Below are 215,197 nucleotides of genomic sequence, written 5' to 3' on the forward strand. Positions count from 1 at the left end.
CTGGCTTCGCAGAATGCGGCGGCGCAGCAGTCGGTGCCGCGACAACCGGACGTTCAGGCGCGAGTGTCACAGTGTTCTCCCAGACTTCCGAATGCGGCAACTCTGCCAGCCTCGTGGCGGGATCCCGTGCACCGCCGTGTGCCAGCGCACGGGACCGCCGGTCGAGCGCACACGCGAGGACGAACAGGAACACCCCACGTGCGACTCCAGCGCCGCGGTTGATGCACCGAACTGACCATCAACCCAACTGGACGCTATCGTCCACTATAGTTGAGGATTGCGCGTCGCTCAAGGGGCAGGGCTCAGAGCTTCGCCGCGACACAGTTAGACCACTATCGACCGTCGGTGTTCACCGAGAGCGCTTTCACACGGCGACACACGACCGGCCCAGTCAATGGAGTGACGCTAGAGATGCCCGCGGCGACGTAGGGTCATGCACCGCGCCGTCCGCATTTCTCCCCGCTGAGTGTTTGAACGGCGCGTAGCCGAACTGATCAGTACGATGTCATCGTGACTGAGAGTCCGCAAACGACGACTGAGAAGCGTTTAACCGCGCGGGGCGCCAAGACGCGATCGCGCATTGTCGCGACAGCCGCCGATCTGATTAGAGTGCGGGGCATCGGCGGAACGACCCTCGACGACGTCGTGGCCGCCGGCAACGTCAGCAAGTCGCAACTCTACCGTCACTTCGAGGACAAATCGGCGCTGGTGCGTGCAGTGGTCGACGTGGCCGGAGAGCGAACAATCGACGAGCAGCGCGAGCACTTGAGCAGAGTTAAGACGTTCGCCGGGTTGCGTCGTTGGCGAGATGCGCTCATTAAGAACGCCGCACTGGAGCAAGGCCGCTACGGATGCACCCTCGGCTCCCTGGCCAACGAGGTCTCTGAAAACGATAGCCGCGCACGAGAGCAGTTGCGCGATCTGTTCGACACCTGGACTGAATTATTCGAGGGCGCACTACAACGGTTGCAGGACGGTGGGCAGATCCCACCAGACGCCGATATCCGCCCACTCGCCACCGGATTCGTCGCTGCCGTGCAGGGTGGTTATCTACTGGCGCAGACCGCTCGCGACGTCGAACCGATGGCAGCGGCGATCGACATGTCGATCGCACATCTGCGCCTATTGAACGAACGCCACGCCGCGACCAGCTAACCCAGTCTTTGGCGAGCGGCGTCACGTCATGCACCTGAAGCGTTACTCTGCGGCGTAGGCCGTCCTAGCTTTGCGTAGGAACTCATGCACCTGAAGCGTTACTCTGCGGCGTAGGCCGTCCTAGCTTTGCGTAGGAACCCGAGCACTTTCTCAGCGGGCATTTCGCATGGCTTGAGCACATAGCCCGCGCTCGTACTCCACACATTGGCGCTAACGAGTTCCGAATCGTCCAAGCGTTCGGCCTTCACCGAGGTAGTTCTCCCACCGGCCTGAATCGTACGTGTGACAGCCCAACGCCGGCCGTCGATAACCACGCTTGTCCACCCCCGCGGAATCGCTTCGACCAGCTCGCGAAGTTCACCTTCGAGCGCTTCACCCATGACTCCCCCTCGTACTCCACGTCGAGTATTAGTGACATACACGCCTCTTAGGCCTTGAGATGCGTGTAAGAAATCAGACGTGTTCGGGTAAGTAATTGCGTTCCGCCGTCACTCACTCTCAGAACGGGTATGCCCGCGTCCACGCGGACGTGTTGTACGGAGGCAACTGATGAAAGCAATAGTCGTCACGGACGAAAATGCAGGCACTACGGGAATGGAACTCATCGAAAGGCCGATGCCCAGGATCGATACCAACGATGTACTCGTCGAGGTGTACGCATCGGGATTCACACCCGGCGAGCTGACGTGGCCGGGCACCTGGACTGACCGGAGCGGTCGGGACCGCACGCCATCGATTCCAGGGCACGAATTCGCCGGTATCGTCAAGGAACTCGGGTACGGCTCGCGCGGCGTGAGCGTTGGGCAACGTGTGGTTGGATTGGCCGATTGGTCCCGCGACGGAACACTCGCCGAGTATGTCGCTGTCGAAGCGCGCAACCTCGTTCCGTTACCCGCTGATATCACCTTCGCCACCGGCGCCAGCTTGACGATTTCTGGACTGACCGCATGGCAGGGATTATTCGTACACGCTCGGCTTGAGCCCGGGCAAATAGCGCTCGTACATGGAGCGGCCGGCGGCGTGGGCTCGATCGTCACCCAGTTGGCGCGCGACGCTGGCGCATACGTTATCGGCAGCGGCCGGACAGCCGATCGGCACGACGCCTTAGATTTCGGCGCGCACGAGTTCCTCGACCTCAGCACCGATCGACTCGAAGACCTTGGCGATGTCGATTTGGTGTTCGATGTGATCGGTGCTGAGATCGGTGCGCGATCGGCAGGTATCGTCCGGACGGGCGGCACGCTGGTCACCATTGCTGGTCCACCGCAGGAACGCCCAACTGATGGCCTGGCAATCGATTTCGTCGTCGAGGCCAATCGCACGCAGCTGGTTGAGATTATGCAACGCGCTCGCGACGGTCGGCTTCGAAGCAATATTGGCACTGTCGCCGACCTCGACAACGCGGTCGCTGCATTCAACCCGACCGAGCGCGTATCGGGAAAGACCATCATCCAGATTCGGTCCTAGTTGGGAGCCGATGCCACGGCCCGCGAAGCGGGCTCACCGGGATTCTGGCATCCAGAGCAGCCTGACGTCGTCCGCTATCGCTCGAGCGTGCTCGAAGCCGGCACGAGCCGCCGATGGACGCAGCGATGCGTTCATCGCGTTCGCGCCGAACAAATACTCGTCGGATTTCGGCGGCACGACGGTGATCACGGCACTCCCCTCGGTCTCCAACTGCTTCACCTGCGAGGCGAGGTGCGTACCCCATTCGGCGGGGTGCAACGATCGTCCGCCGAGCGGCGAGAGCACCAGCACTCGGGCATGGCCGCGCCAAGTCCGCGTTCTCGGCGTTGGCGCGGTATCCACCGTCGATATATGGGTGATCGTCGATGAGGTGCGCGAAGCCGCCAGCGCAACTCGCAGCTACGGCGTCGACCAACGACACTCCGCTGGAGCGGTCGAACACGACGGGTTCGGCAGACAGCGCGTCGACGGCGGTCAGTCGAACAGCCCGTTCCGGCCAACGATGATCAGGCAGCCGTGCGGCGACCGTCTCGCGGCGCAGACGCTGAGCCGACTCACTGTGGGATGCCCGGTGCGCCATCGACCGTGTCACCATCTTGCGACGGAACTCCGCTATATCGGCAGACTCGGCGATGAGTGCCTTCATGCGCTCGAGGTGATCACCAGTGGCGGCGGCTGCGATACCACCGCTGTGCGCGTTCGGGGGCGCGTCGAGGGTCGGTTCGGCCAGGACGGCATCTAGCAGCCGCGCGGGTTCAGCTCCGGCGAGCTGCGCGGCGGCGGTCGCGCCCGCCGACGTGCCGACGATCATGTCAGCCGCGGCGACGTCGATTCCGGCATCGCTCAAAGCGGCGAGAACGCCGATGAGCCACGCATTGCCGGTGGATCCGCCACCGCCGAGAACGAGTGCTCGAGTGCCTGACAATGGTGTGGATACGTTCATGGGTTTGCCTTCCAGGTGTTCGGAAGGGCGCCCGTCGCGACTTTCTAGTCGCGCGATCGTGGACGACTCGGAGCGCCCGATGTCATTGGTACATGCACGGGTCTCACCCCCAAGGTCGGAACACGATCTGCTCGGAAAGTTAGCACGCCTCAAAACCCATCGCCACTGAATTAATCTTCGGCGGGTTCAGCGAGAACGCCCGCCAGGATGACGTCTAGCCCGGCGCGGAACCGCACATCGCGATCATCACTGAGAATCGCGACGCCATGAGATGCGCCGGCCGGTTCCTCAACTCCCGATTCCCGCAACGTCTGCACCAGCGAGTCCCATTCGCCATCCACGACCAGCCGCACGTGCGCCTGCTCCTCGATCACAAACCCGACGGTGTAGTTGCGCAGCACATAAGCCACGTCGCCGGTGTCGTACCGTGCGGCGACGAGTCCGGAAAGCAAGGTCCGCAAAGTCGCGCCAACCCTCGCTGCGGCGGGCAGCGGCGAGTAGGCTCCGGCGACGATTCGGCCGCCGTCGGCGAACCGCAGGATGGCGGCACGAAGACGCTCACAACAGTCGCGGACATCCGCTGCCGTTGGTTCCGCGACATCCAGCCCACCCAGGTCGACGGCGGCGTACACCGAGTCCGCCATCGCCCGCTCGATGTCGCGCTTATCACGGAAGTGCTTGTACAAGGCGCCCGGAGAGACCTCCGCTGCCGCCGCGAGTCGCCGAACTGTCAGCGCGTCCAGCCCCTGCAACGACACGTACTCGTGCGCGATCGCGACGAGGCGGTCGCGATTCAACCCTCTGGCGGCCATCTGCGAAGGATATCGGGCCTTGACCCACTGGTGACACGCCTATAGTGTCGCCGAAGTGAACATTGTTTACCTCGAAAACGGCTCGCTGAAGCTGGGACCGATGATCACACTGGCCTGCGGACTCCAGTTGCTCGTCGTACTGGACGGACTGATTCTCACTGTCGCGCTGCCGGACATTCAGTCGGCGCTCAACTTGTCAGCACTGACCCAATCGTGGCTCCTCGGCGGATATCTGGTCACGTTCGGTGGCTTATTGCTGCTGGCCGCGCGCCTCGCCGACCACGTCGGCCATCGGCGAATCATCCTTAGTGGGCTCGCGATCTTCGTTGCCGCCAGTTTGATCGCTGGTCTCGCGACAAACGGGGTGACGATGGTCATTGCGCGGATAGCGCAAGGAGCGGGTGCGGCCGCATTGGCACCGGCCAGCCTCAGTGTGCTTACCCGCCATTTCAATGCGGACCGGCGTACCCGGGCCTTGTCGATATGGAGTGCCACCTCCGCCGCGGGCGGCGTCCTGGGTCTAGTCCTCGGCGGGCTGATCACAAGTACTCTGGGCTGGCGGTGGGTGCTACTGATCAACGTCCCGATCGGCGTCGCGCTGGCGATCATCGCCACCCTGGTCCCAGGTAGGCACTGTGAGGTCCGGCGGTTGGATATTCCTGGCGCAATCGCCGTCACGCTATGTGCCGCCAGTGCGACATTCGCAGCATCGCAACTCGGCGTATTCGGCTGGACCTCGCCATACGTACTGATCGCCGCCGGAACATTCGCGGTAATGCTGTTTGTCGCCATCGCAGTCGAGCGACGTTCACCATCGCCGTTGGTAAACCCCCGCGTCGTACGACGTCCCGGCGTCATCGTTGGAAACACCGTGCTCGCGGCCATGGGCGTCATCATGACCGCGACGACGTACTTCCTTTCCTTATATCTACAAGGAGTCCGGGGCTATCCGGCATGGATGACCGGCCTGGCACTCGGCCCGATGAGCGTCGCACTCGGTATTGGTGCGATCGCATCGCGAAAGTTGATGGCCCGATTCGGCGCCTGGCGATTGCTCCTCCCAGGCTCCGGACTGATGTCTGCGGGACTGCTGTGGCTCGCGACCATCACGCCTCACTCCGGATACATCTCGGACATCCTTGGTCCGACGCTCATCTGGGGCGCCGGGGCCAGCATCGTCACGATGCCGATCGTCTGGATCGCCACGGCTGGGGTCGCCGTCGAGGACGCCGGACTCGCTTCTGGTCTGGTGAACACCTCCCGGCAGCTGGGCGGAGCGCTCGGGTTAGCAGCACTCACCGCACTGGCCGCGTCGGTCGCACACGACTCAGCGGCGGTTGACGTGGTCGTTGACGGCTACCGCGTCGCATTTCGTGCGGCAGCCGCCCTCGCCGCCCTGATCGGGATCACCGCGGCGTTTGCACGACGGTCAGTCGCCGCCGATGAGGCCACCTCCGCACCACCAATACGGTCTACGCTCGAGGAATGAGCCTGCCGACCTTTCCTGACGACTGGGCCCGCGCGACGGTGATTGTGGCCCACCCCGACGATCCCGAGTACGGCGTGGCCGCGGCAATCTGCCGCTGGACCGACCGCGGCAAAGCGGTCACTTACGTGATGGCTAGCAGCGGTGAAGCCGGCATTGAAGGTATGCCACCGGAACAGGCCGGACCGTTGCGTGAGCAGGAACAGATCCGTTCAGCGGCCGTGGTCGGCGTCAACGACGTCCAGTTTCTCGGCTTTCCCGATAGCGCGCTGCGCAATACCGGCGAGTTGCGGGCAGCGATCGCCCAGGTGATCGCCTCGACGAACCCGGACGTGGTGATCACGAACTTCCGAGGGGCCGAGTGGGCGCCCGGCATGAGTAATCAGTCCGATCACATCGAACTCGGCGAGGCCGTGGTCCAGACCATCCGGGAGATGCCCTCGACCCATCACATCCGGCTATTCGAAAACGGCGCCGAACCGACCCATATTGAGCAACTGAGCGAGCACGAGGTAGCGAAAGCGATCGAGTCATTGGCGCAGCACGCCGAATACTTGCGAGTGCTCGATCCCGAAACATCCGTGCGCGAGCAAGCAACAGCACAGATCCATAGCGTCTGCTACCGCGACGGCGAGGACACCGCAGCCGTCCACTTCAGCGAAATCGACGTCCGCGCCTGATCGACCCGCCTACCCCTCGGCGTGCAGCACCGAGTCAGTGTCTTCACCGAGACCCGGCGCGGGAAGTCGCAGCGACCACGGAGTTCTGCTGAACTTGTACGGAGCACCAGGAGCCACCGCCGCGTGACCTAACGCTGGCACCGCGACGACGGCATTCCGGTCCTCACGCACATGCGGATCGCGCACGAGGTCCCCTGGGCCATGCACCGGAGCCCACGGCAACTTTCGCGCCTGGGCCTCATGGAACAACTCTTCGGAATCGGTCTGCGCACAGAACCGCTCGATCACCTCGACGATGTGCTCGGTGAGTTCAGTGCGCGCTTCTGGCGTCGCGTACTCCGCAGACCCAAGGTCTTCGGCGAGCCCGTGCGAGTCCATCCAGTCGACCAGGCCCCGATACCGCCGGTCATCGTCCATATACATCGTCAGGCACATCGCGTACTTACCGTCACGGCAGCGGAAGAGCTGGCGGGAGGTGATTTCCTTCGGATTTCCGTGGCGCGCAGTGTGTCGGCGGACGTGCTCCTGTCGAAACACCCAGTACGGAATGCCCATCTCATTCGATGCGGCCACAGCATCGTGTGCGGCCACATCGACGTACTGCCCCCTCCCCGACGTCTCACGGAACTGCAGCGCGCCCATAATCGCTATCGCGGCCAACGTGCCAGTCATATGCGCGGCCTGTCCCCCTGCCGGGGCGATAGGAAACGACGCGTATCCGGCCTCATCGTCGTAACCGGTCATCGTCATCGTGCCACCGAGTGCGAGTTGCACCAGGTCAGAGGACGCGAACTGTGACCACGGGCCAGCGGGGCCGAATGGAGTGATCTGCGCGTAGACCAGGCGCTCGTTGAGCGAACGCAACTCCGCGTCACCGAGTCCGAGATCCGCCATCGCCTGCGGACCGAGATCCTCAAGGACGACGTCCGCCGAAAGCGCGAGCTTCCGGACAGCAGCACGAGCTGACTCGGATGCAAGGTCAAGGACGACCGAGCGCTTGCTCATGTTGTAATGCCAGAAGAAGAGACTGCGCTCAGGACCTTCGACGTCACCGATGAACGGGGGTACGCGCCGCGCCGGCGCCCCTTCGGGCGGCTCGATCTTGATGACCTCGGCACCCATGTCGGCCAGCAGTTTCCCGCAGTACTGGGCGAGCCCACGATCAATCTCGACGACGCGGAGCCCCGCCAGCGGTCCTGCGGCTGTGCTCGTATCGCCTCCGTTTTCGACACTCACCAGCGTCCCCGATCCATCGGGATGACCCGCGGCGTGCCCTCGGGCCACTCCACGTGCGCTTCCTGTAACGCGTTGATGGATTCGTCGTCCATCTGCAGGATCTCCTTCAAGATGTACTCGTTGTCCTGGCCCAGCAGCGGCCATGTGGGGTGCACTGACGCTGGCGATTCCGACAACTTCATCGCCGGGGTTTCCCATAACCGTTTGCCCAGCAAGGGATGCTCGAGCTCCACCATGAAATCCCGGCATTGAAGCTGCGGATCCTGCTCCACGATTTGCTCGAACGTCTGCATCGCACCGGCAGGGATACCGCGTGCCTGAAGCAGGTACATCAATTCCATCTTGTCGTACTGCATCGTCCATTCCGCAACGTGACGATCCAGGTCGTCCTGGTGCGCGATCCGGCTGTCCATCGTTGCGAACCGGTCCTCCTCTGCCCACGCCGGCGAGGACATGACGGACTTCAACGACGACCAATGCTCGTCATTGAGCACCGTTATTGCGCAATAGTCCCAGTCGGCGGCGCCAGCTGTTGGATAGCAGTTGTACGGAGCACCGACCTCACCTCGAAGACCGACGGCTGCGTCGGCACCCGGCCAGACACTACGGTTTCCCGGCGGAACACCGACCCTGCCGCCGCCCCGGCGATTCACCGTCGAGTCCAGCATTCCCGCACCGCTCAACGCGAGTCCACTTTCCACCTGCGAGATATCGACGTACTGCCCCTGCCCGGTTTTCTTCCTGTGGTACAGCGCCATCATCGCCGCAAGCGCGCCGTGATAGCCACCCATGACATCCATATATGAGAAGCCGATTCCCGCCGGGGATCGACCGGGCAGGCCAGATAGCCCGGTCAGACCGTTGAACGACTGTGCTGTCGGGCCCCACGTGTCATAACTCTGGTAGCGCCCAGAGTGTCCGAACCCAGAAAGGCTCACATAGATGATTTCCGGATTGAGCTCGCGCATCCGCTCGTAGGTCAGCCCCCAACGATCCAGGACGCCCGCCGAGAAGGATTCGGTGACCATGTCCACCCGCGCGATAAGGTCCGCCGCGATTTTCCGCCCCTCTTCGGAGCGCATATCGATCGAAAGGCCGCGTTTTCCAGGATTTACCGTGGCAAAGAAACAGGCACTGTCCAGTGTCGCCGGCACATCGTTAGCGATCATCGTCTTACGCATCATGTCGGGGCGATCCGGCCATTCAACCTTAATGACCTCCGCGCCAAATGCGGCCAAAAACGCGGTAATTGTTGGCCCTGCGACACTCCACGTGAAATCGAGGACGCGGATTCCATCAAGCGCTTTACCCGCGCATTGCGTTCCTTCTACGCTCATACCTCGACTCCTCGGGCGCGCCACTAGTTGGGCGGAGACTTAAGTCCGCTGAGAGATTCTCGATCGCTTCATCGCGAAGCCGTTTTTTGACTGTGACAGCCCACACCATCGATGTCCAGCGCGGAATAGGCAACACCGATGTTGACGAAAACGCAACAGGTCGCCGTCGATAAGTCCGATAGTGTCCTGGCGAGCGGGAGCGGGTTCTCGCGAAGGTTAGTTCCGGGGATTGGAGTTCGCGGCTATGGCAGCGACGGGATTACGGGGCGAGGCCGCAATAATCGGCCTTGTTGAACTACCACCACAGCGCAAGTCGACCAGAGCACCGCGTTTCCCCATGGAACAGTGGGCTGAGCTGGCGAAAGCCGCGCTCGATGACGCCGGCATCGATGCGAGCGCGGTCAACGGCCTGATCTGCGGGCCCATTACCGAGTCCGACCGCTTCGTCCCCTCCACGCTCGCCGAGTACGTCGGGATTCCCAATAACTTTGGCGAACTCGTCGATCTCGGCGGGGCGACTGCCGCTGGGATGGTGTGGCGCGCGGCGGCAGCCATCGAGCTCGGACTATGTGACGTCGTCCTGGCAATCACGCCCGGTTCAGCGATTCAGCCGCGCCCGCCAGAGTCACAAAAGCCCAAGCGACTCCCGTGGCTCGGCGCGTCGAGCAACAACTTCGGCTCGCCCCAGGCGGAGTTCGAAATTCCATACGGAAACCTAGGCCAGAACGGGCCGTACGCACAGATCGCTCGCCGGTACGCCGCCGAGTTCGGCTACGACCCGAGCGCCATCGCGCGCATCTCTGTGGACCAGCGCACGAACGCCTGCGCAACACCTGACGCGGTCTTCTACGGTTCGCCGATCACCGTTGAGGATGTCCTCGCGAGCCCGATGGTGTCCGACCCGCTACACCTGCTCGAAGTGGTCATGCCCTGCCACGGTGGCGCGGGAGTGGTGATCGCCAGCGCCGACATCGCGGAGAAGTCCAAACATCGCCCGGTGCGAATTACCGGGTTCGGCGAGCACGTTTCGTATAAGACCCCGACGTACGCCGACGACCTGCTGCGATCGCCGGTATCAAAATCCGCACCCATGGCGATCGACATGGCCGGTATCGACCGTGCGGACATCGACATCGCTTCTATCTACGATTGCTACACAATTACTGTGCTGATGAGCCTCGAGGACGCCGGATTCTGCGAAAAGGGTCGCGGTATGGATTTCGTTCGAGATCACGACCTCACGTACCGAGGCGATTTTCCGCTAAACACCTCCGGCGGGCAATTATCTTTCGGCCAGGCCGGTATGGCGGGTGGAATGCATCATGTGTGCGACGCGACCCGACAAGTGATGGGTCGCGCCAGCGCACAAGTCCAAGACTGCAATACGGCATTTGTCACCGGCAACGGCGGAATAATGAGCGAACAGGTCGCTCTCATACTCGAAGGGGCTTAGCGTGGATCTCCTCAATTCTCGACCAATGCCGAGTCCGACACCTACTTCGCAGCCATTCTGGGATTCGCTGCGCGAGCATCGGATTCGAATCCAATACTCGCCCTCATCGGGGAGTTACGTATTTTACCCCCGCGTCGTAGCGCCCGGAACACTCGCGGACGACCTTGAGTGGCGCGAGATCGACGGCATGGGAACTCTTTACACATTCACCGTCGCCGACCGCCCGACTGCGCCGCCATGGCAAGGAGCATCACCCCAACTGCTCGCGGTCGTTGAGTGGGACGAAGGTCCGCGGTTCTCCACAGAATTGGTCGACATCGAACCCGACAGAATCGAAATCGGGATGCGGGTGGCTCCGGTGTTTTGCGATGTTCCGGACCAGCAGATAACTCTGCTGCGATACAAGCCCGCCTGATCACCGTCCGGCTCACACCTGCGATCCCTGCGTCGAAAGGAAAACAATCATGGGGCGGTCAGCATCTTTGACTGCAGCGCTACTGGGCGTTGGCTTGATCCTGGCCGGATGCGGTGACGCACCGAGCAACGAGACTGCAGACGTAGGTGAGTATCCGTTCGAACTGCCGCTCGAGGATGACTTCGATCCGAACGCCGAGTTCCGGTACGGATACAACACCGTCTTGTCAGGATGGGACCCGACCAAGAGCGTGAGCGGCGCTGAACTGGTCTGGTATGCACCGGTATACGACCGGCTGTTGTGGGTGGATGAGAACGGCGAATTGCAGCCGATGTTGGCCACGCAGTGGGAGCCGTCCGAAGACCTGTCCTCATTGACGCTGACGCTCCGGGAGGGCCTCACCTTCTCGGACGGGGCGCCGTTCAATGCCGAAGCGGTCAAGTTCAACATCGAGCGAACGGCAGCCGAAGAGAGCACCCTTGCCGGGGAGCTACAGCAAGTCAGCAGCGTTGAGGTCGTCGACGAGTACGTCGTGAAAATCAACGTGACCGGCGGCCTCGGCTCGTTATCGGTCGCCTTGGCGGCACGTCCTGGGATCATGGTGTCGCCGGAGGCGGTGGAGTCCGGTTCGCTCGATGATGCACCAGCCGGAATCGGCCCGTACGTGATGACCGAAACGGTCGCGGGCGACTACGCGACGTTCGAAAAGTCGGCGGACTACTGGGCTCCAGAGGCGCAGAACGTCGCCAAGCGGACCTACCAGTACATGCCGGATGACCAGACACGCTACAACGCGTTGGCCAGCGGCGAGGTGGACGGCGTGTCGATGTCACCGACGATGCTCGACGACGCCCAGCGCGCCGGCCTGCAATCGACGGCTCGCCCGACCGGGCTTTTCCTCTTCCTCGCGCTGAACTCCGCCGAGGGCGAGTTGGACAACCCGGAGGTGATGAAGGCGATCAACATGGCGATCGATCGAGAGGCCATCTCCGATGGGCTCTATGACGGACTGTGCGTACCGCAAATACAGCCCTTTGCCCAAGACAGCCCCGGTTACAGCGACGACCTCGGCCCAGGATTGGACGTTTTCCCGTATGACCCGGATGCGGCCAAGGAAATCCTCGCCGAGCAGGGTGTGGAGAGTCTGTCGCTCAGCGCAGTGACTCCCAACGTCACGATCTACACGAAATTTGCCGAAGCCGTTCAAGCGCAACTCGGCGACATCGGCATCGACGTTTCAGTCTCGCCCAAACCCTCGGCCCAGATCGTCGAAGACTTCACCATCACCAAGTCAGAGAACGCCATGGCGTCGGTCTACACCGGGATCGCCGACCCCGACGGGGTCGTTCAGCAGTTCCTGACACCCGAGGCGCGGTACAACCCCGGCGGAACGACCTACGACACGCTGATCGAACTCGCCGAGCAGGGTGCTGCTCCGGTGGATCCTGCCGAGCGGAACGCTGCCTATGTCAAATTCATGGACGCGTGGGCAGATGCGCCACCGCACGTCGTCCCAGCCTGCATGATCTACATCGCGGCCTCGTTCAGCGAGGAGGTCTCGGGTGTGCTGCAAACAGCCGGCGGGATCACCGATCTCTTGCGCAACGTGGCAATAACTCCCGCCTGAGCGGACTCGAATCATCACCCGCAGCGGACTACCGTACGAAAATGGACATTTTTCGTACGGTAGTCCGCCGCACTTGGTCCTCCAGCCGCGGGCGCGGAGTGGACCCGGTGAAGCGTTGAACATCGAAGAGATCCGTAGCTTCGTCGCGATCGTCACCGCGGGCAGTCTGGGTCGCGCCGCCCCGCAACTATTCGTGTCCCGCTCTGCGCTCAGCAGGCGAATTCGTGACCTCGAGAATCGCCTGTCGGTCGACCTATTCGACCGCACCGCGAAGGGTATGTCGTTAACCGCAGCCGGCGACAGGTTCCTCGTGCACGCCGAAAGGTTGGTGGAGGCCTACGACGACCTGCAGAGGCATGCGACCAACCTGGTCGGCGCGCCATCGCGGGTACGAGTGGGGATCGGTCCGGCTATGAACGCGTGGCTCCGAGACCGAGTGATGACCACTATTCGCGCACGCTGCGGAACAATGTCGATCGAACTAGTACCCGGATCGAACCTGGGATTGATTCGGAGTTTGCACGATAAGGAGATCGACCTCGCGCTGCTGCATCAGCGCCCGATTTCTCCCCAGATATGTTCCGAACGCATTCTCGAACAACCCACGTTGATCGCCCTCGCGAAGAGTCTGCCGCTGGCGCACGCCAGGAGCATTTCGTTACGCGATCTGCGAGAGTTGCCGTTCGTCACCTCGTCTGCGCTGCATTCGGGGACGCCGATGTACTACGCCGCCCTCCGATCGCTGCTCGAGGAGGCCGGCGTCGCGCGGACTATCGACGTGGGGCCGCCGGACTGGTTCGCCATTCGCGACCATGTGGTCGGCGGATCCGGGTTCACCATCGCTGCTATCTCCCCCGAGTCGAACGAGCCGGGCGCGCTCTGGGACTCCGCGACCGTCGTTCGCGAGGTGTCCGATCTGCACCTCAGCCTGAACACGTTCATCGCCTGGAACAGTTCCCTGCCAAGCACCGACGGCGTCCTCGGCCGCTTGGTACAGCCGGTAGTCGACGAGTTCAGCGGCTCCTCCCGGTTGAGCGCCTGATCACGGCGACCGGTACCCGCCAGCGTGGTTCCAGCACTCGGTGAGATAGCCGAGCAGGTAGCGACCACCCTGCAATTGGCGAGTCTGGATTTGGAACGTTTTCGTTCGCGTCTTCGAGCCGTCTTTCTTGGTGCGCCCATTCGGAGTCTTGATGTCAATCGCACCGCGAATGCCAGGGCGAATCTCGGAGATGTCCGCCCACGGAATCAGTACGTAACCCATCTGCAGTCGGGTGATGCCCGTGTCGTCAACGCGCAGCATCGGCTTCGGCACATACGCGAATGCCAGCCAAAACATGGCCAGACCGATTACGGCGAACACCGCGCCGATCGCGAGGACGCCGCCCTCTTCAACGCCCTCGCCGCCCCACGTGGCGACCGGCATCACGATGCCCAGGGCTAACATGAGCGCTCCGCTGCCGATGCACAGGTACTTCAGCGCGTTCGAACGCAGAATTCCTGCCGTTCCCGGTTCGATTTCCTTCGCCCACTGCGGCACCTGCATCGCACACCCCGATTCGGCTCGCCGAACAGCCGTCAAGTGCGCATAGCCTAGCGGCTATTCGAGCGCCGCGAGTGATTCACGGCACCATTCGACCCACATTCGTTCCGTGGCGATTCCGGCGCGCAACACCATCAACTGCATCCGCGAGCGCGGATCTAGGCCATCAGCGAACTGCTTGCGCTCGATATCGACGTACTGTGCGAGCCTCGCCTCGTGCCGCTGAAGATGCTCCCGCAGTAGCGGCCTGATGTCGACGTCCCCGAGCGCGGAGGCGGCCCGAATCTGCACCATCAACGGGTCACGTCGCTTCGGCGCGTCCATCACTTGCAGCGACCAGTCACGCAATTCGTCGGTCCCGGCCGGCAGGACGGCGAACGTACGCGGATTCCCCCTCCCCGGGGGCTCCGGGCAATCGAGCACCGCGATCAACCCGGCGTCCAGCAATTTGTCGAGTTCCCGGTAGATCTGCTGGTGCGTCGCAGGCCAGAAGTAGCCAATCGATCTATCGAAGCGACGCGCCAGCTCGATCCCGGTCGAGGACTTCTCGGTTAGTGCCGTCAGGATCGCGAAGCGCAGCGACATCAGGCGCCGACGAGCGCCTGACGTGCCACGTCGTACTCGTTACGCATCCGCTCCACGAATTCGGCCACCGGCTTCACACCATCGAGTACGCCGACACCCTGACCGCTGCCCCAGATGTCTTTCCAGGCCTTCGCCTTCATGTTGCCGCCGGAGCCGAAGTTCATCTTCGACGGGTCCGAGGTCGGCAGATCGTCGGGGTCAAGACCTGCATTCACGATCGACTTACGCAGGTAGTTGCCGTGCACCCCCGTGAACAGGTTGCTGTAGACGATGTCAGCGGCGCCAGATTCCACCAGCATGGCCTTGTACCGCGGGTCCGCGTTCGCCTCCTCGGTAGCGATGAACGCCGATCCGATGTACGCCATGTCGGCACCAGCAGCCTGCGCGGCGAGAACGTTGCGCCCGTGCGCGATCGAGCCCGACAGCAGCAGCGGACCGTCGAACCATTCACGGATCTCTTGCAGAAGGGCAAATGGAGACTGAGTGCCAGCGTGGCCACCCGCTCCGGCCGCGACGGCGATCAGACCGTCGGCGCCCTTCTCGATCGCCTTGTGCGCGAACTCGTTGTTGATGACGTCGTGCAGCACGATTCCGCCGTACGAGTGGATCGCGTCGTACACCTCCGTACGCGCGCCGAGGGAGGTGATCACGATCGGCACCTTGAAGTCGACGCAGGACTGAACGTCGGCATCGAGGCGATCATTCGAGCGGTGCACGATCTGGTTCACGGCGTACGGCGCTACCGGCTTCTCGGGATGCTGGGCGGCGTACTGCCCGAGTTCGTCCTCGATCCGCTGCAACCACTCGTTCAGCAGCGGCTGTGGGCGCGCGTTGAGCGCGGGGAACGAGCCGATAACGCCGGCCTTGCACTGCGCGATCACGAGCTCGGGGCCCGAGACGATGAACAGCGGAGAGCCCATCACAGGGAGGGCCAGCGGACGGGTCAAGATTTCAGGAAGTGCCACGGTGTTCCCCCAAGGAGTGCGGTTCGTTGCACTCAATGTAGGCAGCACTCCCACCTTTATGCAACAAGTTGCACAGACAGTGAGACCGTCATCACTGCGGATTCATAGTCGACAAAAGCATCTGCGGGGCAGCGAATAACGCTAACCGGCGATTAGCGTTACCCACTGCCCCGCAGAAGGGCGGAAAACTACGACTGGCTCGTCTGAACCTGCTTGCCTTCCTTGGCGTTCGACATGTCGGTGATCTTGTCCCACTTGTCGGCCACATCGCCCATGGTGGGGACGTCGTTGAAGACGTGGCCCTCACTGGCGTAGTACGCCACGCGCTGCACCAGGCCGCCACCGGCGATGAACACCGAACCGGTATCGGTCGACTCGTCGCTCATCAGGTAGCCGACGACCGGTGCGACGTGGTCCGGGCCGAGGGCCTTGAGGCGCTCTTCCGGCATCAGGTCTTCGGTCATCCGGGTAGCCGCGATCGGCGCCATCGCATTTGCGTTGATGTTGTACTTCGCGCCCTCGATCGACAGCGTGTTGATCAGGCCGACGAGGCCGAGCTTGGCAGCACCGTAGTTGGCCTGTCCGAAGTTGCCGTAGATGCCGCTAGTCGAGGTAGCGACCAAAATGCGGCCGTACTTCTGCTCGCGGAAGTGCGGCCATGCGGCGTGGGTGATGTAGTACCCGCCGTACAGGTGCACCTGCTCCACGGCGTTCCACGCGTCGGCGTCCATCTTCATGTAGGACACGTCGCGCAGAATGCCGGCATTGCTCACCACGCCGTCGATGCCGCCGAACGCGTCGATGCAGGTCTGCACGATCGCCTTGCCGCCTTCTGCGCTGGCAACGCTGTCGTAGTTTGCAACGGCCTCGCCGCCCTCTGCGCGGATTTCCTCCACGACGGTGTCGGCCATTGCCGAGCCGCCACCGGAGCCATCGCGGGCGCCACCGAGGTCATTGATGACGACCTTAGCCCCTTCGCGCGCCAGCAACTTGGCGTATTCGCGGCCAAGGCCGCCGCCCGCGCCAGTTACAACGATCCGTCGTCCTGCAACACCGGTCATGCTGTGTCCTTTCCTCTCGACGCGCCTCATTGCGCGCCAACACGTCCGTCTTTGAGCATTCTTCTCTCGCGGGCACTATGGCAACCATGGCCGATCTGTGAGTCCCGTCATACGCTCGAAGCATGCCACGCTCACAACCACCCGCGATCACGACTCTAGGTGCACTGCGTGCGAGCGGTCACGAGTACCGCACCGTCAAGCAGGAGCTCCGCGAAAACCTCCTGTCCCGACTACGCGCGAGCGAACCTTCGCTGCCCGGTCTGGTCGGGCTGGAAGACACTGTCATCCCCGAGGTCGAACGCACCTTGCTCGCCGGTCACGACCTGGTGCTGCTGGGCGAACGCGGCCAGGGCAAGACCCGATTGATGCGGACGATCGCCGGACTACTCGATGAGTGGACGCCGGTCATCGAAGGCTCCGAGATCAACGAGCACCCGTATGAGCCAGTGACGCGCGGCAGCATCGCCCGCGCCACCGAACTCGGCGACGATCTGCCGATCAGTTGGTGGCACCGCGATGATCGGTACGGCGAGAAACTCGCTACGCCGGATACCAGCGTGGGTGATCTGATCGGCGATATCGACCCCACCAAGATTGCCGAAGGCCGCCTGCTCGGCGACCCGGAGACCGTTCATTACGGTCTGCTCCCCCGGTTCAATCGCGGCATCTTCGGCATCAATGAGCTGCCGGACCTTGCCGAACGCATCCAGGTCGGCCTGTTCAACGTGCTGGAGGAGCGCGATATCCAGATCCGCGGTTACGCGCTGCGTCTGCCCCTCGACCTGATGCTGATCGCCTCGGCCAACCCCGAGGACTACACGAACCGCGGCCGCATCATCACCCCGCTGAAGGACAGATTCGGTGCCGAAATCCGCACTCACTATCCCGAGACGATCGACGCCGATATCGCGCTGATCCGGCAGGAGGCCGAACTGACCGCCGCGGTACCCGACCACCTGCTGCGGGTCATCGCCGAACTCACCACCGGGTTACGCAGCTCCCCGGCGATCGACCAACGGTCCGGGGTCTCCGCGCGATTCTCCATCGCGGCCACCGAGGCCGTGTCCGCTTCGGCGCTGAGACGCGGCGCGATCGTCGGCGAAGCCGCGCCGGTCGCGCGGATCGGCGATATACCAGCGATACTCGGCACCTTGCGCGGGAAGCTAGAGTTCGAAATGGGCGAGGAAGGCCGCGAGGACGACGTCCTGGAACACGTAGCGCGAATGGCCACGGCGTCGGTATTCCGTGAGCTGCTCACCGGCGTGGATCTGTCCTCATTTACCGCCGTCTTCGCCGAGGACGACGGCACGACGATTGAGACCGGAGCGCTGGTCCCTGCCTCAGATCTATTGCGCCAACTCGACCGCGTCGAGGGTCTGTCTACCGTGCTCACCAAGCTCCAGGTCAGCGAGGACGACGTGACACCTGGACAGGTGGCAGCGGCGATCGAGTTCGTGCTCGAAGGCCTCTATCTCACCCGTCGGATATCCAAGAGCGCCTTGGACACCGGCAACACGATCTACGGCAGCTGATCATGGCGCACCGCAGTAGGCGATTCTCGTACGGAGCGTGGCGCGAGGGACCGGACCCCTTGGCTCCGCCGTACGATGTGCGCGCCGCCGTGGAGGATCTCGGCAAGAACATGCTCGCTGGCAGCAATGCCCGCGATGCGCTGCGAGAACTGCTGCAACGTGGCGTCGGTGATCGACCCGGCCTGGCCCAGTTGCGCGAACAGTTGCGGCGGCGGCGCGAGGAATTACGGCGCCGCGGAAACCTCGGTGGCGCAGTCGATCGTGCCCGCGGGCAACTCGATCAAGCTCTCGCTCTCGAACGCGATCAGCTCGCCCGCGAGGACACCGAAGACGCGCGATTCGCCGAACTCGAACTCGACACACTTCCCGACTCGGTCGCCCAGGCAATGCAGTCGTTGACGAACTACGCGTGGCATTCGCCGGAGGCGAAGGAACTTTACGACCAGATCAACGCCGGCTTGCGCGACGAGATCCTCAATCATCAGTTCGACGGGCTCAAAGATGCCTTGCAGAACCGCGATCCACAGCAGATGCAGGCGTTGCAAGAGATGATGCAAGACCTCAACGAACTACTGTCGGCCCACGCCCGCGGCGAGGACACCGACGAGCAGTTCGCTGACTTCATGGACAAGCACGGCGACTACTTCCCCGATGATCCAAAGAACGTCGACGAACTCATCGACCAACTCGCCCAGCGGCAAGCCGAGACCGAACGGCTGCTGCGCTCGCTGAGCCCTGAGCAGCGCGCCGAATTGATGTCACTGATGCAACAGGCGTTGCAGGATGCGGGACTCGCCGAGCAGATGGAGCAACTCGGCAAGAACCTGCAGTCGCTACGCCCGGGAATGATGCGCGGGAGGCCGATCGAAGGAACTGGCGACGAGCCGCTCGGCTACGGCGAGGCGACCGGCATGATGGGCGAACTGTCGGACATTGACGCCCTCGAACAACAACTTTCCCAGCAGCATATGGGATCCACGCTCGACGACGTGGATGTCGATGCGCTTGAGCGACAACTCGGCAGTCAGGCGACTGCACATCTGCGAGCGCTGCGCGAACTGGAACAGGAGTTGGAGCGGCAGGGCTGGCTGCGGCGCGATGGATCGGCGCTGAAACTCACCCCGAAAGCGCTGCGGCAACTCGGCGAGGCAACGTTGCGCCGGATCTTCGCCGATCTCGAAGCAGGTCGCGCCGGTGACCACGACGACCAGCGAGTCGGCGCGGCCGACGAACGTACCGGCGCCTACCTGCCGTGGACGTTCGGGACCGAACAGCCGATTGACGCCGTTCGCACCGTCACTAACTCGGTATTGCGGCGTGCGGGCTCCGGCGACGACGGCGGACCGCGACTGCACGTGGACGACTTCGTGATCGCCGAGACCGAACGTCGTACGCAAGCGGCAGTAGCGCTGTGCGTCGATCTCTCGTTCTCGATGGTGCAGCAGGAACGCTGGGAGCCGATGAAGCAGACGGCGCTGGCATTGGCGCATTTGATCGAAACGCGCTATCGACAGGACGCGTTGGAGATCATTGGGTTCAACCTCATGGCGCGACGCCTATCTGCGCTGGAACTTGCCGAGATCGAACCGGAGTGGGTCCAGGGTACGAACCTCGAACACGCCCTGGTGCTGGCCGGACGGCACGTACGGCGGCACCCGGAGGCCGAACCGATCATCCTCGTCGTCACCGACGGCGAACCGACGGCGCATCTGGTCAACGGCGAGCCGTGGTTTGAATACCCGCCGAGCCCAGATTGCGTGCGCAGTACGGTCGCCCAGGTGGACGCGTTAGCGCGGTACGGCGTGACCCTGAATATCTTCCGTCTCGGCAGCGATCCGGGGCTGGAGCGGTTCATCGACGCGCTCGCCCGTCGCGCTGGCGGGCGCGTGCTCGCGCCCAGCCTGGAGCATCTCGGCCAGTATGTCGTCAGCGACTACCTCCGCGCTCGCACTGGCCGCCGCTGATCGAGGAAGCGATGACGTACGCCCGGTGACGACCAGGGCCCGCGGTAAACGACCGCGGGGCGCTGCGGCCGGTGGTTAAGCAGCCGGTCCTCGACCGAATGGGCCGAGTGGGTGGGGTTGATCAGCCGTTGCGGAGCTTCGCTTCGTGCAGCCATTCAGACGTGTCGGCCCGGTCCGAACGCCAGTTATTGATCGGGTGCGCGGTGTCTTCGTATCCGATGGCCAGACCGCAGAACAGCATCACGTCCTCGGGCCAGTCCAGCGTCTCGTACGCCACCTGGTGCCAACTCGTCCACGCCTCCTGTGGGCAGGTCGCCAGACCGCGCTCGGTGGCCAGCAGCATCACGTTCTGCAGGTACATGCCCACATCTGACCACTGCGGCGGACCCATCCGCCGCTCGATGCCGACCAGCACGGCCGCGGGGGCGCCGAAGAAGTCGAAGTTATTGCCGAACTGGTTGATCCGACCTGCCTTATCCTCGCGCGGGATGTCGATCGAGGCGTACAGGTCCTGACCGTTCTTGAATCGACGAGAGCGGTACGGCTCCCACAGGTCCTGCGGATAGACGTCGTACTCACCGCCCTGCCCCATGGGATGGTCGGCCCGCAGCTCGCGAACCTTGTCACGGAACGTCTGCAGGACGTCGCCGGTGAGCACCCAGATCCGCCACGGCTGCACGTTGCCGCCGGACGGCGCGAGCGCGGCGTCCTTCAGTAGCTGCTGGACGTCGGCCGGATCGACCTGCTGTGCGGTAAAGGCGCGCACCGACTTGCGAGTCGAGACGGCTTCGGAAACGGACATACCCATGAAGAGGGCTCCTTGATCCTGGTTGTACGACGGTTGGATGTTGACTCGACGGCGATTATTCGTCGCCCACGCGCACGATAACTTTGCCCATCGCGCGGCGACCGCTCATCCGGGTGAACGCCTCCACCACCTCGGACATCGGCACCGGCTCGTCGAGTGCGGGTTTCAGCTCACCAGTGGCGAGCCAGCCCGCCAATTGCTCGTTCAACGCTCGCCACACCTCCGGCTGACGGCGCGGGACCTGAGCGAGGTCCACGCCCACCAGCGAGGCGCCCTTGAGCAGCGCGATGTTGTAGCGCGCGGACGGGATCTCGCCGGACGCGAACCCGATGACTAGCAATCGCCCGCGCCAGCCCAGAGCGCGAAACGCCTCAGCACCGAGGTCGCCACCGACCGGATCAAACACGATGTCGATCTGCGGGTGCTTCTCCTTCAGCGCCGCGCGCCATCCCGGATCGCTTGAGTCGATCGCGTCGTCCGCTCCGGCGCCGAGTGCGAACTGGCGTTTCGTATCGGTCGATGCTGCCGCGAGCACCCGTAGCCCGAGCAGTTTGCCGATCGCGATTGCCGCCGTGCCCGTGCCGCCGGATGCCCCGAGCACCAGCATCGTCTCGCCCGCTGTCGCTTGGGCTCGGTCGGCCAGCGCGTACAACGCGGTCAGGTAATTGACGCGGAAGGCCGCACCCACGTCGAACGAGACACCGTCCGGGAGCAGGCTGGTCGCCTCGGCCGAGGCCACGGCGTACTGCGCCAACCCACCGCGGGGAAGCTGAGCGGTGACCCGGTCACCGAGGGCGAACCCCGAGACGCCTTCGCCGACTTCGGCGATCCGCCCGCTGACCTCCGATCCTGGGATGTACGGCAGCGGGTCCTTCGTTTGGTAGAGCCCCTGCACCTTCAACCCGTCTACGAAGCCGAGGCCCAAACTGACTACCTCGACGAGTACCTCGCCCGGCCCAGGGGCCGGGCGAGGGGTCTCGGTGACGACGAGCGCCTCAAGCGGGCCGTACTCGTTAACGACAACAGCGCGCATTGCGGCGGTCACGTGTTAGTCGACGAACATTCCGGCCAGGCGCTCGCGAGTGATCTCACGGGCCTGGGCCACAATGCGGTCGACGAGTTCCTGCACGGTCGGGATGTCGTAGATCAGACCGGCGACCATGCCACAGGACCAGCCGCCGGCTTCCATCTCACCGTTGACCATGATACGCGGGTATACGCCAGCAACCTCAGGAGCGATGTCCTCGAAGGTGATCTTGTCGCCCAGCGTGCGCTCCTTCTCCAGCAAGCGCTCGACAGCCGCGTTGGTCAGCACGCGCTCGGTGTTGCGCAGCGGGCGCATGATCAGCCGCGTGTCCATCTCGGAGGCGTTAACGAGGGCCTGCTTCACGTTGTCGTGAATCGGGGCTTCCTTCGTCGCCATGAATCGGGTGCCCATGTTGATACCTTCGGCGCCCATCGCGAGAGAGGCAGCGAGCGAGCGGCCATCGGCCTGCCCGCCCGAGGCGATGAACGGGATCTCCAGCTCGTCCTGCGCGCGCAGCAGCAGGATCATGTTGGGGATGTCGTCCTCACCCGGGTGACCCCCACATTCGAAGCCGTCGACGCTGACCGCGTCACAACCGATGTCCTGCGCCTTGAGCGAGTGGCGCACCGTGGTGCACTTGTGGATCACCTTGATGCCATTGTCCTTAAGGATCGGCAGCCACTTTGCCGGGTTGTTACCGGCGGTCTCCACGATCTTCACACCGCTGTCGATGACGGCCTGCACGTACGCCGGGTAGTCCGGCGGGTTCAAGGTCGGCAGGAAGGTCAAGTTGACCGCGATCGGGTTCGAGGTCATGTCCTGCGCCTTGGCAATCTCATTCGCCAGGTCGCCGGGAGACTTCTGCGTCAGTGCCGTGATGGTGCCAAGTCCGCCCGCGTTCGACACGGCGGCGGCCAGCTCCGCGAGGCCGACATAGTGCATGCCGCCCTGAACGATCGGGTACTTGATGCCGAGCATCTCGGTAATCTTCGTCTTCATGCCGCTCCCTGGTAAGAAGATTTGCGTGTCCAAAGGTGTTTACCACGCGGGCGTGCCGGTTCTGCGAGCACCCGGATACCAGTGCGCAATTGTCCGGGCTGTTCCTCAGCGTTTCTCACGTCGGCCGCACCCGCTAGGGTGCTTAGCGAGCGCCCACTACAACTCAGTACACCACATTCGGGCCGGCGGGTGCCTGCTCGACGAACAGAAGGAGCTCCATGAGCGACTACAGCGAGATCATCTATGAGGTGGCCGACGGCATCGCGACCATCACCCTGAACCGCCCCGAGCGCCTGAATGCGTTCACCGGCACCATGTGCCAGGAGTTGGCGAATGCCTACAAGACTGCCGATGAGGACGACAACGTGCGCGTCGTGATCGTGACCGGTTCGGGTCGCGGCTTCTGCGCTGGCGCCGACCTGGAGAAGGGCGGCGACACCTTCAACGCGAAGGACCCGAGCCGCGCCGACCGCGCCCAGACCATCGGCACGATCAACGGCTTCCCGCGGGACGGCGGCGGTTTCACCTCGCTGGCGACCGCGGCGTGCCGCAAGGTCGTCATCGGCGCGATCAACGGACCCGCCGTCGGTATCGGCGCCACGATGACGTTGCCGATGGATATCCGCATCGCTGCGGAGTCGGCTCGCTTCGGCTTCGTATTCGCCCGTCGCGGCCTCGTCCCGGAAGCAGCATCGAGCTGGTTCCTGCCGCGCGTCGTCGGCATCTCGCAGGCGATGGAATGGGTCGCGACCGGACGCGTCTTCGGGGCCTCCGAGGCGTTGTCCGGCGGTCTGGTCTCTCGCGTCGTCCCGGACGATCAGCTGCTGGCCACGGCCCGTGAACTGGCCAAGGAAATTGTAGACAACACGTCGGCGGTCTCGGTTGCGCTGTCCAGCCAGTTGCTGTGGCAGATGCTTGGCGAGTCTTCGCCGTGGGATGCACACCGTGCCGATTCCCGCGCGATCTACGAACTTGGCCAGGGCAAGGATGTCGCCGAAGGCGTCATGTCGTTCCTGGAGAAGCGCGCACCGCAGTTCCCGGGCAAGCCGAGCGTTGACTTCACCGACACCGTGCCGCGCTGGCCGGCACAGCCCGACGACGTGACCTCGGGTTCCTAACTGCTCAGCCGAGGAGAATGCGGTGGGCCGCACCTCGCTATCAATCAGATAGCGGCGTGCGACCCACCGCATCGTCGTTATATCGGCGAACTAGACCTCAAGGTTACGCCTGCGAAACCATATCGAGGAAACTCGGGTACAGCATCGTGCACATGAGCACGCCGGCTACGACGAGGACGACGCAGGCGATCAGCGCCACAACCTTCGCCGCAGCTCCGCGGCCATTCACCAGCGCCTGCAACGCCAGCACGATCGCGAAGATCGCCAGCCCGACGCCCAAAGCGAGCGACAGCGCCCCCATCTGAATTTCTTGGTCAGTGCCCGCTACCGACGCGTCAGTCAGCTCCGACTTTCCTAGCCCATAGGCGATTCCGCCGCTAAAGGGAACCAACAGCAGTAACCACAGCAACTTCTTCGAGCTCGCGCGGCGTTCAGTCATGAGGCTTGATACTAAGCGAGCAGCACGGAGGCGGACCGACTACTCCGCACTATTCGCCGCGTATGGCTCGGTGACCCGTCGCTTCGTCCTACCCTTCGCGCGCGGCGCGCAACTCGTCGTAGTTCTCGTAGGACGCTTTGACGATCGCATGGTTCAGCAGCATCTCTGCCACCTGCCGCTCACCGGTTGAGTCGAAGAACCGCGTGCGGATCCAATAGCCTTCGGTGCGCTTACTCTCCGACAGAGCCACGATTTCGCGGCGCAACACGTATTCTTCGCCCACGAACAGCGGACCGTCGATCATCCGGATCTCCTGGTCGGCGAACAGCCCGACCGCGGGGCCTTTTACCGGCCAGCCGGCTTGACGGTTCGAGTACTCGCCAAGTACCGAGACCATCTCCAGCGGCACGATCGCACGCCCCCACGGAGAGGACGACGGATCGCTGTACCACGGTGAGGACTCGGTGATCACCTTCAGCTTCTGGTTCAGCGAGAACGGGTAGAGATTGCCCATGTGCTGATCAGGATCCATCCGCACTACCTCGTCCTGCGCACCGGTCATGCCCACCTCGAGGTCCTCCAGGACGAGGAGATTGCCGGCCGGTCGCAGCGACTTCAGCCGACTCTCCAGCAGAGTCTCCCCATCGCCGAGGCTGGCCGATGCGTCCTGGACCGCGGTGCCGTCTTCCTTTTCCACCCAGGCACGGGTCGGGCCGTTGGGCTTCTGCGGCCACTCGACAAACGCCTTGGTCTTCTCCCCCTCGACGACCATGTTCTGGTAATGCGCGGAGATGCAGCCGCGCTCGAACCACGCCTGACCGTAGATCTTCTGCATCAACGGCGGATACAGGCTGAAGTGCGTCGGGCCCTCGATCGGCCCGGCGCGGAATCCGAGCTCCTGTGCCTTTGCATCGTCGTGGATCGAGTTGTGTCCGCCGTACTCCTGGTCTTCGAGCATCTGCACGGGGGCACGCAGTGGGCCGGACAAGGTGATGGGTGTCGTGAACGTCATGCCCGCAGTCTAGGAACTCGCACAAGTACCGACCCACCTCGCGACCCAGACGCATCCGCGCCTGCCTCAATCGGTGACCTTGATGACGAGCCCTGAGCCTTATCGCGCACGGATGGGCAGACTTGGGGCTGGACGGCGGGCAGAACGAGCCCTGAGCGTTACAGCGCGCGAGCCAGGCTGCGGCGTAGCAACCAACTGCCCAACACCAGCAGCACGACGGCCATCGCGGCGAGTACACCGAGCATGGGCAGTATGTCGACCAGTCCCCCGCCGTGCCGCTGGACCTCCGCGAAGGCGTCGTAGCCCCAGGCGTGCGGGGTGATGTGCGCGATCTTGCGCATCGAGTCGGAGAAGATTTCCAACGGCACCATCCCACCTCCGATCGCGGCCAGCACGAGCCCAATCCCAACGCCGGCGCCCACCGCGGCACCGTCGCTGTCCAGCGCCGAACCGAGCACCATAGATGCCCCTGCGGCGACGAGCGCTACCGCAGCGAGTATCAGGAGCGAGAGCGCGAGATTGCCCCAATCGACGCCAAATAGCAACCAGGACGCGAGCATGATGTAAGCGCCCTGGAAGACCGCGATTGCCCACCGCCCCAAGACCTGCCCGAGCACGACATGCAACGCGTTCACGGGTGCGGCGAGCGTCCGCGCCAGCACGCCCTCGCGCCGCGCGCTGATCAGCGTCGAGGCCCCCGCGAGCGATGTGAGGAAGACGAACAGCAGCAGTTGCGAGGACGCTCCCAGGTCGAATTGACCCAGCCCTTGAAATTCCTGCGCAATTTCGTCGACGTCGGTGACGACGAGCTGCGGTCCGCCGTCCGCCGGCAACGCATCGAGCGCTGCGGACGCATCATCGGCCCCGGCACCCGCGGCCTGCAGGGCATCGAGTTGGTGCGCGCGCAGGTCCAGCGATGTGACCGCCACGCGGATCTGTTCGGCCACCGCGGCGCTGCTGGAATCCGATCCGGAGATCAGGGTGATGTCGGTCGGATCCCCCGCGGCGTACGCCGCAGTGGCTTGCTCGGACAGATCGATTCCGGCGCTGGAGCGTCCGCGCGCCACCTGCGCGAGCATCTCGTCGTGCTCGGCGAACTCGACCTCCAGCCCAGAATCTTCAAGTTCGGCAACGAGTTCGGAACGTAGTTCTCCATCGGCGCCGCTGACGGTGACCGTCGACGACGGACCGCCACCGAACTGCGAACCGATCACGAATACCAGCAGCAGCGGCAGGATGAATACGAAGAAGATGTTGCCCTTGTCCGCTACGAAGCGCTTCAGTTCGGCGATCGCGATCGCGAGTATGGCGCTCATCCGCGCGCTCCCCGGTCAGGAACCAGCCGGGCAATCAGGGCGGCCACCACCGCGAAGCCCAGCATGATCGCAACTGGCGCACCGACGTCACTCAATCCCCCGCCACCACTGGAGATGCCCAGTCCACGCACCAGCGCGGCCACCGGGTTCAGGTCAAGAATCGCACCGATCACGCCGGACGCGCTGAACTGCACGAAAGCGCCGCCCGCGATACCGAGCACCATCGCCAGCATGGTCTGGATGATGTTGGCCTGCTCGGCAGTTTTCGCCAATCGCGCCACGATGAACGTGAGCGCGGTCGTCGCGAGCACCGCGCACACGATCAGCACGGCGACCACCAGCGCCGAGCCGAAATCAACATCGAACAGCAGGCCACCGGTGATCAGCAGCACCGAGGTGGCCACAACGCCCAGCACGAAGGAGCTGATGGCCTTCGCTAGCACCGGGAACATCCGCGGCATGGGCATCGAGTACAGCCGCGCCAACGTGCCGTTCTGGCGTTCCTCCATCAGCGCGAGCACACCAAAACTGACGGTGAACATCAAGAACAACCCGGCCTGCCCAGCGACCAGCGCACCGCTTGGGTCGAGTTGCTCGGAAGACGCCTGTCCCTCGGTCAGGCTGACCGCGCTTTGACTACTCAGAACCTCCTGCACGATCGCGTCAGGCTGGATACCGAGCTCTCCGGCGGCCTGCGCGGCATTCGCGGCGGCACCAACCCGATCCAGATAGCCCTGCACCGCCGAAAGCACCACGTCCGATTCGAGCCCGGCACCGTCACCCTCGATGACGTCCAACTGGCTCGGTTCGGCAGCGATCGCGGCGTCGGTAAAGCCATCCGGGACGATGATGCCCAGCTTCGCGTCGCCGGATTCGGCGAGTTCGTGCACTTCTTCGGCGTCCGCCGCCGTCACCTCGATGTCGATGCCGAGCTGCGGCAGCATCTCCTCCAGCGCCTGCCCGAGCTGATCGTTTTCGGGCACTGAGATCGCCACGGTGGCCTTCTGCAGTTCCTGGTTCATCGCGCCACCGATAACGAAGTTCAGCGCGATCATCAGCCCTAGTGGTACGCCGATCGCGAAGATCAACACGGACTTATCACGGATCCGCTGGCGCAGGTCCGCGATGACCAAGGTGAGCAGTTGCGCCATCCTCAGTCCCGCAAGGCTTTGCCGGTCAGGTGCAGGAAGACCGCTTCTAGGTTGGGCCGGCTGACCTGAACGTCAGCCAGTCGCATCCCGGCGGACGTCGCCTCGGTGACGATCTGCGCGATTGCGGCGGGCGCGTCTCGGACCGTGAGTCGCAATCCGCCGGAATCCTGCTCGACCCGCGATACCCGCTCTAAGTCGCGCAATGCGCCGGCGGCTGCCGCTAGCTCTCCGGTGCCGCGCAGGTCGATGTGATCGACCCCGCCGGTGAGCGTGATCAGTTCATCCCGGGTGCCCTCGGCTTGGAATCTTCCGGAATCGATGATCGCGATCCGGTCGCACAGCCGTTCGGCTTCCTCCATGTAGTGAGTCGTATAGAGGACGGCCATACCTTCGCCCGCCAGCGCCTCGACGCTCTCCAGGATCGCGTTACGTGACTGCGGGTCGACGCCGACAGTCGGCTCATCGAGAATCAGCAAACGTGGTCGATGCAGCAGCCCGATACCGATATTCAGCCGCCGTTGCATACCGCCGGAGAACTCCTTGACGGCACCCTTCGCGCGGTCGGCTAACCCCACCAGGTCGAGGATCTCATCGACGCGCTTACGCAGGTGCGCCCCGGTGATCCGTTGCAGGCGGCCAAAGTAGCGCAGATTGTCACGCGCGCTGATGTCCGGGTAGATGGCCATTTCTTGAGGCACGAGCCCGATGTGTCGCTTGGGAGCAATCGCGTGCGGGCCCATGCGCTCACCGACCACACTCACCGAACCTTCGTCGGCACCCAATAGTCCGGCAATCATCGAAATAGCGGTGGTTTTCCCCGCGCCGTTAGGCCCGAGCAATCCGTAGGTCTCGCCCGCGGCGATCTGAAAGGAAACCCCGTCCACGGCGACCCGTTCGCCGAAAGACTTTCGTAACTCCGACACGAGCAGTGTCGGCTGGTCGGTACTGAGTCGCGCGGTGCTGGTTTCGGTCTGCGGCACACTTACTCCCGCGGTCGGTCTGGTCGCTGCGGATTGTCACCTGACATCGGTAACCCTCTCATACGTCCGCCGTCCGCCGATGTAGTTGAAGTGGCACGCGCCGCGTGGGCCTGTCAGGATCTAGGTATGGCCACCGCAGCGGTCGATTTCTCCAGGATCTTGCACGTCGACCTCGACCAATTCCAAGTCTCGGTCGAGCGCCGGCGCAACCCGTCGCTCGTCGGGCAGGTCGTCGTGATCGGCGGCAACGGGGATCCGACGGAAGCGCGCAAGGTGGTGACCTGTGCGTCGTACGAGGCGCGCTCGCTTGGTGTGCACGCGGGCATGCCGTTGCGTGCGGCGTACCGCAAGATCCCTGATGCGGTATGGCTGCCGGTCGACCAACAAGCCTATGAGGACGCCTCGGCGCAGGTGATGGATACGCTGCGCGAAGTGGCGCCCGCCGTCGAAGTATGGGGATGGGACGAGGCGTTCGCCGGGACCGATTCGACCGATCCGGTCGCGCTGGCGACCGCGGTACGTCAGAGGGTGCACGAGCAGACCTCGCTGGCGTGCGCGGTAGGGGTCAGCGACAACAAGCAGCGCGCCAAAATGGCCACCGGATTCGCCAAACAGACCGATGCAAGAATCTTCGTACTCGACGAGCAGAACTGGCTGCCGCTGATGGGCGATCGGCCGTGCATCGACCTGTGGAGCGTCGGGCCGCGGATCTCCGCACGATTAGACGCAATCGGGGTGCACACTGTGTCCGAGTTGATCGACACTCCACGCGAGGTGCTGCTGGATGCATTCGGCCAACACCAGGGCACGTGGCTGTACGTGCTCTCACGCGGATGGGGCGACCGCAGCATCACGACAGTCCCCGAGGCGGCCAAGTCTCACAGCAAGGTGGAGACTTTCGCGGAGGATCTGCGCGGATACGATGAAATGGCGGGCCAACTCAGGCGGCTCACGGCCGAACTGCACCAGCAAATCCTGCGGGAGAACCGGATCGTGTTTCGCGTCGCCGTGACGATACGAACAGTGACCTTCTGGACCAGAACCAAGTCACACAAATTGGCTGAGCCAACCACAGAACTGGACGTTCTGGAACGCGAAGTCCTTGCATTACTGACCAAATTCGAGGTTGAGAAACCAGTTCGACTACTCGGGCCCCGCTTCGATCTTCTACCCGTGGACGAGACGGTGACCGGGCCGCCGTAATGACGGAATAGCTCGCGCTACTCTACGAACGCGCCATCTGTACCACTCGATACAGTTTTGAAGGCATCGCCGTACACCTCGTCAAAGGTCGCGAATATCAAGTCGAACGGCAAGTCCTCAAACTCACCGCGCTGATCAACATATTCCATATGCCGATTTCCCGCCTCATCGAACGGATGCATCAACGCGTCGGTGGTGCCGTCAAAATCAAGCACCTTGGTTCCGAACCGTTCACAGAGTTCCCTATTGAACGCTGAACTCGCCTTACGCCAAGCGCCGTCGATCCAGATCAATGAGTAGCCGTGGAACACGAATAGATCGGTGCCCATCGTCTCCTGCAACTTCTCACTCTGGAGGTGATTGCGGACATCGGCAAACCCCAGCGCAGCGGGAATCCCAGCCGCGCGACATAGCGCCGTCAACAACACTGACTTGGGCACGCACCAGCTCGAGGAGGATCTAAGAATCGCGCTCGCGGTGTAATCGGACTGATCGTAGGAGACGCCGTACGGGTCGTATCGCCACCCATCCCGGACGGCTAAGAACAGCGCGACCGCCTTCTCTCGATCTGTACGCGCACCGGCATCGGCAACGATCTTCGCCGCGTGCTCGACGACCTCCGGGTGGTCCGAGTCGATGAATCGGGACGGAGCGCTGCAGGCGTCGTTCGGCGGCGTCGCAACCGTATTCGCGGTAGTCATGATCGCATTGTTGCACCGCGTACCGCGCACGTCGCACCTACTCATCACGCGCTATGGTGCGGAACACACCGCCAAACGTCGAGACATCTAGTTGAAAGAGGCCCGCGATGCCCATGTACGAGTTTGAGGGAAAGGCGCCGCAGATCCACGCCACGGCGTTCATTGCACCGACTGCCAGCCTGATCGGCGACGTACAGGTCGAGGAGGGCGCATCGGTCTGGTACGGCACGGTGCTGCGTGGGGATTTCGGGCCGATCTTCATTCGTCGCGGGGCAAATGTGCAGGACAACTCGACGCTGCACGGCGGCCCAGATGGCACCGAAATAGGCGAAGGTGCCACCGTCGGACACAATTGTGTGGTGCACGGCGCGCATGTCGGAAAGGAAGCGTTAATCGGTAACGGCAGCATCGTGCTGGACGGCGCGCACATCGGCGATGGCACGCTCATCGCCGCAGGGTCAACTGTCACTCCCGGGACTCAGATCGGGGATTTTCGAATGGCGCTAGGCACGCCAGCGCAAGATCGCGGCGAGATCAGTGGTGGGCCCCAGAAATGGGCGACCACGAACCAACAGATCTACCGCGATCTCGCACAACGTCATCGCGCCAGCATTGTCGACGTGACTTAAGCCTGTTCGTAGGCATCCAATACGTGACGCGGCACCCGACCGCGATCACTCACCTTGTAGCCGTTCTCGCGCGCCCACACCCGCACCGCACCAAGGTCGACACCACTCGTGCGCACCGACCGAGCTCGCATACCGCGCATTCCGCTGATCTTTACGCCCGACTCGATGAATTCGCTCAGCGCATCCCGCAGACGTTCACGGTTCTCTTCGGAAAGGTCGATGCGCCATGTCTCACCATCGAGCGAGAACGTCACCTCACGGGCATCCTCGGTGCCGTCGATATCGTCAACGACAACAGTCCTTCGCGCCATACACGCACTCCTTATGAATTGGCTGCCGCAGCGCTTTTCACTCGCGGCCATGCGCCTATTATTGACGATTTATCGCCCAAATAGGGCGATTATTGATTTTCTCGCACACGCACATTACCTATTCGTTTTAGGTACGTGCCATGCGACGCCCCGCCCCCGCGTACCTGATTCGCGTGTCATATTGTGGGCCACAACATAGGAGGCTGAATGGCCGAGTCACTACGCTCGCTGCTCGAGACGTTACGTATCCCCGCGATCGCGGCGCCAATGTTGCGGGTTTCGGAACTGGATCTAGCGCTCTCCGCCTGCCGCGCTGGGATCGTCGGCTCGTTCCCCACCGTGAACGCTCGCACCACCGATCGCCTCGATGAGTGGCTTGGCACCCTCGACGACGCGCAGGCCGATGGCGCCGCGCCGTACTGCCCTAACTTGATCATCAAGGCGCCCACGCTGACCGAACACCTCGCGGCGATATGCGCACACGAGACGAAACTGGTGATTACCAGCGTCGGTTCGCCTGCACCCGTTGTCGGCCCGCTGCACGACGCCGGCGCCTACGTGCTGGCCGACGTCGGCAGCGTCGCACACGCGAAACGCGCGGCCGCGGTCGGCGTGGACGGGCTGGTCTTGCTCACTGCCGGAGCCGGCGGGCAGACCGGTTGGCTCAATCCGTTCGCCTTCGCTTCAGCGGTCCGCGAGTTCTTCGACGGCGTACTGATCGTCGCCGGCGGCATGTCGGACGGCGCATCGCTGCTGGCGGCGCGCGCCGCAGGGTACGACGCCGGTTACCTCGGCACGAAACTCATCGCGACCAATGAGAGCGCGGCAGCGCCGGCGTACAAGCAGATGCTGGTGTCCAGTTCGATGGACGACGTGATGCTGACTCGCGCATTCACCGGTCTGCAGACAAATATGTTGCGTCCCTCGATCGCCGCGGCCGGGATCGACCCCGACGAGCTCGATGAGCACATCACCCCAGACCTCGCCGGTCGCCTCTTTGGGCAGACCTCCGACGGCCCACGTCGCTGGCAGGACATCTGGAGCGCCGGCCACACGGTCTCCGGAGTTGGCGAACTGAGCTCGGTCGACGAGATCGTCGACGAGTTGGAACGGCAGTACGTCGCCGCCCGGCGCCACGTCCATACTCTCACCGCAGACCCGCGCTAAATGCCATGACTTGCCAGCAGGAGGAGCAATGCAGCTGAACGACCATCAGGGTGGACCCACGATGGCCAGGTTGACCCGCCGCACACTCACGGCGCACCCCGATCGCGTCGCGTTCTCTTGGGACGGCGGCAGCGCTACCTACGCGCAGACCGAGGCGATGATCGGGCAGTTCCAGAAGGTTCTGGCCGACGCGGGATTGCAACACGGCCAGGGCGTCGCGGCACTCGGCGGCAACCGGATCGAAGTGTGGGCGTTGGGTCAAGCAGTGCAGTCGTCGGGTATGTACACCACGTGGCTGCACCCGATGGGCGGGCTGTCCGATCAGTTGTTCCAGATCGAGGACTCCGGCGTCAGCGCGCTCGTACTCGATGAGACTCATTTCGCCGAGCGCACCACCGCTTTGGCTGCCGAAGCCAAAGCACGCGGCCTCGTCGTGTTCACGATGGGGCCCTCCGAAGTGGCTGACGACTTGGCGAGCGCAGCCGAGCGCGTGGGCGCCCAACCGATGCAGATGATCGGGCAGGCCGACGACCTCGCGATCGTGAACTACACCGGCGGCACGACAGGTCGGCCGAAGGGCGCACAGCGACGCCAGGCGAATCAAATTCGCGGCGCGATCGACATCATCTCCGACTTCAACATCCCACGCGGCGCCAACTATCTGTTGGTCGCGCCGATGAGTCACGTCGCGGGCACCAACATCCTGCCGACGCTGATCAAGGGCGGCACCGTGCACATGCTCACCGGGTTTGACCCGGCGAAGGTGCTGGAGACGATCGAGCGCGAGCGGATCAACTTTGCGCTGTTCGTACCGACCATGATCTATGCGATGCTCGATCACCCGGATATCGCCACGCGCGACCTGTCGTCGCTGGAGTTGGTGCTGTACGGCGCGTCGCCGATGTCAGTGAGCCGGTTACGTGAGGGCATCGAGAAGATCGGGCCAGTGTTCGCGCAACTGTACGGACAGACCGAGCTCTACCCCGTCTCGATGCTGACCAAGGATGACCACGACCTTTCACGGCCGGAACTGCTGCTGTCCTGCGGGCGGCCAGTGGTCGGGGTCGATGTGTCGATCCGCGACGATCGCAACAACGAGGTCGCCATCGGCGAGATCGGCGAACTGTGCGTGCGCGGCGCCAGCGCAATGGACTCCTACTGGAAGCGCCCGGACATCACCGCCGAAACAATCGTGGACGGTTGGCTACACACCGGCGACGTCGGCCGGCAGGACGCCGAGGGTTACCTCTATATCGTCGATCGCAAGAAAGACATGATCATCTCCGGCGGATTCAACGTGTTTCCGCGTGAGGTTGAGGATGCGCTCACCGCGCACCCCGCGGTCGCGACCGCAGCGGTGTACGGCGTCCCCGACGATCGGTGGGGCGAGCAGGTAACGGCGGCCGTCGTGCTGAAGCCGGGTGCGTCGGCCACCTCCGAGGACCTAATCGCTCAGGTACGCGAATTGAAGGGCCCGGTGCAGTCGCCGAAGGCGGTTCACATCGTGGACGAGTTACCGCAAACCGCTGTCGGCAAGATCGATAAGAAGGTCCTACGTGAGCGCGAGAATGGCTGATGCCAGGCTGACTCTGCGTGGGTCAGTATTCCGAGGAGGTTTCGCGTGGCACGCCGGCAGGAGTCGCTGAGCCAGGACAGTATCGAGGGTCCGGCCGAGGGCGCCACATTCCCGGGCATGCGAGTGGTGGCGGGCTGCTTCCTATCGCTGATGACGACGGCCGGACTCGCGTTCTACGGCATCGCCGTCTACCTCAACGCCTTCAGCAACGAAAAAAGCTGGTCGCTGTCGTCCATTTCGTTCGCGACGACGGTGTTCTTCGTCGTCGGCGGTGTGGTCGGCCTGTTCGTCGCACGCCTGATCACCAGATTCGACGCTCGCGTGGTGATGACTGGCGGGGCAATCCTCGGCGCCGTCGCGCTCGCGCTGCTCGGCCAGGCGTCCTCTCCCGCTCAGATGTACTTGGTGTACGTGCTGTTCGCTTGCGGATTCGGCGGCGCCGGGCTCGTGCCGGTAACGACCATCGTGACCAGATGGTTCGTCCAGCGACGCTCGGTGGCGATTTCGATCGCCTCCACCGGGCTGTCGGTCGGCGGCATGGTCATCACCCCCATCGCGAAGTGGATGACCGACCATTGGGGCTTGTCGACCGCGACGCCGATCCTGGCAGTCGTGTGGCTCCTCGGCACTATCCCGTTCATCCTCCTGTTGATCAAACCGGACCCAACAAAACTCGGCTGGCTGCCCGACGGAAAGCGGATCGTTCAGGGCAGCAAACCTCCGGCACCGACTGGCGCGAAGTACGCCGACGCGATTCGTTCTCGATTCTTCTGGCTGATGACGATCGCGTACGTGATGCTGATGGCAGCGCAGGTCGGCGGTATTCAGCAGTTGGTCAAGCTGGCGGAGGAACGGACCGGCGCAACGGCTGCCGCCTTCGCCACGTTCGTCGTCGCTGGCATGTCCGTTGTCGCACGGCTGGTGGGCGGGCGGATTGTTCACCTGATGCCGATGGGCAGGTTCACCGTGATCCTCGGCGCTTTCCAAGGACTATCCCTGGTGGCGGTGTCGTTCACGCACAATGCCGTGCTGTTTTTCCTTTTGTTATTGGTATTCGGCGCCACCGTTGGAAACATTTTGATGTTGCAGTCGCTGATCATCAGCCACCGCTTCGGCGTACTGGATTACGCACGCCTGTTCTCCCGCAGCCAGCTCATCGTGGTGTTGGGTACCGCCGGCGGCCCACTACTGCTGGGGTGGCTGTACGACCTCTCCGGCACGTACCAGATCTCGTACCTGGTCGCAGGCTGCATCTCGATCGCGGGCGCCGGCGTGATGCTCATGGCCGGACCAGTCAACGACCATGATGACGACCCGATCATGGCGCGTAAGCAGAAGTCGCCGGCCAGTTAGTCGCCCTCGGCGGGCGCGAACATCTGCTCACCGTGGCGATCAGCGAACACGAACTCCTCGACGGGGCGCCGTCGTAGCGTGGTCGGGAACGCCTTGACGGGATATCCGACCATCACATGCGCGACGGTGGCGAGGTGCTCAGGAATCCGCAGCACGTCCTTGACCTGATCTTCGACGCCCACGAGCAGGGTCGTCACAGCGGTCGCGACCCCCTGAGCCCGAAGCGCCAGCGCGAGATTCTGCATCGTCGGGTAGATGCTCGCGCCACCCACCACGCTGGTGCGGTCGAGGTCGCGATCGACTACCTCGACCCGACTCAGATCAGCGCACAGCACAGCGATCGCGGGGATATCGGCCATCGCGTACGCCATTCGGGTCGCATTGCGGACGAATGCGGGGGCATCTGGATCATCAATATCGGCGCCGACCCGGTCGCGGATATACGCGCGCCAGGGCCCAAGGTATAGCTCGCGCAGCGACTCCTTGAGTTCCCGATCCCGTACGACGACCCAACTCAACGGCTGACGGTTACCACCCTGCGGCCCGAACCTGGCTGCCTCAAATGCGCGATAAAGGACGTCCTCGGGAACCGGATCCGGGCGGAAGTCCCGGCAGGTTCCATTAGTACGCATCGCTTCGAACAGGTCCATCTGTGTACCTCCGCCTCGTCGATCACTGGCCGTCAGGCTCAGTGTGCACTGGCCGTCGATCTCCATAGTGTTCCGGGATCGGCGTTGCCGCGATCCGCCACACCAAGACTTGACACCAACGTATAACCGAAACCGATTCGTAACCTATAGATCATTCAGTCCAGCGGGCAGCGCGGCTTAGGGTTCATGAGCCAAGTCATCATTTCTCTACAGAATCGAGCTTCCATGAAGCGCACCCCGATGAAGGTCATGACCGCGGGAACTGTTGCGGCCGCCCTGCTGCTGTCCGGTTGCAGCACGAAGGCTAGCGATGACTCCGGCGGCGGTTCCGACGGCGACCTGAAGACCGATTTCGGCGTTACCGACGACGAGATCACGTTGCTCGAACTCTCGGATTTGTCGGGTGTCTTCAAGGTCATTTCGCTGGCGTTCACGAATGGCACCAAGGTGTGGGCGGACGAGGTCAATGACGCCGGCGGTATCTGCGGGCGCGATATCAAGCTCGAGATTCAGGACACCAACTACAAGGTGGAGAATGCGGTCCCGCTGTACGAGCAGCACAAGGACGACGCCCTCGGCCAGATCAACCTCGGTGGTTCACACATTCTCGCCGCGCTCAAGCAGAAGGTCGAGAACGAGAACATGCTGACCGTCCCGGCGTCCTGGGCCTCGGTCAACCTGGAAACCGACGCGGTGATGATGGTCGGGCAGACCTACGACGTCGAGACGATCAACGGTTTGGCTTACCTACAAGAAGAAGGTTTGATCGCCGACGGCGACAAGGTCGGACACATCTACGTCGACTCCGAGTACGGCCAGAACGGTCTAATGGGTTCGAAGGCGTACGCCAAGGACCACGACATCACCGTCGTCGAAGCCCCGATCTCGGCCTCCGATACCGACCTCACCGCGACTGTCACCAAGCTCAAGAGCGCCGGTGTCACCGCGATCGCGATCACCACCCCGCCGGCCGCGCTCGGCTCCGCTGCCGTCCAGAACGTGCAGCAGGGCCTCGAGGTCCCGATCATCGGCAATAACCCTTCGTACGCCCCGAACCTGCTGGAAGACGAAGGGGTCGCGAAGGCGCTGGAGCACTTCTATATGTCCTCCTCGGTTGTGCCGTTCGGCACAGGCAACGACAAGGCGGACGAAGTCCTGGCCGCTGCCCAGGAACTAGCGCCGGACGACGAGCCCAACATCGGCATCATCAACGGTTACACCTGGGGTCTCGCGTGGCAGGCTGTGCTGGAGAAGGCCTGCGACAACGGCGATATGACGCGCGAGGGTGTTGTGTCTGCCAAGAATGAAGTCGACAGCGTCGAGTCCGAGGGACTCACCGGCGCCCTGGACTTCACCGTCCCCGGAGCCCCGAGCAGCCGCGAGGCTTACATCGTCGTCGCGGACGGCGAAAAGCCCGGCGGTCTGGCTACCGCCAAGGACCTGTTCTCCTCACCCGAAGCCGAGGCGTACAAGGCTCCCGCGCAGAAGTAGTTCGTTCGGAAGGTACTGCGAGGACCACATCCCTCGCTGCCTCACGGTGGTGTCACCCAGCGTCCTCGGATGGCCGTGGGTGGCACCACCGTCCCATTGGTGACGATGCGCCCGGCAACCGCGCATGGTTTACCCGATAGTCTGCGAAGGTTCACCCCTTAGCAGAAAGAACGGCGGTACAGCATGCTCGAGAAGGCCCTTGATGGACTGAAGGTCCTCGACATGTCCCGGATCCTCGCGGGTCCGTGGTGCACCCAGAACCTCGCGGACCTCGGCGCCGACGTGATCAAAGTCGAGAATCCGAAGGGCGGGGACGATGTCCGTTCGTGGGGGCCGCCGTACCCGGATGGCACCGGACCAGAGCACGGGTTCTCGTCGTACTTCATGGCCGCAAACCGCGGTAAGCGATCGCTCGCGGTCAGTTTCGCTGATGCCGACGGACTCGAGATCCTGAAGAAGCTCGCTGCCGAGAGCGACATTCTTGTGGAGAACTACAAGGCGGGGACGCTAGCTCGGTACGGCCTCGGATACGAGCAGCTCAAAGAGATCAACCCCCGGCTGATCTACTGCTCGATCACCGGGTACGGCCAGAGTGGGCCGATGGCGCACAAGCCGGGATACGACTTTGTTTTCCAGGGAACCGGCGGCCTTATGAGCTACACCGGCCAACCCGACGGTCGGCCCGGCGCCGAGCCACTGCGCGCCGGTATCTCGCTGATGGACCTGTCGTCTGGCCTCTATTCGACGTCCGCAATCCTGGCGGCAGTGATCCAGCGTGCCAACACCGGCGAAGGTCAATACATCGATTTCGCGCTGCTGGACGCGTCCGTCGCGATGAACGCGAACATGGCGCAGACCTACCTGATCAGCGGCGTGCCGCCGAAGCGGTTCGGTAACGCGCACCCGACGATTTCACCGTACGAGGTGTACGCGACATCGGACAGCTACATGATTCTCGCCGTGGGAAACGACTCTCAGTTCGCAAAATTCTGCCAGGTCGCTGGTCGTCCGGAGGTTGCCGAGGACGAGCGATTCCGCGCGAATGCCGGTCGAGTGGCAAACCGCGACGAACTGCGGGTGGTCGTTACCGAAATCCTGTCGACGCGCACTCGGGCCGAATGGGCCGAGGGGCTGGAGGCCGCCGGTGTGCCGTGGGGGCCGATCAACAACCTCGCCGAGGTATTCGAGGATCCGCAAGTGCAGCACCGGGAGATGCTCAAGGAGGTCGTGCACCCAGTGACCGGTCCACATCCCCAGGTGCGCAACCCGATGCTCGCCGGTGCGCCTTTCGATCCGTCAGCGGCGCCGCCACTGAATGGCGAACACACCGAGCAGGTACTCGAGTCCTTGGGCTACACGCATGCTGACATCGCTGCGCTCGCCGAAGCAGGGACCGTAGGGATCTGGCGCTCGCCGGATGAGGCAGGTCCTGCCGGCGAGATCAGCGTCGTCTGATCGCGTGTGTCCACCATCGCAGAGCCGGCGCGGCGCCCGACCGTGAACCGTAGTCGGATCAAGACCAGGCGTTGGGACGGGTCCCGCCGACAGACCACTTAGACCTCGGGAGCATCATGACCATGCCAGAGACGACCACGGATGGCTCGCGCCGCGCGGTAGCGGAGATCTACCATGCCTTTTTCACCGGAATCATCCTCAGCACGGTCACTCGCGCTGGACGTGATCGCGCCACACGCCTGACCTACGAGGTTTTCAACCGGCAGCGCGCCGAGAAATTCGTGCCCGGCCTGGCGAAACTCGGCATCGACCATCTGCCTCCGGCCGTGGCCGCCGCCTCGTACCACTACCTGTCGAACCACATCGGCGGCGTGAAGGTCAAGTTCATGCCGGAATCCGACCGCAAGGCGTGGATCCGGTACGACGTACCTCGTTGGGCCTGGGCAGGCACCGCGTTGTGCGCGATCCCCAGCGAAGTCTCCGAGGCAATGCTGCGCGGCTGGCACGCGCGTAACGGACTCGCCCTCGGCAACCCACGCCTCGGTTTCGTGTGCACCAAACAAGCCGCCGACGGCGACGACGCACTCGAGGGCTACTACTTCGAGTACGACGAAGCGCTTGAGCCTACCGAGCGGTTGCGCTTCTCACGCACCGAGGATGCCCCCGATTTCGATCCCGAACTCGCGCCGAAACTGCCCACGACCGACTGGCCGGAGCAGCGGCTCGCGAAGGCGCACCGCTCGTACGCGATGACCTATCCCCAGACCGCGCTGAGCGTGGCCGCCAACCTTTGGGGGATCGAAGACTCCAGCGCGCTGCTGGGACTGTCCGCTAAACAGGTCGGAATGCAGATTTACGACGACATCTGCGCGATCCTCCAGGTCACTCCGGACGGCACTGCCGAGAACTACATCGCCATTCTCAAACAGATCCTGGACGGCCACGACGACGAGTACACGAGTGACGGGAACTCGTTAACGCAACAAACATGGCGATTCGGCGCAGGCGTCACCAACCAGGAAATCGCAAGGCGGGTATGGCCGCGGCTTTTCGAAGGTATGCTCGCCGCTCACAACCATCGGCTCGCGCTCGAAGTGACCCCGAGCGCGTCTGGTTTCAATTGGCGCGTCATCACCAAGCCCCGCTGACCCACTTCGCACGCGGCACGGTTGCAATCGCCTACCTGCGCAGGCGCGCACCGCCGGCGCCTGCAGTACGCCGCCCGGTTGTGAACCGTAGTCGGTACAAGATCGGGCACCTAATCGCACTCCGCGTGTCCATGTGCGACGCCACGACGTGCGACGCCACGAGCTGCGACGGCATCCACAGAGCGGCGTGTCTCCACATCACGTGACGGCGAGATGCGGCATGGCGGACCACGCGGCAGGGTCGGGCTATGCATTCACGCACCCCGGTGCCATTGGAAATCCACCGGATTATCGCAGCCCACCACGGAGTCGTGCGCCGCTCAGAGCTGCTTGCCGCCGGACTGAGCCAACGCGTCCTCACCCGCATCACCGCTGACTGGAAACGGGTCGCCCCTGCGACCTACGTGGCGCCGGGACCACATGACCTCTGGCTGCAGAAACTGTACGTCGCGCTCGCGATATGCGGAGAGGACGCATCCGCGTGGGGCGCAACAGCGCTCGCGCTGTGGGGATTAGGTGAGCGGCCCGGGCATATCGAGGTACTCACCCACAGGCATCACCGAATTCACCTGCCCTGGCTGCGGCCGCGCCGTGACGACGGCGGGCTGCGCCGCGTACTTCCGCTGGACCCACCACGCGTCTGTGTGGAGGACGCCGTCATTGATGCAGCTGCGAGCGGCCGACCCGACGAGGCGCTCGCGGTCGTATCTCGCGTCCTTCAAGAGCGTCGAACGACGCCGGAACGACTACTGGCCGCCGTTGCGACCAGGCGGCGTCTGCGGCACCGATCGCTACTGGCGAGCGCGATCGGAGACAGCGCTGCTGGAGCGCACAGCGTTCTCGAACACCTCTACCTTCAGGACGTCGAGCGCGCGCACGGTTTGCCTCCGATGAAGCCGCAATTCACCGTCCCCGAGACCGGCCACGACGCCGACGGCGCCTACGAATCCCAACGACTACTCATCGAACTCGATGGCATCCGGTTCCATGATCAGCAGGCGGACGAGGCGCTCGACATCGCACACGGTGCGTACAACTACGACACCCGACGACTGACCTGGGTCGCCCTCGTCAGGGATCCGTGCCTCATTGCGCAGATGATCGCACAACGCATCGACTTCCACGAATTACGCCGCTGCCCTCGCTGTCCGCCACCCGGGTCCCGCTGAGGAAGTCTCATGCACAGACTGCACGCCCGGTTATGAACCGTAGTCGGTACAAGAACGGGCATATTGCCATTCGCGGTGGACTTCTTGTACGGCGGTACTGCAGTCACGCTTTGTAGTAGACGAGTTGGTGAGTGGTCGCCAGCAGCGTGCCGTTACGGCTCCACAGCTGACCGACGTGGTCGTAGAAACCGCGGCGGAAGGCATCACCGTGTACGACGCCGAGGATGTAGTCGTCACCGTGGTGGTTGAGTTCATCCTTCGTCGCGTGGAAGTAAGCCGTCATCGACACCGTGCTGATCGGAACCGCCTTACCGTGCCGCACAAAGACACGCGGGAAGTACACGTCGCAGAAGGCAGTAAGCGACGCATAGTCGACCGGCCTCGGCGGCACCTCACGAGTCCACAGCGCCATGTGGCTGCTCTCCCCTGACTCGCCGTCCAGGTAGAACGGATCAGCGACCGTTGCCCCGGGACGGCCGATGTGTCGCATCTCGTAACGATTGAGCCACTCTGCCGTCGAACGTGTCCCCGTCGCCACGTCATGCGGCTCCGGCACGATCGGCATCTGGCTTTCAGTTTCGGTCCAGCCATCGCGGTGCGCCGCGGTGACCGCGGTCGCCGTCGCGGCCACCTGGCCGTCCTGCGAGAGTTCCATGACCCAATGCTGCGAGGACCGGTTGGTGCGCACCGGCCGCGCGGTGATCTCGAACGAACCATACTTCACGGCGGCCGCGAAGTTCACTGTCAACGCGATCGGCTCGCCGAGCACGTCGGGGTGCTGGATCACCGAGTTCTGCAACACTGCTGCGGTGATTCCGCCGTACGGTCCGATCATGTTGGCGTACGGCTCGGTTGTCCGGCCACAGAACCGGTCGGGGCCAATCTGCTCAAGCGCAATGGCCTCGTCAAGCACGTGGGTCATTCCGGTAAATCCTCCTACAGACATGCGCCGTGGCGTACCTGCCCTCAGCTGGGCAAGTACGCCACGGGAACAGAACTAACTACGGACGTCGCGGAACGGGATGTCCTTCGATGCGTCCTTGTCCTTCGGCAATCCCAGCATCCGTTCGCTGATGATGTTGCGTTGCACCTGGTCGGTGCCGCCACCGATGGACGTGAAGTACGCGTCGAGAGTGAAGAAGTTTGCCACTTCCCCATCGCTCGGTGGATCCGCGCGCTCGTCGTACAACGCTTCGGCTCCAACGATATCGCGACGCAAACCGGCCGTACCGTGCAGGATCCGCGACATCATCAACTTCCCCAGCGACATTGCTGCGGCGTCCTGCCCCTTGCCCTCGGCCGCATACCGTGCCGCATTCAGCCGAGCGGCCGTACGTTCGGCATATATATCAGCGATCTGGTCAGCGATGACCGGGTCTTCAAGGCGGCCATGGCGCTCGGCAAGAGCCAGTAGATCATCCCCGGTACCGACGTACGTGGGGTCGCTGGCGCGGGATCCGACGCCGCGGGCGCCCATCACGAGACGCTCGTAGCCGAGCGCAGTCATCAGTACCCGCCAGCCGTCGTCGACCTCACCGAGCCGATTTGCGTCATCGACCCACGCATCGGTGAAGAACACCTCGTTGAAGTGCGCGTCGCCGGTGATCTGCACCAGCGGCCGCACCTCAATTCCCTCTTGCTTCATCGGGATCACGAAGAACGTCATACCGCGATGTTTGGGGACATCGCGGTTGCTGCGCGCGGCAAGCAGACCGTACGCCGCGGTGCGTGCGCCGGAGGTCCATACCTTTTGGCCATTGACCCGCCATTGGTCGCCCTCGCGGACGACGCTGGTGCGCACACTCGCCAGGTCGGAGCCGGCTCCCGGCTCGGAGTACAGCAGACAACCGCTAACGGTGTGCGTCAGCAAATCGCGCAGATAGGTCGATTTCAACTGGTCGGAGCCGAGCTCGTAGATCACTCGCGCGTGCAGGTGATCTCGGTCGGCGCGGCCCGGTGCGCCAACGCGACGGAACTCTTCACCGACGATCTCAGCGTCCTCGGCGGATAATCCTCGTCCGTACCAGTCGGCGCTCCAGGTCGGAGCCAGCCAGCCCGTGTCGACCGCGGCCTGCAGGAACGTCGCTGAGTCCATACCTGGCGTCCACGCCGACGCCAGGAATTCACGTACCTCGTCGCGGATATTCACGCCGCATTCTCCTTCGACTTCAGCAGGGTCAGGTAGTCGGACTTCAGTTGTTCTGGAGTACCGAGGAGATGCCGGTTCGCTTCGGCGCGACGGCGATAAAGGTGTGCTGCCCGTTCCACCGTGAACCCAATTCCGCCGTGCACCTGGATGCCTGTAGCGGCGACATCGACGTACCGGTCAGCGCAGTAGAACGCCGCGGCCGCGACGAGCTCGTCGGCCTCATCTTCTGCGGCGACGAGCGCCTCTATCGCCTGCCGGGCAACCGAAAGTGCGGACTGCTCATTGACGAAGCAGTCCGCGAGCATGTGCTTGATCGCCTGGAAACTACCGATCTCACGGCCGAACTGGACACGTTCACGCGCGTACTGCACAGCGACCTGAAGCGCCGCGCCCGCCCCGGCGGCACTCTCCGAGGCGAGCGCGAGCCGGGCTGCCACGAGTGCGTCGCGGAATGCCTCGATTGCCTCGTCACCGCTGGCGAGCAGACTGGCCGGTGCCTTATCGGCAGCGATGTCGGCGAGGCCACGGGTCAAATCGAACGTCGGCCGCGCGGTGATCCGCAGGTCGGAGGCGTTGACTGCGGCGATTTCGGCGCCGCCGGCGCCTACGAGAATCACGACCTCGGCAATGTCTGCGTCGATCGCGTAGCGGAAGGTTCCGCTGGCACCGCCGTCGTCGGTGATCAGTTTCGCCGCTGTAGCAACGCCGGGATCCTCACCCGCCCACGCGACGGTGACGATCGTTCCGCTAGCGATCCGGGCGAGCAGATCGGCAGCGACCGGGTTGGTCGCGATCGGCGCGAGCAGTGCGGGCGCGAGCACTCCCGACGAGAGAAACGGTACGGTCGCGAGTTCCGCACCGAGCGCCTCGGCGACCCGACCAACCTCAATCAAGCTGGCTCCCGACCCGCCGTGCTCCTCGGGAATCAGCAGCGAAGCGACGCCAAGGTCGACGGCGAGGGCACGCCAGTTCGATCTCGCAGCGTCCGCGTCGCGCACCACGCCTGGACGTGCGACGGTGTGCTCGGGGAGTTTGTCCTGGCAGAAGCCGCGGACGGCGTCCGCGAACTCCGCGAGTTCAGCCCGCGTGGATTCTTCGCTCATGCGGTGGTCCTTCCATTGTGTCTACGTCGTTCTTACCGGATCAGCTCAACTCGAGGCCGGGCAAGTCACCGCGAGCGCGCCAGTCCTCCAGCATCTTGAAGAACGGCACCGGTCCGGCGCCGTACCGACCGTCGCCCAGACCACTGAACCGTGACGGCTGACCTTCGTTGTTGTAGTACCCAGGAGTGCACTCGCGATAAAAGTCCTCGGCCATCGTGGCCTTGTCGATGATCTCCTGACACCACCACTGCTCGGCCTGCTCGCTGACATCGACGACTTGCTCGCCCCGCGCACGCGCCTCGGTGACGATGTACCGCAGGTGATTTACCTGCTCGCTGAGCGCGTGCGGAACGTTGACGGTCGAGGCGGTGTGCACCAACCCAAGGAAGAACATGTTCGGAAAGCCCCGCGACTGTAGGCCGTGATAAGTCTTCGCGCCGTCCGCCCATTTCGCGGAGAGCGTGATCCCGCCTCGACCCGTCACGTCGTAACCGGAGCGGCGGGTGTAACCGGTACCGACCTCGAACCCCGTCGCGAAGATGAGGCAGTCCACGGGGTACTCGACACCGTCCACGACGACGCCCTGCCCGGTGAGTCGCTCAACCCCCTTGCCGTCAGTGTCGATCAAGTGCACATTCGAGCGGTTGTAGGTGTCGAGGTACTCATCGTGGAAACACGGTCGCTTACAGAACTGGCGGTACCACGGCTTAAGCGCCTGCGCCGTGGCAGGATCTCGCACGACGTCATCCACTCGGGAGCGGATTCCCTCCATCTTGCGGAAATCGGAAACTTCCATCAGGTGTTGCTTCTCGACGGGAGTGAGGCGGCGCCCCAAACGCTCCGAGGCGCGCTTCGCCGCAATGCCAGTCAGCCCGCGGAAGATCTCGGTCCACCCATCGCCGACCAGGTCGACCTCTTCACGACCGCCGGTCACCAAAGAATTGAAGTTCCGCATCCGCTCGCGCTGCCAGCCAGGTGGCAGAGAGTTCCACCATTCGGTGTCTGTTTCCCTGTTGCCGCGGACATCGACCGAGGACGGCGTCCGCTGGAACACGAACAGTTCCTTCGCCCAGGCGCCAAGGTGCGGCACGCACTGGATCGCCGTTGCGCCGGTACCGATAATCCCGACGCGTTTGTCGCGTAGACCGGTGAGGTTTCCGCTGGAGTCGCCGCCGGTGTAGCTGTAGTCCCACCGACTGGTATGGAAGGTATATCCCTGGAAATCGTTGATACCGGGGATCCCGGGTAACTTTGGACGATTCAGCGGGCCGGTCGCCATTACGACGTACTGGGCGCGCATCTCGTCGTCGCGGTCAGTACGAATTCTCCAGCGAGATATTTCCTCGTCCCAGACGATATCGGTGACGCCGGTCTGGAACGTGGCGTCGTCGTACAGCGCGAAGTGCCTGGCGATATTACGAGAGTGTTCGAGGATCTCGGGCGCGAAGGAGTACTTGTGCTTCGGGGTGTAACCGAGTTCCTCCAGCAGCGGCAGATAGATGTAGGACTCCACATCACACATCGCACCCGGGTAGCGGTTCCAGTACCAGGTACCGCCGACGTCCCCGCCCTTCTCGATGAGCCGAATCTTGCCGAATCCGGCCTCACGTAGTCGGGCGCCAGCCAACAGCCCACCGAATCCGGCACCGATGATCGCGACCTCGACCTCGTCGGTGAGCGGGGCACGGCTGAACCCGGGATCGACGTACGGATCATCGACATAATTCGAGAACTCGGCTTTGACCTCAACATACTGTTCGTTGCCGTCTTCGCGCAGACGCTTGTCCCGTTCATGGCGGTACCGTTCACGAAGCGCATCCGGATCGAAGGGGATATCGCCAAGCATGGTCTTGATGGCGTCGATGCTGTCGTTAATCGTCGTGTCGTTAACGGCCCTGTCGTTCATGGTCATCGTGCGTTCCCTTCGGTAATCACGCATGCATCCGCGACGCGGCTCGTTGCCCCGCAGGCCGCTGCGCTCGCTCGTCGTACCCGAGATGGCGCAGGACGGTCCGCTGGTAATGGTCGACAATCTGCTCAAATGACAGCGCGCCAGCTGGGTCGTGCCACTCGCGTACGCCGTTGAGCATGTCGAGAATCGCGATCGTCGCTAGTCGCGGGTTGGCCACGTCGAATACGCCGCAGCGCACGCCGTCACCGATTGCGCCATGAAAGGCACTGCGGTACTCACCAGTCAGCGCGGATAGCGCCTGGCGCTGTTCGTCACCGAGTTCGTAATGCACCGGCGCGCCGACGACGAGTTTGAGGCGATCGCGCTCACTGATCCACAAATGCAGTCGCACAGCGTCGGTGATCCGCTCCTGCGGTGCTATCGAAGCGTCGGTCAGGATCGGGATGATTTCGCCCGCGAAACTGCGCATGAAGTCGGTGAGGATGGCGTAGAGGATCTGCTGCTTGTTCGCGAAATGGTGATACATCGTGGACGACGAGATACCTGCCGCATCCGCGAGATCACGGATCGAAGTGGCACGGAAGCCGCGTTCGCTGTACAGCCGAGCGCCGGCATCAAGGATCGCCTGACGGACCGTCGGTCCTTCATCGAGTGATCGTTTGCGGGCCATGCGTGGCCGTCCTGTCGTGGGGCGAGCGGTCGTCGGGTGAGCGGTGATGGACAAGGATTGGCGTGCGATCCATCTGTGTCGATCGTTCGATCGGCACCCCTGACGGTAAACGGCCGTTCGCGGGCGGTCAACAGCGTGCGCCACGTAGCAGCGGTCGTGTTGACGGTCTTCGCGGGACCGACTTATGGTGTCATCTGATCTTGTGTCGATTGTTCGATCGACACTGTCATCGATCGGCACGACAGCCGCGCTCGTGCTCGCGGCCCGAATCGTCGTCCGTCCATCCGTCGGCCATACGGTCGGCACTCGAGGAAGTAGGTCAACCGCATGCCGGTACTCCGCGACCATGCCGAGATCCGTGAGGCGCTCACTGCGCCAGGTTCCGCATTCGAGATGGAAGAGGTCGAGGTCCGCGGGACACGTGTACGCGCCTGGCGCAACGCTCCGCCATCGCTGCGAGCGATGCTGGAATCGACCTTGGATTCGGCCGATCGCGATTTTCAGGTGTTCAACGACGAACGAATGTCGTACGGCGAGCATTTTCGCAAGGCCGCGGGATTGGCGCGAGTTCTGCGGGACGACTACGACATCCAGAAGGGCGACCGCGTCGCGATCACGATGCGGAACTTGCCGGAATGGTCGGTGGCGTTCTTCGCAGCGGCGAGCCTCGGAGCGATCGTCGTGCCGCTGAATGCATGGTGGACGGCGCCGGAGTTGAAGTTCGCTATCGATGACAGTTCCCCGAAGGCGCACATTGTCGACACCGAGCGTCTGGTGCGTCTTGAGGAGGTATTCGCCGAGCTCGGCACTGTACCGCTGGTAGCCCGCCCGAGCGAGCAGGTGTCGATTCCGATCCGCGATCTCGCCTCGATCGGTGAGGCGACCGAGTTGCCACCTGCGGAGATCGCACCCGACGATATGGCGACGATTTTCTACACATCCGGCACGACCGGCCGCCCGAAGGGCGCGTTCGGTAGCAACCGAAACATCTGCGGGAATGTGATCAGCGTGGGCTACTCCGCGGCGCGTGCGGCGCTGCGGGACGGCAAGACGCTGGAAGATCTCGCGGCACCGAAGCCGCCAATGGTTTCGTTGGTATGCGTCCCGCTCTTCCACGGCACGGGCTGCCACTCGGTTTTGCTCGGAGCGATGCAAGGCCGCGCAACGCTGGTCCTGATGCATAAGTGGGATCCCGCGGTCGCATTGGACCTCATCGAACGCGAACGGGTCACCGCGATGACCGGCGTACCGACGATGGTGCTGCAGCTGTTGTCGCAGCCGGACGTCGAAAGCCGCGACTTGTCGAGCCTGACCACGGTCGGCACCGGCGGTGCTTCGGCGCCGCATGGTCTGGCCGGACGCGCTCATGCTCTGCTGCCCGGCAGCGACATCGGCAACGGATATGGGCTGACGGAGACCTCTTCGATGACCACGGGCACCCGCGGCAGCGACTACGCGGCGAAGCCGTACAGCGTCGGTCAAGCGGTCGCGATCTGCGAAGTGAAGTGCGTCGATCCAGCCACCGAGGAGGAGGTCCCGGCCGACGAGATCGGCGAACTGTGGATCCGAGGCGCGAACGTCGTGCACGGGTACTGGAACCGCCCGGAAGCGACAGCTGCCGCGATCACCGACGGGTGGCTGCACACCGGCGACCTCGCGCGTATTGACGAGGAGGGATTCATTTCCATCGTCGACCGCGCGAAAGACATGCTGATTCGTGGCGGCGAGAACGTCTACTGCGCGGAGGTCGAGACAGTTATTCATGACCATCCCGAGGTCGACGATTGCGCTGTCATCGGCGTACCGCACGAGACTCTGGGCGAGGAGGTGGGCGCGGTCATCCAGCGTTCACCAGGCTCGTCGCTGACTAGCTCGGAACTCCAGACGTTCCTGTCCGAGCGGATGGCAAAGTTCAAAGTACCCACGCATATCTGGATGCGCGAGGACGAGTTGCCGCGCAACGCTGGCGGCAAGATCCTTAAGGCCGATCTGCGCCGAGAGTTCGTTCCCCAGCCCTCGGCGTAGCCCGAGACAACGGCGTCGAGCGGGCGCGGCGCCCCGCGAGGCAACATCACGCCACCGCTTCTGCCGCTGTCGCTGTCGCTGTCGCAGGACGCGCTACTTCGACGTTATAGCTCGCGAGTAGTTCGGCAAGTTCCTGATGAAAAGCATCCCGATCAGGGGGATCGTCGATGTGAGCGGCAAGGAACGCTATCAGGTCATCGGCGGGGTCGAGTTGTTCGTCGCTCCTCGCCACCGCCTCCCGCGCTGCGCACGCGCGCCTCGCGATGTCATCAAGCTGTTCCTGGTCTGGTAACTGGATCCGCGCGTTGAGAATCGGCCTTCGGTCAGGATCGATCCGTGGCGGCGGCGTCCACCACGGAAGCCCGTCAAGCATGTCGATTCGCCATCCCGACGAATCGAGTTCTCGGTGGTGCCGCCCGCACACCAGCGTCATGTTGCCGATGTCCGTGTCTCCGCCCCGCCACCATTCGACGACGTGGTGTCTCTGGCACCAATCAGGCGGCGCATCACATCCGGGGTGCGAACATCCTCCGTCGCGGGCAATCATCGCGAGCGTCTGACCTTCGCTAGCAACCCGCCGCGATCGCCCGTACCCGATGATCCCCCGCGACTCGCTCATCCAGGTCGGGATCAGCATCGCTTCTCCTGCGAGTCGCTTGAGGTCGTCGAGCGTGATGCGGTCACCGCCGGCAACCCGTCCGACGTAGCAGGAGCCGGACACCCTCGCGTTGGGCGAACCGATTACGGAGTCGCTGCCCGTTTCGTCGCCCGGTACAAGCGCGGTCAGCCCGAGTTCCCGCATGATGCGGTCGGCATCAATAACGAGATGGACAGTCGCTGATGTACCCCCACTCGCGGGCACGCCCGATAGATCAAGGAGTCGCTGCATCGCGTCCTCGAACGCGTCATGTTGGCGCTGCGGGGCGCTTCGCTCGTCCGGCGTACCGTCGTCCGCGGGACGAGGCGCGCCGAGGGGACCGAGCACCGCGTCAAGTTTCGCCTTTGCGCTCGCGGTCAGGTAGCCACTGATCGGGTAGAGCCCGTCGTAACGCCTCGTGCCCACGCGCAACCCGCGGCGCGCTTTGGCGATCTCCGGGTCGGGACCTTGCCCGTCGGGAACGAGGATCTGATTGATCCCCTCACCCACCTTCCGTACATCCGCTGGCCCGACAGAGGCGCTCTGAGCAATCAGGATCTGCTCCGCCTGCTCGCGCAGCGAGGGGTCGATATCGGGGATCGTCTCTAATCGACGCATGGCTGCGCCGGTCTCGTCAATGTTGTCGAGGGTGACACTTCCTTCTCGAGCGGCCTCAGCCAAGGCTGGCAGCGCGGGAGGCATTTCGCCTTCGCTGAACCCGTTTCGCGGGAGCAGTTGCTTCGCTCGGCGAGCACGCGCCGACGCCTCCCGCGAACTTATCTTGAGTTCTGTGGCAAGCACCCGAGCAATGCTCGCGCGCTTCTGCCCTGCATACTCCGCCAGTCCTTCTGTCTCAGCGGCCTCAATGACACGGCTGTCGAACAGCACGCTACGGGCTCGGTGCGCTTCGAACTCGCGAGCGATCGCGAGCAGGCACTCAGGACCAAGGGCGGCGAAATCGCCACGCTCACCAATATCGATCAACGCGTTCAGCCCATTCGATAACTGGCCGAACGCATCCGATAGTTCACGCGAGAATTCCTCAGCCACCGCAATAAGCCGCGGCCCTTCCATCGGATTTTGTCGCGCCACGTCTCGCGTATCAGCGGGCACGAAGCGCAAGGGATCCGTATCACTCACCTGTGCCCACCTCCCATCACCTGACACATCTATAGTACATCTGTTCGACTTGTTGGTCAAGGATCTGCCCCTCTAACCGTTCAAGAGGTCCTTCTGGGCGCCTGCGCTAGTGGACTTCCATGGCACCCGACGTCCTGCCGAACCCGCGACCCCCTGCGAAACGACGACGCCAAACCAGCACCGGAACTCGTCGCCGTCTCGATCGACTCCGACGCGCAACGATGACGACAATTCAGCACCGCGGTCGTAGGGTGAATCATGCTCACACTGACGACGTCACTAGAACCATTTGGACCCGCGTGCGCGATTTTCTTGACCGATGAGCAGGTCGCCGAACTCGCCCCGGTGAAGAATCCACCCGTCATCGTGACGATTGACGACAAGGCGCAACGCTTGCGAATCGCCCGGATGGACGGTCGTAACTGCATTGGATTCTCAAAGGCCGCTCGCGCGGCACTCGGGGTCGAGATCGGCGATACTGTCACGGCCACGATCCAACTCGACTCCACCGAACGCACCGTCGAAGTCCCGCCGGAACTCGCGGCAGCGTTAGACGGCGAGCCGGGCGCCCGCTCTGCGTTTGACGCGCTTTCCTACACCAAGCGTAAGGAGCATGCGCGTTCCGTGGCCGAAGCGAAGAAGGCCGAGACGCGCGAGGGGCGCATCGCCAAGATCATCGCTACTTTGTCGACGCAATAGCCCAACTGGCGCTATCCGCCGAGCGCTGCGGTACTCGCGGCCGCTGAAAGATAGGCGTTCGGGCTCTGGTGCCGTCGACTAACTCTGCTCCGCGACGCGAACCATGCGCTTGCCGACATTCTCACCCGCGAGCAGTCCCACCAATGCCTGGGGCAACTGCTCGATCCCCTCGAGCACATCTTGCACGACTTTCACCTTGCCGTCCTCGACCCAGGATCGAAGCTGCGCGCGGGCCTGATCGAACTCGTCCTGGAAGTCAAATACCAACAGCCCTTCCATCCGGATCCGCTTGGTCGTGATCAATCCGGGGACTCCACGCGGGCCGGCCTCAGGCGCCTCGCCGTCGTACGCCGACACGCTGCCGCAGCACACAATTCGACCGTGCTGATTCAGCAATCGCAACGCATACTCCAGCGTCTGGCCACCGACGTTATCGAAATACACGTCAACGCGATCGGGGCACGCGGCCTTCAGATCCTGGTAGTAGGTCTCGCTGCGGTAGTTCACCGCAGCATCGAAGCCAAGTTCGTCAGTGAGAAACGCGGCTTTTTCCGCGTTGCCGACGATTCCCACGACGCGGCAGCCATGCAACTTAGCCAACTGGCCGACGACGTTTCCTGTTGCGCCGGCGGCTCCGGAGACCAACACGGTCTCCCCCGCCGCAGGGCGGCCAACCGACAGCAATCCGAAGTAGGCCGTCAGTCCGGTAATGCCCAGGATGCTCATGTAGTGGCTGAGCTCGCCCTCGACCGCTAGGGGCTCTACCTGTCCTGCGGGCAGTACGGCGTACTCCTGCCAGCCGAAGTCTCCGCCCACGATGCTTCCCGCCGCAATCCCGTCGGCACCCTCAATTACTTCAGCTAGCCCGTAGCCCGCCATCACATCGCCCTCATTGAGCTGCGAGCGGTACGTCGCGCCCTGCATCCACGCCCGGTTCGCCGGATCGATGGACACCAGCAAATTTCGGCACAGCACCTCACCCGCGGCCGGCTGCGGCATCGGCGCTTCACCCAACTCGAAGGTGTCGACTCCGAGTGCGCCCGTGGGGCGCTTGACGTATCGAATCTGCCGGTTCTGCACGGGGTACCTCCAACGCGGTGAGCACGGTCACGCCAACGGTACCGAGTCACGCTGGCCGCGCAACCTGCGGCCACACAACTCTCAGGCGCCACGACAACTCCGGGCCCACGGGTTTCGTGCTCCCGCGGGCCCGGAGTTCCGCACCCGTGTCGTGAACGCGCGCTCACCTCCTTTCGTTGCAGCATCGGTCTGCTGCTACGCCGCCGCGAGCGACCCCAGCGGCGCGATCAGGCCGACGTTCTCGGTGGCCGCCTCATAGGCGGCACCCACACCAAGCAGCGACGCCTCGGAAAACGGCTTGCCCATGATCTGCAGGCCGAGCGGTAGACCGCTCGCGTTCAGGCCGCAGGGAATCTGCAACGACGGCAAGCCAGTCAGATTCATCGGCAACGACAGCCGGACGTAGCCTGGCGTCGCGGCCTCGACGCGCCCATCAGGGAACTCGTACACCGGGTTCTCGGCAGGTACGGCCGGCGCGAACGTACTCGGTGCAACGAGAACATCGCAGTCCGACATCATGTCCATCCACGCGGCTTTGAACAACTGGCGCATCCGCAGAGCATCGACGTAATCCGTGGCGAGGATCGTCTCGCCGACCTCCAGCAACTGCCGTGTCTCTTCGGTGAATAGCTCAGGACAGCTCCGCATCGCCTTGCGGTGATAGGCGCTCGCTTCCGGCATCATGATCGCCCACTCCATCGCGGTGAGATGCTTCGTCATCGGGATCTCGACCTCGACGATCTCGGCCCCTAGCGATAGCAGCACCTCGATCCCGGCGCTCGTTGCGGACGCAACCTCAGCATCGACATAGTCGGTGAACCAGTTGGTCGGCACGCCGATCCGCATGCCCTCGATGCCAGAACTCAGCAGCCGCGCGTAATCCTCCGACGGACGACGCACCGAGGCAGGGTCACCGCCGTCGTAGGTCGCGATCGCGTTCATTATGAAGGCGGCGTCCGCGACGTTGCGCGTCAACGGGCCGACGTGATCCAACGACCAGGACAGCGAGGTCACGCCTGTACGCGGAACAAGGCCGTACGTCGGCTTCAACCCGACCGTGCCGCACAACGCAGCAGGGATCCGGATCGACCCTCCGGTGTCGCTACCGAGACCGGCATGCACTGCCCCGTAGGCGATCGCGGCCGCCGTACCACCGCTGGAGCCACCTGGAATCCGGGAGAGATCCCACGGGTTGCGTGTCGTCGGCGTGGTAGCGCCGAACGCGAACTCGTGCGTGTGCGCTTTACCGACCATCACCGCACCCGCGCTGTTCAGCGACCGAATCACCGCCGCATCGTCCTCGGGCACGTAGCCGGCGCGTACCTGCGAGGAGGACGTCGTGGGGATCCCCGCGGTATTGATCAAGTCCTTGATCGCGATCGGGATCCCATGCAGCGGGCCCCGGTAGCGCCCCGCGACAATGTCTTTCTCTGCTGCCACTGCCTGTGCCCTGGCGTGGTCTGCGGTGACCGTTGCAAAAGCGCCAACCTGGGGCTCGAGCGCCTCGATACATTCGAGCGAAGACTCGACTACCTCGCGAGGGCTGATTTCGCGTTGTGCGATCGCCGTCGCCAGATCGACCATGGTCATCTCACGTGGTTGCATTTGCTTACTCCCATCCCGCGTTAAAAGCGCTGCTCGGCGGTGTCTCGCCGAGGTCGACGTCGTTAGCCATCTGCCGGATCATCTGTTGTGTAGGTAATGCCGCGCTCGTGATCACTGCCAGCCGATGATCAGGGGTATCGAGTTCGGCCAGGCTCACGATCGCGCCCACGGTCGCAACATCGTCTTGGGTCATCATTTCCGTATCCGTTCTGTCCTCGATGATTCGAACGCGCCAGCCGGCACAAGACCGTCGGCGCCTGGTGGTCCGCTAGGGCGTCGGTCGGAAGAACACTCCCGGTTCTTCGTACTTCACCTCGCTCATCGCGTACAGGGCCTCGACCTCGGCACGTCGCGCGAGGTAACGATTAGTCAGCCGCTCCTTCTCTTCCGCTGTGGCGGGGAATCGCATCTCCGCACAGCGCAGCTCGATGATCTGTGCTGCGTCGGTCGTCATTGCTTTCATCGATCTCTCCTGGTCACGTTGGTCGGATGTGTACTCACGCTGCTCAGACGGGAACGGCGGCTGCCAGTAGCGGCGCACGCTGCAGGTGATAGTCGGTGCGCAGCTGGTATGCGTGCCCTACCCGTAGCGCGGTCGCCTCTTCGAAAGCCGCCGCTGACAGCGATACGCCCAGCGGCAGTCCGCCCGAGGTGAACCCGAAAGGCATCGCAAGCGTGGGATTCCCGACGCCGTTCCAGTAGCCAGTGAGGTTCGTCGATCCCGGCCCGTCCCACATCCGTTCGACGTCGTCGAACGTCAAGGCGCCACAAGTGGTCGTCGGGGTCGCGACGACATCGACGTGTGTCATCAGTTCCTGGACGGCCTTCACTCCCACCCGTCGTACTCGCTGAGCCTGTACGACGTCCGCCGAGCTGTACAGCGTCGCCATGGACAGGCACTCGCGCAAACCTCGGGAGTAGTCAGCCCACCGATCGATGAAGTCGACTGAGTGGTACGCCGCAGCCTCCACGATCATCAGCATCATCGAAGCCGTGGCAACCTGCTCGTAGAGCGGGAGTTCGACAGGCACTACGATGGCACCGGCCTCGGTAAGGCGCGCCTCCAGTTCATCGAATGCAGCGCCGAGCTCGGCCCGGGCCGCCGCCTCGGTGTACACGCGCTCAAGCCTGTCGACGCCGACCCGCAGTCCGCTCAAATCCCCGGACAGACCAGCCGTGTAATCCGGGACCGGAACGTCGGCAGAATTAGGATCTAGCGGTCCGGCGCCAGCCATCACGTTGAGCATCAGCGCTGCGTCGTACGCCGAGCGCGTCATCGGCCCGATGTGATCGAGGGAGAACCCTAACGGTGCGCAGCCATCCTTTGGCACCCGACCAAAAGTCGCCTTAAGGCCGGTGATTCCGCAGTACGCCGCTGGGATCCGGATACTGCCACCGGTGTCCGTGCCGAGGCCACCGAGCATCATTTCCGACGCGACCCCGCCGCCAGTGCCCGAACTCGACCCGCCGGGCCAGGTGTCGGTATCCCAGGGATTGCGTGGAATCGGGAACGGCTTCTCGGTGTCCGGGGTGCCGATCGCGAACTCCATCGTCGTCGTCTTTCCGACGATGACCGCACCGGCTGCGCGCAACCGCTGCACGACGGTCGCATCCCCGGACATTGAGGAAGAGTCGAATACCAGGCTCTGACAGGTGGTTGGCCCTTCCTCGGTAGTGATGATGTCTTTGATCCCGAGCGGGATCCCCGCCAGGGGCCCCATCGGCTCCCCTGCGGCCCGTGCATCGTCGCTGGCCTGCGCCGCGGCCAGGGCAGTCGCGTCGTCACGCCGAATGAAGACGCCCAGCTCACCGTCGTTCGCGTCAGCGTTCGCTAGCGCGTTCTTGGTGAGCTCGACGGCGCTCGTCTCCCCTGCTGCAAGTTGCTCTAGTGCGGTCTGGATTGTGAGGGTCATAGTTGGATTCCCTTTCTCCGGCCTAAGCCGGCGTCCTTGGTTACGCGGCTGTCGTGGCGACTCGCGGCTCGAGTACGGCGTCCACAAGGGTTCGCGTGATCGCATGCCGCGGATTCTGGAACATGTCATCAACCGGTCCGGTCTCGACGATCTCACCGTGGTTGAGCACCGCGGCCCGCTCGCACATGAACTCCACGAGCGGCAGGTTGTGCGTGATCAGCAGCAGCGTCAGCCGCCGCTCGGCCTGTAGATCCTTGAGCAGGTTGAGAATCTGCGCCTGCACCGAGACATCCAAAGCCGCGGTCGGCTCGTCCAGGACCAGAAACTCGGGCTCGCTGGCCAAGGCGCGTGCGATTCCCAGACGCTGCTTCTGTCCGCCGGAGAACTCGTGCGGGTAGCGGCCGTAGTGCGCCGGTTGCATGCCCACGCGTTCGAGCAGTTCGAGCGTCCGTTCGCGGGCCATTCTCGGCTCACATAGACCGAATTGGGTCATGCCGAACGCGATCTGTTCGCCGACGCTGCGCCGTCGGTTGAAGGCTGAGCCGGAGTCCTGAAAGACGATCTGGGTGCGTTGCCGCAGCGATCGCCGGAAGCCTTTGTCTCGCCCTCTTCCGATGTTCGTGATGTCATTTCCCTCGAACTCGATCACGCCCGATGTGGAATCGACGAGCCCGAGCATCATCCGACCGATCGTCGTCTTGCCGGAACCTGACTCGCCGATGAGGCCGAAGGACTCGCCACGCGCGATGTCGATGTCAACCGACTTGACTGCGGTGAACGACTTACCGCGCCCGATCGGATACTCCTTACGCAGCTCGCGTACGCGAACTACCGGCAGATCGGACGTGCGTCGTTCGGCGGGGGTCATCCCGTCGAGCCCGACATTCACGTCACGAGCGAAACGGTTCACGCGAGGCAATCGATCAGGGTTTCCGAGCTCGGTCAGTCGTCGGTCGGCGCGCGGCACGCGGCGCTCCTCGAGGCTGAGGTCGAACTTCGGCACCGCGCTGATCAGCGCCTTGGTGTACTCCGCACGCGGGTTTTGTAGTACGTCGTGAACGGGGCCCTGTTCGACGACCTGCCCTGATCGCATGACCACTACGTGCTGGCACATCCGAGCAACCACGCCGAAATCGTGCGTGACGATCACGATGGCGGTGCCGAGGCGACGGTTCACGTCGACCAGCAGATCGACGATCTGCTTCTGCACAGTCGCGTCGAGCGCGGTCGTTGGTTCATCGGCGATCAGCAGATCCGGTTTGCACGACAACGCCTGCGCGATGAGGACGCGCTGCCGCTGCCCCCCGCTGAGTTCGTGTGGATACGCTCGCATTCGCCGCTGCGGCTCAGGCATCGCAACGAGTTCCAGCGACTCCAGCGCCATTGCCGCTGCCTTGGCCTTAGAGACATCCTGATGCCGCCGGATCACCTCCACGAGCTGCGATCCAACTCGAAAGGAAGGGTCGAGTCCGGTGAGCGCGCTCTGAAACACCATGCCGATTCGTGACCCGCGGATTTTCTGCCGCTCGGACGGCGGCATCGCCAGCAAATCCGCGCCATCGAAAGTCACTTCGCCGGCGGCGATCTCTGCGGTGTCCGGTAGAAGGCCCATCACCGTCATTCCGGTCACCGACTTTCCCGAGCCGGACTCACCGACGATGCCGACGATGCCACCGCGCGGTACGGCGATATCGACTCCGTCGACCGCTTTAACCTGTCCGGACTCGGTGTTGAAGTAGGTCTTCAGGCCCGAGATCTGCAGAATCATGTCAGTCATGTGTGCGCTCCTACTTCGTTTGTTTGCGTGGATCGAGTGCATCGCGCAGGCCATCGCCGACGAGGTTGAAGCAGAGTGCGACAACCATGATCGCGAGGCCCGGGATCGTTGACACGTGTGGATGTCCGACCAGCAGAACCTCGGTACCGTCGGCGGTCATCACACCCCAGTCGGCCGTCGGCGGAACGATGCCGACCCCGAGAAAACTCAGTCCGGCGGCGGCAACGATCATCAACCCCATCGTCGAGGTCGCATAGACCATCAGCGGGGAGACGACGTTGGGCATGAGTTCACGGAACAGGATCTGCGACCGGGAAGATCCGGCAGCACGCGCCGCCTCGATGTACTCGCGGTTTGCCTCCTGCATCGTCGCGGTGTACGCGACTCGGGCCATGTACGGCAGCAGCGTGATACCGATCGCCAACATCATGTTCCCCAGGCCGCGCCCCAACACCGCAGACAGCGCGAGCGCCAACAACACGATCGGGAACGCGAACACTGCATCGAGGGACCGCATTAGGAACGCCCCGATTCTGCTGCGACTGCTGCCCGCAAACAACCCGATCGCCAACGCGATGGGGAACACCACCAGCACCGGGACCATCGCGACGGTTAATGAGTAGCGGCCGCCGTACACGAGACGGGTCCAGATGTCGCGCCCCTGACCGTCGAGTCCCAGCCAGTGTCCCTCGGTAAGCGGCGGCGCAAGCCGTTGGGAGATGTCACCGACCAGCGGATCGTACGAGGTCAACAGCGGCGCGAATACGGCGGACAGAATCGCGAGAAGCAGGATCACCAACGCGATGGTGGCGGCCTTGTCGTGTAAGAACGCCTTCATCGCCAGCCGCATGCGACCGGTCGTCATCGGTGCTGTTTCGGACACAGCGCCCGATCGAGCGCCCAACGCCAGAGAATCAGAGGTCATTGTCAGGCCGCCTTAGCGCGAGGATCAAGGACCGCGGTCAGCAAATCCGAGATGAGGTTGATAACGACGAACACAATCGCCACGAACAGGACGCCGGCTTGGACGATCGGTAGGTCGTTAGCGGTGATCGCCGTGTACAGCTGCTGGCCGAGGCCCGGCCACTGGAAGACCACTTCGACGAAGATGACGCCGCCGAGCAGGTATCCGACCTGGAGTCCGATAATCCCGATCAACGATGGCAGCGCATTGCGTAGCACGTGCTTCCACAGCATCGTGCGCTCGGAAATCCCGGACGCTCTAAGCACAGTCACGTAATCACCACTGAGCGCCTCGATGACCTCGGCCCGAGTGAGGCGCGCGATCACCGCCAGCGGCACCAACGCCGCCACGACCGCCGGCAACGCGAGATGCGAGATGAGATCGAGGAATCCGCCGGGCTCTCGCGCGTTATACATGCCGCCGGTCGGGAACCATCCGAGTCCCAATGACAACGCCGCTACGGCCAGCAGGCCAGCCCAGTAAACGGGAGCGCTGGCACCGCCTAGCGAGAGCGCCATCGCGACCCTGTCGAAGATGCCACCCTGCTTGCGAGCCGCGATGACTCCGAGCGTGACGCCGAATACCACGGCGATGATGAGCGCGGCCGCGGCCAGGATCAGCGTGTTACCGAGCTTCGGTAGCAACAGCTCGAGCACTGGAAGACCCTGACTGATCGATGTTCCGAAGTCACCGGTCAACAATCCGCCGAGGTAGGTGGCGTACTGCTGCGGCAACGAGTCGTTGAGCCCCAACTCATTGCGTAACTGCTGTACTGCCTCATCGGTGGCGCCTTGTCCAAGGATGGCGCGCGCGGGGTCGCCCGGCACGAGCTGCAGCAACAAGAACACGATCAAGGTGACGCCCAGCAACACCAGTAGTGCCGAGCCAATTCGTTTCAGCGAGAAGAGCGTCATGACAGGCTCACATTCGTCAGGTCGTACCATTCCTCGCTGGCCAGGACGAAGCCCTCAACCCTCGGGGATAGCACGTACGGAGATTTGTCGTTGACGATCGGGATGAACGGGAGGTCTTCGATGGCGATGGCATTCACGTCTGCCCACAACTTGGTCGCCGTCTCGTCATCGGTGGCGAGAATTGCCGCATCGATCGCGTCCTGCATCTCGGGATTGTCGTAATATCCGACATTCGGGCCGTTCGGTGCGATCAGGTTCACGTTCGTGACGATGCCCAACCAGTACGGTGTGCTCATCCCCCACGACATCTGGGCCATTCCTACGCCGTCCTGCAGGCCCTCGTTGTAGTGCGAGATGTAGGAGATCCATTCGTAGGTCTGGATCTCGACGTCGATGCCAACCGCTGCCAGATTTTGCTGGATGTACTCCGCCATCTGCACGGGAACCATCTGCCCGGAGCCGTCGACGGACGTCTCCAGTACGGTGCTGAAGCCATCCGGGTACCCGGCTTCCGCCAGCAGTTCCTTCGCCTTCTGCGGGTCGTACTTGTACGGCGTATCAGCGGATGCGAGATACGCACTGTTCGCCGGGGCCTGGTTGCGATAGGCAGGCAGCGCGGTGCTCTCCAGCAGGCCATCGGCCATACCTTCTCGATCAATCGCCATACTGATCGCCTGGCGGACCCGCACGTCTTGCATCGGCTCCTCGTTCATATTCGCCGTGAGGTACCAGATGTGCGGCGGAGCTGCCTCGGTGATCACGAATCCGTCGTCCTCAAGTTTCGCGATACTGTCGGGTGTTGGGACCGCGATCATGTCCGTCTCTTCGTTACGCAACGAATTCACTCGAGCGGCGGCGTCCGGGATCGGCCGGAACACGACCTTTTCCAGTTCTGCTTCCTCACCCCAATAGTCGTCGTTACGCACCAGCGTGACCCGCTCGCCGCGCACCCTGTCCTCGAACTTGAACGGTCCGGTGCCAACCGGATGGTTCTGGATCTGATCGCCGTACTTCTCAACCGCATCGGGCGACATCATCACAGCTGCCCCGGTCCCGCCTTGCGCCATCAGGCGTAAGAATGGCGAGAACGGTTGGGACATCGTCAACGCGACGGTGTAGTCGTCGACCACGGTGATGTCCTCGAGGAATTGCCACAAGAACGTCGTGTTGCCCGCCGCTCGTACGTCGTACTGCGGAGCGTCCTTGTCCCACATCCGCCGGATGTTGAAATCGACGGCCTGCGCGTTGAACGGCGTACCGTCGTGAAACTTCACTCCTTCGCGCAATTGGAAGGTATAGGTCAGCCCATCAGCAGATATATCCCAACTCTCAGCGAGAAGCGGTTTGAGTTCGGTGCTCGCGGCCTCTGCCGAAGGCTGCGATAGATCCTGGCCGACGAGACCCTCAAACATCTGGTGATTGATTCGGTAGGTCACCCACCCGCCCGCGCCCTGGGGGTCGAGAATGTCCGGCTCGGACTCGATACCGATCACCAGCGTGTCACTCCACGCCTCACCGGACGCCGGAACCATACAACTCGACGTGCCCAGTACCGCGGCCATGATGACCACGCAGGCGCCGCTTAACCGAATCCTGTGACGATGAGTCTTTCTGTTCAAGCGTGCACTCTCCTTCGCCGTCGCCCACTCGCCCATCTACGGGGAGCGAACCGAGTCCGATTTGCGGATCGCCGCTCACGCGGCGTGCCATTAATTAAGCTCCGCGGATGTTGCGAGTCGTTTTCCCAAGAATGCCGATGTTGTAAGGGATCTGATCGGATTCTGCGGAATCGACGAAGGATCGGTGAGGTGCGACATACAAAACTGCCGAACAGTTTCGGACATGTTTCATACCGCCCACGAACGTATCCAGAGCGCGACGCCAGGCCGCTCATCAATTGACGGCCCGCCGCCACCAGCCGTAGCGTGACACCGACGAAGAGCGACACCGTAATACCGGAGGTCATGTGTTTCCCGATACGCAAGAGTGGTCCGGACTCAAGATCGTCATTACCGGATCCTGTGGTGGACTCGGCACGGCATTGCGCGAATTACTCGGTGGTTTAGGCGCCCAGGTCGTCGGAATCGACGTCGAAGGCAGCGGCGCACACGTCGAAGCCGATCTAAGCGACGAGATTCAGGCGAAGCGTGCCGTCGAGGACGCGGCCGCAACCCTTGGTGGCATCGATCGACTGATCGGAGCCGCCGGAGTCGTCGACACGATCCATCGCGCCGAGCGGTTCAGCGCGGATGCGTTTCGCGGTGATATCGAGGGCAATCTGATGTCGCAGTTCTTCGTTGCGCAGGCCGCGTACCCGCATCTGAAGGGAACGGCCGGAGCAGCGATCGCGATGGTCAGTTCGGTGGCGGGGCTGGACGGCGGACTCGGACAAGCGGCGTACGCCACGGCGAAGGCCGGCATTGTCGGACTCATCCGTACCCTCGCCGCAGAATGGGCCGCTGACGGCATCCGAGTCAACGGTGTCGCCCCGCACCTGTTCGCCACACCGAAGGTCGCAGCCCTGCCCGCAGAGACGACCGAGCGTTTGCTGAGCGCCATGCCGATGAAGCGGGTCGGCGAACTGCGTGAGGTCGCCGAACCGATCGCCTTCCTGCTATCGGGCAGCGCGTCCTATATCACCGGTCAGGTACTGCGCTTGGACGGCGGTAGTGGCCTGGCAACCGAAGGCCTCTACCGGGGCCGACCCCGCACTGAACAGTAAGGAGTGGTCTCATGTCCATCGAACAGCACGTCCGCACCCGCACCATCGCCGCCGCACCAGAAGCGATCTTCGCCGTACTCAGCGATCCCGCACAGCACTCGCGCACCGAACCCACCGACTGGGTCCGCGGCGCACTCGAATCGAACCCCGACAAACTCACCCGCGTTGGCCAAATGTTCGGGATGGAGATGTTCCACGTAAACGCGGGTCGGTACGAAATCGACAACAAGGTGATCGCGCTCGAGCCCAACCGCACGATCGCTTGGCAGCCCGGCCAGACCGAGAACGGCACCTGGGGCAGCGGCGGTTGGTGGTGGCGTTACGATCTCGAACCAGTTGATGGCGGCACCGCTGTGACCTTGACGTACGACTGGACGGACGTGCCAGAGGCCGTTCGCGCCGAGTTCGGCGGATTTCCTGCCGTGCCGGTCGAGTTCATTGATGAGTCGTTGAAGACCCTCGACGCCTACGTCACTGGTTAGCGTCACTGATCAGGTGACTGCATAAATCAACCGTCCGAGGTTGCCTCCGCGTCACCGGCTAGTTGGCCGCAGCATCCCACGTGCCGACGGTAATCCCGTCAGTACGGAGCACGACTTTGCGAATCTTCTGTGTTGGCGTCTTTGGCAACTCGTCCAGAAATTCGATATATCGCGGAACCATGAACTTCGGCATCCGCTCGACGAGGTAGGCGTGCAGGTCTGCGGCGGGCAAACTGCCAGGTTCATGCAAGACCACCGCGATCTTCACCTCGTCCTCGCTGTGTTCAGATGCCACCGCTACTGCTGCACACTCCAGCACGGCCGGATGCTCATTGACTTGCGCCTCGACTTCGAACGAGGAGATGTTTTCACCGCGGCGCCGTATAGCGTCTTTCTTCCGGTCGACGAAGAAGTAGTTGTCATTCTCGTCCCGGATGAATCCATCGCCGGTGTGCAGCCATTGATTACCCCAGGCAGCGACCGTGGCCTCGGGCCTCTTCCAGTAACCGGCCATCTGCGTCCACGGCTCGTCCGATCGCAGCACCAACTCGCCCAGCACTCCGGGCGGGACCTCCCGATCAAGTTCATCAACCAGTCGCACTTGGTATCCCGCACGCGGCCGTCCACAGCTTCCGGCCGGTCCAAGATCGAAACCGTCAGAGGTCAATGGGCAACTCGTCTCAGTCATGTTGAAGACAGTGGTGACCTGCACGTCAAAGCGCTCTTTGAACGCGGCCACATCGGCGATAACCGGAACCATCGTGACGATCTGTAACGGATTGTCGGCATCGTCGGGCAACTCCGGCTGGTTGTACACGAAGTTCGCCATCGCACCGAGCAGCAAGGTAATGGTGCATCCGTAATCACGGATATCTCGCCAGAACTCGTCCGTCTTGAACTGCGCCTTGAGCACCGAGTGCCCGCCGGCGAGTGAACTCAGGTAGATCATGTTCTTGCCGCTGACATGGAACAACGGGAACGGTACGTACAGCACGTCATCCGGTCCGACATCGACCCCCGGTGCCCCGCCGAGGGCTGTGGCGAACATTTGTGCCCACGGGACCATCACGCCTTTCGATGGACCGGTGGTTCCCGAGGTGTAGAGGATGCAGCTCAATTCATGCATCGCTAGCGCGCTCAGATCTGCGTCGGCTAGCGGCTCGGGCAGCTGCGATCCGTCGACAATGTCGATGTTCTCCAGGGAGCGCGTTCGCTCGTCAAGCCCGCCGGCGACTACCAGCGTGGTGATCGACTCGCGCTGCGCGAGCGGTTCGCGTAGTACCTCCGCGAAGTCTGACGTGGCGAGGACGGTCGCTGTCGCTGAGTCGTCCAGAACGTGCTCGAGCATCCGGCCGCGGTAGGCGGTATTGATCGGGACCTCGATGGCGCCGATCCAGGCTATTCCCAGCCATATTTCGATTGCAGCGATCGAGGTAGGCAACATCGTCGCGACCGTGTCGCCACGGGCAACGCCCCGATCGCGTAGTAACCGCGACCACCGTAAGGCGTTCTTGTGCACTTCGGTGTACGTCGCGCTCCGGCCACCTGCTTCGATCAGACAGGTACGCATCGGATCCGATCGCGCGACGTCTCGAACGATCTCGGGCAGAGGTTGGGGTTTCGCGTCCATCGGCGCCTCACTGGTCCGGCTGTTATGCGGCGAACGCTGTCATGCGCGCCGATGCCTTGTCAACGCATCCACCTTCGGTGTCAGTGGTGCGTGCCACGGCCGGTTGGTTAGCCTGAACCGGAGTTCGAGACTGTCCCGCGATCACCAAGGAGCCGCAATGCGTAAACCCGCCATTACCCTTATCGCTGTGCCAGGCCGCCGCCAGCAGACCATTGACGTCGCTGTCGAGGCGGACCGTCAGGGTTTTCCCGGGGTGTGGATCCCGAGCCCGGGTGAGGCGCTCGGTCTGTCCGGCTCGCTGGCGATGGCGACCGAGAACATTCAGATCGCGACCTCGATCCAGCCGATCTACCTGCAGAACGCCTCGGGCCTGGCCAGTTACTCGTCGTACCTCAACGAGGTGTCCGGCGGACGATTCGTGCTGGGTCTCGGCGTGAGCCACGAGCCGGCTATGGACCGGGTCGGCGTCATCAACCGCGGCAAGCCGCTCAGCGATATTCGGCAGTACGTCACCGACCTTCGGGCTGCAGACCCGAAGCCCGACGACCCCGCCCTCGGCCTACCGCCGCTGATGTTCGCGGCGTTGCGCAACAAGATGATCGCGCTGAGCGTGGAACTCGGAGTCGGCACTATCTTCGCGAATATCAGCGTCAACGACGCCGCCCGCGCGGTCGCGCAGATCCCCGCCGAGCGCCGGGAGGCGGGATACCAGATCGCGAACATGATCCCGACGATCATTGATGACGACAAGGAAGCGGCGGCCAACCGTCACCGCGCATCGCTGCAGGGCTATGCGATGCTGCCGAACTACCGCAACTACTGGCGCCAGGCGGGCTTCGAGGAGGAAATGGACGCGTTCGAGGCCGCTATCGCCGATCAGAACCCGCAGCGCATACCGGAGTTGATGAGCGATCGGTGGCTGTCCTCTGTGACGCTGTACGGCCCCGCGGCCGAGGTCCGCGACAAGACTCAGGAATGGTTCGACGCCGGCGTGAACACGCCGATTCTCGTTCCGGGAGCCGTCAAAGGCGGCCACCTAGGCGGGGCACGAAAGATCCTCGAGACCTTCGCAGACTAACTGTCGAGTCACTGACCTGAGCCGGAAGACGGCAACGCTGCAGCATCGTGCGCGTTGTCGCCCCGGTTGCTAATTTCACGAGGAACCGCATTGAACTACCGCAGCCCGTGGCCGATCATCCTGCAGGTCGCCGCCGCCCTCGCGATGGCCATGGGTATCGGTCGGTTCGTCTACACGCCGATCCTGCCGTTGATGACCGAGTCGGCCGGGCTCAGCGCCAGCGGTTCAGCACTCCTGGCGACGATGAACTACATCGGTTACTTCCTCGGCGCCGCAGCCGGAATCGTCTGGCCCCGAATCTTGCACTCCGCGCTGATCATGAAGGTTTGCCTCGCGGTGAGCGTCGTCGCTATTGCGATGATGGCCATTCCGGGGTCGATAGTGCTATGGAGCGCGCTTCGGCTCGTTTCCGGAATCGCCAGCGCCATTATCTTCATGGCCGCGGTCGCCGGACTGAATCGATTCCTGGGTGCAGCTCGCGGGCACCTCAGCGGTTGGGCGATGGCAGGAGTCGGTGTCGGAATCGCGGTGAGCGGCGCACTGGTCCTGGTGGTGCGCTCGATTGGAACGTGGCAAACCGCCTGGCTGACGACGGGCGCACTCGCTGCGCTGCTGGCGGCCGTGGCATGGCGGTTCGTCCCTGAACAGCCGCCACAACCGGCGACAGCCGGCGCGACCGAGCCTCGAAAACGCGCTACGGCGTCGTTCTCGATCCTGACGGTCAGCTACACCCTCGAAGGCGTTGGCTACATCATCGCGGGAACGTTCCTCGTCGCGGCGATCGACGCCACAGCCGCCGCTTGGGTCGGTAGCAGTGCCTGGATCCTGGTGGGTCTCGCATCGTCGGTGAGCGTGGTGATCTGGCTATCACTCACCCGCCGATTCTCGCGAACCACGCTGATGGCCGCGGCGCTCACCCTCCAGCTCGTCGGCGTCTCGCTGCCCGCTATGACCGAGAATGCCGGTGCCGCACTAGTGGCCGCAGTGTTGTTCGGTGGCACCTTTGTGCCGATCGCAATCCTCGCCCTCAGCATCGGCCCCGACCTGCCGTTCCCCCGCGCCGTGCCCATCCTCACCACGGCGTACAGCGTCGGGCAGATCCTCGGACCGCTGGTGGTTGCGCCGCTACTGCGCGATGGCTACCACGTCGCGCTTTGGGTCGGCGCGGGGTGCGTACTGGCCTCACTGGTCTTTGCGCTGGTGCTGCGCGTTCGCGTTCCCAATCCGAGGACGGCGTAGGCCGCTCTGGCCCAACACGAGAACCACGTTCGACGACCAGTGCAGGCCCCCGCAAAACGGTGCAACACAAAAGGCAGCGATCGAATCCCGATCACTGCCACTTCTAACATATAGCGCACCTGGGGGCTTGCCGCAAGACCCCCGGTATGCCGCACCATGGACAATCCTCCGTCTCCTCCGGCGGAGGTACACCGTCGTCCTATGGAGCGATCACCTTTGACGCAGGCACCCCGACCACATCAGTCACGCGCCTTCAACATTCCGGAGAATCTCCAACACAAAGACGTCCCAGACCTAATCGGCGTCGATGAACAGCACTTTGCCGCGATCGCCGCAAGCATCGACGACCAGGTCGCCACGCTTACTCGCCGCCTCGACGAATTGCGTTCCACCGCAGCGCGCGACGGTGAGGCAGCCATGGCTCGCGATCAGCAGATTCGCCGTATATTGGCGAATCTGCGCACTATTCGCCGATATGGATTCGACCTCTGCCTCGGGCGCATCGTTTTCGATGACGGTGGCGTCGTCCTCTATGTCGGGCGTTCCGGATTGTCCGATCGATTCGGAAACCAGCTGCTGGTTGATTGGCGCGCCCCAGCGGCGGAGCCATTCTTCGCTGCCACCCACGCCGACCCCATGGGTGTGGCCAGTCGTCGCCGGTATCGCTGGAATCGCGGACGCGTCGTCGATTACTGGGATGAAGCCTTCACCGACTCGGCCTTCGCGCACACGGCCGCGCTCGATGATCAATCGGCGTTCATCGCGACGCTAGGCGCTAGCCGTTCACCGCGGATGCGCGACGTCCTCGGCACGATCCAGTCCGATCAGAATGCGATTATTCGGGCCGGATCCCGCGGCGCGCTGGTGGTGGACGGCGGCCCAGGAACCGGGAAGACCGTCGTTGCACTGCACCGCGCGGCCTACCTGCTGTATAGCGATCCGCGCCTGGGCCATCATCGCGGCGGCGTACTCGTGGTGGGCCCGCACGAGCCGTACTTGGCATACGTATCGGATGTACTTCCCAGTCTGGGCGAGGAAGGGGTTCAGACCTGCACCTTGCGTCAGCTCGTGCCGGAGGGCGAGGCCGCCGGCATTGAGACCGACCCGCAGGCTGCCGCACTGAAGGCGCAACGGACGACGGCGGACGTCGTCGAATCAGCGCTCAGGTTCTACGAGGAGCCGCCCACCGCGCCGCTGGAGGTCGACACCGCCTGGGCGACCGTACGAATATCGCCGGCCGATTGGGCGGAGGCATTCGACGCGGCCGAGCCGGGAATACCGCACAACGAGGCACGCGACGTGATCTGGCACGCGCTGCTGCAGATCCTGCTCGACAAGCACGACGGGGATGTCTCGCTCGAGGCACTACGCCGCGACGCTGCCGCCAACGAGGAGTTGACGACGATCTTCAACTCCTCCTGGCCGCTGCTGCACGCCAGCGATGTCATCGCCGACCTGTGGTCAGTTCCGGCGTACCTGCGTAGATGCGCGCCATGGCTAACGAGCGCTGAGGTTCGCGCGCTGCAGCGCAGTGATCCCTACGCGTGGACCGAGCATGATCTGCCGTTCCTGGACGCTGCCCGGCAACGGCTCGGCGATCCCGACGCGTCCAAGCGCAAGCAACATAAGGACCGTGAGGAGGCCGCGCGGCGCGCGGAAATGTCGTACGTGATCGACGATCTGATCGCCGCCGATGATTCCGAGATGCAGGTTATGTCGATGCTGCGGCGGGATGATCTCGGCGATGCGCTGAGTGACGAAGCGGGGATGCCGCGCCAGCCGATCGACCAACTCGCCGGGCCCTTCGCGCACATCATCGTCGATGAAGCGCAAGAACTGACCGACGCGCAGTGGCAGATGCTGCTGCGCCGATGCCCCTCGCGCAGCATGACGATCGTCGGCGATCGCGCGCAGGCTCGGCACGGATTCACTGAGTCCTGGTCCGAGCGGCTCGGGCGTGTCGGCATCTCACGTCCCGCCCTCGCGCCGCTGAGCGTTAGTTACCGAACGCCCACTGAGGTGATGGACGAAGCCGCCCCGGTGATCCAGGCCGCGATACCCGACGCGAACGTACCGATGTCGGTGCGCACCAGCGGCATCGGCGTACGGCATGCTCCCATCTCGGCGCTGCCTCAGATCCTGGACGAGTGGCTCGCCGAGCACAGCGAAGGGACGGCCTGCGTGATTGGAGATCCGTCGTTTCAGCCGACCGATCGGGTGAGCAGCCTCAGTCCCGTCGAGGCGAAAGGGCTGGAGTTTGACCTGGTCCTCCTCGCCGAACCCGAGCGGTTCACAGGGGGCATCACCGCAGCGGTGGATCGCTACGTAGCCATGACTCGCGCGACTCGAGAACTCGTCATTCTGAGCGGGCATCCCGGTTCGTTGACAGGGTGATGTGGGACACGTTACCGTTCAGTTCAAGTTGATACGTCTGTCATCTTTTGATCTTGGGAGTTATGAGTTCGCGTGAAAATCAGCTGTAACTACGACCGGTGCACCAGTAACGGACTATGCGAGGCGGCCGCTCCGGAGTACTTCGAGATCCAAGACAACGGCGATCTCGACATCCTGCGCGAGGACGTCGATCCCGCCGATATGGCTGAGGTTCAGCAGGCCATTGACAGCTGCCCCACCCAGGCCCTTTCCCTCGTCGAGTAACGAGGATCCAGACCCGACGATCAGGAGCAATCGCCGTTATGACTGTTGTGCACATCGACGCACTGGATGCTGAAGTCAGCATTCCGAGCCCCACCGCCCGACCGAGCACCACCGACAAGGACATCTCCAGTGCCGCGTTCTGGTCGATACCGTTCGAGGAACGCGACACGACGTTCAAATGGCTGCGGGAGAACGCCCCGGTGTCGTGGCACCAGCCGTTCGAGGGCGCGTATGGCCCCGACGTCCACTTCGAGCAGGGGTTCTGGGCGGTCGTTAAAGCCGAAGACATCACCTACGTCAGCCGCAATCAGGAGTTGTTCAGCTCCGACCAGCAGATCAACAACATCATGCTGCGTCCGCGCTTCCCGCAGGCAATCGGGCGGCCCTCGTTCCTCGAGATGGACCCGCCGATGCACACGCAGTACCGCAAGGTGATGAGTCAGGCCTTCACCCCTAAGGGCGTACGGCGGATCGACGAGTTGATCAACCAGCGCGCTGCGGAGATCATCGACCGCGTCATCGGCGCCGGTGACATCGACTTCGTCGAGGAGGTATCCGCGAAGCTCCCCATGTTGACGGTCGCGGATATGGTCGGCGTACCAGAGAGTCAGGTCGAGGCGTTCGCCAAGGCCGCCGACGGCTTTGTCGGCGCAAATGATCCTGAGGTGAACGGCGGACGCGACCCGCAGGAGTTCGTTTTCGAGCAGATCGGGATCGTGACGCAGATCGGCCTGGAGACGATGGCCTACAAGCGGGAACACCCGGCCGACGACATCGCCACCGCGCTGGTCAACGCCGAACACGTCTTCGGTCGCCCGCTGAACGAGCGCGAGGTCTCCGCCGTCATGCTGCTGCTGGCCGTCGCGGGCAACGACACCACGAAGCAGACGACGACGCGTACCACGATGTCGCTGTGGGAGAACCCCGATCAGCGCGACTGGCTGATGGGGGATTTCGAGGGCCGGATCATGAAGTCGATCGACGAATTCGTGCGGCACGGCTCGCCGGTTATCGAGTTCGCACGCACCGCCACCCAGGACGTCGAACTACGCGGTCAGGTGATCCCCAAGGGCGACAAAGTCGTGATCTTCTACTGCTCGGGCAATCGGGATGAAGAGGTCTTCGAAAACCCGACGCGCTTTGATCTGCAGCGTCCAGCATCCGGACACGTCGGCTTCGGCGGCGGTGGGGTGCACTTCTGCCTCGGAAACGGCGTCGCGAAGGCGCAGTTGCGGGCTATGTTCAACCAGATCCTGACCAAACTGCCAAAGATGACTATCACCGGCGAACCGGTCCTACTGCAGAGCGAATTCATCAACGGGGTGAAGCACCTTCCGGTACATATCCCGTAGCCGTTACATATCCAGTAAGTAAGCGGCACAACGTCGCTGGCGCCGATCAATTCGATCGGCGCCAGCGGCGTTTAGGCTTCGTCAGCGGCGATTATGCTTCCTCAGCCGCAGGTTCGGCGACCGCAGCGCCCTTCTTCGGCGAACCCTCCGGAACCAGTTTGAGGCCAATCACGGCGGCGACGATGCCGACGATAAACACGATCTTGCCGATAGAGGCCACCTCCTGGCCGGTCGTCATCGCATACGTGACGGTCAGCGCGGCGCCAGTCCCGGTCCACACCGCGTACGCCGTCCCAATCGGGATATGGCTTGCCGCATACCCGAGGCCTATCATGCTCACGATGACGGCACCGGCGAACACGAGACTCGGGCCGAGCTTGGTGAATCCCTCGGAGAGCCCCAGAGCGGTGGCCCACACGGCTTCGAATACGGCGCTGATCAGCAACACGACCCACGGCATCGCTAGCTCACCGCCTTAAGCCCGATGACCGAGCCGACTAGCAGGATCAGCAGCATTCCACGGGCGAGCGTGAGGCGCTCCTGTTTGGTGAAGACACCCCAGAGCACCGTGAGGGTGGCGCCAATTCCGACCCACACGGCGTACGCCGTACCGGTCGGCAAGGTGCGCATCGCCCAGGCCAGACCGAGCATGCTCACAGTCATCGATATCAGAAACAGTACGGTCGGACGCCAGCGAGTAAATCGCTGCGAGGCAGCCAGGGCCGAGGCCCAGACGGCCTCCAGCATCCCCGACGCGATCAGGACGAACCAGGCCATGACGTCATCACTCCCAGTGAGTCAGTCTTGTCCAGTGCGGGTACTGCTCCCTCGTCCGCGAGCCTCGTAGCGGGCTCCGCTTACCATTCTACCGAGACGGTCCGAGAATCACGGGTCAGATCGATCACCGTCAGTTTTCGAAGATCACGCCGATCGGCTCGAGTTTCTCTGCTTGGAATCGGTCCTCGGTGCGTCCGTACGCCCAGTAGCCCGACAGCGATAGGTCAGCACGCGGCACGTCATGCGCCTTGAGCACATCCCGAATCGCCTTCATGCACTCGCGCTCCCCGTGGGCAAACACCGATACTCGTCCCGCGTCGAACGGATGGGCGGCAACGGCGTCCGACAGCACGCTCACCGAACCGGGCGCCGCGCTACCTCGATGCAGCCAGGTGATCGACATACCGGAGGGTGCCGTCAACGCTAGCTGGTCCCGCGCGTCGTCGACTTCGAGGTAGACCGCTCCCGTCGCGTCGGGCACGCGGGAGGCCAGTCGCCTGAGTGCGGCGGCGATCGCGGGAATGGCAGTTTCATCGCCGGCGAACAGGTGCCAGTCGGCAGAGGCGTCCGGAGCGTAGGCGCCGCCGGGTCCACTCAGCACGACAGCGTCTCCGGGCTTCGCGTTCGCAGCCCAGGGTCCAGCGATTCCCACATCACCGTGCACCACGAAATCGATAGCGATTCGGTCCGGTTCGATCACTGCGAGGGTGTAGGTGCGAGTGACCGGCAAATCGTCAGGCGCGAGCGATTCACGCAGGGCTGCCACGTCGTACGGCGGCTGCAGCCCGAGTTCCGGTTTGGCGAACCAGATCTTCACGTAGTGATCCGTCTTGTCGCCTACCTCGACGTCCGCAATGTTCGGACCGCCGATCCACACGCGGACCATGCGCGGGGCGATCCATTCACTTGTCAGCACCTCAAGCACCTGCTGCGGGCGGACATTGCGACCTGCACGAGCCATCTGCGTACTCCTCTACTACCGCGGCCAGAACAAGCAAGGCTACCCTAACTTTCGTTGGGGGATCCTGAGCCGGGCCTTGGAGTTGACACCACGGTCATCTACTGACACCGTGGACGGGCCGACTTCTGGAGGGCCCATCCATGACCCGAATTCGCCGCGCGAGCATCCTGCTGGCTGGCGTGATCGCGGCGGCATTGACGCCGTTGACAACCGCGGGCGCTGAAGAGTCGGTGAACGACGCGGCGACCTCGTGCGAGGCACTCGAAGGCACGGTCATCAACGCGAAACAGATCGGTGCGGAGACCGACGGCGCCGTGGTCGACACCGCCACGCTCATCGAAGCTGACGACCACACACCGGAGTTCTGCGCGGTCGAAGCGCACGTCGATCCGGTGAGCAACGCACCAGAAATCAACATCGCCCTCAACCTGCCCACCGACTGGAACGGCCGCTCGATGCATTTCGGCGGCGGCGGGTTCAATGGCGTTGTCGTTGACGGATTGGGCAACGTGCCTGGTACAGGCAATGCGCCGACCGATGCCACGCCGGCCACTCCCCTCGAACGCGGCTATGTGACCTTCGGTAGCGATTCGGGCACGGCAGTCGGCAAACAGCCGGCCGGATCCTTCGCCGTGACCGACGAGGCGCTCACGAACTACGCCGGTGATGCGGTGAAGAAGACCCGCGACACAGCGATGGTCATCATCAATGACTACTACGCGCAATTACCCGCTCAGCAGTTCTTCGCCGGCGGCTCCAAAGGAGGGCACGAAGCACTCGTTGCGGCGCAGCGGTACGGCGAGGACTACGACGGGATAATCGCCTACTACCCCGCGGCACAGAACCCAGCGCTTCCGATCAGCTGGCATGCCACTCTCCAAGCGTGGGACAGCCCCGGCGGTTCGCTCGAACCTGCCAAACAAAAGTTGCTCCACGACTCGGTGCTCGGCGTCTGCGACGGTCTCGACGGAGTCTCCGACGGGGTTATCTCGGACACTGCGGCGTGCGACACGGCCTACAGCGTGCAGATTCTGCGCTGTGCGGATGGAACAGACTCCGGAGATTCGTGCCTCTCGTCGGCGCAGATCAAAACGATCCAGACCGCCGCGACGCCGTTCTACTTCGACTTCAAGCTCGCCAATGGAGTCTCCTCCGCCGGACCGTACCCCGTACTGCAGGGTGCTGGGCTGGACGAGGACACCATCGACAGCTACACCTATTTCCGCAATGGCACCTGGCCATACTTCATCGCACGCGACGATTCGATCGACCCGGCCACGTTCGATTACACAGACTGGAAATCCGAGATCAAGGCCCTCTCGAAGTTGTACGACGCAGTCGATGAGAACGTCGATACGTTCCGCAAGGGCGGCGGAAAGCTCATCATCGTGCAGGGCACCACCGATAACCTCGTCCCGCCGTCGATGACCACCTCGTACGTCGAGAAGCTCGGCGAGCGGTACGGCGCGGGACTGTCAACGTTCACGCGTTACTACATTCAGCCCGGCTACGGGCATGGCGAGGGTGCGTTCGACCTGACCTGGGACTCGCTCGGAGCGCTCGAAACCTGGGTCCTGGATGACGAAGCGCCGACCGACCCGGTCGCCACCGACGCGAACCCGGATACGCTCGGTCGTCAGATGCCGCTGTGCGAGTACCCGGCCTGGCCGAAGTACACCGGCGGGGATCAGGACCAGTCCAGCAGTTTTGCCTGCACCACGACGTAGCGCCCAGCACGCCGCAGAGGTCGCGACGAGTCCAAGGCTGTTTCTGGTCGCTCGCGTGCCATAGAGTCGGCCCATGACCAGCACGCTCACGATCGACGCCGAGGCCTATCGCGCAGAGTTGATCGGATTCTGCTACCGCTACTTCGGTTCGTACGCCGAGGCTGAGGATGCCGTACAAGAAACGATGGTCCGCGCGTGGCAGAACGCCGGTGGTTTCGAGAACCGATCGTCGTTACGGACGTGGCTGTACAAGATCGCGACGAATGTGTGCCTCGACATGCGACGAGCCCCGCAGCGTCGCTCATTGCCGATGGATCTCAGCGCTGCCGGGGATATACCGGTCGACGGGAGCGCGTTGACCACTCGAGGCGAGGACGTCTGGGTCGGCCCCATCAGCGATGCCGCTTGGTCGTTCCCGGGCGATCCTGCCTCCGCTATCGAGATGCGCGAGAGCGTCCGGCTGGCATTTGTCACTGCATTGCAAGTCCTTCCGGCACGCCAGCGGGTCATCCTGATTCTGCGCGATGTGTTGGCCTGGTCGGCGCAGGAGTGCGCGGATTTGCTCGACGTATCGGTGACCGCGGTCAATTCAGCGCTCCAGCGCGGCCGCAAAGCGATGGCGCTGAGAGAGGCGCCGCAATCGTCCGACACAGACGTTCAGGCACTCCTGACGAACTATGTGCGCGCATTCGAAGCGTATGACGTGGAGCGGCTGGTATCACTGCTGCGCGAGGACGCCCAGTTCAGCATGCCGCCGTACGATCTTTGGTTCTGCGGTGCAGCGAACATCGAACGCTGGTGGCGCGGCCCCGGGCAGATCTGCCGCAACTCACGCACGATCATCGTCGGCGCGAATGGGCAACCCGCCGTGGCGGTCTATCACGATGTCGGCGACGGGCGTTGGGAACCATTCGCGATCCACGTACTCGACCTGGAGGATGGACGGATCAGCGCGATCACACATTTCATGGGGCCGACGGTCTTCACCGAGTTTGGTTTGCCCGAGGAAATCACCGAATAGTTTCGGTTGCCGATGAGTTTCGCATCCGGACGTCGTCTACCCCCTGACAGCAACTTCCGAGAAAGGAACCATCATGAGCCGCAACGTCACCGCCCACCTGTTCCACTCCGTTAACGGCGTCGTGGAGAACCCACACCTGTGGCAATTCGACGCGTTCGGCCCCGAGGAGGGGCAGATGATGGGCGAGACGATCATGCCCGTCACCGACACCATCATCGGCCGCAAGTTGTGGGAAGAGTGGAAGGACTACTGGACCTCCGACGAGTACGCCGCAGGCGACGACCCCTTCGCCGGCTGGATCAACCCGGTGCGCAAACACGTCGTGACCTCGACGCTCAGCGGGGAGCTGCCGTGGAACAGTGTCGCGATTGATGGCGACCCTGTTTCCTACGTGCGCGCCCTGCGGGAGCAGGACGGCGGACCGATCGCCGTTTCCGGGGGAATCGAGACCGTTCGCACGTTATTTCTCGGCGGAGTCATCGACGAACTGGTGCTGACCACGCACCCCGTCATCACCGACGAAGGACGCCACCTCTTCGATGCGATCCCGACGACGCGATTGACGTTGCTCAGCGCCACCGCGACCAGCGTCGGTAACGCGGTCCTGCGCTACGGCTTGCGAACTGCCGACTAGTCACGCGGCTCACCTCCCGGACGCGCCGATCTGGCTACGAATCCGGGCAACCCGCGGCCGCTGGCATCCGATCTTGGGACTCTTTCGCCAGGGTAGGTCCCGAGTCTTACAAAAGACGCAGTGAAATCGGCCAGGCATCTACGAGAGTGCGATGCCTACCCGATTTCGCTGCGTTTTTGGCGACCAGGACGGCCGCGAGTGCCCCCCGTGGCGACCGCGGGCTCGGAGTCAGCGCCATGATTGAATGCCGCGATGGGTGAATTCGAACAGATGACGCTGCGCCGTGCCGTGCTGGTCAAATCGGCAAACGCGCAGGCAACGCTGTTTGCGCCCGATCTCGAACCCACCTCCGTGACGATCGGCGACCACCTGCGGTTCGGGATGCCTGCGGCGCGGCGATATCCCGTCGTCTACCGCACCGACGACCCATCGACGTATTGGCTACTCGATGCCTCGCAGCTTCCAGCGCCCGACACGCGAGTCCCCGGCGTTGACGTCCCTGAGCCGCAGAGCCCACTCGTGTTGCCCGGAGATGCGGAGTTGGCCTGCCCAGCACCCGGAGTGGCTGCTTATCTGCGGTTGTTGGCCGACGGCGCCGATGCGCGCTTGGGCTCGTCGCCGCATTCGCGGCAGCTACAGGCATTCGTCCTTCGCGCAGAGCAGTTGAGTCGACACGAGTTCGACCGGATCGCACGCCTATCGCGCCAGGTAATCGATGATGCACTGATCGAGCACGTGTTTGCCCTCGGCGGGACACGATCTGTCGAGGCGATCCGCCCCGCAGTAGACCGCTTCAACTACTCGGACGATTCCCCGTCCGAACGACTGCTACGCGCGGCGTACCTGGCATGGGCCCACGTGAGCCACCGAGCCTCCGAAGACCCCGAGCCGAGCACGGTGCAGCTCACTCCCGGCGACGACCTGGCCCTCTCGGCGCTGCGAGGGTGGGTTACGGTGTGTGGCCCACTTCCCGGACTCAACATTCCGATGCTCGATGACCCGGATGCGCCGTACGCCGTACGTGCTGAACCGTCGGTTGGCACGACACCCCCATCGCCCCGTTCGCGGCGTCCCACGCCACCCAACCAGCGCCGCTCCACCCCACGAAATCTGTCGGCCCGGACGTCGCCCAGACCACAGCGTCCCGCGCCTCCGGCGTCCCACCGGCGACCCTCAGTGCGCGGCGCTGCTGGCCGCCCCGAGCCCGAGCGTTCGGGATTCCGGTTCTGGCGGCGTAAACCTGCCGCGTCATTGGTTCCGCCGGGGGCCACCGCCGACCAGCTGCTGTGGGATTCTGCGGTCGAGAAGCATGACGGGGTACTGCGCGATTACCTCGCATACGAGATCGATCCGAGCCTCATCCTGGCGTTTCCCGCGATCCTTGACGTTCAGGTACCGCAGACCCGCGCGTTTCACGACGCGTTGGAGCGCGCTACGGCGTTACGCACTGACGCCGGACCGCAGGACTCATCTCACGCACGGGCATACGTCGACGCGGTGACGGCCCTAGGGCACGCCTGGCAGGACGCGCAGCAGTACTCCCGACAATCCGGGCGCGACTATCTGCCGCCCGACGAGGCGCGCACGTTCGATAGGGCGGCAAGGCTGCTCTCGCACGCCGAAGCAACCACCGGGCCTGAGAGCGCCAGCTACCGCCGCGCAGCTGGCGAACTGCTGTCGCGTGGCCCATTCGCGAGGGTGACCCAACGCGCCGCGGGCGCCTTAGAGCGCGCGGTGCGCGGCGAACTCGAGGCGTAGCACGGATCGACAGCGCACCGCGCACCAGCGATATCCGAGCGCCGGCAGCGATCCGAGAGTCAGTACTGACTCCAGGTGACTCTAAGAATAGCGGCGTGCCAGCGTGAGGTCAGTGCGCAGCAGCGAGCCGTTCGCGGCGCAGCTTCTCAACGTCGGGGAGTTCGAGCGGCTCGAGGCTTTCCACCCCGAGGGCGCGCCGCAGCAGCAGGTCGGCGAGTTCCGGGTTACGCGCCAGCGCGGGGCCATGCATGTAGGTGCCGAGCACCGATCCTTGGACGACTCCTTCACGCCCGTCGCCGACACCGTTCCCTACTCCGGCGGTGACCGTACCTAGCGCCTCGGCGTCGGGTCCGAGCGTTGTACCGCCGCGGTGGTTCTCGAATCCGCACAACGGCGCGCTCAGGCCGGCTATCGCAGGGGTTGTGACCAGTTCGCCGATCGAGCGCTTCTGTTGTGGGACAGTGCTGACGTCGATCAGTCCAACCCCGTCGACCCGCTCCCCTTCCGAGGTTTCGTACCAGGTGCCCAGGAGCTGGATCGCGGCGCAGATCGCCAGAACGGGTGCGCCGCGTTCGGATGCGCGTTGTAGGCCAGGGTGCTTGAGAAGGTGCCGTGCCGCGAGGCGTTGCGCGTAGTCCTCTGCACCGCCGAGGGTATAGATGTCCAGCGACTCCGGAACGGGGTCGGCGATCGTGATCTCAACAATATCGGCGTTGTATCCACGCATCCGAAGTCGCTGACGCAGCACGAGCGCGTTACCGCCGTCGCCGTACGTGCCGAGTACGTCGGGCAGGATCAGCCCGATCTGGATGTTGTCGCTCATCGTGCCTCCAACGCGCGGTTCAGGTCGCGGAACGCCGTGTAGTTGGCAAGTACTTCGACCCGCCCCGGCGGGCAGGCCTCGATTGCGCGCAGAGTATCGGCGATCAACGTGTGCTCGACGTCTGCGTAGGTCAGCCGCACGGCAAGGTCGGTGCCGCGTTCTCCGGCCGCGATCACGGGCCGACCGTCAAAGTCCGAGAACTTCACGTCCCAAAGCCAGGACAGGTCTTCGCCGTCGGGAACCTGTCCATTGACCGAGATCACGATCCCATCGGCCGATGTATCGACCATGGACAAAGCCTCTTGCCATCCCGCGGGATTCTTCGCGAGCAGCATCCGTACCGAATGTGCCCCGACCTGAACCGTACGATAGCGTCCGGCAACCTCACCAACGGACGCTGCAGCCGCTAACGCATCCTCAGCCTTGGCGCCCATCGCGACAGCCGCAGCCACCGCCTGCGCAGCATTGCCTCGATTCGCCTGGCCGGGCAGAGTCAGGGTCATCTCCAGCCGCTGACCGCCGGGACCGCATAGATATTCGCCATCCAGCCACCATTGCGGTGTGGGTCGACTGAATTCGGCGCCACTGCTATGCCAGTGCGTACCCCCCACTGCGGCGACCGATTGATCCCACAGGATCGGCTCACCCGAGCGAGGACAACTCGTCGCGTCCAGCCCCCAGCCACTGCCAGCGGATACCCACACCACATTTGGCGCGTCGTACGCCGCCGAACTGATCAGCACGTCGTCACAGTTCGCCACGATCACGGCGTTCGGGTGTCGGGCGAGGCCTTGGCGAATCTTGCGTTCTATTGCATTGATTTCACCGACTCGGTCCAGTTGGTCGCGGCTGAGGTTCAACAGCACGATTACTTCGGGCTTGAGCGCGTCCGCGACGTGCGGCAGGTGTAGTTCGTCGACTTCGATCGCTGCCAAGGGCGCGCTGCGATCGGTCGCAAGTGCGGCGACGATCCCCGCGTCCATGTTCGCACCGTCGGACTGCGTGACGACGTTGTCTACGGTCGCCAACGCGGCGGCAGTCATCCGTGTCGTCGTCGACTTCCCATTCGTGCCAGTAATGAGCGCGGTACGCCGCCCCGCACCGAGTTGTCCCATCAACGTCGGGTCGATCTTGAGCGCGATGAGTCCGCCGATCATGGCTCCCTTGCCGCGTCCGGCTTTCTGAGAGGCCCAGGACGCTGCGCGCGCCGCCCGCAGGCCCAGTTGGCCGCGCAGCGAGATGCGTTGTGCCGGTCGTCGAGTCATCCTCCGATTCTATCCGGGGCTTCGCGCGTAATGACCGCCCAAACGCGGATGCGGCACACACCACTGCGGACCGACACCGAGCCCGCAGAGCCTCGGTCCGTTCGTCGAACCGCGCATAGGGTGGGCTGATGGAAGATCCGCCGACCAACTCTCGCGCAGCACTCACGGCAGTGCGCGAGGAGGCGGTTGCTCGTTTGGCAGCAACTCAGGCCGAGTTGGTGACACTGCGCGACGATCGCTCCGATGCCAACGACGACGACGAACATGATCCGGACGGCGCGACGCTGTCGGCAGAATGGTCCCGACTCACCGGATTGGCCGATGCCGCACGCGCCAGGTTGGCACAGGTCGACGACGCGCTCGCGCGCCTGGACGCCGGCGATTACGGAATTTGTCAACGGTGCGGTCAGCCGATACCAGCAGGACGGCTTGAGGTACGCCCATTCGCCGAGTATTGCCTCCCCTGCGCCGAGCGCACGAGTCAGTAAGTACGAGCGCACCTAACGCCAAGTTCGGACGGACAGCCTCCGTCTACATCAGCTCGACGACTTCGCCAGACCGAGTCAGCCAAGCCCGGCCGCGGGTGATTATTCCGCCTCGAACACTCCGTATCCCACCGTGCTCAAAGCCATACGTTGATATCGCCCAACGACCTGCTCAACAGAATCGCGCCCACCCGGATCAAACCAAGAGCCCACGCCCACGCAAGCAGAAACAACGAACAACGAGGTGTATCGAGGCAATTCGAGTTTGAATACGCCTCGGTTGACCCCGTCCTCGATCACTCGATCGAAGATTCGTTGTTCGGCCTGACGCTTAGAGATGATGAGTTTGCGGTCCTCCGGATTCACCTGCATAAGCTCAATCTCGCCAATTCGCCCAATTACAGGCTCGGTCGCGAAGGTCGTAACCACAGCGCCAACGATCGCTTTCAGCCGTGAGGCCGGGTCGGGATCGGCATGAAAGAAAGCCATCTCGGTCGCAGCCAGCATCACGTCTATCGCACGCTGCAGGATGGTGGAAAGCACGTCTTGCTTGGAGTCGAAGTAGTTATAAAGCGAACCGGGGCTCACTCCGGCAGCGGCAGCAATGTCGCTCACCTTCGTACCGTGGTAACCGCGGGAGCCAAATACTTGCACCGCTGCGGCCAATATCGAGGCCGCTAGGGGCTCATCAGTGGGCAGTACTACCATCGACCCCTGCGGGTCTGTCGGTCCGCCGAGTCCCTTTCGCGCCATGGCAACCTTGAATTCCGTTTGAGCGGCCAGCCCTACCAGCCAGTGGGCGTTGTATATGCAGTGACCGACCAAGCGGCCACTGCATACACGGTTGCCGCCCTAGTCGGACTTCACGATTATAAGCGTGTCTCCTTCACGCACGGCGCTCCCCTCCGGAGCCGCGATTGATTCAACAGTGCCGGCGACAGGCGAGGCAACAGGGATTTCCATCTTCATCGATTCGAGAATCAATAGCTCCTGTTCCTCCTCAACAACATCGCCTACGCCCACCAAGATTTTCCATACGTTCGCAGTCATCTCCGCGACGATGTTCTCTGCCATTTTTCCTCCATTGCTTCCGCGATACTTTTTCGAGGTATTTCGCGACGTGAAATTTACGGCCTGAAAGGCGTCGTCGGCGGACCCACTTGCCTCGCGAGAACGCGCTGCGCCTCATGCACAAACCGGACTAGTAAGTCACGCGTCTCGGCCGGGTCAATGATGTCTTGCAATGTGACTTCTGCCGTCCTAAACGGGGAGGCGATCGCCTCCATCGTCGCTTCGATCTCCAACCGCTTTGCCTCGGGGTCCTCAGCGTTTGCAATGTCGGACTTGAATGCGGCGGCGGTGCCTCCCGAAATATGCATTGATCCCCACTGGGCACTTGGCCACGCGTATCGCCGAAACATTCCGGTTGGTCGATGGTGAACTTGCCCGCCAACGCCGAAGATTCGCCGGACGACGAAGGTGATCCACGGCATCCGGCTCCGGCAGGTGGTCCATACAAGCTCGGCCCCGGCACGCTCGATGCCCGCTTGTTCTACCTCGGTGCCCACCATGAACCCCGGTTCGTCAGGGAACGACACCAGCGGAAGATGGAACTGATCGCACAGTTGAATGAGATGCATCGCCTTCTTGCCTGCAGCAGGGTCAGTTGCGCCACCACCCTGCTTAGGGTTGTTGGCCATTATCCCGATTGGGTATCCGTCCACTCGGGCGAGCCCAGTGACTCGCGAGCGCCCATAATCGGGTGAAATCTCGAAGAACGAATCGCCATCGACCACGGCATCGATGAGTTTTCGTACGTCAAAGGGCTGTCTTTTGTTCTGCGGAATAAGCTCGCGAAGCGCCTCGGCGTCCAGATGCGGCATCCGCGCCTCGGACCGCTGAGGAACCTCATCAACACTCGACGGCAGATAGGACAAGAACCGCTTTACCTGCCGCAACGCATCTTCCTCGCTGTCGGCAATGTTATTCACTGAGCCGCTCTTACGAGTGTGCATTCCGGCGCCGCCGAGCTCCTCCTTCGTGACATCAATGCCGAGTGCAGCCTTGACTACCGGCGGCCCACCTGGAAATAGATGGGCAGTGTCACGCACCATGACATTGAAATGGCACATCACGCCGTCGATCGCTGGCAGGCCCGCGACGGGCCCCAGAATCGCGGACACCACTGGGACGTGCTGTAGGAGTTCGACATCGTGTTTGGTGAATGCGTTGCCATCCGGTAGGTACGTGCGTCCAAGTTCTAAGAATCCGCGCACGCTCCCGCCTGCGCCGTCGAGCAATCTGACAAAGGGAGCCCGCCACTCCCTAGCGCGTTCGACGACACTCGTCTCGGCGCCGAGGGCGCCGTGATCCGCTGCGGTCGCCGAGCCACCCTTGATGGTGAAGTCGCCAGCATGCAGAAATACCAGGCGACCATCGACCTCACACGATCCGATGACCTCGCCTTTGGGCGTGAACGCGACGAGCTGGCCATCAACGTAGGTTCCTTGACCGCCGAGGTATCCAGTCTCGGCGAACGTCCCCGGATCAGCGAGGATCGCGATCCGTTCACGAGCGGTCAGACGACCGTTATCGTGTTGCCGTTGGACCTGCTGTTCTCCCCCCATCTGTTCTGCGAAACTACGCCGTAGCCGAATCTCGTCGATTGGGTCATGGGTTCGTGCTTCCATCAGTTTCCTTCCTTGGTTGGATTCGAGCGGCCAGCGGCCTCGTGCGTCCGGTCGCGTGGAGCAACCGATGGCGATACGTCACGACGCGGCTTCGCCGCACGCTTGCGACCACGCCTTGAGGCACGTTCAGCCGGAATAGTTGGATCTAAGACATCGTTGGCGAAATCGCCCAATAGGTTGAACGCCAGCACCGTTAAAGCGATCGCCGCGCCCGGTGCGTATATCTGGTAAGGCGCCGATGCTACGAAGTCGAATGCGCTCTTGAGCATCGAGCCCCAACTAGATGTCGGAGGTCGAACGCCGAGACCGAGGAAGCTCAACGCGGCCTCTGCCAGTAATCCGACGGCCATCAAGAACGTCGCTTGAACCACGATCGGTCGCGCGATATTGGGCAGTATGTGACGACGTACTATCCGCGCCTTCGACGTGCCGTACGTCGACGCCACTTCGATGAACAGGCGCTCTTTCAGCGCCAACACTTGCCCACGGGCCAGCCGCGCGAAAATCGGAGCAAAAACGACTCCGACCGCAACCATCGCTTTCACCAAACCCGGCCCGAGTGCGGCTCCCACACCAATCGCGAGAACCAAGGCGGGGAATGCGAGCAACGTGTCCACGAATCGCATAATGATGGCGTCGACCCAGCCGCCGGCAAATCCGGCAATCACACCAATCGCGACTCCGAAAATAACGCCGACGCCGACCGATATGAGCGCCGCTATCAACGATACCTGGCTGCCGTATATGAGCCGACTGAACAAGTCTCTGCCGACATCGTCAGTTCCAAGTAAATGGTCTGCCGACGGCGGAAGAAGAATCGCCGTGAGCTCCTGCTTATTAGGATCGGCCGGGGCGATGATTGGTGCCAGGATCGCACACAAAACAACGATCGCGAGAAAGATTGCCGCGACGAACGCAATGCGATCATTGCGCAGCATCAACCAGCATCGCGCACCTAATCCCCGTCTGCTATCCGAGTTGTCTGACACCTCGGCCACGGTGTCGCCATTCATATTCGACATGACTTTCACTTAATCCTTGGGTCTACGACTCGATACGCGATGTCCACCAGGAGATTCGCGAGGATAACGAGAACCGCCATGGTCAGTACGACGGCTTGAATGACCGGGTAATCTTTTTGCAGGGTGCTTCGCAGAATGAGGCCGCCGAGTCCTGACACACCAAATACCGCCTCAATCACGACCGTCGCACCCAAGAAGGAATTGAGAACGAGTCCGCCGATCGTAATCAGTGGCACAGCGGCATTCTTCAGCGCGCGAATCATGATCGACCGTTCGCGTAACCCTTTGGCCCGGTGGGTTCGAATAGCGTCCGACGCCAACGAGACGATCATCGCGGACCGTGTCTGCCGCGCGACCTCGGCCGCGCCGACGACTCCCATCGCGAAACCCGGCAGAATCGCATGCAGCAGGCCCTGCCCCGGGTCACTGAAGATGCTCACCCCGCCCGTTGCAGGCAGGACTCCCATCCCGAGCGCGAACACCGAGACAAGGATGAGCGCGATCCAAAAGTTCGGCATCGCCACTCCAAGCGACGCCAATCCGGTCACCACCCGGTCCACGGTGCCGTTCGCTTTGTATGCGGCGATGATCCCCGCAGTGAGCCCGATGCCGAACGCGAAGATTAGCGCCACGAGCACGATGCTGAGCGTGACCGGAAGCGTGCGCGCGATCGACGGCCCGACCGACTCACCCGTCAACAATGATGACCCCAAGTCACCGCGGACAGCCTCGCCGAACCATGTCACGTATTGAGCCACCAGTGATTGGTCGAGACCAAGTTCGTGCCGGATAGCCGTGAGTTGTTCGTCGGTCGCATCCTGACCCGCGACCGTTACCGCAATATCGCCCGGAACCAGGTGAATCAGCGTGAACACCACGACACTTGCTATGAGCAACGTCGGCATCATCGCAAGTAGCCGACGCGCAATCATCAATGCCATTCGCATGCCCGATCTTTCGGGGAGCCGGCGTCCCTCGCGCGCGGTGCTTCGACCTCACACGAGAGAACGCCGACGTCCGGTTCGAACTAGTTCTTGGTGACCCATAGGAAACTGACGTTGGGCTTCCCGAGCAGCGTCGGCTGATAGCCCTCGACATAGTCTTGGAAAGCGACGATCCGTGGCGTGTGTAATAACGGCAGATACAGCATCTCGTCGCGTGTCAGCTCAACTAGGGGTCGATTCGCCTTGACACGCTCGTCCTGATCCGTCACCAGTTTTCCTGCATCGACCAGTTCCTTCAGGTCAGCGCCGGCGTTGTCTCCTTCACCGACCCATCCCTTGGGAGCGCTGAATCCTTCCGGCGACAACAATGAGGTGTACTCGGCTGATGGATCTGGTCGTCCCGACCAGCCCGAGCAGTAGAGCGCTGTCTCATGGTTGGTGAAGAAGGCCTCGTTCGCGGCGCCCACATCCATCATTTGGATCTGCGCATCGATGCCAGCCTCTTCCAGCTGGCTCTGAATGATCTCCAGCTTCCGAGATTGACCCGGCGAGTTGTAGCCGATGATCGTGATCGTTTCGCCGTCTGCGCCCGCCTCAGTCCACAGCTCAGCGGCCTTCTTCGGATCGTGCGCGTACTTGTATTCCTCAGGAAGGTCTTTCTGGTAAGCCCAGTGCGCCTTGGGCAAGATTTGATCTGCGGGTTCACCGCCGTGCCCAAATAGCAGCGCCTCCGTTAACGCGTCGCGATCGATGGCGTAGGCGATCGCCTGACGTGCGGCCTTGCTATCCATCGGCGGTTTGGTCACGTTGAAGTAGCACGCTTCTTGCGCACTCGAGGTGTCGACTCCTACGACGATCCCCTGCTGAGCCTTGAGTGAATCGATCGATTGCGCGCCCACGACGATGGACATATCGATCTGCTGATCGAGCAGCGCGTTGTCTGCCGTCTGGCCGTTTGGTATGTACTTCATCGTGAGGTCATCGAGATAAGGCATGTCCGGCTGCCAGTAGTGTTCATTCTTGGTAAGCACTAGTTCATCGCCGGACGCGTAGCTGACGAATGAGAACGGCCCGGCACCGACTGGATTGACTTCAAACGAATCGCCGGATTCTTCGACGGCGGTCGGCGAGACCATCATTCCCGCGCGGTCGGCGAACACTCCGATCAGCGAAGCGTCCATCTGGGTCAACGTGATCGTCACCTCGGTATCCGAGGTAGCTTCAACGTCCTTGATTGTGCCCAGTTCTGCCTTAACCGTAGAGGTGGGTAGTTCGCGTGCCCGGTCGATATTGAACTTCACGGCCTCGGCGTCAAGTGGCGTACCGTCTTGGAACTTTAGGTCCGCCCGCAGCGTGAAGACGAGTGTCGAATCGTCCACGAATTCCCATGATTCAGCCAATCCAGGCTCCGGCGTGAGATCTTCTCCGACGTTCACCAACCTGTCGTACAACGGGTATAGCGAAACATGGTCGGTGCCCGCGCCGCCCAGGATGGGATCAAGCGAGGTCGGCGACGCATCGGTCGACACGACCAATTCCCCGCCGGCAACTGGGTCGCCATACGAGCGGGACGCAGCATCACTTTCGTCGCCACCCGAACTGCCGCATGCCGCTAACACGAGCGCGAGTATCGGCACTATCACGATAGATCTGAAAAGTCGTAGTCTTCTGCTATTCATGGTCATGCTTGTTCCTTTGTCCCGGTAATGGGGTCCACGCGGCTATCGGCGGGACTGCAGCGTCAACTCGCCGGCGAAATGGCAAGTCGTGGCTCGACCCGACTCCGGGTCGACAACGGTGGGCGGCACCGTCTTGCACAGTTCGGTGGCGAACCGGCAACGAGTACGGAAATGACATCCGGATGGCGGATTCAATGGACTGGGCAGTTCTCCCTTCAGCACGATCCGGTCGCGAGGCCGGAAACGAGACGGCACGGCCAACGGCTCTGCGGATAGCAGCGCTTCCGTGTAGGGGTGCAAAGGATTGCGGACAACGTCCTCGGTGCGCCCAGTTTCGACAATCCGTCCGAGATACATGACTGCGATGCGGTCGCACACCCGGGCAACGACGCTGATGTCATGCGAAACGAACAGGTATGACGTGCCGCGGAGCCTTTGGATTCGCATAAGGAGGTTGAGAATGTCTGCTTGAATCGAGACATCCAGAGCCGACACCGCCTCGTCGCAGATCAGCACTGATGGGTCCAGTACCAACGCGCGAGCGATGTTGACTCGTTGCCGCTGTCCGCCGGACAGTTCGTGAGGTCGACTTTGCGCATGCGAAGGGCTAAGCCCGACCAGTTCGATCGTGTCTGCGACACGGGTCGCGATCTGTGCGCGCGAGTAACCTCCGGCAACAATCAGTGGCTCGGCGATGGACTCTCGAGCAGATAGTCGCGGATCCAGCGCATCGAGAGTGTCCTGGAAGATCATCTGAACCTGTGCTGCGCGGTCCCGGCGTGTTCCGGCTGAACGCGGAACCGATCGGTCGCCCGCGACCTCGATCGTTCCCCCTGCGATAGGCGCCAACCCCATGACGGCCCTGGCGAGAGTGGACTTTCCGGAGCCCGATTCCCCGATGACGCCGAGCGTCTCGTTCGCACTGAGTGAGAGAGACACATCCGTTACGGCGTGTACCCGTTCACGTCGTGAGACTCGGAACTCGACCGATACGTTCTCCAGGGAGAGCAGCTCCGTCGCGTCCCTGCTGGGTACCTCCGTGACAGTCGCTTCATTCATCGCGAGGCTCCCCGCGTGTCCGAATCGTCGAGCCCGAGAAGCGTTCCGGGTAGCTCCAGCAGCTCGGACCGGATGCATCGCGTGGCTCGCGTCGACTGGACATGCCGCAAGGGCGGATGCTCACCTACACACTCAGAGGTCCGGTGGGCGCATCGCGGATTGAAGAAGCAGCCCTCAGGTAGGTCGGTCAGCGGCGGGACTCGCCCTGGGATGCTGACCAGCGGATCGCCTACGCTCCCAGCGTTATTCGCGGGAAGCGCTTGAATCAGTCCGGACGTGTACGGGTGAAATGGCTTCTCGAGCATGTCGTCGATGGACGACTGCTCGACAATCTCTCCTGCGTACATGGTGAGCACACGCGAGCACAGTTCGGCGATCACTCCCAGGTCGTGGGAGATAAATAGGATCGCTGTGTCATGCGCAGCCGCGAGTTCGCGCAGCAGGTCGAGCACCTGGGCCTGAATCGTGACGTCGAGCGCCGTCGTTGGTTCGTCTGCGATGAGGACCTTCGGCTCACAGGCCAATGCGATCGCGATCATCACGCGCTGCCGCATACCGCCGGACAGCTGATGCGGGTAGTTGTCGAATCGCTTTCGCGGCTCCGGTATCCCTACGCTGGCGAGCAGATCGACCGCGATCTCACGCGCCGCTGCGCGCTTCAGGTCGTTGTGTGCTCGCAGCGTATCGACGAGTTGCTTGCCCACTGTGTATACCGGATCCAGTGCGCTCAATGCGTCTTGAAAGATCATCGAGATCTCGTTGCCACGCACCTGCTGCATTTCAGCGCGACCGAGATCCTGAATATCTTTACCATCGACACTTACACGACCGGTGACTTTAGCCCGACTGCTCGGGTGAAGCTGCAAGATCGACAGGCCCGTCGCTGATTTCCCGCTACCGCTCTCCCCGACTAGACCGACAACCTCGCCGCGCTCGAGGGCGAACGAAACATCACGAACTGCGTGCACTTCGCGACTTCCGTGGCCGAAGAAGACATTCAAGTCCTCCACCTCGAACCAGTTACTTCCCGCTCGAGGGGCATTCACGGACCGTTCTTCCGATTCCGCGGCCGCAATCACGATCGGGCCCCACTCAGGCCGAACTCGGCGAGCACCTCTTCCGTGTGCTCACCGACCCGCGGCACGACCCGCGACCTATCTGATTGATTCAGCCCGACCGGCGCGATCGGCCCTGGAACCGTGAATGTCCGCCCACTCGGAGCGCGAACGTCGACCACCGCGTCCAGTCCCTCGGCGATCGCCGCTTCGGCGTACTCCAGCGGGCTCTGCACGGGCCCGCACGGAATGCCGGCCCGCACGAGAAGGTCCACAACTTGCTGCCGCGTCTTCGTCGAACACCACTCGGCGACGATGGCTTCGGTTTCGTCACGACGTTCGAAGATCGCCTGCTCGTAGGAGGTCGACTCCGACCAATCCTGTCTGCCGATAGCCTCGCAGAACTTGGTCCACATGGCCGCACCGATGGGCGACAGGATCACTTCGCCGTCGGTCGTTGCGAAAGTATTGATGTACGAAGTTGCCACGCGATTGCCGATTCGCTGCGGAATCTGTCCAGCCAGTGAGGTAGCGACCTCGTGGGCAAGGCTTGCAGAGTACGCGTGCAACATGCTCAAGTCGACAAACCCGCCCTCACCGCTGGAATTTCGTCTGAGCAACGCGAACAACACGGCAATAGCGGCGTGATACGCGGCGATGTGGTCAGCGACGAACGCCGCGGTAAGCGTGGATCCGGATTCAGTCGTCCCAGTGAAGTACGGAACGCCGCTCATGGCTTGGATGATGCCGTCGAGCGCGCGCATCTGACGGTTTGCGCCAGTCGCGCCGAACCCGGTCACGTGCACCATGATGATCGCGGGATTGATCGACTTGAGCGTGTCGTAATCCCACCCGAGTTTGGCCGGGACATCGACGGTGTAGTTCGTGAGAACGACGTCCGATGACTTCACCATGTGCTTAAGGGTCGCCAGCCCCTCATCCGTCTTCAGGTCCAACACCACGGAGCGTTTTCCGCGGTTGTGACAACTGAAGTAGATGCTCTCCCCGTTGTCATCATGTGGGTATGACGAACGAGCTAGTTCTCCGTCTGGGGGCTCGACCTTGATCACGTCTGCGCCGTGATCGGCCAGGATCTGACCGCACTGCGGCCCCGCGATTGCGTGCGTCAGTTCCAGCACGCGGACACCCGCGAGACAGGTTGATTCCATGGTGGCCATGGGAGACATCGACTCCAATCCATATCGGTAGTAGAGGTTGACGACCCACGCCGACGAGCACACGTCGGGCTTACGCATCAGCGCTCGATAGCGCTGGCGTTCTCCAGGAGGAAACTCGTCATCAGCACAACAGGTAGCACCAAATTGAGTTCCTGAATGAAGCGTCATTCAGGGACGCTACAACGCGCCCACGTGATTTGCAACATAGGCCGCCGAAGATTCTCGGACGCGCACCGCCAGGACAGTCAGCTAAGCAGTTTCAACAACCTGGCTCCGTAACGAGACCATATTTCCTTATATATACGGGTTCTCCACGCCATAGATGTTCGCGTCTCCGCGACAGTCCCGGGATTGCATCTCCGCTCAGCGGGCGCAGGACTCAATCTTAGGTCGAGACAACTGGTCGTCGCCGACAGGTTGACGCCTTGAGATTGAATGACTATTCATTATTTGCAGGAGTCGATGAGAGGATTCGTATGAAGAGCGTGCTGATCGCGAATCGAGGAGAGATTGCCTGTCGTATCTTTCGTACCTGCGAAGCGCTCGGCCTTGAGAAACTGGCCGTGTATTCGGACGCGGATGCGGAGGGCCAACATGTCCGGATGGCCGATCGCGCGGTTCGCATTGGCGAAGGGCCGCCCACGGCGTCGTACCTCAACACAGCGGCTGTCCTCGATGCAGCCGAGGCGCTCGGCGCAGACGCTATTCACCCGGGGTACGGATTCTTGTCCGAAAACGTCGAGTTCGCCGCCGCTGTGCTCAAGGCCGGGCATATCTGGATCGGTCCCGGTATTCACGCTATGGAGGCGATGTCCCAGAAGGTTCGCGCGCGTGAGTTGATGCGAGCAGCCGGCGTCCCCGTCGTGCCCGGATCCGAAGCGTTGGGCGAGATCGATGACGCGCTCCGTCGGGCTGCGTCCATGGGCTACCCCGTTATGGTGAAAGCGGCCTCGGGCGGGGGCGGAATCGGTATGTCCATCGCTCACACCCCCGACGACTTGACGGCGGCCCTCGAGACCACTCGCAGTCGCGCGCAACGCTTTTTCGCCGGTGACGCCGTCTATTTAGAGAAGTACATCTCCCGCGCCCGTCACGTCGAGGTACAGGTCCTGGGGCTCAACTCCGGCGCTATCGCAGTCGTTGGTGATCGAGATTGCTCGGTGCAGCGCAGGCACCAGAAGGTTCTCGAGGAGGCACCGTGTTCGATCCTGACTTCCGACGAACGAACTCGGCTATACGAGATTGCAAGGGCGGCGGCGGCGCAGGTTCAATACCGCGGCGCGGGGACGATCGAGATGATCCTTGACCTAGATAGTCGGGATTTCTACTTCTTGGAGATGAACACGCGCCTTCAGGTGGAACACCCCGTGACCGAGTTGGTGAGCGGGCTGGACCTCGTGGAAGCGCAGATTCGGATCGCAGCCGGCGAGGATCTCGACCAGGATCTCCTCGAGCAGGCGGGTCGCGGTCACGCTATCGAGTTCCGCGTGTACGCAGAGGATCCGGTGCGCTTCCTGCCTGGGCCAGGACGAATTTCACGATGGGATCCACCAACGGGCCCCCATCTGCGGATTGACAGCGGCTACGCGAGAGGCGACACCGTATCGACCTTCTACGACCCGCTCATGGCGAAACTTTGTGTCCATGCGCCCGATCGAGTTACTGCCCTTGAACAACTAACGGCTGCAGCGAGCGCCTTCAAGATCGAAGGACCGAAGAACAATCTCGACCTGGTACGCAGGCTGGTTGACCAACCACAGTTCGCCGCCAACGACCACGACACGAACCTTCTCGGGCAGATTAGCTAATGCCGCAGGCACACGGATCTAAACTCTGCCTGGCAACCGCTGGTCACATCCACACGTATGAGCGCGCTGGCAGAACCACCCAGTCGCTCCTCGTCGGTGGATCTTCCCCACTAGGAGCAAGATCCACCGAACAGAAACTTCGATAAAGAACGAGGCCTCACGCCTCGGCCGAGACGGCAACTCCGCGCAGGTCCGGGTAACCATTCGCCCGCTGGCTGACGCCAGAGACGTTCGGGGCGACAGCCGTTGCCTGGTGGATCATGCATATCGGAATCAGGTGCGGCGGATTCGCGACCCACGCATCCATGTACTTCTCGTACGACGCTTTACGCTCCGCAGGGTCCAACGATCCGGCCCCTTCGGCCCCATACGTCAGAAGATCTGGATATTCGACGTCGCCTACGTTGAACAGTGCAGTGGGGCTGATGTACCGCGAATTGATGACATCCGGGTCGTTGATCCCGGTGAGAATCGTCGCGAGCGAATCAACCGACTGCGTTTCAGTTAACTCATGCACGATTTGGTTGGACGGCATCGGCACCAATGTCACGTCGATATTCACATCGGCGAGCTCATCCTGTATGACCTCGCCCAATTTGGTGTAGATCGTGACGTTCGGTGTGACCGTAGAAAGTTCCAGACTGGAAACGCCTTCGTCTTCGAGGATCTGCTTTGCCTGCTCCGGGTCGTATCCGAGCACGTCCAAGCCATCCCCGACCTTGTCGCTGTACCCAGGGCTGGATGACGGGAACGGCTGAATCTGCGGCGTGCAATAACCGTCGTACAGCCCCTGCGAGATAGCTTCCCGGTCAATCGCCATGTTGAGCGCCTTGCGCACCTCGGGATTGTCGTATGGCGCCTTCCCAGCGTTCACCAGCAGGTAGATGAACTGCGAGCTCGGCGCGACAATTGGCACGAACCCCGACGTCGACATCGTGTCGATTTGCTCGGCATTGATGTAAGCCCCGTCGAGTTCGCCGCTCTTGAGCGCATTGATCCGGGTTTGATCATCGGCCATGAAGTGATACGTCATTGTCGCGACCCGTTGCGCTTCAGGGTCCCAATATCCGTCAGTCAACTCGAAGTCAACACTGGTGCCCGTGATGATCTCCGATGCCACATATGGCCCGATTCCAGCTGGCTCATCTGTCAACGTGCCACTGGACACGGCGGCGGGCGAAACCATAATCCCGCCGCGGTTCGCCAGGGCCGTCACCAGCGGGCCGACAGCTCCCGACACGGTGATCGTCACGGTCAGTTCGTCAGCGACGTCGACCGACTCGATCTGATAAAGCTCTCCGCTCAAGGCGCTGCCCTCGCCGCGCGAGCGATCCAGATTGAACTTGACCGCGTCCGCATCGAAAGGCGTGCCGTCGGAGAACGTCAACCCCTCCCGTAACGTCAATGTCAGCGTTTTCCCATCAGCGGACGGCTGATAGTCGACCGCCAGCATCGGCTCGATCTGGCCGTCGAGGTCTTCGCGCAGCAACCGGTCGTACACGGGCTCGTAGAAGTTGATATCCGCGCCGTTGGTGCTAGAGATCGGATCCCAGTTGGTCGGGAACGAACTGAACCCCCAGTCGAAGTGGCCCGACTCGTCGTACTCGTCGGCCACGGGCACGGTGTTGCTGTATGGCGAGTCATCGGGCGATGAGGATCCGCCGCTTGGTGCACCCCCGCAACTCGCCAGCAATAGGCTCGCTCCCAGCAAACCTGCAACGATCCCTGTGCGCTGTCGCATTTCTGTTCCTTTCATACCGCCCTGCCCTACAAGTCAGGTTCGGGCTGAGGGGAACGGTATTACGTACGGATTGAGTATGCAATACCTGGTGCATGAATCACGCGTCCGAGCGAGAAATTCGACCGAGGGCCCGCACCTGCGCACTCGCGTCGGGGCGTACCTCTACCGCATCTGCGGTTCAGGTCGAGGAGACAGACTCTGGCGTCTTACGGCGCGCACGGCCCCGCACCAAGTCGACGACACCGACCAGGCCAGAGATCACCATCAGCGCGGCGATCCCGATGTAAGCGACGACGAACGCTGTGTCGTAGCCACCGCTCTGCAGGCCAATAAAGTAGATCGCAGTGATGATCGCGATGCCGATCGCAGTCCCGATCCGCTGACCAGTCTGCATGATTCCGCCAGAGCTGCCGGCGTACTCGACCGGCACCTCGGCGAGCGTCAAGGTCTGATTAGGGCTGATCACCATGCCTTGGGAAATGCCGACGAAGGACATCGTCAGTAACAGCCACCACGCGCTCAGACCGGTGGAGTGATGCAGCAGCACGACAACAATCGACGCGGCCACGCCGACCAGGGCAACCCCGATACCCGCGACCACCATCTTGCGGCCGTAGTTGAACACTATCCGGCCGGTGATCAGCGGGACTATCGCTGCGAAGATCGCCGATGGGACCCCCATCAGGCCGCTCGCGAGTGCACTGAACCCGAGCCCGTTTTGCAGGTATAGCGCGTTAATCACCCACAGGCACGGCAAGCCGAGGAAGAAGGTGCCGGACAACGCTGCGCCGTACGAGAAGCTGGGCGTACGGAACAGATCGAGGTCGACCATCGGCGCGCCACCACGACGTGCGTACCGCCTCTCCCAGCGCACCCAGATCCATACGGCGGCAAACCCGACGACGAGTAGCGCGTAGATCCATGCTCCCCAACTCCGCTCGAGGAACGGCAGCATGATCAGCAGGATCGCGGCCGCGAGAATAACGGTGCCGACAGGGTCGTAGTCAACTTTCGGCCGAGCGCCGGGCGCGGCACCGACAGATTTCGGACCTACCCAGGCACCCTTCGGCAGCCAGTGTCGGCCCACAAACATCGCGATGACGGCGATCGGGACGTTAATCAGGAATGACGCCCGCCAGCCCCATTCCTGCCCGAATCCCAGCACTAGCAGCCCGCCGAGCACCGGTCCCACAGCTACTGACACACCGACGACGCTGCCGTAAGCGCCAAACGCGACGCCGCGCGCCTTACCCGCGAAGAACTGCTGAATCATGCCCACCGTCTGCGGACTGAGTAAGCCAGAGCCCAACCCCATCACGATTCGCGCGATGTTGAGCACGAGCGGCGTTGGGGCCAAACCCGAGACCAGCGACCCGAGGCCAAACAACACGAGGCCGGCGATGAACAACTGACCGCGGCCGAGCAGATCTCCGGCGCGGCCGGCCGCGACCATCACGATCCCGAACGCAAGCGTGTATCCCGACAGCACCCATTGGATCGCGGAGTCAGAGGCACCGAGTGAATGCTGCATGCTCGGGAGCGTGACGTTCACGATCGAAATGCTCAGCAGCGACATGAACAGCGGAACCAGGATCGCGACCAGTAGTTTCCGCTGTTCGGACGTCATCCTGAGCGCTCCAACCGTCGATGTAATCCCCGATACAGGAGATCACACCACCAACCAGCGAACCGCTGCTACGTCGTGCTGACGGCTACGCCGTTCATGATGGCTTGGACAAGGTCATCGGCAAAACGTCGATGCTCGGTCCGGTATCGCGTTGTACGACGTCGCGGCGGCAGGTAGTTGAAATGCATCGAGACCGCACCCACCGCCATCTCCGACACCATGCTTGGGGAGACGCCCACCCGCACCTCCCCGCGCTCGATGCCCCGGATCGTGACCTCGCGAAGCGCACGCGAGCGATCTCGATACGCCTCGTCCAGCAGACGGGCGAAATCATCGTGCGCCAGTCGTTCGGCAAGGATGCGTTGCATCAGCGGCCCTTTGTCTGTCTGCCACCAGGCAACCTGCGAATGCACAACAGCGGAGATATCACCGCGGAAGCTACCCGTGTCGACCGCTACCGGGGGCTGCGCGTCCAGTAAGGCTTCGGCAATCAGGGATGGCTTATCGCGCCAGCGACGGTACACCGCAGGCTTGCCCACCCCAGCGGCGCGCGCGACCGCTTCGAATCCGAAGCCGATCCATCCCCCAGACATAAACACCGCGCGAGCGCCCTCGAGTACAGCAACATCAATCTCGGGGTCTCGGGGTCTACCGGCGGCTCGCGGTGGACTCACATCTCCTCCTCATCGCCGACGTGGCCTTGCACCCGGCCAACTCCGCACATGACGCCACTACTGCCACCAGACCGGGCGCTGCCGGCGCCATTGCACGCCGATCACCGCTGTGCGGATTCAGCGGGGTCTACCCCGAACGGCGAGTACGGAGTGGATTTCAGCATGGGGCCGTCGTCGCAGAACTCCTCGGCACCCTTGCCCGGGACCGGCATGATTCCTTCGCCATCGGTTTCGACCATCCAATGTGCGTGCCCCATCTGATGCACCGAGAAGCACGCCTGCAGGGCGCTGGAGAACCCCTGTATGTCCTGACTCTGGTTCACCTGCTCCTTGACCATCAGCGCAGTTGCCGGGTTACGGCGCGCGATCCGACGCGCGAAGGCCAGGGTGTCCTCATCGAGGCGATCGCGAGCGAATACCTTGTTCACCATGCCGAGTTGGAGCGCTTCTTCCGCTCCGATGCCATCGCCAGTCAGCAACAGCTCCTTGGCTTTGCGCGCACCGAACTCCCAGGGGTGCGCAAAGTACTCAAGCCCACACATCCCCAGCCGCGAACCGACGGGATCGCAGAAGAACGCGTCGTCGGCAGCGACAATGAGGTCGCAGCACCAGGCGAGCATGAGGCCGCCAGCGATGACCGGGCCCTGGACCGACGCGATCGTAATCTTGCGGAGGTCTCGCCAACGTCGCGTGTTGTTGAAGTAGTAGTGCCATTCCTGCAGCCAATTCTTTTCAACGCCATTCTTGGTCCCGCCGCGCATCGCCAGCGACGGCTCGAAGCCATCACCCGGCTCACGTTCGGCAACCGCTGCGCTGGAACCGAGGTCATGCCCCGAGGAGAACGAGCTCCCCTCTGCCCGCAGCACAACCACTCGCACTGCGTCGTCCGCCTCGGCAGATAGCAGCGCTTTATCGAGTTCGACGAGCAATCCCCTGTGCTGGGCGTTGCGCTGACGCGGTCGATTCAGCGAGATGATCGCGATCTTGCCTTCGTCTGTCGTCTGGTAAGTAATCCACTTGAGATCGTCCACGAGATTCCTCCATTGCTCGGCGTTTGGAATTCGCACTCGCGTGTACCACTCCACACCATGGACGCCGCGAACTCCAGAGCAGCACTTGGCTAGCGCCGCACTTGACACTGGTTTCAGCAAGCAGTTACGTTACGCGAACCGTCCGAATTAACAATCCGACACCGTCCGCAGCATTAAGCGAGGCCAACGATGCATGTCCCCACGCCCACCGACGAGGCGATCGCGCATTGGACGAGTACCGGCGACTGGGTCGACGAGCTGCTAGACGGGTACCTGGCCCGCGCTGCCCGCGAGATTCCGGATTCGCCAGCGGTCATCCGCAACGACGTCACGGTGACTTTTGGCGAGCTCGACGCCCAGGTCACCAAAGCGGCCGCGATGCTGCAAAGCTGCGGAGTGCTCCCTGGCGAGGTTGTGACCTGGCAACTGCCGAACTGGATCGAGGCGATTGAGCTTCACAACGCGGTATTGAGGTGCGGGGCGATCAGCAATCCCGTGGTTCCGATCTATCGCGAGCGCGAACTCGCTTTCATCCTCCGTCAGGCAGAATCCCGCGTGCTCGTGGTCCCCAGTTACTTCCGGAAGTTCGACTACGGTCAAATGGGCGCGAGGCTCCAGGCAGACATCTCCACATTGCAGACCGTCATCACCGTCGGCGATGGCCCGACCGCGAACAAGGCTGCGATCGACTACAAGTCGGCGTGTATTAACGCGTCCGGTCAACCCGATACGGTCGCACGCGACGCTAATCAACCCGCGTTGTTGCTCTTCACCTCAGGGACGACAGCGAATCCCAAAGGCGTCGTCCACACTCACAACACCCTCGGATACAAACTGCGCAACGAAATCGCTGTGTGGGACCTGACCAGCGATGATGTCATCTACATGCCTTCTCCAGTCGGACACATCACCGGAATCAGCATGGCGGCATCCCTTCCGCAGATGATTGGTGCGCCTGCGGTGCTCCAAGACGTCTGGTCGGCCGAGGAAGGCGTCGACCTCATCGAACGTTATCGCTGCAAATTCACAATGGGGGCTACGCCGTTCCTTCACGGCATCCTCACCGAATCTGAGAAACGCGGACTATCGACCAGCAGCCTGCGACTGTTCGTGTGCGGCGGCGCAGAAGTTCCGGCGGGGCTTGTTCGCGACGCTAGTGATCGGCTCGATTGCTTTATTACCCGCGTTTGGGGCTCCACTGAGTTCCCCCTGCCGACAGGCTGCGCCCCCGGAGACCCCGTGGCGAAAGCAGCTGAAACGGACGGGCGACTCTTGGGTGCCGAAAGTATTCGCATCATCGCGCCCGACGGAAGTGAACTCGGGGCGGGCGAGGCTGGGGAGGTTCAGGTAACCGGCCCCGAACTCATGGTCGGGTACTTGGACCCCGAGCTCAACGAGTCCGCGTTCACCTCCGACGGATGGTTCCGTTCCGGGGACCTCGGTTATCTCGACGATGACGGATACCTGACGATCACGGGCCGCATCAAAGACATCATTATCCGTGGCGGCGAGAACATTAGCGCCAAGGAAGTAGAGGACCTGCTCTTCGAACACCCGACCGTCGACGAGGTTGCTGTCGTGGGCAAGCCCGACGACGTCATGGGCGAACGCGTCTGCGCCGTCGTCGTGCCGGCACACGGCCAACAACCCGACCTAGGCGACTTGGTGACTTTCTTGCGCGCCGAGGGCATCGCGAACCAGAAACTTCCTGAACACCTCGTCATCGTCGATGATCTCCCACGCACAGCGAGCGGCAAGATTCAGAAATTCCAGCTTCGTCAGCAGCTGAAGGGCAAGTAAATGCAGATTCAATACACCTCTGAAGAGGAACGCTTTCGGCAGCAGATACGCGACTTCCTGCATGCCAACCTGCCCGCCGATTGGCAGGGAGTCGGCGCTTTGAGCGGTCGCGCGCACGAACAGTTCAACGAACAGTGGCGGCGCACGATTCTGGACGCTGGGTACTTGGGATACGCCTACCCCAAAGAGGTCGGCGGCAGCGGATTCAACGCGATCGAGAAAGCGATCGTGCAGGAGGAGTTCCTGTTGGCCGGCGCACCGCTGGCCCCAACCCGGAACGATTTCTCCTTCCTCTCTTTGCTCGGACCGACATTGCTCGAATGGGGTACTCCAGAGCAGAAGGAGTTCTTCTTCGCGAATGCGTTCAGCGGCGCACACCAGTGGGCGCAGGGGTACTCCGAGCCCGAGGCGGGAAGTGATCTGTTCAGTCTTCGCACGCGTGCAGCCCTCGACGGCGATACCTGGGTGATCAACGGGCAGAAGATCTGGACGACCGCGGCCAGTACAGCGAACTGGCTGTTTGTGCTATGCCGTACTGGCGAACCGAATAGCGGCGGTAAGGGAATTTCGTTCCTACTCGTTCCCGTCGATCAACCCGGTGTCGATGTACGTCCGATCAAGACGATGACCGGAGATGCCGAGTACTGCGAAGTGTTCTTCGATAGCGCTCGTACGGACGCGAAGAACATCCTTGGCCCGGTCAACAGCGGAGCCAAAGTCGCACTCACCCTGCTCGGCTTCGAGCGCAGCGCGTCCGCTGTAGCAGCAGCGGTGGGACACCGCATCGAGCTGATCAGGCTGCTCAAACTTGCGCGCAGTCGCGGCTGCCTCGAGGACATGACGATCCGGGATCGGTTCGCTTCCATGCTCCAATCCGCGGAGATACTACGTTTCGTCGCCCTTCGGGTAGTGACGATCGAGTCAACGGGCAATGCCCCCGGCCCCGAGTCGTCATTCATGAAACTGTTCGTATCGGAGTTCCATCAGAAGTTGCTTGAACTCTCGGTCGACGTTCTCGGAAGCGACGCTGTCATCCACGACGGACCTGGGCACTCAGTCCTCTTCGGCGCCGAACCGCTCGGCACCCCGAATGACAACGCCGTATGGCTGGATAACTTCTATATGTCGCGAGTGGAGACGGTGTACGGCGGGTCTAGCCAAATCCAACGCAACACGATCGCAGAGCGCGTTCTCGGGCTCCCTCGCTAGCGACGTCGGACAACTCCCTCAACTTTCGACCAGATTGGCATCCCAGATGCACTTTGACCTCACCCCCGAACAGTCCGATTTACAGTCGATGGCGAGGGACTATTTCGCCCGAGAGGTCACTCTCGGTGCGGCACGCGCGACCCACGACAACCCCGAGTTTTGGGATCGTGGAGCCTGGATGCGCCTCGCCGATATAGGTTTCACGGGCATCGCGGTCCCGTCGGACGTCGGTGGCGGGGGCGGCGGCATCGTCGAACTCGCAATCATTCTGATGGAAAGCGGCCAGGTTGTGGCGTCCCAGCCATTACTGCCAGCCGCTGTCGCCTCCGTTATGGTGCAGCGCTGCCAGGGTGCCGCGCGCGACCAGATCCTTCGTGACCTCTGCGATGGCACGCGTGTCGCAGTAGCGACTCTTGAGCATTGCGATCCGCAGTATTCTGGCGATCCAGCGATCACACTCGCCGATGGCGTCGTCACAGGCGTTGCGCCACAGGTTATCGACGGCGCGCGTGCCGACCTGCTGGTGCTCCCCGTGTTGACCGATGACGGCACTGCGATTGCAGCCGTCTCGCTAGATCAGGGCGCGACCGGGGTGCAACCGCGGGAGTCAACTGACCCGACCCGCCCGGTCGCTGACATCACGTTCACAAACGCAGCGGCCACCGTCCTTGCGACAGGTCCCGACGCGACGAACATTCTGCAGTTCTCGCGGTCAACGGCGTGGACGCTGCTGGCCGCCGAATCGCTTGGTGTTGGTCAGGCGAGCCTCGACAGGACCGTTGATTACGCACGTTCACGAGCCCAGTTCGGCAAACCGATCGGGAGCTTTCAGTCCTTAAAGCATTTGATTGCTGATGTGTTCGTCGGTCTCGAGTCCGGCTGGCCAGCGACCTTCTACGCTGCTGCAGCGCTCGACGCAGACCTTGCCGAGGGACCGTCTTCGGCCAGCGTAGCGAAGGACTACTGCGCCGAGGCGGCGTTCCGAGCTGCCGCGACCGCGATTCAGGTGCACGGTGGCATCGGATTCACGTGGGAGTCGGACTGCCACCTGTTCTTCAAGCGCGCAACGGTAAACCGCGCAATCCTCGGTGTGGGGCCAACGCACCGCAGAAACCTCTTGGACACGTTGTTAGCGGACTTGAAGATCTAGGCTCGAGAGGTTGCTGAGGCGCGACGTGCCAGGATGGGTTCAGGCCATGCTCTGAGGGAGACGGCACCTGGATAATCCGCGTGCTCACCTACGGAGCCTGCTTGAACCGACGCCCGCGACGCCAGGAGCCCGACACGTGGATTCCCATCAGCCGACCTCCCCCGAGATGCTGCTCAGCTCGGATTCCGACCATGAGGGCGTACCACCGTTCCGGGAACTAGTTTCGATCGAGTCCTACGGCGCCGAGCGTTTCCGCGGCGTTAGCCCGCTGCACTGGCCCGGGCATCGCGTGTTTGGTGGCATCGTCGCCGGACAAGCGCTGCAGGCCGCCGGCCACACGGTCACCGGCCTGCGGCCGCATTCGATGCACGCGTACTTTCTGCAGATCGGGCGTCCAGAGATCCCGCTGGACTACGCAGTCACCCGCGTTCGCGATGGTCGTAGTTTCGCCACGCGATCGGTCGAAGTCACGCAGGCCGGTTCGGTCATCTTCACGATGCTCGCCTCCTTTCACCGCACCGAACCCGGCGAGCAATATCAACTACATCGCGCGGCGGACGTAGCCGTGCCCACGCACGATGCACAGAGTCCTCAATCGGTACTCCCGCACCTCGAGGTTCTCGACGACCTGGACGTACAGGACGTCGGGGCAACCGAACCCCGCGACGATGGCACGTTCGCCTCCACTCGACGGATGTGGTTGCGTGTGCGTGAGGACCTACCGGACGATCCGCTGCTACACGCATCGATCCTCACGCTGATGTCGGATATGGGAATGGTGACGGCCGCGCGTCCACCGGCGATGTGGCGCGACAGCCGCCCGACGATGGCCGCGAGTCTCGATCACGCGATGTGGTTCCACCGTGACATTCGGGTCGACGACTGGTTGTTGTACGACCTGCATTCGGTTTCGGTGGCGGGCTCGCGGGCACTCGCGCGCGGGGTTATGCATGCCGCGGGCGGCGACCTCGTGGCCTCGATCACCCAGGAAGCTTTGATTCGCACCTCACGGGAGTGACACTCATGGCCGAGAAGATTGACTTCAAGAAGAGTCTCGCGAGCTATCACGGACGTCGGGGACAATTCGCGATTGTCGACGTACCCGATCTGCGTTACCTCATGATCGACGGTCACGGCGATCCGAACACCTCGCAATCGTTCACCGGCGCGCTCGAGACGCTCTACCCGATTGCCTACAAACTGAAGTTCGCCAGCAAAACCGAGTTAGGACGCGATTACGTCGTCCCACCGCTGGAAGGATTATGGACGGCGCCGGACCTGGCGGCGTACACCACGGACCGCGACAAATCCCGCTGGGACTGGACCGCGATGATCATGGTGCCTGAGTGGATCACCGCGGATATGTACGATTCCGTCCTCGCGCAGGTCGCCGGTAAGACTCCCCCGCCGCGAATCAACGATCTGCGGCTGGAAACGCTGTCCGAAGGGCGATGCGCGCAGACCTTGCACGTCGGCGCCTTCGACGACGAAGGCCCCGTTCTTGACGAGATGCACAACCGGTTCATTCCGGATGCTGGATATCGCTTAGCGGGCACCCATCATGAGGTGTACTTCAGCGATTTCCGCAGAGTCGCACCCGAACGAATGCGCACCCTGCTGCGCCAACCTGTCACACCGCGTGATTTATCTCGGGTCAGTGCACCGACTGAGAGTTAGTTGATAGTTGCGGTGCCACGGTCGATCACGATGTCACCGTCAGCATTAGCCGTCCGGTAGCGCACACTCGAGCCGTCAACCCACATAGAGACGGTGATCGACTCACCCGGGATGATCGGTTTGGTGAAACGCCCCGACATCGATGTGAACCGGGACGGATCCGAACCAGCAACGGCGTGCAGCAACGCACGACCGGTGTAGCCGTACGTGCACATCCCATGCAGGATCGGCTTGTCGAAGCCGCCTCGACGCGCGGCCGCCGGGTCTGAGTGCAGCGGATTGCGATCCCCGGTCAGCCGGTAGAGCAGCGCCTGATCGGTCGGCGTCGCATAGGTGACGACGTGGTCGGGATCGCCGGTTGGCGCTTCCCAGCCCGCATCACCACCGCGTTCGCCGCCGAATCCGCCGCCGCCCAACACGAACATTGCCATCTCGATCGTGGCGACGTGCGCTCCGGAGAGATCGTGCGCGATGGTCTCGACCTGCACCAGCGCGCCGGCGCCCTTGTCGAACACGCCGACGATCTTGCTGACGCTCTCCAACTCCCCGGAGACCGTCAGCGGCTGATGCAGGGTGAACGCCTGTGTCGCATGCAGCGTCTTGGCGGTATCGACGTCCGCCGGCAATAACCCACCGACCGCGCCCGCAGCGGCGACGTTAATGAAGGTCGGCAGCACCAACTGTTGTACGTCGACCGAGTTCTCTGTGGTGAACTCCAACTCGTCGTAGGGGTCGACTTGTCCCGCGCCGACACCGAGCGCGTAGAGCAGTGCATCCTTCGAGTCCCACGTGGTGCGGACCGGATCACTAGTGCGTCCAATCAACGATGAATCGATGGGCATACGTTCCTCATTTCTTCGCGAACCGCGGCGTTGACTCCGAAACTGGATGGCGGTTGTCTGGCGAGCAACTGCCGGAGACAACCCACGGCAAACCTTAGGTCACACCCGATCCCACCTGCACGACAGCACAATATGAACCCTGCGAGAATCGCCAACATATGAGGATTCCCGCTCACGACCGACGATAACGCACCGCAGTGCTGAACCACCGCCGAAGGCCATACCGCCGTTCCGCGGCGTACCGTCCCATTAGAGTTTGGTGCGCACGACATCCGATGCTTGTGGCCGTGAAGGACAGCGATGACCCTCATGAACGACCTGCCTGAGTCGGCTCCCGACCCGACCGGGCGCGGGACGTCGGCTCAGGCGATGCGCATCGAACGCGTGCTCCGTGCGGCGATCGACTTGGCCGCCGAAGGCGGCTACGAGGCCGTGCAGATGCGCGAAGTCGCGCGCCGGGCAGGGATCGCAATGGCCACGCTCTACCGGTACTACCCCTCGAAAGAAGAACTCATTCGAGGCGCCATCCTGAGCGAACTCGGCAGTTTGCGAGCCGATCTACGCCGCCGTCCGGCCCGCCAAGACTCCCCCGCCGGGCGCACCGGTGAGGTTTTCGCACGCGGGTTTCGCGCCATGCTGCGTAATCCGGGGTTCGCGCACGCTGCGATGTCGGCGCATCAGACCCCGCAGCCGCTCGCCCATGCCGATAGCGACCAGCCGCGCGAGCGCCCGGTCTCGGTGTTCGCCGATATCGCAGCGGAGCAGGCCTGGGGCGACAACCACGTGATCACCGAGGCAGAGCACCGCGCGTTGCAGATGGTCCAGACGGTGTGGGTCGGCAGTACGGTGTCGTGGCTCAATGGGCTCCTCGACGGACCCGAGGTCGAACGACGAATCCGGCTTGCCGCGAGCAAGCTTCTCGACTGAACGCCCACTACACCATTCCTTGACAAACTGCGAGCGCACGGTGAGGATCACTAACGATCTAGAACGTGTTCTCATTGATGTCATACGCGCACTGTCGGCCTCATCTCGAGTCCCCCGCGATGTGCGCGGATAGAGCCCGATCCACGAATCGCACGGAAGGACAACCACATGCCCGCAGAGGAGTTCCGAGCTAAGGCTCTCGCCTGGCTCAAGGAGAACGCCCGGCCATTCAGCGGTGACGACGGCGACTATAACCCGACCCTGCAGGAGTCCAAGGACTTCCAGAAGAAGCTAGCCGAGGCAGGACTTGCCGGCATCACCTGGCCGAAGGAATACGGCGGCCAGGGACTCGGCGAGGATGAACTGATCGCGTTCAACGAGGCGGCTGCCGACTTCCTTCTCCCGGTCGGCCCGTTCGTCATCGGCCTGGGTATGCCCGCGCCGACGATCCTCGAACTCGGTACCGAAGAGCAGAAGAAGCGCCACATCCCGAAGATGCTCACCGGCGAAGAGGTCTGGTGCCAGCTTTTCTCCGAGCCCAACGGCGGCTCGGACGTCGCGAGCCTGCAGACCACTGCCACGCGTACCGAGTCCGGCAACTGGCTGATCAACGGGCAGAAGGTGTGGACCTCGGGCGCCCAGTTCTCCGATTTCGGCGCGATCCTCGCCCGCACTGACCCGACGGTTCCGCGGCACGCCGGCATCACAATGTTCATCGTGGACATGCATCACCCGGGCGTCACCGTCCGCCCGCTGGTCGTCGCCACCGGCGATGCACCGTTCAACGAGGTCTACTTCGATGACGTCGAGGTGCCCGCCGACGCTGTCATCGGCGAGGTCAACGCAGGGTGGCCGGCCGCGGTGGTCATGCTGCGCAACGAGCGCGTGACGATCGGTGCGAAGGGCCGCTCGCGCTCGGCGCCGCTCGGGTTCGACGCGCTAGCCGAGCTGGCCAAGGAAATCGGGACCAACGAAGACTCCGGCGTACGCCGCAAACTCGCGACCGTGTACGCCCGCGAAATGGCCATGGCGCATTTCGGCAAGGTGCTGCACGAAGGCGCACTCGCCGGCAAGGAGATCGGCGCGCGCGGTTCGGCTGCGAAGCTCGCCGGTGCGGAATTCGGCCTGTGGGCCAGCGATGCCGCCGAGGAGATTGTCGGCCAGGACGTCGCCCTGCTCACCGGCAAGGCTGCGAAGGTCGCCAAGTCGATCCTCGCCGGACCGGGTTCAGCGACCGCCGGTGGATCGAACGAGATCCAGCGCAACATCGTCGCCGAGCGCGTCCTGGGTCTACCGAAGGACCCGGGTGCGGCCGACCGCAAGACACCGTTCAACCAACTCAAGCTGTCGAAGTGACCTGCGAGATATAGGAGCTTTTTCGTGACGCTAATCGATAACTCCGACCAGCAGGCACTGGCGGAAACCATTCAGAAACTCATCGCCGACCGCTCGCCGCTGTCGAAGGTGCGCGAGGTCGCGCTGTCGGACGACCCGTACGACGCCGACGTCTGGCGAAGGATCAGCGACCTCGGCGTGCCGGGCCTGGCGATTCCAGAGGAATTCGGCGGAGCCGGCGGCACCTGGGCCGACCTGTTGGTCGCGTTGCGCGAACTTGGGACCGGCCTGGTGCCGTCCCCGCTGTTCGCCTCCAGCGTGCTCGCGGCGGGTGCGCTGCTGGCCAGCGACGACGCCGAGGCTAAGTCGCAGTGGCTACCGAAGATCGCTGAGGGCGCTGCGATTGGCGCCCTCGCCATCAGCGAGACCGGCGACGCGACGTGGGGCTCACGTCCGTCCAGCGTCACCGCGAACGACGGCAAGCTCAGCGGCACCAAGGTCGCCGTACTCAACGGCGCGCAGGCCGACGTCCTCGTCGTGCAGGCCTCCGACGGTCTGTACCTCGTCGAAGCGGGCGCGGCTGGCGTCACCGTGACCACCGAGGAGAGCCTGGACCTGACCCGCAGCATCGCCACGGTCGTCCTCGACGGGGCCGAAGGTCGCAAACTCGCCGGGGACGCCGATGCGATCCTCGACCGGGTGACCGACCTGGCAAACGTGGCGCTCGCTGCCGAGCAGTCCGGCGCGATCACCTCGTGCATCAACATCACGACCGAGTACGCGAACATTCGCTACAGCTTCGGACTGCCGATCGGCGCTTATCAGGGCGTCAAGCACAAGCTCGCCGACGCCTACACCGAGTGGTCGCTGGTCGACGCGTCGGTACGCTCGGCTAGCCAGGCACTGACGACCGAGTCGGACGAGACTCCGGTCGCGGCGGCCGCTGCGCGCGTGCTGTCCTCGCCTGCGTACGTGCGTGCGGCGAAGAACATGATGCTGTTGCACGGCGGCATCGGCTTCACTTGGGAGCATGACGCGCACCTGTTCTACCGCAACGCGGTGACCGGGAACGTGCTGCTTGGTGGCCCGTTGTTCCAGCAGGATCGCCTGGCCGACAAGCTCGGCGTGTAGCCATAGCCCGAGACCGGGGTTCACCTGTATAGGTGGACCCCGGTTTTGCTTGTTCAGGGCACCCAACTACGTTCGACGAGTCGCGTGCTTAGTCAGGCCGTTCGCGGGACCGTGACCTCCAGTACAAGCGCGTTGCGTCACCGCAGATCGCGAGGGGGTTCGCTTCGGTAGGCGGTAGTTTCATTGACGTGACTCTCCCCGACCCGGAGCATCCGGATCCACCAGGCGCGCCGGCGGTACAACTCGACGCCGCTGCGCGAACAGCGGCCACCCAGTCCGCGGACCGCGGTCGGCGCGCTCAGTTCGGCATCGCGATCGGGGTCCTCGCAGCGTTCGTCGGCCTGCTGCCGCAACTCTTCAACGGTGCGCGGTTACCACTTCAAAACCTCTGGACCACCGATTCCGCAGCCATGCCGTTCGCGCTGCTGCCGCTGAACCAGTACTACATCCTTCAGGTGCTCATCATGCAACTCGTCGGCGGACTCGTCGCCGGTGTGGCCGCCCGCGCGTTACAGCACCGCGTACCTCGACTTGCTGCATCGTTAGGTGTGCTCGGCATCCACTTGGTCGCCACGCTGCAGGTCGCCGTCGTACTCGCCGACGGCCTGGGGATCGCGACCTCGTACGCCGACGATCGAGCGCTGTTGTATTTCTTCGGCATGCTGGGCATCGCGTTGCTTGGCACCGGATTGGGACAAGCAATTTTCTGGCTCACGCAAAGCAAGTCAGTGCCCATCTGCGCCGTCGGTCTTCTCGCGAGCGCCGTTCCGATCGCAAGCTGGATCAATTACGTGGTCGTCGTGTTCACCGGCGTCGGCGAGGGGATGTCGACGTGGAATTCGGTCACCCACTGGCTGCCCGCGGTGATCGTAGGACTAGTGCTCGCGTGGTGTGGGGTGCGTCCGCTGGCACGGATCGCGGTGTGGGTCGCCGGGTTAGTAATCTTGTGGCTTGTTCCACCGCTGTTTATCGCGATCCCGTACTCGCTCGGGACTCGCTGGGTCGGCACCGACATCTCCGATGCGCTCGCCAGTGGGGTCGATGTGTTCGGTGCGGCGTTGTGGCAGGACGGGCGGCCGCTGTTGGTCGCACTGGTGATTGCGATCGCAGGGACGATCGTGTTCACGCTGGTAAATCACACCCGACACGGTCGGATCCCCACCACCGGGCACATCGACTACTAAGCAAGCCACATATCGGCGCAGCCATACCCGTCGGTTTACTTATCGACCAGACTACTCGGCGTCGGAGCTCCCGCAATGATCGCATCCGCCGTCGTGGCCGCATCGGCAGGCGGACGGCGCTGGTAGGTCGAGCATCGGATTGCCGTCGAAGAAACCGAATGGCTTCAGGTGCATGGACACCGAGGAGACCGGCATGACTGGCCAGTCTTCCGGGCGCACCACGTGGTGCGCACTCATCGTGTGCCACAGCACCAGGTCCGCATCAGCGATCGAGCGGTCCCCCGCGGCGTACGCCGGAAGCCCATCGCCACCTGGGTTCTGCGCGACATACTCGCCGGCCGCGTAACGCTGTGCCGGGTCGTACGCCGTGGCCCACAACGCCTTCGCGGCGAAGGCCCCGCGGGCGGCCTGCTGTGAGCCTTCCTGCCACAGCGGCGCCGTAAACGGGCCGGGTTCTAACTTGTAGCCAGTCGGCGCGCCCAGCGCAGAGGCCTTGTCCGCACTGGTCACCAACCACGCTCGAGCGTGCAGTGAATCCGGCAGGCGCTGCGCGGCGCTCTCTGTGTCGAGGTGTTCGCGGCGTGCGCGCCACGCGTTTCCATGTGGGTTACTCGGCCCGGCGGGCTCAGCGACGGAGTTCAGTTCGTAGAGGTTGTTCCGATCACCGTCCACGCGCATATCGAGGCGGACATTGAAGTAGTGCTCGTGATTGGGGCCGTAGAGGCCGGGCGCAACGAGCGTGCCGAACTCAGGCGTGCCGCCCACTTCGATCGCACCAGTGGAGATGATCCCGGTTAGCTTGACTTCGAAGGAGATCGAGCCGTCCAGATATAGATGCCAATAGAAGCCGTACTCGTAATTACCGACGGTCGCGATAAATGAGATGACCAAGCGACGGTTGCGTTGTACGTGCGCTCGACCGGTCCGGAAGTCCGTGTGCTTGAAGCCGATCGAGTAGTCCTCCTCGTGCATGCACACCGCATTCGGCATCACCATCGGGTTTCCGTCTTGATCGTTGACGAGACCATCGAAGTACCGGATTTCGCCGAGGCAGTCACAGCCGAGCTCGAGCGCGTTCGCCAGCCAACCCAGTCCGTATTCCCCCTCGTCGAAGACGTTCTTGTTCCAGTGCGTCGGACTCGGATCGCCGTACGGGATATACATCTCTGACAGCGATGCGCGGTACAGCACCGGGCGGGAAATGCCGCGGTCGAGATAATTCACGTCGTACAGCACGAGCCCCTCACGCGGGGTGAACCCGATGCGCAGTCGCCAGTTTGACCAACTGACATGGTGCCCTTCGACGGTAAAACTGGGCCCATTCGGCTGGGTGATCTCCAGTGCTGCCAATGCCGTTCGTTCGGTTTCGAACGCTGGCACATTGCCATCCTCGTAGACGAGTTCGGGGTAATAGTTGCCCGGCTGCGGGGGGATCGGCACCATGCCGTGGTCGGCGACATCCAGCACCCTCATCTCGTCGAGGTCCACGGTCACGATCAGGCCCTCGATGGGGCGGGCGTATCCGTTGTCCTCGGCGCTGGCCCGAAGGAACGTCAGCGGTCGGGCTATGCGTCGCTTCCCCGGATCGTCGTCGGGCCCGGTGTATCCACCGGCCCACGGATCGATCATCGCGAGACTGAAGTCGTCGACCCCGCGTGCGCGCATGGCCGCTTGCCATCGCGCATCGCTGCGTATTGCCTCGTCGCACGCGGCGAACTCTTCCATCATCATCGGCGGCTGTACGCCGTCGATGAGCCGCCACCGCACGACTTCGCCGTTCGTCACCGAGGCGATGACCTCATAGGTGGTCCGCGCGCCACGGTCACGTAGTAGCGCGGACGCTTGGCGGTCCCAGGCATCGCCCGGCTGCCACGTCGTTACCACGTGCTTCGGCGGCTCCTGCAGTTCTAAGTAAACGAACCTGCAGGAGTCGGTCCATTCGGGCGCCGATCGGATGATCGCGGCGGCGGCAGTCATCTCGGCGGCGCTCAGCGGCTCTAGTGGGTGGGCGGGAGTCGGCGATGTTTGCTCGGTCGCGGTCATCTGCAGGTCGCCTCCTACGGCGAGTGGGATGCGTCACTTCGCAGCCTAATCCCCCAACCGCCCGTCTGGTTCCGATCACAGCAGGCGTTCACGGCCTAGCCCTCCCGGCGTTCCCGTCGCAATCTTCTGAGCTCCTGCCCCAGCGCTTCGGCCGGCGCGGCCTCGCCGAGATGCTCCAGTTTGTCGGGATTATTGATCGCGCGTACGGCCTGGATCTGGCCGTCGGCGACATCGAGAACGATCACCGTGATGACGCGACCATCCCGATCCCGCAAGATCCCACCAGGTTGACGATTGATCGAACGCACCTCCAACCGCGCGCCCAACTCCCACAGATCGCGGTACGCCGACAGAACCAGCCGTGCGATCGGATCGGGCCCGATCACAGCGCGCTTCAGGTTCGGTACTCGGCCGCCGCCGTCGGCCGTGAATTGCGCGTCTGCGGTCAGCAGTTGTCGCAGCCCGTCGACGTCCCCGGCCCGCACCGCATCGAAGAACCGCTCGGCCAACTCATCACGATGCTGCAGATCGGCATCGAACCTGATCCGCCCCGCGGCCATGTGCTGGCGTGCCCGTGCCACCAATTGGCGGCACGCCGATTCGCCACGTTTGAGCAGCTGCGCGATTTCGCCGTAGCTGTATCCGAACACCTCTCGTAGGACGTACGCCGCACGTTCCAGCGGGCTCAGGCGCTCCAGCAGCAGCAACGCCGCCATCGATATCGAGTCCGCGAGTTCGGCGGATCGTTGCGGATCCTGGTACGGATCCTCCAGCAACGGCTCCGGCAACCACTGGCCAACGTACGTCTCACGACGAATCCGCGCCGAGTTCAGCGTATTGATTGCGTTGCGAGTGACGACGGTCGACAGAAATGCCTTCGCAGATCGGACGTCGTCCTCAGCCTGAAAGATCGGCCAAGCGTCCTGGACGACATCCTCTGCTTCGCCGACGCTGCCGAGGATCCGGTACGCGATGGAGAACAGCAGCGGACGAAGTTCGGAGAACTCCGCCGCTCGCTGTTCTTGTTTCTCACTCACGCCTCGAACGGTACGGCGCTAAACCGTCCCCAGACCAGGAAAATCGTCAAGACGATGAACAGTAAGTCTCCGGCGATGGCGCTCACTGGTTCGTGACGCAGAATTCTGGTTGTCGCTGCACCGGTCATATACATGGTCATGCCGAGTGCTGCGAACGGCACCAGGATCGGCCCGATGCCCACCATCGCCGGCAGCACCAGACCGAGTCCGCCCAGCAACTCCAATACGCCGAGGCGTTTGAAGCCGGCGGAGCTGAAGTCCTCCGTCCATTTCGCTGCGGCGCCGCCCTTCGCGGCGAACGTTTCCTTCGGCACCGTGAGTTTCACGATGCCACCGATGCTGAACGCCACCGCCAAAATTCCCGCGATGATCCACAGTGCGGTATCCATGGGCTCTCCCTTCTTGAAGAAGTTCTCACCCTGTAGACAAACTGGCGTCAATTCCTGTGACATGTCCGGCGTCGGATCACCGGTCGCTCACGCCAGGTGAACAGTTACGCCCGCGGATCCGCGTAGGTAGGTCATCGCGCATGCTCCCGCGATCCCACTGAGCAGAGAGCCGCGCTCGCTATGTGCGTTGCCCTCAGGACTCAGCGAGCCGGGCGTCGATGAGCTGGCGGCACAACGCCTCCGGGACTTCTTCGGTGTAGCGGATCTTCAGGAATCCCGCACCGTAGCCGTAGCCGGCCGCAGCGACGGCCTCTTGGTGGTCGGCAAAGAACTCCGGCGTGAACCGCAGGGAACAATGTTTGCCGAATGCCTGCAGGAGCCACTGCATGCCTTCGGCGATATACGCGGGCTGATTCCATCGCAATTCTTCACTGACCCGCGGCACATAACTGAGGCTGATCTCGCGCAAACGCTCGAGATGTTCGCGCTGATGTGGCTCGAGTCGATCGAAGAAATCCTGGACGCTGGAACGCTTCGGGGCTGGCATGGCCAGAGAATAATGGACCGCGAATCGAGAAGGAAACCTACCCGCGAGCTGGCTCAGCCGGCCTCGATCCCACCTCCGACGGTGAACGATGACCCGGTGCAGAATGACGACCGATCCGACAGCAGCCACACCACCATTTCGGCGACTTCCTCCGGTACGCCGTACCGCGACATCGGAGTACGCGCCATTCGGCTGGCGTGTACCTCATCGGTGGCAGTTCCCTGTGTCATCGGGGTTCTCACATACCCCGGGCACAGCGCGTTGATGCGTACTCCGCTCTCGGCGTACTCCAACGCCGATGCCTTGGTCAGGCCGATGACCGCGTGCTTACTCGCGGTGTACGGCGACGCACCGGCCAGGCCGATCAACCCTGCGACCGAGGCCGTGTTGACGATCGACCCGCGAGCGCGAGGAATCATCTGCTTCAGTTCCTGACGCAGGCACAGGAATACCCCGTCCAGGTTGACATCCAGTACGTCACGCCAGGCCTGCAGCGGTAGATCACCGGTGAGCATCCCTGGCTGGTAATCGCGCCCTCGCGAGATTCCGGCGTTATTGAAGGCGCCGTCCAGTCCGTCGAAAGCGTCCTCCGCAGCCGCGACCATCGCCTCGACCTGGGCCTCGTTCGTCACGTCCACCTGCAACGCCAGCGCGCGCCCGCCCGCCCGAGTTATCAGTTCCGCGGTGTGTTCGGCCCCATCACGGTCGACGTCGGCCACCGCCACGTTCGCCCCTTCGCGGGTGGCCGCGAGCGCTGTCGCCCGGCCGATCCCCGATCCGCCGCCGGTGATGAGCACGGACTTTCCTTCGAGCATTCCTGGCATGCTGGTCGACCTTCCCTGGGGCTACGGGCGGACCAGTTGGTCCGCCGTGGTGGACCCTCGAACCGTAGCGCCCGTCACAGTCGCCTGGGAAGCATTGCCGCGATTCACAGGCTTGCGCTGCACCCGCGAACACGCCTCCGCAGGACCGTCGGAGATTGACCGCGCATCTGCCGGGTGGTAGTCACTATGAAAATGTATTTATCGAACGTCCAGTCAGTTTGCGTCGGCCTCCCCAAGGGGAAACTCGACGTGGACCCGGCCTAAGGAAATCCCATGCGAGTTTCTGTCAAGATCGCCGCCGCACTGGCAGTCACGTTGCTAGTCGCCGGCTGCGGTGATGCACCCGACTCTGGCTCCTCCGACGCCGACGGGCTGCCCACCAGCGTCCCGCTCGCTGATGACTACGACCCGGATGCTCACCTCACCTGGGCGCATAACACCTTCGCGTTCGACTGGGACCCGATCCGCAGCGTCACCGGCGCCGACCTGCCGTTCTTCGATCCGGTGTACGACCGGCTACTGAACCAGACCGGCGACGGCGAGATCGTCCCGATGCTGACCGAGGAGTTCACCCCGGCCGAGGACAACAAGTCCATCACGCTCAAACTTCGCGACGGCCTCACGTACTCGGACGGCACGCCGTTCGACGCAGAGTCGGTCAAGTTCAATCTCGAACGCACCACCGGCCCCGACAGCAAGATCTCTGGCGAGGTCTACCAACTTGAGTCCGTCGAGGTCATCGACCCGTTGACGGTCAAGATCAACGTCACCGGCTCGCTCGGTTCGCTGGTGACCGCATTGGCGGCACGCCCGGGAATCATGGTGTCGCCGGCGGCGGCCAAATCCGGCGCTCTCGACAAAGGTCCGGTAGGCATCGGTCCGTACCAAGTCACCAATTCCGTCCCCGGCGACAAGGTCGACTACGAAAAGACCCCCGACTATTGGGATCCCGACGCGCAGCACGTCGCGACCATCACCTACTACCTAATGACCGACGACCAGACCCGCATCAATGCGCTCAAGACCGGAGAACTGGACGGCGCTCAGCTCAGTGGCGATCAGATCAACACCGCATTGAACTCCGATTTCAATGTGATCTCGAAGGCCGGCTCGCCCATGCTCTACTTCGCGGTGAATACCGACCAGGAGCCGTTCGGTGACCCGGAGGTCCGCAAGGCGCTCAATATGGCCGTCGACCGCGAGGCTGTGTCGCAGGGCCTGTTCGACGGCTACTGCACCCCGCAAATCCAGCCGTTCCCTGCTGATAGCCCCGGCTACAGCAAGAAGATCGGCGATGGGCTCGATGTTTTCCCGTACGACCCGGCACAGGCCAAGGAGATCTTGGAGTCCAAGGGAGTCACGAGTCTGGACGTCCGAGTGGTCACGCCGGTCGTGACCCTGTACACGGCATTCGGCGAGGTACTCCAGCAACAGTTGAAGGAGATCGGCCTCAACATCGAGGTCCGTCCGCTTTCACCCGTCGAGCAAGTTCAGCAATTCTCCATCGACAAGACGGCGAAGATGTTCGAGTCGGCCACGACCGGCATTAACGACCCGGATGCCTTGTACGGCCGCTATGTCTCGCCGGAGGCGCTGTTCAATCCCGGCAACGAAGAGTACCCAGAGTTGAACGAGTACGCCGCCGCCGGAGCGGCCGATATCGATCCCGCCAAGCGCGCGCCGCATTATGAGGACTACATGGACGCGTGGGTCGAATCGCCGCCGCACTTCGTCCCGGTCTGCAGCGTCGAATTAGCCCAAGGCTTCACCGACAAGATCTCGGGCCTCGACTCGCCAAACGGACGCATGCTGTTTCGCAACGTCGCCAAGAGCGAATAATCGCGCAGCGACTGCGAACGTGGCCGGACGATGGACTCCTCGCGAACCAGGAGACGAGTCGCCGCCCGGCCGCGTCTGCTGCAGCGTTCGATGACAACCGGGGATGAGAGACTCAGTGCATGACCGTTCGACGGCTGGTTCCTGTGTCCATGCTTGCCTGCGCGCTCGTGCTCGGCGCCTGCGCTGATGATTCGGATTCCTCGACAACACCCGACGACACATCGCCCGCGTCCGATGGGCAGATTACGTCGAAGGAACCGCTTACGATCCACCCCGTGGCAGACCAAGCCGCAGGCGAGTGTCCCGCCGTCGATGAACCACAGCTCGCGTTGCCGGATCCGACCTCCGAAGATTGCCTGATCCTCGATGAGCCGGCGATGGCGCCCACGCAGTTCGAGGGCGTCGAAGCGACCCTGGATCCGAATCTCGGTGCGTGGGTGGTCAACCTGACCCTGATCGATGCCGACTCGGAGACTTTTGGCGAACTGACCGCGCAGACTGCTCAACTGGATCCGCCGCAGAACCGCATCGCGCTCGTTTTGGACGGCTCGGAACTGCTGGTCGCACCGGTCGTCGCCGACCGAATCGTCGGCCCGGTTCAAATCTCTGGAGGCTTCTCCGAGACCGACGCCAAGGACATCGCCGAAGCGCTCGGGGGCTGAGGTCGTCAGCGTGGTTCATCACCTCATACCTTTCGCCACCGACCGGCCTACGTGATTAGGTGAATCCGGTTCCCGCGAGCCAGCCATCCAGCCCAGCCAGGAGTACGCCGATGACCTTCCGTTACGACGAAACCGCCCGCAACCTCGCGCGCCAGGCATATCAGGAACTCGAACCACTGCACGTCATCGCCTACTTCGGTCCCCAGGTCGCCGAGGTCAATGACGAGGAGGGTATGACCTTCTTCGGGTCATACTTCGGCTGGCGCGCAGCACCGTTGGGCGATATCCCCGCCGCGTTGGTCACGGCCACCTTCTACAACTTCAGCCCGCGCGCGACCGAGCCAGGCTGGGACTCGGCCCGCGCCACACGCACCCCATCGCAACTGCTGGATGCACGCGAACGGGTGGCAGATAAAGCGCTGACCCGCGCGCTCGGCGATCTACTCTCGAGCCCGGAACTCCCTCGTACTGTCGAGCGCCTGAACGCAGCGCTCGCGGCCGCACCCAAGGGAGGTCGGCCGTTGGGCGCCGCAAACCTCGACCTGGCACGCGATCTGGCACCGCATGTTGCGCTATGGCAGGCAACCGCGACCTTCCGCGAATTACGCGGGGACGGACACATCGCGTCATTGGTCGCCCACGAGATCACGCCGTGCGAGTCAGTTGTCTTCCACGAAGCTGACCGCGATCCTGCGCTACCAGGCGGGCGGATGGGACGCGAGCGTGCCAAGAATTCCCGCGCCTGGAACGACGACGAATGGGCCGAGGCCCTCGACGCGCTGCGGGTGCGGGGGCTGTTGGAGGCGGACGCCGAGCGGCTAACCGCCAAAGGATCCGAGCTATATCAGCTGATCGAGGATGAGACCGACGACGCCGGCGCCGGGGTGTGGGCATCGATCGAGGATCCGCTGAACCTGCTCGCCGCTGCCCGCCCCTTCGTCCACGCCGTTATTGACGCGGGCATACTGCCACCCAGGTATCAGAAGTAGCGTCACCCGGCGGGGGTTCGCTGCGAATCAGGATGCGCATCCGCCCACTCGGCGCGTCTCGCTGCAGATACAACAGCGGCACCCCAGCCCGGTCGGAGTTCAGCCCACATCGGCGCAGTAACGGCGATCCGGTGCTCACCCCGAGCACCTCGGCGTCACGTGGACCGGCTGGAACGGCGTCAAAGGACCGCCACGCGTAGTACATATCGTGACCGACGATGTCTCGCAGCATGGAATGGTCGAAGGACTCGTTGCCCCGCTGCCTGATCTGCTCGACGCTCCATGCGGTGCGCGTCCATAACTGAGTTCGGATGATCGGCGCGCCATCGAGGATGTGCACCAGTTCCAGCCAGGTGAGTCGTCCACGTCCGAGGTGCTCGGCAGCATCCGCGGGCGCATCGACCTCGGCCACGTCAAGCAGGCTCTCCCGCAACTGACGTCCCTGCTCCTGCATGGCGCGGGTGGATCGTTCATGTTGCACCGCCCAGTCCCACGGCGACATTTCGACCTCGAACGGCTCGAGTCGCGGGGCCACGAACGTCCCGCTGCCTTGCCGGCGCACAATCAGCCCGACCCGCGCGAGTTCGGAGAGCGCTTGTCGCACAGTGAGCCGGTTGACCCCGAACTCGGCCGCGAACCCGATCTCGGTCGGCAACTTGGCTCCCGGTTCGAGGACACCAGTGTCAATCAAGTCCCGAATTGCGTCATGCACCTGCACGTGCAGCGGCAGTTGTTCGGATCGAGGTGCGGCCATGGCCGAAGTCTAGATGACTGGAACTATCCCGACTCGCTCCCCACTTCGCCCACACCGCTGCTTCTTTGGTAGTTCTCCGGCGGTTCACCAAGCTCTGCGGAGCCGTTAATTCATCTAGATGAATCTGGAGGAGTCTCGCCCCCTCACCAAGGAATCTCATGAAATCCACCGGACCTACCCTCCTGGCCGCCGGCGTACTGAGCGCCGTCACCCTGCTCAGCGGCTGCACTTCCGGCGCCTCCGCCGACGACAACCCCGACGTCATCGAGTTCGGCGTACCGCCGGGCGAAGCCGACCCTGAGATGCTCGAGAAGATGCAGCCCACCGCTGACCTCGTCTCCGAAGCCGCCGGCGTGGACGTCAACGTGACCAAGACCAGCGACTACCTCGCGATTGTCGAGGCTATGCGCTCGGACCTACTGGACGTGGCGATGTTCAGCCCGATGCCGACCGTAATCGCGCAAGGCGTCGCCGATATCGAGCCGCTCGCGGTGGCACTCGGCGCGCCGTACTCGACCTACATCATCTGCAGCCCCGATGCCGGCGTCGACGACCTCGCCGACGTCCAGGACCACTCCATGGCGTTCGTCGATCCGGGGTCCACCAGCGGCAACTACATTCCCCGCCTCATGCTGACGCAGGCCGGGGTAGATCTCGAAGCCCTCGAGTCGACGTTCGCCGGCGGGCACGACGTCGCGGCGCTATCGGTCAAGCAAGGCAGCACCGATTGCGCCGCCGTGGCGTCGATGCTGTTGCCGGATCTGGTGTCCTCCGGCACGATCGCCGAGTCCGACTACGAGATCGTCGCCGAATCCGATCCGCTGCCCATTTCCATGGTGGTCATCGCCCGCGAAGGTCTCTCGCAGGACATCAAGGACCAGATCACCGAGGCGTTCCTCGACGCACCACAGGAGGTGCTCGACACCGTCGGTGCCACCGAGTTCGTGCCCGCCGAAGACGCCGACTGGACCATCTTCGAAGAGGCCGCGAAGGAGCTCGGCGTGGAACTGGACGAGGTCGAATGAGCACCCCACTGCTGCAGGCAAACGACGTATCGTTCGCGTACCCCGATGGCACGAAGGCGCTGAATCAGGTCAACGTGCGAGTTCAGCAGGGCGAGATCGTCGCGGTTCTCGGCCCGTCCGGCGCAGGAAAGTCGACGCTGTTTCGCTGCCTGGCTGGTCTTGAGACAGTCGGCGACGGCGCGATCTTGCTCGATGGAACGGATCTGGCCGGGCTGCACGGCTCGACCAGACGGCGCACCCTCGCCCGGATCGGGCTGGTGTTCCAGGAATTTCACCTGGTCGGCCAGGCAACGACCCTGAGCAATGCGTTGATCGGGCGGCTCGCACACGCGCCGCTGTGGCGCAGCCTGCTACACCTCACCAGTCCCGCAGATCGCGAATATGTAGTGGAACTGCTGGTGCGACTAGGCCTACGCGACCAGATTCGTAAGCGGGCCGATCAGCTCTCCGGTGGGCAACGGCAGCGCGTTGCGCTCGCACGCGCGCTCGCTCAGCGTCCGACGGTGCTGCTCGCCGACGAACCGGTCGCGAATCTTGATCCCGTACTCGCCGCCGGGGTCGTGGACGACATCGTCCGTATGGTGCGCGCAGAAGGTCTGACCACCGTCCTGAACCTGCACGATGTCGATCTCGCGCGCCGCGTTGCCGAACGCATCATCGGTATGCGCACGGGCGCGGTATTGTTCGACCTCCCCGTTGATCAGGTCACCGACGAGCGGCTCGCCGAGTTGTACGGCGGCGTATCCGGGCCCGCGCTCGTTTCGGCGGCATCATGAAACTCATGGAGCACCCCACCCAGGGGACAAAACCTGACGACGTTTCGAAGCTCGCCAAACTCCGCCAACCAAGTGCGTTGACGATCGCAGGCGCGATCGTCGCCGTGCTCATCTTCATCGTGTCGGCGCGCACCAGCGAACTATCCATCGGCACGTTGATCAACGGTCTGCCGGCCATCGCAGACTTCGTCTCCCGAATGTTTCCGCCGGACTGGTCAGAACTGGGCACCGCGATCGAGTTGATGTGGGAGACGCTGGGCATCGCGCTCACCGGCACGCTGCTCGGCGTGGTGTTCGCCGTACCACTAGCGTTGCTGGCTGCACGCACGGTCACCCCGAATCCGTGGATTCGTCAGCCGGTCCGGTTCGTGGTCAATGTTTTCCGCGCCATACCCGAGTTGATGTTCGCGCTGATCTTTGTCTCTGCGGTCGGCCTCGGTGCGCTGGCCGGGACACTGGCGATCATCGTGGGCACCAGTTTCGGCGTCGCCCGGTTGTACTCCGACATCTTCGAGGCCGCCGACATGCGGGCGTGGGAGGCGGCGGCCGCTACCGGCGCCCGAAAGTCCCAGCGGATCAGTTGGGTGTTGCTGCCCCAACAACTGCCAACTATGGCCAGCTACTGCCTGTTGATCCTCGACAGCAACGTGCGCGCCGCGACGCTGCTGGGCCTGGTGGGCGCCGGCGGCATCGGCATGGAGATGCAAACCAAACTGCGGCTCTTCGACTACGGCGCCGTGATGACCATCGTGATCGTCGTGCTGGTCGTCGTCATCGCCTTGGACCAACTGTCCTCGTACCTACGAAAGAAGCTCGTATGACCATCCCCGTCATGGATCAACTCGTCAATCTGCGCGATGTCGCCGATGCGGTCCCAGCGATCACACCGGGCATACTGCTACGTAGCGATGCGCCGTACGCCGGTGATCGCCACGACTACCGCGTCACGTGGCCGCCGCGAACCGTGGTTGATCTGCGTGACCTGACCGAAAGCGACTCGCCGAACCCGCTCGCGCAGGCCGCACGAGTGCACCACCTACCGCTGCTCGACGGTCGAGCACGCGATGTCTCCGCGATGCCGCCGAGCCTCGGTGAGCTCTACCTGACAATGCTGTGCGAGCCGGCCGCGAGTCGGCTCGTCGCCGCGATCGAACTCATCGCAACGGGCCCTGCACCGGTATTGGTGCACTGCGCCGCGGGTAAAGACCGAACCGGCGTGACCATCGCACTCGCGTTGGCACTCGTGGGCATCGACGATGAGGCCATCACCGCCGATTACGCCCTCACCGCGGCAGCGATGGACGACGTACACGCGCGACTCGGCACAACCCACGCGCATCTCACCGCCGATGTCCTCGGCTCGATACCGGAGGACTTCATGACCGCAGCACCGGAATCGATCGGCGCGGTGCTGGCCGAGTGGCGCTCGAGGCGGTCCGGCGCGCTGGGCTGGTACCTCGATCATGGTGGGTCCGCCAGGACGGTCGCGCTCCTGCGCGAGCGGCTGCTGCTGGTGAGCACCGGATGAATTCCAGGTGCGCGCGGAGCGTCCCGCGGCGATTTGTGGCTATCGTCGATGTTCGAGCAGCCGAACAACAACCGCGAAGGATGCCATGACCGCCGAGACTCCGCTAGACCTCGCCCGCCTCGTCAACCTTCGCGATGTGGCGGCGGGGGTCCCTGGCCTTCGCCGCGACATGCTCCTGCGCAGCGACGCACCGCGGTCGGGCGACCGGCACGAGGGATACCTGACGCACTGGCCGCCACGCACCATCATTGATCTGCGGGACGCCGAGGAACGTGACGGTCAGCCGCATCCGTTCGACGGTTCGGCCGCCGTGCATTACCTGCCGCTCCTCAACGGTCGCGCCAGGGACACCTCGTCCTATCCGGACTCGCTCGGCGAGCTTTACGTACAGATGCTCACCGCTCCGGGAGCCGGCTATTTGGTCTCCGCGATCGAAGCGATCGCCACCGGAGACGGGCCGGTACTGGTGCATTGCGCGATCGGTAAGGATCGCACCGGGGTCACAGTGGCGCTCGCATTGACGTTGGCCGGGGTGGACGACGAATCGATTATCCGCGAGTACGCCCTGACGAATGCCGTGATGGACCGAGTGCGTGCGCGTACCGGCACCGTTCGTGCGCATGTGGCCGGTGAACAGGCCCGCCGACTGTCCGATGACTTCGCCGGTGCGCCGAGTGCCGCGATCGAAATGGCGCTCGGCGCCTGGCGAGCGCATCGCGGTGGCGCGCTGGGGTGGTACCTCGACAACGACGGATCCCCGCAGATCGTGGCCGCGCTGCGGGCACGTCTGCTCGACTAGCTATTCAGCACCTCGCCGTTGGGCGAGGTGCGGCGTACGGTGATGCGCATGGACGCACGCGAGGTACTCATCGACGGGATCGGCCGCAGCCAGGAGGTGTGCCATCAGGTGCTGGACGGGCTTTCGACTGCGGACGTCAACTGGCGGCCGGGCTCAGAGGCCAATTCGATCACCTGGCTGATCTGGCACATTGCCCGTGAACAGGACGTGCAGATCGCGCCGCTACATGGCACCGACCAAGTCTGGCTACGAGAGGGCTGGGTCAAGCAATTCGGACTCGACCTGCCACCAAAGTCCATGGGGTACGGGCATACCCCCGAGGACGTCGGCAAAGTCGTCGTCACCGACACCGGACTACTCACCGGATACCTCGACGCGGCGACCGCCGCCACGATCGACTACTTCAAGAGCGTTGACGTGACCACCTTGGACGAGGTGATCGACAAGAACTGGGAGCCGCCGGTGACCCGCGCCGTCCGCCTGGTCAGCATTGTCGACGACGCCGCTCAGCATGCCGGGCAGGCGGGCTTCCTCCGGGGGCTACTGCCCCGCTGAACCGTCACGTCATTTCGACGGGTTGCCGCACCGGTCGCGTCCCGCCCTAGCGACGAATCAGACAGCCGCGCGCACCGTACGCACGGCTAAACTTTCAGGTGTATGTCAAAGATCGCGGCAGCCCCGTCCACCCCCTCCAGGCTGCAGCGCGCCCGTAGGTGGCGCAGCGACCGGCTGAACCGATTCGTAGCGTCCGACCCAGGCCTCACACGCCTGCGCACGGCGTTGCAGGCCGTCATCGCGGTCGGCGCAGCGATTCTCGCCGAGTGGATTTTCTTCTCCATCGCGCACCCGCTCACCGTCCCCGACGACGCACCGAACGCGGAGTTCCATAACCAGGCCGCAAGCGTCATGGGGATCATGGCGGGCGCCGTCGTAGTGATGGTTTCGACCTTCGCCGGGCCAATGTTCGCGACGATCGGCAAGGGTGTCCTCGGACTGTCGTTGCTGCCGGTCTCGATGTTCGGCGGCGTCGCTCTCGGCCTGGCAATAGCGAATATTCAACCGCTCGCGCTCGCCGTGATGGCATTGATCCTCGGCACAACCGGGTTCTTGCGTCGGTTCGGGCCGTGGGGATTCGTGATCGGCCAAGGCCTGTTCATGGGCAACTTCATGGGGCTTTTCCTTGGGCACCTCACCGATGTTCAGCACCTGGGCTGGATCGCGATTCAGGTGGCGATCGGCGGTGCGGTGGCGATCCTCGCGCAACTCCTGCTGTTCGTGCCGAGCAGATGGTCGGCGATCAAGCGATTGCGCTCGTCGTTCTTGGGGCGAGCCGACGGCGTCGCGGCAGCGACCGTCGAGGTGCTGAATCGGCGCGGTGTGGCGAAGTTGCGCAAGCGCCAACACGAGCAGCTGGTGCGCCTGAACGAAACTGCGCTGATCATCGACGGGCAGCTCGCCGGATACCCACGATTGCCTCTCGGTACGACGGCCGCCGAGTTACATGAGCAACTATTCACCGCCGAACTGTCGCTGGCGAACGCCGCCCGCTTTGCGCGCGCACTCTCCACGACCGACGCCCCGGAATCGGCCATCGGGCATATGCGCGATGCGATGCTCGCCATCCGCGCTCGCGACACCGTTCGCATCGCGACCGTAGGACGCGGCCTACGCACCTGGCTGAAGGACACGGACGTTCACCTGGACGAGTCCGAGCGAGTGATCCTGCACCGGTTCGCGACCTCCGTCATCGACTACGCCACCGTGCTCGCGAAGGTCAGCAGCCAGCGATTTGAGCCTTATTTGCACCGTATGCGCGCCCGTCGCGTGGCCGAGGAAGACAAGTTCGAGGCGTCTGTCGAGCTGGCCAGCGGCTGGCTTCCGGGATCGTCCGGGGTGAGCGCGACAGCGTCCGAGGAGCCCGCGGCGCAGGCGCACACCGCGGAACTCCCGCCGTACGTACGGGCGGGGATCCAAATGACGATCGCCGCGGGGATCTCCGTCGTACTCGGTGTGTTGATCTCCCCCGACCGGTTCTATTGGGCGGTCATCGCGACGTTCGTGACGTTCATGGGCGCGAACAACGCGGCCGAACAGGTACGCAAAGGCGCGTTCCGGGTGATCGGAACCGTCGGCGGTGTCGTCATCGGCGCCCTGCTCGCGCACGCGGTCGGTCATCAAGTGGCGATGTCGATCATCGTGATTCTCGCGTTCCTGTTCCTCGGGATCTATTTCATGCGAGTCAACTACGCCCTGTTCGCGGTGGCGATCACCGTGATGGTCTCGATGCTGTACGTGCAACTCGGCGAGTACTCCGAAGACATCCTTGAGTTACGCCTACTGGAAACCCTGGTCGGTTCGCTCGCGGCCGTGCTGACCGTGCTGTTCGTGTTCCCGTTGCGTACGGCGCGGGTGGTGCGGATCGCGACGCGAGAGTTCGTCGATGCGCTCGCGGAGATGGCCGGTCAGACGGTCCTGCTGTTGCAACGCAGCGAGGACGAGCAGGAGCTGCGCCGCGCGACCCGCGACGTCGACGCGGCATTTCAGGCACTCGCAGCCGCGACGGCGCCGGGACGGTCGAAGTTGCGGATCCCGGGCTCGTTCGGCGGCGTCGAGCAGCCGTGGTGGTTCGCCGCGAACGCCGCCCACTCGTACGCGCGGAACTTGGTGATCGATACCCGCGAGGGGCGCCCGATCAAGGGTGCGCACGCAGAACTGCTGTCCGCCGCGGGTGACCTACTGGTTGCCTCGGCCGCCGAACTATCCGCCGGGATGACCGAGCACCGCACGACCCGCGTCTACACCCGCTCAGCGTCGCAGTTCGAGCGCGTGGCTGCCGAGTTGGACGACGAGCATCGGTTCACGCCGCGCCAGTTAGCGCTACGCGATCTGCAGTTACTCGATGGCGCACTCGCGAACCTGGCGCAGTCAGCCGGACTCGAGGTCCGCTCGATGGACGCCGCCATCACCTGAGCGAACACCGTACGCCGTGGTGTTCAGTTAAAAAGGCAGATCTTGTACCGACTACGGTTCAAGATCTGCCTTTGCAATCGCGGCCGTCAATTCGCGCATTAAGGCGCGCACTTACACCCCGTAGTCGGGGCAAAACCGCGCCACCTAATGCGCGACTGAGAAACCCGGCGTGCGCGACTGAGAAACCCGGCCTCGGCGTACGGCGGGATCGAATCAGTTACGACTCGTCCGGCTCGAGTGCGTCGAGGATCAGCGCGAGCCCGAAGGTGAACTCATCGCCGTACTCGTATCCGGGCTGCATCGCGTGCGTCATGGCGATCTCCGCGAGATACGGGAACCGCTCCGCGACGCCCTCGGCGAGGATCCCTTCGGCGACGTCATGCAGCTGCGACTCGTTGTCGAACGGCAGACTCACCTCCTGCAGCACGAAACCGTAGACGTACGAATCGATCAGCGAGACCGCGTGTGCCGCCATCACCACAGAGAACCCGTTGGCCCGCAGATTGCCCAGTACGGCGTCGTGATGTGTCAAGGTCGCCGGTCCCGGATTCGCCCGAGAATCCATCAAGCCCACCGCCCACCGATGCCCCTTCAACGCCTCACGCGCCGACCTGGCGCGCGCCCGCATCGCTGGTCGCCACGGATCACCAGGCGCCGGTAACTCGATCTCGGCAAAGATCGCATCGACCATGCCATCCAGGATCCCGTCGCGACCGGCGACGTGGTTGTACAGCGACATCGCCTCCACTCCGAGCCGCGCGGCTACCGCGCGCATCGTCACCCCGGTGGCGCCGTTGGCGTCCGCAATCGCGACTGCTGCCGCCACGATCCGTTCACGACTGAGCGGCGTACGACGTTTCGCTGGACTCACAATCAGACCCTCCCTTGACGAACTTACACCGTAAGCCTACTCTTACTTACATCGTAAGTTTTTGAGTGACCAGCGGTGGGAGATCACCACATGACGAACGCGCACGAAATCCGTCGGGTCTGCGTCATCGGCGCATCAGGAAAACTCGGCCAGTACATGATTCGGCATTGCCTCGATCGCGGATATGAGGTCGTCGGAGTCTGCCGCACCAAGAGCATCCCGAAACTAGACGCCCTCGCCGATCAGATCACCATCATCGGCGGCAAGACCAACGATCGCGAGGTCATCAGTCAGGCGGTCGCTGGCTGCGACGGCGTACTGACGGTATTGGTCCCGTGGGGCGTACAGCAGTACTCCTCCGGAACCGCGCAGGCTGTGCTCGACTACGCCGAGCCACATGCTCGGCTCGCGTTCTCCTGCGGATGGCACATCACCCGCGACGGTAAAGATCAATACTCGCGAGGATTCCGCGCCTTCCTGAAGGTCTCCACCTGGCTCGGGCGGGCGGTGCGTTTCGCCGAGATCGACGACCAGGTGGAAGCGTGCCGGCGGATCTTCGCCAGCGAGCGACCGTGGACCGTGGTACGCGGCAGCGACCTTGAAGAAGGCGACAGTCAGGGGCTTCCGGTCTGGAGCGAACACGTCGGCGACCCGGTGCTAGCCAGCAACCTCACCCGACGCACCGACTTTGCGCTGTTCATGGTCGAGGCGCTTCGTGACGACTCGCTGATCCAGCAGGCGCCAGCGATCGTAGGGCGTCTCACTCCGAGCGCTCAGGCCCACCTGTCGAACGCGTAGCGCCACTGCTTGATCAACATTTGAACCCGGTGCGCATACGACCGCGGCAATCGGCGCACGACGTCGCCCCCTTGCCGAGACCGACTCCGCGGCGATCAGATCGCGTAGCGCCTCGGTAGTTCCTGCTGCCGAGGACGATTGACCGGGGCGTCGGACGACTGCGCCGAATAATCACGCCCGGTGTTGGCGCAGTTCGTCGAGGCGTAATAGTGCCTCTCGGCGCTCCTGCGCATGATCGACCATGCGCGGCGGATACCCACCAGCGTAGCCATCCTCATGTCGCCAGGGCTCGTGCGCCGCAGCACCGCGAAGGTGGCGCAGCTCTGGCAGCCAACGCCGTACGTAGTGACCGTCTGGGTCGAACCGCAGGCCTTGGCGAATCGGATTGAAGATCCGGTAGTACGGCGCGGCGTCGGTCCCGGTGCCAGCAACCCACTGCCAGCCATGGCTGTTGGAGGCGAGATCGCCATCCTGTAGATGTTTCATGAAGTGGCGCGCCCCCACTGGCCACCACGTGTGCAGGTCCTTTACCAGGAAACTCGCGGTCACCATGCGTACCCGGTTGTGCATCCAACCCTGCTCACGTAACTGCCGCATCCCCGCGTCGACGAGCGGATAGCCCGTGCGACCGTCCCGCCATGCCTGTATCGCTTCTTCGTCGTTGTCATAGCGCATCCGCGCGAAGTCCGCGCGCCAGTCACGCCACGCCGATTTCGGTGAATGCCACAGGACGTCGGCGTAGAACTCGCGCCAGGCTAGTTCGGACATATATCGACGGACACTATCGATTCTCCCGGCGGCGCTCCCAGCGGTGTCCTTTTCACGGGCGAGGTCGGCCAGCATTGTGCGCGGATGTATTTCGCCGTACTTGAGCGGGACCGACATCCCGCTGGTGACGTCGAGATCGGGGCGGTCCCGGTGCTCCCCGTAGCCAGAGAGGTCCATCCGCAAGAACGTCCACCACCGTTCCAGCGCGGCATTCTCGCCAACACCACCATTGACTTCTCGGACGACCTCCTCGCCAGCGACGCCGCGCCGCCAGCGTGGTTCGACTGCGTCGGCCGGCGCCGGCCAGCCGTGCGCGGCCCACGCGGCGCGGTACGGGGTGAACACGCGGTACGGCGTACGGCCGGACGTGTTCACTCGCCCGGGTGCGACCGCGTACGGAGTCCCGGTAACCATCAGCCGGCGACCAGTTGCGGCCAGTGCGCGCTGCACCAGCGCATCTCGAGATCGCCCGTACGGCGTGGTTTCGCCGGTCACGTGCACCTCATCGGCCGCGACCTCGTCGGCGATCTCCCGGAGTACCGCCGCCGGCTCACCGGACCGCACCACCAAAGCACCATCCGTCTGCGCCGACAGCGCGGCCAGCGAATCACGCAGGCGCCTCACCCGCGCGCCGTGCACGCATCCGAACGCCGAGTCGAGCACAAATACCGGCAACACCCGGTCGGCGGCCGCGCAGGCAGCGAGCAACGCCGGGTTGTCCCCCAACCGTAGATCGCGGCGGAACCACATCACGGCAGTGGTCATCGCGCACCACCACGCGAGGACGCGGCCACCCGCGCCGCAATGCGGTCCCACACCCGGTTCGGCAACCGCGCGGCGATCCTCATCAGCAACGCTATCGGCGCCGGAAAGACGATCTCACGGCGACCGCGTTCGAGCCCGTCGGCGATCGAGCGTGCGGCGTGATCGGGTTCGACGATGAAAGGCATTGGGAACGCGTTGTTCTCGGTGAGTTCGGTGCGTACGAATCCAGGCGCGACGGTAGTCACCGAAATACCGCGGACACCGAGCGACGCACGCAGCGACTCAAGCAGATTCAACTGCGCAGCCTTCGTCGCGCCGTATGCTTCGGATCCGGCAAGGCCGCGATAGCCGGCAACGGAGGCGATACCGACAATGTGCCCTGCACCCTCGTCCACCATCCTGGGCACGACTTGTGCGAGCACATTGTTCATTCCCAGCAGGTTCACCTCGACATGCTCAGCGAACGTCTGGCGATCCCACCGACTGACGTCGAACTGCTTCCAGGTGCCCGCACACCACACGACGAGATCGATACCGCCGAGCCCGTCACACACCGCATCAGTTGCGGCTGCCACCTCGCCTGGCTCGGTGACATCGCATGGTGCGACAACCATCCGTCCGCGCGAGAGTTCCTCAAGTCGCGATCGGCGACGCGCACTAATGGCGAGAATCGCGCCGCGTCGTTCGAGTTCTTCAGCCAGCGCGGCCCCGATCCCGCTGGATGCACCCACGATCCAGCATCGGACCCCGGTCAGATTGACACTCATAGAACACTCTCCTCGCGGTCATCGGTTCGCGTGTCGCGACACTCGGTTCGCCGATATATGGGCAGTCTCCGCATCCATAACCAGCCGCCGTGCAGGCGGATCAACGTGCTCACCCGCTGCGTGACCAGCGGATGGCGCAGCACGACCCACAACAATGCGCGCCGATTGATCAAACGTGGGGTGCCGCGAAACGAGGCGCTGAAAGTACAACGTCCTTCCCGGAGCAGGTCGACGCTCACCTCGAGGTCATCGCGCGTCAGGCGCACGCGGACGTCGTACTGACCGTTGATGTCGTTGAACGGCGACACGTAGAAAGACTTGTCGATTCGCGCGGAGCCGTGCTCGCTCGGATCGAGTAGGTAAGCGTGCCGCCCGCCGTACGTGTTGTGCACCTCCAGCACGATCGCTGCGATCGCCCCATCGCGATCGATGCACCAGAACACGGTTAACGGATTGAAGGTATATCCCAAGAATCTCGGATTGGTCAGCATCAGCACCCGGTCGTCGCCGGTCAGTTCGATCCCATGGTTGCACAGGAAGCGGGCCACGTCCCCGCGTATGCCACCCCCGAGCCGCCCGTTATCGAGGTGATCCTGCGCCTCGAACGCGGCAAACGGGCGCCAGTGTCGAGGAATAGCGTCGATCTCGTCCAGATCCACCAGCCATTGGTAAGTCCGATGCCGGAAGCGGTGCACCAACGGTGTCCGGCGCTCGTGGAACACTTGGCCAACAACAATCGCGGGCAGCGACGGCAACGAGTCGGCCTTCACCACGTGACCCCGAACCGCGCTGCGGCCGCCACACCGGAACGACACCCGTCTTCATGGAATCCCCACCCTAGGTGCGCGCCGGCAAACGCGAGACGTTCACCGCCGGCCTCGCTCAACCGTGCCGCAGCAGCGACCGCTTCGGCCGTGAAGATCGGGTGTTGGTACGTCATCTTGGCGGTCACGAAGGACTCGTCGACCCGGCCGTTGGCGCCGAGGGTAACGAGGTGCTCGTCGTTGTCGTCCAGGCCCTGCAGCCGATTCATCCAATAACTGACACTGACGTCGTCCGATCGACCGTGACAGGCCGGCAGTCGGTAGTTCCACGACGCACGGGCGCGCTCGAGGGTCGGCAACAGTGACGCGTCCCGGTGCAGCCAGGTGTGGTTGACCGAGTACTCGATCGCCATCAGGTCGGCCTTCTCTTCGGGGGACGCATCAGCGAGCAGATCCAGAGCCTGGTCGGCATGCGTGGCGATGACAACGCGGTCGAAGGTGTGCTCACCCGATGCCGTGCGTACGTCGACGCCGTCATCGTGCCGCTGTACCGACAGCACCTCAGCGCTCGTCCGTACGTCGCCGAGCCGCTCGACGACTGCCCCGACATAGGTACGCGAGCCGTCGACCACGGTCCGCCACGTCGGAGAGCCCGAGACGCGCAACATTCCGTGATGGTCCAGGAAACGGAACAAATGTTGCGCCGGATAGTGCGCGGCGTCTTCAACACCGCAGGACCAGACACAGGCCACCAACGGGATCGCGAAGTGTTGCACGAAGTAGTCACCGTAACGTCCGAGCGCGAGAAATTCGCCCCAAGTCAGTGCTGCATCGCTTGGATCTGTGCTCGCCAGCAACCTCCGCGCGTCACGGTGAAAGCGCGGGACCTGCCGCAGCAAGGCCCGGAACCGCCGGTCGAGCAGGCGCTCGGGCTGGGCGAGAATGCCTCCGATCCCACGCCCTCCCGCATACGAGAGACCGCATTCGGCACACGTAATACTCATGCTCATCTCGGCGGGTCTGGTCTGTACGCCGAGCTCGCCGAACAGCCTGAGCAGGTATGGATACGTCCGGTCATTCATCACGATGAAGCCGCTGTCGATCGCCAGCGGCGCTCCCGAGCCACGGTCGACCTGATGGGTATGCGCATGTCCTCCGATCCGGGAGTCCGCCTCGAAAAGCGTGACCTCGTGGGTTCGGCGAAGCAGATAGGCCGACGTCAGACCAGATATCCCCGCACCGATGACCGCGACAGATGACATGACGTGCTCCCTCCAGGTAAGCGCGCCGACACGTCACTCAGATGAGACCGACTGGTCGACTCGCGAACCTTACGATAAGGTTTGTCGAGGGTTTGTGCAATCTTGGAGGCGTCATGGAGTTCGTTCGCACTATCGCGACCCCCGCGGCACCGTCTGCGGTCTTCGAGTACCTCGCCGACTTCCGGTCGACGACGGAATGGGATCCAGGCACAGTCGACACGCAACTCATCCACGGGGATGGCGGTGTCGGCAGCGAGTACCGCAATCTCTCGCGGTTCCTTGGCCGGGAAACCGAACTGATTTATGTCGTCGAGGAACTTCGCGCGGATTCGCGGATCGTGCTGCGCGGCCAGAACGACACTGTGCGCGTCAGGGACACGATGACGATCACGTCCGCGGCTGGCGGTGGAAGCGAGGTCAGTTACCGTGCCGAGTTCACCTTTAGCGGCACGGCACGTCTGCTCACCCCGATCCTCTGGGTCGCACTTCGGCGCCTGGTCGACTCGGCCGCGCACGACCTGGGCGGAGTCCTCGCAACGCTGCGGTCCTAGGCTGTAAGTCGGATGTACACGATCAAGCGCGCGGCCGAGCACATTGGCGTCAGTGCAGCCACTCTGCGCGCATGGGAAAGCCGTTACGGGGTTGTCACGCCCAGCCGCAGCGACGGCGGGTATCGGGTGTACTCGTCGGCAGACCTGGAAACGTTGGGCCTGATGGCACAACTCGTAGCGGACGGATCGCCCCCGGCTCTGGCGGCCCAAGAAGTACGGCGACGCGCGAGTTCCATCGAACCTGCGCGCACGACGATCGATGCGGGCGACACAACGCGGCTAGACGAGGCCATCGTCACGTCCGCAGCCGCCCTCGATGCCCAGCGTCTCGACGTGGCCCTCGACGAGATCTTCGCTCGCGGCAGTTTCGAGACCGTGGTCGACGACCACTTACTGCCTGCGATGCGCGCACTCGGCGAGGCGTGGGCAAACGGCACGGTGAGCGTGGCGGGCGAACATTTCGCCGCGCACGCGGTAATGCGGCGACTCGCCGCGGCCTATGAAGCCGCCGCGGCTCCTGTGGGCGTCGCACGAATTCTGGTCGGACTGCCGCCGAATGCACGGCATGAAATCGGCCCGCTCGCGTTCGCGATCGCAGCCCGCCGCCGAGGTCTGCAGGTCTATTACCTCGGGGCAGACCTGCCGATCGACAATTGGGTGGATGCTGTGCGCGCCCGCCGGCCGGCTGCCGTCGTCATCGCGGCCGCAAGCACTAGCGACGCCGCGCAGTCGCGCCGAGTGCTCAAAGCGGTGCGGTCCGCCGCACCACACACGATTCTGGCGGTCGGCGGGCGGGCACAGGAGCAGGTACACATTGACGGCGCGATCGTGCTCGGACACCGGATGGCCGACGCAGCCAGCCGAATGGTCCACGAACTGGCCCTCTTAAGCCGCGACAAGTCACCCGATGTCGGGGGCCTCGAATAATCGGGCACCGCCGCCGGGAAGCGACCCGTTCACGCGGATCGAGCCGCTATTACTCGGTGGGTTCCGAACCGCCCCCGTCGAGACCACAATCGTACTGGTAGTCGTCCTTCCACTGATCCATCGTGATCATGGTGTCGACGTCCTCCAGGTACGGATCATCGATGTTGCAGACCTGATAGGTGGCATCGGGGCTGTCTTCGGCGTACATCTGGCCGACCAAGATGCCCTCCTCGCCGTAGACATCTACCTTCCAGAAGACAAGCGCCAGGTGGCCGTCGTCCACCTCAGCGGTCTCCGTCTCTTGGAAATACTCTCCCGATCCAAGCTCCAGCGAGCCGCCGTACGACACGATGTCGCTGATCTGGTCGTGTACGACTCCGCGGGTCAACGACGTCAATGCTTGCTCATCCTGAGAATCGACCGCGGCAATGAACTCCTGCGCCACGGCTTCGGCGTCCTCGGCGGATACCGCGGGGCCTCCCTCACCGCCACCGCCACCGCCCCCGGCGGACTTGTCGTCATCGCGCAGCACGAAGAAGAGCGTCACGCCAATGGCCAGTACGAGTACAGCGGCAGCCGCGATAAACACCGGCAGCTTGTTCGACTTCTGCGGCGGCATACCGCCCGGGCCGCCATACCCACCCTGCATCGGAAACTGTTGCCCTGGCTGCGGCGCCCCGTAGGGCTGTTGGGCCCCGTAGGGCTGCTGAGCGCCCGGCGCCGCGCCGTACGGCGAATTCTGCTGCTCGTATGGCGACTGCTGCCCATACCCGGGCTGCTGCCCGTACTCAGGCTGTTGCCCGTACTCAGGCTGTTGCCCGTATCCAGGCTGCTGACCGTATCCAGGCTGTTGCCCGTACTCAGGCTGCTGACCGTACCCGGGCTGCTGTCCATATTCAGGCTGCTGACCATGCCCTGGTTGCTGCCCGTAACCGGGCTGCTGACCGTACGGGTCATATGGCTGGTTCATCAAAACTCCTCTAACGGGGGCATACGGCCGCTGAGACGCACACCGATACCGCTCCCGCTCCATAGAATGCCGGAATCTTCGCCGGGGCACATGCGACTTTTACACGCTGCCTAAACATCGCACTATGACCGACGGGCGGCTTCGATAGCTCGCGCCGTCGCCGCGTCGATTTCGCGCAGCACTTTCGGCGGTGCGCTGATCGCCCCAGAATTCACCAAGTCATCCACGATCGACTTGACCTGCCGCAGATAGGTCTCACGCTCGTGTGGCGTCGTCGAACTGTCAGCGTGCGCGAGCAACTTCGCTGCTTGTTCGATACGTCTGCGGTCGGGCTCCTCCAGCAGGCTGGTGCCGACACGTTTCGCTCGCCGCTCGGCTGAGGTCCAAGCCGCCGCCAGCGCCTTCACGGCATCTCGATACGCCTTCGAGACGGGTACTGAGGTCGGGAAAGTCTCGGTGCGCAGCGCCATCGCCTCCCCCAGCGCCTCAACGAACTCGCCGGTCTCGGGCACACTCACATCGCTCATCGATGGATAAGTCAGGAGCAATTGTGGATCGGTCTCGTACGGTAGGTACTCCAGCAGGATGCCGTCATGGCGCCGGACTGCGGCCTGCCACAGTCGCTGCTCGACACCCGAATCGCTGCCGTGGGCTGAATCTGTCGAATCCTCGGTACCGCCCAGCCGCCCGAGGGTGATCGAGGCGCCGTCCCGTTCGCGCGATTCGGCCGCCTGCGCGCTGCGACCACGGGCAGCATTCCTCGCCTCCGCCGCACTGCGCACGTCGGCCGCACGTCGCTCCTTGGCGGCCTGCGCGGACGTGAACTGAGCCGCCAAAGCCGGTGGCGCCAGCACGTCACCGGCGCCGCGCAAGACGTCGTGGATGTGTTCGGCGTAGAGATTTCCCGAATCGAACGCAACGTTGTATGCGACCGAGTCCGCACAAGTCAGCGTGAGATACCGCATTTTCCTGACCGGCCACGATGCCGCTGCAGCCGGCAGTTCCTCGCCCGTCCACGGTCGATCCGAAACCACGCACGAGACGATCCGCGAGCGCTCGATCGTGCGGGTATCGCTGCCGAATGCGCCGACGATCACGTGCGTCGAGGTGAGCGCGATACCAATCTCAGGCGCCGGTTGCTGTAGATAGATGCGCAGGACGCCCGCCAGCCCGGCAATTACCAACGCGAGCACAGCGCTCGTCAGGCTCGGGTCCAGCAGTAGGAACGTCACGAACGGGACAAACGCCAACAGCGCAATCCAGCCATCGACTCGGGTACCGCGGATCGGCGAGCGCGTGCCGCGTAGGTAGTACGAGTACAGGATTCGATCTGGGTGCTCCAGCGGCAGGTCATCGTCCAGACGCGCAAGGTCAGCGCCTACTCGCCCCGTTGAAGCGCCGTAGACCGAATCGCCGTAGACGCTCACACCCAGTTCCAATTCGCCACGTCGCGCTGCCCCCGCAACCTTCTTCTATAAGGTACGAGGATGCCACAGCACAGACCGCGCGGCGCGCTCGCCGTCTCCGCGTTCGTGGGCGGTGTGCTGAGCGCCGGTAGTGCCTCGGTACTCCTGGAGATCGCAGTGGAGAACGGCGATTGGTGGCCGACCCGAATCGCGGCGGCCCTCGCCGCAGCTGCTGTCGCGGTAGGCGGCACGGGCTTCGTTGCCCGCCGCAGCGCCGAACGCGCCCGAGACGCTCGCGATGCGCGGCTAGATGGCGCGTCGTACCAGCGCGGCGACCAGGTCGACGCCGTCCCCCTCGGCGTCCAGACCACGCGCGAGCTCCCGACGAACGAGGGACCGGAGTTCTCTGCCAGCCAGGTCAACACCCCGCGAAGCGTCCTGGTACGCCTCGCCGTGCTGAAGGACCGCACGGAGCCATATTCGACCTACGCCCAGCGCGATACGACCGGTGAGGAACTAGCCGAAGTCGGCCGCTACCGCGTCGGCGTGCACGAAATCGACGTGGGCGACCGCGGCGTCTCACTGCGCGAATCGAATGACTACCCGAACCCGCCGGCCACGCCGGCGATCCGACCGGGGCGACGCTTTCGGGGTATTGCTCGGATCCGAACTGCCGCTCTCACCCCGATCGTCGCGTTTGCCGTGGGGTTCGGCGCTGCTGGATACGCAGTGCACGAGTACTTACCGGACACCAGTGGGATATCGACTGCCCTGCTGGACGCGCTCGAAGGCTCATCGGACGACGAGGTGTCCGGAAATGCCGAAGAAGCGGTGCGCGATGCCCTTGAGGACGCCGAGGATGAATCTTCCGGCGCATCGCAGCGACTCACCTACTTGCAGGTCTACGCCGATTCCACGGTGAGTTTGAAGTACTACGAACCCGATATAGGCAAGGAGATCAGCATCTACGACGAGGGCGAACCCACCGAGGGCAGCGACATCAACAGTCAGGGGACCTTCGCCCTGAGTATTGACGACCTCCCGCCACTCAACGCGATGCGCGACGAGGCCTTCGGATACTTTGCAGACCCGTGGTACTTCGAAATTGCACCACCAGACGAAGAAACCCTGCTGCCCGACAATCACGTCGAGGGCGAACCGATCGCGATCTTTTATAACAGCGGCCCCGATTCGCGCTATAACGAGATCGAGGGCACTCTCGACGGGAACCTGGCACGGTTCTTCGATACCACCAATATCGCCGAGACGCGGTTCACGCTCAGCGATGTACTCACCGATATTGGCCTCGACCCCGATGCGCCAGCGTTCGAATCGTTCGGCGCCAGCGGCCCGATCGGCGGCGTCGGCTACGCACCCGGCATCTCCGCCCCCGGACAGGTGCTGTTCGCGACGTTCGGCCCGGGCGCCGGCGAGCTGTCGCCCGGCGAGGTAAGCGTCGCCGCGGGTCAGTTCCCACGATTCAGTGCCGACGACCACGAATGGGCGCCCGATGAGGTCGCCGCTCTGATTCCGCTGTCCTCAATGTCGCCCGCCGTGCTGTCGGCCACCTTCGACAAGCAAGCGACCGATCTGGACGCCGAAACGGCCGACCTACTTTCGTATGTCTATCGGGTAGACGCGCCAGAACTCTACAGCGACGGCGACCCCGCGCTATTGACGCTCAGCTTCACGATGCTTGCCGAGTCGGCCCAGAAGTACACCCTCAACGGCACGCCGTACGGCGGAAACTAGCCCGCTGGTAGTCAGCGAGTCCCGAGCCCGGCTACGCCGCTTCCACATCGTCCGCGCCAACGGCCGCCAACCGACTATCCTCACGTGAGTGACCTCCGCTCGCCTCGCACCGCCGCTGCGGCTGCTCGACGAGGTGTCCTGGAACGGTGTACCGATTTCCGGCGCCCGCCCGCAGGCGCTGCTCGCGGCGCTCGCCGCGGCGCGGCATGTCCTCGCACCGCAGCACATCACGAGCGCCGTCTGGGTCGATTCCCCACCTGCAAACCCCACCAAAGCGGTCCAGGTCGTCGTCTCGCGACTACGCGCCATCGACAAGACGCTGGTGGCATCCGCACCCGGCGGCTACCAACTCGGGCTCGCAGATGCCGATGTCGATGCCCGGTTGCTGACTGCGCTTGCACGACGCGCCCAACAGGAATGGCGTGATGGCGATGCCGACGGCGCGGCCCAGACCGCACGGGCGGCGATACGGATTCCGATCGTCGACGGCGGACCGCCCGCGTTAGCCGATCTGCGCGCGCACGCACGGGGTGTGCAGCTAGACGCGCGGCGGACGTTGGGGCTGGCTCTGGCCGGCCTAGGTCATTCGGCGGAGGCTGAATCGCACTTACGCGCGGTGCTCAGCGAACGCCCGGACGACGCAGAGGTGCGCGGAGCCGCGCTGCGTGCCACCGCCGAATGCAGCGGGGCCGCTGCTGCGCTCACCGAATATGAGAGCTACCGCCGCGACCTCGCCGACCGTCTGGGCATCGATCCCGATCAGGAACTGCAACGCTTGCACCGCGAGTTGCTGGCCGCTGACGCGCCCGTGCGCACCGGTATTCGCTACGACACAGATCCCCTGTTCGGTCGCGATGCGGACCTCACCCGGCTCCGGGCGGCGCTGTTCACCAGCCGTCTGGTCAACGTGCTCGGCCCGGGCGGGATCGGTAAGACCCGTATCGCTCAGGCGCTCGCTCGCGAGGCCCACCAGCCACACGTGTACGTCGCCGAACTCGTCGGGGTCAGCAGCGGCGAGGATGTCATCGCGGGGATCGGCGCCGCTCTAGGCATCCGAGCAACCGTGGCCGACCGCACCCTCACCACCGCGCAATTGTCGGATCTACGTGGGCGGATCGCCCAGAATCTGGACGACGGGCCGAGTCTGCTGGTGCTCGATAACTGCGAACACGTGATCGAGCAGATCAGTTCGTTCGTCGCATTCCTGCTCACCACGTGTGCGGAGCTGACGATTCTCGCCACGAGTCGGGCGCCGTTGCGGCTGGCCGCCGAGCAGGTCATTCCGCTGTCGCAGCTAGCGGCCACAGACGCGGCGCGACTATTTCGTACGCGAGCGCACGCGATCCGACCGGATGCAGAGCTTCGCGATGAGGTCGTCGCGCAGATAGTTGACCGGCTCGACGGGCTTCCCCTGGCCGTCGAGCTCGCGGCGGCGCGGATCCGCAGCATGACGGCAATCGAAGTACGAGATGCGTTGGCCGATAGATTTGCGGCGCTGCGTACCCGCGATCGCGCTGCGCCCGAGCGGCACCGGACGCTTTCCGCGGTGATCGGTTGGTCGTGGGCGCTACTCGATCCACACGAACAGCGGGCGCTCGCCTGGCTTTCGCTATTCCACGACGGTTTCGGCGCCGATATCGTGACCGCAGTGCTCGGTGCCGACGGGCTTGATCTGGTCGAATCCCTGATCGAGCAGTCCTTGCTCGTACACGTAGAGGTAGATGGGCGCAGCCGCTTCCGCGCTCTGGAGACGATCCGCGAGTACGCCGACCAGCAATTGAGCAACCTTCCCGAACCGAACGGACGAGCCGCAGCGATCCGAGCCCAGGACGACTGGGCACGCAAAGCGGCCTCGATCGGCGCCCAGTTGATCGTCGTCGACGATCAGGAAACCCAAGTAAGCGCCTTGGTCGCCGAGCAGAACAATCTCACCGAAGTACTACGGCGAGCTCTCACGTCACCCAATGCGGCTCTCGCCGCCCCGTTACTGGCGACCCTCGGATCGCTATGGGTTATCACCGGCGAACATCCGCGCGTGTTCGCCGTACTTGAACCCGCGGCACAAGTATTGGCCGAGTTCACCCCCGATGCGGCAGATAGGCAGGCGTATCAGGACGCGATCGCAATCGTGCTCATGCACCAGGGTTGGGTAACCCATACTCCCGACCCCGCGCTGGTGCGCGCGCTGAACGAGGGTGAATCGACCGGACCGTGGGCGAACGCCATGCGCGCCATGTATAGCGCGGATCTGGAGTCCACCGACACCGTCTTGCGCCGGAGCGCGGACGAGGCCGCTACCCCATCCGAGCGCGCCTGTTTTCTCTTGTGGGCGGCGATAACCGCCGAGAACGCCGGTGAGTCGGAACGCTCATTGGCGCACGCTCGCGCTGCGTTGACCGAAGGTCCGCTCACGCCGTACCTCAAAGGCGCACTGCTCTCGCAAGTCGCTCAGTTGCTACTGGCTGCCAGCGACCCGCAGTCGGCAGCGCCGTACGCCGCGAAGGCGATACCGTTCCTGCGTCGGCTGCACGCACATGAAGACACTCGGATGATGCAAGTGACGCTCGCCGCCGGGTTACTCGCGCAGGGCGAACTCGACGAGTGCAATCGGATTCTTACCGCGCTTGAGAAGGAGACCGAATCACCGCAGACCGGCTCGCGGATGCTCGTGCAGATCGCGCGCGGCGAATGGCTGCTGGCCGGTGGCGACATACTCGGCGCTCAGCAGCTCCTCGCCCGCGCGACCGATTCCGTGCTCACCACGCGCATTCCGTTCACCGCAGTATCGCCCTGGCTCGTGCTGTCGGCCTCCAGTGCACTGGCCGCGTACGCGCGGTGGCCCGAGTCGGCCGATCCCGAGCGCGCGCTGCGATATCGAGATGCGCTACTGGCCGGAGCCGACGTGCACACGCAGTCGGCCCGCGACCGGCCGTTCCTCGGAATGACCTTCATCGGGATCGGCTGTTGGTATGCGCGCTGGGGAACGGACATCGAGTTCGAGTATGCACTCGTCTTGATAGCCCTCGCGCGACGTTGGGGCTACAACCAGGGGATGTCAGTCATGCGCTGGGAGCATGTCGCCGCGCTCGTCGACGAGCGTCGGCCGGGACGCCTGAGCGAACTCGTCAGCGAATTCACCGACATCCCGGCCAGCGACCTCGTCGCTCGCGGCAGCGCACACCTAAACGCGCTCGCAGCGATTACATCTTCCGATTGAAACTACGCACTGCCAGCGGCGCGAACACAGCGATAATGACCGCGCACCCGAGTAGCGCCCACCCGACCTCGCCGGTCACGGCGCCGTCGTTCGCCAAGCTGCGGATCGCCGAGATCACGTGCGAGACGGGATTGATATCGGCGAAGGTACGCAACCAATTAGGCATGGTCTCGGTCGGCACAAATGCATTCGACAAGAAGGTCAGCGGGAACATCACCATCATCGACATCCCCTGCACCGCCTGCGCCGTCTTGCCTCGAGTGCCGAACCAGGTGAAGATCCAGGCGATCGACCATCCTGCGGCAATCGCCAGCAAAATCGCCCCCAGCACCCCTAGCGCGCCACCACCTGGCCGGTAACCCATCGCGATACCGGTCGCGAACGTCAACGTTGAGGCGATCGCATACCGAATCAGATCGGCGACCATCGGACCCGCGAGCGGCGCTATACGTGCGATCGGCAACACCTTGAACCGGTCGAACACGCCCTTGTCCATATCTTCACGTAATTGGACGCCGGTAGCGATGCAGGCCGTCAGAATGGTTTGCCCGATCAGACCGGGGATGATCACCGGCAGGTAATCCTGCACACTGCTGGAAATCGCGCCGCCGAAAATATAGGCGAACATCATCGTGAACAGCAGCGGCTGGATCGTAACGTCGAACATCTGCTCGAAGTTGCGCCGCATTTTCATCGTCGCCCGCCACGCGAGCGTCATGGTCTGACTGAACGTCTGCGCGAGGGTAACCCGCTCACCAACCGCGTCATGCTCCGGACGCGCTGTATCGACGAGGGTAGCGGTCATCGGACCTCCTCCAATCCTGGTTCATTCTCGCTCTCATCGGTCGACGGATGCCCGGTGAGCGCAAGGAACACCTCGTCCAATGACGGCTTCTGGACCGCTAGGGCATCGACCTCGATCCCGCTTTGGCGCAGCCTGAGGAGCACATCGATCGCTTGATCACTGCTGTGCAGGGGAACGTTGATGCGTCGCGACTCGGCGGACGTCGCCGGGCGTTCGTCGAGCAGCCGGGCGATCTCGTCGCCGGCGCGGGGAATGTCGCTCGGATGGCGCATCGTCAACTGCAGCGTGCTGCGACCCACCGAGTTCTTGAGTTCATCGGACGTACCCTCGGCGACTTTGAGCCCATGATCGATCACAGCGATCCGATCCGCCAGTTGGTCGGCTTCATCGAGGTACTGGGTGGTGAGCAGTACGGTGCATCCCTCGGCCACCAGTTCGCGGATTGTGTCCCACATTTGGCCGCGGGTGCGCGGATCGAGCCCAGTGGTGGGCTCATCCAGGAAAATCAGTGGCGGCCGAGTGATCAGGCTTGCGGCCAGATCAAGGCGACGGCGCATACCACCGGAGAAGGCGCTGATCGGTTTGTCCGCAGCGTCCTCGAGCTCGAACTGTTGCAGCAGTCGCACACCGCGGGCACGCGCGTCGGACTTTGATAGCCCTTGCAGTCGGCCAAACAGCAGGAGGTTCTCCTTCGCGGTGAGGTTCTCATCGACCGACGCGTACTGGCCCGTGACGCCCAACAGCGAGCGCACCCGATGCCCCTCACGGCGAACGTCGTGGCCAAGGATCCACGCATCGCCGCCGTCAATCGGCAACAAGGTGGCGAGCATCTTGAGCATCGTGGTCTTGCCGGCACCGTTCGGTCCCAGTACGCCGAACACTTCCCCGCGGCGTACGTCGAGATCGATCCCGTCGACCGCGCGGTGCGCGTCAAATATCTTCACCAATCCTCGCGCGTGTACCGCGAGGTCGGCTGATGGAATAACTGTCGTCATGCGCTCAATGCTGCGAGCGCGCGGTTTCATCTCGGTTTCAGCAAGGCGCTCGCCGGTTTCACCGCCACGCTGACCGGTCGCACCGCTGCATCGCGCATGTCCGTATCGCCGGTGGTGCACGAATCGTCGCTCACCCGATTCCGTCGCCAGCGCACCCGGCTTGCCCGTCCGTCGAACGGCTCCGCCGTCAGTCGAACGAGTCGGGCCGTCAGTCCAGTCGTTGCACCATAACGGCCGATGCCGCGTCGTCCGGCAGATCGAGCGGCTCGGCGCCGAGTTCTACTTCGGCGCCGGGGCTGAGACCATGTCCACTCAGCATCCGTAACTGCTGCGGATCGGCGTCCGAAACGCGTACAACTCGGTAGCGTCCGGGCTCGGCGTCGCTCAATGCGAGCACGTTCTGCGGATACCGGACGGTGCCGTCGGCGTCGGGAATCGGATCACCGTGCGGATCGACGTCCGGAGCGCCCAGCACACGCGCCACGCTATCGACGAATCGGTCCGAAACGGCGTGCTCCAGTTGTTCGGCCTCGTCGTGTACCTCGTCCCATCGGTAGCCGAGTTCACGGACCAGGAAGGTCTCGATCAGCCGGTGCCGACGGACCATCTGGATCGCATGTCGCCGTCCGGCGGCCGTCAGCCGGATCGGCCCGTATCGCTCATGTGCGAGCAGCCCCAGCGATTCCAATCGTCCGAGCGTGGCGGACGCCGTTGCACGGGTAGTGTTCATCCGTTCGGCGAGACTGCTCACCGTCGCGGGCGCCGATCCCCATTCGGTCGCGGACCAGATCACTTTCAGGTAGTCCTGCGCGACCGAAGTCAGCATCGGGGTCGACTCTCGGCGACGTGTCGGCATCGGTTTAGTCCTGCCCGGTAATCATGAGATACAGCAAGGCGACGTTCAACGTCACAATAGCGATTGCGACGCTCGCAGCGGCGATGCGCAGTCGCAGGCTGTTGACGAACGAACCCATGATGTCGGCGCGCCCGGTGTACCACGCCAACGGGATCAACGCGAACGGGATACCGAGCGACAGAACGACCTGGCTGAGCACCAGCGCCCAGGTCGGATCGACCCCGATTGCCAGGATGATCAACGCCGGAATGAGGGTGACGGCCCGGCGCCACAACACCGGTATACGCCGGTGAATCAGGCCGGCCATGATCGCCGACCCGGCGTACGCACCAACGGACGCCGAGGCGAGTCCGGATGCCAGCAGTCCGATGCCGAACACCAAACCGACTCCGGCCCCAAGGTGGGTGCTGATCGCATCGGCCGCACCTTCGATCGTGTTCGTCCCGGGGACTCCGGGCAACGCCGAGGCAGCCAACAACAGCATCGCAATGTTGACGCCACCGGCCACGATCAGCGCGAGCACCACATCCAACCTCGTGGCGCGCAACAGTCGTCGGATCCGGTCGGGGTCCTTGCTCACGCCATGCCGGTCGCGAGCGAGCCCGGAATGCAGGTATACCGCGTGCGGCATCACCGTCGCGCCAATCATGCTCGCCGCCAGCAACACCGTCGAGGATCCTTCAAAACGCGGCACCAGTCCCCCGGCAACCTCGCCCCAATCGGTCGTCGTGAAGAACAGACCCGCAACGAATCCGACCGCGATGATCGCGAGCATCGCGATCACCAAGAACTCGAACGTGCGCTGCCCACGACGAGACTGAACCGACAGCATGATCATCGAGATGACACCGACGATGACGCCTCCGACCGGTAACGGTAGGTCGAAGAGGATATGCAGCGCGATCGCGCCACCGATCACTTCGGCAAGATCAGTCGCGGCAGCGGTAACTTCGGCCTGCCCCCAGTACAGCAGTCTCGTCGGTTTGGACAGGCGACCGCCGAGCACCTCCGGCAGGCTCTGTCCCGTCACCAAACCCAGCTTCGCCGAGAGGTACTGCACCACGACGGCCATCACGTTCGCGACGACGAGCACCCACACCAGCAAATACCCGTACTCCGCACCCGCGGACAGGTTGGCGGCCACGTTACCGGGGTCGACGTAGGCGATGGCCGCGACGAACGCGGGACCAAGCAGCCCGATGAGGCGCGCCTCGGGCTTGCGCCGTGGTTGAGCGCGTTCGGCAGTGTCAGCGGGAGTGGACAACGGCGTATGGCTTTCTCGGTGGAAGCTCTAAGTTAGAGCACTCTAACAATTAGAGTTAGGACACTCTAACTCTCCCGGGCACGTCCGAGGAGATAGTTCGCAGTGACGTTCGAAACACGCCGTGCGCGCCGTCATTGCGATGATCCATGCGCCCGAACGCAGCGCCTACTCGAAGCGCAGCGATCATCTGTGCGGTGAGCTCGTCCGTCAGGACGCCGTGGCTGATGTGGCTGGGCCTAGTTACTACCGGCTCGCCGCCTCGGACTCGTACAGTTCGATCGCCGCGCGCACGAGCGCGGCGTTGTCCGGTGCGACGGATCCATCCGGCAGCAGCAGCGCGTCTTCGAGCCCGATCCGAGTCTGTACGCCGATCTGGGCCGCCCGCTGCACCATCGGCCAGGCGGTACTGCCGTTTCCGTGCAACAGAACCGGCACCGCACCGACATTGCGCTCGGACATCAGCGCCAGCATCGCGGACGCGGTGTGCTCCGCATCCGCTGCATCGGCGCCGTGTGGGAGTTCCACGAGCGCGCGGATGCACTGATCGCGGTGCGGCGAAGCAGCCCATCGCTCGATCGCGGTGTCAGTCCATAGGCCTGCTTCGATCGCGATGCCCTGCTCGATCAGGGTGGCGGCAACCTCGTCGGCGCCATCTTCATGCCAATTCACCGAGGCAAAGTCGGGTCGGATCCGCCATTCGCCGATGGCCGCCACCCGCTGCGCGGGGTCCGGTTGCGCCCAGGCCCCCGTAGTCACGCCGACGGGAATCTTCGGGCCGGCCGCTCGCACTGCGCCGAGCACCAATTCGAGGCGATCGGCATCCAAGGTGTCACGCCCATCGTCACCTTTCACGTGCAGGTGTACGGCGAACGCCCCGGCGGACTCGGCCGCGAGCACATCATCGGCAATCTGCTGAGCCGACACCGGCAGCGCTGGGTGTTGATCGGGAGTACGGGCACCGTTGATACAGGCTTTGACCGACATCCAGTGACACTACAACCTCCAGGCGCCACAACCCGCTCGGATAGTGTCGAGCCTCAACTGCACCTGCTCAAGGAGGCATCATGTCCGTCCTGTCCGCGTTGACCGAAGCGCTCGACTCCGGCGCCATCGAAGTCATCGACCTCACTGCCCCACTGTCCTCACAAACGCCCGTGCTGGAGCTCCCACCGGAGTTCGGTCAGACGGCAGTATTCGAACTCGAGGAGATCAGCAAGTACGACGACCGCGGACCGGCTTGGTACTGGAACAACATCCGCACCGGCGAGCACACCGGCACGCACTTCGACGCACCGAACCACTGGATCAGCGGTAAAGACCTCGGCGACATCGCCTCTGTGCCGGTGCGCCGAATGATCGGTCAAGCTGCCGTCCTCGATGTCACCGCCGAGGCGAGCGCGAATCCGGACTTTCTGGTGGAGGTCGAACACATCAAGGCGTGGGAGGCCGAGCACGGTCCGTTGCCCGCCGGAGGTTGGTTGCTGGTGCGCACCGGATGGGATGCGCGGTCACGATCACAAGCCGAGATGATCAACGCCGACGAGTCCGGCTCGCACACCCCCGGCCTATCTGTCGAGGCCGCACGATGGGTCGCCGAACAGACACCGGTGATCGGGATGGGTGTGGAGACCGTGGGCACCGACGCCGGCGCAGCGGCAGGGTTCGACCCGATGTTCCCCTGCCACTCGATGCTGATGGGTAACAACAAGTACGGCCTCACGCAGTTGCAAAACCTCGCCCAGCTCCCGCCAACCGGCGCCGTCATCATCGCCGGACCACTGCCGATCGTGAACGGCTCCGGCTCCCCCGCCCGCGTACTCGCGCTCGTCGAACGCTGATGGACGTCGCCGAGGCAATCGGGCGGGCGTTGGTGGACGCCGGGGTCGATCGGGCATTCGGCGTGGTCGGCTCCGGAAACTTCGCGATTACCAATGCGATCGTGGCCGCCGGAGCGCCATTCACTGCCGCACGGCACGAGGGCGGTGCGGTGACGATGGCCGACGCATACGCGCGCACCAGCGGACGGGTCGGCGTCGTGACCGTGCATCAAGGCTGCGGGCTGACCAACGCGATGACCGGTCTGACCGAAGCGGCAAAGAGTCGCACTCCGCTACTCATCGTCGCCGCCGAAGCGACGGCGCCGCGATCGAATTTCTACGTCGACCAACGTGCGCTGGCTACCGCGATCGGCGCAGATTCCATCCGCATCAGCGATCCGGCAAAAGCCGAACGCCTCGTCGCAGATGCCGTCGAGGCCACTCTGCGTGAACGCCGAACAATCCTGTTGAACGTGCCGCTCGACGTACAGGCCATGCCCGCTCGGGCGCGACCGATAGTCGAGCCCGCGACGTACGCCGACTTCATTGAACCGGCGCCCACCGCATCCGTGCAGCCACGCCCGAAGCCCCAACGGGATCCGGCGCCGGAACAGGTGCGCCGCTTGATCGACGTACTCGCCCGCGCCGAACGTCCCGTGTTCATCGCCGGGCGCGGCGCGCGCAGCGATTCAGCACGCGCGGCACTCGAACTGCTGGCCGAGCGCTCCGGGGCGCTGCTGGCGACCTCCGCCGTTGCCAAGGGCCTGTTTCGGGGCAACCGGTGGTCGCTGGATGTGTCCGGTGGATTCGCCTCGCCACTGGCCGCGGAACTGATCGCCGGCGCAGACCTGATCGTCGGGTGGGGCACCGCACTGAATATGTGGACCACTCGGCACGGGCGTCTCATCGGGCAGAACGCCCTCATCGCTCAGGTGGACGACGATCCGGACGCACTCGGGGCCCACCGCCCGATCGACGTCGGCGTACTCGGCGATGTTTCGGCCACGGCTGAGCACGCGCTGCGGTCCTGGACCGCGGACACGCGCGTGGGCTACCGCCGCGCCGACGTCGGCGAAGCCCTCACCGAACGCGGTACGTGGCTGACGACGGCGTACGACGATGTGAGCACCGCGGAGCGGGTCGATGCGCGCACGCTCACGAAGCGTCTCGATGCGATCCTGCCGCAAGAACGGGTCATCGGCGTCGACTCCGGCAACTTCATGGGCTACCCGAGCATGTTCCTGCGCACCCCCGACGAACGCGGATTCTGCTTCACACAGGCATTCCAGTCGGTCGGGCTCGGGCTGGCGACCGCGATTGGCGCTGCGCTGGCACAGCCTGACCGCCTACCGATTGCCGCCGTGGGCGACGGCGGATTGTTCATGGCGGCGTCCGAATTGGAGACCGTCGTTCGGCTCGGGCTGCCGATGGTGATCATCGTGTACAACGATGCGGCGTACGGCGCCGAAATCCACCACTTCGGCCCGAGCGGTGCGCCGCTGGATGTGGTGCGGTTCGCGGACGTCGATATTGCCGCGATCGCGCGTGGGTATGGGTTCGAGGCGCTGACCGTACACACCGTTGCCGATCTTGATCGGGCCATCGAATGGGTTGACGGTCCGCGCGGTCGACCGCTGTTGATCGACGCGAAGGTGACCACCGACGACGCCTCATGGTGGCTCGCGGACGCGTTCGGTCACTGACGGGCACCGAACGTCCTATGCCGTAGCCGGGGCATCGGCGCCCTGTGACGGCGAAGGCCGGTCGCATACGCTTGACGTTCCGTAGCGAACCTAAAGGAGACATAGATGAGTGAGCGCGACGTAGTCGTCCTGTCCGCGGTACGTTCTGCGATCGGCAGCTTCGGCGGCGGCCTGTCCGACCAGGAACCAGCTGACCTCGGCGGAGCCGTGATGAAAGAGGCCGTCGGCCGCTCAGGCGTCGATCCCGATCAGGTCAATTATGTCACCGTGGGCAACGTGATCCCCACGGAGTCCCGCTACCCCTACGTCGCTCGTGTCGCGGCGATTCAGGCGGGACTGTCGATGGACTCGGTGGCGATGGGAGTCAACCGGCTATGTTCCTCGGGTCTGCAGGCGGTCGTGTCAACGGCGCAGAACATTCTGCTCGGTGACGCCGAGTTCGGCGTCGGCGGCGGTGTTGAGGTCATGTCGCGCGGCGCGTACCTCTCCCCCGCGATGCGCAGCGGAGCGCGGATGGGTGATACCGCGATGGTCGACAGTATGGTCGCGGCATTGACCGACCCGTTCGGCGTTGGGCACATGGGCATCACCGCGGAGAACCTCGCAGAAAAGTGGGACATCACCCGTGAGCAGCAGGACGAGCTCGCTGCCGAATCGCACCGGCGCGCGGCGGTCGCGATCGAGGAAGGCCGATTCACCTCGCAGATCGTGCCGATCGTGAAGAAGTCGCGCAAGGGCGAGGTTGTCATCGACACCGACGAGCATGTACGTCCCGGAACCACCGTCGACACGCTCGCCGGTATGCGTCCAGCGTTCAAGAAGGACGGCACCGTCACCGCCGGCAACGCATCGGGCATCAACGACGGCGCCGCGTTCCTCGTCCTGGGCGAGGCTCAGGCCGCGGCCGAAGCGGGCGCGAAGCCGATCGCCCGCTTGGCGTCGTACGCCGTCGCCGGCGTACCGAACCACATCATGGGTGAAGGACCGATCCCGGCAACGAAGAAGGCGCTCGCCAAGGGCGGGTTCACGCTGGACCAGATGGACGTCATCGAATCGAATGAGGCGTTCGCCGCGCAGGCGATCGCGGTCGCCCGGGGCCTGGACCTGGACATGGCGAAGACCAACCCAAACGGCGGCGCGATCGCGCTCGGGCACCCGATCGGCTGCTCGGGCGCTTTCCTCGCGGTAAAAGCGATCCACGAACTTGAGCGGATCGGCGGAAAGTACGCGCTGGTCACCATGTGCGTCGGCGGCGGGCAGGGAATCGCCGCGGTATTCGAGAAGCTGTAACCGTAAGACAGAGCCGATCGGGCGGTACGACGCTGACGTCGTACCGCCCGATCAGTTTCTTCGTGTCCTCATTACCGCGATCCCGGACCCTATTGCCCCGGGCGCCGGTACGGCTACTCTTCGGCGCGCCGGCCCAACCCCAAGACCACCGCGACCCCGCCGAACAGGATCATCGCCAACGCGGTCAGCGCGGCCGGCAGCACCGCTTGCACACCCGTCATCGCCAGATCGCCGCGCGTGGTATCGGCGGGGGTAGCGAGCCTCGTCGGCGGAACGTTCGACGACGTGGCGGCATCGTCCCCGTCATCGGTCCCCGACGACGGAGGCGTCGACGGAGGCGTCGATGAATCACTCGCCGGGCCGACGACGATCCGTAGTTCAGCCGTCGCCGGGTCGTTCACCGAGACCGTGAACACAAACCCGCCGGCGTCCGTCGGCGTACCCGAGATGAGCCCGTCATCAGACAGTTTCAGCCCCGGCGGCAACGAGCCGGCCGCAATGCTCCAGACGTAGATGCCGTCCTCGGCTCCGGTCGCCTCAAGTTGTGCCTTGTAGGGCACCCCGACCCGCGCCGTGGGTAGTTTGTCGGTGAGCACGGCCAGTTCGGGCGGCGTGGCGGTGACCGCGACGTTGAACAGGGCCGAGCCCGCCACCGCGTTAGCTGTCGCCGCAACTGTCACCGGTCCTTCGGACTGCCCAGCGGTGAGAGTGAGCGCGACGGCAAGACCGTCATCGTCGGTGCTCACCACAACGGACGGTTCCCCGCCGAAGGAAGCGTCCCCGCCGGTCACCTCGAACGTCACGTCGACGCCCGCAGCGGGGGCGCCTTGGGTGTCGCTGACCAGCGCACTCAGTGGCGTCTGGAAGTCGAACCCCGCCTCGGCTGCTTGGCCATCGCCGCCGTACGCCTCGATCGTCGCTGGTGGGGCGGGCGCGACATCGATCGTCAGCGAAACTGTGGCGCTCAGTGCGTTTGCATCGGTTACCTGAGCGGTGAACGCAAACGTTCCGGCGGTCGTAGGCACGCCCTGGATCGTGCCGTCGGTGCCGAGTTCGAGGCCGGCGGGTAACCCGCCGTCGATGGATCCGAATGCGTACGGTGCGGTACCACCTGTCGCCTCGAGCGTGTCCGCATAGTCCGCCCCGACGGTCCCGTCCGGAAGCGCGGTGGTCGTGAGCGCCAGCGGCTCGCCGACGACATCCTGCACTGAGCCGATATGGCACGGCTCGCCGGCCGGACTTTGTACGCCGCGTTGATCGGTCACCGGGCACACCTCGACATCGACCCCGCCGTGGGTCAGCACGGTGCCCGGCGGAATCACGCCGACGGCTGGTGAACCCGGCTTTGGAGCGATGGTCGCGGTCGGACCACCATTGTCGCCGAGGTCGTTGAGTAGACCCGCAAGGTGCGGTGCGTTGGCTACGCTGCCCACGCCGCCGTCCACGCAGGAGCCGTCCGAGTCGATGTTGTAGCCGCCGTCAACGTTGTGATCGCCAGGGAGCCAACAATCGTGGAAGTCGTTGTCGGCGAAGATGCTACTGACCACGCTCACCTCGACTGTGGGGCGTGCGGAGATCCCGTCACGGTTGCCGACGAAGGTCGACGCGATGACCGTCAACTTGCCGGAGTCGAGATAGATCCCACCAATCCCGTTATCGTTGCCGTCGAACGTGGAGGTGCGCACATCGACATCGCCGCCGGCGAGACTCGTTATGCCGCCGCCGAAGGTACTCGCACCCGTCGCGTCGTTGTCCGCGAAGGTCGAACTCGTGACGCTCGCACTAGCCTGCGCCGTCCATAGCACGATGCCGCCGCCGTAACCGGCATCGGTGAAGTTGTCCACGAAAGTCGAGTCGGCCACGACGAGCTCGCCCTCGCGGACGACGATTCCGCCGCCGGAGTCGGAGTAATCGGCACTGCCGATACTTCCGCGCACTGTCAGTGCGTCGACATTCAGCGTGCCGCTGCCGGTGTAGTCCACGACGTATGGCGCTGCCTCGAGCCCATCAAGGATGGGCGAGACGCCGGTATCGGCTTGGATGCTGAGCGAGTCCTGATCGATGACCCAGCCCGTCTGTGTCGTGAACGTAGCCGAGGAGTCGGGATTCGCAGCGAGGATGACCGTGTCGCCGTCTGTCGCGAGGTCGAGCGCCTGTTGCAACGTGCACGCGTCCTGCAACGTCGCTACTGCCGGGCAGGACGACGGATCGCTCACCTCGCCGCTCGGGTAGGCATACAGCGATGTCGCTGCGTGCTGATCGAGCACTGTCTGCGTGCCCGCCACCTGAGTCTGCTGACTGATCGAACCAGAGTTGGCGATCGTGCCGTCCCCCGAGATCGTCCCGCTGCCGGTGACCGCGCCCGAGTTTTCGAAGGTGCCGGTGTTCTGCAGCGTGCCGCCCTTGAGGTCGATGCTTTCGCCTGCGGGCAGCCGCAGCGTCCCGGAGTTACTGACCGCGCCCAGTTCGCTGGGCCCACCGATCGCCATATCGGTCGCGCCTGAGACGGTGACGACAGCGGGTGCCACGATCGCGAGCGCGCCGGCGGCGACTGGTGGCGATCCAGCACCATCCCCGTTACTGCCACCGATTCCGGCGGCGTTCACACCACCGGTCGCCATCACCGTGCCGCCCGTGATCGTTACATCGCCGCCGCCGCCAATGCCCGCTGCGGTGTCCGTCGCGGACGACGCATCCAAAGTTCCGGTGGCACCCGGACTCGTATCAGTAATGGTCAACGAAGCGGTCTTCGGAACGCCGAGCGCAGCGCGGTCCGAATGTCCGGTCACCGACAGGTCGTACCCGTCAAGGTCAAGCGTCACATTGGCGCCGGGCGTTACGTCCAGAGCCAATGCGTCGGAGTCGATGGCCAGATCACAGGGCACCGTCACCGTCTCGCCGCTGGCTGCACCGTTAAAAGACGTCGTGAATTCGCTCGGGTCACACGCTGGCACGATCGCCAAACTTGGGGCGGCGGGCAGGACGACGCCCATCGTCACCAATGCGGTGACCAGGCCCAATCGCGCGGACCGATTGCGTCGACGCGTAGTGGTCGAAGCGGACATACTGCGGCGACGGATGCTCACTCGGTATTCCCTTCGATGGCTGGGTATGACCTTACAGAGGTCACACCGCCGTGTCACTGCCCTAATGTTGCGGGGTTCAACCCGCGAAACTACGGGTTCTGACCTTGCCAGCGCCCCGGCGAGTCATGCTCACGGCTCGTTGCCGTGGCATCGCGGTCAGATCCAGCCATACCGTTGCGCGATCTGCACCGCCTCATGCCGATTCGCCGCGCCCAACTTCACCATTGCCGCAGACAGATAATTGCGCACGGTCCCGGGTGACAGGAACGCGCGCGCGGCGACCTCGCCAATCGGTGCGCCGCTGGCGGACAGTTCCAACACGTCGCATTCGCGCGGTGTCAACGGGCAGTCCCCGGCCTGCATGGCCTCCGCGGCCAGGTCGGGATCGACGTACCGACCGCCATCAGCGACGACGCGCACGGCTTCGGCGAACCGCTCCGCCGAGGCCGTTTTCGGCAAGAACCCCGATACCCCTGATTCCAGGGCCCGCGTGAGATAACCGGGGCGACCGTGCGAGGTCACGATCACCGTCCGCACGTGCTCCGGCAACTGCATGGCGAGCTCGATCCCGTCAGTGTCGGGCATCTGCAAATCCAGAACCGCAACATCCACGTCGCTCACCTGCAACGCCTCAACCGCCGAACCGCAGGTCGCGACGACCTCGATACCGGCCTCAAGCCCCAGCAGCACCCCCACGGCGTCTCGCACCAGCGCCTCATCGTCGACGACCATGACGCGGATCGGTGGGCTGCTCATGATGCACGCACCCGTTCGATGTCGCGAGCGCCGTTGCCGAGTGCCCCGGCGCGGAAATTCTGATCGTCGCCACTCCGATCCACCTCGAATGACACCGTCAGCACGAACGTGTCCCCCTCCCGTGACACCGACATCACCCCACCGAGAGGCGCGATGCGCTCGGCGAGACCGTTGAGCCCGGACCCCCGCACCGAGCCCGAACCGGGCACCGCTCGATCATTACTCAGCCGCACCACGAGTACGGCGTCCTCGCGCTGGGCAGTAATCCAGCAGTGCGCGGCGTTGCTGTGCCGAATCACGTTGGTGACGCCTTCACGCACAACCCAACCAACCCCCTCGCGTAACGCGATCGGGATGTCCGCGGCGTCCAGCTCGATCCGCGGCTCGATGGAGGCGGCGCGCAATAGCGACTGGGCACCGCGTAGTTCTGCGGCGAGATCTACCGCCCGATAACCGCGTACGACGGCCCGCATCTCCGATAAGGAATCGCCGGCGAGTTGGCGTACGGCGTCCATCTCCCGGACCGAAGCGGGCACGTCACGGTTTGCCAGCCGCCCGGCGACCTGACTCTTGAGGGCGATGGCCGACAGGTTACGCCCGAGGGTGTCGTGCAGGTCGCGCGCGAACCGCAGCCGCTCCTCGGCGACCGCCAGCTGCGATGCGACGTCGCGGGAACGATCGACCTCATACATCAACGACAGCATGGCAAACGACGCCCGCACCGACACGATCAGCGCCAGCACGAAGATCGCCGTGCTGAACACCCGCGCGGGTATCTGTGGGCCAGGGACGCCGAACGCGAGGATGACGCCGACGATTGCGACGTACGAAATGAGGGTCTGGACGATCAAACGGCGTTTCGACGCGCCGATGCTGGCTACCGCGATGGCGTATCCGCCGACCAGAACCGGGATCCACATCTGCGGCTCCCCCGACTCGCCGGTCCCATCGGGCAATACCGCGTAGACGACGGCGAGGGTAAGAGCGCCGAGTACCAGCACAAGAATGCCGAGTTTGCCGGCGTCTGGTCGCTGTTCGCGAAGCGCGCGCACTCGGCCGCGGATCGCAACCACGGCAAGGACGACCTGCGCGAGGACGAGAACCCAGAACACCGCCGTGAGCGTCGCGTTGGCGCGGACCATCTCGGCGTGCCATTGCGCAAGAATCAGCGGGGCCAGACACGCCAGCAAGTAGAGGCTCCACGCGGTGTAATCCTCGAACTTCGTGACACTCGTCCGCCGCGACCAGGAGAACAGCGGCACCTTTCGATCGGCCATACCGCTCAGCCTAACGGCGCGGCTCCCACGTGAAGCGCTCCTTGATGATCCAGCCGGTGACGACGACCCAGGCGAGTAGGACGACGGTCGGGGTGAGGCAGCGCGCGACACCGTCGGCGAATGAGAAGATAGCTTCGCCGTTCCGGTTGATGCCCTGCATGCCGATGTTGAGCAACTCCACGACGCTGGCGCCCGGGGTCAACCGGGCGACGTTCTCCAGCGCATCGGGCAATACGTGCAGCGGGAAGAACATCCCGGACAGCCCCATCGTGATCAGCACGACCGGCAAGGTCGTGACCTGCGCGGTCTCCGCGGTCCTGGTGTATGGGACGGAGGCCGCTGCAAGCATCATGAACACGGCGAAGCCCAACACCACGGCGAGCAGCACGGCAACGACGTTCTCGAACCCAGGTATCGGACCGATGATGATCGCGCCGATCACCACCACGATGATCTGCAGCACCGCGAGCACCAGACTCGGAAGCGCGGTCGCGAACAGAATTCCGTAATCCGGCACGGTGCCGGTGCGCATCCGCTTCAGCACGTATGACTCTCGTCGCGCGACGTACGTCGTCACCAGGTTGTAGTAGACGACGTACGACATCGCCAGGACGACAGCCGAGGTGACCATGACGGTCGTCGGCGATCCGAGGTCTGAATCCTGCCCGATCATGTACAGCGCGGCGACGAGCGCGAGTGGCACCAGGATCGTGTTGACCAACGCGGTGCGATTACGCAACAGCATGGTGAGTTCGGCGCGAGCCAGGGAGCTCATCCCGTGGGTGCGCGCGACGGGTCGCGGCGCGCTGGCTTTGCTGGTGGTTTTCCCGGTGGTCGCTTTTCCGGTAGTGGATTTTCCGGTGGTGGTCATCGTCAACCCTCCTTACAGGTCGGTGATGTCAGGCAGCGAGTGCGGACTGCGGGCTGTCGGAATTCGCTATCGCCAGGAAGGCCTCCTCCAGCGACGCGGCGCGGCCTTGCAGGCCTTCAAGCGTCAGGCTGTGCTGGTCTGCCCACCGCAACAAGATGGAGAGATCGCGCTGGAGTTGACGAGTGCGATAGGTGAGCCAATCGCGATCGAACGTCGGCGGCACGCTCAGTTCCGGCAGCTGCGGCATACCGTCCTGGTAGCGGAAGGTGATCGTTGCGGACTGCGTCCGAGCGATCTCTCGCGTGGTCCCTTCGGCGACCACGACCCCGCCTTTCATGATGGCCAGGCGATCGGCGAGTTCCTCAGCTTCGTCGAGGTAGTGCGTGGTGAGTACGGCGGCGCAACCGTCCCGCACTAGGTCCGCGATCAGCGCCCAGGTGGTCGCGCGGCTCTGCGGGTCGAGCCCGGTGGTTGGTTCGTCGAGGAACAGCACATCGGGCCGCCCCATTAAGGCCAGCGCGAGATCCAATCGGCGGCGCTCACCACCGGAAAGTGACTTGAGGTGTACGTCGGCGCGGTGCGTGAGCTGGACCAAGTCGAGGGTTTCGGGCGTCGGGCGCGGATCAGGCAAAGTTCCGGCCCACATCCGCGCAGTCTCCGCGACGGTCAGGTCGTCCGGTAAGCCGCCATGTTGCAGCATGATGCCCATCCGCGGACGGACGATACGACGATCGGCGTACGGGTCGCGTCCAAGCACCCGGACCGTGCCGCTGGTCGGCTTGGCGAGTCCCTCCGCGACTTCGAGCGCGGAGGTTTTTCCCGCACCGTTCGTGCCGAGTAGTGCGAATAGTTCACCGGGGGCGACCTCGAAGGAGACGCCCTTGACGGCTTCGAAGCCGGTCGTGGCGTTCCCGTAACGACGGCGCAGATCAATGACCTCGATGGCTGGATGCGCGGTGGCGTTCATATCCCCACACTCGCCGCTGCGCCCGAGCTCGGGTAGTCACAAATGTCATGACCCCTGTGCCCCGCGGGACTAGGTCCAGGCCTTGCCCGCAGATTCCGTCGGGCGGTATTCATGGCACCGCCACCGCGTCAGCCGTTGCCAACCAAAACGCAGCCTGAGCGGTGAGATAGCCGTCATACATCGATAAGTCGCCGCACAGACTGCGTCTTGTGCGGCGTCGGCTCACTGGCTGGGCGCCGCCGGACTCCTCAGATCGTGAGCGAGCGCGCGACGTGCGTCGGCGACAGACGTGCGCCAACTCCGGTGTCGAACCGCTCGCGCAGCGTCACCGGTGAATCACCGGGTTCGGCGATCAACCCGCGAGCGCGCAGTTCCGGCACCAGGTACTCGACGAGGTCCGCGAAGGTGCCTGGCATCGTGGCATACATGAAGTTGAATCCGTCGACGTCCGCCACGTCCTGCCACTGTTGCAGCTGATCGGCAACCGAGGTCGGTGAGCCGGTGATGACCGGACCCCGCCCGCCGATGCTGACCCACCGCGCGAGTTCTTCGATCGTCCACTGTCGGTCAGCGTCCCGCGTGAAACTATCCAACGCAGACCGATTGGCATCCGTGGTCACGTGTACCAGTGGCTCGTCCGGCGCCAGGCCGGCGAGATCAACCCCGGCCCAACCGCCGAACAAGGCCAATGCCCCCTCCAGGCTCGCAGATTTCCGGTAGTCGGCCAGCAATGCTTCGGCCTCCGCGTCCGTTCCGCGCACGATTGTCGTCAGCCCGGCGATCACCTTGACCGACCGCGGATCGCGTCCGGCCTCGGCCGCTTCCGCACGAATCGCATCGACCGTCTTACGAGCCGCCGCTGGGGTCGGCGCAATCGCGAAGACAACCTCGGCATGCCGTGCCGCGAACTGGCGACCCCGCGGCGAGGCTCCCGCCTGGAAGATGACCGGCGTACGTTGCGGCGACGGCTCGCACAGGAACGCGCCTGGTACGTCGAAGTACCTGCCGTGATGGTCAATATCGTGCACCTTCTCCGGCACGGCATAGATTCCCGCGGCAGCGTCCTTGATGACCGCGTCGTCGTCCCAGGAGTGCTCCCACAGCTTGTAACAGACCTCCAGGTATTCATCGGCGATGTCATAGCGCTCATCGTGCGCGACCTGCGCCGTGAACCCGAGATTCTTGGCGGCCGAGTCGAGGTATCCGGTCACTACGTTCCAACCGATACGGCCGTTGCTGAGGTGGTCCAACGTCGTCATCCGCCGCGCCAACGAGTACGGCTGTTCGTACGTCGTGGTGACGGTGACGCCGAATCCCAGATTCCGAGTCGCGGCCGCCATCGCCGATATACCGAGAATCGGATCATTCACCGGCACCTGAACCGCCGAGCGTACGGCGGCATCGCGAGATCCGCCGTACACGTCGTACGTACCCAGCACGTCGGCCAGGAACAACGAGTGGAACCCACCGGATTCCAACATCCTGGCCAGTCCCGTCCAGTGCTCCAGGGACGTGTAGTCGGCGCTCGCATCATCCTCGCGGGTCCATAATCCCGGATTCTGATGGCCTACACAGGCCATGGCGAACGCATTCAACATCATGGGACGAGTCATGCCGGGACGCTAACACCACCGGAGTTCGCTGCGTCTACGGCCGCTCGCCGCCACCAGTGCACCAGGCACAACGCAGCAATCGCGAGCATCAGCGCGGGCACCCAGAGCACGCCGTACCGCACGATCTGCTCGAGTACGCCGGACGTAGCCGGCTCCGTGACGGTGGCGTCCAGTGAAACCCACGCGAATCCTAGGGCTGAACCGATTCCGCCGACGCCGATGGCAAATCCGACCGCGGCTGGATCGTTCGCGTTACGTCGAGCAACGACGGCGCACGGGTATGCGATCAGGGCACCGATGATCCCGATGTAGAACAGGACGCCGAAGGCGTCGTAACTGATGCCCTGCAACATTGGATCGAGCGAGTGTGCTGTGCGTTCACCGACGTAGCCGAGCCGATCGGCGAGGTCGGGATCGAGCGCGCTGACGCGCACGACGTCGTACATCCACGCAAGCCACATGCCGACGACTGCGCAGCAGATGAGCAGGAGCGTCGCCGCCGTCACCGCCGCGGGAGTGTGGTCGCCTCTCGTCGGATTCGCCATTCGATAATTCTCGCAGGTCGCGCCGCGACAGCCGGTGGGCAATCACGACATCAAGGCAACGAGCAGCGTTCACATCCGGTTCATCATCGCCGACTAGCCTCTTCGCGTGGCCTACAACATCCGCGAGTACATCGACCGTCTACAGATCGACGGACACACCCTTGGCGACGACCATGACGATGATCCGGTCCTGCTGGACCCGAAGGGTCGCGCGGTCGATACCTGGCGCGAAAACTACCCGTACGACGAGCGCCTGCCACGCGAGGAGTACGACGAGGCGAAGTACCGGCTGCAGGTCGAGTTACTGAAGTTCCAGCGCTGGCAGCAACGGACCGGCGAGCGCCACCTGCTTATCTTCGAAGGTCGCGACGCCGCCGGTAAGGGCGGCACGATCAAACGCTTCATGGAGCATTTGAACCCCAGGCACGCCAAGGTCGTGGCGCTGGTGAAGCCGAGCGAGCGCGAGGCTACGCAGTGGTATTTCCAGCGGTACGTCGCCCATCTGCCAGCCGCTGGTGAATCGGTACTCTTCGACCGCAGTTGGTATAACCGGGCCGGTGTCGAACGCGTGATGGGGTTCTGCTCCGATGAGCAGTATGAGGCGTTCATGGCCGACGTGCCGCAGTTTGAGCGAATGTTGGTCAGTTCCGGTATCCACGTGACCAAATTTTGGTTCTCGGTGACGCAGTCCGAACAGCGCACCCGCTTCATCATTCGGCAGGTCGACCCTGTTCGGCAGTGGAAACTTTCACCGATGGACCTCGAGTCATTGGATAAGTGGAATGCCTACACCGCGGCGAAGGAGGAGATGTTTCGGCGCACGGACATCACCGAGGCGCCCTGGGTGACGATCAAGAGCAACGACAAGAAACGCGCGCGGTTGGAAGCGATGCGTCACTTCCTGTCACGGATCGACTATGACGACAAGGATTTTGACGCCGTTGGCGCCCCGGATCCGCTGATCGTCAAGCGCGGCATTGAAGCTGTCGGCGACTAGCGCTGCCGCAGACCCACCCGGCCTGATCCCAGGCATACGCGGGATCAGGCCCGCGTGGTTAGTCCCGCGATCAGACACGCCGGACTAACGATCACGTTGTTTGCCTTGAGTTAATAGCGACGTTGAGGGCTGGTCGCCCGACCGAGACAAAATTCCACCTCATGCGTACTTCATTTCGGGCCGCATCGGCCCTCGCTGCGGCGACCGTCGCGGGCTCTCTGACAATCGCATTGCCGACCAGCGCCCACGCCGCCGCGGCTGACATATCCATCACTGAATGGATGTACAACCCGGTCAGTTCGTCCGGGGAGTTCATTGAAATCACCAACCGCAGCGGCGCACCGCTCGACCTTGCCGACTGGTCGTTCGACGATGACAGTGCGGTGGCCGGGACTGTATCGATCGCCGAGCTGGGCACACTGTCCCCCGGCGAATCAGCGATCATCACCGAGTCGGACGCCGCCACATTTCGAGCGGAGTGGAACGTCAGTGATGAGGTGAAGGTCCTCGGGGACAACGGCACGAACCTGGGTCGCGCTGACGCGATCAACATCTTCAATGGCACCACGCTGATCGACACGCTTGAGTACGACGACCAGGGCTCCGGGAGCATCCAGGGTCCGCGGACCCAGGGAGTCAGCGGCGTCCCGTCGGACGAGTCGGTACTCGGCGCCAACAACGCCGCGCTGTGGGTGCTGTCGGCGCTCGGGGATGCCGAGGGCTCGTGGGCGTCGACCGCCGGCGATATCGGGTCACCCGGGGTGAGTCGATTCGGCGTCCAAGACGACACCGTCGAACCTTGGCAGGACGTCGTCATCAACGAAGTGTCCTCCGACAATGACGTTGCACCGGACGGCGACGTCATCGAGTTGTACAACTCGGGCACGGAGGACATCGCCGTCGACCTGTGGTTGCAGTCCGACAGCGGTGGCCTCGCGGACGCCAAGCCGATCAACGGCGTACACCTGGCCGATGACACGTTGTCGCTCTACATTCCCGCCGGAGAATACGGTTACTTCAGTTCCGGGAAGGGGCTCAGCAGCGACGGCGACAGCGTCACGATCTACCTGCCCGACGGCACTGTCGTCGACACGATGTCTTATGGAGCCGGCGAAGCCGGCTACGACGAGAGCAATGACTTCGGCGCAGGCTCGATCGCCCGCTGCCCGGACGGCGGCGAGTTCACCCCGGTCGCAGACAAGAGCTTCGGTTCGGCCAACGCCTGCGATACGGCGCTGACGAATCCGAACCCGGATGGCGATGAGCTCGTCTGCGCACCGGAGGGCCCCGAAGGCACTGGCGAGCTGCCAGAGAGCGCGCTCGCTCCGGCCGTCTGGCCCGGTAGCGCCGATGTGCTCGTCACCGACAACGAGTGCGCGTGGATGACGACGACCGGTCCGGAGGGACGCGATATCAGCGGACTGGTCTTCGACCCGGACAACCCGGCCGTGCTGTACGCGGTGAAGAACAAGAGTTGGCTCTTCCGCCTCATCAAAGACGGCGACATCTGGGTTCCCGATACCAGTAATGACTGGGAAAGCGGTAAGCAGCTGTTCGCTCCTGACAACACGGATCCGCAGATGGTCGAGCCTGACACCGAGGGCTTGACCGTCGGCTCGGATGGCGCGCTGTATGTGACCACCGAACGCGACAATGAAGCCAACGACATTCCGCTGAACTCGATCCTGCGTTTCGATCCGGCCCAGTCCGGTACGGCGTTGATCGCGACCCATCAGTGGGATATGACCGAGGACTTCCCCGAGCTACGCGCCAGCAATAAGGACGAGGCGAACCTGGGCTTCGAAGGTGTCGCTTTCGTTCCGGACAGCTATCTGACCACCTATGGATTCGTCGATCAGTCATCCGACGAACCCTACGATCCGGCTGACTACCCGCTACATGGCGACGGGCTGTTCTTCGGCGCTCTGGAAAACGACGGCGTGCTGTACGCGTACGCGCTCAATAGCGACGGCAGCTTTCACCGGGTCTCGGTTGCCGACACCGGCATGGGGCACGTGATGGATGTGCAGTACGACGCCGCTACAGAACGAATCTGGGCGTTGTGCGACAACACGTGCGGCGTGGTCTCAACGCTGCTGAAGGTCGGCGCGTCCGGCGCGATCCTCCCGGAAGTCGCGTATTCCAAGCCAGCGGGTCTACCGAACAACAATGTCGAGGGCTTCGCGCTCGCACCGGCCGCCACCTGTGATGGCGGCGCTCGCGAGGCGGTCTGGTCGGACGACGGAATCTATGGTGGCGGCCCGGGAAGTGACGCCTACGGTCATGCGCTGTACAGCGGAACCATCGACTGCGATCTGGAACTGTCCGGCCAAGGCGTTGCCGACGACAACGCCGATGGCACGGATGGCACGGATCCGGACCAGCCGATTGTCTCGGAGCAAACCGGCGATTCCAACGACGACGTGGCGGGCACCGATCCTGCGACGGCTGAGGATTCCGACGACACCGAGATCAGGGCGCTCGCGTCGCGTACAGATCCGAATCTCGCGGCTACCGGTTTCGAGGTCGGGCCCTTCGCCTGGGCCGCAGCATTGCTTCTTGGGCTCGGCAGCATCTGCCTGCTCGCGGTACGACGCCGCAACGCATAACGGCGGCGCTGCTGAGAAGCAGCCGCGCCAAAGGGCTGAAACGCAACGGCCGGTCTGCTCCCTCGACGGAGCAGACCGGCCGTTGCTGTCGTGCTGCCGCCCGTACACCTCTCCTCCTCAACACGACAGCGAGGGAACACCCCGAGAAGTCGCCGGAATGCGTCTTAACCAGCAGGAACACGGTTATCATCGAGGGCGATGAGACTCGCGCTGCCCAAGACCCAGCTACGAATCGGACTTGTCACCGCCTGCGCGTTGCTGTTGAGCGCGGCATGCTCGTCGGATGCCGACTCCTCACCCGACTCCGACGACGCCGAGGCCTACCACAGCCGTCCCGACCTCGCTCCGCCTATCACGAGCATCGAGGAATACGCGCCGCACGATCGCATCGACGGCAGTTACGTGTTCGTCGGCCCGAAAGGCGACGACGTCCCGTTCACCGGCGGGCTGATTCTGGACGATGAGGCCGAGCCGGTCTGGGTGCTACCGACCGAGAAGTCCATCTTCGATCTACGCGTGCAGGAGTACAACGGCGAGCCGGTGCTGACCTACTGGCGGGGCGAGCCGGCGCAGGGTCACGGCAACGGTGACATAGTCCTCCTCGATGACTCGTACCAAGAGATAGCGACCGTCACGACCGGCGGAGAGATCGGCGAGGGCAAGGTCGATATCCACGAGTCGACGTTGACTGACGATGGAACGGCACTACTCATTTCCTATGTGCCGACGCAGGCCGATCTCACCTCGTTCGGTGGCGAGGAAGACGGTTGGGTCTTCGACAGTGTGATCCAGGAGGTGGACGTCGAGAGCGGCGAAGTCGTCTTCGAGTGGCATTCGCTGGATCATTTCGACGTGTCGAGTTCGGTCGCCGAGTTGGATTCCCTGGATCAAGTCACCGGCGACGAGGAGAACCCATTCTCTTACTTCCACCTCAATTCGGTGACTCTCGATGATGACGGTGACCTGCTGCTGTCCTCACGGAACACCTCGGCGCTGTACAAAATCGACCATCAGAGCGGCGAGGTGATCTGGACCCTCGGCGGCGCGGAGTCCGACTTCGCCATGGGCGCCGATACGGAATTTCATTGGCAGCACGATGCCGAACGCCAGCCGGACGGCTCCATCACGCTCTTCGACAACCAGGGCGCACCCGACATTGGCGATAGCGCACGCGGGATTCAACTCGAAGTCGACGAAGAGGCAATGACCGTTGAGTTGGCGGCGGAATTCCTCCCGCCGGACGGCGACCGCACCTCTGGCAGCCAGGGCAGTTTCCAACTCTTACCGGACGGCACGGTGCTTATTGGCTGGGGCTCGCAGGCCTATTACTCCGAATATGCCGCCGACGGCACACCGCTGAGCAATGTGTCGCTTGGCCCCGGACACAGTTATCGCGCGTATCGCGAGGTGTGGTCGGCCACGCCAACTGATCCGCCGGACGCCGTACTCGACGGCGATTCGGTGTTCGTGTCCTGGAATGGCGCCACCGAGGTCGAGCAGTGGCGACTGGTCACCGACGGGCAAGAACAATCCGCACAGCCGCGCGATGGGTTCGAAACCGAGTTGCCGCTTGACGGGGAGTACGACGACATCACCGTCGAAGCGCTCGACGAGAACGGTGAGGTGATCGGCGAGGCCGCCGTCGACTAAGCCAATCGGGTCTACCTGGCTGGGTTACAGACCTGGCTTGCCGGGGGCGCTCAGCGTCAGGATCGCGCGCTCGATCAGGTCGTGCGCGTTCAGTCGGTCTTCGATTCGCTGGATCTGCACAGCAAGTTCGTGCTCGGGCAGATCACCGGTGATGTCGACCGCTGCGATCAGGAATATCCGCGATGGGCCGACGTACTCCAGATGTAGGAACGAGATCGCCTCGATCGCCGGCTCTGCCAGGATCACTTCCCGCGCTCGGGCTTGGGTGTCGTCGTCGACGGCCTGCCCGGTCAGATAGTCGCGGTTGCGGGAGATGAGGAATATCGCGACGATGCCCAGTAGCACGCCAACGAGGATCGATCCGATCGCATCCCAGACGGCGTTCCCCGTGGCCTGGTGCAGTCCGATACCGGCCGCCGCGAGAATCAGGCCGATCAGCGCGGCAGCGTCCTCGACGAATACCGCTCGCAGTGTCGGATTCGAGGTCTCGGCGACGAACCGTAGCGAGCGCATACCGCGCCGTCTGGCCTGCCCACGCGTCTGCCGCAGCGCCTGCAGGAAAGAGATCCCTTCCAACACGAACGCGACGGCAAGCACGACGTAGGTCCAGGTGTAGTTCGCCTCCGATTCATCGCGACCGAGTTGTGTGATGCCATGCCAGATCGACAGGACAGAACCGGCGGTGAACAGTCCGAACGCCGCAATCATCGACCAGACATAGGCTTCGCGGCCATATCCGAGCGGGTGCCGGCGATCGGCCGGTTTCGCCGACGTACGCTCCGCGACCAGCAGGAAGACCTCGTTGCCGGTATCGGACCACGAGTGCGCGGCTTCGGCCACCATCGACGCCGACCCGGTGATCGCGGCGACGATGGATTTAGCGATGGCGATGAGCGCGTTAGCGGTGAGCGCCACCAGCACGGTCAGCAGACTGTCCGAGGATTCGGTGCCGGCAGGTTTAGGCTTCGGCGGCGGCAGGTCCCGCACCGGCGGTTCTTGGCTGCTCACGTCAGGGTGCGAGCGAAGAGCCCTTCCAGTTCGCGGAAGTGTTGCTCGGCCCCCGCCTCGTGGTACATCGACGTGTCGGCCATCGTGTACCCGTGCGGCGCTCCCTGCGCGACCTCGTTACTGGCCCGCAAACCGTTTGCTGCCAACGAATCGCCGAGCGCGGCGATCGCGGGCGCGGGCATCGAGGGGTCGGCGTCGGCATGCAGATATACGAAGTCGGCGCGTGCACTCGACAAGGAGAGGTGGGGGCTGTCTGGCTCGTCGGTGACCAGTCCCCCGCCGTGGAATCCACCGACCGCGGCGACAACGTCTGGGTGGTCGCCGGCGGCGCGGGTCGCCAGCCGCGCGCCCATGCAGTATCCGGTGACGCCGACCTTGCCGGCGGCTACGCCGGGTTGGTGTGCGAGGGCGCTAAGCCACGCATCCGTATCGGGGCCCGACAAGTCAGGTGTGTACCCGCCGACGCGCGGCATCATTTCCTTGAAGAACTCCTCGCGTGCACCGGGTTCGGTGAGTGGTTTGTCCGGCGAGGTCTCCTGCGCCGTACCGAGCCGGTAGAAGATGTTCGGCGCGAGGACGACGTATCCCCAACTCGCCATTCGATCGGCCATCTGCGCGATGACCGGACGCAGCCCGATCGCGTCGATGAACAGCAGCACGCCGGGCAGCGCCTTGTCGGAGGTGGTGTCAGGGCGGGCAACGTAGGCCTCTGCGGTGGTGTCGGCAACGGGAATCTCGATCAGCTCATGCATAGGGTCATCATGCTCTCCTCAGCACCTCGCGCAACCCGCAGCGTCAGCTTTACCGCGGCTCTACGACTCGGATGACTCCAGCGCGTGCGTCACCAGCATCTGCAGGACCGCGATCCCGTCACGCGAAAGGATCGATTCGAGATGTCCCTGTACGGACGCGATCCTAGGTCCGCGCATCGCATGGACATCCCCGGATTCATCCGCAGCAACCTCGAGATCTCCCCAGCGACTCACCGCAGCCGGAACGCGCGCCGTGAAGCTGTTGTAGTAGCCGACGCGGGATGTCACGCCGAACAGGTCGACCGACTGCTGCGCACCTTGGTTAGGGGCGTCAAGGGGAACGAGGTCGATCCCACGGGAGGCCGCGAGGATCTGGTGGCTCAGGCACACCGCCAATAGCGGCATCCCGGACCGCTCGCGGATGTTGATGATCTCACGCAGGCGCATCATTCGGGTCGACTCCTCGCGCGGGTCACCCGGGCCCGGACCGGCGATCAGGATGTCTGGCACCGTTACGTCGTCGTCGCTGATCGCGTCCCACGGCACGATCTGCACGTCGAGCCCGAGAAACCGCAGCTGATGGGCGAGCATGGTCGTGAAACGGTCCTCGGCGTCGACGATGATCGCGCTGGTCCTCGCACGACGTCCGGGCCGCGGTTGCTGCTCGAGCAACCAGAATGGCGCAAGCCGCTCATTACGGGCGCTCAGCAACGCGTTAATCGCTGGATCGTCGGCGAACTGCGGTGCATCTGCGCGTGCAGTGACGCCGATCCTCGGTATAGCACCGATCGCACCCAGCACTCCGGCAGCCTTAGCGTGGGTCTCCGCTACTTCACCGCAGGGGTCGCTGTGTCGTACGAGCGTCGCGCCGACCGGGACCCGCAGCTGACCATCGCGCAGATACGCGGCACGGATGAGAATCGGCGCATCCAGGTCGTGCACGCCGTCCGCTCTCGGGGTGAACAGGGCCGCGACTCCGGCATAGTACCCACGCGGGGTGTGTTCACGCCGGGCGATCACCGCACATGCGTTCTGCATCGGCGATCCGGTGACCGTCGGGGCGAACATGGTCTCGCGCAGTATCTCGCGCGGGTCCAGTCGGCTCGTGCCGCGCAGTACGTACTCGGTGTGGGTCAACCGGGACATCACTTTTAGCTGCGGTCCGGAAATCCGGCCCCCGTCGGCGCACACGGCACTCATCATCTTCAGTTCTTCATCGACCACCATGAAGAGTTCCTCGGTCTCCTTGTCGGAACTCAGGAACTCCGTCAACGAATGTGCGCTGAGCAGGCCGTCGGGATGCCGCATCGTCCCCGAGATCGGGTTCATCGTGACGAGACCGTCGCGAGCGGACACGTGTACTTCGGGGCTGGCACCGACCACGACGATGTCCTCGGTAACGATCGCGAAAGTCCAGTAAGCGCCGCGCTCATGTTCCAGTAGCGCGCGGAACCACGTCAGCGCGGCGGTCCGCGCGTCGCCCTCGACGTCGGCGGTGTAGTCGCGTCGAATGACGAAGTTGGCGCCCTCCCCTCGGCTGATCTCCTCATCGATGACCTCGCGCACGATCTCGGCGTACGCCGAGTCGGAGATATCGAATCCCGAGTTCGCCAGCTGTACGGGGCTCACCGGCAACTCCGTGAGGACATCGGCGATCGGCCCTCGATCTCGGGCGGTGACCAGCAGGCAGCGCAGCGGCATACCGTCGTCCTGCGCGGCATATCCGCGCTCGCGCACCTGCCGGTACGGGACGAGCGCGAGAACCTCACGCGGCGCGCCCGTGGCGTCGTGCAGCGGGATATCTATGAGGCGTTCGACGTCGACGACCTCGCCGGTGAGGATCTCGACGTCACGCGACCCCTCGCGAGCGAGAAGCGCGAAGGGGCCAGTGGCGGGAATGCGGGACATAGTGCGGTCCTATCCGGGCCGTCCTACTGAGACAAAAGCAGACCGCCCATGAAGTGAGCGGTCTGGAATCGTGGTTTGCGACATCACCGCCTCAACAGGCGGGCCACCAGGTGCGAGTCGCGAACATGCGCCGAACGTACCATCGCGAGCGATCGGTGTCGCGCGTACCCACCTGAGCGGCCCGCGACGGCGACGTCATCATCCAAAAGGTTGAGATCCGGTTCAATCCTGTTAGCGATGTTCCGCGAAGCCAATCCTGGTGAAGTCGATGGCATGGCAGATTCTCGCGTTCACAGCCCCATATCCGATCGGTTGACCTCGCGCCGAGGCGCGTGGATCTCGCTTGGCGTGGTACTCCTCATCATGGTCACGCTTTTCGGTGCATTCGGGTCCGCGACGGCACCGGCGGGCAACGAGCAAGCACCGCCTGGCGCAGAGTCGACGAAGGCCAGCGAACTGATGGCCCAGTTTCCGGATGCCGACCGCCAGTCCGTGCTCGTCGTCGCATCTCGCGATGACGGCGCGACGCTGACGCCCGGTGAGGTGGACGGACTAGAGGGACTGCTGCCGGTGCTCGACGCTCACTCGAATGCGGACTCGAGCGGCCCGCTCCTCAGTGAGGACGGGAAAGCCGCAATCCTGATGGTGCCTATCGAGGTCGGTGAGACGAATACCGACACCGCCGTGATCATTGAGGATCTACGCGCCGACGTCGCGGATCAGCAGCCGGCGGGCATCACCTTGCAGGTCACCGGCGGCCCAGCGTTCGGCGCGGACGTCGCGGCCTCGTTCGACGGCGCGGACATCACGCTGCTGGTGGTCACGATCCTGATCGTCGCGAGCCTGCTCATCATTACCTACCGGTCCCCTGTGCTGTGGCTGATCCCGCTGCTTGCTGTGGGACTCGCGGACGGTCTCGCGGGCCGGCTGACCGCAGCGGCGGGGTCGGCCTGGGATCTGCAATTCGATTCCGGCATCATCAGCGTGCTCGTGTTCGGCGCGGGAACGAACTATGCGCTGCTGCTGATCTCGCGCTACCGCGAAGAACTCCACTCGTTCGCTGACCACCGACTGGCACTGAGCACCGCCTGGCACAAAACCGTTCCGGCGATCCTGGCATCGAATGTCACCGTCGTACTCGCGCTGCTGACGCTCGTGCTGGCCGTCATTCCGGGCACGCACGGGCTCGGTATCGCCGCCGCGCTCGGGTTACTGGTCGCCCTAGCCGCAGTCCTGTTCCTACTTCCACCGCTACTGGCCGTGTGCGGACGCAAGGTGTTCTGGCCATTCATCCCCCGTCCGGGACAGAGCCGACCGCAGGGTGGGGTCTGGCGAAAGATCGCTTCCGGTGTCGTGCGGCGCCCGGTAGCCAGCGTGCTCGCCGGTGGGGCACTGCTCGCGGTGATGGCGACAGGCCTGTTCGGCACGTCGGTCGGTCTCGACCAGGTCGAGAAGTTCCGGGTGCAGTCCGAGTCCGCAGTCGGCCTCGAAGTGCTCTCGGAGCACTTCCCGGCGGGTGAGGCGCAGCCGATCTTCATCGTCGCGAACTGCACGAGCGCCGATGCCGTACTCACCGCTGCCCATGAGGTCGAGGGGGTGGTTCGTGCGCATCCGGTCGACACCACCAACGATGGGTCCCTGACGAAAATCATGGTGACCAGCCAGTACGCACCCAGCACCGAGGAAAGCCTGAATCAGATCACCGAACTGCGCGAGTCGGTCCATGAGGTCCAGGGGGCGGATGCGGTCGTGGGCGGTGCCGTCGCCACTGATCTCGACGCGCGCGACGGCAACCAGCAGGACCTCTGGGTGATCGCGCCACTGGTGCTGGCGGTGAGCCTTTTCGTACTAGTGATCCTGCTGCGTTCGATCGTCGCCCCACTGCTGTTGCTCGTCGTCAACCTCGCGAGCGCCGTTGCCGCTATCGGCGCCGGGGCCTGGTTGAGTCGGGTCTTGTTCGATCAGCACGCGCTCGATCTGCAGGTACCGCTGCTCGCGTTCCTCTTCCTGGTCGCACTCGGTATCGACTACACCATCTTCCTGGTGCATCGGGCTCGCGCCGAAGCGGCAGCGCGCGGCACCCGAGCGGGCATGGTCGAGGCCGTCGCCCACACCGGCAGCGTGATCACCAGCGCCGGGATCGTCCTGGCGGGCGTGTTCGCCGCGCTTGGGGTACTGCCGCTGGTCACCCTCGGTCAGCTCGGGCTGATCGTCGGGGTCGGCGTCATCGTCGACACCCTGGTCGTGCGGACCGTGATCGTGCCCGCGATCTTTACACTGGTTGGCGACCGTATCTGGTGGCCCAGTGCGCCGAAGCCACGTCAGCGAGAATCGACACATGAACCTCGTGAACTCACCGCTGCCGCACGCTGATCGGGCGGGGCAAACCTCGACCGGTCCCACGGTGCGGGCGATGGAGATCGGCCAGCACGTTATCGCCGTCGTCCTCACCCTGATCGGCGTGATCCGGGCTATCGGCGATGGTGCCCCAGTCGCGGCAACGATCGTCGCAGGTACGGCGATCTTCGCCTGGCACACCACAGGGGCACTGTTGCCGTCCCGGGTGCGCTCGCGCCAGATCGTGGTGTGGTGGCTGGTCGGTCTCGCGGTGATCTGGGTCCTGGCCGCAGCGATATCGCCGGAGTTTGTGTGGGTTGCATTCCTGCTGTGGCTGCTGGCCGGGCACCTCCTCCCGCTCTGGTGGGGTTTGCTCTTCTCCGGGCTGGTGCTCGCGGTCGTGGTTCTCGCGCCGATTCTGCATCAAGGCACCACGAGCTACGCAATCGTGTTCGGGCCGCTGATCGGCGGGATCTTTGCGTTCGGGATTTCTCGCGGCTACCTTCAGCTTCTCCGCGATGCCGCCGAGCGTGAACGCCTCGTCGCATCACTCACCCGCGCGCAGACGGAGATGGCCGCGCTGCAGGATGAACTCGCGCTCGCGCAACGGCAGTCGGGGGCGGTTGCCGAACGCACCCGCATCTCCCGCGATATCCACGACACCATCGCCCAAGCGCTCTCGTCGATTCGTCTTCTCGCGCACGCCGGCGCGGGACGCACCGGCGATACCGACGCGGCACGCACGCTGGAGCACGTCGAGACACTCGCCGGTGACAGCCTCGCTGATGTCCGCAGGATCGTGACCGCGCTCGCCCCCGCCGAATTGGAGGACAACGCCCTCGCGGCGGCACTTCGCCGCATGCTCGATCGCGCGCACGCGGAGACCGGGCTGCAGGCAGAGTTGCACGTCGACGAGTCACTGCCGATCCTGCCGACCCAGGTCGAGGTCGCGCTGCTGCGCACCGCGCAGTCAGCGTTGGCGAATGTGCACCTGCATGCGGGGGCAACCCGCGTCGTGATGAGCCTCATCGATGCGAATCGCACGGTACGACTGGACATCATCGATGACGGCGTCGGTTTCGACGTGCCGGCTTGGGAACGGGCGACCGAACCCGGCTCCGGGTCACCCAGTTACGGGCTGAGGTTTATGCGCTCACGGCTACGCGAACTCGGCGGCGGGCTCGACATCGAAAGCACGCCGGGCGACGGTACCGCGATCTCGATCCACCTACCGATCCACCACGACACCACCCTCCCTGCTGGCATCGAGTCGACATCCGAGGAGACGCAATGACCACCACCGTGCTGCTCGTCGACGATCATCCGGTCGTGCGCAGCGGACTGCGCGCCGTCCTCGACACCGAAACCGTGCACGTCATTGGCGAAGCAGCGAGCGGCGCAGACGCGGTCACCCTCGCGGATCAGCTACACCCCGATGTCGTGGTCTGCGATCTACGCCTGGGCGCGGGGATCGACGGCATCCAGACCACCGCTGCGCTGCGTGCCCTGGACCCGCCGCCGGCGGTGCTGATTCTGACCACCTTCGACCGTGACGCCGAAATCCTCGGCGCGATCGAGGCGGGGGCAGCCGGGTACCTCCTCAAAGACGCCGCGCCGGAAGTGATCCTCGAGGCGATCCAGCGTGCCGCGAAGGGCGACATGTTCCTGGCCCCCGACCTCGCGAACCGCGTTCTCAAAGGGATGCGCAATCCACTTCCGCGCCTGACCGACCGCGAGACCGAGGTGTTGCGGCTGATGGCGACCGGCGCCGCGAACAAAGATATCGCCCGCTCACTGTTCGTCACCGAGGCAACCGTCAAGACACACATCGCGCACATATTCACCAAGCTCGACGTCGACAGCCGGTCCCGCGCGATCCATCTCGCCCAGGAAACCGGGCTGATTTAACCCCCACAGTTCGAAAGGAATCGCGCTGGGTGGCGCCGTCATCGATCGCGTCCCGAAACCCGCTCCCGCGGCGATCTAGTGCGTCGGCGGTCCAGCCCAGATCTCAATTGGACGCTAGCCATGCACCGCCGTCGTCCTTCCAGCGGTGGATCTGTTTCTCCGGCACCGGCTGATCATTATCAGTTGCTGCATCGCGATGCTGGATGTCTCCGGTGTCGTCGTCGGCATCAGCGGCGTGCGTGGGTTCTGCGTTTTCGCGGTTCATCACGTGTCCTTCGGCCATGCTCCATGATCGACTCTGCGGCATCCGTGGCGTGCGGTACTGCGATGGCGTCGGTGCACGGTGCCGTTGATGTGGACGGCGCAGTCATCGAATAGCCTCGACCGGTGACTGCGCGTCCGCCCCAGGGCGGGTTACCGAGCCAGCACACCCATGATGCTAGGTCGCCTATGTCGTTATTGCCATGCTGCAGGTACTCACCTGCGACGAACGATCGCGCGCTCGTACGGCACGGCATCTACGTCCTCCGCCGACGCAGATACCGGTGCCCGCACCGAGGCTTCGCTAGGGTGCCAACAGTCGGCGCGGAATTTTCCGGCGCCATGAAGGAGGCAGCGTGACGGACTCTCTGTTCAGCGGTGTGAAGGTCATCGATTGTGGCAGCTACATCGCTGCCCCGTTGGCGACGTCGGTGCTCGCCGAGTGGGGCGCGGACGTCATAAAGATCGAGCCGCCCACCGGCGATCCCTTTCGTGAGTTGATTCGGTTGCCCGGGATGCCCACCTCTGAGGTGGACTATGGGTCGTTGATGGAGAACCGCAACAAGCGCGGCATTGTTCTGGATCTCAGCACTCCGGGCGGACAGAGCGTCATACACAAGTTCGCGGGGGCGGCGGACATATTCGTCACCAACCTGCCGCTATCGGTGCGCACAAAACTCGGGATCGATTACGAGGCGCTGTCGGCGCTCAATCAGCGGCTGATTTACGGCTCGTTTACCGGATTCGGAGAGTACGGCGCGGAGTCCGGCAAGCCGGGCTTCGACCAAACGGCGTACTGGGCGCGCTCGGGGTTGATGCACGAGGTGCGCGCCAGCGGCGAGGACGAACCGATCAAATCGTCGGTGGGCCAGGGTGATCATCCTGCCGCGATGAGCCTGTTCGCCGGACTGGTGAGCGCGCTGTACCGCCGTGAGCGCACCGGCGAAGGCGCGCACGTTCATTCGTCGCTGATGGCCAATGGCTTCTGGGCCAACGGCTTTCTGGTCAGCGCAGCGTTGAATGGCGCCGGGTTCGTGCCGAGGGCGCCGCGCTCCCGCGCGCACAACGCGCTGTCCACGCCGTACCAGGCCAGCGATGGTCGCTGGTTGCTGTTGACGCTGCTCAATGAGGAGCGCTACTGGCCGAAGTTGTGCGCGTCGTTGGGACGGCCCGATCTGGCCGAGGATTCGCGGTTCGCGACGAAGCCTGACCGGCAGCGGAACTCCCCCGCCTTGGTCGAAGTGCTCCAAGGGATTTTTCATCAGCACGACCGCGACCATTGGCAAGCGGTGTTGGCTGAAGGCGGGATCGTGTTCGAGGTGGTCGCCACTCCACCAGACATCGCTGCTGACCAGCAGGCCGTCGCCAACCGAGCATGGTCGGAGACGTCCGAGGGACATCGCACCGTGAGCACGCCGTTCTCCATCGATTCCGTCGACAAGACGCCGCTGCAACCCGCGCCATCGTTCGGTCAACATACCGACGAACTACTGACCGAAGCAGGGTTCACCGGCGAGGAGATCCAGGCATTGCGCGCTGACGGCACGGTCGCCTAGCGGCGAGAATACGGCGGTCGCGCGCAGCGATCCGGATCGACAGTGCTGGGCACATCCCCACCGTGTCGGCTAAAGCGCGGGGCTGAGGGCGGCCACATGCGCGGGATCAGCGAGAACGTCCAGCTTCACGACCCTGCCGGCATCGAACGTGACGAGGTAGATCGCGGACGCCACGCCGTCGGCGACGTAGGCAGCTGCCGGCGCGCCTGCGATGAGGACCGGGCGGGTCAGTTCGGCGCGGCCCGCGAACACTCGTGCCACGGCGTCGGCACCGCGGATGCTGTCACGCAATAGTGGAGCGCCGTACTCGGCTCCCGCTGCGGCGAGTTCGACGGCGGCAGCATCGCTGCGTAGCTCGATCTCTGGGTCGAGTAGCTGTAGGAGCTGTCCGAACTCTCCGTTGCGGGCCGCATCGAGGAACGCGGCGATCGCGGCTTCCTGCCGTTCGCGAATGTCACGAACATCGACCGTACGTAGGCGCGCACGGGCCCGCGAGGCGAGTTGTCGTGCCGCAGCGGGCGTCCGCTCAACGATCGGGGCGATGTCGGCGTAGGACAGCGCGAACACATCATGCAGTACGAGCGCGAGGCGTTCCAGCGGCCCGAGGCTGTCGAGTACTGCTTGCATCGCAAGCGCTACGTCTTCGGCGAGCATCGCGGTTTCGACTGGATCGGCATCGAGGGACCCACCAGCGGCGTCGGCTTCAGTGCCCGAGTCGCGCTCGTGGTCTTCGCGGCGACTGACCTGCTGACGGATCATGTCGATGCACACGCGTGAGACCACGGTGGTGAGCCACGCTTCGAGGTTGTTTATCTGCGCGGTCTCGGCGCGCTGCAACCGTAGCCACACTTCCTGTACCGCGTCATCGGCACTCCAGGTCGAGCCCAACGTGCGGACAGCGATCGCGTAGAGCTTGCTTCGGTGAACGGCGAAGTGGTCGGCCAACTCGTCAAGTACGTGGCCTTTTCCTGCCGCCTGGGCTCCTTCTCGCCGGGCCATCCCGCCCCTCCGCACTGTGTCTTGTCACGTTTTAGTCGGCTCAACCGACTTGTAGGTAGAGCACACCGCTCGGATCGAGTACTGACTCGATTCCAACGATGTAAAGGAATCCTGATGACCACTCTTCCACAAACCGCCTTGGATCGACTTCGCAGCGTTGTCCGCGGGCAGGTCTGGGTGCCCGGCGACGACGACTTCGCGCACGTACGGCGCCCCTGGAACCTCGCGATCGAGCAGTCGCCCTGCGCGGTCGTCGAGGCGGCCGACTCCGGTGACGTCGCATCCCTCGTACAGTTCGCGGCAGCGCACAACATTCCTGTCGCCACGCAGCCCAGTGGTCACGGCGCAACAGGGCGGGCGAAGGACGCGATCCTGCTGCGGACGACGCGCCTAGACGACATCAACATCGATCCGGTCACCATGACTGCCCGCATCGGCGCCGGCGTCCGCTCCGGAGACCTACAGCGCCGCGCCGCCGAACACGGATTGACCGCGCTGCCCGGGAGTTCGCCCGTGGTGACGGTGACGGGCGCAGCACTCGGCGGCGGGCTGAGCTGGTTCGGCCGAGCGTTCGGGTGGATCGCCGACAGCATCCAAGCAGCCGAGGTGGTCATGGCGGACGGCACCGCGCGCCGCGTCGATACGACCGAAGACGAACTGCTGTGGGCCCTGCGCGGTGGAGGCGGTGAACTCGCGATCGTCACCTCCCTGGAGCTTCGGTTGCGACCCGCCAGCACCGTGTTCGGCGGGCGGCAGTTGTGGTCGGCGGTGCACGCGCTCGAGGTTGCCGACGCGTACCGCCGAATGACCACGTCCGCGCCAGATGCGCTTACCTTGTGGCTGGAGTTCCTGCATTTCCCAGGTAGCGACCCAATGGTCGCGATCGACTCGACTTTCCTCGGTGACGAGCACGAGGCTCGCGACCTGATGCAGTTGACCGCGAGCCTGCCTGCACCCATGGTCGATTCTCGGGCTGTGATGAGCGTGGCAGAACTGGGCCAGATCACCGCGGAGCCAACGGATCCCGCTCCCGGGCAGTCGCGGGCCGAACTGCTCACTGCACTCGACGGCGACGCGATCGCCGCGCTCGTGAATGAGCCGATCGCCCCGCTGATGACCGCGCAGATTCGCCATCTTGGCGCTGCTCTCGCGCAGCCGAGTGACAGTCCACATGGACCGCTCACCGAGCCGTACGCCATCTATATGTTCGGAGCGCCGAGGACACCTGAAGATGTCGTATCGATCACCGGTAAGCAAAGCGACCTCGCCGCCGCGTTGCCGATCAGCGGTCGCAAGCCAATCTCGTTCCTGAACCCTTCGGAGGGCCTGTCCGACGCCCTTCCGGCGGCGTCCTTGCAACGACTGCGCCGGCTCAAAGCCCAGCACGACCCCCAGGCGATCATCCGCAGCAACTTCCCATTGTCAAACTGATCAGCCTCCTGACCGGCAACGGGACGGCGGTCGGCCGAGATGCAGCGACGACGGAGTAACTGGCTACCGGTTAACGCGCTCGAGGCTGGTTCGAGAAGGTGTGACGTCACCTCTCGACACGTGTTCGAGTAGCGCAGAAAGTCCTGCAGTGAAAACGGCTTCTGTGTCGATGTCGCTTTCGGCGTGCAAGCGGGCATACGCAGGCGCGATCTCAGGGTCGACGGGTGCCGTCCGTTCGCTCTCGGCCATCGGAGCCGTGGTGGCGCTTCCGATGGTGAAGTTCGAGAGTGCGTACGCCGCGCCCAGTGGCTCCATCGCTCCCGCCTGATCGAGCAGAATCACCATCCGTTCGGAAAGCCGAAGGTAGTTCGGGCCTCTTGGGGCACGCATCCCGAGCACCTGGCAGGCCCACCGATTGTGCACAAGATGACGAAAGTAAGCCTGCATCATCGCGAGCAGCGAGGCTTCGGCAATGGCTTCATTGAGCATTGCGTCGCTACCCAGGGCCTCGTCCAGGGCTAGGTCAAACAAGTCGTCGACGGACTCGACCCGGGAGTAGAGACTTGCCGGGGCTACGCCGAGCCGGCCGGCCACGGCGCGAGCAGTGAGCGCGCGCAACCCTCCCTCATCGAGCAGAACGACTGCGGCGCGGGCGATGTCGTGCACGTCGACGGCGCGCGTTCGCCGTACCGGCTTGCGGTGATCCCAGTAACTCACGCACCTATATTAACCGAACGACGTTCGCTTTACTATTCGAACTATGTTAGTTTTGTGGCATGTTGGACCCCGATTTACTTCCGCTTCGCAATGACCAAGCCGTGGTGCTGCGAGCGATGCGCGCCGAGGACGCGCGCGCGTACGCCGAGGGGGCTGCCGATGCGTCAGTGCGCAAGTTCGCGCATCTTCCTGACACCCAGTACACCGAGGCGTCGGTTGTGGCGCTTATCCGCGGCGCGGTCAGTGAGGGTCTGAAACGCGGCGATCTTGCAGTACTTGCTATCGGCGAGCCCGCCACGGGCGAGTTCGCCGGGAGCCTCGTCCTGTTCAACATCGCCGCAGAGTCAGTGGAAGTCGGCTTCTGGATACACCCCGCGCACCGCGGCAAAGGACTTTCCGGTGCCGCCATCTCCCTTGCGCTGGTGCTCGCTCAGCGCAGCGGATTCACTCGGCTGACAGCACGCACAACGCCGGAGAACTTGGCATCTCAGCGCGTACTCGAACATGCAGGGTTCACGCGCGGATCGGAAGCGCGTGATCTGGCACCCTCTGGCGAAGCAGTCGTGCTGCTGCACTACTCACGCGAGATATGTGCGAACTCGCTGGTTCCGTTGGAGACCGAACGATTGCGCCTTCGGCTTCACGAACCTGAGGATTCGACCTGGCTACACCGCTTGTACTCGCAGGCCAGTGTCGTGCGCTACCTACTGGATGAACCGTGGAGTCACGATGTCGCCGTTGAACGGGTCAGCGAGCGACTCGCCAAGACCGACCTCGACACAGACGCCAACGCCCTAGCGCTCGTGATCGAACACGACGGAGAACCAATCGGAGACGTTCTCCTGTGGCTCGTCGACGCAGACCGCCGGGTCGCCGAGATCGGCTGGGTGCTCGATCCCATCCACAGCGGAGAAGGCTTCGCGCGCGAAGCCGTGCGCGCGGTATTGCAAGTCGCCTTCGATCACTATCATCTGCACCGCGTTGCTGCTCAGATGGATGCGCGCAACGCCGCTTCGGCGAAGCTCGCCGCAGCGGTTGGGATGCGTCACGAAGCGCATCTGCGCCAGGACTGGTGGAGCAAGGGCGAGTGGACCGACACTCTCGTCTTCGGGATGCTGGCCAGCGATCGGTAAACGACGCGAGCGCAGTCGCATGGCCGACGTAAGTCCTGGAGAATCGGTCGCGTACTTTAGGGGCATGTCAGGTGCTTCTGCTGCGGCTGCCGCCGCTGTAACGGAGACGCTCCGCTAGCGGCGGAACGTCTTCTCACTCTTCGTATCTCACGTTCCGTCGCTTGATCGTCGGTTCGGTGCGACGCATTTCGTCGCCCGATTCCTCCATCGAGCAACGGAGTTCCTGTGCCTTTTCGCATCTCTTCACCGCGGCCTGATCACATGTCAGCCGTTCGTTCCTGGGTAGTCCTCGTGTGTCTGTCCACCTTGCAGTTCTTCATCGCCGTCGATGTCACGGTGGTCAACGTGGCGTTGCCATCCATCGGCGATGATCTCGGCGTCGACCCGCGCGGACTGACATGGGTCGTCGTCGGATACACCATTACCGGCGGCGGTTTGCTGATGCTTGGCGGGCGTCTAGGCGATGTCTTCGGCCGTCGCCGTCTTCTCCTCATCGGCACCGCGATCTTCGGAGCGGCCTCGCTGATGGCGGGCTTTGCGGATACCTTCGCGCTGCTTGTTATCGCCAGACTGTTCCAAGGGGCGGGCGAAGCCCTCGCTCTGCCGGCTGCAATGGCAACCATCGTCCTGCTATTCCCCGAAGGAAAAGTCCGAGCGCGAGCATTGAGCGTCTGGGCCGCCGTTGCGAGCTGCGGTCTCGTCTTAGGGTTCGCGCTGTCGGGAATCATCACCGAGTATCTCGGCTGGCGATGGATCTTCCTGATCGCTGTTCCGTTCGTTCTGTTCGTGCTTGTCGCCTCGGTGATCCTGCTGCCGCGCGATCAGCCGCAAGCGCGCGCGCCACTGGACATCCTCGGGTCGATGTTGTTGACCGCCGCACCGCTGCTGTTCGCCTTCGCAGTGGTGGAGGCTGCCGAGAACTCCGGGGCGATGGCATGGCTATCACCCGCGGCCCTGATAGGCGCCTTGATCGCCGCCGTACTGTTCGTCAAGGTGGAACGCAGAGCCCCGAATCCGCTAGTTCCGCTCGCTTTCTTCCGCAACCGCACCCGGGTGCGGGCAAATCTTGCGACTGCGTTGCTGAGCGCCGCGCTCTCGACGTCATTCTTGCTTTTCACGTTCTATCTGCAGGACGAACTCGGCCTCACTCCGCTGGACGCCGGACTGCTTCTGCTGCCGCTTGCAGTGGCTTTGATCGCTGCCGTGACCGTCGTGCCCCGGCTCATGGGGCGTTGGGGAGCACGTGCCTGCATAATCGTGGGGTTACCGTCCGCAGCAGCAGGCATGATCGCGATTGCTGTGGTCGCACAACTTGAAGCCCCTGCTTGGTTCTTGCACCCGGCGATGCTCTTCATCGCCGCAGGCATGGGGTTCGGGATAGTTGGCTTGCAGTACGCGGCTGTCACAGGAGTAACCGACGATGATGCCGGCGTCGCATCTGGGGTGCAACGAGCCGCAGACCAGTTTGGTGGGTCTGCCGGTGTCACAGTCTATGTGGGATTGGGCTTTACTACGTCCATGCTCCACGGGATGTCCCCCTACGTGCTCAGCAGTGCGCTTGCGATCATCGGTCTCTGTGTTGCAGGTGTCGTCGTTCGACGGATCACGACCTCCGGCGAGAAGTCGAAAGCGGAGGGGTGCGATCGTAAGCCGACCTGCCGCTGCCTTGACGGGATATCTGGTGAATGACCTCAGCCACCTGGGCAGCCAGAAAGTTCGCCCCACCGACTGCTCGATCTCGTCGTCCCGTCGGCCGCAGATGCGGCCAACGGGTCCATGAGCTCGCCGGTTCGCGCCGCTGCCGGTCGACGCTCCTCAGGCGGCTGGATTGCTGCTGAGGCATTCGTGTGATGATGAGACCTCCGAAGCCAACGGCTGGTGCTCATGGGATTCTCAGTCGGACGTCGTGCACTGATGTCACCGCATCGCGGCGCCGAGCGAACAACTCACCATTACATTCACAGATGGGAGAACCGCCATGCAGGCGATCTTCAAGGAAATCGTTGCCGGCGACGAGGCGAGTGTTCGGGCGAGGATCGAAAAGAAGCCGGCGTTGGCCAACGCTGTCGCAACCGGGACGCCGAAGAAGTATGTGGGTCAGTCCGCGCTACAAGTCGCGACCCGAACGGGTCAGTTCGACATCGCGAGGCTGCTGCTGGATAACGGCGCCGATGCGCGTTTCGTCGACGTGACCGAACCCGGCGCATGGTCGAAGTCCGTTCTCCACGATGCGGCCGTGGCGGCGGTGATGAGGTCGCGCCGGTCGCGACGCACGTTCACTGCAGAATCGGAGCAGGTGTGGAAGGTCGCGGAGGTCGAGAAGCACGATGCGGCGTACCAGTTGCTGGCCGGCCTTATCGATGCCGGTGCCGACGCGACCGCCGAAGACTCCCTGGGGGCGACACCGCTCGGACGCGCGGTGCATTCAGCGCACGACGTCCTACCGAGACGCAATGACGAGCGGCCCGAACTGTCCAATGGACATCCGCTCACCCGGGAGCTTGTCGATGATCTGACGCGCATTTTTGCGCTCTTGATTCAGCACGGCGCCGATCCTCAGCAGGTCGAACCGCAGATGGGCAAGCCGCTGGCCGAGTTCTATCGACATGAACTCGTCGGGAAGTTCCTCATCGGGAACGTCGAACCCGACCCGATCCCGCAACCAGTCGCCGGATTGAGAGCCGCGCGACCACCCGTTTCCGGTGGCTGCGCTTACTAGGGATGGTGTCAGGGCTTCGGTGCGTCACGCATTGGGCCGCCATAGTGCATCTCGGCAGCTGCTTGCTGCTGAGCGACTGTAGTGACCGTCTGAGGATCCACGGGTTCGAACACTTCCACGACGTCCGGGGACTCAAATCGGTAAGCGACCTTGCCGCCGCCCTGGTCCCTGGCCATGCCGCTCGGCCACACGTCTTCCTGGGCTCCCGCGACTCCAATCAGCCATCCGTGCGGTTCCAGCTGCTCGCGCACCAAACACAACGCTTCGAACGCATCGTCGGCGATTGCGTCGATGATTCCCAGTGCAGGACCGGTGATCTGCACAGCCCAGCGATAATCCTCTGTCAGCGTCCATTCGACGACTGCTTCATCGACGATTCCCTCCCGAGCCACCTTGATGGTCTGCGGGCTCGTCAACCAGGGCGCCATGTGGGTCTTTCTTTCGTCAGGTGTGCGACGACCACCGGGCGTGTGGTGTGCGCGGTCGTCGCCAGTCGGTACGTGTGAGAATTCCATCCTCGCACGTTGCCGGGCTGTATCGCTGTCCGCGCCGCTCCCCACAATAAGCCGCTTGCGATTGCCGAGCAGTGAACCTCAGCCGAGGCGTCGCAAGGCCCGCAGGGAGGCTCTGGCGCAAACTCAGGTTTCGCTCTGCCGCGGTGGCTCCTCGAATCGCTGGCTCCCAAACCAAATGAAGCAGGGCCCGCCCTCGTACGGCGGTTTCAGGGGGTCGACGCAACACTGCTGTTAGTTGGTGGTGATTAGATCACGCAGACGCTCGGCTGGGGTATCCCAGCCGAGCGTTTTGCGTGGTCGGCCGTTGAGCTGCTGGGCGACGTGCTCGAGGTCGGCGGGGCTGTAGACGCTCAGATCGGTGCCTTTGGGGAAGTACTGCCGCAGCAGCCCGTTGGTGTTCTCGTTGGTGCCGCGCTGCCAAGGGCTGGCCGGGTCGCAGAAGTAGACCTGCATGTCGGTCGCCACGCTGATCTGCGTGTGCCGGGCCATCTCCGCCCCTTGATCCCAGGTCAGCGACCCGCGCAGGTGCGCAGGGAGGTCTTTCATCGCCGTGATGATCGCATCACGGACCTGCTCGGCGTCGTGCCCAGCGGGCAGGTGCAGCAGCATCGTGTAGCGGGTAGCGCGCTCGACGAGAGTGCTGATCGCGGTCTTGTTCTGCTCCCCGGTGATCAGATCACCTTCCCAGTGCCCAGGGACCGCACGGTCTTCGACCTCGGCGGGACGGTCGCTGATCATCACCATCGGGTCGATGAATCGCTGATACCGCGCCGTCGTCGCGTTGGAACAGGATTGGGCTCGAGGCCAGCTCCGGCGGTGTCAGCCGCAACGATCCCTGCTCGGCGGCGTCCACGATCATTCCGGTAATCGCCTCCCGATCCCGCATCGAGGCGAATCGCCATCCCATGAGTTGCCGGGAGGCTTCGGCGTGCAGGTTCCAGCGCCGCCAGGTCGAGCGCTTCTCACCGACCTCCCACACCACCACCTGAGCGACCTCAGCGATGAGGTCCAGCGGCACATCATCAGCACGCAGCACCGGAGGAGTTGCGTTGGGGGTTGCGGTGACCGTGCGCGCCCACCCGGTCGCGTCCGTGCCGAGGATCGCCCCGGCACGATTACGCCAGTTCTCGGTGAGCTCGGCCAGCGAGTGGACGTGCTTTTCGGGGCGGGTTGCGAGGGTTGCTTGCGCCCGCAACTTTAGGATCGCCGCCGCACTCGGCTGCTTGCCATGCTGCTGGACGTAGGCGTCGATGAGGCGATTCTTCTCCTCGTCGATCTGCCGCGCCCGCGTCGAAAACTCCACCACCAGGCTCTCCGGCACCGACGTGATCGCCCACGCCGGGTTGCGATCCCTGCCCATGTCGCGCGGCTCCCACGAGACACCGAACGTCCGCGTCATGTGGTCAGCGAAGACGGCCTCGTGGAGTTCGGAGAGCGCGACGACTGCGGCGTGGAGGGGGCGGCCGTCGAGGGATCGCCATTTGCCGTCTTGCGCGGTCTGGACCTTGTTGCTGATGACAACGTGCGTGTGCAGATGAGGGTCGCCAGCGCGGGAGTCGTAGTGATCGAACGCGGTAGCGATCACCCCGGTCACATCGACTTGGGCGGCGGCACCGTCGGGGCCGGTTGCACCGACACGGGTGGTTGCAACCTCTCGTTCGATGAATGCAATCACCTCCGCAACCGCCGCATGATGCGCATCCGCGATCAGAGCCTGCGTGCCCGCATCCGCAACCGCCCACAACACCGATGCCGACTTCGGAACGCTGAACGTGTAATCGAACCCCGCCACTGCACGACGTGTTGTGCGGGCGTTCTCCTCAGCCTCGATCTGCGCGACCTTCTCCCGTTTCTCAGCAGGGGCCAACGTCGGATCGAGAGCCGCGGTTCGGGTCTCGATGCGCTCGGAGACGGTGGCGTAGGACGGGTAGGCGCGACCCAACGGGTCGCCGGTGATCGGGTCGCGGCCCATGCCGACCAGGAGTTGAAGCTGCGCCTCCGAGACTTCCTCACCATTGACGATCCGGCCGCCACCAAGGGCAGGGAGGCCTGAGCCCATCCACCTGCCCGGTGGTGAACCCTTCTCCGCGTAATAACGAGTCAACGGGGTCGAGAGGGAACGGTCGCCATCGGCGGCAGCGACGGTACGCAGCAGGTACTTATAGCCGTCGCCAGCGCTCATCACGCGCATCGAAACCGTCACCGAAGTTCTCCTCTCGGAGCACAGGTGAGCTCGGTCCCGCAGGGTCAAATCAGAGTTGATTCGCGGGTCTTAAAACCTCATCTGCAAGACGCGTGGCAGCTCAAAGCTGGTTCCGGCGGAGCAGCGCAGGGTCATGCTTCGGCGCTGGCGGCCATATGGTGGCGATGCCCATTGGTGAGGGCATCGGCGGAGCGGTGTTCGTAGGGCTGCCAGATGACCGTCACGGCAATCAGCTCGCTCCTGTGACACGGGGCCGTAACCGGCGAGCGGGCTGGCTCTCACTAACCAGATGCAGAGCGTTGTCGGAAACCGATGAGTGCTGTGATGGCGGCGAGGGCGAGGCAGGCGGCGCCGATGCCGACGGCGATGTGGTGGCCGTCGAGGAAGGCTTGTTCGGCAACGTCCTGGTATTTGGGTCCGAGAGTGTCGATCACGGCTTGGATGTGGGCGCCGGCGACGTTCTGCGTCTGGTTCTCGGCGGTCGCGCGGAGTTCTGTCGGGAGGTGCTGGGCGGTAGTGCTCCACGCGGTGGTGGCTGCGGTGGCGCCGATACCGCCGAGGACGGCGAGGCCGACGGAAGTACCGACCTGGCCGGAGGCGTTGACCATCGCAGAGGCGGCACCGGAGACGCCTGCGGGTACTTCGCGCATGGCGACGTGGGTGACGCCGGGGACGAGGGTGCCGAACCCGGCGCCGGAGAGCACATACCCGGCGGCGGTCAGCGCGAAGGGCGTGGTGGTGTCGACGCTGCTGAGTAGGAGCAGGCCGACGGCCGCGACGAGGCACCCAGCGGCGACCACGCGGGCGGGTGGCTGGCGGCGGTCGATGAGGCCGGTGAGTTGGGCCATGAGCAGGAACGGGATGTTCATGAACAGCCAGGACAGTCCAGTGCGCAGCGCCGACCAGCCTTCGAGGTTCTGGTAGAGCAGGGTGACGTAGAACAGCACGCTGCTGAACGTGGTATAGCTGATGAGGTAGACGGCGGAGGCGCTGACGAAGCTGGGCGCTCGGAGCAAGCTGGGTGGGATCATCGGATGGGGCGCGCGTCGTTCCCACCACACGAGGACCGTCAGCAGCACGACACCGGTATTCAAAGGAACGAGCACAGGGATCGAGGTCCAGGCATGCCCGGAGGCATCCACCAGGCCAAGAGTGATCCCGACCAGCCCGAGCGCACTGGTGGTCACGCCGATGACATCGAGTCGGCCAGCGGCAGGAGAACACGATTGCGGGACGGCGACCAGGGTGAGCACGCTTGCGGCGACGGCGTCCCGAAGGATCTGCCAGAGTTGGTCGCCCTCGGACGGACGATCAAGCGGCGCGCGGGCGACATCCTCGCGTTCTTCGACCACCCCGGAACCAGCAACGGGCCGTCCGAGGCGATCAACGGCAGGCTCGGGCACCTCCGCGGCACCGCCCTGGGCTTCAGGAACCTGACCCACTACATCGCGAGGAGCTTGCTCGAGACCGGCGGGTTCAGGCCGCTGCTACACCCTCAAACACGATGAGCCCGTTATCTCCGGCCGCGACGATGAACACCGGGTGTGGGCGGTGAGCTTGCACAGGGTTCCGGGCGTCCAGTCCCGTCGATACCATGTACCAGCCAGCCCGGCTATCAACCCGTGTCGTGCGGATGTGGTAGCCGGGCCGATTCAGCGCGGGCCGCGGAAGCGGCTGACGCTGCGAGCTGACTCAGTGGAGAACCGCTGAGGCCGAGCCGACGATCGCCGCGATCTCGGGTGCCGCCCCGATTTCGGGTACGGCGAGGAAATCGGGGCGCTGGTAGGCAGGATTCGGATATTCGTAGTACCCCTTGCCGGACAGCAGTCCGAGGTGTCCCTTGTCGACGAAATGTTCCTTGACGTACTCGGCGTTGGAGAGCATATCGGCGTCGTCGTTCTTGTGACCCCAGTAGGACATCACGTTGTATGCGGTTGTCATTCCGACTACGTCGAACCAGCCCATCGGACCGAGGTTCGCGCCGCTCATCATGTAAGTTCGGTCGATGTCCTCGGGCGTCGCGATCCCCTTTGTCACGAGCGTCTGCGCCGCATTGAGCAGCGGGACGAACCAGGAGTTGAGGACATACCCGTTCTGCTCCTTGCGGAGCGGGATCGGCACCATCCCGATCTCGATTGCGAACTCGACGGCCTGCGTGATGGCGTCGCGCGAGGTTCCCTCGTGCGCCATGATCTCGGCGAGATTCATCTTCCAGATCTGGTTCGCGAAGTGCAGTGTCAGGAACTTCTCCGGTCGGCCTGTGTCGGCGGCGAAGTCGCTGGGCAGCAGCGTCGAGGTGTTGGTGGCGACGATCGTGCGCTCCGGGAGGAGCGGAGCCAGGCTGGTGTACAGCCCAGACTTGATCGACGGGACTTCCGGGACGGCTTCGATCACGAGGTCCGCATCCGCGACCGCGGACGCGAGGTCGGTCGTGTACGTCAGGCGCTGGCGAGCTGCGTCGATATCGGCCTCGCTGGCGCCGAGATCCGACTGATAGATGACGGCGTATCCGTCGAGCGCGATCTTGCTTCGCTCGAGCGCTTCTTCGGCGATGTCGTAGATGACGACGGTCTTGCCCTTGAACGCGCTGTGCCAGGCGACCTGGGCGCCGAGCACGCCGGAACCGAGCATCGTCAGTCGGTTGAGAGTGGACATGATTCGTTCTTCTTTCTTTTCTTATAGTGCCGAGCCGCCTGCTTGTGGCTGATGGATCGACGGGGTCAAGGGGTGAGCCGCCCTGCCTGGTAGGTGATTTGGGGACGGCCCACCCCGTGATTGTGGTTAGCTGCGCGCGAGCGTCGGGTAGTCGGTGTAGCCGGTGTCGTCGCCGCCGTAGAGCGTGGCCTGATCCACGTCGTTCAGCGGGGCGTCGGTCCGGAGCCGCTCGACGATGTCCGGGTTCGCGAGCGCGAACTGCCCCAGAGGGGCGATGTCGGCGAATCCAGCCTCGATGTCGTCGGCGATCTGCTCGCGACCACGTCCGTAGCGGACGACGAGGACCGAGTTCGGCCACAGGTCGCGGAGCGAGCGCAGCAACTCGTCGTCGCCGACGTGGAAGACATGCAGATAGACGAGGTCGAGCTTCGCGAGCTCACCGACCAAATACGTGTACTGAGCACGCACGTCGGCCGCCTCGCCCTCGTGGAGCCCGCCGAGGGGAATCGCCGGAGAGATCCGAATGCCCGTGCGGTCGGCGCCGATCTCGTCCGCGACGGCCCGCGCCACCTCGATCGCGAACCGCGCACGGTTCTCCACCGAGCCGCCGTACTCGTCGGTACGGGTGTTCGCGTTGGGCGCGAGGAACTGATGCGGCAGGAACCCGTTACCGGCATGGATCTCCACGCCGTCGGCACCAGCCGCGATCACAGACGCGGCAGCGTGGCGGAACTCGGCGATCACGTCCTGGATGTCCGAGACCGTGAGCTCCCGCGGGACCGGGGTCTGCTGCAGTCCCGTCGGAGTGAACATGTCCTGTTCCGCAGAGATTGCTGAGGGCGCCACGGGCTGTCGGTGGTGCGGCGTGTTGTCCGGATGCGACATGCGACCCGCGTGTGCCAGTTGGATGAAGAAGTGTCCGCCGGCGGTGTGCACGGCGTCCGTGACCGCCTTCCAACCCTCGACATGCTCGGGCGCGTAGATCCCGGGCGTGCTCAGGTAGCCCTGCCCGTCGTCGGACGGCTGGGTGCTTTCGGAGATCAGCAGGCCCAAGGATGCGCGCTGACTGTAGTACTCGGCGGCGAACTTGCCCGGTGTCCCGTCGGGATTCGCGCGGTTTCGGGTCATCGGCGACAGAGCGAGACGGTGACTGAGGTTGAGTCTGCCGAGCGTGTAGGGCTGCCAGATAGACGAAGAGGTCATTGCTTGAGTCATTCCTTTGCGGTTAGCGGGTTGTCATCACCCTCGGTGCGACACCAGGTCGTGTCGCGCCGTCGAGACCGACCCAGTCGAGGTCAGATCCATCCCGAAAGGTAATGACTACACTCGTAACTGAGGATACTCAGATTCTATTCCCGGAAGGTGACAGATGTTTTCGACCCCTTGCACCCTGCCGCTGAGAGCAGAGGACGTGCACGTACTGACGGCACCATCTTGGCGACGAACTGCTCGGGCTGCGGCCTTCACGATCGCCCAAGGCCGGGCGATCGTGAAGGGGGTGGAGTGGGGCCATCCGTTTCGCAGGCTTGACCTCGTTCTGAGGACAGGGTTTCGGATAGAGCTATGACGTCTCAAACCTCACGAAAAGTGCCATCGCGGTCCCGTCGAGCGGGTCGTGCCTTGCTCGGGGCTTTAGCCTCGGCGACACTAGCGTTGACAGCGTGCACGCCGGCTCCAGACGCCGAACCCGGCCCCGTCCCAGGCTCCTCGCTCGACCGCTTCTATGAGCAGGATGTGGCCTTCGAGCCCTGCGACGTTCTTGTGCCCGAAGCGGGGAGCGCGGTGAACGGCGAGTGTGGAACGATCGAGGTGCCACTGGACTACACCGACGTGTCAGGTGACAGCGGCCAGATCGCAATGTTCCGCGTTCCAGCTCGGAGCGAGGGCCCGATCGGTTCGTTGTTGTTGAATCCCGGTGGTCCCGGCTACCCCGGTATCGAGTTCGCGGCATCGGCCGCTGCGGCGTGGGCGAATAACCCGGTCACGGGGCGCTTCGACATCGTGGGATTCGACCCCCGCGGCACCGGCGCGACCGTTCCCGCGGTGGATTGCTTCACAGACGCCGAGCGGGAGGTAGACGCCACGGCGGCGAGCCAGCTCACCCGGCCGGATTCGCCGCCGCTCGTCGAAGCCTGCGCGGACAGCGTGGGCGGCGTCGATGTGCTGGCCCACCTGGGCACGCGTGACGTCGCGCGCGACCTGGACGTCATTCGGGCAGTTCTCGGTGACGAAAAGCTGACGTACGCCGGTGTAAGTTACGGCACTCGGCTTGGGGCGGTGTATGCGGAGATGTTCCCCCAGAACGTTCGTGCTCTCGTCCTGGACGGCGCGATGAACCCACGCACGGGAACTCTCGAACGTAGGCAAGACCAGTGGGCGGGCATGCAGCGCGCCTTCGATGAGTTGGCCGCGTTCTGTGTCGAGCAGGGGATTGCCCGCTTGGTGACGACATCGAGGGGACGACCGCCGCGTACCAGGCGCTCGTGCAGCCGCTTCAGGACGAGCCGGTTGCCGCCGGAGACGGCCGCGAGCTGACATTCGTCGCAGCGCACGATGGCGTCGTGACGGGGCTTTACTCTCAGGCCGTCTGGCCCGCTGTCGTCGCCGGTCTTCGTGAGCTCGCCGAAGGGCGCGGCGAGACCCTCCTCTCCCTGCGGGACCTCTATCATGGACGATCGCCAAACGGCTCCTACGACGATGCGGCGGAGGCGACGTCGGTGATTAACTGCCTCGACGAGGAACGGTTCAGTGGTGAGGATCAGGTGGAGCTCGTCGAGAAAGCCTTCGCCGCAGCTCCCATCTTCGATACAGGAAGACCCGTCGAGGCGGGCCCGGACTGGTGTGAGGGGTGGCCGGTCGAGCCGACACTCGGATACCCGTATGCCTCCGATATCGAAGGGCTTCCCGCAACACTGACCGTCTCCGTCACCGGAGACGCCCTCACCCCTCACGAAGGAGGGATCAGCCTCGCGGACACGCTCGGCGGCAGTCTCCTCACCGTCGAGGGTCAGCAGCACGGCGCGATCACGGCGGGAAACACCTGCGTCGACGCGATCGTCGCCGCCTACCTGATCGACCTCGAGTTGCCTGCAGAGGATGCGACTTGCCGCCTCTGACAACGAACGGTCCGATGCGGAGGCGTCATGGCATGGAGCACGCGTGAACTTGCCGAGCTGGCCGGCACGACCGAGAATACCGTGCGTCACTATCACCGGCTCGGGCTGCTGGAGGAGCCTGAGCGAAAGCTCAGCGGGTACAGGAAGTACGAAGTGCGACACCTGGTGAGCCTCCTGCGCATCCGACGACTCGCGGAGCTCGGTGTGCCGCTCTCTCGGATCGGCGACGTCAGCGCCGGTACCGACGGCGCGACGGCCGCCCTGCATGCACTCGACGCCGAGCTCCGACAGAGCATCGAACGTCAGCAGAAGGCTCGCGACGACATCGCCGCAATCCTTCGTGGTCATGCGCCCGCAGACGCTCCAGCGGGCTTCGAGACCGTGGCCTCTCGACTGTCAGAGCCAGATCGGTCGATGATCCACATCTACACGAAGCTGTACGACCAGGACGCGCTCGCGGACCTCCAGAAGATGGTGGAAGCCGACACCGACCCCGTCGGCGCGGAGATCGACAGCCTCCCGGCCGATGCCTCCGAGGAAACGAAGCAGCGTCTCGCCGAAGAGCTCGCACCGTTCCTCGCGCAGACCCTCCTCGACTACTCCTGGCTCCGAGATCCCGTCCCGCGCCTGTCGAAGACTGAGCATGTCACTCGGCAAACGATCATTGACGCAGCAGCCCAGCTCTAAAACCCGGCCCAGCTGGAAGTGTTCGCGCATGCGAGCATCCTGGCGCACGAGCAAGCCCATGACGTGCAGACAAGAGCGGATAGCCCGACTGGTGAATCATCGTCAAAGCTCTCCCCCTCCCGCGGATCATCTCCTCCATCGGACGTGGGCGTATGTCGCTGACAAGCCTCGGGGAGTGCAGACCGTCCTCGCGGCGACGGGGCCGACTCTGCGAAAGCCTCTGTTGGATCGACTCGTCGATCGAGGGGACCTCCGGATGCAGCACCCGTAAGACGCTCGGCATCATCGATACTGGCGTGCTCGAGTACGGCGGCAGCGGTCACCGTGACGTTCTCCTCGCTCAGGTCCGTGCCGTCCTGGTCGACGGTGCGGAGCCAATGCCTCGCGTGGCAGCCGTCGCGGCGCTCATCTACGGCAGCGGGAGGCTGCCCCAGTTTCACCGTGACATCCCGTGGACCGCTGCCGTGGTCGAGCGCGCGGAGAGCCTCAAGACGGGCAGCTCGGGCGCGGGAGCTGCCGCGGAAGCGGTGGCGTGCACCGTCACGGCCACGATCGTCAACAGCGTTGTGATGTCGACGGTCGTGCTGCCGCGCACCTGAGCGCGGTGTGATCAATAGACGACGGTGGCCCGTGCCGCAACCACGGCGGCGAGCCTTGCATCGAGTGCCTTAGTGATCTCGCTGACGGCGGCACGGCCGGCGCGGTTGGCGCCGACGGTCGACTGGGAGGGCCCGAAGCCGATGAGATGCAGGCGCGGCTCCTTCTCCGCCTGCGTGCCGGAAACGGGGATACCGCCGAGCGTGCCGCGCAGTCCCAACGGCTCCAGGTGGGCGATCGCCGGTCGGAATCCGGTGGCCCACAGGATCGTGTCGACCGGAGTCAGGTTTCCGGCTGCCTCGCGGACCCCTGCGGGTTCGATGGCGGTGAACATCGGGCGGCGGTTAAGCACGCCACGCTCCATGGCTGCCTGCACATATGACGTCGGTGTGATGCCCGTGTATGAGACGACGCTGCGCCCGGGGAGGCCGGCCTCCGCGTCCGCGGTGACCTTGGCGATGATGGCGCGGCCGGTGGTCTCCGGCATGAACTCGCCTTCGATGAACACGGGTTCACGGCGGGTGTACCAAAAGGTTGTCGCGTCGCGGGAGATCTCCTCCAGCAACTGTAAGGCGGGCACCGACGTCACGCTTACGGGCCGGTGGATGGGCAGAGCAAAATCGTGCTCATACCCCGTGAAGTAGCGCGGTACGGCTGTTCGGGCAGCCTCGGTCGGGTCGGCGGGTTGCTGTGCCTGGCCGGGCAGATCGAAGATGCCGTTCACCGTTGCCATCGTGAGTGACTTCCACCGGTGCTGCCATGCGCCGCCGGGTGCGGAGTTCGCGTCAAGCACGACGAAGGTGCCCGGTGCTGATGTGTCCTGGGATGGTGTGCCTAATGCGGCGTCGATCCGCGCATATGCGGCGGGTGGAACGCCTATGAACCCACGCCGCTGCAGGTGATACGCCGCCGACAGCCCGGCCTGTCCCGCACCGATCACCACGACGGTCGCTGCCCGTAGCGTTTCTCCCATGTCGGATCGAACCTCGCGTCCTGGGTCGCTATTCCGATCGTTCGTGCAGTTGCCTTAGCCTCAACTGTCAGCGGGAAGCGCAGCCGAGATCTGCACACGGATAGCTTCAATGACCTGAGACGAGGTGAACTCCGGGCTGGCGTGCGAAACCATAGTCAAGAACAGGACCGCTGAGATCACCTGAGCCCGGACGGCGGCGTCGTCCGCGTCGAGGCCGGTGTGCTGGACGATGAAGCGGGCAACCGCCTGCTGGGTCTGCCCGACGACGGAAAGCGCCGCGGCACGATTGGGTTCGGTGGGGTCGCCGAACATCATCTCTCGCAGATAGGTGCGCCCGTTGTCGATTGGTGCCCGATTGCATTCCACGATCGGAGTGGTGAGAGCGATCACAGCGTCCAGGGCGCTCGGCGCTTCCTCGGCGGCGGCGAGCCCTCGTTCGACCGCGGCTGCGTAGCGGGCGTTCTGGACGAGGAGCAGGAGATCGCCTTTGGACTTCACGTAGAGGAAAAGAGTGCCCGTACCGATATCGGCCTTGTCGGCGATCTCCTGAGTGGTGACGTCGTCCACGCTCCGCTCGGTGAACAGCTCGGTGGCAGCCGCAACGATGCGATCAAGCTTCGCCTGCTTGTTCCGCTCTCGTCGACCGAGCGCGAGTGCCTCACGAGACATGCTCCTCCCTCCTGGAATAAAAGATGACTACGCTCAGTTATGAGCATGAGCAAGACTATGCAAACTCTGTTCCGACCACTCCCATTGTCCCACGCCGCCGCCACATCCCTGATGTCCAGACAGTGGACGGACCTCCGGCGGGCGTCAGAGACACAGCAACCATCCGCGCACCATCCACTTTTGTCCATAGAACGGGTCGTAGTAAATGAGTCAAGACCGCATTCGCGTCGGCATCGTCGGCGTCCATCCTGACCGGGGCTGGGCAACGACAGCCCACATACCCGCGCTGCAACAGCTGCCAGACCTTGAGCTCAGAGCGGTGAGCCATCACGATCCCGAGCTCGCGGCCGCTGCCGCGCGCAAGCACGACGTGCCTTATGCGCTGAACACCGCGGACTTGATCAGTCATCCCGAGGTCGACTTGGTTGTCGTCGCCGTCAAGGTCACACGACACGAAGAACTTGTCACCAGTGCTATCGAGGCAGGCAAGGCCGTCTTCTGCGAATGGCCGCTGGGCATCGATATCGACCAGGCGATCAGGATGCGCGACCTCGCCCACGCCAAGGGAGTGACAACGGCGATCGGACTGCAGGCCCGAGCGACACCCGCCTTCGCGTACATGCGTAATCTCGTTCGGGACGGGTATGTCGGTGAGGTGCTGTCCAGCACCATGATCGGCGCCGGCGTGATCCTTGGTGAATCGATGAGCCAGCTCCAGGAGTACACACTCACGCCGGAGAACGGCGTCGGGCTCCAGCATGTGATGTTCGCCCACTCCATCGACGCCCTGCTCCATGTGCTCGGAAGTCGCTTTGCCGATGTGAACGGATTCTTTGCCACGCGACGCGCAACAGTCAGGATCGATGAGACGGGCGAGGTTCTCCCCATGTCCGTCCCCGATCAGCTCGTGGTCAACGGGACGTTGGAAAGCGGGCCCGTCATCGCCGCCCACTTCCGCGGTGGTTTCTCGCGAGGAACGAACTTCCACTTCGAGATCAACGGCACCAAAGGCGACCTCGTCCTTACCAGCCCCGTGGGCTACACCGGGATAGACGGCTTCACCCTGAGAGGAGCGACCGGCGCTGAAACCGGGCATGAACTGACCGTCCCAGCGACGTATGGCGCTGACCGCTTCGTCAACCATCCAGCACAGGGCATCGCCAGCGCCTACGCGCGGCTCGCCTCGGATCTCAACTCCGGCACGCACCTCAGCCCCACCTTCGACGACGCGGTCGAGTTGCACCAACTAATCGACGTCATCGAGCGCAGCGGTGGCCTTGAACGCCAGGGTCGCGACTGACGTCTCGACCGGAGCGGAGGCCCGGAATGATCACCCGCCTGATCCACGTCCTCGGCCCCGGCCACGGGCCGATGGTCCACCGATTCCTGGCCGCGGTGCTCACGTCCGCGATCCTGCAAGGCATCACCTTTGCCCTGCTCGTGCCCACCTTGCGCGCGGTGGTCGAGCACCGCATCGCGGACGCCATCGGCTGGTGTCTGGCCCTCGCCGGCATCGCGCTGCTGGCTGGCATCGCATACTACGTGCAGGCGCTGGCCGGATTCTCGACCGCGACCACCAGCACCGGTGCCCTGTACCGACGCATTGGCGATCAGCTCGCCGCCCTCGGGGTCGGCTGGTTCACCGCCGCCCGGCTCGGACGCCTGACCCAGCTGACTACCGCCGGCGTCGGTCAGATTACCGTCGCGTTCGCGCACCTGCTCGACCCGCTGGTCACCGGTATTGTCACGCCGCTGACCGTGACGGTCGCGATGCTGTTCTTCGACTGGCGCTTTGCCCTCGCCTTGGCCGTCACGATCCCGATCCTGGCGCTGGTCTATCGTGCCAGCACCCGGGCGATCGCCGTCGCCGACGCCACGGTCGATGAGGCCATCGGCGCCGCCAACGACGCCATCGTGGAGTTCGCCCGCTGTCAGGCAGTGCTCCGACCCTTCTATGTCTGTCAAGTGGGGGTGGTCGTTGGGGTGGTTGAGTTGAGGGTGCGGTAGATCCGTCTGGCGAGGTAGCGTTTGATGCAGCGGCGGATTTCTCGGGTGGTGCGGCCCTCGGTGGTGCGTTTGTGGACGTAGGCGCGGGTCTGTCGGTCGTGGGTCATTCGTACCAGCGCGGCGGTGTGCAGTGCGTGGTTCAGGCGTCGGTCGCCGCCACGGTTGAGCCGGTGGCGGATCGTGTTGCCTGAGGATGCAGGGATCGGGTTCACTCCCGCGAGAGAGGCGTAGGCGGCCTCGGAGCGGATCCTGCCGTGATGTGACCAGGCCGTTAGGCAGATCGCTGCGGTGATGGGGCCGATACCGGTTTCTTCTAACAGCGGGGCGGCCTCGCTGATTTCGACCAGTGCTCTGACGCGAGCGTGATTTGTCGTGAGGTCGGTGTTGAGGGTGATGATCCGTTCCGCGAGACGCCTGGCTTCGCTGCGAGCGGTCGCTGTGGCGAGGGGCTCCTCGCGGGTGCGCCAGCGTGAGACGTTCTTGATCTGGCTGGCGCTTAGCGACGTGCGGGCGTCGATGCCGAGTTCGTGGATGCGCAGCAGGGCGGTCAGCGCGTTGATCGCGCGGGTGCGTTCAGCGGACATCGACTCTCGTGCTGAGACCAGTACTTGTAACGAAGCGCGTACTCCCTGGTGTAGTCGGGGCCTGCGCAGTTGGTACTCCTTGAGGCCGAGAACGGCCGCAGCGATCCGGTGCGCGTCCAGGGTGTCGCTTTTGCCGACGCCATGGCGGTTACCGGTATCCATCCGCGCTGCTTCGGCCAGTGAGTGCCCGCGAGCAGCCAGGGTGGCGGCGAGGATGGCGCCGTAGGTTGCGGCGCCTTCGATCACCCAGAGCGTGGCGTTGTCCTTGCCGGTGCGCTGGGCCGCCCAGGCGATCGCGCGGTTGATGCCCGCGCTGTTCGTCGGGAACTCGCCGGTGTCGAGAACCTCTCCGGTGGCCGCACGCAGGAGGGCGTAGACATGGTTACGAGCGTGCGTATCGACGCCGATGACAAACGGATGCGTGTGGAGCCTGTCAAGTTGTCTGTGTAAGTGGCGGTCGGCTTGGTGTTTATAGGTAGGGGTTGATTCGGTCTGGGTAGGCGATGGCGAGTTGGGCGAGGGCTTGTTTCCAGTTGGTCGTGACGCGGCCTTCGATCAGTGTCGGGTTCGAGCCTCGCTGGTTGGCTGGTTTGCCACGGTCTTTGGCGCGTTCACGGGCGCGTTTGTCTTCGATGTTGCAGATCGCTAGCCATAGCAGCTTCACCACGGCGACATCGTTCGGGAAATGTCCGCGGTTTTTGATGATCGTTCGACCCCGAAGCATTCATCCGTGATCGTGGCACCCTCTACCTCCTCGCCACCGGTGCGGGGGCCGGCGCATCCGCTGCGTTGGTGGCGGCGTTCGTGGAAGACCTCGTCGAAACCGCGAGACGTGTCGCCGCACGCTCACCCGGAGCCAGGCTCGACCCACCCCTGTTGTTGGCGCTCGATGAAATCGGGAACCTCGCACCTTTGCCGTCACTGCCGACGCTGATGGCTGAGGGTGGGGGTACGGGGATCACGACGATGCCGGTGTTGCAGTCGCTCGCGCAGGCTCGGGATAAGTGGAGCGAGAATCAGGCCGGCGCGATCTGGGATGCCTCGATCGTGAAGATCATCCTCGGCGGCGCCTCCAACTCGAAAGACCTCCAAGACCTCTCCACCCTTATCGGGGAACGTGACGAGTTCACCGATTCGGTGACTCTCGGAGACCACGGCACCCGCTCGAACCAGCGCTCGATCCGGCGGGTGCCGATCCTCCCACCCGACCGGATCAGAACCCTTCCGTTCGGCACCGGCGTCACCCTGCTGCGTGCCGCGCCACCGATCGTCACCGACCTGCGCGCCTGGCCGAACCGGACGGATGCCGGGCAGTTGAAGACCGACCGGACCGAACTCGAAACCCTCTTGCAAGGCCCTGCCGAGGCCTGATCGCCGCCATGTTGCGGCCGCGCACCTGATCTTCACGGTCGGCCCCGAGAGGTGGGGTCGCGTGAGTGAGGAGGCAGGCTGATGGCTATTCAGACTCAGGATTCGTTTTCGGGGTTCGTGGCCTCGGAGCCGCAGTTCAGCAGGACCGAGCACGGGGATGCGCGGTTGTTCATGAAGGTCGGCAAGGAGCACTACCGGCCGGAAGAGGACGGGTCGTTCACCCAGTTGGAGACCACGTTCCACAACCTGGTCTCGTTCAAGGCCGCCGCCGAACAGGGCTATCAGCGGCTGGCGAAGGGCGACAAGATCGTCGCCGAGGGCTACGTCCGCGAATACGAGTACGAGCGGGAAGGCCAGAAGGTCGAGGGTGAGGAGTTCGTCGCTCGCAGGCTCGGGCACGACATGGCCCGCACCCGCTACGACGTGAACCGGTCACCTCGACGCGACGCCGTCGAACAGGAAGCCCCGAGCCGTGCTGCTACCGCGTTCGACGCTCCGCAACGAACTCAGGCGGCCCCGTCGGCGAGCGGGATCGGCCTGTGATGAGCACCCGCGATCAAACCCCATCCGACGACATCCCTGCTGAGGATGCTCAGGTGGGTGAGGTGCCCCCGGATGATGAGCCCACCCATGAGGAGGAGTCTCGCCCCCGACAGGAACACGCTTCGGGGCCGCCGCATCCGGTGAACTGGAACCTGCTGCTCTCGCATGATCTGGAAGTCGAGTGGCTGGAACTGAACCGGTGGGTGAACTGGCTCCGCCACACCTACGGGCTCCCGGCCTCGGTGATCCCACCGTTCTGGCACCATCACCCCGAGCTGTTGTGGGAACTGTCGGCGCTGCACCTGCACTGGCTGTGCGCCTACGACCCCGAGCAAGACGGCTCCGCACCCCTGGGATGGCACCGCGATTTCGCTGACGCCCGCCAGCGCCTGAGGGATTGGGTCGCCGCCTCCGGCACACGGCTGGATCGTGACCGGCCGACCCGGCAGACGATCTGGCCCGGCGAGAAACCCGCCCCACCGGTCGAGGACGTAGCGATTTCGCACCGGGAGAAGGAGTTCGTCGCTTTCGTGCTCGCCGAGGTCGCCACACGGGAAGCATCCGAGGACGAGTTCTACGCGAGCATCGACGAAGAGACAGGAGAAGTCCGATGAGCCGCACCAAGCCAGATGATCGCCTCCCGGCCCGGATGCGTGACCACGACCTGGAGGCCGAGCTGCGCGAGTCGCCCGACCTGCACAAGCTCGCCCAAGTGTTCATCGGCCTGGCCATGAACCGAGCACGAGAAGACCACACACCTGCCGCCTGTCAGGGGCGCGAGGTAGAACCAGAACCGCAAGACGCCGACGACTGAACCCCAGGGCTCAGTCGTGGTGCGCAGTCATGTTTGGCCTTCGTGGCTTACCCGGCACCCTGTGTCGGGTCGTGTTTCCGTTTATGAGTCGCACCGCACCCGCAGGCACCCGCCTGCTCGTGCTGGCCCCGCATCTATCGGGGATAGGAAACACGACCCATGACCATCACTGCACCCACACGCCCCCAAGACCCAGCGGCAACGGCCAGCCCGGACGCTCTCACCGGACAGTCGCCGACCGACACCGACTGGGAACGGATCGGTGAGACCACCACTCTCGCCGTGTCCTACCTGCGCGTCTCGACCAAGGAACAGGCCGAACGCGGCGGACGCGACGAAGGCTTCTCCATCCCCGCCCAGCGCGAAGCGAACCTCCGCAAAGCAAGAGACCTGCGCGCCGTCGTCGTCGAAGAGTTCGTCGACGCTGGGGCGTCGGCGAAGTCCGCGGACCGGCCCGAGCTGATGCGGATGATCGAGTACGTCAAGAAGAACCATGTGGCCTACTGCATCGTCCACAAGATCGACCGCCTCGCCCGCAACCGTGCCGACGACGTCGCGATCCACCTCGCGCTCAAAGACGCCGGCGTGATCCTGGTGTCGGCGACAGAGAACATCGACGAGACGCCGTCGGGGATGCTGGTGCACGGCATCATGTCCACGATCGCCGAGTTCTACAGCCGCAACCTCGCCAACGAGGTCTCCAAGGGCATGACGGAGAAGGCGATCACCGGCGGCACCAACGGCAAAGCCCCCATCGGCTACCTCAACGTCACCAAACGCGACGAACTCGGCCGCGAGATCCGCACCGTCGAGATCGACCCCGCCCGCGCACCGCTGGTGCGGTGGGCGTTCGAGGCCTACGCCACCGGGAACTACTCGACCATCACCCTCCACGATGCCCTCATCGACCGGGGCCTGATGAGCGTCCCGACGCCGAAACGCCCCTCGAAGCCGCCCGTGCTGTCCTCGATCCAGAAGATGCTGTCCAACCCGTACTACAAGGGCACCGTCTCATTCCGGGGCGCCAGCTACGACGGCATGCACGAACCCCTAGTACCCACCGAGGTCTGGTACCGCGTGCAAGCCGTGCTCACCGCGAAGCAGACCTCCGGGGAGAAGACCCAAGCCCACGACCACTACCTCAAAGGCACCCTCTACTGCGGACAGTGCGACTCCCGGCTCATCCTCACCCACGCCAAGAGTCGCCGCGGGATCATCTACCCCTACTTCATCTGCTCGGGCCGGCACGCCAAACGCACCACCTGCGAACGCAAGTCCATCTTCGTACCCGACATCGAAGCCGCCGTGGAGGACTACTACCGGCAAATCGAGATCCCCGAGCACATTGTCACCGCGCTGCGCACCTTCATCACCGAGGAGTTCGACCGGCTCCACGCGACCGCGAAACAGGAACGCCAGGCGCACACGATGGAACGCAACACGCTCCGGAACGAGCGAGGGAAGCTGCTACAAGCCCACTACGCCGGAGCGATCCCCATCGACCTCCTCAAGACCGAGCAAGACCGCATCGCTCGTCGGCTCGCCTGGCTCGACGCGCAGATCGAAGCATCCTCCAACGAGTACGAGCAAGCCAAAGCCCACCTCGATGACTGCCTCGCGTTGGCGGGCGACTGCCACAAGCTCTACATGAGCCTGGACGAGTCACTGCGCCGGATCGCCAACCAGGCCTTCTTCGAGAAACTGTGGGTCAAGCCCGATGCCGACACCATCGACGGCGAACCAGGCCAGCCCTTCAACGTGCTGTTCAACCCCGACATCCATACTCTCGCCCTCGACCGAACCCGGCCGAGGAGCGAAAGGAGGACTCAAACCGGGAACGTCGCCGGTTTGAACAACGAACTACTGGTGGAGCTAAGGGGATTCGAACCCCTGACCTTCTCATTGCGAACGAGACGCGCTACCAACTGCGCCATAGCCCCTTGCGACGTACAAAGATACCACCGGCGCCAAAGGAGTGAACAGCAGGGAGCGATGTCGCCTGCACCACTGCCCATACCGCTCACGTCACGACAGAAACTGCCTAGCGGACGCCCAAATCGAATGTTCCGCGGGGTCGTGAGTAACGATAATCGGTCCAGAGCGTTACCCACTCCCCCGCAGATTCGGGCCGGACAGGAATCGGGCCGGAAACCCCAGCGACCGGGACAGCCGCGTCAAACTGGCGTAAGCCACCAACTGGGAAGGGCTTTACGACTGAGGCAACCCTCGCGGAAGATACCCGTATGAGTGAGTTCGATCCGCAGCACATGATCGACCACCTCGTCTACGGGACCGTGGATCTTCAGCGGGCGGTCACTACGATCGCCGAGCAGATCGGCGTCACCCCTGACGATGGCGGTCGGCACATCGGCCTGGGAACTCGCAATTACCTCCTTGGGCTCTCCGACACCAGTTACCTTGAAATCATCGCGCTCGATCCCGACAACCCGCCCGCAGAAGGCCACCAGGATCCATTCGGCCTCGCCCACCTCACCGAAAACAGGCTCATCACCTGGGCGGTCCATCCCCGAGACATCGACCATGCCCTCATCGCGAGCCGGCGGCACGGCGTCGACCACGGCAAACTCCACCCGATGTCGCGCGTCGATTCAGCCGGTAACGATCTGCACTGGACGCTCGCGATCGGCTCCCCGCTGCCATTCCACGGGCTCGCGCCGTTCCTGATCGACTGGGCCGAAACGCCGCACCCGGCCGCTTCCGGTATCCCCCGGGCCACCCTCGATGGCATCCAGGTCATCTCGCCCGAGCCCGCCAAGATTTCCGCGCTACTGCGCGACATGAAGTTGCCGATCGACGCCGAAGAAGGCGACGAACCAGCACTGCACGCCACAATCACCGGCCCGAAAGGAACCATCACCCTATGAGCACAATCCTCGCCGAGACCCCCAAGCCCGGCGTACGCCTCCTGCGTCTCAACCGCCCTGACCGACTCAACACGATGACGCATGAGTTGCTCACCGAACTGCACGCCGCGCTCGATGACGCGAACGCCGATCAGGACGTCCGCGTCGTCATCCTCACCGGCGAGGGCCGCGCTTTCTGCGCCGGCCTCGACCTATTGGGGTACGGCGATCCGTACAAGGAGGACTGGGGTCCCGCTCGCGGCGGTCTGGCCACCCAGCGAGAGATCGCGTCCTGCGCTGAAAAGATCCGCGACCTGTCCAAGCCGGTCATCGCCGCCGTTAACGGTGCCGCTGCCGGCGGTGGCCTTGCACTAGTGCTCGCCAGCGACATCCGCGTCGCGGTACCGGAGGCCGTCTTCCGGGTGGCCTTCATCAAGGCCGGCTTCTCCGCCTGCGATATCGGTACTTCGTGGCTGCTGCCGCGCATCGTCGGCGCCGGTCACGCGCACGACCTGATGCTCACCGGCCGCCGCTTCAGCGCAGACGAGGCCTACCGGATGGGAATGCTCGCCGAGGTCGTCGAGCCCGAGGACCTGATGGCCGCGGTCTACGCGAAGGCCGACGAGATCATGAGCAACCCGCCGTTCTCCGTCGAACTGACCAAGCAGGGCATGTGGGTCTCCTTGGAGATTCCGTCGTTCCACGCGGCGGTCGAGTTCGAGAATCGTCAGCAGATCCTCTCCTCGATGACTGAGGACCGCAACGAGGCCGCAGCCGCGTTCCTGGAGAAGCGCGATCCGGTGTACAAGAACCGTTAGCGCACCCGACATGGTGGCGAGTTTGGCCGTATATTCGCGGCCAAACTCGCCACCGTCATTTCGCGGCAGAATGTCCCTGTCACGCGACGCACTCGATCCGACGCACGCCCGATGCACGCAGCCAGATGCACGCAAGGAGACACGATGAGCAACGTCGAGACCAGTCCGGTCGAATTGAACTGCGGGCCAGGCGGCGGATCTGCGCAGTGGCAGATTCTCGCCGGACGGGAGGTACCACTCGGCGGTCCCCGAGCGATGGCGGTGCGTCGCACCCTTCCGCATCGAGAGCGCTCGTTCATCGGCGCGTGGTGCTTTGTCGATCACTATGGTCCCGACGACGTCGCCGCCACCGGCGGTATGGACGTCGCACCGCACCCCCACATTGGCCTGCAGACGGTCTCTTGGTTATTTGAGGGCGAGATCGAGCACCGCGACAGCGGCGGCGTACACGGGTTGGTTCGGCCCGGCGAGGTCAACCTGATGACCGGCGGAGCCGGTATCTGCCACTCGGAAGTGTCTACGCCCGAGACGAGGGTGCTGCACGGCGCCCAACTTTGGGTCGCGCTTCCCTTCCAAAGTCGCGATGCACCGCGCAACTTCGCGCACTTCGCACCCGAGCCCATCGCGCTGACGACCAGCAGCGGCGCCGCGCGGGCCCTCGTTTTCCTGGGTGATCTGGCCGGTACCTCCTCGCCGGTATCGACCTATACACCCCTGCTAGGCGCTCAGCTTGACCTCGAACCGGGCACCAGTCTGACGCTGGATATCCGCACCGACTTCGAACATGCAGTCCTGCTCGACACCGGATCGCTCACGCTCGACGACATCGATTTGGCACCGGCGGATCTCGCGTGCCACGACGCCGGCCAGGACCGAATCATGCTGACTGCCGGCGTCGACGGCGCTCGCCTGCTGCTGCTCGGCGGTACGCCGTTCGAAGAGGAAATCGTGATGTGGTGGAACTTCGTCGCCCGCTCGCACGAGGAGATCGCGCAGGCACGCCAGGAGTGGGAGCAGCACAGCGACCGGTTCGGCGCGGTTGAGGGGTACGTCGCTCGCGAGGACGAACTCGACCGCCTCCCCGCGCCCGCGCTGCCCGGCGGACGCCTGCGCCCCCGTGGTCGCCTCGGCCGCACCTGATGCGGACTTAGGAGGCAATCGACGCTTCCGCTAGGTGCCGCCGATCGCACGTAACCTGCGCTGCCCGATGCCGCGATCGAGGCTCAGGCGTTCCCGCGGGAACGCCTGCAGCGCCGAGCGTGGAGGGTGTCGACTAAGAATTCACCCGCGACCCAAGCGGACATTCAGTATCGAGCGTTGCGATTGGTCCGCTCGCTCAGCGGACGGTGCTCGAGAACGTCGTAATAGTCGCCTTCGGTGAGTTTCTCCCCGCACCATTTCGGGTACACGTTCTGGTCATATTGGTGGAAGTCGGTGCACTCTCGCACAGGTTGCATCGTCACGGGAAGATCCCAGTCACGGTCGGCGTCGATCCTCGTGGGGTCGGCGCGATCCCACGTTCCGCGCACTGTCATCGGTTCTTCGATCAGCCTCGTGTCGTCGATTAGTCGATCCACCAACTGTGTTTCTGGTAGGGATCGAGGGATCCGGTCACTGCTGTACTGATCGCGATGCTGCGCCGTGATCTGGTGCCCGCCAACGCGGGTGAACGTGTAGCCGCGGGACTGCTTGTTCTTGGTGATAGTGATACTGGCGGCGTGCACCAGCACGTGGTGGTGCTGGCACAACAGAATCATCGCCTCGATGTCCGTGACCCCGCCGAGACTCCATGGCTGCAGGTGATGGGCGTGTAGCCGTACGGCCCGCACACATCCCGGGAATCGGCAGGTTTCATCCCGAGCCATCATCGCGCGCCGCTGCGCCTTAGAGGCGAACCGCCGCTCGCGGCCCAGGTGCAGCACCTCGCCGGTCTGGTCATCGGAGACGAGAACTTGCACGAGGCCCGTGCAGGCAATACGCGCCGCCGTCGTGGCCGACACGGCACCGGTCTGCTCGATCCACGCCGACGGCCGCGTCTCCGGGGAGTACGGCGAGGAATCACGCGTGCTCAGGTGCGAGGCGGGCGTAGGCGTTCCCGCGGGAACGCCCGCGCCCTGTTGAGCGCCCAGGTCCTGATGAGCGCACGGAGGCAGTTGCGCGCATGCGACCTCCGCGCCGACCTGCGCTTCACCCTCTGGCTCGGCGTGTCTCTGGAGGGTCCCCGCAGTTACCGCAGCTGCGGTGGCGGCGTACTCGCTGGCCGAAACATGTACGACGACAAGGTCGCGGTCTTCCCCGGAGGTGTCGGCAGGACCGGCCGCTAGGTAGCCGCGGGCAACGTCCAACAGGGCATCAACCCTCGCGTAGGTCGGCGCGGCCTCCTGCTGGTCGCCTCGAACGTCACTAGTCGGTGCCGCCGCACCCTCCCCGCCATCGCCCGCGCTCGCCGCGCCGGTGTCGCCCGCATCTGCAGCACCTAGAGTTTCGCTGGCCGTTTCGCTGCTGGCACCGAGACCGTCATCCTCGAGGGCGAGGCGTGTTTGGGCGCGAGCGCGTTGCTGCTCGGTGCGGTAACGCGTGGTCGCGGAATCGAGTGCTGCGATCAGGACAGCGGCTTCCTCGGCCGGATACACCGCGTTCAGAATCACCGACCCATCCGGCTGGTGACGGAACGACAGCGCACGCGCCTTCTCCAGCACTAAGCGGTTAGTCCGCCCGGCGCGGTATCCACGGACCGCTCGTTCGAGCTGGGCAGCCGTCCAGTTCCGCGCGCACTCCACTAATTTGCCTTCGTCGATCACCCCAACGAGGCGGGTGCATTCTCGCACCTTCGAAAACGACAACGCGCCACGGCCGAACTCGTCCGCGAGGAGCGGCATCTTACGCAGCGCGCGGGCAATCCGGACGTGTTCACGCGCGGTACCGCTACTCATTGAGCACGCGTACGCCAACCATTGGGCCGTGGACATGTCCGACCGCAGTCCGTCCGGTCCGCGGCGCGCATCAAATACACCGACCATCTCTACCCACGCCGCCGTGACGGCCGCGACGCGCGCGGCACCCGCGGAAATCTGCGCCCCGAGTTCCACAGCCGAGTCGTAATCAAGGGCAGGTAATGCCGTCGGCTCATCCTCAGCAGCATCCGACACCGTATCCTCGCAGGTCACCATCGGATTCTCGAGGATCGTGATTGTCATACTGCCCCACCCCTGGCGTCTAGATCACTGTGATACTTGCGATCCACGCTAACAACATGCACTGACAACTTTCCGATCCGAGCGACCGAATCCACGCGAAGACAAACGATCGGCAGTAACGTCGAGAGATGACCGCCGACGTGATTATCGTGACCGGACCGCCTGGCGCCGGGAAGTCGACAACAGCCCGCGCGCTCGCGGCGAAGTATCCGCGCTCAGTCCACCTGCATACCGACGACTTCTGGCGCTACATCGCCGCTGGGGCCATCGCGCCGTACCTACCCGAATCAGACGCGCAGAATCAGGTCGTCATGCGGGTTATCTCCCGCGCCGCCTATACGTATGCCGCGGGTGGGTTTGTCACCGTGGTCGACGGAGTCGTGGGCCCCTGGATGCTCGGCACCTTTCTTGATGCGAGTGATAACAGCGATCTACCACCGTTGCACTACGTGGTACTGCGACCCGGTCGCGAGGAGACAGTGCGCCGGGCAATCGCTCGTTCCGAGCCAGAGGCGCTCATCGACCCCGGCCCCGTCGACTCGATGTGGCAACAGTTCGCCGACCTGGGCGCATTGGAGTCGCACGTCATCGACACGACGAGCCATGGCCCGGCCGACACTCTGCAAGCGGTCACCGACGCGGTCAAGAGCGGGCGCTACCGACTGAGTTCCGCACCGCAGCGCGCTGAGGGGTGACCACCGACGAACGGCATCGCACAGACAACTCGCTCCGGCCGTTATGAGACGGCCGGAGCGAGGAAGGGTGCGCGGCTACTTCGAGGCCATGTACTGCTCGACCGCGAGGACACCGATGTCTGGGTTATCGGTGAACAAACCGTCGATTCCGGTCTCCAGGTATGCCTTCATTTCCTCTAGGATCTTGCCGTAATCGGCTGGATTCGAGCCATTGCGGTAGTCCACCGGCAGGAAGGTGTTCTCTGCACGGAAGGTGTACGGGTGTACGACGAGGCCGGCCTCGTGCGCATCCGCAACCAACGATGTCGGCTCACCCAGCGCGCCGTCGGCCTCACGCGGAATCACCTGGTCTTTCACCGGTCCGATGCCGGTCACAAACTCAGAGATCTCCGCCAAGCCTTCCGGGCTAACTAGGTCGGCGTACGTCCGCTCATCCCCGGTCGATTCCAGGTCGTACGGCGCTCCGCTCGCGCTGGTCAGGAATGCCGACGGCGTCTTCAGGCCAAGTTCGGTACGCAGCTGCTGCAGGTTGGTCAGCTCGAACGACTGCACGATCACCGGCGCCTTCGCCTTGTTCAGTTGGTGGTCCTTCAGCGCCGCGACGACACCCGGCTCAAGCGAAAGACCGATCGACTGGAAGTACGTCGGATGCTTCGTCTCCGGGTACACGCCGATCTTCCGCCCGAGTTCTTTGCTCAATTGTTCGCGCAACTCGAGCACCTCGTCGAACGTCGGCACCTCAAACTGACCGTCATAGATAGTATTCTGCTGACGCTCCTTGGGCAGCCTTTCCTTGGCCCGCAAGGTCTTTAGTTCGGCGAGGGTGAAATCCTCGGTGAACCAGCCCGTGATCTCCTTACCGTCGATCACCTTCGTCGTCTTGCGATCGGCGAACTCAGGATGATCGGCGACGTCGGTAGTGCCACCGATTTCGTTCTCGTGCCGGGCGACCAGTACGCCGTCCTTGGTGGATACGAGGTCGGGCTCGATGAAGTCGGCGCCCAGCTTTGCGGCTAGTTCGTACGACGCGAGCGTGTGTTCGGGGCGGTACCCCGACGCACCGCGATGCCCGACAACCACTGGTGCCACGCTGGTCCCCTTATCTGGCTTCCCCTTCGACGGTGCAGCGTCGGCAGGTGACACCAGCAGCGTCGCGACCAAAGCGGCTATCACCACGAAGATCAGCCCGGTGATGGTGCGTCCGGAATTCTTAACGATTGAGTTCTCCATAGAACCAGCGCAGTGGGTCTGGCTAAACACCAGCCCACGATCAGTGGTCACCTAGGGGACGGGCACGGTAAATCTCGCTGGCGCTTCACGCCGACTTTTCATTGAGATACCGCAGTGCCGCTCCGGCAGCATGAAACCCGCACATTCCGTGTACGCCGCCCCCCGGCGGCGTTGCCGAGGAACACAGGTAAACACCTGGAACCCCTGCGCTGTAGGGATTCGCGGCGAGCCGCGGCCGCAGCACGATTTGCCGCGCGGTGTTTGCGCCAACGCCGATATCGCCGCCGATGTAGTTCGCGTTGTACGACTCGATCGCCGCCGTCGAACGCACGTGGGTGGCCACGATCTGGCCCGATACCCCGGGCGCGAATCGCTCGAGTTGCCGCACGACCAGCTCGGTCGCATCCGCCGCCCCATTGGGTACGTGCGCGTAGGTCCACAACGGATTGACGCCGTCGGCCGATCGCGACGGATCTGCCAGGAACTGCTGGCCGACGAGGACGAACGGGTCGTCCGGCATCTGCCCGGTGCCGGTCTTTTTCTCCGCTGCGGCGATCTCGGCGAGCGTGCCGCCCAGATGCACGGTCCCGGCGCGGCGACATTCCTCGTTTGTCCACGGCACTTCCCCGCGCAGGGCAAACTCGACCTTGTGCACGGCCGGGCCATAAGTGAACCGCTGGTAGGCCCGCCGCACCCGCCGGGGCATCCGCTCCCCGAGGATCGACGCAGCGGCGCGCGGCGACGTGGCCAGCAGCACGACATCCGCATCCCCGAGTTCACCCACATTCGTGACCTCTCGGCCTGTCTCGATCGTCCCGCCGTACGACGCCAGCGCGGCGGCGAGTGCATCGGTGATCGCGCGCGACCCGCCCTCGGCGGCAGGCCAGCCGCCGACGTGCCCGGCAGCGCCGAGCATGATCCCGACCGCGCTGGACAACGGGCGGTCCAACCGGCCGAGCTGATGAGCGGCGATCCCAGCAAACAATCCCTTCGCCTGCTGTGTAGTGAATCTGCGAGCCAGCACCGGCACTGGCCACACGGCCCGCAACCCGAACCTCGCGAGCGTGATGGGATGGTTCGGAATCTTCAGAACTGGACCAAGTACGTCTTCGGCCAACCGGTCGAAGGTACGCGCGACCGGTCCGAAAATCTGCCGCCACGCCTTTCCGTCGACGCCGAGGCCGTCGGCGGTGCGATCGATATCGCGCCACATCACCCCTGCCGTACCGTCATCGAGCGGGTGCGCCATCTCGATCTCCGGCCAACGCCAGCGCAATCCATGCTCCTCGAGCCGCAAGGCCCGAAACGCGGGTGACAGAACCCCGGTCGGGTGGAAGGCCGAGCAGTCGTCATGCAGCACGCCCGGCAACGTCAACTCCGACGTGCGGGTCCCTCCCCCGATTCGGTCTGCAGATTCCACGACTCGGACGTCATGTCCGACGCGCGCCATCCGTACCGCCGCGGTCAGGCCGTTCGGTCCACTGCCCACCACTACCACCTTGGCCATGGTTCACCTCCGTACTCACCAACCTAGCCGCGAACGGCCGGACTCTAAACTCGAGAAAACGATTGGAGCCCGCCGATGTCCGCCCTCATCCCAGTCACGTTGCGTGACCTCAATATCGACGCGTACGACAAGTTCGCGACCAAACCGGTCATCGTCGCCGACGGTAAGACGTGGACCTACGCCGAGGTCGCCCGTGAGGCCAACAGAGTCGCGAACACGTTGATCGCGCTCGGTATCGCGCCGGGCGAACGCGTCGCGGTGATGATGTCCAACTGCGCCGAGTACGTCATCGCCGAGCAGGCCCTGATCCGCGCTGGGATCGCGCTGGTGCCGTTGAACGACATGCTCAGCGACGATGAGCGTCGTCACATATTGCAGGATTCGAACAGCCGCGCAGCGCTCGTCACCCGCTCCCAACTGGCCCCCGCTGTTGAGATGCTGCGGCAGAGCGACGAACTCGAGCGCGTGGTGCTCGTCGACGACGGCGGCGAGGTTCCCGAGGGCGTGGAACTCTGGTCGACGTTCCTGGCGGACGCCGCCGAGACCCTCCCAGACGTTGCAGTGCAACCGGAGACCATCAGCCGGATCAGTTACACCGGCGGTACGACCGGAAAGCCCAAGGGCGTCGTACACAATCAGCACACCTTCGGCACGACCGTCCTCGCGCACCTATCCGAGATGGATCTGCGCGATGACGACGTACTGCTCGCAACCTCACCGATGCCGCACGCCGTAGGTCTGCTGCAGATGGCCGCCGCCATCAAGGGCGTCAAGACCTACGTCGAACGCGGGTTCGACCTCGATGGCGTCCTCGATCGAATCGAGAACGACGGCGCCAGCTACCTCTTCCTGGTGCCCACGATGATCTATCGACTGCTGGACAAGGTCGTCGCCGAGCCCGCCCGTAACCTGGCCGCGTTGCGCACCATCGTGTACGGCGCCGCACCTATCACCACCGACCGCCTCGCCCAGGGCTTGGACCTGCTCGGCCCGGTGTTCATGCAGCTCTACGGGCAGACCGAATGCCCGAACTGGATCACCCGCCTCACCCGGGTTGATCACACCACCGACCCGGCGAAAGCCCACCTACTGAAGAGCTGTGGTCGCGCGACCCCGATGGTGCGGGTGCGGATCGTCGACGGCGACAACAATCCGGTGCCGAACGGCACGACCGGTGAGGTCGCACTGCAGTCGCCGTACCAGATGGTCGGCTATCACGATCGCCCCGACGCGACCGAGAAAACGCTGCGCGGCGGATGGCTGCACACTGGCGATATGGGCTATCTGGACGATGACGGCTACGTGTACCTCGTCGACCGCAAAAACGACATGATCATCAGTGGCGGGATGAACGTGTACTCGACCGCCGTGGAGAATGCGATATCAGCCCAGGACGGAATCGCCCAGGTCGCGGTCGTTGGTATCGAACACCCCGACTGGGGCGAAGCGGTCGTGGCGTACGTCGTCCCCGCCGACGGAGCGCACATCGATCCGCAGGGCATCATCGACGGCACGCGATCGACCCTGGCGCGTTACGAGGTCCCCAAATCGGTCGTGGAAATCGAGGCGCTGCCAGTGACCAGCGTCGGCAAGATCGACAAGAAGAAGCTTCGCGCGGCCTGGCCCGGCTGGCAATAACAAACAGGCAGTTCCAGAGAAGGAGATCGACCGATGGACGTCCTGAGCAGCCGAGTCTTGCTGCGCCCCACCGACCTCGAGCGCAGTCAACGCTTCTACCGCGACACCCTCGGTTTGGCGGTGATGCGCGAGTTCGGACCGCCCGATCGACCGGGAATGGTGTTCTACCTCGGGAACGGACAGCTTGAGGTCGCCGGCCGCGGGACGGATCCGGCCCACACGACATCACTGTGGATCCAAGTCCGGGATGTAGCCGCCGAGATCGACCGGATTCAGGGACTCGGGTGGCCGATCGTGCGCGAGCCGAAACGTGAATTCTGGGGGCTGATCGAGGCCTGGATAGCTGACCCGGACGGCGTTCCGATCGTGCTGGTACAGATTCCTGAGGACCACCCGCTACGTCGCGATCAGCGCGACCTATAACCAGCACGAGCGCCACCAGACGCACATACGACTGCGGCGGGCCGCGCCTCAAGGGCCCGACCCGCCGCAGCGGAGAACTCAGCAACTTACATGGCGGGGCGAATACGGCCGTCCTCGTCGTCGTAGTCAAGATCAGCGGACGACGCGCGCTCGTAGTCGTCATCCCAGTCGTAGTAGTCCCGCGAATCCTGGTATTCCGAATAGTGCCGACGCCCGGACAGATCGACCGCGTCGGATACCGGCGAACCACCGAGGTCGAACAACTCGGGGTCCTCGTCGTCCAGCTGTACCGGTTCGAGTTCGCTGACCGGCCCGGCGGCGACAAACGCGTTCGCGGCGAGGCTGGACTGCGAAGCAGTGCTATCGCGGTGCAGCACGTCGGGACGCGCGCGGTTGGCGCGGATCTCGCGGGTGAGCCGACGCTCCTCCTCGCGACGCGTTTCGTTACGCAGATGCACCAAGTAGGCGACGGTCGCGACACCGGACGCCGCCGCGATCACCCAGGTCCACGACCCGGCAAACAGTGCGAGCGCGAGCGTAAGGACGACGACCCCAACGAGAATGAGCAAGGTCTGCCGACGGCGCTGCATGATCTGCTGGCGCGCCGAATCGGTACGTCGCGGCTGCCGAGGCCGTTCACGTTCGGGTTCTTCGTACATAGGCTCGGAATCGATCAGACGTCCATGCACGGCGGTATCCACGGTGTCATCGAAATCGTGCGAGGGGGAAGACTCGCGTGCGCTCATCGGAAGGCTCCTTTGCTGCCGGCCGGTTGCCTTGGTCTTTCGGTGTAATACGCGCGCCGACGACGTGTCGTTGTCGCGAATCACGGATTCAACTACGGTGTCGCGTCGAGTGAGCACCATGGGAACAAGGACGACGAACCAGGCGAGCACCACCGCCGCCAAGAACACCCCTGATCCCACAAGTAACCTCCTGTCACACCCGTCACGCACTGACTAGTTAACGCGACATCCGTCAGCGGACGGGCCAGGCGCGCCGCACAGTCAGCGGATTCATCCCTTCGAACGACGACGACTAACCGTCGGCCAACAATGCGTTCAACGGCGTCAGGTCATCATCGGTGGTCAACGAGTAGCCGAGGTGATCCCGCCACTTCCCATTTATATCTAGGTAGTCACGATAGTGGGCCTCGAGGCGCATACCGAGTTTCTCCGCGATGCGGATCGACGCTGTATTTTCCGGCGCGATCGCCGCATGGACCCGGTGCAGGCCGACGTCAAAGGAGTACCGCACGGCGAGCGCCACGGCGACCGCGGCGATGCCGCGCCCCGCGACCGCCTCATCGACCCAATAGCCAAGGTCCGCGGTACGCGCAGGCCCCCACTGGATGGGGCCAACATTCACCTGGCCCACGAGCGCGCCACGGTGTTCGATCACGAAGGGCAACAGTCGCGACTCCGCCGCTGCGATTCGCGTATCGCGCCGTAACCGGTAGAAAGCCATGTACGAGTGTCGATCGGTCCAGCTCAACTCGCTGGTCGGATCCCAGGGCTTGAGCCAGTCTCGGTTGCGCAGCCGCACCGATCGCCACGCGCCCGTATCGGAGTAACGCAGCGGACGCAACGTACACCGCTCGTGCTCGATCCGCACCGGCCACAACTTGCCCCGACCGCCGGGGCCCATCTCAGCTGCCCAACACGAGCGGCATCACGGACACCGCATCACCCTCGTCCAGATGGACCTGGTCCTCAGCCAGCACGATCAGGCAGTTGGCCTGCGCCATGGAGAACAACAGGTGAGCCCCCGCGCCGCCGATCGGCGATACGACATACCCCCCGTCGGGGTGGCGCATCAACAGCCCGCGCCTGAATTGCTTGCGGCCCGCAGGACTTTCAAGGGCTTCGGTCATCCGCGCCGTGGTCAACGGGCGGAACAACTTCTTCTTGCCCAGCAGGTAGCGAATAGCAGGTCGCGCGAACAACTCGAAGGAAACCAGTGCGCTGACCGGGTCGTTCGGGAAGCACAGGACAGGAACTTCACGTTCGCCGATCACCCCAAAGCCCTGCGGCATTCCCGGCTGCATCGCGACGCGGGTGTACTCCACCGCACCTAGTTCCGACAGGCATTCGGAGACGACGTCGAACGAACTGGAAGCGAATCCACCCGACAGCACCAGCATGTCGGTGCGCAGCAGTTGTGACTCCAACGCGCTCATCAACTCGGCCTTGTCCGCGCGCACCGCACTCGCGCGGTACACCGCGGCACCGGCGTCGCGCGCAGCGGCAGCCAGCGCATACGAGTTGACGTCGATCAACTCGCCCGGCGACGGCACGGTACCGACGTCTACGAGTTCGGACCCGACCGACAGCACGGTCACCCGCGGGCGAGGGCGCGCTTGGACACGGGTTCGTCCGACCGCGGCAAGCAAACCCACTTGCGCCGGCCCGATCGGCGTACCCACCGACACAGCGGTATCGCCGGGCATCACATCTTCACCGGCGCGGCGAATGTACGAACCGGCAGGCGGGGCCTTGCGGATATCAACGCGCGCCACGCCACGATCGGTCCACGCCAGCGGTACGACGGCGTCAGCGCCGGACGGCAGCATCGCACCCGGATAGATCCGTACAGCGGTGCCGGCCGACAGGCTGCGCACCTCCCGCGCGCCTGGTTCGGCTTCGGCAACCACAGCGAGCTGCACGGCATCGTCGGGTTGCGCCGCGCGAATGTCACTGACCCGTACGGCGTACCCGTCAATGGCTGAATGATCGAAGGCCGGCAGCGACGTCGTGGAGACGACTTCCTCCCCGCACAGCAGGCCCTGCGCATCCAGCAGCGCCAACTCGATGGACTCGAGCGTCGGCAGCGACGAGAGGATCACGTCGACGTGTTCTTCGACTGTGCGCACTGGCTTAGGGCCTCCAGAGTTCAGGACAGGACGTCCTCCATCATGCGTCAGAGCCTAGCGATTTATCAGGATTTAATGACGGCGCCTTGCTTGAAGTCCGCGAGAAACTCCTCAAGCCACTCGACGAAGGACGGGCCCAGATCCGGACGCTCGGCGGCCAGACGTACCACTGCCCGCAGGTAATCGCCACGATCGCCGGTGTCATACCGCCGTCCGGTGAAGACGACTCCGTGTACCGGATGCCCCTCGGCCGCGAGCAGTTTCATCGCGTCGGTGAGTTGAACTTCATCCCCACGGCCAGGTGGGGTGCGATCGAGCGCGTCGAAAATCTCCGGGGACAGCACATAGCGGCCGATGATGGCAAGGTTGGAGGGGGCATCCTGTGCCGCCGGCTTTTCGACGAGGTCGGTGATACGTACGACACCGCTGGTCGCCTCGGGGTTCGCGACGGCGATGTCGCCGGCCGGCTCAATCGCCGCGCAGCCGTACATAGAGACCTGGTCCTGGGGGACTTCCATGAGCGCGACGACGCAGCCGCCAAGTTTCTGCTGCACCTCAAGCATGGGATCCAACAGCGGATCTCGCGCATCGATCAGGTCGTCGCCAAGCATCACCGCGAAGGTTTCGCCGCCAACGTACGGCCGGGCACAAGCGACGGCATGTCCGAGCCCACGTGGCGCGCCTTGACGAATGTAGTGCACATCGGCGAGTTCAGCCGAGCGCAGCACCGCCTCCAGCCGACCCGCGTCCCCTTTGGCCTCCAGCACCGCCTCTAACTCAGGCGAGCGGTCAAAATGATCAATGATCGCTTCCTTGCCGCGGCCGACGATGACGAGCACCTCGCCCAATCCGGCATCGACGGCTTCTTCCACGATGTATTGCAAGGCGGGGGTGTCAACGATCGGCAGCAGCTCCTTGGGGATCGCTTTTGTCGCCGGCAAGAACCGAGTGCCTAACCCCGCAGCAGGGATAACGACCTTATACGCATTAGAACGGTCATTCGCGTTCTTGCGGTACGTCTTCATATGTGCACCCTCACCTCGTTACCATCTTCCGCGACCACCCTACTGATGCGGTGTTTCTCCACGCCGAATTATCGATAGAATTCTATGCGGGCGGGTGAATGACCCGACTAGACCGCACGATTCCATCTCCGGGAGCCCGATGAGCAACGCCGCGCAGATCACTCTGGCGAAGGCAGATGCCCGACGCTACTACCTGGCACGCCGAGCGGTTCGCTCCGACTACGATCGCCACCGCGCAACGGCAGCGCTCGCCGAGCGTGCACGCCGCTCACAGCGTCGAATCGTAGCGGGTTTCGTGCCACACGGCGGCGAGCCCGGCTCACTCGAGGTTCTTGATGAGTTGAGTCGGCGCACTACGGTACTGCTGCCGATCACCGGCGTTGCCGGCGAGCCGTTGCAATGGGCGGCGTACGGCGGACGGGACACGCTTGTCACCGGCCCGCATGGCATCCTGCAACCACCGGAGCCCGACGGCCACACCCTGGCAGACGTCGAGTTGGTATACGTTCCCGCGGTGGCGATCGGTCGCGACGGGACGCGCCTGGGGCACGGCGGCGGGTATTACGACCGCACGCTCACGGACGTGCCGACGGAACTGCTGTGTGGCGTCGTACATGACGATGAGGTTGCCGACACGCTGCCCACGCACGAACACGACGTTCGCGTCGGCTGGCTGTGCACACCTTCGAAGACGACCCGTCTGCTGACCTGACCCGCGAGTCACCCCTTCGGGCGCTCGGACTCCTCGGGATCCACTCGCAGAGACACGACCCATGAGCACCCGGCTCTCGGCGACTCGGCTCACCGTCTCGGCGGTGGGTTCGTGAGCACGGAGGCGGGAATGCGATGCCCCGGCGACGTGTTTATCCGACGGGGTTTAGCACTCGCGCGCATCGAGTGCTAGTAGAATCTCTCTCAGATTTCCCATTGGAGGACCCGTGCCCACCTATCAGTACGCGTGCAAGAACTGCGGCCAGCAACTTGAGGTCGTCCAGTCGTTTTCGGACGACGCTCTGACGACATGCCCCGAATGCCAGGGCGCGCTGCGCAAGGTGTGGGGCTCGGTAGGCGTTGTGTTCAAGGGTTCGGGCTTCTACCGCAACGATTCGCGCGGCGGTTCATCGTCCTCGCTCGCCGCTAACTCGTCGGGTGACTCCGCGAAGAACTCGAGTGACTCCACCTCAACGACATCATCGTCGGACTCCTCTAGCACATCCAGCGCCGCACCCGCCGCCGCGAGCAGCAGCTAATCCACAGCCGCGCGGGTCGTCCACACCGGTGAGCGGCCCGATACCAGGTGCGAGTTCCGGCGCCCACAATCATCGACATCCCGCACTGGAGGCTGTCGATGACTGCACACTCGCCCCGCGCCCGCCGACCCCGCCGCGGTGCCCGCGCGTTCCGCTCCTACCTCCCCCGACGTAATCGTCGGCGCGGAGCGCCGTTGTCGCTGACAGTCCGGCGCTTGATCGCCGCAACTCTCGCCGGGTGCGCAGGTTTATTAGCACTGCAACCCGCGTTCGCGAACCCGGCCAGCAGCGACGATGTGCAGCAACAACCCGACCGGCCTAGTGCCGGTATACCACTGGTGCTACCGATCGCGGATCCCGCCAGCGCCAGCGTCCTACGCCCCGGCGATTACGTCGACGTGTACGTGGCAGTCGATGACGCGCCGCCGAAACTCACCCTCAGTGCCGTACCGCTCGTCGAGGTTCAACGTTCGGATTCGAATCTCACCAGCACCACTAGCATCTATGGCACCGCCACTTATATCGTGGTTCAGATCACTTCGGACGATACGGATTTGGTTGCAAGTTTGCTTTCCGCACAAATGATCATTGCTACTGTATCGGCCGTAGATTCCGACTAAGCGGGCCCAGCGGGCTTGTAAGGAGAACCGTCCATGAAGGGCTTCAAGGACTTTCTGTTCCGCGGGAATATTGTCGATCTCGCGGTCGCAGTCGTCATCGGCACTGCTTTCACCGCGCTGGTGACGTCGTTCACCGAATCATTCATCAACCCACTCATCGGGCTCATCGGCGGTGGCGGCGAGTTTGGTGGAGCGTTCGAAGTCAACGGTCAGCTCTTCACCTGGGGCGCCTTCATCACGGCAGTCATCACGTTCGTGATCACAGCCGCCGTCATTTACTTCATCGTCGTCCTGCCGATGCAGAAGATCAACGAACGCCGCAAGGCCGGCGTCGAAGAAGACATTCCTCCGACCCAGGAGGACCTGCTCACCGAGATCCGCGATCTCCTCGCCCGCTCCGGCCAGTAGATCCGATAACACGAAGGGCGCCCGCCACTGTGGCGGGCGCCCTTCGCGTTTGTCTGGGCCTTGCGTTTCCGCGGCGGCTAGCTGTGATGTCCAGGCAGGTTGTTGAGTCTGCTCATTGGTGGGGCTCCGATTGCGGTGTGGTGCCTGTGGTGATTGTAG

General features: G+C 63.9%; 195 protein-coding genes, 1 tRNA gene, 4 pseudogenes and 1 riboswitch. Of the genes and pseudogenes, 95 read left to right on the plus strand and 105 right to left on the minus strand.

The window, feature by feature from the left end; genetic code table 11:
* Positions 1–510: 510 nt before the first annotated feature.
* Positions 511–1,155: a TetR/AcrR family transcriptional regulator gene (locus E1H16_RS15310; protein WP_134324798.1), complete on the plus strand. Its 645-nt coding sequence runs from the start codon at positions 511–513 to the stop codon at positions 1,153–1,155.
* Between the two features lie 98 nt (positions 1,156–1,253).
* Here the strand turns inward: E1H16_RS15310 and E1H16_RS15315 are convergent, their stop codons facing one another.
* On the minus strand, positions 1,254–1,535 hold the full coding sequence (locus E1H16_RS15315; RefSeq protein ID WP_134324799.1) for a peptide methionine sulfoxide reductase: 282 nt from the start codon (positions 1,533–1,535) through the stop codon (positions 1,254–1,256).
* A 169-nt stretch (positions 1,536–1,704) separates the two neighbouring features.
* On the opposite strand from E1H16_RS15315, the gene E1H16_RS15320 reads away from it, so the two are divergent.
* The gene (locus E1H16_RS15320) at positions 1,705–2,622 is read left to right on the plus strand and encodes an NADP-dependent oxidoreductase (RefSeq protein ID WP_134324800.1); all 918 of its coding nucleotides are present in this window, start codon (positions 1,705–1,707) and stop codon (positions 2,620–2,622) included.
* Here E1H16_RS15320 and E1H16_RS15325 read toward each other — a convergent pair.
* Complete coding sequence (locus tag E1H16_RS15325; RefSeq protein WP_208379089.1) at positions 2,603–3,565, minus strand: patatin-like phospholipase family protein; 963 nt, start codon at positions 3,563–3,565, stop codon at positions 2,603–2,605. The genes E1H16_RS15320 and E1H16_RS15325 overlap by 20 nt on opposite strands.
* 170 nt (positions 3,566–3,735) lie before the next feature.
* A complete protein-coding gene (locus E1H16_RS15330) occupies positions 3,736–4,377 on the minus strand; it encodes a TetR family transcriptional regulator (protein ID WP_134324801.1) in 642 nt (213 codons plus the stop codon).
* A gap of 55 nt (positions 4,378–4,432) precedes the next feature.
* Here E1H16_RS15330 and E1H16_RS15335 point away from each other — a divergent pair, with 55 nt between their 5' ends.
* Together E1H16_RS15335 and E1H16_RS15340 are read left to right on the plus strand one after the other, a co-directional pair.
* On the plus strand, positions 4,433–5,866 hold the full coding sequence (locus tag E1H16_RS15335) for an MFS transporter (protein WP_134324802.1): 1,434 nt from the start codon (positions 4,433–4,435) through the stop codon (positions 5,864–5,866).
* On the plus strand, positions 5,863–6,543 hold the full coding sequence (locus E1H16_RS15340) for a PIG-L deacetylase family protein (RefSeq protein WP_134324803.1): 681 nt from the start codon (positions 5,863–5,865) through the stop codon (positions 6,541–6,543). Before E1H16_RS15335 ends, E1H16_RS15340 begins: the two co-directional genes overlap by 4 nt.
* Before the next feature lie 9 nt (positions 6,544–6,552).
* Here the strand turns inward: E1H16_RS15340 and E1H16_RS15345 are convergent, their stop codons facing one another.
* Both E1H16_RS15345 and E1H16_RS15350 read right to left on the minus strand, forming a co-directional pair.
* On the minus strand, positions 6,553–7,779 hold the full coding sequence (locus E1H16_RS15345; RefSeq protein ID WP_166741793.1) for a CaiB/BaiF CoA transferase family protein: 1,227 nt from the start codon (positions 7,777–7,779) through the stop codon (positions 6,553–6,555).
* A complete protein-coding gene (locus E1H16_RS15350) occupies positions 7,776–9,116 on the minus strand; it encodes a CaiB/BaiF CoA transferase family protein (protein WP_134324805.1) in 1,341 nt (446 codons plus the stop codon). The genes E1H16_RS15345 and E1H16_RS15350 overlap by 4 nt, the downstream gene beginning before the upstream one ends.
* Before the next feature lie 337 nt (positions 9,117–9,453).
* Here E1H16_RS15350 and E1H16_RS15355 point away from each other — a divergent pair, with 337 nt between their 5' ends.
* The 4 genes from E1H16_RS15355 to E1H16_RS15370 all read left to right on the plus strand — a co-directional run bounded on the left by E1H16_RS15355 (position 9,454) and on the right by E1H16_RS15370 (position 13,653).
* Complete coding sequence (locus E1H16_RS15355; protein WP_208379090.1) at positions 9,454–10,569, plus strand: thiolase family protein; 1,116 nt, start codon at positions 9,454–9,456, stop codon at positions 10,567–10,569.
* A 25-nt stretch (positions 10,570–10,594) separates the two neighbouring features.
* Complete coding sequence (locus tag E1H16_RS18935) at positions 10,595–10,984, plus strand: Zn-ribbon domain-containing OB-fold protein (RefSeq protein ID WP_134324807.1); 390 nt, start codon at positions 10,595–10,597, stop codon at positions 10,982–10,984.
* Between the two features lie 49 nt (positions 10,985–11,033).
* Positions 11,034–12,611 (plus strand): ABC transporter substrate-binding protein, encoded by a 1,578-nt coding sequence (locus tag E1H16_RS15365; protein WP_134324808.1) that lies wholly within the window; start codon positions 11,034–11,036, stop codon positions 12,609–12,611.
* A gap of 115 nt (positions 12,612–12,726) precedes the next feature.
* Positions 12,727–13,653, plus strand: a complete 927-nt coding sequence (locus tag E1H16_RS15370) for a LysR family transcriptional regulator (RefSeq protein ID WP_134324809.1) — start codon at positions 12,727–12,729, stop codon at positions 13,651–13,653.
* On the opposite strand, the gene E1H16_RS15375 is transcribed toward E1H16_RS15370, so the two are convergent.
* From E1H16_RS15375 to E1H16_RS15390, 4 genes are all read right to left on the minus strand, one after another.
* A complete protein-coding gene (locus E1H16_RS15375) occupies positions 13,654–14,157 on the minus strand; it encodes a hypothetical protein (RefSeq protein WP_134324810.1) in 504 nt (167 codons plus the stop codon). It abuts the gene before it with no gap.
* Between the two features lie 54 nt (positions 14,158–14,211).
* Entirely contained in the window at positions 14,212–14,739 is a 528-nt protein-coding gene (locus E1H16_RS15380) for a PadR family transcriptional regulator (RefSeq protein WP_134324811.1), read from the minus strand.
* Positions 14,739–15,704, minus strand: coding sequence for an NAD(P)H-dependent flavin oxidoreductase (locus E1H16_RS15385; RefSeq protein ID WP_134324812.1), 966 nt, complete (start codon positions 15,702–15,704; stop codon positions 14,739–14,741). The genes E1H16_RS15380 and E1H16_RS15385 overlap by 1 nt, the downstream gene beginning before the upstream one ends.
* 188 nt (positions 15,705–15,892) lie before the next feature.
* A complete protein-coding gene (locus E1H16_RS15390) occupies positions 15,893–16,765 on the minus strand; it encodes an SDR family oxidoreductase (RefSeq protein WP_134324813.1) in 873 nt (290 codons plus the stop codon).
* A gap of 122 nt (positions 16,766–16,887) precedes the next feature.
* Between E1H16_RS15390 and E1H16_RS15395 the strand changes: the two genes are divergently transcribed.
* Entirely contained in the window at positions 16,888–18,297 is a 1,410-nt protein-coding gene (locus E1H16_RS15395; protein ID WP_134324814.1) for a magnesium chelatase ATPase subunit I, read from the plus strand.
* A gap of 59 nt (positions 18,298–18,356) precedes the next feature.
* Positions 18,357–20,261: a vWA domain-containing protein gene (locus E1H16_RS15400; protein ID WP_243837873.1), complete on the plus strand. Its 1,905-nt coding sequence runs from the start codon at positions 18,357–18,359 to the stop codon at positions 20,259–20,261.
* 121 nt (positions 20,262–20,382) lie between these two features.
* On the opposite strand, the gene E1H16_RS15405 is transcribed toward E1H16_RS15400, so the two are convergent.
* The 3 genes from E1H16_RS15405 to E1H16_RS15415 are packed head-to-tail and all read right to left on the minus strand — an operon-like array spanning position 20,383 to position 23,095.
* A complete protein-coding gene (locus tag E1H16_RS15405) occupies positions 20,383–21,069 on the minus strand; it encodes a nitroreductase (protein WP_208379092.1) in 687 nt (228 codons plus the stop codon).
* Positions 21,070–21,124: 55 nt separating this feature from the next.
* Positions 21,125–22,114: an NADPH:quinone oxidoreductase family protein gene (locus E1H16_RS15410; RefSeq protein WP_208379093.1), complete on the minus strand. Its 990-nt coding sequence runs from the start codon at positions 22,112–22,114 to the stop codon at positions 21,125–21,127.
* A gap of 3 nt (positions 22,115–22,117) precedes the next feature.
* Positions 22,118–23,095 carry an NAD(P)H-dependent flavin oxidoreductase gene (locus E1H16_RS15415; protein WP_134324816.1) on the minus strand — a complete coding sequence of 326 codons (978 nt, stop codon included), beginning with the start codon at positions 23,093–23,095 and terminating at the stop codon, positions 22,118–22,120.
* Between the two features lie 218 nt (positions 23,096–23,313).
* On the opposite strand from E1H16_RS15415, the gene E1H16_RS15420 reads away from it, so the two are divergent.
* Positions 23,314–24,213: a crotonase/enoyl-CoA hydratase family protein gene (locus tag E1H16_RS15420; protein WP_134324817.1), complete on the plus strand. Its 900-nt coding sequence runs from the start codon at positions 23,314–23,316 to the stop codon at positions 24,211–24,213.
* A gap of 103 nt (positions 24,214–24,316) precedes the next feature.
* Here the strand turns inward: E1H16_RS15420 and E1H16_RS15425 are convergent, their stop codons facing one another.
* The 5 genes from E1H16_RS15425 to E1H16_RS15445 all read right to left on the minus strand — a co-directional run bounded on the left by E1H16_RS15425 (position 24,317) and on the right by E1H16_RS15445 (position 29,111).
* On the minus strand, positions 24,317–24,652 hold the full coding sequence (locus E1H16_RS15425; RefSeq protein WP_134324818.1) for a hypothetical protein: 336 nt from the start codon (positions 24,650–24,652) through the stop codon (positions 24,317–24,319).
* A gap of 88 nt (positions 24,653–24,740) precedes the next feature.
* A complete protein-coding gene (locus E1H16_RS15430) occupies positions 24,741–25,664 on the minus strand; it encodes a hypothetical protein (RefSeq protein ID WP_134324819.1) in 924 nt (307 codons plus the stop codon).
* Positions 25,665–25,822: 158 nt separating this feature from the next.
* On the minus strand, positions 25,823–26,980 hold the full coding sequence (locus tag E1H16_RS15435; RefSeq protein WP_134324820.1) for an ABC transporter permease: 1,158 nt from the start codon (positions 26,978–26,980) through the stop codon (positions 25,823–25,825).
* Entirely contained in the window at positions 26,977–28,131 is a 1,155-nt protein-coding gene (locus E1H16_RS15440; RefSeq protein ID WP_134324821.1) for an ABC transporter permease, read from the minus strand. Before E1H16_RS15440 ends, E1H16_RS15435 begins: the two co-directional genes overlap by 4 nt.
* Before the next feature lie 2 nt (positions 28,132–28,133).
* The gene (locus E1H16_RS15445) at positions 28,134–29,111 is read right to left on the minus strand and encodes an ABC transporter ATP-binding protein (RefSeq protein ID WP_134324822.1); all 978 of its coding nucleotides are present in this window, start codon (positions 29,109–29,111) and stop codon (positions 28,134–28,136) included.
* Between the two features lie 126 nt (positions 29,112–29,237).
* On the opposite strand from E1H16_RS15445, the gene E1H16_RS15450 reads away from it, so the two are divergent.
* A complete protein-coding gene (locus tag E1H16_RS15450; protein ID WP_134324823.1) occupies positions 29,238–30,314 on the plus strand; it encodes a DNA polymerase IV in 1,077 nt (358 codons plus the stop codon).
* 17 nt (positions 30,315–30,331) lie between these two features.
* On the opposite strand, the gene E1H16_RS15455 is transcribed toward E1H16_RS15450, so the two are convergent.
* Positions 30,332–31,015 carry a transglutaminase-like domain-containing protein gene (locus tag E1H16_RS15455; protein WP_134324824.1) on the minus strand — a complete coding sequence of 228 codons (684 nt, stop codon included), beginning with the start codon at positions 31,013–31,015 and terminating at the stop codon, positions 30,332–30,334.
* A 107-nt stretch (positions 31,016–31,122) separates the two neighbouring features.
* Here E1H16_RS15455 and E1H16_RS15460 point away from each other — a divergent pair, with 107 nt between their 5' ends.
* Positions 31,123–31,644, plus strand: coding sequence for a gamma carbonic anhydrase family protein (locus tag E1H16_RS15460; RefSeq protein WP_134324825.1), 522 nt, complete (start codon positions 31,123–31,125; stop codon positions 31,642–31,644).
* Here the strand turns inward: E1H16_RS15460 and E1H16_RS15465 are convergent.
* Positions 31,641–31,955: a histone-like nucleoid-structuring protein Lsr2 gene (locus E1H16_RS15465; protein WP_134324826.1), complete on the minus strand. Its 315-nt coding sequence runs from the start codon at positions 31,953–31,955 to the stop codon at positions 31,641–31,643. The genes E1H16_RS15460 and E1H16_RS15465 overlap by 4 nt on opposite strands.
* Positions 31,956–32,162: 207 nt before the next feature.
* On the opposite strand from E1H16_RS15465, the gene E1H16_RS15470 reads away from it, so the two are divergent.
* From E1H16_RS15470 to E1H16_RS15480, 3 genes are read left to right on the plus strand one after another with little or no spacing between them, the layout of a single operon-like run.
* The gene (locus E1H16_RS15470; protein WP_134324827.1) at positions 32,163–33,122 is read left to right on the plus strand and encodes an NAD(P)H-dependent flavin oxidoreductase; all 960 of its coding nucleotides are present in this window, start codon (positions 32,163–32,165) and stop codon (positions 33,120–33,122) included.
* 28 nt (positions 33,123–33,150) lie between these two features.
* Positions 33,151–34,698, plus strand: coding sequence for an AMP-binding protein (locus E1H16_RS15475; protein ID WP_134324828.1), 1,548 nt, complete (start codon positions 33,151–33,153; stop codon positions 34,696–34,698).
* A 45-nt stretch (positions 34,699–34,743) separates the two neighbouring features.
* The gene (locus E1H16_RS15480; protein WP_134324829.1) at positions 34,744–36,051 is read left to right on the plus strand and encodes an MFS transporter; all 1,308 of its coding nucleotides are present in this window, start codon (positions 34,744–34,746) and stop codon (positions 36,049–36,051) included.
* Here the strand turns inward: E1H16_RS15480 and E1H16_RS15485 are convergent.
* On the minus strand, positions 36,048–36,701 hold the full coding sequence (locus E1H16_RS15485) for a nitroreductase family protein (RefSeq protein ID WP_134324830.1): 654 nt from the start codon (positions 36,699–36,701) through the stop codon (positions 36,048–36,050). The two genes, E1H16_RS15480 and E1H16_RS15485, sit on opposite strands and share 4 nt — an antisense overlap.
* Before the next feature lie 225 nt (positions 36,702–36,926).
* Here E1H16_RS15485 and E1H16_RS15490 point away from each other — a divergent pair, with 225 nt between their 5' ends.
* The 4 genes from E1H16_RS15490 to E1H16_RS15505 all read left to right on the plus strand — a co-directional run bounded on the left by E1H16_RS15490 (position 36,927) and on the right by E1H16_RS15505 (position 41,964).
* Positions 36,927–38,192: an ABC transporter substrate-binding protein gene (locus E1H16_RS15490; RefSeq protein WP_166741794.1), complete on the plus strand. Its 1,266-nt coding sequence runs from the start codon at positions 36,927–36,929 to the stop codon at positions 38,190–38,192.
* A gap of 183 nt (positions 38,193–38,375) precedes the next feature.
* Complete coding sequence (locus E1H16_RS15495) at positions 38,376–39,647, plus strand: CaiB/BaiF CoA transferase family protein (protein WP_134324832.1); 1,272 nt, start codon at positions 38,376–38,378, stop codon at positions 39,645–39,647.
* A 122-nt stretch (positions 39,648–39,769) separates the two neighbouring features.
* Positions 39,770–40,795, plus strand: coding sequence for a hypothetical protein (locus E1H16_RS15500; protein WP_208379094.1), 1,026 nt, complete (start codon positions 39,770–39,772; stop codon positions 40,793–40,795).
* A gap of 248 nt (positions 40,796–41,043) precedes the next feature.
* On the plus strand, positions 41,044–41,964 hold the full coding sequence (locus E1H16_RS15505) for a hypothetical protein (RefSeq protein WP_134324834.1): 921 nt from the start codon (positions 41,044–41,046) through the stop codon (positions 41,962–41,964).
* Between the two features lie 103 nt (positions 41,965–42,067).
* On the opposite strand, the gene E1H16_RS15510 is transcribed toward E1H16_RS15505, so the two are convergent.
* The 5 genes from E1H16_RS15510 to E1H16_RS15530 form a co-directional block, all read right to left on the minus strand.
* On the minus strand, positions 42,068–42,886 hold the full coding sequence (locus E1H16_RS15510) for an acyl-CoA thioesterase (protein ID WP_134324835.1): 819 nt from the start codon (positions 42,884–42,886) through the stop codon (positions 42,068–42,070).
* A 75-nt stretch (positions 42,887–42,961) separates the two neighbouring features.
* A complete protein-coding gene (locus tag E1H16_RS15515; RefSeq protein WP_243837874.1) occupies positions 42,962–44,113 on the minus strand; it encodes an acyl-CoA dehydrogenase family protein in 1,152 nt (383 codons plus the stop codon).
* Entirely contained in the window at positions 44,110–45,216 is a 1,107-nt protein-coding gene (locus E1H16_RS15520) for an acyl-CoA dehydrogenase family protein (protein ID WP_134324836.1), read from the minus strand. Before E1H16_RS15520 ends, E1H16_RS15515 begins: the two co-directional genes overlap by 4 nt.
* A 40-nt stretch (positions 45,217–45,256) precedes the next feature.
* Entirely contained in the window at positions 45,257–47,128 is a 1,872-nt protein-coding gene (locus tag E1H16_RS15525; RefSeq protein ID WP_208379095.1) for a flavin-containing monooxygenase, read from the minus strand.
* A gap of 19 nt (positions 47,129–47,147) precedes the next feature.
* Positions 47,148–47,798, minus strand: a complete 651-nt coding sequence (locus tag E1H16_RS15530; protein WP_166741795.1) for a TetR/AcrR family transcriptional regulator — start codon at positions 47,796–47,798, stop codon at positions 47,148–47,150.
* A gap of 327 nt (positions 47,799–48,125) precedes the next feature.
* Between E1H16_RS15530 and E1H16_RS15535 the strand changes: the two genes are divergently transcribed.
* Positions 48,126–49,823 carry a class I adenylate-forming enzyme family protein gene (locus E1H16_RS15535; RefSeq protein WP_134324838.1) on the plus strand — a complete coding sequence of 566 codons (1,698 nt, stop codon included), beginning with the start codon at positions 48,126–48,128 and terminating at the stop codon, positions 49,821–49,823.
* Positions 49,824–49,869: 46 nt separating this feature from the next.
* On the opposite strand, the gene E1H16_RS15540 is transcribed toward E1H16_RS15535, so the two are convergent.
* The gene (locus E1H16_RS15540) at positions 49,870–51,600 is read right to left on the minus strand and encodes an HNH endonuclease signature motif containing protein (protein WP_134324839.1); all 1,731 of its coding nucleotides are present in this window, start codon (positions 51,598–51,600) and stop codon (positions 49,870–49,872) included.
* Between the two features lie 258 nt (positions 51,601–51,858).
* Between E1H16_RS15540 and E1H16_RS15545 the strand changes: the two genes are divergently transcribed.
* Entirely contained in the window at positions 51,859–52,299 is a 441-nt protein-coding gene (locus tag E1H16_RS15545) for a YdeI/OmpD-associated family protein (protein ID WP_134324840.1), read from the plus strand.
* Between the two features lie 78 nt (positions 52,300–52,377).
* Here the strand turns inward: E1H16_RS15545 and E1H16_RS15550 are convergent, their stop codons facing one another.
* The 9 genes from E1H16_RS15550 to E1H16_RS15590 form a co-directional block, all read right to left on the minus strand.
* On the minus strand, positions 52,378–53,379 hold the full coding sequence (locus tag E1H16_RS15550) for an NADP-dependent oxidoreductase (RefSeq protein WP_208379096.1): 1,002 nt from the start codon (positions 53,377–53,379) through the stop codon (positions 52,378–52,380).
* Between the two features lie 195 nt (positions 53,380–53,574).
* Entirely contained in the window at positions 53,575–54,984 is a 1,410-nt protein-coding gene (locus E1H16_RS15555; protein ID WP_134324841.1) for an amidase, read from the minus strand.
* A 4-nt stretch (positions 54,985–54,988) separates the two neighbouring features.
* Complete coding sequence (locus tag E1H16_RS15560) at positions 54,989–55,180, minus strand: hypothetical protein (protein ID WP_134324842.1); 192 nt, start codon at positions 55,178–55,180, stop codon at positions 54,989–54,991.
* Positions 55,181–55,252: 72 nt separating this feature from the next.
* Positions 55,253–55,447: a hypothetical protein gene (locus tag E1H16_RS15565; RefSeq protein ID WP_134324843.1), complete on the minus strand. Its 195-nt coding sequence runs from the start codon at positions 55,445–55,447 to the stop codon at positions 55,253–55,255.
* A gap of 43 nt (positions 55,448–55,490) precedes the next feature.
* Positions 55,491–56,897 carry an amidase gene (locus E1H16_RS15570; protein WP_134324844.1) on the minus strand — a complete coding sequence of 469 codons (1,407 nt, stop codon included), beginning with the start codon at positions 56,895–56,897 and terminating at the stop codon, positions 55,491–55,493.
* 40 nt (positions 56,898–56,937) lie between these two features.
* Complete coding sequence (locus E1H16_RS15575; protein ID WP_166741796.1) at positions 56,938–58,674, minus strand: dipeptide ABC transporter ATP-binding protein; 1,737 nt, start codon at positions 58,672–58,674, stop codon at positions 56,938–56,940.
* 10 nt (positions 58,675–58,684) lie between these two features.
* Positions 58,685–59,599: an ABC transporter permease gene (locus E1H16_RS15580; RefSeq protein WP_134324846.1), complete on the minus strand. Its 915-nt coding sequence runs from the start codon at positions 59,597–59,599 to the stop codon at positions 58,685–58,687.
* A gap of 2 nt (positions 59,600–59,601) precedes the next feature.
* Positions 59,602–60,552 (minus strand): ABC transporter permease, encoded by a 951-nt coding sequence (locus E1H16_RS15585; RefSeq protein WP_134324847.1) that lies wholly within the window; start codon positions 60,550–60,552, stop codon positions 59,602–59,604.
* Positions 60,549–62,171 carry an ABC transporter substrate-binding protein gene (locus E1H16_RS15590; protein WP_166741797.1) on the minus strand — a complete coding sequence of 541 codons (1,623 nt, stop codon included), beginning with the start codon at positions 62,169–62,171 and terminating at the stop codon, positions 60,549–60,551. The genes E1H16_RS15585 and E1H16_RS15590 overlap by 4 nt, the downstream gene beginning before the upstream one ends.
* Positions 62,172–62,518: 347 nt before the next feature.
* On the opposite strand from E1H16_RS15590, the gene E1H16_RS15595 reads away from it, so the two are divergent.
* Positions 62,519–63,274 carry an SDR family NAD(P)-dependent oxidoreductase gene (locus E1H16_RS15595; RefSeq protein ID WP_134324849.1) on the plus strand — a complete coding sequence of 252 codons (756 nt, stop codon included), beginning with the start codon at positions 62,519–62,521 and terminating at the stop codon, positions 63,272–63,274.
* 11 nt (positions 63,275–63,285) lie between these two features.
* Positions 63,286–63,756 carry an SRPBCC family protein gene (locus E1H16_RS15600; RefSeq protein WP_134324850.1) on the plus strand — a complete coding sequence of 157 codons (471 nt, stop codon included), beginning with the start codon at positions 63,286–63,288 and terminating at the stop codon, positions 63,754–63,756.
* A 58-nt stretch (positions 63,757–63,814) separates the two neighbouring features.
* On the opposite strand, the gene E1H16_RS15605 is transcribed toward E1H16_RS15600, so the two are convergent.
* A complete protein-coding gene (locus E1H16_RS15605; RefSeq protein ID WP_134324851.1) occupies positions 63,815–65,386 on the minus strand; it encodes an AMP-binding protein in 1,572 nt (523 codons plus the stop codon).
* A 157-nt stretch (positions 65,387–65,543) separates the two neighbouring features.
* Between E1H16_RS15605 and E1H16_RS15610 the strand changes: the two genes are divergently transcribed.
* The 5 genes from E1H16_RS15610 to E1H16_RS15630 all read left to right on the plus strand — a co-directional run bounded on the left by E1H16_RS15610 (position 65,544) and on the right by E1H16_RS15630 (position 71,713).
* Positions 65,544–66,464: an LLM class flavin-dependent oxidoreductase gene (locus tag E1H16_RS15610; protein ID WP_134324852.1), complete on the plus strand. Its 921-nt coding sequence runs from the start codon at positions 65,544–65,546 to the stop codon at positions 66,462–66,464.
* Between the two features lie 90 nt (positions 66,465–66,554).
* Positions 66,555–67,703 carry a YbfB/YjiJ family MFS transporter gene (locus E1H16_RS15615; RefSeq protein WP_208379097.1) on the plus strand — a complete coding sequence of 383 codons (1,149 nt, stop codon included), beginning with the start codon at positions 66,555–66,557 and terminating at the stop codon, positions 67,701–67,703.
* A 201-nt stretch (positions 67,704–67,904) separates the two neighbouring features.
* Positions 67,905–70,097: an RNA polymerase recycling motor ATPase HelR gene (gene helR, locus E1H16_RS15620; RefSeq protein ID WP_134324853.1), complete on the plus strand. Its 2,193-nt coding sequence runs from the start codon at positions 67,905–67,907 to the stop codon at positions 70,095–70,097.
* 72 nt (positions 70,098–70,169) lie between these two features.
* Positions 70,170–70,361, plus strand: coding sequence for a ferredoxin (locus E1H16_RS15625; RefSeq protein ID WP_134324854.1), 192 nt, complete (start codon positions 70,170–70,172; stop codon positions 70,359–70,361).
* A gap of 38 nt (positions 70,362–70,399) precedes the next feature.
* Positions 70,400–71,713: a cytochrome P450 gene (locus tag E1H16_RS15630; RefSeq protein WP_134324855.1), complete on the plus strand. Its 1,314-nt coding sequence runs from the start codon at positions 70,400–70,402 to the stop codon at positions 71,711–71,713.
* Between the two features lie 91 nt (positions 71,714–71,804).
* Here E1H16_RS15630 and E1H16_RS15635 read toward each other — a convergent pair whose 3' ends face one another.
* From E1H16_RS15635 to E1H16_RS15645, 3 genes are all read right to left on the minus strand, one after another.
* Entirely contained in the window at positions 71,805–72,173 is a 369-nt protein-coding gene (locus E1H16_RS15635; RefSeq protein ID WP_134324856.1) for a DMT family transporter, read from the minus strand.
* A gap of 2 nt (positions 72,174–72,175) precedes the next feature.
* Positions 72,176–72,490 carry a DMT family transporter gene (locus tag E1H16_RS15640; RefSeq protein ID WP_134324857.1) on the minus strand — a complete coding sequence of 105 codons (315 nt, stop codon included), beginning with the start codon at positions 72,488–72,490 and terminating at the stop codon, positions 72,176–72,178.
* Between the two features lie 15 nt (positions 72,491–72,505).
* Positions 72,506–72,570, minus strand: a riboswitch (guanidine-III (ykkC-III) riboswitch).
* A 50-nt stretch (positions 72,571–72,620) separates the two neighbouring features.
* Entirely contained in the window at positions 72,621–73,451 is an 831-nt protein-coding gene (locus E1H16_RS15645) for a siderophore-interacting protein (RefSeq protein ID WP_134324858.1), read from the minus strand.
* Between the two features lie 140 nt (positions 73,452–73,591).
* On the opposite strand from E1H16_RS15645, the gene E1H16_RS15650 reads away from it, so the two are divergent.
* The 4 genes from E1H16_RS15650 to E1H16_RS15665 all read left to right on the plus strand — a co-directional run bounded on the left by E1H16_RS15650 (position 73,592) and on the right by E1H16_RS15665 (position 78,591).
* Positions 73,592–75,178, plus strand: coding sequence for a tannase/feruloyl esterase family alpha/beta hydrolase (locus tag E1H16_RS15650; protein WP_134324859.1), 1,587 nt, complete (start codon positions 73,592–73,594; stop codon positions 75,176–75,178).
* A 73-nt stretch (positions 75,179–75,251) separates the two neighbouring features.
* Positions 75,252–76,199, plus strand: a complete 948-nt coding sequence (locus E1H16_RS15655; protein ID WP_134324860.1) for a sigma-70 family RNA polymerase sigma factor — start codon at positions 75,252–75,254, stop codon at positions 76,197–76,199.
* 73 nt (positions 76,200–76,272) lie between these two features.
* Positions 76,273–76,833: a dihydrofolate reductase family protein gene (locus E1H16_RS15660; protein ID WP_134324861.1), complete on the plus strand. Its 561-nt coding sequence runs from the start codon at positions 76,273–76,275 to the stop codon at positions 76,831–76,833.
* A gap of 252 nt (positions 76,834–77,085) precedes the next feature.
* Positions 77,086–78,591, plus strand: coding sequence for a hypothetical protein (locus E1H16_RS15665; RefSeq protein WP_134324862.1), 1,506 nt, complete (start codon positions 77,086–77,088; stop codon positions 78,589–78,591).
* Positions 78,592–78,700: 109 nt separating this feature from the next.
* Here E1H16_RS15665 and E1H16_RS15670 read toward each other — a convergent pair whose 3' ends face one another.
* Both E1H16_RS15670 and E1H16_RS15675 read right to left on the minus strand, forming a co-directional pair.
* A complete protein-coding gene (locus tag E1H16_RS15670) occupies positions 78,701–79,414 on the minus strand; it encodes a type 1 glutamine amidotransferase (RefSeq protein ID WP_134324863.1) in 714 nt (237 codons plus the stop codon).
* Entirely contained in the window at positions 79,411–80,679 is a 1,269-nt protein-coding gene (locus tag E1H16_RS15675) for a Mur ligase family protein (protein ID WP_134324864.1), read from the minus strand. The genes E1H16_RS15670 and E1H16_RS15675 overlap by 4 nt, the downstream gene beginning before the upstream one ends.
* Positions 80,680–80,807: 128 nt before the next feature.
* On the opposite strand from E1H16_RS15675, the gene E1H16_RS15680 reads away from it, so the two are divergent.
* A complete protein-coding gene (locus E1H16_RS15680) occupies positions 80,808–81,167 on the plus strand; it encodes a TraR/DksA family transcriptional regulator (protein ID WP_134324865.1) in 360 nt (119 codons plus the stop codon).
* A gap of 99 nt (positions 81,168–81,266) precedes the next feature.
* On the opposite strand, the gene E1H16_RS15685 is transcribed toward E1H16_RS15680, so the two are convergent.
* The 9 genes from E1H16_RS15685 to E1H16_RS15725 all read right to left on the minus strand — a co-directional run bounded on the left by E1H16_RS15685 (position 81,267) and on the right by E1H16_RS15725 (position 90,869).
* On the minus strand, positions 81,267–81,917 hold the full coding sequence (locus E1H16_RS15685; RefSeq protein ID WP_134324866.1) for a TetR/AcrR family transcriptional regulator: 651 nt from the start codon (positions 81,915–81,917) through the stop codon (positions 81,267–81,269).
* Positions 81,918–82,016: 99 nt separating this feature from the next.
* Entirely contained in the window at positions 82,017–82,238 is a 222-nt protein-coding gene (locus E1H16_RS15690; protein ID WP_134324867.1) for a biotin/lipoyl-binding carrier protein, read from the minus strand.
* 53 nt (positions 82,239–82,291) lie between these two features.
* The gene (locus E1H16_RS15695) at positions 82,292–83,854 is read right to left on the minus strand and encodes an acyl-CoA carboxylase subunit beta (protein ID WP_134324868.1); all 1,563 of its coding nucleotides are present in this window, start codon (positions 83,852–83,854) and stop codon (positions 82,292–82,294) included.
* Positions 83,854–84,876, minus strand: coding sequence for an ABC transporter permease (locus tag E1H16_RS15700; RefSeq protein ID WP_208379098.1), 1,023 nt, complete (start codon positions 84,874–84,876; stop codon positions 83,854–83,856). The genes E1H16_RS15695 and E1H16_RS15700 overlap by 1 nt, the downstream gene beginning before the upstream one ends.
* Before the next feature lie 5 nt (positions 84,877–84,881).
* Complete coding sequence (locus E1H16_RS15705; protein WP_134324869.1) at positions 84,882–85,823, minus strand: ABC transporter permease; 942 nt, start codon at positions 85,821–85,823, stop codon at positions 84,882–84,884.
* Positions 85,824–85,903: 80 nt separating this feature from the next.
* Positions 85,904–87,349 carry an ABC transporter substrate-binding protein gene (locus E1H16_RS15710; protein WP_166741798.1) on the minus strand — a complete coding sequence of 482 codons (1,446 nt, stop codon included), beginning with the start codon at positions 87,347–87,349 and terminating at the stop codon, positions 85,904–85,906.
* A 192-nt stretch (positions 87,350–87,541) separates the two neighbouring features.
* A complete protein-coding gene (locus tag E1H16_RS15715; protein ID WP_166741799.1) occupies positions 87,542–88,558 on the minus strand; it encodes an ABC transporter ATP-binding protein in 1,017 nt (338 codons plus the stop codon).
* On the minus strand, positions 88,555–89,604 hold the full coding sequence (locus E1H16_RS15720) for an ABC transporter ATP-binding protein (RefSeq protein ID WP_134324872.1): 1,050 nt from the start codon (positions 89,602–89,604) through the stop codon (positions 88,555–88,557). The genes E1H16_RS15715 and E1H16_RS15720 overlap by 4 nt, the downstream gene beginning before the upstream one ends.
* 29 nt (positions 89,605–89,633) lie before the next feature.
* Positions 89,634–90,869, minus strand: coding sequence for a CaiB/BaiF CoA transferase family protein (locus tag E1H16_RS15725; RefSeq protein ID WP_166741800.1), 1,236 nt, complete (start codon positions 90,867–90,869; stop codon positions 89,634–89,636).
* Positions 90,870–91,267: 398 nt separating this feature from the next.
* Here E1H16_RS15725 and E1H16_RS15730 point away from each other — a divergent pair, with 398 nt between their 5' ends.
* Complete coding sequence (locus E1H16_RS15730; RefSeq protein WP_134324874.1) at positions 91,268–92,599, plus strand: acetyl-CoA carboxylase biotin carboxylase subunit; 1,332 nt, start codon at positions 91,268–91,270, stop codon at positions 92,597–92,599.
* 157 nt (positions 92,600–92,756) lie between these two features.
* Here the strand turns inward: E1H16_RS15730 and E1H16_RS15735 are convergent, their stop codons facing one another.
* The 4 genes from E1H16_RS15735 to E1H16_RS15750 all read right to left on the minus strand — a co-directional run bounded on the left by E1H16_RS15735 (position 92,757) and on the right by E1H16_RS15750 (position 97,672).
* The gene (locus E1H16_RS15735; protein WP_166741801.1) at positions 92,757–94,340 is read right to left on the minus strand and encodes an ABC transporter substrate-binding protein; all 1,584 of its coding nucleotides are present in this window, start codon (positions 94,338–94,340) and stop codon (positions 92,757–92,759) included.
* A gap of 178 nt (positions 94,341–94,518) precedes the next feature.
* Positions 94,519–95,967 (minus strand): MFS transporter, encoded by a 1,449-nt coding sequence (locus E1H16_RS15740; protein WP_134324876.1) that lies wholly within the window; start codon positions 95,965–95,967, stop codon positions 94,519–94,521.
* A 68-nt stretch (positions 95,968–96,035) separates the two neighbouring features.
* Positions 96,036–96,641, minus strand: a complete 606-nt coding sequence (locus E1H16_RS15745; RefSeq protein ID WP_134324877.1) for a TetR/AcrR family transcriptional regulator — start codon at positions 96,639–96,641, stop codon at positions 96,036–96,038.
* A 101-nt stretch (positions 96,642–96,742) separates the two neighbouring features.
* Positions 96,743–97,672: an enoyl-CoA hydratase gene (locus tag E1H16_RS15750; protein ID WP_134324878.1), complete on the minus strand. Its 930-nt coding sequence runs from the start codon at positions 97,670–97,672 to the stop codon at positions 96,743–96,745.
* 189 nt (positions 97,673–97,861) lie between these two features.
* Between E1H16_RS15750 and E1H16_RS15755 the strand changes: the two genes are divergently transcribed.
* From E1H16_RS15755 to E1H16_RS15775, 5 genes are all read left to right on the plus strand, one after another.
* Positions 97,862–99,472: an AMP-binding protein gene (locus E1H16_RS15755; RefSeq protein WP_134324879.1), complete on the plus strand. Its 1,611-nt coding sequence runs from the start codon at positions 97,862–97,864 to the stop codon at positions 99,470–99,472.
* Positions 99,473–100,681 (plus strand): acyl-CoA dehydrogenase family protein, encoded by a 1,209-nt coding sequence (locus tag E1H16_RS15760; RefSeq protein ID WP_134324880.1) that lies wholly within the window; start codon positions 99,473–99,475, stop codon positions 100,679–100,681.
* A 46-nt stretch (positions 100,682–100,727) separates the two neighbouring features.
* On the plus strand, positions 100,728–101,831 hold the full coding sequence (locus tag E1H16_RS15765) for an acyl-CoA dehydrogenase family protein (RefSeq protein ID WP_134324881.1): 1,104 nt from the start codon (positions 100,728–100,730) through the stop codon (positions 101,829–101,831).
* Positions 101,832–101,967: 136 nt separating this feature from the next.
* Positions 101,968–102,849, plus strand: a complete 882-nt coding sequence (locus E1H16_RS15770) for an acyl-CoA thioesterase (RefSeq protein ID WP_134324882.1) — start codon at positions 101,968–101,970, stop codon at positions 102,847–102,849.
* Between the two features lie 5 nt (positions 102,850–102,854).
* A complete protein-coding gene (locus tag E1H16_RS15775) occupies positions 102,855–103,508 on the plus strand; it encodes a GyrI-like domain-containing protein (protein WP_134324883.1) in 654 nt (217 codons plus the stop codon).
* Here E1H16_RS15775 and E1H16_RS15780 read toward each other — a convergent pair.
* Positions 103,505–104,350, minus strand: a complete 846-nt coding sequence (locus tag E1H16_RS15780) for a MaoC family dehydratase (protein ID WP_134324884.1) — start codon at positions 104,348–104,350, stop codon at positions 103,505–103,507. The genes E1H16_RS15775 and E1H16_RS15780 overlap by 4 nt on opposite strands.
* A 300-nt stretch (positions 104,351–104,650) precedes the next feature.
* On the opposite strand from E1H16_RS15780, the gene E1H16_RS15785 reads away from it, so the two are divergent.
* From E1H16_RS15785 to E1H16_RS15800, 4 genes are all read left to right on the plus strand, one after another.
* Positions 104,651–105,277: a TetR family transcriptional regulator gene (locus E1H16_RS15785; protein WP_166741802.1), complete on the plus strand. Its 627-nt coding sequence runs from the start codon at positions 104,651–104,653 to the stop codon at positions 105,275–105,277.
* 168 nt (positions 105,278–105,445) lie between these two features.
* The gene (locus E1H16_RS15790; protein WP_134324885.1) at positions 105,446–106,633 is read left to right on the plus strand and encodes an acyl-CoA dehydrogenase family protein; all 1,188 of its coding nucleotides are present in this window, start codon (positions 105,446–105,448) and stop codon (positions 106,631–106,633) included.
* A gap of 24 nt (positions 106,634–106,657) precedes the next feature.
* Positions 106,658–107,743 carry an acyl-CoA dehydrogenase family protein gene (locus tag E1H16_RS15795; RefSeq protein ID WP_134324886.1) on the plus strand — a complete coding sequence of 362 codons (1,086 nt, stop codon included), beginning with the start codon at positions 106,658–106,660 and terminating at the stop codon, positions 107,741–107,743.
* Between the two features lie 188 nt (positions 107,744–107,931).
* Entirely contained in the window at positions 107,932–108,927 is a 996-nt protein-coding gene (locus E1H16_RS15800) for a hypothetical protein (RefSeq protein ID WP_134324887.1), read from the plus strand.
* Between the two features lie 51 nt (positions 108,928–108,978).
* Here the strand turns inward: E1H16_RS15800 and E1H16_RS15805 are convergent, their stop codons facing one another.
* The 5 genes from E1H16_RS15805 to E1H16_RS15825 form a co-directional block, all read right to left on the minus strand.
* The gene (locus tag E1H16_RS15805) at positions 108,979–110,970 is read right to left on the minus strand and encodes a primary-amine oxidase (RefSeq protein WP_134324888.1); all 1,992 of its coding nucleotides are present in this window, start codon (positions 110,968–110,970) and stop codon (positions 108,979–108,981) included.
* Positions 110,971–111,065: 95 nt separating this feature from the next.
* Positions 111,066–112,007 (minus strand): RNA polymerase sigma-70 factor, encoded by a 942-nt coding sequence (locus E1H16_RS15810; RefSeq protein ID WP_134324889.1) that lies wholly within the window; start codon positions 112,005–112,007, stop codon positions 111,066–111,068.
* Entirely contained in the window at positions 112,004–112,396 is a 393-nt protein-coding gene (locus tag E1H16_RS15815; RefSeq protein WP_134324890.1) for a DoxX family protein, read from the minus strand. The genes E1H16_RS15810 and E1H16_RS15815 overlap by 4 nt, the downstream gene beginning before the upstream one ends.
* A 193-nt stretch (positions 112,397–112,589) precedes the next feature.
* Positions 112,590–112,943: an iron chaperone gene (locus E1H16_RS15820; protein WP_134324891.1), complete on the minus strand. Its 354-nt coding sequence runs from the start codon at positions 112,941–112,943 to the stop codon at positions 112,590–112,592.
* Between the two features lie 53 nt (positions 112,944–112,996).
* Positions 112,997–113,767: an SDR family NAD(P)-dependent oxidoreductase gene (locus E1H16_RS15825; protein WP_134324892.1), complete on the minus strand. Its 771-nt coding sequence runs from the start codon at positions 113,765–113,767 to the stop codon at positions 112,997–112,999.
* Positions 113,768–114,040: 273 nt separating this feature from the next.
* Between E1H16_RS15825 and E1H16_RS15830 the strand changes: the two genes are divergently transcribed.
* The 3 genes from E1H16_RS15830 (at position 114,041) to E1H16_RS15840 (ending at position 117,257) form a co-directional block, all read left to right on the plus strand.
* A complete protein-coding gene (locus E1H16_RS15830; RefSeq protein ID WP_134324893.1) occupies positions 114,041–115,606 on the plus strand; it encodes an ABC transporter substrate-binding protein in 1,566 nt (521 codons plus the stop codon).
* A 119-nt stretch (positions 115,607–115,725) separates the two neighbouring features.
* Complete coding sequence (locus E1H16_RS15835) at positions 115,726–116,268, plus strand: SecDF P1 head subdomain-containing protein (RefSeq protein ID WP_134324894.1); 543 nt, start codon at positions 115,726–115,728, stop codon at positions 116,266–116,268.
* 110 nt (positions 116,269–116,378) lie between these two features.
* Complete coding sequence (locus tag E1H16_RS15840; RefSeq protein WP_134324895.1) at positions 116,379–117,257, plus strand: SCO6745 family protein; 879 nt, start codon at positions 116,379–116,381, stop codon at positions 117,255–117,257.
* Here E1H16_RS15840 and E1H16_RS15845 read toward each other — a convergent pair.
* Positions 117,217–118,011, minus strand: a complete 795-nt coding sequence (locus E1H16_RS15845; protein ID WP_134324896.1) for a GntR family transcriptional regulator — start codon at positions 118,009–118,011, stop codon at positions 117,217–117,219. The genes E1H16_RS15840 and E1H16_RS15845 overlap by 41 nt on opposite strands.
* 158 nt (positions 118,012–118,169) lie before the next feature.
* On the opposite strand from E1H16_RS15845, the gene E1H16_RS15850 reads away from it, so the two are divergent.
* From E1H16_RS15850 to E1H16_RS15880, 7 genes are all read left to right on the plus strand, one after another.
* Positions 118,170–119,036 (plus strand): phosphate/phosphite/phosphonate ABC transporter substrate-binding protein, encoded by an 867-nt coding sequence (locus E1H16_RS15850; protein WP_134324897.1) that lies wholly within the window; start codon positions 118,170–118,172, stop codon positions 119,034–119,036.
* On the plus strand, positions 119,033–119,812 hold the full coding sequence (locus tag E1H16_RS15855) for a phosphonate ABC transporter ATP-binding protein (protein WP_134324898.1): 780 nt from the start codon (positions 119,033–119,035) through the stop codon (positions 119,810–119,812). The genes E1H16_RS15850 and E1H16_RS15855 overlap by 4 nt, the downstream gene beginning before the upstream one ends.
* Before the next feature lie 5 nt (positions 119,813–119,817).
* Positions 119,818–120,633 (plus strand): phosphonate ABC transporter, permease protein PhnE, encoded by an 816-nt coding sequence (gene phnE, locus E1H16_RS15860; protein ID WP_134324899.1) that lies wholly within the window; start codon positions 119,818–119,820, stop codon positions 120,631–120,633.
* Complete coding sequence (locus E1H16_RS15865) at positions 120,630–121,340, plus strand: tyrosine-protein phosphatase (RefSeq protein WP_134324900.1); 711 nt, start codon at positions 120,630–120,632, stop codon at positions 121,338–121,340. The genes phnE and E1H16_RS15865 overlap by 4 nt, the downstream gene beginning before the upstream one ends.
* Before the next feature lie 85 nt (positions 121,341–121,425).
* Positions 121,426–122,139, plus strand: coding sequence for a tyrosine-protein phosphatase (locus E1H16_RS15870; protein ID WP_134324901.1), 714 nt, complete (start codon positions 121,426–121,428; stop codon positions 122,137–122,139).
* Between the two features lie 48 nt (positions 122,140–122,187).
* Positions 122,188–122,694 (plus strand): mycothiol transferase, encoded by a 507-nt coding sequence (locus tag E1H16_RS15875; RefSeq protein ID WP_134324902.1) that lies wholly within the window; start codon positions 122,188–122,190, stop codon positions 122,692–122,694.
* A gap of 102 nt (positions 122,695–122,796) precedes the next feature.
* Complete coding sequence (locus E1H16_RS15880; RefSeq protein ID WP_134324903.1) at positions 122,797–125,109, plus strand: FUSC family protein; 2,313 nt, start codon at positions 122,797–122,799, stop codon at positions 125,107–125,109.
* 217 nt (positions 125,110–125,326) lie between these two features.
* On the opposite strand, the gene E1H16_RS15885 is transcribed toward E1H16_RS15880, so the two are convergent.
* Complete coding sequence (locus tag E1H16_RS15885) at positions 125,327–125,980, minus strand: TetR/AcrR family transcriptional regulator (RefSeq protein WP_243837877.1); 654 nt, start codon at positions 125,978–125,980, stop codon at positions 125,327–125,329.
* A gap of 90 nt (positions 125,981–126,070) precedes the next feature.
* On the opposite strand from E1H16_RS15885, the gene E1H16_RS15890 reads away from it, so the two are divergent.
* Positions 126,071–126,778 (plus strand): NAD(P)-dependent oxidoreductase, encoded by a 708-nt coding sequence (locus E1H16_RS15890; RefSeq protein WP_134324904.1) that lies wholly within the window; start codon positions 126,071–126,073, stop codon positions 126,776–126,778.
* A 171-nt stretch (positions 126,779–126,949) separates the two neighbouring features.
* On the opposite strand, the gene E1H16_RS15895 is transcribed toward E1H16_RS15890, so the two are convergent.
* Genes E1H16_RS15895 through E1H16_RS15910 form a run of 4 tightly spaced genes read right to left on the minus strand, consistent with a single transcriptional unit; the run spans position 126,950 to position 131,104 of the window.
* On the minus strand, positions 126,950–128,311 hold the full coding sequence (locus E1H16_RS15895) for a cryptochrome/photolyase family protein (protein ID WP_134324905.1): 1,362 nt from the start codon (positions 128,309–128,311) through the stop codon (positions 126,950–126,952).
* On the minus strand, positions 128,308–129,078 hold the full coding sequence (locus E1H16_RS15900) for an SDR family NAD(P)-dependent oxidoreductase (RefSeq protein WP_134324906.1): 771 nt from the start codon (positions 129,076–129,078) through the stop codon (positions 128,308–128,310). The genes E1H16_RS15895 and E1H16_RS15900 overlap by 4 nt, the downstream gene beginning before the upstream one ends.
* The gene (locus E1H16_RS15905; RefSeq protein WP_208379100.1) at positions 129,075–129,848 is read right to left on the minus strand and encodes a DUF1365 domain-containing protein; all 774 of its coding nucleotides are present in this window, start codon (positions 129,846–129,848) and stop codon (positions 129,075–129,077) included. The genes E1H16_RS15900 and E1H16_RS15905 overlap by 4 nt, the downstream gene beginning before the upstream one ends.
* A complete protein-coding gene (locus tag E1H16_RS15910; RefSeq protein WP_134324907.1) occupies positions 129,845–131,104 on the minus strand; it encodes an NAD(P)/FAD-dependent oxidoreductase in 1,260 nt (419 codons plus the stop codon). The genes E1H16_RS15905 and E1H16_RS15910 overlap by 4 nt, the downstream gene beginning before the upstream one ends.
* 113 nt (positions 131,105–131,217) lie before the next feature.
* Here E1H16_RS15910 and E1H16_RS15915 point away from each other — a divergent pair, with 113 nt between their 5' ends.
* Both E1H16_RS15915 and E1H16_RS15920 read left to right on the plus strand, forming a co-directional pair.
* On the plus strand, positions 131,218–131,655 hold the full coding sequence (locus tag E1H16_RS15915) for an SRPBCC family protein (protein WP_134324908.1): 438 nt from the start codon (positions 131,218–131,220) through the stop codon (positions 131,653–131,655).
* 12 nt (positions 131,656–131,667) lie between these two features.
* A complete protein-coding gene (locus E1H16_RS15920; protein ID WP_134324909.1) occupies positions 131,668–132,582 on the plus strand; it encodes a MerR family transcriptional regulator in 915 nt (304 codons plus the stop codon).
* Positions 132,583–132,631: 49 nt separating this feature from the next.
* Here the strand turns inward: E1H16_RS15920 and E1H16_RS18665 are convergent, their stop codons facing one another.
* Both E1H16_RS18665 and E1H16_RS15930 read right to left on the minus strand, forming a co-directional pair.
* A complete protein-coding gene (locus E1H16_RS18665; protein ID WP_208379101.1) occupies positions 132,632–133,552 on the minus strand; it encodes a hypothetical protein in 921 nt (306 codons plus the stop codon).
* Between the two features lie 122 nt (positions 133,553–133,674).
* The gene (locus E1H16_RS15930; RefSeq protein ID WP_134324910.1) at positions 133,675–134,979 is read right to left on the minus strand and encodes a hypothetical protein; all 1,305 of its coding nucleotides are present in this window, start codon (positions 134,977–134,979) and stop codon (positions 133,675–133,677) included.
* Positions 134,980–135,039: 60 nt separating this feature from the next.
* Here E1H16_RS15930 and E1H16_RS15935 point away from each other — a divergent pair, with 60 nt between their 5' ends.
* Positions 135,040–136,710 carry a hypothetical protein gene (locus tag E1H16_RS15935; protein ID WP_134324911.1) on the plus strand — a complete coding sequence of 557 codons (1,671 nt, stop codon included), beginning with the start codon at positions 135,040–135,042 and terminating at the stop codon, positions 136,708–136,710.
* A gap of 88 nt (positions 136,711–136,798) precedes the next feature.
* Positions 136,799–139,927, plus strand: a complete 3,129-nt coding sequence (locus E1H16_RS15940) for an ATP-binding protein (protein WP_134324912.1) — start codon at positions 136,799–136,801, stop codon at positions 139,925–139,927.
* Here the strand turns inward: E1H16_RS15940 and E1H16_RS15945 are convergent.
* The 5 genes from E1H16_RS15945 to E1H16_RS15965 all read right to left on the minus strand — a co-directional run bounded on the left by E1H16_RS15945 (position 139,911) and on the right by E1H16_RS15965 (position 144,831).
* Positions 139,911–140,732, minus strand: a complete 822-nt coding sequence (locus E1H16_RS15945; protein WP_134324913.1) for an ABC transporter permease — start codon at positions 140,730–140,732, stop codon at positions 139,911–139,913. The genes E1H16_RS15940 and E1H16_RS15945 overlap by 17 nt on opposite strands.
* On the minus strand, positions 140,729–141,727 hold the full coding sequence (locus tag E1H16_RS15950) for an ATP-binding cassette domain-containing protein (protein ID WP_134324914.1): 999 nt from the start codon (positions 141,725–141,727) through the stop codon (positions 140,729–140,731). The genes E1H16_RS15945 and E1H16_RS15950 overlap by 4 nt, the downstream gene beginning before the upstream one ends.
* Positions 141,728–141,935: 208 nt before the next feature.
* A complete protein-coding gene (locus E1H16_RS15955) occupies positions 141,936–142,583 on the minus strand; it encodes a metal-dependent transcriptional regulator (protein WP_134324915.1) in 648 nt (215 codons plus the stop codon).
* 4 nt (positions 142,584–142,587) lie between these two features.
* Complete coding sequence (locus tag E1H16_RS15960; protein WP_134324916.1) at positions 142,588–143,847, minus strand: Nramp family divalent metal transporter; 1,260 nt, start codon at positions 143,845–143,847, stop codon at positions 142,588–142,590.
* A gap of 243 nt (positions 143,848–144,090) precedes the next feature.
* Positions 144,091–144,831, minus strand: a complete 741-nt coding sequence (locus tag E1H16_RS15965; protein ID WP_134324917.1) for a 3-keto-5-aminohexanoate cleavage protein — start codon at positions 144,829–144,831, stop codon at positions 144,091–144,093.
* Positions 144,832–144,911: 80 nt separating this feature from the next.
* On the opposite strand from E1H16_RS15965, the gene E1H16_RS15970 reads away from it, so the two are divergent.
* The 3 genes from E1H16_RS15970 to E1H16_RS15980 all read left to right on the plus strand — a co-directional run bounded on the left by E1H16_RS15970 (position 144,912) and on the right by E1H16_RS15980 (position 148,657).
* Positions 144,912–145,685, plus strand: coding sequence for a cyclase family protein (locus tag E1H16_RS15970; RefSeq protein ID WP_134324918.1), 774 nt, complete (start codon positions 144,912–144,914; stop codon positions 145,683–145,685).
* Positions 145,685–147,367 carry a thiamine pyrophosphate-binding protein gene (locus E1H16_RS15975; RefSeq protein ID WP_134324919.1) on the plus strand — a complete coding sequence of 561 codons (1,683 nt, stop codon included), beginning with the start codon at positions 145,685–145,687 and terminating at the stop codon, positions 147,365–147,367. Before E1H16_RS15970 ends, E1H16_RS15975 begins: the two co-directional genes overlap by 1 nt.
* A gap of 105 nt (positions 147,368–147,472) precedes the next feature.
* Complete coding sequence (locus E1H16_RS15980) at positions 147,473–148,657, plus strand: acetyl-CoA C-acyltransferase family protein (RefSeq protein ID WP_134324920.1); 1,185 nt, start codon at positions 147,473–147,475, stop codon at positions 148,655–148,657.
* 113 nt (positions 148,658–148,770) lie between these two features.
* Here the strand turns inward: E1H16_RS15980 and E1H16_RS15985 are convergent, their stop codons facing one another.
* The 7 genes from E1H16_RS15985 to E1H16_RS16015 form a co-directional block, all read right to left on the minus strand.
* Positions 148,771–151,743, minus strand: coding sequence for an Ig domain-containing protein (locus tag E1H16_RS15985; RefSeq protein ID WP_134324921.1), 2,973 nt, complete (start codon positions 151,741–151,743; stop codon positions 148,771–148,773).
* A gap of 156 nt (positions 151,744–151,899) precedes the next feature.
* A complete protein-coding gene (locus tag E1H16_RS15990; RefSeq protein WP_134324922.1) occupies positions 151,900–152,499 on the minus strand; it encodes a response regulator transcription factor in 600 nt (199 codons plus the stop codon).
* Complete coding sequence (locus E1H16_RS15995; RefSeq protein ID WP_134324923.1) at positions 152,496–153,776, minus strand: sensor histidine kinase; 1,281 nt, start codon at positions 153,774–153,776, stop codon at positions 152,496–152,498. The genes E1H16_RS15990 and E1H16_RS15995 overlap by 4 nt, the downstream gene beginning before the upstream one ends.
* Before the next feature lie 10 nt (positions 153,777–153,786).
* Positions 153,787–154,647 (minus strand): ABC transporter permease, encoded by an 861-nt coding sequence (locus E1H16_RS16000; protein ID WP_134324924.1) that lies wholly within the window; start codon positions 154,645–154,647, stop codon positions 153,787–153,789.
* 28 nt (positions 154,648–154,675) lie between these two features.
* Positions 154,676–155,614, minus strand: coding sequence for an ABC transporter ATP-binding protein (locus E1H16_RS16005; RefSeq protein ID WP_134324925.1), 939 nt, complete (start codon positions 155,612–155,614; stop codon positions 154,676–154,678).
* Positions 155,615–155,862: 248 nt separating this feature from the next.
* The gene (locus E1H16_RS16010) at positions 155,863–157,227 is read right to left on the minus strand and encodes an LLM class flavin-dependent oxidoreductase (protein WP_134324926.1); all 1,365 of its coding nucleotides are present in this window, start codon (positions 157,225–157,227) and stop codon (positions 155,863–155,865) included.
* Complete coding sequence (locus tag E1H16_RS16015; protein WP_134324927.1) at positions 157,224–157,772, minus strand: hypothetical protein; 549 nt, start codon at positions 157,770–157,772, stop codon at positions 157,224–157,226. The genes E1H16_RS16010 and E1H16_RS16015 overlap by 4 nt, the downstream gene beginning before the upstream one ends.
* Positions 157,773–157,878: 106 nt before the next feature.
* On the opposite strand from E1H16_RS16015, the gene ppk2 reads away from it, so the two are divergent.
* The 3 genes from ppk2 (at position 157,879) to E1H16_RS16030 (ending at position 163,028) form a co-directional block, all read left to right on the plus strand.
* Positions 157,879–158,769, plus strand: coding sequence for a polyphosphate kinase 2 (gene ppk2 / locus E1H16_RS16020; RefSeq protein WP_134324928.1), 891 nt, complete (start codon positions 157,879–157,881; stop codon positions 158,767–158,769).
* Between the two features lie 161 nt (positions 158,770–158,930).
* On the plus strand, positions 158,931–161,378 hold the full coding sequence (locus tag E1H16_RS16025) for a lamin tail domain-containing protein (protein ID WP_134324929.1): 2,448 nt from the start codon (positions 158,931–158,933) through the stop codon (positions 161,376–161,378).
* Between the two features lie 198 nt (positions 161,379–161,576).
* Positions 161,577–163,028 carry an arylsulfotransferase family protein gene (locus tag E1H16_RS16030; protein WP_134324930.1) on the plus strand — a complete coding sequence of 484 codons (1,452 nt, stop codon included), beginning with the start codon at positions 161,577–161,579 and terminating at the stop codon, positions 163,026–163,028.
* A gap of 24 nt (positions 163,029–163,052) precedes the next feature.
* Here E1H16_RS16030 and E1H16_RS16035 read toward each other — a convergent pair whose 3' ends face one another.
* Genes E1H16_RS16035 through E1H16_RS16045 form a run of 3 tightly spaced genes read right to left on the minus strand, consistent with a single transcriptional unit; the run spans position 163,053 to position 166,696 of the window.
* Positions 163,053–164,036 (minus strand): cation diffusion facilitator family transporter, encoded by a 984-nt coding sequence (locus E1H16_RS16035; RefSeq protein WP_208379102.1) that lies wholly within the window; start codon positions 164,034–164,036, stop codon positions 163,053–163,055.
* Positions 164,033–164,788, minus strand: a complete 756-nt coding sequence (locus E1H16_RS16040; protein WP_134324931.1) for a dienelactone hydrolase family protein — start codon at positions 164,786–164,788, stop codon at positions 164,033–164,035. Before E1H16_RS16040 ends, E1H16_RS16035 begins: the two co-directional genes overlap by 4 nt.
* A gap of 60 nt (positions 164,789–164,848) precedes the next feature.
* On the minus strand, positions 164,849–166,696 hold the full coding sequence (locus E1H16_RS16045) for an anthranilate synthase family protein (RefSeq protein ID WP_134324932.1): 1,848 nt from the start codon (positions 166,694–166,696) through the stop codon (positions 164,849–164,851).
* Positions 166,697–166,969: 273 nt separating this feature from the next.
* On the opposite strand from E1H16_RS16045, the gene E1H16_RS16050 reads away from it, so the two are divergent.
* Genes E1H16_RS16050 through E1H16_RS16060 form a run of 3 tightly spaced genes read left to right on the plus strand, consistent with a single transcriptional unit; the run spans position 166,970 to position 170,941 of the window.
* A complete protein-coding gene (locus E1H16_RS16050; protein ID WP_134324933.1) occupies positions 166,970–169,069 on the plus strand; it encodes an MMPL family transporter in 2,100 nt (699 codons plus the stop codon).
* Positions 169,035–170,327, plus strand: coding sequence for a sensor histidine kinase (locus tag E1H16_RS16055; protein ID WP_134324934.1), 1,293 nt, complete (start codon positions 169,035–169,037; stop codon positions 170,325–170,327). Before E1H16_RS16050 ends, E1H16_RS16055 begins: the two co-directional genes overlap by 35 nt.
* The gene (locus E1H16_RS16060; RefSeq protein ID WP_134324935.1) at positions 170,324–170,941 is read left to right on the plus strand and encodes a response regulator; all 618 of its coding nucleotides are present in this window, start codon (positions 170,324–170,326) and stop codon (positions 170,939–170,941) included. Before E1H16_RS16055 ends, E1H16_RS16060 begins: the two co-directional genes overlap by 4 nt.
* A 103-nt stretch (positions 170,942–171,044) precedes the next feature.
* Here E1H16_RS16060 and E1H16_RS18475 read toward each other — a convergent pair whose 3' ends face one another.
* Positions 171,045–171,206, minus strand: coding sequence for a hypothetical protein (locus E1H16_RS18475; protein ID WP_166741803.1), 162 nt, complete (start codon positions 171,204–171,206; stop codon positions 171,045–171,047).
* A 352-nt stretch (positions 171,207–171,558) separates the two neighbouring features.
* On the opposite strand from E1H16_RS18475, the gene E1H16_RS16065 reads away from it, so the two are divergent.
* Complete coding sequence (locus E1H16_RS16065; RefSeq protein WP_134324936.1) at positions 171,559–172,758, plus strand: CaiB/BaiF CoA transferase family protein; 1,200 nt, start codon at positions 171,559–171,561, stop codon at positions 172,756–172,758.
* Between the two features lie 69 nt (positions 172,759–172,827).
* Here the strand turns inward: E1H16_RS16065 and E1H16_RS16070 are convergent, their stop codons facing one another.
* A complete protein-coding gene (locus E1H16_RS16070; protein ID WP_134324937.1) occupies positions 172,828–173,757 on the minus strand; it encodes a sigma-70 family RNA polymerase sigma factor in 930 nt (309 codons plus the stop codon).
* Between the two features lie 114 nt (positions 173,758–173,871).
* Here E1H16_RS16070 and E1H16_RS16075 point away from each other — a divergent pair, with 114 nt between their 5' ends.
* Positions 173,872–175,188, plus strand: a complete 1,317-nt coding sequence (locus E1H16_RS16075) for an FAD-binding oxidoreductase (protein WP_134324938.1) — start codon at positions 173,872–173,874, stop codon at positions 175,186–175,188.
* 63 nt (positions 175,189–175,251) lie between these two features.
* Here the strand turns inward: E1H16_RS16075 and E1H16_RS16080 are convergent, their stop codons facing one another.
* Positions 175,252–175,905 (minus strand): TetR/AcrR family transcriptional regulator, encoded by a 654-nt coding sequence (locus E1H16_RS16080; RefSeq protein WP_134324939.1) that lies wholly within the window; start codon positions 175,903–175,905, stop codon positions 175,252–175,254.
* Positions 175,906–175,964: 59 nt separating this feature from the next.
* Between E1H16_RS16080 and E1H16_RS16085 the strand changes: the two genes are divergently transcribed.
* The 3 genes from E1H16_RS16085 to E1H16_RS16095 all read left to right on the plus strand — a co-directional run bounded on the left by E1H16_RS16085 (position 175,965) and on the right by E1H16_RS16095 (position 179,757).
* The gene (locus E1H16_RS16085; RefSeq protein ID WP_134324940.1) at positions 175,965–177,038 is read left to right on the plus strand and encodes a GNAT family N-acetyltransferase; all 1,074 of its coding nucleotides are present in this window, start codon (positions 175,965–175,967) and stop codon (positions 177,036–177,038) included.
* Between the two features lie 261 nt (positions 177,039–177,299).
* A complete protein-coding gene (locus tag E1H16_RS16090) occupies positions 177,300–178,727 on the plus strand; it encodes an MFS transporter (protein WP_208379103.1) in 1,428 nt (475 codons plus the stop codon).
* Positions 178,728–179,016: 289 nt separating this feature from the next.
* Positions 179,017–179,757 carry an ankyrin repeat domain-containing protein gene (locus E1H16_RS16095; RefSeq protein WP_134324941.1) on the plus strand — a complete coding sequence of 247 codons (741 nt, stop codon included), beginning with the start codon at positions 179,017–179,019 and terminating at the stop codon, positions 179,755–179,757.
* 8 nt (positions 179,758–179,765) lie between these two features.
* Here the strand turns inward: E1H16_RS16095 and E1H16_RS16100 are convergent, their stop codons facing one another.
* The 4 genes and pseudogenes from E1H16_RS16100 to E1H16_RS16115 form a co-directional block, all read right to left on the minus strand.
* On the minus strand, positions 179,766–180,272 hold the full coding sequence (locus E1H16_RS16100) for a hypothetical protein (protein ID WP_134324942.1): 507 nt from the start codon (positions 180,270–180,272) through the stop codon (positions 179,766–179,768).
* Positions 180,273–180,503: 231 nt separating this feature from the next.
* Positions 180,504–181,040, minus strand: a pseudogene (locus E1H16_RS16105) (IS30 family transposase); the annotation flags it as partial.
* Positions 180,949–182,463: a MobF family relaxase gene (gene mobF / locus E1H16_RS16110; protein ID WP_341765378.1), complete on the minus strand. Its 1,515-nt coding sequence runs from the start codon at positions 182,461–182,463 to the stop codon at positions 180,949–180,951. The pseudogene E1H16_RS16105 and the gene mobF, both read right to left, overlap by 92 nt.
* Before the next feature lie 293 nt (positions 182,464–182,756).
* A complete protein-coding gene (locus tag E1H16_RS16115) occupies positions 182,757–183,827 on the minus strand; it encodes an MFS transporter (RefSeq protein WP_134324943.1) in 1,071 nt (356 codons plus the stop codon).
* On the opposite strand from E1H16_RS16115, the pseudogene E1H16_RS16120 reads away from it, so the two are divergent.
* Positions 183,741–183,983 (plus strand): annotated as a pseudogene (locus E1H16_RS16120) (transposase); the annotation flags it as partial. The gene E1H16_RS16115 and the pseudogene E1H16_RS16120 sit on opposite strands and share 87 nt — an antisense overlap.
* Before the next feature lie 184 nt (positions 183,984–184,167).
* Here the strand turns inward: E1H16_RS16120 and E1H16_RS16125 are convergent.
* On the minus strand, positions 184,168–185,130 hold the full coding sequence (locus E1H16_RS16125) for a 3-hydroxyacyl-CoA dehydrogenase (protein ID WP_134324944.1): 963 nt from the start codon (positions 185,128–185,130) through the stop codon (positions 184,168–184,170).
* Positions 185,131–185,256: 126 nt separating this feature from the next.
* A complete protein-coding gene (locus E1H16_RS16130) occupies positions 185,257–186,333 on the minus strand; it encodes an alkene reductase (protein ID WP_134324945.1) in 1,077 nt (358 codons plus the stop codon).
* A gap of 531 nt (positions 186,334–186,864) precedes the next feature.
* Here E1H16_RS16130 and E1H16_RS18670 point away from each other — a divergent pair.
* From E1H16_RS18670 to E1H16_RS16145, 4 genes are all read left to right on the plus strand, one after another.
* Positions 186,865–187,665 (plus strand): alpha/beta fold hydrolase, encoded by an 801-nt coding sequence (locus E1H16_RS18670; RefSeq protein ID WP_208379105.1) that lies wholly within the window; start codon positions 186,865–186,867, stop codon positions 187,663–187,665.
* A 26-nt stretch (positions 187,666–187,691) separates the two neighbouring features.
* The gene (locus E1H16_RS18675) at positions 187,692–188,246 is read left to right on the plus strand and encodes an alpha/beta hydrolase (protein ID WP_208379106.1); all 555 of its coding nucleotides are present in this window, start codon (positions 187,692–187,694) and stop codon (positions 188,244–188,246) included.
* Between the two features lie 27 nt (positions 188,247–188,273).
* Positions 188,274–188,933: a MerR family transcriptional regulator gene (locus E1H16_RS16140; RefSeq protein WP_134324946.1), complete on the plus strand. Its 660-nt coding sequence runs from the start codon at positions 188,274–188,276 to the stop codon at positions 188,931–188,933.
* A 152-nt stretch (positions 188,934–189,085) separates the two neighbouring features.
* Positions 189,086–189,532, plus strand: coding sequence for a GPP34 family phosphoprotein (locus tag E1H16_RS16145; RefSeq protein ID WP_208379107.1), 447 nt, complete (start codon positions 189,086–189,088; stop codon positions 189,530–189,532).
* 11 nt (positions 189,533–189,543) lie between these two features.
* Here the strand turns inward: E1H16_RS16145 and E1H16_RS16150 are convergent, their stop codons facing one another.
* Both E1H16_RS16150 and E1H16_RS16155 read right to left on the minus strand, forming a co-directional pair.
* On the minus strand, positions 189,544–190,503 hold the full coding sequence (locus tag E1H16_RS16150; protein ID WP_134324947.1) for an NAD(P)/FAD-dependent oxidoreductase: 960 nt from the start codon (positions 190,501–190,503) through the stop codon (positions 189,544–189,546).
* A 60-nt stretch (positions 190,504–190,563) separates the two neighbouring features.
* Positions 190,564–191,172: a TetR/AcrR family transcriptional regulator gene (locus E1H16_RS16155; RefSeq protein WP_134324948.1), complete on the minus strand. Its 609-nt coding sequence runs from the start codon at positions 191,170–191,172 to the stop codon at positions 190,564–190,566.
* 205 nt (positions 191,173–191,377) lie between these two features.
* On the opposite strand from E1H16_RS16155, the gene E1H16_RS16160 reads away from it, so the two are divergent.
* Both E1H16_RS16160 and E1H16_RS16165 read left to right on the plus strand, forming a co-directional pair.
* Positions 191,378–192,472, plus strand: coding sequence for a Gfo/Idh/MocA family protein (locus tag E1H16_RS16160; protein ID WP_134324949.1), 1,095 nt, complete (start codon positions 191,378–191,380; stop codon positions 192,470–192,472).
* A gap of 26 nt (positions 192,473–192,498) precedes the next feature.
* Positions 192,499–193,179: an ABC transporter transmembrane domain-containing protein gene (locus E1H16_RS16165; protein ID WP_134324950.1), complete on the plus strand. Its 681-nt coding sequence runs from the start codon at positions 192,499–192,501 to the stop codon at positions 193,177–193,179.
* On the opposite strand, the gene E1H16_RS16170 is transcribed toward E1H16_RS16165, so the two are convergent.
* Together E1H16_RS16170 and E1H16_RS16175 are read right to left on the minus strand one after the other, a co-directional pair.
* Positions 193,134–194,171, minus strand: a complete 1,038-nt coding sequence (locus E1H16_RS16170; protein ID WP_134324951.1) for an IS110 family RNA-guided transposase — start codon at positions 194,169–194,171, stop codon at positions 193,134–193,136. The genes E1H16_RS16165 and E1H16_RS16170 overlap by 46 nt on opposite strands.
* Positions 194,172–194,232: 61 nt before the next feature.
* Positions 194,233–194,475 (minus strand): annotated as a pseudogene (locus E1H16_RS16175) (IS256 family transposase); the annotation flags it as partial.
* A 14-nt stretch (positions 194,476–194,489) separates the two neighbouring features.
* Here E1H16_RS16175 and E1H16_RS16180 point away from each other — a divergent pair.
* The 5 genes and pseudogenes from E1H16_RS16180 to E1H16_RS19070 form a co-directional block, all read left to right on the plus strand.
* On the plus strand, positions 194,490–195,134 hold the full coding sequence (locus E1H16_RS16180; RefSeq protein WP_208379110.1) for a type IV secretory system conjugative DNA transfer family protein: 645 nt from the start codon (positions 194,490–194,492) through the stop codon (positions 195,132–195,134).
* 81 nt (positions 195,135–195,215) lie between these two features.
* The gene (locus E1H16_RS16185) at positions 195,216–195,677 is read left to right on the plus strand and encodes a single-stranded DNA-binding protein (RefSeq protein ID WP_134324952.1); all 462 of its coding nucleotides are present in this window, start codon (positions 195,216–195,218) and stop codon (positions 195,675–195,677) included.
* Positions 195,677–196,291 carry a hypothetical protein gene (locus E1H16_RS16190; RefSeq protein ID WP_134324953.1) on the plus strand — a complete coding sequence of 205 codons (615 nt, stop codon included), beginning with the start codon at positions 195,677–195,679 and terminating at the stop codon, positions 196,289–196,291. Before E1H16_RS16185 ends, E1H16_RS16190 begins: the two co-directional genes overlap by 1 nt.
* Positions 196,288–196,491 (plus strand): hypothetical protein, encoded by a 204-nt coding sequence (locus E1H16_RS16195; RefSeq protein ID WP_134324954.1) that lies wholly within the window; start codon positions 196,288–196,290, stop codon positions 196,489–196,491. Before E1H16_RS16190 ends, E1H16_RS16195 begins: the two co-directional genes overlap by 4 nt.
* A 159-nt stretch (positions 196,492–196,650) precedes the next feature.
* Positions 196,651–197,754, plus strand: a pseudogene (locus E1H16_RS19070) (recombinase family protein); the annotation flags it as partial.
* Between the two features lie 204 nt (positions 197,755–197,958).
* Here the strand turns inward: E1H16_RS19070 and E1H16_RS18480 are convergent.
* The gene (locus E1H16_RS18480) at positions 197,959–198,129 is read right to left on the minus strand and encodes a hypothetical protein (protein ID WP_166741805.1); all 171 of its coding nucleotides are present in this window, start codon (positions 198,127–198,129) and stop codon (positions 197,959–197,961) included.
* A gap of 226 nt (positions 198,130–198,355) precedes the next feature.
* Positions 198,356–198,431: transfer RNA gene (locus E1H16_RS16210), tRNA-Ala, on the minus strand.
* Between the two features lie 303 nt (positions 198,432–198,734).
* Here E1H16_RS16210 and E1H16_RS16215 point away from each other — a divergent pair.
* The 3 genes from E1H16_RS16215 (at position 198,735) to E1H16_RS16225 (ending at position 201,313) form a co-directional block, all read left to right on the plus strand.
* Positions 198,735–199,376 carry a VOC family protein gene (locus tag E1H16_RS16215; protein ID WP_134324955.1) on the plus strand — a complete coding sequence of 214 codons (642 nt, stop codon included), beginning with the start codon at positions 198,735–198,737 and terminating at the stop codon, positions 199,374–199,376.
* A complete protein-coding gene (locus E1H16_RS16220) occupies positions 199,373–200,173 on the plus strand; it encodes an enoyl-CoA hydratase/isomerase family protein (protein WP_134324956.1) in 801 nt (266 codons plus the stop codon). Before E1H16_RS16215 ends, E1H16_RS16220 begins: the two co-directional genes overlap by 4 nt.
* Before the next feature lie 144 nt (positions 200,174–200,317).
* A complete protein-coding gene (locus tag E1H16_RS16225; RefSeq protein WP_134324957.1) occupies positions 200,318–201,313 on the plus strand; it encodes a pirin family protein in 996 nt (331 codons plus the stop codon).
* 164 nt (positions 201,314–201,477) lie between these two features.
* On the opposite strand, the gene E1H16_RS16230 is transcribed toward E1H16_RS16225, so the two are convergent.
* A complete protein-coding gene (locus tag E1H16_RS16230; RefSeq protein ID WP_134324958.1) occupies positions 201,478–203,370 on the minus strand; it encodes an HNH endonuclease signature motif containing protein in 1,893 nt (630 codons plus the stop codon).
* A 128-nt stretch (positions 203,371–203,498) separates the two neighbouring features.
* Between E1H16_RS16230 and E1H16_RS16235 the strand changes: the two genes are divergently transcribed.
* Entirely contained in the window at positions 203,499–204,065 is a 567-nt protein-coding gene (locus E1H16_RS16235; protein WP_134324959.1) for an AAA family ATPase, read from the plus strand.
* A 75-nt stretch (positions 204,066–204,140) separates the two neighbouring features.
* On the opposite strand, the gene E1H16_RS16240 is transcribed toward E1H16_RS16235, so the two are convergent.
* Complete coding sequence (locus tag E1H16_RS16240; RefSeq protein WP_134324960.1) at positions 204,141–205,295, minus strand: glycerophosphodiester phosphodiesterase; 1,155 nt, start codon at positions 205,293–205,295, stop codon at positions 204,141–204,143.
* Between the two features lie 85 nt (positions 205,296–205,380).
* The gene (locus tag E1H16_RS16245; protein WP_134324961.1) at positions 205,381–206,802 is read right to left on the minus strand and encodes a phytoene desaturase family protein; all 1,422 of its coding nucleotides are present in this window, start codon (positions 206,800–206,802) and stop codon (positions 205,381–205,383) included.
* Positions 206,803–206,877: 75 nt separating this feature from the next.
* Between E1H16_RS16245 and E1H16_RS16250 the strand changes: the two genes are divergently transcribed.
* Both E1H16_RS16250 and E1H16_RS16255 read left to right on the plus strand, forming a co-directional pair.
* The gene (locus tag E1H16_RS16250) at positions 206,878–208,440 is read left to right on the plus strand and encodes an AMP-binding protein (RefSeq protein WP_134324962.1); all 1,563 of its coding nucleotides are present in this window, start codon (positions 206,878–206,880) and stop codon (positions 208,438–208,440) included.
* A gap of 33 nt (positions 208,441–208,473) precedes the next feature.
* Entirely contained in the window at positions 208,474–208,863 is a 390-nt protein-coding gene (locus tag E1H16_RS16255) for a VOC family protein (RefSeq protein ID WP_134324963.1), read from the plus strand.
* Between the two features lie 86 nt (positions 208,864–208,949).
* Here E1H16_RS16255 and sepX read toward each other — a convergent pair whose 3' ends face one another.
* The 4 genes from sepX to E1H16_RS16275 all read right to left on the minus strand — a co-directional run bounded on the left by sepX (position 208,950) and on the right by E1H16_RS16275 (position 212,760).
* Positions 208,950–209,819, minus strand: a complete 870-nt coding sequence (gene sepX, locus E1H16_RS16260) for a divisome protein SepX/GlpR (protein WP_481764300.1) — start codon at positions 209,817–209,819, stop codon at positions 208,950–208,952.
* Between the two features lie 82 nt (positions 209,820–209,901).
* The gene (locus E1H16_RS16265; protein ID WP_166741807.1) at positions 209,902–210,477 is read right to left on the minus strand and encodes a GNAT family N-acetyltransferase; all 576 of its coding nucleotides are present in this window, start codon (positions 210,475–210,477) and stop codon (positions 209,902–209,904) included.
* A 34-nt stretch (positions 210,478–210,511) separates the two neighbouring features.
* Positions 210,512–211,735, minus strand: a complete 1,224-nt coding sequence (gene glp / locus E1H16_RS16270; RefSeq protein WP_134324966.1) for a molybdotransferase-like divisome protein Glp — start codon at positions 211,733–211,735, stop codon at positions 210,512–210,514.
* A gap of 65 nt (positions 211,736–211,800) precedes the next feature.
* Complete coding sequence (locus tag E1H16_RS16275; RefSeq protein ID WP_134324967.1) at positions 211,801–212,760, minus strand: UTP--glucose-1-phosphate uridylyltransferase; 960 nt, start codon at positions 212,758–212,760, stop codon at positions 211,801–211,803.
* Positions 212,761–212,899: 139 nt separating this feature from the next.
* On the opposite strand from E1H16_RS16275, the gene E1H16_RS16280 reads away from it, so the two are divergent.
* The 4 genes from E1H16_RS16280 to mscL all read left to right on the plus strand — a co-directional run bounded on the left by E1H16_RS16280 (position 212,900) and on the right by mscL (position 215,038).
* A complete protein-coding gene (locus tag E1H16_RS16280) occupies positions 212,900–213,472 on the plus strand; it encodes a 5-formyltetrahydrofolate cyclo-ligase (RefSeq protein ID WP_134324968.1) in 573 nt (190 codons plus the stop codon).
* Between the two features lie 226 nt (positions 213,473–213,698).
* Positions 213,699–214,010 carry an FmdB family zinc ribbon protein gene (locus E1H16_RS16285; RefSeq protein WP_134324969.1) on the plus strand — a complete coding sequence of 104 codons (312 nt, stop codon included), beginning with the start codon at positions 213,699–213,701 and terminating at the stop codon, positions 214,008–214,010.
* Between the two features lie 98 nt (positions 214,011–214,108).
* Complete coding sequence (locus tag E1H16_RS16290; protein WP_134324970.1) at positions 214,109–214,630, plus strand: hypothetical protein; 522 nt, start codon at positions 214,109–214,111, stop codon at positions 214,628–214,630.
* A 33-nt stretch (positions 214,631–214,663) separates the two neighbouring features.
* Entirely contained in the window at positions 214,664–215,038 is a 375-nt protein-coding gene (gene mscL / locus E1H16_RS16295; protein ID WP_134324971.1) for a large conductance mechanosensitive channel protein MscL, read from the plus strand.
* Positions 215,039–215,197 lie beyond the last annotated feature (159 nt).

This window comes from Cumulibacter soli, from assembly GCF_004382795.1.
Lineage (GTDB): Bacteria > Actinomycetota > Actinomycetes > Mycobacteriales > Antricoccaceae > Cumulibacter > Cumulibacter soli.

Coding starts and splice junctions, on each gene's coding strand:
- E1H16_RS15315 (WP_134324799.1), bottom strand. CDS start 1,535: ATGGGTGAAGCGCTCGAAGGTGAACTTCGCGAGCTGGTCGAAGCGATT.
- E1H16_RS15320 (WP_134324800.1), top strand. CDS start 1,705: ATGAAAGCAATAGTCGTCACGGACGAAAATGCAGGCACTACGGGAATG.
- E1H16_RS15325 (WP_208379089.1), bottom strand. CDS start 3,565: ATGAACGTATCCACACCATTGTCAGGCACTCGAGCACTCGTTCTCGGC.
- E1H16_RS15330 (WP_134324801.1), bottom strand. CDS start 4,377: ATGGCCGCCAGAGGGTTGAATCGCGACCGCCTCGTCGCGATCGCGCAC.
- E1H16_RS15340 (WP_134324803.1), top strand. CDS start 5,863: ATGAGCCTGCCGACCTTTCCTGACGACTGGGCCCGCGCGACGGTGATT.
- E1H16_RS15350 (WP_134324805.1), bottom strand. CDS start 9,116: ATGAGCGTAGAAGGAACGCAATGCGCGGGTAAAGCGCTTGATGGAATC.
- E1H16_RS15355 (WP_208379090.1), top strand. CDS start 9,454: ATGGAACAGTGGGCTGAGCTGGCGAAAGCCGCGCTCGATGACGCCGGC.
- E1H16_RS18935 (WP_134324807.1), top strand. CDS start 10,595: ATGCCGAGTCCGACACCTACTTCGCAGCCATTCTGGGATTCGCTGCGC.
- E1H16_RS15365 (WP_134324808.1), top strand. CDS start 11,034: ATGGGGCGGTCAGCATCTTTGACTGCAGCGCTACTGGGCGTTGGCTTG.
- E1H16_RS15375 (WP_134324810.1), bottom strand. CDS start 14,157: ATGCAGGTGCCGCAGTGGGCGAAGGAAATCGAACCGGGAACGGCAGGA.
- E1H16_RS15380 (WP_134324811.1), bottom strand. CDS start 14,739: ATGTCGCTGCGCTTCGCGATCCTGACGGCACTAACCGAGAAGTCCTCG.
- E1H16_RS15390 (WP_134324813.1), bottom strand. CDS start 16,765: ATGACCGGTGTTGCAGGACGACGGATCGTTGTAACTGGCGCGGGCGGC.
- E1H16_RS15395 (WP_134324814.1), top strand. CDS start 16,888: ATGCCACGCTCACAACCACCCGCGATCACGACTCTAGGTGCACTGCGT.
- E1H16_RS15405 (WP_208379092.1), bottom strand. CDS start 21,069: ATGGGTATGTCCGTTTCCGAAGCCGTCTCGACTCGCAAGTCGGTGCGC.
- E1H16_RS15415 (WP_134324816.1), bottom strand. CDS start 23,095: ATGAAGACGAAGATTACCGAGATGCTCGGCATCAAGTACCCGATCGTT.
- E1H16_RS15420 (WP_134324817.1), top strand. CDS start 23,314: ATGAGCGACTACAGCGAGATCATCTATGAGGTGGCCGACGGCATCGCG.
- E1H16_RS15425 (WP_134324818.1), bottom strand. CDS start 24,652: ATGACTGAACGCCGCGCGAGCTCGAAGAAGTTGCTGTGGTTACTGCTG.
- E1H16_RS15430 (WP_134324819.1), bottom strand. CDS start 25,664: ATGACGTTCACGACACCCATCACCTTGTCCGGCCCACTGCGTGCCCCC.
- E1H16_RS15435 (WP_134324820.1), bottom strand. CDS start 26,980: ATGAGCGCCATACTCGCGATCGCGATCGCCGAACTGAAGCGCTTCGTA.
- E1H16_RS15440 (WP_134324821.1), bottom strand. CDS start 28,131: ATGGCGCAACTGCTCACCTTGGTCATCGCGGACCTGCGCCAGCGGATC.
- E1H16_RS15450 (WP_134324823.1), top strand. CDS start 29,238: ATGGCCACCGCAGCGGTCGATTTCTCCAGGATCTTGCACGTCGACCTC.
- E1H16_RS15455 (WP_134324824.1), bottom strand. CDS start 31,015: ATGACTACCGCGAATACGGTTGCGACGCCGCCGAACGACGCCTGCAGC.
- E1H16_RS15460 (WP_134324825.1), top strand. CDS start 31,123: ATGCCCATGTACGAGTTTGAGGGAAAGGCGCCGCAGATCCACGCCACG.
- E1H16_RS15465 (WP_134324826.1), bottom strand. CDS start 31,955: ATGGCGCGAAGGACTGTTGTCGTTGACGATATCGACGGCACCGAGGAT.
- E1H16_RS15470 (WP_134324827.1), top strand. CDS start 32,163: ATGGCCGAGTCACTACGCTCGCTGCTCGAGACGTTACGTATCCCCGCG.
- E1H16_RS15475 (WP_134324828.1), top strand. CDS start 33,151: ATGCAGCTGAACGACCATCAGGGTGGACCCACGATGGCCAGGTTGACC.
- E1H16_RS15485 (WP_134324830.1), bottom strand. CDS start 36,701: ATGGACCTGTTCGAAGCGATGCGTACTAATGGAACCTGCCGGGACTTC.
- E1H16_RS15490 (WP_166741794.1), top strand. CDS start 36,927: ATGAAGCGCACCCCGATGAAGGTCATGACCGCGGGAACTGTTGCGGCC.
- E1H16_RS15495 (WP_134324832.1), top strand. CDS start 38,376: ATGCTCGAGAAGGCCCTTGATGGACTGAAGGTCCTCGACATGTCCCGG.
- E1H16_RS15500 (WP_208379094.1), top strand. CDS start 39,770: ATGCCAGAGACGACCACGGATGGCTCGCGCCGCGCGGTAGCGGAGATC.
- E1H16_RS15505 (WP_134324834.1), top strand. CDS start 41,044: ATGCATTCACGCACCCCGGTGCCATTGGAAATCCACCGGATTATCGCA.
- E1H16_RS15510 (WP_134324835.1), bottom strand. CDS start 42,886: ATGACCCACGTGCTTGACGAGGCCATTGCGCTTGAGCAGATTGGCCCC.
- E1H16_RS15520 (WP_134324836.1), bottom strand. CDS start 45,216: ATGAGCGAAGAATCCACGCGGGCTGAACTCGCGGAGTTCGCGGACGCC.
- E1H16_RS15525 (WP_208379095.1), bottom strand. CDS start 47,128: ATGACCATGAACGACAGGGCCGTTAACGACACGACGATTAACGACAGC.
- E1H16_RS15530 (WP_166741795.1), bottom strand. CDS start 47,798: ATGGCCCGCAAACGATCACTCGATGAAGGACCGACGGTCCGTCAGGCG.
- E1H16_RS15535 (WP_134324838.1), top strand. CDS start 48,126: ATGCCGGTACTCCGCGACCATGCCGAGATCCGTGAGGCGCTCACTGCG.
- E1H16_RS15545 (WP_134324840.1), top strand. CDS start 51,859: ATGCTCACACTGACGACGTCACTAGAACCATTTGGACCCGCGTGCGCG.
- E1H16_RS15555 (WP_134324841.1), bottom strand. CDS start 54,984: ATGCAACCACGTGAGATGACCATGGTCGATCTGGCGACGGCGATCGCA.
- E1H16_RS15560 (WP_134324842.1), bottom strand. CDS start 55,180: ATGATGACCCAAGACGATGTTGCGACCGTGGGCGCGATCGTGAGCCTG.
- E1H16_RS15565 (WP_134324843.1), bottom strand. CDS start 55,447: ATGAAAGCAATGACGACCGACGCAGCACAGATCATCGAGCTGCGCTGT.
- E1H16_RS15570 (WP_134324844.1), bottom strand. CDS start 56,897: ATGACCCTCACAATCCAGACCGCACTAGAGCAACTTGCAGCAGGGGAG.
- E1H16_RS15575 (WP_166741796.1), bottom strand. CDS start 58,674: ATGACTGACATGATTCTGCAGATCTCGGGCCTGAAGACCTACTTCAAC.
- E1H16_RS15580 (WP_134324846.1), bottom strand. CDS start 59,599: ATGACCTCTGATTCTCTGGCGTTGGGCGCTCGATCGGGCGCTGTGTCC.
- E1H16_RS15585 (WP_134324847.1), bottom strand. CDS start 60,552: ATGACGCTCTTCTCGCTGAAACGAATTGGCTCGGCACTACTGGTGTTG.
- E1H16_RS15600 (WP_134324850.1), top strand. CDS start 63,286: ATGTCCATCGAACAGCACGTCCGCACCCGCACCATCGCCGCCGCACCA.
- E1H16_RS15605 (WP_134324851.1), bottom strand. CDS start 65,386: ATGGACGCGAAACCCCAACCTCTGCCCGAGATCGTTCGAGACGTCGCG.
- E1H16_RS15610 (WP_134324852.1), top strand. CDS start 65,544: ATGCGTAAACCCGCCATTACCCTTATCGCTGTGCCAGGCCGCCGCCAG.
- helR (WP_134324853.1), top strand. CDS start 67,905: ATGGAGCGATCACCTTTGACGCAGGCACCCCGACCACATCAGTCACGC.
- E1H16_RS15630 (WP_134324855.1), top strand. CDS start 70,400: ATGACTGTTGTGCACATCGACGCACTGGATGCTGAAGTCAGCATTCCG.
- E1H16_RS15635 (WP_134324856.1), bottom strand. CDS start 72,173: ATGCCGTGGGTCGTGTTGCTGATCAGCGCCGTATTCGAAGCCGTGTGG.
- E1H16_RS15640 (WP_134324857.1), bottom strand. CDS start 72,490: ATGGCCTGGTTCGTCCTGATCGCGTCGGGGATGCTGGAGGCCGTCTGG.
- E1H16_RS15645 (WP_134324858.1), bottom strand. CDS start 73,451: ATGGCTCGTGCAGGTCGCAATGTCCGCCCGCAGCAGGTGCTTGAGGTG.
- E1H16_RS15650 (WP_134324859.1), top strand. CDS start 73,592: ATGACCCGAATTCGCCGCGCGAGCATCCTGCTGGCTGGCGTGATCGCG.
- E1H16_RS15655 (WP_134324860.1), top strand. CDS start 75,252: ATGACCAGCACGCTCACGATCGACGCCGAGGCCTATCGCGCAGAGTTG.
- E1H16_RS15660 (WP_134324861.1), top strand. CDS start 76,273: ATGAGCCGCAACGTCACCGCCCACCTGTTCCACTCCGTTAACGGCGTC.
- E1H16_RS15665 (WP_134324862.1), top strand. CDS start 77,086: ATGGGTGAATTCGAACAGATGACGCTGCGCCGTGCCGTGCTGGTCAAA.
- E1H16_RS15670 (WP_134324863.1), bottom strand. CDS start 79,414: ATGAGCGACAACATCCAGATCGGGCTGATCCTGCCCGACGTACTCGGC.
- E1H16_RS15675 (WP_134324864.1), bottom strand. CDS start 80,679: ATGACTCGACGACCGGCACAACGCATCTCGCTGCGCGGCCAACTGGGC.
- E1H16_RS15680 (WP_134324865.1), top strand. CDS start 80,808: ATGGAAGATCCGCCGACCAACTCTCGCGCAGCACTCACGGCAGTGCGC.
- E1H16_RS15685 (WP_134324866.1), bottom strand. CDS start 81,917: ATGGCGCGAAAGGGACTCGGCGGACCGACAGACCCGCAGGGGTCGATG.
- E1H16_RS15690 (WP_134324867.1), bottom strand. CDS start 82,238: ATGGCAGAGAACATCGTCGCGGAGATGACTGCGAACGTATGGAAAATC.
- E1H16_RS15695 (WP_134324868.1), bottom strand. CDS start 83,854: ATGGAAGCACGAACCCATGACCCAATCGACGAGATTCGGCTACGGCGT.
- E1H16_RS15700 (WP_208379098.1), bottom strand. CDS start 84,876: ATGTCGAATATGAATGGCGACACCGTGGCCGAGGTGTCAGACAACTCG.
- E1H16_RS15705 (WP_134324869.1), bottom strand. CDS start 85,823: ATGCGAATGGCATTGATGATTGCGCGTCGGCTACTTGCGATGATGCCG.
- E1H16_RS15715 (WP_166741799.1), bottom strand. CDS start 88,558: ATGAATGAAGCGACTGTCACGGAGGTACCCAGCAGGGACGCGACGGAG.
- E1H16_RS15725 (WP_166741800.1), bottom strand. CDS start 90,869: ATGCGTAAGCCCGACGTGTGCTCGTCGGCGTGGGTCGTCAACCTCTAC.
- E1H16_RS15730 (WP_134324874.1), top strand. CDS start 91,268: ATGAAGAGCGTGCTGATCGCGAATCGAGGAGAGATTGCCTGTCGTATC.
- E1H16_RS15735 (WP_166741801.1), bottom strand. CDS start 94,340: ATGCGACAGCGCACAGGGATCGTTGCAGGTTTGCTGGGAGCGAGCCTA.
- E1H16_RS15740 (WP_134324876.1), bottom strand. CDS start 95,967: ATGACGTCCGAACAGCGGAAACTACTGGTCGCGATCCTGGTTCCGCTG.
- E1H16_RS15755 (WP_134324879.1), top strand. CDS start 97,862: ATGCATGTCCCCACGCCCACCGACGAGGCGATCGCGCATTGGACGAGT.
- E1H16_RS15760 (WP_134324880.1), top strand. CDS start 99,473: ATGCAGATTCAATACACCTCTGAAGAGGAACGCTTTCGGCAGCAGATA.
- E1H16_RS15765 (WP_134324881.1), top strand. CDS start 100,728: ATGCACTTTGACCTCACCCCCGAACAGTCCGATTTACAGTCGATGGCG.
- E1H16_RS15775 (WP_134324883.1), top strand. CDS start 102,855: ATGGCCGAGAAGATTGACTTCAAGAAGAGTCTCGCGAGCTATCACGGA.
- E1H16_RS15780 (WP_134324884.1), bottom strand. CDS start 104,350: ATGCCCATCGATTCATCGTTGATTGGACGCACTAGTGATCCGGTCCGC.
- E1H16_RS15785 (WP_166741802.1), top strand. CDS start 104,651: ATGACCCTCATGAACGACCTGCCTGAGTCGGCTCCCGACCCGACCGGG.
- E1H16_RS15790 (WP_134324885.1), top strand. CDS start 105,446: ATGCCCGCAGAGGAGTTCCGAGCTAAGGCTCTCGCCTGGCTCAAGGAG.
- E1H16_RS15805 (WP_134324888.1), bottom strand. CDS start 110,970: ATGACCGCGACCGAGCAAACATCGCCGACTCCCGCCCACCCACTAGAG.
- E1H16_RS15815 (WP_134324890.1), bottom strand. CDS start 112,396: ATGGATACCGCACTGTGGATCATCGCGGGAATTTTGGCGGTGGCGTTC.
- E1H16_RS15820 (WP_134324891.1), bottom strand. CDS start 112,943: ATGCCAGCCCCGAAGCGTTCCAGCGTCCAGGATTTCTTCGATCGACTC.
- E1H16_RS15825 (WP_134324892.1), bottom strand. CDS start 113,767: ATGCCAGGAATGCTCGAAGGAAAGTCCGTGCTCATCACCGGCGGCGGA.
- E1H16_RS15830 (WP_134324893.1), top strand. CDS start 114,041: ATGCGAGTTTCTGTCAAGATCGCCGCCGCACTGGCAGTCACGTTGCTA.
- E1H16_RS15835 (WP_134324894.1), top strand. CDS start 115,726: ATGACCGTTCGACGGCTGGTTCCTGTGTCCATGCTTGCCTGCGCGCTC.
- E1H16_RS15840 (WP_134324895.1), top strand. CDS start 116,379: ATGACCTTCCGTTACGACGAAACCGCCCGCAACCTCGCGCGCCAGGCA.
- E1H16_RS15845 (WP_134324896.1), bottom strand. CDS start 118,011: ATGGCCGCACCTCGATCCGAACAACTGCCGCTGCACGTGCAGGTGCAT.
- E1H16_RS15850 (WP_134324897.1), top strand. CDS start 118,170: ATGAAATCCACCGGACCTACCCTCCTGGCCGCCGGCGTACTGAGCGCC.
- E1H16_RS15855 (WP_134324898.1), top strand. CDS start 119,033: ATGAGCACCCCACTGCTGCAGGCAAACGACGTATCGTTCGCGTACCCC.
- phnE (WP_134324899.1), top strand. CDS start 119,818: ATGGAGCACCCCACCCAGGGGACAAAACCTGACGACGTTTCGAAGCTC.
- E1H16_RS15865 (WP_134324900.1), top strand. CDS start 120,630: ATGACCATCCCCGTCATGGATCAACTCGTCAATCTGCGCGATGTCGCC.
- E1H16_RS15870 (WP_134324901.1), top strand. CDS start 121,426: ATGACCGCCGAGACTCCGCTAGACCTCGCCCGCCTCGTCAACCTTCGC.
- E1H16_RS15875 (WP_134324902.1), top strand. CDS start 122,188: ATGGACGCACGCGAGGTACTCATCGACGGGATCGGCCGCAGCCAGGAG.
- E1H16_RS15880 (WP_134324903.1), top strand. CDS start 122,797: ATGTCAAAGATCGCGGCAGCCCCGTCCACCCCCTCCAGGCTGCAGCGC.
- E1H16_RS15890 (WP_134324904.1), top strand. CDS start 126,071: ATGACGAACGCGCACGAAATCCGTCGGGTCTGCGTCATCGGCGCATCA.
- E1H16_RS15895 (WP_134324905.1), bottom strand. CDS start 128,311: ATGACCACTGCCGTGATGTGGTTCCGCCGCGATCTACGGTTGGGGGAC.
- E1H16_RS15900 (WP_134324906.1), bottom strand. CDS start 129,078: ATGAGTGTCAATCTGACCGGGGTCCGATGCTGGATCGTGGGTGCATCC.
- E1H16_RS15910 (WP_134324907.1), bottom strand. CDS start 131,104: ATGTCATCTGTCGCGGTCATCGGTGCGGGGATATCTGGTCTGACGTCG.
- E1H16_RS15915 (WP_134324908.1), top strand. CDS start 131,218: ATGGAGTTCGTTCGCACTATCGCGACCCCCGCGGCACCGTCTGCGGTC.
- E1H16_RS15920 (WP_134324909.1), top strand. CDS start 131,668: ATGTACACGATCAAGCGCGCGGCCGAGCACATTGGCGTCAGTGCAGCC.
- E1H16_RS18665 (WP_208379101.1), bottom strand. CDS start 133,552: ATGAACCAGCCATATGACCCGTACGGTCAGCAGCCCGGTTACGGGCAG.
- E1H16_RS15935 (WP_134324911.1), top strand. CDS start 135,040: ATGCCACAGCACAGACCGCGCGGCGCGCTCGCCGTCTCCGCGTTCGTG.
- E1H16_RS15945 (WP_134324913.1), bottom strand. CDS start 140,732: ATGACCGCTACCCTCGTCGATACAGCGCGTCCGGAGCATGACGCGGTT.
- E1H16_RS15950 (WP_134324914.1), bottom strand. CDS start 141,727: ATGACGACAGTTATTCCATCAGCCGACCTCGCGGTACACGCGCGAGGA.
- E1H16_RS15955 (WP_134324915.1), bottom strand. CDS start 142,583: ATGCCGACACGTCGCCGAGAGTCGACCCCGATGCTGACTTCGGTCGCG.
- E1H16_RS15965 (WP_134324917.1), bottom strand. CDS start 144,831: ATGTCGGTCAAAGCCTGTATCAACGGTGCCCGTACTCCCGATCAACAC.
- E1H16_RS15970 (WP_134324918.1), top strand. CDS start 144,912: ATGTCCGTCCTGTCCGCGTTGACCGAAGCGCTCGACTCCGGCGCCATC.
- E1H16_RS15975 (WP_134324919.1), top strand. CDS start 145,685: ATGGACGTCGCCGAGGCAATCGGGCGGGCGTTGGTGGACGCCGGGGTC.
- E1H16_RS15980 (WP_134324920.1), top strand. CDS start 147,473: ATGAGTGAGCGCGACGTAGTCGTCCTGTCCGCGGTACGTTCTGCGATC.
- E1H16_RS15990 (WP_134324922.1), bottom strand. CDS start 152,499: ATGAGCAGCCCACCGATCCGCGTCATGGTCGTCGACGATGAGGCGCTG.
- E1H16_RS15995 (WP_134324923.1), bottom strand. CDS start 153,776: ATGGCCGATCGAAAGGTGCCGCTGTTCTCCTGGTCGCGGCGGACGAGT.
- E1H16_RS16000 (WP_134324924.1), bottom strand. CDS start 154,647: ATGACCACCACCGGAAAATCCACTACCGGAAAAGCGACCACCGGGAAA.
- E1H16_RS16005 (WP_134324925.1), bottom strand. CDS start 155,614: ATGAACGCCACCGCGCATCCAGCCATCGAGGTCATTGATCTGCGCCGT.
- E1H16_RS16010 (WP_134324926.1), bottom strand. CDS start 157,227: ATGACTCGTCCCATGATGTTGAATGCGTTCGCCATGGCCTGTGTAGGC.
- E1H16_RS16015 (WP_134324927.1), bottom strand. CDS start 157,772: ATGGCGAATCCGACGAGAGGCGACCACACTCCCGCGGCGGTGACGGCG.
- E1H16_RS16025 (WP_134324929.1), top strand. CDS start 158,931: ATGCGTACTTCATTTCGGGCCGCATCGGCCCTCGCTGCGGCGACCGTC.
- E1H16_RS16030 (WP_134324930.1), top strand. CDS start 161,577: ATGAGACTCGCGCTGCCCAAGACCCAGCTACGAATCGGACTTGTCACC.
- E1H16_RS16040 (WP_134324931.1), bottom strand. CDS start 164,788: ATGCATGAGCTGATCGAGATTCCCGTTGCCGACACCACCGCAGAGGCC.
- E1H16_RS16045 (WP_134324932.1), bottom strand. CDS start 166,696: ATGTCCCGCATTCCCGCCACTGGCCCCTTCGCGCTTCTCGCTCGCGAG.
- E1H16_RS16050 (WP_134324933.1), top strand. CDS start 166,970: ATGGCAGATTCTCGCGTTCACAGCCCCATATCCGATCGGTTGACCTCG.
- E1H16_RS16055 (WP_134324934.1), top strand. CDS start 169,035: ATGAACCTCGTGAACTCACCGCTGCCGCACGCTGATCGGGCGGGGCAA.
- E1H16_RS16060 (WP_134324935.1), top strand. CDS start 170,324: ATGACCACCACCGTGCTGCTCGTCGACGATCATCCGGTCGTGCGCAGC.
- E1H16_RS18475 (WP_166741803.1), bottom strand. CDS start 171,206: ATGAACCGCGAAAACGCAGAACCCACGCACGCCGCTGATGCCGACGAC.
- E1H16_RS16070 (WP_134324937.1), bottom strand. CDS start 173,757: ATGGCCCGGCGAGAAGGAGCCCAGGCGGCAGGAAAAGGCCACGTACTT.
- E1H16_RS16075 (WP_134324938.1), top strand. CDS start 173,872: ATGACCACTCTTCCACAAACCGCCTTGGATCGACTTCGCAGCGTTGTC.
- E1H16_RS16085 (WP_134324940.1), top strand. CDS start 175,965: ATGTTGGACCCCGATTTACTTCCGCTTCGCAATGACCAAGCCGTGGTG.
- E1H16_RS16090 (WP_208379103.1), top strand. CDS start 177,300: ATGTCAGCCGTTCGTTCCTGGGTAGTCCTCGTGTGTCTGTCCACCTTG.
- E1H16_RS16095 (WP_134324941.1), top strand. CDS start 179,017: ATGCAGGCGATCTTCAAGGAAATCGTTGCCGGCGACGAGGCGAGTGTT.
- E1H16_RS16100 (WP_134324942.1), bottom strand. CDS start 180,272: ATGGAATTCTCACACGTACCGACTGGCGACGACCGCGCACACCACACG.
- mobF (WP_341765378.1), bottom strand. CDS start 182,463: ATGCGCGTGATGAGCGCTGGCGACGGCTATAAGTACCTGCTGCGTACC.
- E1H16_RS16125 (WP_134324944.1), bottom strand. CDS start 185,130: ATGTCCACTCTCAACCGACTGACGATGCTCGGTTCCGGCGTGCTCGGC.
- E1H16_RS16130 (WP_134324945.1), bottom strand. CDS start 186,333: ATGACCTCTTCGTCTATCTGGCAGCCCTACACGCTCGGCAGACTCAAC.
- E1H16_RS16140 (WP_134324946.1), top strand. CDS start 188,274: ATGGCATGGAGCACGCGTGAACTTGCCGAGCTGGCCGGCACGACCGAG.
- E1H16_RS16145 (WP_208379107.1), top strand. CDS start 189,086: ATGTCGCTGACAAGCCTCGGGGAGTGCAGACCGTCCTCGCGGCGACGG.
- E1H16_RS16150 (WP_134324947.1), bottom strand. CDS start 190,503: ATGGGAGAAACGCTACGGGCAGCGACCGTCGTGGTGATCGGTGCGGGA.
- E1H16_RS16155 (WP_134324948.1), bottom strand. CDS start 191,172: ATGTCTCGTGAGGCACTCGCGCTCGGTCGACGAGAGCGGAACAAGCAG.
- E1H16_RS16160 (WP_134324949.1), top strand. CDS start 191,378: ATGAGTCAAGACCGCATTCGCGTCGGCATCGTCGGCGTCCATCCTGAC.
- E1H16_RS16165 (WP_134324950.1), top strand. CDS start 192,499: ATGATCACCCGCCTGATCCACGTCCTCGGCCCCGGCCACGGGCCGATG.
- E1H16_RS16185 (WP_134324952.1), top strand. CDS start 195,216: ATGGCTATTCAGACTCAGGATTCGTTTTCGGGGTTCGTGGCCTCGGAG.
- E1H16_RS16190 (WP_134324953.1), top strand. CDS start 195,677: ATGAGCACCCGCGATCAAACCCCATCCGACGACATCCCTGCTGAGGAT.
- E1H16_RS16195 (WP_134324954.1), top strand. CDS start 196,288: ATGAGCCGCACCAAGCCAGATGATCGCCTCCCGGCCCGGATGCGTGAC.
- E1H16_RS16215 (WP_134324955.1), top strand. CDS start 198,735: ATGAGTGAGTTCGATCCGCAGCACATGATCGACCACCTCGTCTACGGG.
- E1H16_RS16220 (WP_134324956.1), top strand. CDS start 199,373: ATGAGCACAATCCTCGCCGAGACCCCCAAGCCCGGCGTACGCCTCCTG.
- E1H16_RS16225 (WP_134324957.1), top strand. CDS start 200,318: ATGAGCAACGTCGAGACCAGTCCGGTCGAATTGAACTGCGGGCCAGGC.
- E1H16_RS16230 (WP_134324958.1), bottom strand. CDS start 203,370: ATGACAATCACGATCCTCGAGAATCCGATGGTGACCTGCGAGGATACG.
- E1H16_RS16235 (WP_134324959.1), top strand. CDS start 203,499: ATGACCGCCGACGTGATTATCGTGACCGGACCGCCTGGCGCCGGGAAG.
- E1H16_RS16240 (WP_134324960.1), bottom strand. CDS start 205,295: ATGGAGAACTCAATCGTTAAGAATTCCGGACGCACCATCACCGGGCTG.
- E1H16_RS16245 (WP_134324961.1), bottom strand. CDS start 206,802: ATGGCCAAGGTGGTAGTGGTGGGCAGTGGACCGAACGGCCTGACCGCG.
- E1H16_RS16250 (WP_134324962.1), top strand. CDS start 206,878: ATGTCCGCCCTCATCCCAGTCACGTTGCGTGACCTCAATATCGACGCG.
- E1H16_RS16255 (WP_134324963.1), top strand. CDS start 208,474: ATGGACGTCCTGAGCAGCCGAGTCTTGCTGCGCCCCACCGACCTCGAG.
- E1H16_RS16275 (WP_134324967.1), bottom strand. CDS start 212,760: ATGAAGACGTACCGCAAGAACGCGAATGACCGTTCTAATGCGTATAAG.
- E1H16_RS16280 (WP_134324968.1), top strand. CDS start 212,900: ATGAGCAACGCCGCGCAGATCACTCTGGCGAAGGCAGATGCCCGACGC.
- E1H16_RS16290 (WP_134324970.1), top strand. CDS start 214,109: ATGACTGCACACTCGCCCCGCGCCCGCCGACCCCGCCGCGGTGCCCGC.
- mscL (WP_134324971.1), top strand. CDS start 214,664: ATGAAGGGCTTCAAGGACTTTCTGTTCCGCGGGAATATTGTCGATCTC.